The sequence below is a fragment of the Ruegeria sp. AK4 genome (assembly GCF_056541025.1).
Genome location: NZ_JBQFXS010000003.1, coordinates 221,196 through 441,305, shown reverse-complemented (window position 1 = coordinate 441,305; position 220,110 = coordinate 221,196). Strand labels below are relative to the sequence as shown.

225 protein-coding genes, 2 tRNA genes and 1 pseudogene (1 of these 228 cut by a window edge) are annotated in these 220,110 nt (G+C 61.9%); 111 read left to right on the top strand and 117 right to left on the bottom strand.

Annotated features, from left to right (window positions below; translation table 11 throughout):
- The 3 genes from ACR0EZ_RS08630 to ACR0EZ_RS08620 form a co-directional block, all read right to left on the bottom strand.
- Positions 1 to 112, bottom strand: the start of a protein-coding gene (locus tag ACR0EZ_RS08630) for a universal stress protein (protein ID WP_480612271.1). Its footprint begins 293 nt before the window's first position; only the first 112 of its 405 coding nucleotides appear in the window; the start codon lies at positions 110 to 112; its stop codon lies off the left edge, out of view.
- 144 nt (positions 113 to 256) lie between these two features.
- Complete coding sequence (locus tag ACR0EZ_RS08625; RefSeq protein ID WP_480612269.1) at positions 257 to 1,165, bottom strand: DMT family transporter; 909 nt, start codon at positions 1,163 to 1,165, stop codon at positions 257 to 259.
- Positions 1,162 to 2,040 (bottom strand): LysR family transcriptional regulator, encoded by an 879-nt coding sequence (locus tag ACR0EZ_RS08620; RefSeq protein ID WP_480612268.1) that lies wholly within the window; start codon positions 2,038 to 2,040, stop codon positions 1,162 to 1,164. The genes ACR0EZ_RS08625 and ACR0EZ_RS08620 overlap by 4 nt, the downstream gene beginning before the upstream one ends.
- Positions 2,041 to 2,161: 121 nt before the next feature.
- Between ACR0EZ_RS08620 and ACR0EZ_RS08615 the strand changes: the two genes are divergently transcribed.
- Together ACR0EZ_RS08615 and ACR0EZ_RS08610 are read left to right on the top strand one after the other, a co-directional pair.
- Positions 2,162 to 2,743 (top strand): FMN-dependent NADH-azoreductase, encoded by a 582-nt coding sequence (locus ACR0EZ_RS08615; RefSeq protein ID WP_480612266.1) that lies wholly within the window; start codon positions 2,162 to 2,164, stop codon positions 2,741 to 2,743.
- 77 nt (positions 2,744 to 2,820) lie between these two features.
- Positions 2,821 to 3,564, top strand: a complete 744-nt coding sequence (locus ACR0EZ_RS08610) for an aspartate/glutamate racemase family protein (protein ID WP_480612264.1) — start codon at positions 2,821 to 2,823, stop codon at positions 3,562 to 3,564.
- A gap of 34 nt (positions 3,565 to 3,598) precedes the next feature.
- Here ACR0EZ_RS08610 and ACR0EZ_RS08605 read toward each other — a convergent pair whose 3' ends face one another.
- Both ACR0EZ_RS08605 and ACR0EZ_RS08600 read right to left on the bottom strand, forming a co-directional pair.
- Entirely contained in the window at positions 3,599 to 4,129 is a 531-nt protein-coding gene (locus ACR0EZ_RS08605; RefSeq protein ID WP_480612262.1) for a prolyl-tRNA synthetase associated domain-containing protein, read from the bottom strand.
- 57 nt (positions 4,130 to 4,186) lie between these two features.
- Positions 4,187 to 4,576 carry a hypothetical protein gene (locus tag ACR0EZ_RS08600; RefSeq protein WP_480612261.1) on the bottom strand — a complete coding sequence of 130 codons (390 nt, stop codon included), beginning with the start codon at positions 4,574 to 4,576 and terminating at the stop codon, positions 4,187 to 4,189.
- A 370-nt stretch (positions 4,577 to 4,946) separates the two neighbouring features.
- On the opposite strand from ACR0EZ_RS08600, the gene ffh reads away from it, so the two are divergent.
- From ffh to ACR0EZ_RS08545, 11 genes are all read left to right on the top strand, one after another.
- Positions 4,947 to 6,455, top strand: a complete 1,509-nt coding sequence (ffh, locus tag ACR0EZ_RS08595; protein ID WP_480612259.1) for a signal recognition particle protein — start codon at positions 4,947 to 4,949, stop codon at positions 6,453 to 6,455.
- Entirely contained in the window at positions 6,452 to 7,006 is a 555-nt protein-coding gene (locus tag ACR0EZ_RS08590; protein WP_480612257.1) for a GNAT family N-acetyltransferase, read from the top strand. Before ffh ends, ACR0EZ_RS08590 begins: the two co-directional genes overlap by 4 nt.
- Positions 7,003 to 7,542: a GNAT family N-acetyltransferase gene (locus ACR0EZ_RS08585; RefSeq protein ID WP_480612255.1), complete on the top strand. Its 540-nt coding sequence runs from the start codon at positions 7,003 to 7,005 to the stop codon at positions 7,540 to 7,542. The genes ACR0EZ_RS08590 and ACR0EZ_RS08585 overlap by 4 nt, the downstream gene beginning before the upstream one ends.
- The gene (locus ACR0EZ_RS08580) at positions 7,539 to 7,835 is read left to right on the top strand and encodes a chorismate mutase (protein ID WP_480612253.1); all 297 of its coding nucleotides are present in this window, start codon (positions 7,539 to 7,541) and stop codon (positions 7,833 to 7,835) included. Before ACR0EZ_RS08585 ends, ACR0EZ_RS08580 begins: the two co-directional genes overlap by 4 nt.
- A 42-nt stretch (positions 7,836 to 7,877) precedes the next feature.
- Positions 7,878 to 8,267 (top strand): 30S ribosomal protein S16, encoded by a 390-nt coding sequence (gene rpsP, locus ACR0EZ_RS08575; RefSeq protein ID WP_480612251.1) that lies wholly within the window; start codon positions 7,878 to 7,880, stop codon positions 8,265 to 8,267.
- A gap of 13 nt (positions 8,268 to 8,280) precedes the next feature.
- Positions 8,281 to 8,916 carry a 5,6-dimethylbenzimidazole synthase gene (bluB, locus tag ACR0EZ_RS08570; RefSeq protein ID WP_480612250.1) on the top strand — a complete coding sequence of 212 codons (636 nt, stop codon included), beginning with the start codon at positions 8,281 to 8,283 and terminating at the stop codon, positions 8,914 to 8,916.
- Positions 8,917 to 8,920: 4 nt separating this feature from the next.
- A complete protein-coding gene (locus ACR0EZ_RS08565; RefSeq protein ID WP_480612249.1) occupies positions 8,921 to 9,067 on the top strand; it encodes a hypothetical protein in 147 nt (48 codons plus the stop codon).
- Positions 9,060 to 9,563, top strand: coding sequence for a ribosome maturation factor RimM (gene rimM / locus ACR0EZ_RS08560; protein WP_480612247.1), 504 nt, complete (start codon positions 9,060 to 9,062; stop codon positions 9,561 to 9,563). The genes ACR0EZ_RS08565 and rimM overlap by 8 nt, the downstream gene beginning before the upstream one ends.
- A complete protein-coding gene (locus ACR0EZ_RS08555; RefSeq protein WP_480612246.1) occupies positions 9,563 to 10,375 on the top strand; it encodes a hypothetical protein in 813 nt (270 codons plus the stop codon). The genes rimM and ACR0EZ_RS08555 overlap by 1 nt, the downstream gene beginning before the upstream one ends.
- Positions 10,375 to 11,184, top strand: a complete 810-nt coding sequence (gene trmD / locus ACR0EZ_RS08550; protein ID WP_480612245.1) for a tRNA (guanosine(37)-N1)-methyltransferase TrmD — start codon at positions 10,375 to 10,377, stop codon at positions 11,182 to 11,184. Before ACR0EZ_RS08555 ends, trmD begins: the two co-directional genes overlap by 1 nt.
- Before the next feature lie 138 nt (positions 11,185 to 11,322).
- Complete coding sequence (locus ACR0EZ_RS08545) at positions 11,323 to 11,745, top strand: hypothetical protein (RefSeq protein ID WP_480612244.1); 423 nt, start codon at positions 11,323 to 11,325, stop codon at positions 11,743 to 11,745.
- Here ACR0EZ_RS08545 and ACR0EZ_RS08540 read toward each other — a convergent pair.
- Positions 11,742 to 12,545: a glycoside hydrolase family 25 protein gene (locus ACR0EZ_RS08540; RefSeq protein WP_480612243.1), complete on the bottom strand. Its 804-nt coding sequence runs from the start codon at positions 12,543 to 12,545 to the stop codon at positions 11,742 to 11,744. The two genes, ACR0EZ_RS08545 and ACR0EZ_RS08540, sit on opposite strands and share 4 nt — an antisense overlap.
- 372 nt (positions 12,546 to 12,917) lie before the next feature.
- Between ACR0EZ_RS08540 and rplS the strand changes: the two genes are divergently transcribed.
- A complete protein-coding gene (rplS, locus tag ACR0EZ_RS08535) occupies positions 12,918 to 13,301 on the top strand; it encodes a 50S ribosomal protein L19 (RefSeq protein ID WP_170575547.1) in 384 nt (127 codons plus the stop codon).
- 11 nt (positions 13,302 to 13,312) lie between these two features.
- Positions 13,313 to 13,534 (top strand): 50S ribosomal protein L31, encoded by a 222-nt coding sequence (gene rpmE / locus ACR0EZ_RS08530; protein WP_480612242.1) that lies wholly within the window; start codon positions 13,313 to 13,315, stop codon positions 13,532 to 13,534.
- A gap of 119 nt (positions 13,535 to 13,653) precedes the next feature.
- On the opposite strand, the gene ACR0EZ_RS08525 is transcribed toward rpmE, so the two are convergent.
- Positions 13,654 to 14,553 carry a LysR family transcriptional regulator gene (locus tag ACR0EZ_RS08525; protein WP_480612241.1) on the bottom strand — a complete coding sequence of 300 codons (900 nt, stop codon included), beginning with the start codon at positions 14,551 to 14,553 and terminating at the stop codon, positions 13,654 to 13,656.
- Between the two features lie 79 nt (positions 14,554 to 14,632).
- On the opposite strand from ACR0EZ_RS08525, the gene ACR0EZ_RS08520 reads away from it, so the two are divergent.
- Positions 14,633 to 14,830, top strand: a complete 198-nt coding sequence (locus tag ACR0EZ_RS08520) for a hypothetical protein (protein WP_480612240.1) — start codon at positions 14,633 to 14,635, stop codon at positions 14,828 to 14,830.
- Here ACR0EZ_RS08520 and ACR0EZ_RS08515 read toward each other — a convergent pair.
- Entirely contained in the window at positions 14,827 to 16,383 is a 1,557-nt protein-coding gene (locus ACR0EZ_RS08515) for an MFS transporter (protein WP_480612238.1), read from the bottom strand. The genes ACR0EZ_RS08520 and ACR0EZ_RS08515 overlap by 4 nt on opposite strands.
- A gap of 139 nt (positions 16,384 to 16,522) precedes the next feature.
- Positions 16,523 to 17,410: an AEC family transporter gene (locus ACR0EZ_RS08510; RefSeq protein WP_480612237.1), complete on the bottom strand. Its 888-nt coding sequence runs from the start codon at positions 17,408 to 17,410 to the stop codon at positions 16,523 to 16,525.
- Between the two features lie 219 nt (positions 17,411 to 17,629).
- On the opposite strand from ACR0EZ_RS08510, the gene ACR0EZ_RS08505 reads away from it, so the two are divergent.
- Both ACR0EZ_RS08505 and ACR0EZ_RS08500 read left to right on the top strand, forming a co-directional pair.
- Positions 17,630 to 18,439 (top strand): division plane positioning ATPase MipZ, encoded by an 810-nt coding sequence (locus tag ACR0EZ_RS08505; protein ID WP_480612235.1) that lies wholly within the window; start codon positions 17,630 to 17,632, stop codon positions 18,437 to 18,439.
- A 117-nt stretch (positions 18,440 to 18,556) separates the two neighbouring features.
- A complete protein-coding gene (locus ACR0EZ_RS08500; protein WP_480612410.1) occupies positions 18,557 to 19,279 on the top strand; it encodes a DUF1868 domain-containing protein in 723 nt (240 codons plus the stop codon).
- A 67-nt stretch (positions 19,280 to 19,346) separates the two neighbouring features.
- Here the strand turns inward: ACR0EZ_RS08500 and ACR0EZ_RS08495 are convergent, their stop codons facing one another.
- The gene (locus ACR0EZ_RS08495) at positions 19,347 to 20,582 is read right to left on the bottom strand and encodes an adenylate/guanylate cyclase domain-containing protein (protein ID WP_480612233.1); all 1,236 of its coding nucleotides are present in this window, start codon (positions 20,580 to 20,582) and stop codon (positions 19,347 to 19,349) included.
- Positions 20,583 to 20,641: 59 nt separating this feature from the next.
- Entirely contained in the window at positions 20,642 to 21,094 is a 453-nt protein-coding gene (locus ACR0EZ_RS08490) for a MarR family winged helix-turn-helix transcriptional regulator (protein ID WP_480612231.1), read from the bottom strand.
- 57 nt (positions 21,095 to 21,151) lie between these two features.
- On the opposite strand from ACR0EZ_RS08490, the gene hmgA reads away from it, so the two are divergent.
- The 8 genes from hmgA to ACR0EZ_RS08450 all read left to right on the top strand — a co-directional run bounded on the left by hmgA (position 21,152) and on the right by ACR0EZ_RS08450 (position 28,471).
- The gene (hmgA, locus tag ACR0EZ_RS08485; protein WP_480612229.1) at positions 21,152 to 22,507 is read left to right on the top strand and encodes a homogentisate 1,2-dioxygenase; all 1,356 of its coding nucleotides are present in this window, start codon (positions 21,152 to 21,154) and stop codon (positions 22,505 to 22,507) included.
- Complete coding sequence (locus tag ACR0EZ_RS08480; RefSeq protein WP_480612227.1) at positions 22,504 to 23,127, top strand: LysE family translocator; 624 nt, start codon at positions 22,504 to 22,506, stop codon at positions 23,125 to 23,127. The genes hmgA and ACR0EZ_RS08480 overlap by 4 nt, the downstream gene beginning before the upstream one ends.
- Positions 23,128 to 23,163: 36 nt before the next feature.
- Positions 23,164 to 24,420, top strand: a complete 1,257-nt coding sequence (gene fahA / locus ACR0EZ_RS08475) for a fumarylacetoacetase (protein WP_480612225.1) — start codon at positions 23,164 to 23,166, stop codon at positions 24,418 to 24,420.
- Positions 24,421 to 24,504: 84 nt separating this feature from the next.
- Positions 24,505 to 25,455, top strand: a complete 951-nt coding sequence (locus tag ACR0EZ_RS08470) for an MBL fold metallo-hydrolase (protein WP_480612223.1) — start codon at positions 24,505 to 24,507, stop codon at positions 25,453 to 25,455.
- Between the two features lie 134 nt (positions 25,456 to 25,589).
- Positions 25,590 to 27,200 carry an FAD-dependent oxidoreductase gene (locus ACR0EZ_RS08465; protein WP_480612222.1) on the top strand — a complete coding sequence of 537 codons (1,611 nt, stop codon included), beginning with the start codon at positions 25,590 to 25,592 and terminating at the stop codon, positions 27,198 to 27,200.
- 5 nt (positions 27,201 to 27,205) lie between these two features.
- Positions 27,206 to 27,403: a DUF2783 domain-containing protein gene (locus ACR0EZ_RS08460; RefSeq protein WP_480612220.1), complete on the top strand. Its 198-nt coding sequence runs from the start codon at positions 27,206 to 27,208 to the stop codon at positions 27,401 to 27,403.
- A gap of 12 nt (positions 27,404 to 27,415) precedes the next feature.
- Positions 27,416 to 28,054 (top strand): maleylacetoacetate isomerase, encoded by a 639-nt coding sequence (maiA, locus tag ACR0EZ_RS08455; RefSeq protein WP_480612219.1) that lies wholly within the window; start codon positions 27,416 to 27,418, stop codon positions 28,052 to 28,054.
- Positions 28,055 to 28,141: 87 nt separating this feature from the next.
- Positions 28,142 to 28,471 (top strand): DOPA 4,5-dioxygenase family protein, encoded by a 330-nt coding sequence (locus ACR0EZ_RS08450; protein WP_480612218.1) that lies wholly within the window; start codon positions 28,142 to 28,144, stop codon positions 28,469 to 28,471.
- Here the strand turns inward: ACR0EZ_RS08450 and ACR0EZ_RS08445 are convergent.
- Positions 28,468 to 30,096, bottom strand: a complete 1,629-nt coding sequence (locus ACR0EZ_RS08445; protein WP_480612217.1) for an acyl-CoA synthetase — start codon at positions 30,094 to 30,096, stop codon at positions 28,468 to 28,470. The genes ACR0EZ_RS08450 and ACR0EZ_RS08445 overlap by 4 nt on opposite strands.
- Before the next feature lie 222 nt (positions 30,097 to 30,318).
- Between ACR0EZ_RS08445 and ACR0EZ_RS08440 the strand changes: the two genes are divergently transcribed.
- Both ACR0EZ_RS08440 and ACR0EZ_RS08435 read left to right on the top strand, forming a co-directional pair.
- Positions 30,319 to 31,710 (top strand): aminotransferase family protein, encoded by a 1,392-nt coding sequence (locus ACR0EZ_RS08440; RefSeq protein ID WP_480612215.1) that lies wholly within the window; start codon positions 30,319 to 30,321, stop codon positions 31,708 to 31,710.
- Between the two features lie 126 nt (positions 31,711 to 31,836).
- A complete protein-coding gene (locus tag ACR0EZ_RS08435; protein ID WP_480612214.1) occupies positions 31,837 to 32,298 on the top strand; it encodes a hypothetical protein in 462 nt (153 codons plus the stop codon).
- 12 nt (positions 32,299 to 32,310) lie between these two features.
- Here the strand turns inward: ACR0EZ_RS08435 and ACR0EZ_RS08430 are convergent, their stop codons facing one another.
- From ACR0EZ_RS08430 to pyk, 6 genes are all read right to left on the bottom strand, one after another.
- The gene (locus ACR0EZ_RS08430; RefSeq protein ID WP_480612212.1) at positions 32,311 to 33,021 is read right to left on the bottom strand and encodes a hypothetical protein; all 711 of its coding nucleotides are present in this window, start codon (positions 33,019 to 33,021) and stop codon (positions 32,311 to 32,313) included.
- 190 nt (positions 33,022 to 33,211) lie between these two features.
- Entirely contained in the window at positions 33,212 to 33,577 is a 366-nt protein-coding gene (rplT, locus tag ACR0EZ_RS08425; protein ID WP_170658380.1) for a 50S ribosomal protein L20, read from the bottom strand.
- Between the two features lie 14 nt (positions 33,578 to 33,591).
- Positions 33,592 to 33,792 carry a 50S ribosomal protein L35 gene (rpmI, locus tag ACR0EZ_RS08420; protein WP_010443552.1) on the bottom strand — a complete coding sequence of 67 codons (201 nt, stop codon included), beginning with the start codon at positions 33,790 to 33,792 and terminating at the stop codon, positions 33,592 to 33,594.
- A 181-nt stretch (positions 33,793 to 33,973) separates the two neighbouring features.
- The gene (locus tag ACR0EZ_RS08415; RefSeq protein ID WP_480612210.1) at positions 33,974 to 35,527 is read right to left on the bottom strand and encodes an alanine/glycine:cation symporter family protein; all 1,554 of its coding nucleotides are present in this window, start codon (positions 35,525 to 35,527) and stop codon (positions 33,974 to 33,976) included.
- A 14-nt stretch (positions 35,528 to 35,541) separates the two neighbouring features.
- Positions 35,542 to 35,979 (bottom strand): universal stress protein, encoded by a 438-nt coding sequence (locus ACR0EZ_RS08410; protein ID WP_480612208.1) that lies wholly within the window; start codon positions 35,977 to 35,979, stop codon positions 35,542 to 35,544.
- Positions 35,980 to 36,237: 258 nt separating this feature from the next.
- Positions 36,238 to 37,683: a pyruvate kinase gene (gene pyk, locus ACR0EZ_RS08405; RefSeq protein ID WP_480612206.1), complete on the bottom strand. Its 1,446-nt coding sequence runs from the start codon at positions 37,681 to 37,683 to the stop codon at positions 36,238 to 36,240.
- 116 nt (positions 37,684 to 37,799) lie between these two features.
- On the opposite strand from pyk, the gene ACR0EZ_RS08400 reads away from it, so the two are divergent.
- From ACR0EZ_RS08400 to ACR0EZ_RS08390, 3 genes are all read left to right on the top strand, one after another.
- On the top strand, positions 37,800 to 38,537 hold the full coding sequence (locus ACR0EZ_RS08400; RefSeq protein WP_480612204.1) for an N-formylglutamate amidohydrolase: 738 nt from the start codon (positions 37,800 to 37,802) through the stop codon (positions 38,535 to 38,537).
- Positions 38,538 to 38,603: 66 nt separating this feature from the next.
- Complete coding sequence (locus tag ACR0EZ_RS08395) at positions 38,604 to 38,843, top strand: DUF6868 family protein (protein WP_480612203.1); 240 nt, start codon at positions 38,604 to 38,606, stop codon at positions 38,841 to 38,843.
- Between the two features lie 86 nt (positions 38,844 to 38,929).
- Complete coding sequence (locus tag ACR0EZ_RS08390; RefSeq protein ID WP_480612201.1) at positions 38,930 to 39,244, top strand: DUF1244 domain-containing protein; 315 nt, start codon at positions 38,930 to 38,932, stop codon at positions 39,242 to 39,244.
- Positions 39,245 to 39,283: 39 nt separating this feature from the next.
- Here the strand turns inward: ACR0EZ_RS08390 and ACR0EZ_RS08385 are convergent, their stop codons facing one another.
- From ACR0EZ_RS08385 to dgcN, 3 genes are all read right to left on the bottom strand, one after another.
- Entirely contained in the window at positions 39,284 to 40,144 is an 861-nt protein-coding gene (locus tag ACR0EZ_RS08385; protein ID WP_480612199.1) for a D-amino-acid transaminase, read from the bottom strand.
- A 76-nt stretch (positions 40,145 to 40,220) separates the two neighbouring features.
- Positions 40,221 to 41,186, bottom strand: a complete 966-nt coding sequence (gene dgcA, locus ACR0EZ_RS08380) for an N-acetyl-D-Glu racemase DgcA (protein ID WP_480612197.1) — start codon at positions 41,184 to 41,186, stop codon at positions 40,221 to 40,223.
- A 66-nt stretch (positions 41,187 to 41,252) separates the two neighbouring features.
- On the bottom strand, positions 41,253 to 42,254 hold the full coding sequence (gene dgcN / locus ACR0EZ_RS08375; protein ID WP_480612195.1) for an N-acetyltransferase DgcN: 1,002 nt from the start codon (positions 42,252 to 42,254) through the stop codon (positions 41,253 to 41,255).
- 295 nt (positions 42,255 to 42,549) lie between these two features.
- On the opposite strand from dgcN, the gene ACR0EZ_RS08370 reads away from it, so the two are divergent.
- On the top strand, positions 42,550 to 43,509 hold the full coding sequence (locus ACR0EZ_RS08370; protein WP_480612193.1) for an L-malyl-CoA/beta-methylmalyl-CoA lyase: 960 nt from the start codon (positions 42,550 to 42,552) through the stop codon (positions 43,507 to 43,509).
- Between the two features lie 33 nt (positions 43,510 to 43,542).
- Here the strand turns inward: ACR0EZ_RS08370 and ACR0EZ_RS08365 are convergent, their stop codons facing one another.
- On the bottom strand, positions 43,543 to 44,121 hold the full coding sequence (locus ACR0EZ_RS08365) for a PA14 domain-containing protein (protein ID WP_480612192.1): 579 nt from the start codon (positions 44,119 to 44,121) through the stop codon (positions 43,543 to 43,545).
- Positions 44,122 to 44,237: 116 nt separating this feature from the next.
- Positions 44,238 to 44,690 (bottom strand): Lrp/AsnC family transcriptional regulator, encoded by a 453-nt coding sequence (locus ACR0EZ_RS08360; RefSeq protein WP_480612191.1) that lies wholly within the window; start codon positions 44,688 to 44,690, stop codon positions 44,238 to 44,240.
- 73 nt (positions 44,691 to 44,763) lie between these two features.
- On the opposite strand from ACR0EZ_RS08360, the gene ACR0EZ_RS08355 reads away from it, so the two are divergent.
- A complete protein-coding gene (locus ACR0EZ_RS08355; protein WP_480612190.1) occupies positions 44,764 to 45,360 on the top strand; it encodes a LysE family translocator in 597 nt (198 codons plus the stop codon).
- Between the two features lies 1 nt (position 45,361).
- Here the strand turns inward: ACR0EZ_RS08355 and ACR0EZ_RS08350 are convergent, their stop codons facing one another.
- Positions 45,362 to 46,195: an AraC family transcriptional regulator gene (locus tag ACR0EZ_RS08350; RefSeq protein WP_480612189.1), complete on the bottom strand. Its 834-nt coding sequence runs from the start codon at positions 46,193 to 46,195 to the stop codon at positions 45,362 to 45,364.
- A gap of 121 nt (positions 46,196 to 46,316) precedes the next feature.
- Here ACR0EZ_RS08350 and ACR0EZ_RS08345 point away from each other — a divergent pair, with 121 nt between their 5' ends.
- A complete protein-coding gene (locus ACR0EZ_RS08345; protein ID WP_480612188.1) occupies positions 46,317 to 47,279 on the top strand; it encodes an acetyl-CoA carboxylase carboxyltransferase subunit alpha in 963 nt (320 codons plus the stop codon).
- A 4-nt stretch (positions 47,280 to 47,283) separates the two neighbouring features.
- Here ACR0EZ_RS08345 and ACR0EZ_RS08340 read toward each other — a convergent pair whose 3' ends face one another.
- From ACR0EZ_RS08340 to ACR0EZ_RS08330, 3 genes are all read right to left on the bottom strand, one after another.
- Entirely contained in the window at positions 47,284 to 48,414 is a 1,131-nt protein-coding gene (locus ACR0EZ_RS08340; protein WP_480612187.1) for a lytic murein transglycosylase, read from the bottom strand.
- A 112-nt stretch (positions 48,415 to 48,526) separates the two neighbouring features.
- Positions 48,527 to 49,174, bottom strand: a complete 648-nt coding sequence (locus tag ACR0EZ_RS08335) for a GntR family transcriptional regulator (RefSeq protein ID WP_480612186.1) — start codon at positions 49,172 to 49,174, stop codon at positions 48,527 to 48,529.
- Positions 49,175 to 49,204: 30 nt separating this feature from the next.
- On the bottom strand, positions 49,205 to 49,900 hold the full coding sequence (locus ACR0EZ_RS08330; RefSeq protein WP_480612185.1) for a M48 family metallopeptidase: 696 nt from the start codon (positions 49,898 to 49,900) through the stop codon (positions 49,205 to 49,207).
- 100 nt (positions 49,901 to 50,000) lie between these two features.
- On the opposite strand from ACR0EZ_RS08330, the gene ACR0EZ_RS08325 reads away from it, so the two are divergent.
- Positions 50,001 to 50,327 carry a TIGR02300 family protein gene (locus ACR0EZ_RS08325; RefSeq protein ID WP_480612184.1) on the top strand — a complete coding sequence of 109 codons (327 nt, stop codon included), beginning with the start codon at positions 50,001 to 50,003 and terminating at the stop codon, positions 50,325 to 50,327.
- Positions 50,328 to 50,468: 141 nt separating this feature from the next.
- Positions 50,469 to 50,544 (top strand) — tRNA-Ala (locus tag ACR0EZ_RS08320).
- A gap of 199 nt (positions 50,545 to 50,743) precedes the next feature.
- Here ACR0EZ_RS08320 and ACR0EZ_RS08315 read toward each other — a convergent pair.
- The 3 genes from ACR0EZ_RS08315 to ACR0EZ_RS08305 form a co-directional block, all read right to left on the bottom strand.
- Positions 50,744 to 51,001 carry a hypothetical protein gene (locus ACR0EZ_RS08315; protein ID WP_480612183.1) on the bottom strand — a complete coding sequence of 86 codons (258 nt, stop codon included), beginning with the start codon at positions 50,999 to 51,001 and terminating at the stop codon, positions 50,744 to 50,746.
- 134 nt (positions 51,002 to 51,135) lie between these two features.
- A complete protein-coding gene (locus tag ACR0EZ_RS08310) occupies positions 51,136 to 51,951 on the bottom strand; it encodes a DUF2189 domain-containing protein (protein WP_480612182.1) in 816 nt (271 codons plus the stop codon).
- A 537-nt stretch (positions 51,952 to 52,488) separates the two neighbouring features.
- Positions 52,489 to 54,315, bottom strand: a complete 1,827-nt coding sequence (locus tag ACR0EZ_RS08305; protein WP_480612181.1) for a BCCT family transporter — start codon at positions 54,313 to 54,315, stop codon at positions 52,489 to 52,491.
- Positions 54,316 to 54,761: 446 nt separating this feature from the next.
- Between ACR0EZ_RS08305 and ACR0EZ_RS08300 the strand changes: the two genes are divergently transcribed.
- From ACR0EZ_RS08300 to ACR0EZ_RS08280, 5 genes are all read left to right on the top strand, one after another.
- Positions 54,762 to 55,676: a LysR substrate-binding domain-containing protein gene (locus ACR0EZ_RS08300; RefSeq protein WP_480612180.1), complete on the top strand. Its 915-nt coding sequence runs from the start codon at positions 54,762 to 54,764 to the stop codon at positions 55,674 to 55,676.
- A gap of 90 nt (positions 55,677 to 55,766) precedes the next feature.
- Entirely contained in the window at positions 55,767 to 56,927 is a 1,161-nt protein-coding gene (locus ACR0EZ_RS08295; protein WP_480612179.1) for an aromatic ring-hydroxylating oxygenase subunit alpha, read from the top strand.
- The gene (locus tag ACR0EZ_RS08290) at positions 56,905 to 57,177 is read left to right on the top strand and encodes a hypothetical protein (protein ID WP_480612178.1); all 273 of its coding nucleotides are present in this window, start codon (positions 56,905 to 56,907) and stop codon (positions 57,175 to 57,177) included. The genes ACR0EZ_RS08295 and ACR0EZ_RS08290 overlap by 23 nt, the downstream gene beginning before the upstream one ends.
- Positions 57,178 to 57,495: 318 nt before the next feature.
- Complete coding sequence (locus ACR0EZ_RS08285; protein ID WP_480612177.1) at positions 57,496 to 58,470, top strand: alpha/beta fold hydrolase; 975 nt, start codon at positions 57,496 to 57,498, stop codon at positions 58,468 to 58,470.
- Positions 58,471 to 58,554: 84 nt separating this feature from the next.
- A tRNA-Met gene (locus ACR0EZ_RS08280) sits at positions 58,555 to 58,631 on the top strand.
- Between the two features lie 550 nt (positions 58,632 to 59,181).
- Here ACR0EZ_RS08280 and ACR0EZ_RS08275 read toward each other — a convergent pair.
- The 8 genes and pseudogenes from ACR0EZ_RS08275 to ACR0EZ_RS08240 form a co-directional block, all read right to left on the bottom strand.
- Positions 59,182 to 59,259: pseudogene (locus ACR0EZ_RS08275) on the bottom strand (IS5/IS1182 family transposase); the annotation flags it as partial.
- A 54-nt stretch (positions 59,260 to 59,313) separates the two neighbouring features.
- Positions 59,314 to 61,344: an ankyrin repeat domain-containing protein gene (locus ACR0EZ_RS08270; RefSeq protein WP_480612176.1), complete on the bottom strand. Its 2,031-nt coding sequence runs from the start codon at positions 61,342 to 61,344 to the stop codon at positions 59,314 to 59,316.
- 172 nt (positions 61,345 to 61,516) lie between these two features.
- Positions 61,517 to 65,128 (bottom strand): TIR domain-containing protein, encoded by a 3,612-nt coding sequence (locus tag ACR0EZ_RS08265; RefSeq protein WP_480612175.1) that lies wholly within the window; start codon positions 65,126 to 65,128, stop codon positions 61,517 to 61,519.
- A 192-nt stretch (positions 65,129 to 65,320) separates the two neighbouring features.
- Positions 65,321 to 66,316, bottom strand: a complete 996-nt coding sequence (locus tag ACR0EZ_RS08260) for a helix-turn-helix domain-containing protein (RefSeq protein WP_480612174.1) — start codon at positions 66,314 to 66,316, stop codon at positions 65,321 to 65,323.
- A 94-nt stretch (positions 66,317 to 66,410) separates the two neighbouring features.
- Positions 66,411 to 69,266, bottom strand: coding sequence for an aminomethyl-transferring glycine dehydrogenase (gcvP, locus tag ACR0EZ_RS08255; protein WP_480612173.1), 2,856 nt, complete (start codon positions 69,264 to 69,266; stop codon positions 66,411 to 66,413).
- 113 nt (positions 69,267 to 69,379) lie between these two features.
- Positions 69,380 to 69,745 (bottom strand): glycine cleavage system protein GcvH, encoded by a 366-nt coding sequence (gene gcvH, locus ACR0EZ_RS08250; protein ID WP_480612172.1) that lies wholly within the window; start codon positions 69,743 to 69,745, stop codon positions 69,380 to 69,382.
- A gap of 18 nt (positions 69,746 to 69,763) precedes the next feature.
- A complete protein-coding gene (gene gcvT, locus ACR0EZ_RS08245) occupies positions 69,764 to 70,861 on the bottom strand; it encodes a glycine cleavage system aminomethyltransferase GcvT (protein WP_480612171.1) in 1,098 nt (365 codons plus the stop codon).
- 292 nt (positions 70,862 to 71,153) lie between these two features.
- Positions 71,154 to 72,347 carry a Zn-dependent hydrolase gene (locus ACR0EZ_RS08240; RefSeq protein ID WP_480612170.1) on the bottom strand — a complete coding sequence of 398 codons (1,194 nt, stop codon included), beginning with the start codon at positions 72,345 to 72,347 and terminating at the stop codon, positions 71,154 to 71,156.
- Positions 72,348 to 72,494: 147 nt separating this feature from the next.
- On the opposite strand from ACR0EZ_RS08240, the gene ACR0EZ_RS08235 reads away from it, so the two are divergent.
- Genes ACR0EZ_RS08235 through ACR0EZ_RS08220 form a run of 4 tightly spaced genes read left to right on the top strand, consistent with a single transcriptional unit; the run spans position 72,495 to position 75,986 of the window.
- The gene (locus tag ACR0EZ_RS08235; protein ID WP_480612169.1) at positions 72,495 to 73,145 is read left to right on the top strand and encodes a histidine phosphatase family protein; all 651 of its coding nucleotides are present in this window, start codon (positions 72,495 to 72,497) and stop codon (positions 73,143 to 73,145) included.
- A 10-nt stretch (positions 73,146 to 73,155) separates the two neighbouring features.
- Complete coding sequence (locus ACR0EZ_RS08230) at positions 73,156 to 73,770, top strand: glutathione S-transferase family protein (protein WP_480612168.1); 615 nt, start codon at positions 73,156 to 73,158, stop codon at positions 73,768 to 73,770.
- Positions 73,771 to 73,784: 14 nt separating this feature from the next.
- Positions 73,785 to 74,840, top strand: a complete 1,056-nt coding sequence (locus tag ACR0EZ_RS08225; RefSeq protein ID WP_480612167.1) for a saccharopine dehydrogenase — start codon at positions 73,785 to 73,787, stop codon at positions 74,838 to 74,840.
- Positions 74,841 to 74,843: 3 nt separating this feature from the next.
- Entirely contained in the window at positions 74,844 to 75,986 is a 1,143-nt protein-coding gene (locus ACR0EZ_RS08220; protein ID WP_480612166.1) for a saccharopine dehydrogenase family protein, read from the top strand.
- A 44-nt stretch (positions 75,987 to 76,030) separates the two neighbouring features.
- On the opposite strand, the gene ACR0EZ_RS08215 is transcribed toward ACR0EZ_RS08220, so the two are convergent.
- The 5 genes from ACR0EZ_RS08215 to ACR0EZ_RS08195 all read right to left on the bottom strand — a co-directional run bounded on the left by ACR0EZ_RS08215 (position 76,031) and on the right by ACR0EZ_RS08195 (position 79,070).
- Positions 76,031 to 77,071, bottom strand: a complete 1,041-nt coding sequence (locus ACR0EZ_RS08215; protein WP_480612165.1) for a tetratricopeptide repeat protein — start codon at positions 77,069 to 77,071, stop codon at positions 76,031 to 76,033.
- A 162-nt stretch (positions 77,072 to 77,233) separates the two neighbouring features.
- Positions 77,234 to 77,437: a hypothetical protein gene (locus ACR0EZ_RS08210; protein ID WP_480612164.1), complete on the bottom strand. Its 204-nt coding sequence runs from the start codon at positions 77,435 to 77,437 to the stop codon at positions 77,234 to 77,236.
- 50 nt (positions 77,438 to 77,487) lie between these two features.
- Positions 77,488 to 77,715 (bottom strand): DUF1127 domain-containing protein, encoded by a 228-nt coding sequence (locus ACR0EZ_RS08205; RefSeq protein WP_480612163.1) that lies wholly within the window; start codon positions 77,713 to 77,715, stop codon positions 77,488 to 77,490.
- A 179-nt stretch (positions 77,716 to 77,894) separates the two neighbouring features.
- Positions 77,895 to 78,212, bottom strand: a complete 318-nt coding sequence (locus ACR0EZ_RS08200) for a DUF3775 domain-containing protein (protein ID WP_480612162.1) — start codon at positions 78,210 to 78,212, stop codon at positions 77,895 to 77,897.
- Positions 78,213 to 78,215: 3 nt separating this feature from the next.
- Positions 78,216 to 79,070 (bottom strand): DUF1365 domain-containing protein, encoded by an 855-nt coding sequence (locus ACR0EZ_RS08195; RefSeq protein ID WP_480612161.1) that lies wholly within the window; start codon positions 79,068 to 79,070, stop codon positions 78,216 to 78,218.
- Positions 79,071 to 79,359: 289 nt separating this feature from the next.
- Here ACR0EZ_RS08195 and ACR0EZ_RS08190 point away from each other — a divergent pair, with 289 nt between their 5' ends.
- Genes ACR0EZ_RS08190 through ACR0EZ_RS08180 form a run of 3 tightly spaced genes read left to right on the top strand, consistent with a single transcriptional unit; the run spans position 79,360 to position 80,998 of the window.
- Positions 79,360 to 79,875: a sigma-70 family RNA polymerase sigma factor gene (locus ACR0EZ_RS08190; RefSeq protein ID WP_480612408.1), complete on the top strand. Its 516-nt coding sequence runs from the start codon at positions 79,360 to 79,362 to the stop codon at positions 79,873 to 79,875.
- 10 nt (positions 79,876 to 79,885) lie between these two features.
- Positions 79,886 to 80,536 carry a ChrR family anti-sigma-E factor gene (locus tag ACR0EZ_RS08185; RefSeq protein WP_480612160.1) on the top strand — a complete coding sequence of 217 codons (651 nt, stop codon included), beginning with the start codon at positions 79,886 to 79,888 and terminating at the stop codon, positions 80,534 to 80,536.
- Positions 80,537 to 80,593: 57 nt separating this feature from the next.
- Positions 80,594 to 80,998, top strand: a complete 405-nt coding sequence (locus ACR0EZ_RS08180) for a hypothetical protein (RefSeq protein WP_480612159.1) — start codon at positions 80,594 to 80,596, stop codon at positions 80,996 to 80,998.
- Positions 80,999 to 81,093: 95 nt separating this feature from the next.
- Here ACR0EZ_RS08180 and ACR0EZ_RS08175 read toward each other — a convergent pair whose 3' ends face one another.
- The 6 genes from ACR0EZ_RS08175 to ACR0EZ_RS08150 all read right to left on the bottom strand — a co-directional run bounded on the left by ACR0EZ_RS08175 (position 81,094) and on the right by ACR0EZ_RS08150 (position 88,411).
- Positions 81,094 to 82,323, bottom strand: a complete 1,230-nt coding sequence (locus ACR0EZ_RS08175; protein WP_480612158.1) for a DNA recombination protein RmuC — start codon at positions 82,321 to 82,323, stop codon at positions 81,094 to 81,096.
- Between the two features lie 58 nt (positions 82,324 to 82,381).
- On the bottom strand, positions 82,382 to 84,235 hold the full coding sequence (mutL, locus tag ACR0EZ_RS08170; RefSeq protein WP_480612157.1) for a DNA mismatch repair endonuclease MutL: 1,854 nt from the start codon (positions 84,233 to 84,235) through the stop codon (positions 82,382 to 82,384).
- A gap of 280 nt (positions 84,236 to 84,515) precedes the next feature.
- Complete coding sequence (locus ACR0EZ_RS08165) at positions 84,516 to 85,445, bottom strand: metal ABC transporter permease (RefSeq protein ID WP_480612156.1); 930 nt, start codon at positions 85,443 to 85,445, stop codon at positions 84,516 to 84,518.
- Positions 85,442 to 86,647 carry a metal ABC transporter permease gene (locus tag ACR0EZ_RS08160; protein WP_480612155.1) on the bottom strand — a complete coding sequence of 402 codons (1,206 nt, stop codon included), beginning with the start codon at positions 86,645 to 86,647 and terminating at the stop codon, positions 85,442 to 85,444. Before ACR0EZ_RS08160 ends, ACR0EZ_RS08165 begins: the two co-directional genes overlap by 4 nt.
- Positions 86,648 to 86,650: 3 nt before the next feature.
- Entirely contained in the window at positions 86,651 to 87,454 is an 804-nt protein-coding gene (locus ACR0EZ_RS08155; RefSeq protein WP_480612154.1) for a metal ABC transporter ATP-binding protein, read from the bottom strand.
- 3 nt (positions 87,455 to 87,457) lie between these two features.
- Positions 87,458 to 88,411, bottom strand: a complete 954-nt coding sequence (locus ACR0EZ_RS08150) for a metal ABC transporter solute-binding protein, Zn/Mn family (RefSeq protein WP_480612153.1) — start codon at positions 88,409 to 88,411, stop codon at positions 87,458 to 87,460.
- A gap of 319 nt (positions 88,412 to 88,730) precedes the next feature.
- Here ACR0EZ_RS08150 and ACR0EZ_RS08145 point away from each other — a divergent pair, with 319 nt between their 5' ends.
- On the top strand, positions 88,731 to 89,540 hold the full coding sequence (locus tag ACR0EZ_RS08145; protein WP_480612152.1) for an SDR family oxidoreductase: 810 nt from the start codon (positions 88,731 to 88,733) through the stop codon (positions 89,538 to 89,540).
- Between the two features lie 24 nt (positions 89,541 to 89,564).
- Here the strand turns inward: ACR0EZ_RS08145 and ACR0EZ_RS08140 are convergent, their stop codons facing one another.
- The 7 genes from ACR0EZ_RS08140 to ACR0EZ_RS08110 all read right to left on the bottom strand — a co-directional run bounded on the left by ACR0EZ_RS08140 (position 89,565) and on the right by ACR0EZ_RS08110 (position 98,030).
- Positions 89,565 to 90,875 carry a M16 family metallopeptidase gene (locus tag ACR0EZ_RS08140; RefSeq protein ID WP_480612151.1) on the bottom strand — a complete coding sequence of 437 codons (1,311 nt, stop codon included), beginning with the start codon at positions 90,873 to 90,875 and terminating at the stop codon, positions 89,565 to 89,567.
- Complete coding sequence (locus tag ACR0EZ_RS08135) at positions 90,872 to 92,212, bottom strand: M16 family metallopeptidase (protein WP_480612150.1); 1,341 nt, start codon at positions 92,210 to 92,212, stop codon at positions 90,872 to 90,874. Before ACR0EZ_RS08135 ends, ACR0EZ_RS08140 begins: the two co-directional genes overlap by 4 nt.
- 81 nt (positions 92,213 to 92,293) lie before the next feature.
- Positions 92,294 to 92,809: a DUF3035 domain-containing protein gene (locus tag ACR0EZ_RS08130; protein ID WP_480612149.1), complete on the bottom strand. Its 516-nt coding sequence runs from the start codon at positions 92,807 to 92,809 to the stop codon at positions 92,294 to 92,296.
- 50 nt (positions 92,810 to 92,859) lie between these two features.
- Positions 92,860 to 93,330: a signal peptidase II gene (gene lspA, locus ACR0EZ_RS08125; RefSeq protein ID WP_480612148.1), complete on the bottom strand. Its 471-nt coding sequence runs from the start codon at positions 93,328 to 93,330 to the stop codon at positions 92,860 to 92,862.
- The gene (gene purH, locus ACR0EZ_RS08120; protein ID WP_480612147.1) at positions 93,330 to 94,919 is read right to left on the bottom strand and encodes a bifunctional phosphoribosylaminoimidazolecarboxamide formyltransferase/IMP cyclohydrolase; all 1,590 of its coding nucleotides are present in this window, start codon (positions 94,917 to 94,919) and stop codon (positions 93,330 to 93,332) included. Before purH ends, lspA begins: the two co-directional genes overlap by 1 nt.
- A 22-nt stretch (positions 94,920 to 94,941) precedes the next feature.
- Positions 94,942 to 96,681, bottom strand: coding sequence for a heparinase II/III family protein (locus ACR0EZ_RS08115; RefSeq protein WP_480612146.1), 1,740 nt, complete (start codon positions 96,679 to 96,681; stop codon positions 94,942 to 94,944).
- A gap of 89 nt (positions 96,682 to 96,770) precedes the next feature.
- Positions 96,771 to 98,030, bottom strand: a complete 1,260-nt coding sequence (locus tag ACR0EZ_RS08110; protein WP_480612145.1) for an RsmB/NOP family class I SAM-dependent RNA methyltransferase — start codon at positions 98,028 to 98,030, stop codon at positions 96,771 to 96,773.
- Positions 98,031 to 98,121: 91 nt separating this feature from the next.
- On the opposite strand from ACR0EZ_RS08110, the gene ACR0EZ_RS08105 reads away from it, so the two are divergent.
- Positions 98,122 to 98,304 (top strand): DUF1674 domain-containing protein, encoded by a 183-nt coding sequence (locus ACR0EZ_RS08105; RefSeq protein ID WP_480612406.1) that lies wholly within the window; start codon positions 98,122 to 98,124, stop codon positions 98,302 to 98,304.
- Here ACR0EZ_RS08105 and ACR0EZ_RS08100 read toward each other — a convergent pair.
- Positions 98,301 to 99,161, bottom strand: coding sequence for a LysR family transcriptional regulator (locus tag ACR0EZ_RS08100; protein ID WP_480612144.1), 861 nt, complete (start codon positions 99,159 to 99,161; stop codon positions 98,301 to 98,303). The two genes, ACR0EZ_RS08105 and ACR0EZ_RS08100, sit on opposite strands and share 4 nt — an antisense overlap.
- 98 nt (positions 99,162 to 99,259) lie before the next feature.
- Here ACR0EZ_RS08100 and tmpA point away from each other — a divergent pair, with 98 nt between their 5' ends.
- The 5 genes from tmpA (at position 99,260) to ACR0EZ_RS08075 (ending at position 103,022) form a co-directional block, all read left to right on the top strand.
- Positions 99,260 to 100,396 (top strand): 2-trimethylaminoethylphosphonate dioxygenase, encoded by a 1,137-nt coding sequence (gene tmpA, locus ACR0EZ_RS08095; protein ID WP_480612143.1) that lies wholly within the window; start codon positions 99,260 to 99,262, stop codon positions 100,394 to 100,396.
- Positions 100,393 to 100,983 (top strand): (R)-1-hydroxy-2-trimethylaminoethylphosphonate oxygenase, encoded by a 591-nt coding sequence (tmpB, locus tag ACR0EZ_RS08090; protein WP_480612142.1) that lies wholly within the window; start codon positions 100,393 to 100,395, stop codon positions 100,981 to 100,983. The genes tmpA and tmpB overlap by 4 nt, the downstream gene beginning before the upstream one ends.
- Complete coding sequence (locus ACR0EZ_RS08085; RefSeq protein ID WP_480612141.1) at positions 100,980 to 101,648, top strand: ureidoglycolate lyase; 669 nt, start codon at positions 100,980 to 100,982, stop codon at positions 101,646 to 101,648. Before tmpB ends, ACR0EZ_RS08085 begins: the two co-directional genes overlap by 4 nt.
- Positions 101,649 to 101,741: 93 nt before the next feature.
- Complete coding sequence (locus ACR0EZ_RS08080; RefSeq protein WP_480612140.1) at positions 101,742 to 102,602, top strand: hypothetical protein; 861 nt, start codon at positions 101,742 to 101,744, stop codon at positions 102,600 to 102,602.
- Between the two features lie 81 nt (positions 102,603 to 102,683).
- Complete coding sequence (locus tag ACR0EZ_RS08075; RefSeq protein WP_480612139.1) at positions 102,684 to 103,022, top strand: hypothetical protein; 339 nt, start codon at positions 102,684 to 102,686, stop codon at positions 103,020 to 103,022.
- Positions 103,023 to 103,031: 9 nt separating this feature from the next.
- Here ACR0EZ_RS08075 and dapB read toward each other — a convergent pair whose 3' ends face one another.
- Complete coding sequence (gene dapB, locus ACR0EZ_RS08070; protein ID WP_480612138.1) at positions 103,032 to 103,841, bottom strand: 4-hydroxy-tetrahydrodipicolinate reductase; 810 nt, start codon at positions 103,839 to 103,841, stop codon at positions 103,032 to 103,034.
- A gap of 91 nt (positions 103,842 to 103,932) precedes the next feature.
- Between dapB and rbfA the strand changes: the two genes are divergently transcribed.
- The 3 genes from rbfA to truB are packed head-to-tail and all read left to right on the top strand — an operon-like array spanning position 103,933 to position 106,031.
- Positions 103,933 to 104,328, top strand: a complete 396-nt coding sequence (gene rbfA, locus ACR0EZ_RS08065; protein WP_010438628.1) for a 30S ribosome-binding factor RbfA — start codon at positions 103,933 to 103,935, stop codon at positions 104,326 to 104,328.
- On the top strand, positions 104,325 to 105,065 hold the full coding sequence (locus ACR0EZ_RS08060; protein WP_480612137.1) for a phosphodiester glycosidase family protein: 741 nt from the start codon (positions 104,325 to 104,327) through the stop codon (positions 105,063 to 105,065). The genes rbfA and ACR0EZ_RS08060 overlap by 4 nt, the downstream gene beginning before the upstream one ends.
- A gap of 54 nt (positions 105,066 to 105,119) precedes the next feature.
- Entirely contained in the window at positions 105,120 to 106,031 is a 912-nt protein-coding gene (gene truB / locus ACR0EZ_RS08055) for a tRNA pseudouridine(55) synthase TruB (RefSeq protein WP_480612136.1), read from the top strand.
- A gap of 8 nt (positions 106,032 to 106,039) precedes the next feature.
- Here the strand turns inward: truB and ACR0EZ_RS08050 are convergent, their stop codons facing one another.
- Positions 106,040 to 107,488 (bottom strand): pyridoxal phosphate-dependent decarboxylase family protein, encoded by a 1,449-nt coding sequence (locus ACR0EZ_RS08050; RefSeq protein WP_480612135.1) that lies wholly within the window; start codon positions 107,486 to 107,488, stop codon positions 106,040 to 106,042.
- A 103-nt stretch (positions 107,489 to 107,591) separates the two neighbouring features.
- Here ACR0EZ_RS08050 and ACR0EZ_RS08045 point away from each other — a divergent pair, with 103 nt between their 5' ends.
- The 4 genes from ACR0EZ_RS08045 to ACR0EZ_RS08030 all read left to right on the top strand — a co-directional run bounded on the left by ACR0EZ_RS08045 (position 107,592) and on the right by ACR0EZ_RS08030 (position 110,767).
- Positions 107,592 to 108,095, top strand: a complete 504-nt coding sequence (locus ACR0EZ_RS08045) for a DUF1643 domain-containing protein (protein WP_480612134.1) — start codon at positions 107,592 to 107,594, stop codon at positions 108,093 to 108,095.
- Positions 108,096 to 108,187: 92 nt separating this feature from the next.
- Complete coding sequence (locus ACR0EZ_RS08040; RefSeq protein WP_480612133.1) at positions 108,188 to 109,198, top strand: calcium-binding protein; 1,011 nt, start codon at positions 108,188 to 108,190, stop codon at positions 109,196 to 109,198.
- A 145-nt stretch (positions 109,199 to 109,343) separates the two neighbouring features.
- Positions 109,344 to 109,613, top strand: coding sequence for a 30S ribosomal protein S15 (gene rpsO, locus ACR0EZ_RS08035; protein WP_008757925.1), 270 nt, complete (start codon positions 109,344 to 109,346; stop codon positions 109,611 to 109,613).
- A gap of 293 nt (positions 109,614 to 109,906) precedes the next feature.
- Positions 109,907 to 110,767 (top strand): hypothetical protein, encoded by an 861-nt coding sequence (locus ACR0EZ_RS08030; RefSeq protein WP_480612132.1) that lies wholly within the window; start codon positions 109,907 to 109,909, stop codon positions 110,765 to 110,767.
- 97 nt (positions 110,768 to 110,864) lie between these two features.
- Here the strand turns inward: ACR0EZ_RS08030 and ACR0EZ_RS08025 are convergent, their stop codons facing one another.
- Complete coding sequence (locus ACR0EZ_RS08025) at positions 110,865 to 112,466, bottom strand: BCCT family transporter (RefSeq protein WP_480612131.1); 1,602 nt, start codon at positions 112,464 to 112,466, stop codon at positions 110,865 to 110,867.
- 341 nt (positions 112,467 to 112,807) lie between these two features.
- Between ACR0EZ_RS08025 and ACR0EZ_RS08020 the strand changes: the two genes are divergently transcribed.
- Positions 112,808 to 113,350: an excalibur calcium-binding domain-containing protein gene (locus ACR0EZ_RS08020; RefSeq protein WP_480612130.1), complete on the top strand. Its 543-nt coding sequence runs from the start codon at positions 112,808 to 112,810 to the stop codon at positions 113,348 to 113,350.
- Between the two features lie 187 nt (positions 113,351 to 113,537).
- A complete protein-coding gene (gene pnp / locus ACR0EZ_RS08015; RefSeq protein WP_480612129.1) occupies positions 113,538 to 115,688 on the top strand; it encodes a polyribonucleotide nucleotidyltransferase in 2,151 nt (716 codons plus the stop codon).
- 158 nt (positions 115,689 to 115,846) lie between these two features.
- On the opposite strand, the gene ACR0EZ_RS08010 is transcribed toward pnp, so the two are convergent.
- The gene (locus ACR0EZ_RS08010; RefSeq protein WP_480612128.1) at positions 115,847 to 116,707 is read right to left on the bottom strand and encodes a hypothetical protein; all 861 of its coding nucleotides are present in this window, start codon (positions 116,705 to 116,707) and stop codon (positions 115,847 to 115,849) included.
- 119 nt (positions 116,708 to 116,826) lie between these two features.
- On the opposite strand from ACR0EZ_RS08010, the gene ACR0EZ_RS08005 reads away from it, so the two are divergent.
- From ACR0EZ_RS08005 to ACR0EZ_RS07980, 6 genes are all read left to right on the top strand, one after another.
- A complete protein-coding gene (locus ACR0EZ_RS08005; RefSeq protein ID WP_480612127.1) occupies positions 116,827 to 117,105 on the top strand; it encodes a hypothetical protein in 279 nt (92 codons plus the stop codon).
- A gap of 193 nt (positions 117,106 to 117,298) precedes the next feature.
- Positions 117,299 to 118,312, top strand: a complete 1,014-nt coding sequence (locus ACR0EZ_RS08000) for a Hint domain-containing protein (protein ID WP_480612126.1) — start codon at positions 117,299 to 117,301, stop codon at positions 118,310 to 118,312.
- Between the two features lie 135 nt (positions 118,313 to 118,447).
- Positions 118,448 to 118,720 carry a PepSY domain-containing protein gene (locus ACR0EZ_RS07995; protein WP_480612125.1) on the top strand — a complete coding sequence of 91 codons (273 nt, stop codon included), beginning with the start codon at positions 118,448 to 118,450 and terminating at the stop codon, positions 118,718 to 118,720.
- Positions 118,721 to 118,743: 23 nt separating this feature from the next.
- The gene (locus ACR0EZ_RS07990) at positions 118,744 to 119,256 is read left to right on the top strand and encodes a helix-turn-helix transcriptional regulator (protein ID WP_480612124.1); all 513 of its coding nucleotides are present in this window, start codon (positions 118,744 to 118,746) and stop codon (positions 119,254 to 119,256) included.
- A gap of 138 nt (positions 119,257 to 119,394) precedes the next feature.
- On the top strand, positions 119,395 to 120,084 hold the full coding sequence (locus ACR0EZ_RS07985) for an outer membrane protein (RefSeq protein ID WP_480612123.1): 690 nt from the start codon (positions 119,395 to 119,397) through the stop codon (positions 120,082 to 120,084).
- Between the two features lie 70 nt (positions 120,085 to 120,154).
- Positions 120,155 to 120,886 (top strand): glycosyltransferase family 25 protein, encoded by a 732-nt coding sequence (locus ACR0EZ_RS07980; protein ID WP_480612122.1) that lies wholly within the window; start codon positions 120,155 to 120,157, stop codon positions 120,884 to 120,886.
- Positions 120,887 to 120,958: 72 nt separating this feature from the next.
- On the opposite strand, the gene ACR0EZ_RS07975 is transcribed toward ACR0EZ_RS07980, so the two are convergent.
- Positions 120,959 to 121,609 (bottom strand): peroxiredoxin, encoded by a 651-nt coding sequence (locus ACR0EZ_RS07975; protein WP_480612121.1) that lies wholly within the window; start codon positions 121,607 to 121,609, stop codon positions 120,959 to 120,961.
- Between the two features lie 191 nt (positions 121,610 to 121,800).
- Between ACR0EZ_RS07975 and ACR0EZ_RS07970 the strand changes: the two genes are divergently transcribed.
- Positions 121,801 to 123,240 carry an aldehyde dehydrogenase family protein gene (locus tag ACR0EZ_RS07970; RefSeq protein ID WP_480612120.1) on the top strand — a complete coding sequence of 480 codons (1,440 nt, stop codon included), beginning with the start codon at positions 121,801 to 121,803 and terminating at the stop codon, positions 123,238 to 123,240.
- A 56-nt stretch (positions 123,241 to 123,296) separates the two neighbouring features.
- Here the strand turns inward: ACR0EZ_RS07970 and ACR0EZ_RS07965 are convergent, their stop codons facing one another.
- The gene (locus tag ACR0EZ_RS07965) at positions 123,297 to 124,148 is read right to left on the bottom strand and encodes a bifunctional helix-turn-helix domain-containing protein/methylated-DNA--[protein]-cysteine S-methyltransferase (protein WP_480612119.1); all 852 of its coding nucleotides are present in this window, start codon (positions 124,146 to 124,148) and stop codon (positions 123,297 to 123,299) included.
- A 118-nt stretch (positions 124,149 to 124,266) separates the two neighbouring features.
- On the opposite strand from ACR0EZ_RS07965, the gene nth reads away from it, so the two are divergent.
- The 3 genes from nth (at position 124,267) to ACR0EZ_RS07950 (ending at position 126,697) form a co-directional block, all read left to right on the top strand.
- Positions 124,267 to 124,911: an endonuclease III gene (nth, locus tag ACR0EZ_RS07960; RefSeq protein ID WP_480612118.1), complete on the top strand. Its 645-nt coding sequence runs from the start codon at positions 124,267 to 124,269 to the stop codon at positions 124,909 to 124,911.
- Positions 124,908 to 125,897, top strand: a complete 990-nt coding sequence (locus ACR0EZ_RS07955; protein ID WP_480612117.1) for an adenosine kinase — start codon at positions 124,908 to 124,910, stop codon at positions 125,895 to 125,897. The genes nth and ACR0EZ_RS07955 overlap by 4 nt, the downstream gene beginning before the upstream one ends.
- Positions 125,898 to 126,037: 140 nt before the next feature.
- On the top strand, positions 126,038 to 126,697 hold the full coding sequence (locus ACR0EZ_RS07950) for an NYN domain-containing protein (RefSeq protein WP_480612116.1): 660 nt from the start codon (positions 126,038 to 126,040) through the stop codon (positions 126,695 to 126,697).
- Between the two features lie 5 nt (positions 126,698 to 126,702).
- Here the strand turns inward: ACR0EZ_RS07950 and ACR0EZ_RS07945 are convergent, their stop codons facing one another.
- Complete coding sequence (locus ACR0EZ_RS07945) at positions 126,703 to 127,188, bottom strand: RNA pyrophosphohydrolase (protein ID WP_480612115.1); 486 nt, start codon at positions 127,186 to 127,188, stop codon at positions 126,703 to 126,705.
- A 133-nt stretch (positions 127,189 to 127,321) separates the two neighbouring features.
- Between ACR0EZ_RS07945 and ACR0EZ_RS07940 the strand changes: the two genes are divergently transcribed.
- On the top strand, positions 127,322 to 129,349 hold the full coding sequence (locus ACR0EZ_RS07940; protein WP_480612114.1) for an FAD-dependent oxidoreductase: 2,028 nt from the start codon (positions 127,322 to 127,324) through the stop codon (positions 129,347 to 129,349).
- Positions 129,350 to 129,395: 46 nt separating this feature from the next.
- Here ACR0EZ_RS07940 and ACR0EZ_RS07935 read toward each other — a convergent pair whose 3' ends face one another.
- A complete protein-coding gene (locus ACR0EZ_RS07935) occupies positions 129,396 to 129,836 on the bottom strand; it encodes a DUF4399 domain-containing protein (RefSeq protein WP_480612113.1) in 441 nt (146 codons plus the stop codon).
- Positions 129,837 to 130,063: 227 nt separating this feature from the next.
- Between ACR0EZ_RS07935 and ACR0EZ_RS07930 the strand changes: the two genes are divergently transcribed.
- Positions 130,064 to 130,969: a LysR family transcriptional regulator gene (locus tag ACR0EZ_RS07930; protein WP_480612112.1), complete on the top strand. Its 906-nt coding sequence runs from the start codon at positions 130,064 to 130,066 to the stop codon at positions 130,967 to 130,969.
- 415 nt (positions 130,970 to 131,384) lie between these two features.
- Positions 131,385 to 132,533: a hypothetical protein gene (locus tag ACR0EZ_RS07925; RefSeq protein ID WP_480612111.1), complete on the top strand. Its 1,149-nt coding sequence runs from the start codon at positions 131,385 to 131,387 to the stop codon at positions 132,531 to 132,533.
- An 89-nt stretch (positions 132,534 to 132,622) separates the two neighbouring features.
- On the opposite strand, the gene ACR0EZ_RS07920 is transcribed toward ACR0EZ_RS07925, so the two are convergent.
- The 4 genes from ACR0EZ_RS07920 to ACR0EZ_RS07905 are packed head-to-tail and all read right to left on the bottom strand — an operon-like array spanning position 132,623 to position 135,538.
- Positions 132,623 to 133,525 carry an OmpA family protein gene (locus ACR0EZ_RS07920; protein WP_480612110.1) on the bottom strand — a complete coding sequence of 301 codons (903 nt, stop codon included), beginning with the start codon at positions 133,523 to 133,525 and terminating at the stop codon, positions 132,623 to 132,625.
- A complete protein-coding gene (locus ACR0EZ_RS07915; RefSeq protein WP_480612404.1) occupies positions 133,522 to 134,079 on the bottom strand; it encodes a peroxidase-related enzyme in 558 nt (185 codons plus the stop codon). The genes ACR0EZ_RS07920 and ACR0EZ_RS07915 overlap by 4 nt, the downstream gene beginning before the upstream one ends.
- 29 nt (positions 134,080 to 134,108) lie before the next feature.
- Positions 134,109 to 134,819 carry a GNAT family N-acetyltransferase gene (locus ACR0EZ_RS07910; RefSeq protein ID WP_480612109.1) on the bottom strand — a complete coding sequence of 237 codons (711 nt, stop codon included), beginning with the start codon at positions 134,817 to 134,819 and terminating at the stop codon, positions 134,109 to 134,111.
- On the bottom strand, positions 134,816 to 135,538 hold the full coding sequence (locus ACR0EZ_RS07905; RefSeq protein ID WP_480612108.1) for a competence/damage-inducible protein A: 723 nt from the start codon (positions 135,536 to 135,538) through the stop codon (positions 134,816 to 134,818). Before ACR0EZ_RS07905 ends, ACR0EZ_RS07910 begins: the two co-directional genes overlap by 4 nt.
- Before the next feature lie 51 nt (positions 135,539 to 135,589).
- On the opposite strand from ACR0EZ_RS07905, the gene sfsA reads away from it, so the two are divergent.
- The 3 genes from sfsA to map all read left to right on the top strand — a co-directional run bounded on the left by sfsA (position 135,590) and on the right by map (position 137,947).
- Positions 135,590 to 136,306, top strand: a complete 717-nt coding sequence (gene sfsA / locus ACR0EZ_RS07900; RefSeq protein WP_480612107.1) for a DNA/RNA nuclease SfsA — start codon at positions 135,590 to 135,592, stop codon at positions 136,304 to 136,306.
- Positions 136,303 to 137,013 carry an imm11 family protein gene (locus tag ACR0EZ_RS07895; RefSeq protein ID WP_480612106.1) on the top strand — a complete coding sequence of 237 codons (711 nt, stop codon included), beginning with the start codon at positions 136,303 to 136,305 and terminating at the stop codon, positions 137,011 to 137,013. The genes sfsA and ACR0EZ_RS07895 overlap by 4 nt, the downstream gene beginning before the upstream one ends.
- Before the next feature lie 121 nt (positions 137,014 to 137,134).
- Positions 137,135 to 137,947 carry a type I methionyl aminopeptidase gene (map, locus tag ACR0EZ_RS07890; RefSeq protein ID WP_480612105.1) on the top strand — a complete coding sequence of 271 codons (813 nt, stop codon included), beginning with the start codon at positions 137,135 to 137,137 and terminating at the stop codon, positions 137,945 to 137,947.
- Here the strand turns inward: map and ACR0EZ_RS07885 are convergent.
- From ACR0EZ_RS07885 to ACR0EZ_RS07870, 4 genes are read right to left on the bottom strand one after another with little or no spacing between them, the layout of a single operon-like run.
- On the bottom strand, positions 137,935 to 138,114 hold the full coding sequence (locus ACR0EZ_RS07885) for a hypothetical protein (protein WP_480612104.1): 180 nt from the start codon (positions 138,112 to 138,114) through the stop codon (positions 137,935 to 137,937). The two genes, map and ACR0EZ_RS07885, sit on opposite strands and share 13 nt — an antisense overlap.
- 26 nt (positions 138,115 to 138,140) lie before the next feature.
- Complete coding sequence (locus ACR0EZ_RS07880) at positions 138,141 to 138,776, bottom strand: HAD family hydrolase (protein ID WP_480612103.1); 636 nt, start codon at positions 138,774 to 138,776, stop codon at positions 138,141 to 138,143.
- A gap of 15 nt (positions 138,777 to 138,791) precedes the next feature.
- Entirely contained in the window at positions 138,792 to 139,352 is a 561-nt protein-coding gene (gene rsmD / locus ACR0EZ_RS07875; protein WP_480612102.1) for a 16S rRNA (guanine(966)-N(2))-methyltransferase RsmD, read from the bottom strand.
- On the bottom strand, positions 139,349 to 140,560 hold the full coding sequence (locus tag ACR0EZ_RS07870; RefSeq protein WP_480612101.1) for an NAD(P)/FAD-dependent oxidoreductase: 1,212 nt from the start codon (positions 140,558 to 140,560) through the stop codon (positions 139,349 to 139,351). The genes rsmD and ACR0EZ_RS07870 overlap by 4 nt, the downstream gene beginning before the upstream one ends.
- Positions 140,561 to 140,659: 99 nt before the next feature.
- On the opposite strand from ACR0EZ_RS07870, the gene ACR0EZ_RS07865 reads away from it, so the two are divergent.
- From ACR0EZ_RS07865 to ACR0EZ_RS07850, 4 genes are all read left to right on the top strand, one after another.
- Entirely contained in the window at positions 140,660 to 141,145 is a 486-nt protein-coding gene (locus ACR0EZ_RS07865) for a redoxin family protein (protein ID WP_480612100.1), read from the top strand.
- 104 nt (positions 141,146 to 141,249) lie between these two features.
- A complete protein-coding gene (locus ACR0EZ_RS07860) occupies positions 141,250 to 141,495 on the top strand; it encodes a glycine zipper 2TM domain-containing protein (RefSeq protein ID WP_480612099.1) in 246 nt (81 codons plus the stop codon).
- An 11-nt stretch (positions 141,496 to 141,506) separates the two neighbouring features.
- Positions 141,507 to 141,854, top strand: coding sequence for an EF-hand domain-containing protein (locus ACR0EZ_RS07855; RefSeq protein ID WP_480612098.1), 348 nt, complete (start codon positions 141,507 to 141,509; stop codon positions 141,852 to 141,854).
- A gap of 15 nt (positions 141,855 to 141,869) precedes the next feature.
- Complete coding sequence (locus ACR0EZ_RS07850; protein ID WP_480612097.1) at positions 141,870 to 142,181, top strand: hypothetical protein; 312 nt, start codon at positions 141,870 to 141,872, stop codon at positions 142,179 to 142,181.
- Here the strand turns inward: ACR0EZ_RS07850 and ACR0EZ_RS07845 are convergent.
- The 4 genes from ACR0EZ_RS07845 to ACR0EZ_RS07830 are packed head-to-tail and all read right to left on the bottom strand — an operon-like array spanning position 142,178 to position 144,920.
- On the bottom strand, positions 142,178 to 142,471 hold the full coding sequence (locus tag ACR0EZ_RS07845; protein WP_480612096.1) for a 4a-hydroxytetrahydrobiopterin dehydratase: 294 nt from the start codon (positions 142,469 to 142,471) through the stop codon (positions 142,178 to 142,180). The two genes, ACR0EZ_RS07850 and ACR0EZ_RS07845, sit on opposite strands and share 4 nt — an antisense overlap.
- On the bottom strand, positions 142,468 to 143,655 hold the full coding sequence (locus tag ACR0EZ_RS07840; RefSeq protein ID WP_480612095.1) for a GNAT family N-acetyltransferase: 1,188 nt from the start codon (positions 143,653 to 143,655) through the stop codon (positions 142,468 to 142,470). Before ACR0EZ_RS07840 ends, ACR0EZ_RS07845 begins: the two co-directional genes overlap by 4 nt.
- A gap of 45 nt (positions 143,656 to 143,700) precedes the next feature.
- Entirely contained in the window at positions 143,701 to 144,468 is a 768-nt protein-coding gene (locus ACR0EZ_RS07835) for a glycerophosphodiester phosphodiesterase family protein (RefSeq protein WP_480612094.1), read from the bottom strand.
- Positions 144,465 to 144,920: a RidA family protein gene (locus ACR0EZ_RS07830; RefSeq protein WP_480612093.1), complete on the bottom strand. Its 456-nt coding sequence runs from the start codon at positions 144,918 to 144,920 to the stop codon at positions 144,465 to 144,467. The genes ACR0EZ_RS07835 and ACR0EZ_RS07830 overlap by 4 nt, the downstream gene beginning before the upstream one ends.
- 338 nt (positions 144,921 to 145,258) lie before the next feature.
- On the opposite strand from ACR0EZ_RS07830, the gene ACR0EZ_RS07825 reads away from it, so the two are divergent.
- Together ACR0EZ_RS07825 and ACR0EZ_RS07820 are read left to right on the top strand one after the other, a co-directional pair.
- The gene (locus tag ACR0EZ_RS07825; RefSeq protein ID WP_480612402.1) at positions 145,259 to 146,029 is read left to right on the top strand and encodes an MlaA family lipoprotein; all 771 of its coding nucleotides are present in this window, start codon (positions 145,259 to 145,261) and stop codon (positions 146,027 to 146,029) included.
- Positions 146,019 to 146,618: an MlaC/ttg2D family ABC transporter substrate-binding protein gene (locus ACR0EZ_RS07820; protein WP_480612092.1), complete on the top strand. Its 600-nt coding sequence runs from the start codon at positions 146,019 to 146,021 to the stop codon at positions 146,616 to 146,618. Before ACR0EZ_RS07825 ends, ACR0EZ_RS07820 begins: the two co-directional genes overlap by 11 nt.
- 261 nt (positions 146,619 to 146,879) lie before the next feature.
- On the opposite strand, the gene fliP is transcribed toward ACR0EZ_RS07820, so the two are convergent.
- The 4 genes from fliP to fliF are packed head-to-tail and all read right to left on the bottom strand — an operon-like array spanning position 146,880 to position 150,064.
- Positions 146,880 to 147,611 (bottom strand): flagellar type III secretion system pore protein FliP, encoded by a 732-nt coding sequence (gene fliP, locus ACR0EZ_RS07815; RefSeq protein WP_480612091.1) that lies wholly within the window; start codon positions 147,609 to 147,611, stop codon positions 146,880 to 146,882.
- Entirely contained in the window at positions 147,611 to 147,898 is a 288-nt protein-coding gene (locus ACR0EZ_RS07810) for a FliM/FliN family flagellar motor switch protein (RefSeq protein WP_480612090.1), read from the bottom strand. Before ACR0EZ_RS07810 ends, fliP begins: the two co-directional genes overlap by 1 nt.
- Positions 147,891 to 148,487, bottom strand: a complete 597-nt coding sequence (locus tag ACR0EZ_RS07805) for a FliH/SctL family protein (RefSeq protein ID WP_480612089.1) — start codon at positions 148,485 to 148,487, stop codon at positions 147,891 to 147,893. Before ACR0EZ_RS07805 ends, ACR0EZ_RS07810 begins: the two co-directional genes overlap by 8 nt.
- Positions 148,487 to 150,064: a flagellar basal-body MS-ring/collar protein FliF gene (gene fliF / locus ACR0EZ_RS07800; protein ID WP_480612088.1), complete on the bottom strand. Its 1,578-nt coding sequence runs from the start codon at positions 150,062 to 150,064 to the stop codon at positions 148,487 to 148,489. Before fliF ends, ACR0EZ_RS07805 begins: the two co-directional genes overlap by 1 nt.
- A gap of 119 nt (positions 150,065 to 150,183) precedes the next feature.
- Between fliF and ACR0EZ_RS07795 the strand changes: the two genes are divergently transcribed.
- Genes ACR0EZ_RS07795 through ACR0EZ_RS07775 form a run of 5 tightly spaced genes read left to right on the top strand, consistent with a single transcriptional unit; the run spans position 150,184 to position 154,836 of the window.
- A complete protein-coding gene (locus ACR0EZ_RS07795; RefSeq protein WP_480612087.1) occupies positions 150,184 to 150,681 on the top strand; it encodes a flagellar basal body-associated FliL family protein in 498 nt (165 codons plus the stop codon).
- Between the two features lie 9 nt (positions 150,682 to 150,690).
- Complete coding sequence (locus ACR0EZ_RS07790) at positions 150,691 to 151,209, top strand: hypothetical protein (RefSeq protein WP_480612086.1); 519 nt, start codon at positions 150,691 to 150,693, stop codon at positions 151,207 to 151,209.
- On the top strand, positions 151,206 to 151,784 hold the full coding sequence (locus ACR0EZ_RS07785) for a MotE family protein (protein WP_480612085.1): 579 nt from the start codon (positions 151,206 to 151,208) through the stop codon (positions 151,782 to 151,784). Before ACR0EZ_RS07790 ends, ACR0EZ_RS07785 begins: the two co-directional genes overlap by 4 nt.
- 47 nt (positions 151,785 to 151,831) lie before the next feature.
- Positions 151,832 to 152,701 carry a flagellar motor stator protein MotA gene (gene motA, locus ACR0EZ_RS07780; RefSeq protein ID WP_480612084.1) on the top strand — a complete coding sequence of 290 codons (870 nt, stop codon included), beginning with the start codon at positions 151,832 to 151,834 and terminating at the stop codon, positions 152,699 to 152,701.
- Positions 152,698 to 154,836 carry a hypothetical protein gene (locus tag ACR0EZ_RS07775; RefSeq protein ID WP_480612083.1) on the top strand — a complete coding sequence of 713 codons (2,139 nt, stop codon included), beginning with the start codon at positions 152,698 to 152,700 and terminating at the stop codon, positions 154,834 to 154,836. Before motA ends, ACR0EZ_RS07775 begins: the two co-directional genes overlap by 4 nt.
- A 40-nt stretch (positions 154,837 to 154,876) precedes the next feature.
- Here ACR0EZ_RS07775 and ACR0EZ_RS07770 read toward each other — a convergent pair whose 3' ends face one another.
- Both ACR0EZ_RS07770 and ACR0EZ_RS07765 read right to left on the bottom strand, forming a co-directional pair.
- Positions 154,877 to 156,229: an MmgE/PrpD family protein gene (locus ACR0EZ_RS07770; RefSeq protein WP_480612082.1), complete on the bottom strand. Its 1,353-nt coding sequence runs from the start codon at positions 156,227 to 156,229 to the stop codon at positions 154,877 to 154,879.
- Entirely contained in the window at positions 156,226 to 158,667 is a 2,442-nt protein-coding gene (locus ACR0EZ_RS07765; RefSeq protein ID WP_480612081.1) for a GcvT family protein, read from the bottom strand. The genes ACR0EZ_RS07770 and ACR0EZ_RS07765 overlap by 4 nt, the downstream gene beginning before the upstream one ends.
- 380 nt (positions 158,668 to 159,047) lie before the next feature.
- Here ACR0EZ_RS07765 and ACR0EZ_RS07760 point away from each other — a divergent pair, with 380 nt between their 5' ends.
- A complete protein-coding gene (locus tag ACR0EZ_RS07760; RefSeq protein ID WP_480612080.1) occupies positions 159,048 to 159,377 on the top strand; it encodes a hypothetical protein in 330 nt (109 codons plus the stop codon).
- Positions 159,378 to 159,381: 4 nt separating this feature from the next.
- On the opposite strand, the gene ACR0EZ_RS07755 is transcribed toward ACR0EZ_RS07760, so the two are convergent.
- Both ACR0EZ_RS07755 and trhO read right to left on the bottom strand, forming a co-directional pair.
- Complete coding sequence (locus ACR0EZ_RS07755; protein ID WP_480612079.1) at positions 159,382 to 159,882, bottom strand: potassium channel family protein; 501 nt, start codon at positions 159,880 to 159,882, stop codon at positions 159,382 to 159,384.
- A 65-nt stretch (positions 159,883 to 159,947) separates the two neighbouring features.
- Positions 159,948 to 160,853 carry an oxygen-dependent tRNA uridine(34) hydroxylase TrhO gene (gene trhO / locus ACR0EZ_RS07750; RefSeq protein ID WP_480612078.1) on the bottom strand — a complete coding sequence of 302 codons (906 nt, stop codon included), beginning with the start codon at positions 160,851 to 160,853 and terminating at the stop codon, positions 159,948 to 159,950.
- A 96-nt stretch (positions 160,854 to 160,949) separates the two neighbouring features.
- Between trhO and pncA the strand changes: the two genes are divergently transcribed.
- A complete protein-coding gene (gene pncA, locus ACR0EZ_RS07745; protein ID WP_480612077.1) occupies positions 160,950 to 161,543 on the top strand; it encodes a bifunctional nicotinamidase/pyrazinamidase in 594 nt (197 codons plus the stop codon).
- Here pncA and ACR0EZ_RS07740 read toward each other — a convergent pair.
- Positions 161,540 to 162,067, bottom strand: coding sequence for a hypothetical protein (locus ACR0EZ_RS07740; protein ID WP_480612076.1), 528 nt, complete (start codon positions 162,065 to 162,067; stop codon positions 161,540 to 161,542). The genes pncA and ACR0EZ_RS07740 overlap by 4 nt on opposite strands.
- Before the next feature lie 163 nt (positions 162,068 to 162,230).
- Here ACR0EZ_RS07740 and pncB point away from each other — a divergent pair, with 163 nt between their 5' ends.
- Positions 162,231 to 163,523 carry a nicotinate phosphoribosyltransferase gene (gene pncB, locus ACR0EZ_RS07735; protein WP_480612075.1) on the top strand — a complete coding sequence of 431 codons (1,293 nt, stop codon included), beginning with the start codon at positions 162,231 to 162,233 and terminating at the stop codon, positions 163,521 to 163,523.
- 8 nt (positions 163,524 to 163,531) lie between these two features.
- Here pncB and ACR0EZ_RS07730 read toward each other — a convergent pair whose 3' ends face one another.
- From ACR0EZ_RS07730 to ACR0EZ_RS07705, 6 genes are read right to left on the bottom strand one after another with little or no spacing between them, the layout of a single operon-like run.
- Positions 163,532 to 164,983 carry an aldehyde dehydrogenase family protein gene (locus ACR0EZ_RS07730; protein WP_480612074.1) on the bottom strand — a complete coding sequence of 484 codons (1,452 nt, stop codon included), beginning with the start codon at positions 164,981 to 164,983 and terminating at the stop codon, positions 163,532 to 163,534.
- Between the two features lie 45 nt (positions 164,984 to 165,028).
- Positions 165,029 to 166,624 (bottom strand): ABC transporter ATP-binding protein, encoded by a 1,596-nt coding sequence (locus tag ACR0EZ_RS07725; protein WP_480612073.1) that lies wholly within the window; start codon positions 166,622 to 166,624, stop codon positions 165,029 to 165,031.
- Complete coding sequence (locus ACR0EZ_RS07720) at positions 166,621 to 167,436, bottom strand: ABC transporter permease (protein ID WP_480612072.1); 816 nt, start codon at positions 167,434 to 167,436, stop codon at positions 166,621 to 166,623. The genes ACR0EZ_RS07725 and ACR0EZ_RS07720 overlap by 4 nt, the downstream gene beginning before the upstream one ends.
- On the bottom strand, positions 167,433 to 168,380 hold the full coding sequence (locus ACR0EZ_RS07715) for an ABC transporter permease (protein ID WP_480612071.1): 948 nt from the start codon (positions 168,378 to 168,380) through the stop codon (positions 167,433 to 167,435). Before ACR0EZ_RS07715 ends, ACR0EZ_RS07720 begins: the two co-directional genes overlap by 4 nt.
- Positions 168,381 to 168,420: 40 nt before the next feature.
- Entirely contained in the window at positions 168,421 to 169,491 is a 1,071-nt protein-coding gene (locus tag ACR0EZ_RS07710) for a ligand-gated ion channel (protein WP_480612070.1), read from the bottom strand.
- Positions 169,492 to 169,549: 58 nt separating this feature from the next.
- Positions 169,550 to 171,037: an ABC transporter substrate-binding protein gene (locus ACR0EZ_RS07705; protein ID WP_480612069.1), complete on the bottom strand. Its 1,488-nt coding sequence runs from the start codon at positions 171,035 to 171,037 to the stop codon at positions 169,550 to 169,552.
- A gap of 169 nt (positions 171,038 to 171,206) precedes the next feature.
- Between ACR0EZ_RS07705 and panB the strand changes: the two genes are divergently transcribed.
- From panB to glpK, 3 genes are all read left to right on the top strand, one after another.
- Positions 171,207 to 172,046 carry a 3-methyl-2-oxobutanoate hydroxymethyltransferase gene (gene panB, locus ACR0EZ_RS07700; protein ID WP_480612068.1) on the top strand — a complete coding sequence of 280 codons (840 nt, stop codon included), beginning with the start codon at positions 171,207 to 171,209 and terminating at the stop codon, positions 172,044 to 172,046.
- Positions 172,043 to 172,894 carry a pantoate--beta-alanine ligase gene (gene panC / locus ACR0EZ_RS07695; protein WP_480612067.1) on the top strand — a complete coding sequence of 284 codons (852 nt, stop codon included), beginning with the start codon at positions 172,043 to 172,045 and terminating at the stop codon, positions 172,892 to 172,894. The genes panB and panC overlap by 4 nt, the downstream gene beginning before the upstream one ends.
- A 71-nt stretch (positions 172,895 to 172,965) precedes the next feature.
- Positions 172,966 to 174,444, top strand: coding sequence for a glycerol kinase GlpK (gene glpK, locus ACR0EZ_RS07690; RefSeq protein WP_480612066.1), 1,479 nt, complete (start codon positions 172,966 to 172,968; stop codon positions 174,442 to 174,444).
- A 268-nt stretch (positions 174,445 to 174,712) separates the two neighbouring features.
- Here glpK and ACR0EZ_RS07685 read toward each other — a convergent pair whose 3' ends face one another.
- The 11 genes from ACR0EZ_RS07685 to ACR0EZ_RS07635 all read right to left on the bottom strand — a co-directional run bounded on the left by ACR0EZ_RS07685 (position 174,713) and on the right by ACR0EZ_RS07635 (position 183,732).
- Positions 174,713 to 175,285, bottom strand: coding sequence for a hypothetical protein (locus ACR0EZ_RS07685; protein ID WP_480612065.1), 573 nt, complete (start codon positions 175,283 to 175,285; stop codon positions 174,713 to 174,715).
- A gap of 233 nt (positions 175,286 to 175,518) precedes the next feature.
- On the bottom strand, positions 175,519 to 176,001 hold the full coding sequence (smpB, locus tag ACR0EZ_RS07680; protein WP_480612064.1) for an SsrA-binding protein SmpB: 483 nt from the start codon (positions 175,999 to 176,001) through the stop codon (positions 175,519 to 175,521).
- Positions 176,002 to 176,048: 47 nt separating this feature from the next.
- Complete coding sequence (gene idi / locus ACR0EZ_RS07675; RefSeq protein WP_480612063.1) at positions 176,049 to 176,591, bottom strand: isopentenyl-diphosphate Delta-isomerase; 543 nt, start codon at positions 176,589 to 176,591, stop codon at positions 176,049 to 176,051.
- Between the two features lie 200 nt (positions 176,592 to 176,791).
- Positions 176,792 to 177,205 (bottom strand): c-type cytochrome, encoded by a 414-nt coding sequence (locus ACR0EZ_RS07670; protein ID WP_480612062.1) that lies wholly within the window; start codon positions 177,203 to 177,205, stop codon positions 176,792 to 176,794.
- Between the two features lie 114 nt (positions 177,206 to 177,319).
- Positions 177,320 to 178,336, bottom strand: coding sequence for a P1 family peptidase (locus ACR0EZ_RS07665; protein ID WP_480612061.1), 1,017 nt, complete (start codon positions 178,334 to 178,336; stop codon positions 177,320 to 177,322).
- A gap of 82 nt (positions 178,337 to 178,418) precedes the next feature.
- Positions 178,419 to 179,165 carry an SDR family oxidoreductase gene (locus ACR0EZ_RS07660; protein ID WP_480612060.1) on the bottom strand — a complete coding sequence of 249 codons (747 nt, stop codon included), beginning with the start codon at positions 179,163 to 179,165 and terminating at the stop codon, positions 178,419 to 178,421.
- Positions 179,166 to 179,225: 60 nt separating this feature from the next.
- Entirely contained in the window at positions 179,226 to 179,645 is a 420-nt protein-coding gene (gene arfB, locus ACR0EZ_RS07655; protein ID WP_480612059.1) for an alternative ribosome rescue aminoacyl-tRNA hydrolase ArfB, read from the bottom strand.
- A gap of 263 nt (positions 179,646 to 179,908) precedes the next feature.
- On the bottom strand, positions 179,909 to 180,556 hold the full coding sequence (locus ACR0EZ_RS07650; RefSeq protein WP_480612058.1) for a queuosine precursor transporter: 648 nt from the start codon (positions 180,554 to 180,556) through the stop codon (positions 179,909 to 179,911).
- 91 nt (positions 180,557 to 180,647) lie between these two features.
- Positions 180,648 to 181,532, bottom strand: coding sequence for an esterase-like activity of phytase family protein (locus tag ACR0EZ_RS07645; protein ID WP_480612057.1), 885 nt, complete (start codon positions 181,530 to 181,532; stop codon positions 180,648 to 180,650).
- Entirely contained in the window at positions 181,505 to 182,368 is an 864-nt protein-coding gene (gene mepA, locus ACR0EZ_RS07640) for a penicillin-insensitive murein endopeptidase (protein WP_480612056.1), read from the bottom strand. Before mepA ends, ACR0EZ_RS07645 begins: the two co-directional genes overlap by 28 nt.
- A complete protein-coding gene (locus ACR0EZ_RS07635) occupies positions 182,365 to 183,732 on the bottom strand; it encodes an MFS transporter (RefSeq protein ID WP_480612055.1) in 1,368 nt (455 codons plus the stop codon). The genes mepA and ACR0EZ_RS07635 overlap by 4 nt, the downstream gene beginning before the upstream one ends.
- A gap of 129 nt (positions 183,733 to 183,861) precedes the next feature.
- On the opposite strand from ACR0EZ_RS07635, the gene ACR0EZ_RS07630 reads away from it, so the two are divergent.
- The 3 genes from ACR0EZ_RS07630 (at position 183,862) to yaaA (ending at position 187,071) form a co-directional block, all read left to right on the top strand.
- Positions 183,862 to 184,149 (top strand): YggT family protein, encoded by a 288-nt coding sequence (locus ACR0EZ_RS07630; protein WP_480612054.1) that lies wholly within the window; start codon positions 183,862 to 183,864, stop codon positions 184,147 to 184,149.
- 78 nt (positions 184,150 to 184,227) lie between these two features.
- Positions 184,228 to 186,267, top strand: coding sequence for a DNA helicase RecQ (gene recQ / locus ACR0EZ_RS07625; RefSeq protein WP_480612053.1), 2,040 nt, complete (start codon positions 184,228 to 184,230; stop codon positions 186,265 to 186,267).
- Between the two features lie 33 nt (positions 186,268 to 186,300).
- Positions 186,301 to 187,071, top strand: a complete 771-nt coding sequence (yaaA, locus tag ACR0EZ_RS07620) for a peroxide stress protein YaaA (RefSeq protein ID WP_480612052.1) — start codon at positions 186,301 to 186,303, stop codon at positions 187,069 to 187,071.
- On the opposite strand, the gene ACR0EZ_RS07615 is transcribed toward yaaA, so the two are convergent.
- Positions 187,062 to 187,196: a hypothetical protein gene (locus ACR0EZ_RS07615; protein WP_480612051.1), complete on the bottom strand. Its 135-nt coding sequence runs from the start codon at positions 187,194 to 187,196 to the stop codon at positions 187,062 to 187,064. The two genes, yaaA and ACR0EZ_RS07615, sit on opposite strands and share 10 nt — an antisense overlap.
- A 428-nt stretch (positions 187,197 to 187,624) precedes the next feature.
- Positions 187,625 to 189,838, bottom strand: a complete 2,214-nt coding sequence (locus ACR0EZ_RS07610) for a response regulator (RefSeq protein WP_480612050.1) — start codon at positions 189,836 to 189,838, stop codon at positions 187,625 to 187,627.
- Between the two features lie 117 nt (positions 189,839 to 189,955).
- Between ACR0EZ_RS07610 and ACR0EZ_RS07605 the strand changes: the two genes are divergently transcribed.
- The 3 genes from ACR0EZ_RS07605 to pbpC are packed head-to-tail and all read left to right on the top strand — an operon-like array spanning position 189,956 to position 197,971.
- Positions 189,956 to 195,382: an alpha-2-macroglobulin family protein gene (locus ACR0EZ_RS07605; RefSeq protein ID WP_480612049.1), complete on the top strand. Its 5,427-nt coding sequence runs from the start codon at positions 189,956 to 189,958 to the stop codon at positions 195,380 to 195,382.
- Positions 195,379 to 195,942, top strand: a complete 564-nt coding sequence (locus tag ACR0EZ_RS07600) for a putative glycolipid-binding domain-containing protein (protein ID WP_480612048.1) — start codon at positions 195,379 to 195,381, stop codon at positions 195,940 to 195,942. The genes ACR0EZ_RS07605 and ACR0EZ_RS07600 overlap by 4 nt, the downstream gene beginning before the upstream one ends.
- Positions 195,935 to 197,971 (top strand): penicillin-binding protein 1C, encoded by a 2,037-nt coding sequence (gene pbpC / locus ACR0EZ_RS07595; RefSeq protein ID WP_480612047.1) that lies wholly within the window; start codon positions 195,935 to 195,937, stop codon positions 197,969 to 197,971. Before ACR0EZ_RS07600 ends, pbpC begins: the two co-directional genes overlap by 8 nt.
- Positions 197,972 to 198,066: 95 nt before the next feature.
- On the opposite strand, the gene ACR0EZ_RS07590 is transcribed toward pbpC, so the two are convergent.
- The 4 genes from ACR0EZ_RS07590 to ACR0EZ_RS07575 are packed head-to-tail and all read right to left on the bottom strand — an operon-like array spanning position 198,067 to position 204,744.
- Positions 198,067 to 200,109 carry a hypothetical protein gene (locus tag ACR0EZ_RS07590; RefSeq protein WP_480612046.1) on the bottom strand — a complete coding sequence of 681 codons (2,043 nt, stop codon included), beginning with the start codon at positions 200,107 to 200,109 and terminating at the stop codon, positions 198,067 to 198,069.
- Positions 200,106 to 202,868 carry a DUF4159 domain-containing protein gene (locus tag ACR0EZ_RS07585; protein ID WP_480612045.1) on the bottom strand — a complete coding sequence of 921 codons (2,763 nt, stop codon included), beginning with the start codon at positions 202,866 to 202,868 and terminating at the stop codon, positions 200,106 to 200,108. Before ACR0EZ_RS07585 ends, ACR0EZ_RS07590 begins: the two co-directional genes overlap by 4 nt.
- Positions 202,865 to 203,740, bottom strand: coding sequence for a DUF58 domain-containing protein (locus ACR0EZ_RS07580; protein ID WP_480612044.1), 876 nt, complete (start codon positions 203,738 to 203,740; stop codon positions 202,865 to 202,867). Before ACR0EZ_RS07580 ends, ACR0EZ_RS07585 begins: the two co-directional genes overlap by 4 nt.
- Complete coding sequence (locus tag ACR0EZ_RS07575; protein ID WP_480612043.1) at positions 203,737 to 204,744, bottom strand: AAA family ATPase; 1,008 nt, start codon at positions 204,742 to 204,744, stop codon at positions 203,737 to 203,739. The genes ACR0EZ_RS07580 and ACR0EZ_RS07575 overlap by 4 nt, the downstream gene beginning before the upstream one ends.
- Before the next feature lie 52 nt (positions 204,745 to 204,796).
- Between ACR0EZ_RS07575 and ACR0EZ_RS07570 the strand changes: the two genes are divergently transcribed.
- Entirely contained in the window at positions 204,797 to 205,390 is a 594-nt protein-coding gene (locus ACR0EZ_RS07570; RefSeq protein WP_480612042.1) for a DUF1285 domain-containing protein, read from the top strand.
- On the opposite strand, the gene ACR0EZ_RS07565 is transcribed toward ACR0EZ_RS07570, so the two are convergent.
- Positions 205,376 to 206,320, bottom strand: coding sequence for a DMT family transporter (locus tag ACR0EZ_RS07565; RefSeq protein ID WP_480612041.1), 945 nt, complete (start codon positions 206,318 to 206,320; stop codon positions 205,376 to 205,378). The two genes, ACR0EZ_RS07570 and ACR0EZ_RS07565, sit on opposite strands and share 15 nt — an antisense overlap.
- A 175-nt stretch (positions 206,321 to 206,495) precedes the next feature.
- Between ACR0EZ_RS07565 and ACR0EZ_RS07560 the strand changes: the two genes are divergently transcribed.
- Both ACR0EZ_RS07560 and ACR0EZ_RS07555 read left to right on the top strand, forming a co-directional pair.
- Entirely contained in the window at positions 206,496 to 207,251 is a 756-nt protein-coding gene (locus ACR0EZ_RS07560; protein WP_480612040.1) for a hydroxypyruvate isomerase family protein, read from the top strand.
- Positions 207,252 to 207,313: 62 nt separating this feature from the next.
- Positions 207,314 to 207,544 (top strand): DUF2798 domain-containing protein, encoded by a 231-nt coding sequence (locus ACR0EZ_RS07555; RefSeq protein ID WP_480612039.1) that lies wholly within the window; start codon positions 207,314 to 207,316, stop codon positions 207,542 to 207,544.
- 43 nt (positions 207,545 to 207,587) lie between these two features.
- On the opposite strand, the gene polA is transcribed toward ACR0EZ_RS07555, so the two are convergent.
- The 5 genes from polA to ACR0EZ_RS07530 form a co-directional block, all read right to left on the bottom strand.
- Positions 207,588 to 210,383, bottom strand: a complete 2,796-nt coding sequence (gene polA, locus ACR0EZ_RS07550) for a DNA polymerase I (protein WP_480612038.1) — start codon at positions 210,381 to 210,383, stop codon at positions 207,588 to 207,590.
- 102 nt (positions 210,384 to 210,485) lie between these two features.
- A complete protein-coding gene (locus ACR0EZ_RS07545) occupies positions 210,486 to 210,809 on the bottom strand; it encodes an SH3 domain-containing protein (RefSeq protein WP_480612037.1) in 324 nt (107 codons plus the stop codon).
- A gap of 112 nt (positions 210,810 to 210,921) precedes the next feature.
- Positions 210,922 to 211,392 (bottom strand): hypothetical protein, encoded by a 471-nt coding sequence (locus ACR0EZ_RS07540; RefSeq protein WP_480612036.1) that lies wholly within the window; start codon positions 211,390 to 211,392, stop codon positions 210,922 to 210,924.
- Positions 211,393 to 211,473: 81 nt separating this feature from the next.
- Positions 211,474 to 212,136, bottom strand: a complete 663-nt coding sequence (locus ACR0EZ_RS07535; RefSeq protein ID WP_480612035.1) for a YrbL family protein — start codon at positions 212,134 to 212,136, stop codon at positions 211,474 to 211,476.
- A gap of 67 nt (positions 212,137 to 212,203) precedes the next feature.
- Positions 212,204 to 212,383: a zinc-finger domain-containing protein gene (locus ACR0EZ_RS07530; RefSeq protein WP_480612400.1), complete on the bottom strand. Its 180-nt coding sequence runs from the start codon at positions 212,381 to 212,383 to the stop codon at positions 212,204 to 212,206.
- Between the two features lie 87 nt (positions 212,384 to 212,470).
- Here ACR0EZ_RS07530 and ACR0EZ_RS07525 point away from each other — a divergent pair, with 87 nt between their 5' ends.
- Positions 212,471 to 213,463, top strand: a complete 993-nt coding sequence (locus ACR0EZ_RS07525) for an ABC transporter ATP-binding protein (RefSeq protein WP_480612398.1) — start codon at positions 212,471 to 212,473, stop codon at positions 213,461 to 213,463.
- Here ACR0EZ_RS07525 and ACR0EZ_RS07520 read toward each other — a convergent pair.
- The gene (locus tag ACR0EZ_RS07520) at positions 213,460 to 213,927 is read right to left on the bottom strand and encodes a DUF1203 domain-containing protein (RefSeq protein ID WP_480612034.1); all 468 of its coding nucleotides are present in this window, start codon (positions 213,925 to 213,927) and stop codon (positions 213,460 to 213,462) included. The genes ACR0EZ_RS07525 and ACR0EZ_RS07520 overlap by 4 nt on opposite strands.
- 120 nt (positions 213,928 to 214,047) lie before the next feature.
- Here ACR0EZ_RS07520 and ACR0EZ_RS07515 point away from each other — a divergent pair, with 120 nt between their 5' ends.
- The 3 genes from ACR0EZ_RS07515 to ACR0EZ_RS07505 all read left to right on the top strand — a co-directional run bounded on the left by ACR0EZ_RS07515 (position 214,048) and on the right by ACR0EZ_RS07505 (position 218,502).
- A complete protein-coding gene (locus ACR0EZ_RS07515; RefSeq protein WP_480612033.1) occupies positions 214,048 to 216,966 on the top strand; it encodes an error-prone DNA polymerase in 2,919 nt (972 codons plus the stop codon).
- A 49-nt stretch (positions 216,967 to 217,015) separates the two neighbouring features.
- Positions 217,016 to 217,429 (top strand): group III truncated hemoglobin, encoded by a 414-nt coding sequence (locus ACR0EZ_RS07510; protein WP_480612032.1) that lies wholly within the window; start codon positions 217,016 to 217,018, stop codon positions 217,427 to 217,429.
- 137 nt (positions 217,430 to 217,566) lie between these two features.
- Complete coding sequence (locus ACR0EZ_RS07505; protein WP_480612031.1) at positions 217,567 to 218,502, top strand: DMT family transporter; 936 nt, start codon at positions 217,567 to 217,569, stop codon at positions 218,500 to 218,502.
- A 51-nt stretch (positions 218,503 to 218,553) separates the two neighbouring features.
- Here ACR0EZ_RS07505 and ACR0EZ_RS07500 read toward each other — a convergent pair whose 3' ends face one another.
- Positions 218,554 to 219,666 (bottom strand): S-(hydroxymethyl)glutathione dehydrogenase/class III alcohol dehydrogenase, encoded by a 1,113-nt coding sequence (locus ACR0EZ_RS07500; RefSeq protein ID WP_480612030.1) that lies wholly within the window; start codon positions 219,664 to 219,666, stop codon positions 218,554 to 218,556.
- A 130-nt stretch (positions 219,667 to 219,796) separates the two neighbouring features.
- On the opposite strand from ACR0EZ_RS07500, the gene ACR0EZ_RS07495 reads away from it, so the two are divergent.
- Positions 219,797 to 220,087, top strand: a complete 291-nt coding sequence (locus ACR0EZ_RS07495; RefSeq protein WP_480612029.1) for an I78 family peptidase inhibitor — start codon at positions 219,797 to 219,799, stop codon at positions 220,085 to 220,087.
- The last annotated feature ends 23 nt before the right edge of the window (positions 220,088 to 220,110 follow it).

Below are 220,110 nucleotides of genomic sequence, written 5' to 3'. Positions count from 1 at the left end.
CAACGGTGATCTTCGCGCCTTGCCAGTTGGCCATCTCGGCCGCGACGTCTGCGGCCTTGCGAACCTCGGGCGGCAGATGCAGATCAACCGGGAACATGATGTGATTGAACATGGCACATTCCTCCTGTGCCAAAAGCATAGAGAAAGCTGCATATGATCACCTTGACCTATCTCAAGGTTCCTTGTCGCGTTCAGCCTTCCTGACTGTATTCCGCACCGGTCACCACACCCGCGGCATCGGCGCGGAAAACAAGCCTCAATCAGACAAGCGCCGGATCGGGGCCGGGGTTTCATCCTTCAACAAAAGCAGCAGCGCCACGACGGTCAGGGCAACGCCGCCCAAAATCAGGCCGGTCGGCACGCCGTTGCCCAGGGCAATCTCCCACAGGATGACCCAGCTTGGCACGAGATAGGTGTAGGCCATGACCTTGGCCGACGGCAGGCGCAGCGCCGAGAACTGGACCAGAACGAAACTGGCCGCTGTTGCGATGAAGGACAAGTACAAGATGCCCAGCCAGACGATGGATGGCAGGTTCAGCCAATCGGTCGCGGCGATGTCCGACCACCCGAACACCAGCAGAACCAGAAAGCCCGCGACAAGCGTGCCGAAGGTGAACACCACCGCAGGCTCCCCCCGGTTCAGTTTGCGCACCATCGGCGTGTAGACCGCATGTGCGACGCAGCCCCAGAAATAGATGACCTCTCCGGTCCCGATCTCGAACAGGCGGAACGCCTGCCAGTCCGCCCGGAAGATCACCCAAAGCGCGCCGACAGCGCCGACGATCAGGGCCAGCGCCATGCGGGGCGTCGTGATCTGCCGCAACAGCACCCAACCTGCGAAGGCCGAAATGACCGGCGTCAGGGTGAACACCGCGGCGGCGCTGACCGGTGGCGCAGTTTTCAGGCCGTAAAACATCAGGACGAAATAGGTGGCAAACAGCCCGCCCAGGATCAGATAGCGCCACGGGGCCTGCGCCGCCGCGCGTGAAAAACCCGTGGTGGCGAGGGCTGCAACACCGATCACCACCGCGGCAATTGCAAAACGTATTGCATTGAGCGCCGTCGGGGCAATCTCGTTGGCGATGATCGAGCCCAGCGAAAAACTGCCCGCCACCAGCGCCGAAAAGGTCAGCATGGCCAGATGGCCGCGCGCCTGTGGGCTCATGGCAGCCAGCCTTTGGCCTGTTCCTTGAGATACTGTAAAAACGCCTGCACCTTGGTGGTGCGGTGCAGGTCCACATGCGTCACCAGCCACAGCTTGCCGGACCATTCGGGCAGAGGCTCCATGACCTCTTCCAGTTCCGGGTGGCGCGCAGCCTCCCACCGGGCCATGAAACCGATGCCCGCACCGGCCAGAACCGCCTCGGCCCCGGTGAAGTTTTCCGAACAGCGAAAGGTGATCGCCTCGGCCGGTGCGTTTTCGCGCAGCCAGCGCGAAAACGGCGCGCGGCTGTTTTCATCATCGGCGCCGACAAAGCCATGATCCGCGAATTCGGAAACGTCCGAGGGCTTACCCCGCCGCGCGATATAATCCTTGCTGGCAAACAGCCCGACCTCTTGCGACACGAAAGGTTGCACCACATTGTCCGGCTGATCCGGCGCGGCCCCGGCGCGGATGGCCACATGCGCCTCGCCATATTCCAGCCGGAACAGGCGGTCGCCGGTCAGATACCGCACGATCAGACCCGGATGCGCTTTCTGAAACTCGCTGAGTGTGGGCACCACCAAAGGCGCGAGCGAGGCCAGTGAGGTCACGACCAACTCGCCCGAGACATCGTCGCCGCGCCCTTTCATCCGCCCGACCAGTTGGCTGAACTGATCCTCGGTCGCCTGCGCCACACGCAACAGGTCCTCGCCGGCCTCGGTCGGGGTGTAGCCCCGCGCGTGGCGCTGGAACAGCTTGACCCCCAGCCGCGCCTCGATGGCGTCGATATGGCGGATCACCGTGGCGTGGTGCACGCCCAGAACCTCGGCCGCGCCGCTGACGGTTCCCATACGCGCCACCTGATAGGCGGTTCTCACTTCATCCCAATTGTCCATGACACGCCATCTTTTGTGCAATTTCCAACATTCACTGTTGATGTATCCGAGTTTTGTTCGCCCGTGCAACATTCATATTGAGGCAAGCAAGATTTCCCTGACCAGAAGGACACGAAAAGACATGACCAAGACCATTCTGCATATCGACGCCTCGGCCCGCCGCACCGGATCGGCCACCCGCGACCTGTCCGACCGGATCGTCCGGCATCTGGGCGCAGAGCGCATCATCCGCCGCGATCTGGCCACCCCCCTGCCCCTGCTGACCGAGGACTGGATCGCCGCCAACTTCACCCCCGCCGATCAGCGTGACGAAGTGCAGCGCGATCTGCTTGCCCTGTCGGACGAGCTGGTATCGGAACTGCAGCGCGCGGACACCATCGTCATCGGCTTGCCGATCTACAACTTCTCGGTCCCCGCAGCCTTCAAGGCCTGGATCGATCTGGTGGCCCGCGTCGGGTTGACATTTGCCTATTCGGAATCCGGCCCCAAGGGTCTGCTGGAGGGCAAGCGCGCCGTTCTCGCCATCGCATCGGGCGGCACCGCCGTGGGCTCCGAGGTTGACTTTGCGACCAACTACGCCCGCCACGTTCTGGGCTTCATCGGCGTTCAAGATGTCGACGTCATCGCAGCCGACCAGATGGCGCTGGATGCCGAGACGACCCTGAGCAACGCGCACAAAGCGGTCACCGAACTGGCGGCCTGACCGATCCCCCTCTGGTCAACGCCACGTGAAACGTCCAGTCTGCGCCGGAACGGCAACAGTCAGACTGGACGTTTCATATGAAAAAGATCGGCATTCTGGGCGGCGTCGGCTGGGCCTCGACCGTGGACTACTACCGGGCTATCGCCGAAGGCGCAGGGCGTTATTTCGCCCGGCGCGGCCACGGTTCCCCCCTTCCCATCCCGCCCATGACCATCGAGTCCGTCACCCAAGCCAAAACCCGCGCCCTGCGTGGTGTGGCGGGGGACGAGGCCAGTTGGGCCGCTTTCGACGCGGTGTTTCGCGATGCCCTGCTGACGCTGGAAGGCGCGGGTTGCGATTTCGGCATCATCGCCTCGAACACGCCGCATGCGCGTTTGCACGCTATCCGTCAGGGCGTGTCGATGCCCATCCTCAGCATCTTCGACGCCACCGCCGAGGTCACCGCCGCAAGCGGGGCCGCGAATGCGTTGGTTCTGGGCACCACAGTCACCATGCAGGCCACCAACTACGCCGACCGTCTGGCCGCAGATGGCATCCGCGCAAATGACCACCTGCCCGAAGGCGAAATCGCCGAAATGCAGGCCATGATCGACTCGGATTTTTACGGCGGCGCATCCGATACCGCCCACAGCCGCTTGCTGGCGTTCTGCAACCGCCACGCAACACCGGGAACCGCGATCCTGCTCGCCTGCACCGAGCTGCCCCTGGCCTTTCCCGATCACCTCGACGACCCGGTATTTGAGGCAGACGGCCACCTGTTCATAAACCCCTCGGCCGCCCATGTCGCAGCCGCTTTGAACACAGCCCTGGCCGAAGCCTAATGCACGAACCTTCTTGGGGCTGAAAATACTTCCGTCAGGGCAGCCAGCCCACCTCGCACCCGATCCGATCGAAAAACGCCATCAGATCAGCGCGCGGCAGCACCACGGTTCGGTCGTTGACCAGCGGATGCATGTTGACGACATCCGCCTCTTGCGCCGCTGCGTCCATGAAAAAGCGGACGTTGTTCTGCACCCCGTTGATCATCGCCAGCGGGCTGACCGCACCGGGGCGGATGCCGAGGTTCTGCATCAGCCGCTCCGCCGATCCGAAGGACAGGTTGCCCACACCCAGCTCCGCCCCCAGCGCCTTGAGGTCGATCTGGCGGCTTTGTTCCAGCGTCACCAGATAGTTGCGCTTTTTCCTGTCGCGCAAATACAGGTTCTTGAGCCGCAACGTGTTTTCGCCCGGCACCAGAAACTGATCCTCGACCGATTTCGCGTCCTCGACTGTGCGCAAAGGGACGTGGGTATGCAGGCGATAGGCAAGCCCCCACGCGTCAAGCCGCGCCAACAGCGCGTCGGAACTAATGGGCAGGCTGTCCTGAAAAGCGGATGAGGCGTCCATTCTGATCTCCTGACGCGGTGTTTGCCGCGCTGTGCCACAGAACGGACCCGCCCGCAATCAGTCGAAATGCAGTTCGAACCCCGGCAGGGTCACGAAAGGCGCGCGGAAATTGTCGCCGATGAAATAGTACAGCCCCTGCTCTGCATCCTGCGCGATGTCAAAGCAGCCGTAATCCTGTTCAGCCCACAGCCCGGTCCAGCTCGAGCAATACTGATCCCCTTCAATCTTGTACCGCGCCTCGGACGGGGCGGCATCGCCCTCCTTGATCCACAGGGTCAGGCCCGATGGGGCAAAATACTGGCGGGTTTCGACCCCGTAATGCAGCCCCTTGATCGTGGTGCCTTGCAACAGCGTTTCAATCTCGGCCGAGGACAGGGTCTTTTCGGCGGCATAGCTGGCAGAAGCAGCGCAGATCAGGGCTGCTGCGGCAAGAGTTTTGGAGAACATGGGAAACCTCTTTGGGGATTAATCACGCTTCATATCCTTGAAACCTACTGACGCCGCGTGTCAAAAAGCTCAACTCAAGCCCCCTCACGATCCCGTGAGAGCATGGCCGGCGGGATAACCGGCTTTTGGCGCGCCAGGTTGACTCTGTCCGCCAATCGGCCTAAAGCCCCACCCAGACATCCGGAAGAGCCTAACCTTCCGGTCCCTTGAGTCGTTCAGGGATCGCCCCCCACCAGCGAGTTTCGCCCGTGGGGGCAATGCCATTTGGCAGGCCCGCACGTTTATCCGTGCACTTGGGGCAATTGTGTATTCAACCGGTGTTTCCTACCTAGGAAGCGCCACATCTAAACCGGCATAGGAGGCCGAAGGCATGTTTGAAAATCTATCCGAACGCCTCTCTGGCGTCTTTGACCGGCTGACCAAACAGGGTGCACTGTCCGAAGAAGACGTCAAAACCGCCCTGCGCGAGGTCCGGGTGGCCCTGCTTGAGGCCGACGTTTCCCTGCCGGTGGCGCGTGAGTTCGTCAAGAAAGTGCAGGAACAGGCGACCGGTCAGGCCGTCACCAAGTCGATCACCCCCGGCCAGCAGGTCGTCAAGATCGTACATGACGCGCTGGTCGACACGCTGCGCGGCGAGGAAGACCCCGGCAAGCTGAAGATCGACAACCCTCCCGCGCCGATCCTGATGGTCGGCCTGCAGGGCTCGGGAAAGACGACCACCACCGGTAAGCTGGCGAAACGCCTGAAAGAGAAAGAGGGCAAGAAGGTCCTGATGGCCTCGCTCGACGTCTATCGCCCGGCGGCGATGGATCAGTTGGCGGTTCTGGGTACGCAGGTCGGTGTCGATACACTGCCGATCGTGCCCGGCCAGAAACCCGTCGACATCGCCAAACGCGCCAAGCAGCAGGCGACGCTGGGCGGCTATGACGTCTATATGCTCGATACCGCGGGCCGTCTGCATATCGACGAGGTTCTGATGGACGAGGTCGAGCAGGTCCGCAACGCGGTCGACCCGCGCGAGACCCTGCTGGTGGTCGACGGCCTGACCGGTCAGGTCGCCGTCGAAGTGGCCGAGGAATTCGACGCGAAGGTCGGCATCTCGGGCGTGGTCCTGACCCGGATGGATGGTGACGGACGCGGCGGTGCGGCGCTGTCGATGCGCGCGGTCACCGGCAAACCCATTCGCTTTGTCGGTCTGGGCGAGAAGATGGACGCGCTCGAAACCTTCGAGCCGGACCGGATCGCCGGACGTATTCTGGGCATGGGCGATATCGTGGCCCTGGTCGAAAAGGCCCAGGAAACGATGGAGATCGAACAGACCGAGCGCATGATGAAGCGCATGGTCAAGGGTCAGTTCAACATGAACGACCTGAAAATGCAGCTGGAACAGATGATCCAGATGGGCGGCATGCAGGGCATGATGGGCATGATGCCCGGCATGGGCAAAATGGCCAAGCAGATGGATCAGGCGGGTCTCGACGACAAGATCCTGCGCCAGCAGATCGCCATGATCCAATCCATGACCAAACGCGAACGCGCCAACCCGCAGCTACTGCAGGCGAGCCGCAAGAAGCGGATTGCAGCCGGTTCAGGGATGGAGGTCAGCGACCTCAACAAGCTGCTCAAGATGCACCGGCAGATGTCGGACATGATGAAAAAGATGGGCAAGATGGGCAAAGGCAAGATGCTGAAACAGGCCATGAAAGGCATGTTCGGCAAAGGCGGCCCCAGCCCTGAGGATATGGCGGCGGGCATGGACCCCAAGGCGCTGGAACAGGCGGCCAAGGCGATGGGCGGCAAGATGCCCGGCGGCCTGCCTGGTCTGGGCGGCGGCATGGGCCTGCCTCCGGGCCTCAGCGGGTTTGGGAAGAAGAAGTGAACCTGATCGCCGATCATATCCCCCGGCTTGAGACCGAGCGCCTGATTATGCGCGCCCCGTGCGAGGCTGACGTAAAAGCGATGGCAGAGTTCTTTGCCAGCGATGCCTCGAAATTTGTCGGTGGCCCCAAGCGGGAAGACGAAACGTGGCGGGCGCTCGCCATGCTTCTGGGGCATTGGGCCATTCGTGGCTACGGGTATTGGGGTGTCGAGGAAAAGGACACCGGCACCTATCTCGGACATGTCGGCCTTTGGTTCCCGCACAGTTGGCCCGAACCCGAGATTGGCTGGACCTTGATGAACACCGCCACCGGCAAGGGCTATGCGACCGAGGCCGCGCTGGCCGCGCGCGCGCATGCCTATGATGCCCTGGGTTGGGACACGGCGATTTCCCTGATCGACCCGGACAATCTGAGCAGCAGGGCGTTGGCCAAACGCCTGGGTGCCACCTTTGACTACAATTACGAACATCCGGCGTTTGGGACCATGCAGGTCTGGCGGCATCCGGCACCGGGCGATCTGGTGAATGGCGGGATAGAGGCCTACGCATGACCTCGTTCACCATCCCCACCTTCGAGACCGAACGCCTGATCCTGCGAGCGCCGCATCCGGACGATCTGCCCGCGATGACCGCATTCTACGCGACCGAGCGCAGCCATATGGCCGGCGGACCCATGGACCCGTCCAAGTGCTGGAGCGCTTTGTCAGGCCGTCTGGGACATTGGGCGCTGAAAGGGTTCGGCCTTTGGCATCTGACCGAGAAAGCCAGCAGCGCTTTCGTCGGATGGACCGGCATGATCGACGCCCCCGGCTGGGCCGAGCCCGAACTGGGCTGGGTGCTGATGGCCGAGGCCGAGGGCAAGGGGCTTGGTTTTGAAGCCGCAGCGGCGGCGCGCGACTATGCGGCGCGACATCAGGGGCTGAACGGCGTGATCTCGTACATCGCGCATCCCAATGACCGCTCGCGCGCGCTGGCCGAACGGCTTGGCGCAACGCTTGAGCTTGAGGATGGCGAGCTGTTGGGCAAACGCGCCCAGATCTGGCGTCACCCGCAGATCGACCTGACCACCGAGAGGACCGGCCAATGACCAACCCCGTGACACAGGCTGCCACGCTGCTGAAAGAGCACCGCGAAAGCATCGACCGGCTGGACGCGATCCTTGTCTATACGCTGGGCGAACGGTTCAAGCACACGCAGGCCGTCGGCAAGCTGAAAGCGACACACGACCTTCCCCCGTCCGATCCCACGCGCGAAGCGGCGCAGATCGCACGGTTAGAAGACCTGGCGAAAGAGGCCGATCTGGACCCCGACTTCGCCAAGGCTTTCCTGAATTTCATCATTCAGGAAGTCATCCGACACCACAAGAAGCATCAGAACTAAACCGGGCTTACCCCGGATACGCCATTCAAAGGAGATACCACCATGGCAATGAAAATTCGTCTCGCCCGCGGCGGCTCGAAAAAACGTCCCTTCTATCGCATCGTTGCGGCTGACAGCCGCATGCCGCGCGATGGCCGTTTCATCGAGAAACTGGGCACCTACAACCCGCTGCTGCCGAAAGACAGCGAAGAGCGCGTGAAAATGAACATGGAGCGTATCCAGTACTGGCTGGATCAGGGCGCACAGCCCACCGACCGGATCGCACGTATGCTGGAAGCCGCCGGTACCCGCGAAAAGGCCGAGCGTAACAACCCCAACAAGGGCACACCGGGCAAGAAAGCTCAGGAACGCGCGGAAGAGAAAGCGGCCAAGGCAGTTGAGGCAACCGAAGCTGAAGAAGCGCCTGCTGAAGAAGCGGCTGCAGAAGAATAAGCAGGCGGGTGCCGTGCGGGATCAGACTTTCACCGACGATTTTCGCACGCAGTTCGACCTGTTGCTGCGGCTCCGGCGCGACGTGCGCCGGTTCCGCACCGACGCGATTGATGAGGCAGTGCTGACGCGCTGCCTCGACGCGTTTCGGCTGGCCCCTTCGGTGGGGCTGAGCCAACCCTGGCGCGTAATCCGCGTCGAAAGTCAGGCCGCGTGGGATGCGGCCTTGAAGAATTTCCAGACCGCAAACGCCCAGGCGCTGGACGGCTATTCCGGTGAAAAGGCGCAGCTTTACAGCCAGTTGAAGCTTTCGGGCATGCAAGAAGCCCCGGTGCAGCTGGCCGTGTTCTGCGACGACGCCACCGACAAGGGCATGGGTCTGGGCGCGGGCACGATGCCCGAAATGCGGCGCTATTCGGTGGTTTCGGCCATCACCCTGTTCTGGCTTGCGCTGCGAGCCGAAGGGTTGGGGCTGGGCTGGGTGTCCATTCTGGACCCCGACCAGATGGCGCGTGATCTGGACGTGCCCGAGACCTGGCGCCTGATCGGCTATTTCTGCGTCGGATACCCGGAAACCCCGTCGGACACGCCGGAACTGGAACAGGTCGGCTGGGAAATCCGCGACGACGCTTTGCCCATCGAGGTGCGCTAGGGCCATGTTCGGACTATTACGCCTTCCCATCCTGCTGCTGATCGCCTTTATTGTCGGCGTGTTCTTCGAACGTTCGAACCAGCGCGAAGCATGCGAAGGCGTCGGGCAATGGCGCGACGGATTATGTGTAACGGAAGGCCAAAATGAGTGATCTGATCTGCGTCGGCAGCATTGCAGGATCATACGGCGTGCGTGGCGAAGTGCGGCTGAAAAGCTATTGCGCTGTTCCCGAAGATATCGAGGCCTATTCGCCCCTGACCGACGACTCCGGCAAGGACCGCTATCCGCTTGTCCTGACCCGGGCGATCAAGAACGGTTTCGCTGCCCGGCTGGGCGGGGTGGAGACCAAGGAACAGGCCGACGCCCTGAAAGGCCTGCGCCTGTTTGCGCGGCGGGAACAACTGCCCTCGCTGCCCGATGACGAGTTCTACCACACCGACCTGATCGGGCTGGAGGTCTATGACACCGGCGGCACCCTTCTGGGCAAGGTCAAGGCGGTGCAGAACCACGGCGCGGCGGACCTGTTGGAATTGCAGGGGCCGGGGTTGAAAACCACCGTTCTGCTGCCGTTCACCTTGGAAAACGTCCCGACCGTCGATCTGGACTCGGGCCGGATCATCGCGGACCCGCCCGAAGGCCTGTTTTGATGCGGCGCGTTCTGCTGCATCTGGGTCTGCACAAAACCGGCACAACTGCGGCACAGTCGTTCCTTTACGAAAACCGGCAACTGATCTGGCCAAATTTCTCTCTGGTGCTGCCCTACAAGACCCGCAAGAGCGGATTGGCGGATGCCGCCACGCGCCACTCGATCTATCGGCTGGACGGAACGCTGGCCGATTTCGGTGGCCAGTTGAACGAATTTCTGGCCACGCTCGATTTTGGCACCCGCCGCGGCCTGATCCTGAGCGAAGAGAATTTCGCAGGGCTGCGCCCCAGCAGAAACAGCGCCGAGGGTTATGCGGCTGCCCCCGATCTGGCGGCCACTCTGGTCAGCGCCATTCGGCGTCGCCTGATCGGAGAGGATTTGAACATAACCGTCTACCTGTCCCTGCGCGAAAAGCCCGACTGGCTGCGCAGCCTGTGGGCGCATGATCTGCAACGTACGCGCCTTGTTCAGGATTTCGACGATTTTCGCGCCGGTCTCGATCACCTGCCCGCGCTGCACGAAACAGCCGAAGCGATCCGCGACGCGCTTCCCGAGGTCACTGTGCAGACGGAATGGCTGGAAGACCTGCGGCAGCGACGGTTCGGCCCCGGCGCGCCCTTTGCCGAATTCCTGAACCTGCCGTCTGACAAAGCCGCGCGGCTTGTGCCGCCGTCGAAAGCCAATACCGGCCTGTCGGGTTCGGTCTTGTCGGAAATGCTAGCGTTGAACCGGTCGGCGCTGGACGACGGCGCGTTAATGGCGCAAAAGAAGGCGCTTATTCAAACCGCGCAAGATGAACTGACCCGCCACTGATGACCGACACGCCCTCGAAATCTCATGGACGCAAGGCGATCCGCCCGACCCTGAAACCGCGTGAGCTGCTGACGCCCACGCCGGATTTGCACGGGGTGTGGAAGGCCAGGATCATCACGCTGTTCCCTTCGGCCTTTCCCGGCGTTCTGGGGGAAAGCCTGACCGGCAAAGCGCTGCAGGACGGGCTGTGGCAGCTGGAAACGGTAGACCTGCGCCAGTTTGGTATCGGCAAGCATCGCAATGTCGATGACACGCCCGCCGGCGGCGGCGCGGGCATGGTGCTGCGCGCCGATGTGTTGGGCGAGGCGATCGAACACACGATGGCAGATGTTCGGGGGAACTGGCCGCTGATCTACCTCAGCCCGCGCGGGCGCCGGATGGACCAGCGCATGATGCAAAACCTCGCGCGTTGCGATGGCATGACCTTGCTCTGTGGCCGGTTCGAAGGCGTCGATGAGCGGGTGCTGGAGCATTACGGCGTTCAGGAGGTCAGTCTGGGCGATTTCGTCATGACCGGCGGTGAGATCGCCGCACAGGCGCTGATCGACGCCACCGTGCGCCTGATCCCCGGCGTGCTGGGCAATCAGGCCTCGACCGAGGAGGAAAGCTTTTCCTCGGGCCTGCTGGAACACCCGCAATACACCCGCCCCGCCGAGTGGAAAGACCGCCCGATCCCCGAGGTTCTGATGTCCGGCCACCACGGGCGCATCGCCGAATGGCGGCACCAGATGGCCGAAGAGATCACCCGGGAACGGCGGCCCGACATCTGGGACGCCTACGTGAATTCCAAGGGCGACGCCGCCGACTGAACGGCGCGACTGTGACTTCCGGGCCGCAGGTGCAAAACTTGCGACGACACCATTTGAAGTTGATCAAAACGCGGGATACTCATCCTGTAGATCGACGAATTTTGAGTAGCCAAACAAGAAGAAAACCCAGACCAAATCATGAAAAAGATTGTACTTTTGAGCCTTCTGCTTGCCTCGGCTTGCAGCACAAAACCTCTTGCGCCTTCGGTTCCGACAAAAGACGGCCACAACGTGTATTCCGCCAAGGTTGCCGTTGATGGCTGCGCCCAGCAGGCCGATGAAGGCGGCACCAGCGCCGTTATTGGGGCCTATGCGACAAACATCCTGCTTTGGGGCATCATTATCGGCCCTGTGGCGACCGCCCCGTTCGAGGACCAGCTGCGGGCACAGGGCGAGATTGATCAGGTAGACCGCTGCATGCGCGAGCAGGGCTTTGAGCGCCGCGAACTGACCCAGGGCGAATCTTTCTGGCTTCGCAACTCATTCGGGCAAGAGCGTGAGCGGCGGCTGAATCACCTGATTGGCGGCGGAACGATCGAAACCTACGGATCGCCCACCTAAGACCCGCCCGCCTTCCACGCGGCCCAGTGTTCAGGCGTGCCGTTGAACGTGTTGATATCGACCCGTCCCTGCACGCCCGGCACCAACCCGGTGCCCGTGTACTGCCAGAACCGCCAGATCGTCCGCGGATAAACCTGACGCGGATGGCCTGCCACGGAGCGTAGCCAAAATTCGGTTTTCGGCAGGCGCGCGATGTCGGTGTCTTCGTAGAAGTCTACGGTCGTGTAGACAATCGGCCTGCGGCCGTAGTGACGTTCGAGGATATTCAGGAACCGCTGCGCCTCGGCCCGGACGGTTTTGCCATCGGGGCGCAGGGTACAGGTCTTGGAATGCGGGGTCCATTCCATGTCCAGCACATGTGGCAGATCGGCTCCTTTGGGGACATTCCTGATGAACCAGCGGGCCTGTTCATGCGCCGGGCGGCAGAAATAGTAGTAGTGATAAGCCCCCCACGGCACCCCCGCCGCCTGCGCGCCGCGCCGGTGATCGTCGAACAGCGGATCGGCCACATCGCCGCCTTCGGTCGCCTTGAGGAACGCAAAGCTGACGCCCGAGGCTTTGGCCCTGCGCCAGTCAATCGGCCCCTGCCAGCGCGAAACGTCCAGCCCGTGAATCGGATAATGGCCGGGATGCCGCCCGTCCCAGTCATGGGGGTCGGCGTCGCCGAAATCGGGATAGATCACCGACGGGGCCGTCCGGTCCACGACCTGTGACGGCTCGATCACCTGAGGTTGCGGGCCGCTTCGCCCGCAGGACAGAAGTACGGCCCCTGCAACGGCCAACGTAAGTGCAAATCGCATCGTTTGGGTCCTGCCTGAAATTTCTGCTCTTGTAATTGCCTTCAGAATGCCCGATCCGGCGGACAAGGCAACGGCGCATTTACCAGAGTGGCGAAAACCCACCGCCAGGCAATGCGATTTGGGCTTGATCCCCGTCCGCAAATTCCTTAAACGACCGCAATCCGGTGCCGCGCCAAGCGACTCCGGTGTTTTGGTTTGTTACATGGCGTGACGTCCCGCTTTCTTCGGCAAGGACGCGCCCGGGCAGACCGGACCAAAGGAACATTCGATCTGACCTCTGGCGGGCTGTGCGCAGAACCCGGTGAAGACCAAGAGCTCTCAGGCCGTGCCCAAACTTCGTGGACCAACCACGAGCAGATAGGAGTACCTGCGATGGACCTGATCGCACAGCTTGAGGCGGAACAGATTGCCGCCCTGGGGAAAGACATCCCCGACTTCAAAGCCGGTGACACCATCCGTGTCGGCTATAAGGTGACCGAAGGGTCGCGCACCCGTGTGCAGAACTACGAAGGCGTCTGCATCGCGCGCAAGAACGGCGAAGGCATCGCCGGATCGTTCACCGTCCGCAAAATCTCGTTTGGCGAAGGCGTGGAGCGTGTGTTCCCGCTGTATTCGACCAACATCGACAGCATCACCGTTGTCCGCCGTGGCCGCGTCCGTCGCGCCAAACTGTACTATCTGCGCACCCGTCGCGGTAAATCCGCACGTATCGCAGAAGTCACCAACTACAAGCCCAAGGCTGGCGCCGAGGCGTAAGGAGCGGAAAGATGAAAAAAGACATCCATCCCGATTATCACCTCATCGACGTCAAAATGACCGATGGCACCGTGGTTCAGATGAAATCCACCTGGGGCAAAGAAGGCGACCAGCTGGCCCTGGAAATCGACCCCTCCTCGCACCCTGCGTGGACCGGTGGCACGTCGCGTCTGCTGGACGCCGGCGGCCGTGTGTCGAAGTTCAAGAAGAAATACGAAGGTCTGGGTTTCTAAGCCAGACTTGGTTGAGATGCAAAAGGCCGTCCCTCGGGGCGGCCTTTTTTGTTGGGCTTCACGGTGGTTCCGCAGGCAGGCTTCAGCTCAGACGGCGCCGCGCTGCAAATCCCGCGGGTCTAATGCCCGGCTTGCACTGCATACCGCGCGGCATAGCGCGGGGCGACGAACCGGACGAATGCCTTGACCTCGGGCCGCTGATACGCCTCGGGTCCGATCAGCATCATGAACGGGCGGGAGAGTTCGGCAATGTTGTCGAAGCAGCGCAGGAAAGCCCTGTCGGTGTCCGCCCATCTGGCATGCACAAGCCCAAGGCCGCGACCTGCCTTGATCGCCGCGTGCAGCATCTCCAGATCGCTGAATGTATCGACGATCTGGTCGGGCTGAACGTGGCGCTGAATCCAGCGGGACAGGTCGTCTGCCGCGTCCTCGCGCCTGAATGTCACAAAACGGTGGCCCCGAAAATCGTCAGGTGATTTTGGCAGGCCGAAGCTGTCGGCATACCGGTGTCCGCCATAGAGCGCAAAATGCTCGGTTCCTATTTTGCGCCCGATCAGGCTTTCATCGGGCTCAGTCATTGTAACGCGGAACGCCACATCCGCTTCGCCTTCAAGCAGGTTCAGGACGCCGACGCCCAGCAGAAATTCGAGTTCCACCCCCGGATGCGAGGCGGCAAAGGCGCTGAAGATCTCCATCGACGGGTCGGTGAAATAGCTTGGTGCCGTGATACGGATCGGTCGCGGTTTCGCAAGCTCCTGCGATTTGGCGGCAAAAGCAGCGCATGCCTGTTCCACCGCCTCGGCCAGTGGCATCAAGTCCCGCGCCTGGGCGGTTGGCTGGAACCCTCGTGTATCGCGCACGAACAAGGTCAGATCGGCCTGGTGTTCCAATTGTTCGATACGCCGCGCCACCGTTGGCTGCGCAATGCCCAGCTTGCGGGACGCCGCCAGCGTCGACCCCTCTCTGACCACTGCCAGAAAGACGCGCAGGTCCGACCAGTTCCAGTGTTCGGTCTTCATTTTTGTAGAACAGCACAATTTCTTAACCAATACCAGAAAGCCCGGTGACGGATCATCCTTTTGGAAAAGGAGCAAGATTATGATGGCACCGTTCGATACCGACCTCCTGAAGCACACAGCCCAAAGGCATCAACTGCCCGACACGGCGGAAAGGATCGCCGCGCGCGCCAGACAAGACCCGCAATACAACAGCAGGCCTATTCCGGCCAATTGGCTGGAAGTGATCAGGCAGCATGTCCGGCGGCTTCTGCCTGCCTCCGGCCATACGGGGGCTTAATCCTTGGTCAGTTCCACCGCGCTGTGCAGTGGCGGCACCGGCCCTCTTACCAGCAACAGGGCCAGCACCATGGCAATCAGCGCCGCGATGGCGGCCACAAACATCGCGCTGTCAAACGCATTGTCCTGCAGATCACGCAGCGCCTCGGCCAGAGCCGTCCCGGTGCTCGGGTCCAGCCCCGCAATCAGTTGCTGCACCTGACCGGGCGTGCCGTGGGTCAGGGCGTGGGCCAGGTCTTCGCGCTGAGTCGACCCGGCGGGCAGCGCGTTGATCACCTCGGTCAGGCCGGAGCGGGTTGTGATGGCCTCGGCCAAGCCACCGACCACCGCGCCCATCGTCGCGCCGAAGTAGAGAAACGCGTTGATCACGCCTGACCCCTGCCCCATATGCTCTTCCGGCAGCAGGCGCAGGCCAAGACGGGGCAGCAGGGAAAAACAGATGCCGATCCCGACCCCGACGATCACCAGCTTCCACCAGATCTCGGCATAGTCCGTGGTGTTCGTGGTCGTCACCAGCAGCCAGAACCCGCAGGCCATCGCCGCCATTCCCAGAATAAGCGGCCATTGGAAACTATAGGGCGCAAGAAAGCGGGGCGCCGTGACCGAGATGACGAACATGCTGATGCTGAGCGGCAGGATCGAGATGCCCGCGTTGATGGACGAATAGCCGAACGTGTCGGGCGACTGCACGAACACGTTGAAATAGACGAAGAAGCAGAACAGCGTGAAGCCCGCAAAGAACATCCCCGCCGCCGCCATGAAGTACCGCGGATGCCGGAAATAGCGCAGCTCGATCAACGGATCATCGCTGCGCCGCGAGGTGATGACCAGCGCAACAGCAGCCACCGCAGCGATGCCAAGCGGCACAAGGGTCAGGGCAGTGTCCCAGCCCCGGCTCTCGCCATTGCTGAGGGCAAAGGATAGCGGGCCCAGCAGCAGGACAATGGCAATCGCGCCCGGATAGTCGAAGGTTGCCCCCTCCAGCCGGGTGTCCGGCACGTATTTTCGTTTGCTGACGCGCAGGCCGATATAGAACGCCACTGCCAGCAGGATCAGATCGGCGGCAAAAACCGCACGCCAGCTGATGTAATGGGCAAAGCTGCCGCCCACGATCGGCCCGACCCCGACGGCCAGCCCGACAATGGCGCCCCAGGCCCCGGTAACGCCTGCCCGCTGCGCCTCGGGCGTGGCGGCGGTCAGCACCGATAGCGAGGTTCCGAACAGCGCCGCAGCGCCCGCCCCCTGCGCCCCGCGCCCGATCAGCAGCATGGTGCCGTCCTGCGCAACCAAAACGGTGGCTGACCCGCAGGCAAAGACGATCATGCCAAAGAAGAACACGCCCATCTTGCCGGTTATGTCGCCAAGCCGGCTGACGATGGTGACAAGGGTAGCGCTGGCCACTGTGTAGATCGCCATCACCCATTGCAGCCCGGATGGCGTCAGGTCGAACTCGGCCTTGAGGTTGGGCAGGATGGTCGCAACGGCGGTGGTGTTGAAGCCGACGACCATCATGCAGATCGCCGTCATGGCCAGAACCACGCGGGGCCCGGTCATGTCGGATGGTTGATTGGACTCAGTGTTCGACATCAAAACGCCCCTGAAACCTGACCGAACCTTCAGGGCTCGGAAAATCTGTTTGCGGCTAACTTACAGACACTAAAACAAATTTCGATGGCTGCGCATAGGGGCCGCGTCAAATCCAATAGGACAGCGCCACCGGCAGGACGACAATCGTTGTCAGGGTCGAGACCAGAATGAACCCCGCCACATCAGGCCCGTATTCCGGCACATGCTGGTCGATGAACAGATAGGTCGCGACCGAGGAGGGCATCAGGCAGCACAGGATCAGCGCGCCGCGTTCGGCTCCGGTGAAGCCGAACAGCCAGATCAGGGTGCCGGCGATTGCGACGGCCATTGCCAGATGCAACACCGTCAGCAGGATCGCCCGGCCCAGACTTTTGATCCTCAGCGTGGCCAGAGTATGACCCAGCGTCAGCAGCATCAACGGGATCGACAGCCCGCCCAGAATGTCGAAGGATTTGGCAATCGGTTGCGGCAGGCTGGTGCCGGTTGCCATCAGGATCAGCGACAGGGCCACCGCATAGATGATCGGAGAGCTCGCCAGTTTCTTCGGCGAAAACGCCCCGGCGGGAATCCACATGCCGACCGTGAAGATGCTGACCAGCACGACAACGACAAAGCCCATCGTATAGGCCATGCCTGCATCGCCCAGCGCCAGCAGCGTGATCGGCAGGCCGATATTGCCCACATTGCCATGCATCAGCGGCGTCAGAAACGCCCGTACCGGCAGGCGCAGCGCCTTGAGCGCCACGAACCCCAGAACGCCGAATCCCGCAATCGCCAAGGCGGTGGCGGCCATCATGTCCAGAAAGGTGCCGACCGCCAGACTGGTGGTGGACAGGTGCGAGATAATCAGCGTCGGATAGCCGACCTTCGAGACGATCCCGCCAATCACCTTATTGTCGAACGGCGCCTTGATCAGCGCCAGACAATAGCCGATTCCGGCGCAGATCAGCACGGGCAGCACCACGTTCAGAACGTTCAGAAACAGGTGCTCCAACCCGCATTCTCCTTCCCGGACCCTGGGTTGAACAGTGAATCACGGGCCGCGCTTTGGCAAGCGCCTCTCTCGTAACCTGCGCTTCGCGTTCGGTTTTCCGGATTTGAGCCTGAGAAAGCCCCAAACTGCTGCTTGAGGTTCTTTTCTTCCCCGCAAACACAACATATAGTGGCCGACAACAACGTGTGGGCAAGCACGGCGGGACATGGGAATACAGGCATGGCACATATCATCGTAGTGGGGAACGAGAAGGGCGGCGCAGGCAAATCCACCGTCTCCATGCATGTGGCGACCGCGCTGGCGCGGCTGGGCCATAAGGTCAGCACGCTGGATCTGGACCTGCGCCAACGCAGCCTTGGCCGGTATTTCGAAAACCGCGGCAACTTTCTGAACGGCTCGGAGGTTGCCCTGCCCAGCCCCCGCCATCACGACCTGCCCGAGATCGACGCCAGCAAACTTAAACCGGGCGAGAACATCTATGACCACCGCCTGTCCGCCGCCGTGTCCGAACTGGAAAGCGACAGCGATTTCATCCTGATCGACTGCCCCGGCTCGCATACCCGCCTGAGTCAGGTGGCGCATTCGCTGGCCGACACGCTGATCACCCCGCTGAATGACAGCTTCATCGATTTCGACCTGCTGGCGCGGATCGACACGAAGGGCGAAAAAATCCTCGGGCCGTCAGTCTATTCCGAGATGGTCTGGAACGCGCGGCAATTGCGGGCGCAGGCTGGGCTGAAACCCATCGACTGGGTCGTCGTGCGCAACCGGGTCGGCACCCAGCGCATGGTCAACAAGGAAAAGATGCAGCGCGCGATCGAAATGCTGTCGCAACGCATCGGCTTCCGCGTCGCCTCGGGCTTTTCCGAGCGGGTCATTTTCCGCGAACTGTTTCCGCGCGGCCTAACCCTGCTGGACCTCAAGGATATCGGGGTCAAGCAATTGAACATCTCGAACATCGCCGCGCGGCAGGAATTGCGCGACATGATGAAAGAATTGAACCTGCCGGGGGTTGAGATCGATTTTTGATCGGCAACGCATTGGAGCCAGCGGCATCGCACGTCGCGACGGGCAGGTTTTGCAGCGTTCCGTCACGACTTTGCAATAGTTTCCAACTAGCACTGGTCGAAAATCAGGAGGTTGGCGGTGTCACTACGTATCGAGTTAACGCAATTTGCTACAAGCCGGAATTCAGCGGCCCCACGGCGGTTCGGTCAGCGGTATGATGCAGATAAATTCTTACCGGAAGCCGGCAATACGGTTGTTTGCCATCTTGATTTCGACGCGCCGGCCCACAAGGCGGTTTTGGACGCGCGCGCACGGATAATGGCTCTGCCCGAGGCGAACCGCTTTCTTTTTACCCCTGCGGAAAGCCTGCACATGACGGTGTTTGAAGGGGTCATTGAAACCCGCAGGACACCGGACGCATGGCCCGGCGATCTTGACCGGACAGCCTCGGTCGACAGCGTCACCGAGGCATTGATCACACGGCTTGCCCGGTTCTCTCCACCCTCCGGATTTGCCGTGCGCGTGGCGGGGCTAAGCCCGACGGGCCTTTGGCTTGAAGGTGTCACCGAACAAGATGCGGTAGGGCTGCGCGAGTGGCGAGAGGCCCTGACGGCACCTTTCGCATATCGTCATGATAACCACGACGCCTATCAGCACCATATGACCTTCGCTTATCCAATTGGGTGGCTTCCGGATTCGGTCCTACCTGATTGGGAAGCCGAGTTGACCGCAATTCTGTCGGATCTGGTCGAGGCAGCGCCGGTCATTCCACTCAATCCGCCCGCATTTTGCAAGTTCGCGGATATGACGTATTTCGAGGAGCTCATGGTTCTTGATGCGGATCGGTTAAATCCGCGCTGAGCTTCGATTCTTGTGCGGTCGGGCCATCCTTACGGGCGGACCTGTCCGGCTTACCTCAACACGCGCTCTAATCCGCCGCGTTATAAACCGTAAACAACTCCTTCGGCTCTGCCACACCGCGCAGCATGTAGCGGCCCAACGAGATCAATTCTTGGCCGCAGGGCTGCGCCGCGCGGGCGACGTCGTCCGAGATCAGGATGCGCTGGCCCAGCGACCGGTGCATGCCCGCAATGCGGGCAGCCTGGTTGACGGCCGGACCGATCACGGTGAAATCAAGACGGCTTTCGGCCCCGATATTGCCATACAGGATCTCTCCGGCATGCAGCGCCAGCGTATAGTTGCACACCAGCTGGCCGTCCCCGGTCCGACGGGCGTTCAACTCGGCCATTTTGTCCTGCAGCATCACCACCGCCTCGAGCGCCGCGCGGGCGTCTGCGTCGATGTCGCCAATATCGAACATGGCCATCAGCCCGTCGCCCATGAATTTGAGGATACTGCCATCGCATTTGTGAACCACATCGACCGCCACGGCCAGATAGTCGTTCAGCATGTCGATGATCTCGGCACCCGGCAATTCCTCGGACAGGCTGGTGAAGCCTTCCAGATCGAAGTTCCAGATCACCGCATCGATCTGCTGAAGCGAGCCGCGCCGGATTTCGCCCGACAGCACCCGCTGCCCCGCGTCGCGCCCCAGATAAATCCGCATCAGGTCCCGCGAGATCCGCGCGCTGGAGGCTGACTTCAGCGCCAGACCAAGATGCGGCAGGGCGGTGTTGATCAGGTCCAGATCACCCTCGCCAAACCCTTCGGGCGCATTGCTGGCCCAGGACAGAAGCACGCCGCCCACGGCCTTTTTGGTGTCTGTCGGGCTGCTATGTGTCGGCGTGTCGAAAATCACGCCGGTTGCGAAATATTCGGTCGCGCCGATTTCGCGCAGATCGTTCAGCAAGGGATAACGGCTGGGCTGGTTCTGATCGACCATGCGTTCGTGCACGACATCGAGACCTTTGTGCAGGATCGCGTACAGGGGGCTCTGCTGCCACATCTCGCTGGCTTCTTCGGAATAGGCGAATGTTTCGACCTCACCGCCCTTGTCCTGATACCAGCTATACCCGGTTCCGCCATAAACCGGGTGCAAGGCCGATTGCGCGGCGTGAAACCGCATCAGCGGTACGCCGTATTCAAGCAGCTTGTTGCAATAACCGTCCAGCAATTCTTCTTTGTCCGCGCCGTCCAGTCCGCGCATTATCAGCCAGTCAATCAGATCAGTTGCATTCGCCGCGTTGGGGTCCGGGGCTGTCATATCACCTTCCTGTGTCCGCTCAGGTATCATCTGGGGGCCGGTGCATCGAATTTCCAGAGTTACGGCATTCCAGCCAGTCGCCGCAACATACGGCGCAGCAAATCAGCCTCATCCTCGCTGAACAGACCCGCAAGTTTGCCGTCATATTGCTCGGCAATCCCGCGCAGCTCGCGATACACCGTCTGGCCCGAGGGAGTCAGGGTCAACCATTCGACCCGGCGGTCCTTTTCATCGCGCGTCCGCTTAAGATACCGGCGCTGTTCCAGCTTGTGTACCGCACGGCTGACCTTGGTTTTGTGAATCCTGGCCCGTTCCCCGATATCCCTGGCGGTCAGTTCACCGAAAATACCCAGGTGAAACAGCACCCGCCATTCCGTGCGCAGCATCCCGTAGCGGCTTTTATACACGCGCTGAAATTCCAGCGAGGCCTCCTCGGCCGCCTGATTCAACAGGAACGGCAGGAAATTTTGCAGGTTAAAGTCATCTTTTTTGTCGGAATCGTCATTTGTCATCCTTGTTAGTTACAAAATCAACTATTATCCGACAAGCAGCAAACGGAGGAACACAGTATGAATCGTCCGACTGATCCGCATACTTTGACCCAGGCCGCAACGCCTGTCGGCACCCATGCCGGCTATATGCCCGGCTTTGGAAACGACTTTGAGACCGAGGCCCTGCCCGACGCGCTGCCGCAGGGCATGAACAGCCCGCAGCGCTGCAATTATGGCCTGTACGGAGAGCAGCTGAGCGGCACCGCCTTTACCGCCAACCCGCCCGAGCGCACGTGGTGCTATCGCATCCGCCCCTCGGTAAAGCATTCACATCGTTACGAAAAGATCGATCTTCCCTACTGGAAATCGGCCCCCTGCATCGATCCGGATGTGATCAGCCTTGGCCAGTACCGCTGGGATCCGGTGCCGCATTCCGACAGCGGATTGACCTGGCTGACCGGCATGCGCAGCATGACCACGGCGGGGGATGTTAACACGCAGGTCGGCATGGCCAGCCATATCTATCTGGTCACGGAATCGATGGTTGATGACTATTTCTTCTCAGCCGATTCCGAATTGCTGGTGGTCCCACAGGAAGGCCGCCTACGCTTTGCGACCGAGCTGGGGATCATCGATCTGGAGCCAAAGGAAATCGCCATCCTGCCGCGCGGGCTGCTGTACCGGGTCGAGGTTCTGGAAGGCCCCGCCCGCGGCTTTGTCTGCGAGAATTACGGGCAGAAATTCGAACTGCCGGGCCGTGGCCCGATCGGGGCCAATTGCATGGCCAATCCGCGCGATTTCAAAGCGCCGGTCGCGGCGTTCGAAGACCGCGAGGTACCCTCGACCGTGACGATCAAATGGTGCGGTCAGTTCCACACCACCAGGATCGGCCACAGCCCGCTGGACGTTGTGGCGTGGCACGGCAATTACGCGCCCTATAAATACGACCTGCGCACCTATTGCCCGGTCGGCGCGATCCTGTTCGACCACCCCGACCCGTCGATCTTTACGGTTCTGACCGCGCCTTCGGGGCAACCGGGCACCGCCAATATCGACTTTGTCCTGTTCCGCGAGCGCTGGATGGTAATGGAGGATACGTTCCGCCCACCCTGGTATCACAAGAACATCATGTCCGAGCTGATGGGCAACATTTACGGCCAGTACGACGCCAAACCGCAGGGCTTTGTCCCCGGCGGCATGAGCCTGCACAACATGATGATCCCGCATGGGCCCGACAAGGATGCGTTTGAAAAGGCGTCCTATTCCAACCTCGGCCCGGACAAGCTGGACAACACCATGTCCTTCATGTTCGAAACCCGCTTCCCGCAGCATCTGACCGCTTTCGCGGCCACCGAGGCCCCGCTGCAGGATGACTATATCGACTGCTGGACATCGCTTGAGAAGAAATTCGACGGCACACCGGGTAAGAAATGAGCGTCGAGACCTGGATCACCTATGTCGTCACGGTCCTGCTGCTGATGAGCACGCCCGGCCCCAGCCAGTTGCTGATGCTGTCGAACGCGGCAACCAATGGGCTGCGGCGCGGGCTGTTCACCGCTGCAGGCGATCTGACGGCCAACCTGCTGCAAATGCTGGCTGCCGGGCTGGGCCTTGCCGCGCTGATTGCGACATCGGCGCACGCGCTGACCGTGATCAAATGGCTGGGCGTTGCCTATCTCGTGTTCCTCGGGCTGCGACAGATAATGCGGGCCAAGAGCAACGCCGCAGGGGTTGCCCCCAAGGCCAGCCGCAAAGCACTGTGGATGCAGGGGTTTATTACCTCTGCCGCGAACCCGAAAGCCGTGGTATTCTTCGCGGCTCTGTTTCCGCTGTTCATCGACCCGGCGCTGCCGTTCTGGCCTCAGTTCGCGGTGCTTTCGGCCACCTACCTGATCCTCGACGGGCTGTTTCTGACCGCCTATGGCGGCAGCGCAAGCTGGCTGGCCGCGCGGCTCAGGGGGCCGGCAAAACTGTGGCTGGACAGAATTGGCGGCAGCTTCATGATACTCGCAGCGATCCTGCTGGGGCTGAAATCCCTTCGCACGACCTCGTAGACACATGCGCACGCGCAACTGACATAAGGACAAACCATGCCTTTGATGAAATCCTGGGTGACATCGGCCAATGACGCGGCGCATCCCTTTCCGCTGAACAACCTGCCCTATGGGGTTTTCTCGACCGCTGGCGACGACCCGCGCTGCGGTGTGGCCATCGGCGATATGATGCTGGATGTGACCACAGCCGAGGCCGAAGGGCTGATCGAACTGGGCGAAGAGCCCCTGTTCGACCTGCCCTTCTGGAACCCGCTGATGGAGGAAGGCCCGGCCGTCTGGGCCGCGCTTCGCAACCGCCTGACCGCCCTTCTGGCCGAAGGCTCAGCAGATCAGGCCCGCGTCGAACCCCTGCTGGTCGCCCAAAACGAAGCCGAGATGCACTTGCCCTTCGCCGTCAGCGAATACACCGACTTCTACGCAGGTCGCCATCACGCCCAGAATGTCGGCACCATGTTCCGTGGCCCGGAAAACGCGCTGCCGCCGAACTGGCTGCATATCCCCATCGGATATAATGGCCGCGCATCCTCGGTCGTTGTGTCGGGCACGGATATCCGCCGTCCGTGGGGGCAACTGAAATCCCCCGATAAGGACGTCCCCGCCTTTCTGCCCAGCCGCCGCTTCGACATCGAACTGGAAATGGGCGCGATCGTTGGCACGCCCTCTGACGGCCCGATCTCGGTGCAGGAAGCGGATGACAACATCTTCGGCTACGTGCTGCTGAACGACTGGTCCGCCCGCGACATCCAGGCTTGGGAGTACCAGCCGCTCGGCCCGTTTCAGGCCAAGGCCGCCGCAACTTCGATCAGCCCGTGGATCGTGACCAAAGCCGCGCTGGAGCCGTTCCGCTGCGACACCCCGGCGCGCGAGTTTGAATTGCTGGATCACCTAAAAGACTGCGGCCCGATGCTCTATGACATCGACCTGTCCGTGACGATGGCCCCGCAGGGCCAGGGCGCAACCACCATCGCGCGCACGAATTACAACCAGATGTACTATTCCGCCGCACAGCAACTGGCGCATCACTCGACTTCGGGCTGCCCAATGAACACAGGCGATCTGCTGGGCTCGGGCACAATCTCGGGACCCACCAAGCCCGAGCGCGGCTCGCTGCTGGAACTCAGCTGGGGCGGCAAGGAACCCCTGACGCTCGACACCGGCGAAACCCGCAGCTTTATCGAGGATGGCGACACCCTGACCCTGACCGGCGCGGCCAAAGGCGACGGTTACGTGATCGGGTTCGGCGACTGCGTTGGCACCGTCCTGCCCGCATTGGACAACCCCTACGAAAAATGAACCCAACACTTCATCTTTTCCAAAATACTCCCGCCGGAGGCATCCCGAACCCACCCCGGCGCAACGGTAAAGGACCAGAACCAGATGACCAAAGCATTCGCGTCCCAAGGGGACATGTCGGAAAAAAAGATCAGCTTCACCGAGGTCGGCGAAGGGCTCTATGCCTTCACCGCCGAGGGCGACCCCAACTCGGGCGTCATCATCGGCGATGACAGCGTGATGATTGTCGAGGCGCAGGCGACCCCGCGTTTGGCCAGCAAGGTGATAGAATGTGTGCGCTCGGTAACCGACAAACCGATCACCCATGTTGCGCTGACCCACTATCACGCGGTTCGCGTTCTGGGGGCCAGTGCCTTTGGCGCGCAGCAGATCCTGATGTCGGACATGGCGCGCGCCATGGTCGTGGAACGCGGGCAAGAGGACTGGGACAGCGAATTCCAGCGTTTCCCGCGCCTCTTTGAAGGGCATGAAAGCATCCCCGGACTGACCTGGCCCACCACCACCTTCAGCGACACGATGACGGTTTATCTGGGCAACCGCAGGGTCGATCTGATGCATCTGGGCCGGGCCCATACGGCGGGTGATATCGTGATCCATGTGCCCGATCAGAACGTCATGTTCACCGGTGACATCGTCGAATACCACTCGGCCTGCTATTGCGGCGACGGGCATTTCAACGACTGGGGTGATACGCTGGACGAAATCAAATGGTTCGATGTGGACGCCATCGCTCCGGGACGGGGGGACGCCCTGATCGGTAAGGACATGGTCAACGCGGCCATCGAAAATACCCGCGATTTTGTCGAAAGCACTTATCGTCCGGCAGCCAAGGTGGCCGCGCGCGGAGGCAGCCTGAAAGAAGCCTGGGACGCGGTGCGCGCCGCATGCGACCCGAAATTCGCCGATTACGCGATCTATGAGCATTGCCTGCCGTTCAACGTCGCCCGCGCCTATGACGAGGCACGTGGCATCGACACGCCCCGCATCTGGACCGCCCAGCGCGATCTGGAGATGTGGGAGGCGCTGCAGGGCTGAGAAACCGCTGCGTTTGATCCAGATCGTTTTCCCGACCGGGAATCGATGAAACCATAGATGCGAGGCCACCTGCACCTGCTGCCGGTCGGCAAACCAGCTCCGCTTCGGCGCATCAGGATTGAAGGGGGAGACCCATGAACAAGATCTTTGAAGTTCCGCTATACGCCTATGACCGCAGCCCCGATCAGGACGCCGCCGCGCCGGTTCGGCACAAGGTCATCGTGATCGGAGCAGGCCCGGTCGGACTGGCCGCCGCGATTGACCTTGCGCAGCAAGGGGTCGAGGTCGTGGTGCTGGATGAAAACGACAAGGTCAGTTTCGGCAGCCGCGCCATCTGTTTTTCCCAGCGCACGCTTGATATCGCCCATCGGCTGGGGCTGGGGCAGCCCCTTGTGGACAAGGGCGTCCAGTGGGATCGCGGCAAGGTGTTTTTCGACAATCGGCAGGTCTATGATTTCGACCTGCAGCCGGAAGAAGGCTTTGCCAACCCCGCCTTCATCAACTTGCAGCAATATTACCTGGAACAGTTCCTGGTGGACCGCGTACGCGCGTTGCAAGCCGACGGCGCACCACTCGACCTGCGTGGCTGCAACAAGGTCGAGGCCATCGGCCTGCACGACGATCACGTCCGGCTCGAGGTCGAAACGCCCGAAGGCCCCTATACGGTCGAGGCCGAGTGGCTGGTTGCCTGCGACGGGGCCAATTCTCCGACCCGGCGGATGCTGGGGATAGATTTCGACGGGCGCGTGTTCGAAGACAATTTTCTGATTGCCGACGTGATCATGGAGGCCGATTTCCCTTCGGAACGCTGGTTCTGGTTCGATCCGCCCTTCAACAAGGGGCAATCGGCGCTGTTGCACAAACAGCCGGACAATGTCTGGCGCATCGACCTGCAACTGGGATGGGACATCGACAAAGAGCGCGAGAAACAGCCCGAAAACGTGATCCCACGCCTCAAGGCGATGCTGGGTGAGGATGTTGAGTTTCAGCTTGAATGGGTTTCGATCTACACGTTCCAGTGCCGCCGGATGCAAAGCTTCCGCAAGGGCCGCGCCCTGTTTGCCGGGGACAGCGCCCATCAGGTCAGCCCGTTTGGGGCGCGCGGGGCCAATTCGGGCCTGCAGGACACCGACAACCTGTGCTGGAAACTGAAACTGGTGCTGGACGGCAACGCTCCGGAAAGCCTGCTGGACAGCTACGATACCGAACGGGTTCAGGGCGCGGACGAGAATATCCGGAAATCCAGCAGCTCGACCGATTTCATCACCCCGAAATCCGAGATGTCGCGCCTTTTGCGGGATGCGGTTCTGGATCTCAGCGAATCCTATGAATTCGCGCGCCCGCTGGTTAATTCCGGCCGGTTGAGCGTGCCGTGCACCTATGACGGATCACCGCTGAATTCTGCGGATGCGCTGGACGGGCCGACCGGAACGCGCCCGGGCTCGGCCTGCCCAGATGTACCGTTGGGGGAAGAATTCCTGCTACCCAAACTCGAAGGCCGGTTTACCCTGCTGACGATTGACGCCGACGCGCCTGATTTGCTTGAGGAAAACGGGGTTCAGATCACGCGGCTGGCGCTTTCGGTCAAGGACGACCCGACGCAGGCGTTGAAACGGCGCTATCTGGGTGACGCATCCAGCGCCGTCTACCTGATCCGCCCTGACCAGCATGTGGCGGCCCGGCGCGACACGTATGAAGAAAACGCCTTTCGGCATGCCGTCCGCCGTGCCATCGGCAAGGAGTAAGCGATATGACCGATCTGATCCTCTCCCCGAATATCGAAAACGCCGACGATTTCTATGCGGATTTGCTGGCGGCGCATGAAGGGTTGGACAAGGCCGATAGCGACGCGCTGAATGCGCGCCTTGTTCTTGTTCTGGCCAACCATATCGGCGATGCTTCGGTCCTGACGCAGGCCATTCAGGCCGCGTCGCTGCAGAAACCCTGACGGAGACGGTGGTTGAGCGAGGTTGTTCTTTTCGATTACTGGCGCTCGTCGGCCAGTTACCGGGTCCGGATTGCGCTGAATCTGGCCGGAATCGCCTATCAGGCCGTTTCGGTAGACCTGACCAGCGGCGAGCACCGGGGCGCCGCGCATCTGGCGCGCAACCCGCAGGGCCTGGTTCCGGTGCTGGAGATTGACGGGCGGCGGCTGACACAGTCGCTGGCCATTCTCGAATATCTCGATCAGACCCGGCAGATGGGGCTGCTGCCCAATGATCCCGCGGCGCGCGCCCAGGTTCAGGCGCTGGCGCATTCGATCGCGGTTGATATCCATCCAGTCTGCAACCTGTCGGTCGCACGGTACGCCACGGCGCTTAGCGCCGACGCCTCGGGCATGCCCGGCGACTGGATGCGGCACTTCATTCAACCGGGGCTGGCGGCGTTCGAGGCGTTGCTGGGCGGGTTCGGCCAAGCCCCCTATTGCGCCGGATCGCAGCCCGGTCTGGCCGATCTCTGCCTGATCCCGCAGTTATACAACGCCCGCCGGTGGCAGGTCGATCTGTCAGACATGCCGCGCCTGAGGGGCGTCGAGGCCGCCTGTGCCGAGCATCCGGCTTTTGCGGCGGCGCATCCCGACAGGCACGCGCCCGCGTAAATGCCGCACAGACCCTGTGTGCAGGTGCGGATGGGCAGAGCGGGCGGGTTCGCCTAGCTTGGACATGTAAGATAAAATGAGGTCCCGATGTCAGAAATCACCGGCTATCACGCCCATGTCTATTTCGACGCGGCAACGCAGGACACCGCACAGCAGATCTGCGAAGAGGCCGCCCGCCTTTTCCCCGTTCAGATGGGGCGCATGCATGCCCGCAATGTCGGCCCGCATCCCCGGTGGAGCTGCCAGCTGGGCTTTGCGCCCGAGGCGTTCGATCAGGTCATTCCCTGGCTGATGCTGAACCGGCAGGGGCTGACCGTGTTCACCCACGCGGAAACCGGCGATCATCTGGCCGATCACCGCGACCACGCGCTGTGGATGGGAGAGTTGCTGGAGCTTGACCTGTCGATCTTCGACTAACCCAGCGCCCGCGCCTGATCGCGCAGCACGAATTTCTGCACCTTGCCGGTCGAGGTCTTCGGCAGGGTTCCGAACACCACCGTCTTGGGGGCCTTGAAATGGGCCATGTTGTCCCGGCAGAACGCGATCAGGTCCGCCTCGGTCGCGGTTGTGTCCGGTTTCAGTTCGACAAAGGCGCAGGGGGTTTCACCCCATTTTTTGTCCGGGCGGGCCACGACTGCGGCCTCCATCACCGCCGGATGCTTGTAGAGAATCCCCTCGACCTCGACCGATGAGATGTTTTCGCCCCCGGAAATGATGATATCTTTTGAGCGGTCTTTCAGCGCGATATACCCGTCGGGATGCATCACCCCCAGATCGCCCGAGGCAAACCAGCCGCCGTTGAAGGCACTGTCGGTGGCGTCGGGGTTCTTTAGATACCCTTTCATGACCACGTTGCCCTGCATGAAAATCTCACCCATGGTCTCGCCATCTGCCGGGACCGGCTCCAGCGTTTCGGGGTCGGCAACCATCAGGCCGGACAGCGCCGAGTAGCGAACGCCTTGACGCACCTTCAGCGCCGACCGTTCCTGCGCATCTTTGGCATCCCATTCCTCTTTCCAGGCGCAGACGACCGACGGGCCGTATGTCTCGGTCAGGCCATAAACATGGGTCACTTCGACGCCCATCGCCTCCATCGCTTCGATCACGGCGGCGGGCGGCGGCGCGCCTGCGGTCATCACCTTGATCTGGTGGTCAAAATCCTTGAGGTGCCCGGGCGCGTGCGCCAGCATGTTCAGCACAATCGGCGCACCACAGAAATGCGTGACCTTTTCGTCCCGGAACGCGGTATATATCGGCTCGGCCCGCACGGCGCGCAGACAGACAGACACCCCGGCATTGGCCGCCATCGCCCACGGAAAGCACCAGCCGTTGCAATGGAACATCGGCAAGGTCCAAAGGTAGACCGAGTGCTTGGGCATGTTCCAGTCCAGCAGATCCGACTGCGCATTCAGCGCCGCGCCGCGATGGTGATAGACGACGCCTTTGGGATTCCCGGTTGTGCCCGAGGTGTAATTCAGCGTGATCGCGTCCCATTCATCCTCTGGCAGAGACCAGTCGTAATCCGGATCGCCCTTGTCCAGCAGCGCGTCATAAGTCAACGCGCCCAGCCGCTCGCCACCGTCAAAGCTGGCATCTTCGATGTCGATCACCAAAACCTCGTGATCCACCAGCGTCAGCGCCTGTTTGACCACGCCCGAGCATTCGGGATCGACCAGCAGCACCCGGGCCTCGGCGTGGTTCAGGATGAAGGCGATGATCGGCGCATCCAGACGTGTGTTGATCGCGTTCAGAACCGCGCCTGCCATGGGAACGCCGAAATGCGCCTCGTAATGCTCGGGTATGTTTGCGGCGATGATCGAGACCGTATCGCCCCGGCCAATCCCGCGGGCGGACAGCGCACTGGCCAACCGGCGGCACCGCGCATAGGTTTCGCCCCAGCTATAGCGGCGGTCGCCGTACACGACCGAAGGATAGTCCGGATAAACCTGCGCGGTCCGCTCGATAAAGCTGAGCGGAGACAGCGGCGTGTAATTCGCGCGGTTCTTGTCCAGATGACGTTCGTACATGTTGGTTGCTTGCATCCGCCAATCCTCTCAAATCGTCTTGCCTGCGACTTGATCACAAAGCCGCGCGTCTGACAAACCCGTAGAAATACGCCGATGGCGATGTCTGGCGATAAGGGATCACACGATCTGGCCCTATATATGGACGGCCTTTCGCGGTGTTCTGAGCCATCGCAATTTCATGCTATTGTGGGACATATCCCGCATCCTCTGCACTGCATCTGACTGAAAGGACATGTCATGGACGGCACGTTCAACGAAAACGATCTTTCCCGCGTGGTCGAGGCCGACCGCGCCCATATCTGGCACCATCTGATCCAGCATAAGCCCTTTGAAACCAATGATCCGCGCATCATTGTCGAAGGCAAGGGCATGCGCGTCTGGGACCAGAAAGGCAAAGAACATCTGGACGCGGTTTCCGGCGGTGTCTGGACGGTCAACGTCGGCTATGGCCGCGAATCCATCGCCAAGGCCGTGTATGACCAGTTGATGAAACTTTGCTACTTCGCCAATACCGCCGGTTCGATCCCCGGCTCGACCTTTGCCAAGATGCTGATCGACAAGATGCCGGGCATGAGCCGGGTGTACTATACAAACTCGGGGTCCGAGGCGAACGAGAAAGCGTTCAAGATTGTCCGTCAGATCGCCCATAAGCGCTATGGCGGCAAGAAGACCAAGATCCTGTATCGCGACCGCGACTATCATGGCTCGACGCTGGCAACCATGTCGGCAGGCGGCCAGGATGAACGCACCGCGCAATATGGCCCCTTCGCACCCGATTTCGTGCGCGTGCCGCATTGCATGGAATACCGCAAGCACGAACTGGCCGGTGCGCCGGTGGAAAACTTCGGCGAATGGGCTGCGGACCAGATCGAAGAAGTGATCCTGCGCGAAGGCCCCGAAACCGTCGGCGCGCTGTGCCTTGAGCCGGTGACCGCAGGCGGCGGCGTGATCGAAGCGCCCGAAGGCTATTGGCAGCGCGTTCAGGAAATCTGCAAAAAGTACGATGTGCTGCTGCATATCGACGAGGTCGTCTGCGGCGTTGGCCGGACCGGCACCTGGTTCGGGTATCAGCAATACGGCATCAAGCCGGACTTCGTGACGATGGCCAAAGGTGTGGCTTCGGGCTATGCGGCGATTGCCTGCATGGTGACCACCGAGGAAGTCTTTGACATGTTCAAGGATGATGCCTCGGACCCGATGAGCTATTTCCGCGACATCTCGACCTTTGGCGGCTGCACCGCCGGTCCGGCAGCCGCGATTGAAAACATGCGGATCATCCAGGATGAGAACCTGCTGCAGAACTGCACCGACATGGGCGACCGCATGCTGGGCAACCTGCAGGCGCTGATGGAGAAGCACAAAGTCATCGGCGATGTGCGCGGCAAAGGCCTGTTCCTTGGGGCCGAACTGGTGGCCGATCGTGGCTCCAAAGAGCCGGTGGATGAGAAGCTGGCGCAGGCGGTTGTGGCCGACTGCATGGCGCAGGGCGTGATCATCGGCGTCACCAACCGCTCGATCCCCAGCCGCAACAACACGCTGTGCTTCTCGCCCGCGCTGATCGCGACGGCAGATGACATCGACCAGATCACCGATGCGGTCGACGGCGCACTGGGCCGCGTGTTCGCCTGATCCTTTGGATCGAAACCTTTTGAAACCGGCGCTCCCGCGCCGGTTTTTTCGTTGACACACCAAAGCTTGCCAGACCGGAAGACTCGGGTAGCCTGTGATCACCCCACCCCGACACAGGAGCCCCCCATGTTACGCACCCTCGCCCACAGCCTTGCCGCAGTTCTTCTGCTGGCTCTTGCCACCCCTGTCAGCGCTAACGAGGGCAGCGGGTTCCCTCAGATCGTCGGCACCTGGCACGGCACCTATCTGGTGGCCTTCGCCAAATCCAACCCCAACCACGAAAAGGGCCTGCTGCAGGCCGAGATGGAATTGGAGATCTCCAAGCTGGACGGCAACCTGATCACCGCAACCAACCGCTGGCGACGCATCGGCGACAAAGACTGGATCGTCGAAGAGGCGATGGGCACGTTCTCGCTGGACGACCCCACCCGTTTCGTTCTGGCCGAGGCCGGGATATCGGGCGAGGATGTCTCGGTCGGGATATTCAACGGCGTTTATGTGGATGACGTGATTATGGTCACCAATGCGGGGCCGGGAACAGGCGTGGCGTTTGCGGCGCAGTTGGTGAAGAAAAGCGGTGACAACTAAGTCACCGCAAAGTCAATTCGGCCTGGAAATCTCGACCTCTTCGAAATGGAACGCACCGGTACCAAACGCGGCAAGGCCGATCCCTGCCCCGCCATTCTGATTGCGGGAATTGGTTCCGCGTTTCGAGAAGGGAACCTGAATGACTTTCGTTCCGTTGGCGTAGAACAGGATATGAGCGCCGCGCACCCTGAAGCTCAGCTTGTTTGATCCATCCACCAAAACCGCGTCATGTCTGGCGCTGTGCACGGACCGAAGCTGACGCCCGTCTTTCTGCAGAACATGAAAGCGGCCCTGCCCGTCCACCGCGAAGGCCAGGTATTTGCCGGACTTGCCGCTGCCAACAAGAATGCCCGCGCCGCCGCGCCCATCGTTCCGGCTGTCGACCACCGTGGAAATCATCAACTCTTCCGAGGATTCCACGGACTCTGCATCCGGAAACTTGACCCAGGCAATGTCGTTGTAGTGCAGGCTTTGCGGGTTTTCGAGGTTTTCCATCACACGATCTCCGTCCGCGATGTAAACCACCCAATGCGATTTCGTCTGGTTGAAAGATATCTGCCCGCCCAGCATCAGCGATTTGTCGTCGCCGTCAAAAGACTCGGTGATGATCTCCGGCGCGTCCGGCTCTGGCTCCTGTTCCTGGGAAAGTGCCGCCGATGACAGGCCGAAGGACAAAGCCGAGGCGATCAAAGCCGCATGGGTAAATTCTTTGATAAAAGACATTTTCAAATATTCCTGCGTTCAACCAAATGGTGTTATCTCCGCAGACTTACATCAAAAAAGTGTTCTGAACAGACGGGTTTCCCTTACCCGAGGTTTCCGCACAGAGCGCCGTCAACTGTTTCCAAATAAAGAACAAAAAAGGCCGCCCCCAACGGGACGGCCCTTCATTCACTGTCTCTGTATCAGAGGATCAGGCAGTCAGAGCAGCCTGAGCTTTGGCGACGATCGCGCCGAACGCTTCCGGTTCGTGCACGGCCAGGTCGGCCAGAACTTTGCGGTCCACTTCGATACCGGCCAGGTTCAGGCCGTTGATGAAGCGGGAATAGGTCAGAGCCTCGTCATGGCTGCGCACAGCCGCGTTGATGCGCTGGATCCACAGCGCGCGGAAGTTGCGCTTGCGGTTCTTGCGGTCGCGGGTTGCGTACTGGTTGGCCTTGTCGACGGCCTGGGTGGCAACTTTGAAGTTGCTCTTGCGACGACCATAATAGCCTTTTGCGGCCTTGATGATCTTCTTGTGACGGGCGTGAGTTACGGTTCCACCTTTAACGCGGGACATATCGGTATCTCCTCTTAGCGGTCGTAGGGCATGTAGCCCTTGACGATCTTGGCGTCGGGGGCGGACAGGGTGGTGTTGCCACGGGCGTCGCGGATGAACTTCTTGGTCCGCTTGATCATGCCGTGCCGTTTGCCGGCCTGGCCAGCAAGGACCTTACCGGTCGCAGTCACCTTGAAGCGCTTCTTGGCGCTCGACTTGGTCTTCATCTTAGGCATTTCCGTCTCCTTTCAGGGTTCGGTACAAAACGCGACTCGGCATGCCATCTCGGCCGGTCACGCGACAGATGCGCCGTTTACGCAAGTTTGGTCATACTGGCAAGGGGGTTTGGCCCAGATTCTGCGCAATTCGTGATCCGGTCAGGGACCGGGGCGAACCAAGCCGCCCCGGTCTGGTGATTCAGTGCTCGAATTTGCGGATTTCGCCGCTCTTGAGCCGTTCAGCGTAGGAGGCCAGTTCTTGCCGCACCACTTTCATCAGGAAGTAGAGCGCAAAGACGTTCACAACCGCCATCGCAAAGATCGCCGCATCCGAGAAGTCGATGACCGGGCCAAGGTTGGCCGCCGCCCCGATGACAACGAAGATGCAGAAGATGACCTTGAACACCAGTTCCTTGGTGTGGCCCTCGCCGAACAAGTAGGTCCAGGCCTTGAGGCCGTAATAGGACCAGCTGATCATGGTCGAGAAGGCGAACAGAACCACCGCAATGGCCAGAACGTATGGGAACCAGCCAAAGGCGCTTGCAAAGGCCGCCGAAGTCAGGCTGACGCCCGAGTTGCCATCGACGGTTGCGATCGCGTCACCCGCTTCGTTCAGCATGTATTTGCCGGTTTCCGGATCGATGATCAGTTGCTGGGTGATGATGATCACCAGCGCAGTCATGGTACAGATTACGACCGTATCGATGAACGGTTCAAGCAGAGACACGAAGCCCTCGGTGATCGGTTCCTTGGTCCGCACCGCCGAGTGTGCAATCGCCGCAGAACCAACGCCCGCTTCGTTCGAAAACGCCGCACGGCGGAAGCCTTGGATCAGCGCGCCGACCATGCCGCCCGCAACGCCAAGCCCGGTAAAGGCACCGGCGAAGATCTGGCCAAAGGCCCAACCGATCTGGTCTGCGTGCATGATGATGATAACCAACGCCGCAGCCACATACATGACACCCATGAACGGCACGACTTTCTCGGTCACACGCGCGATGGATTTCAGGCCGCCGACGATGACCGCAAAGACGATACCGGCAAAGACAAGGCCGGTTATCCAGCCCGGATAGTCCCCGGTAATGCCTGCGATCTGCTGGTGCGCCTGGTTGGCCTGGAACATGTTGCCCCCGCCCAGCGCACCAAGGATACAGAAGACCGAGAACAGGACAGCCAGAATCTTACCGCCCGGCAGGCCCAATTCGTTGAACCCTTTGGACATGTAATACATCGGGCCACCGGAAACGGTGCCGTCTTCGTATTCATTGCGGTATTTCACGCCCAGCGTACATTCGGTGAATTTCGAAGCCATGCCCAGCAGGCCCGCGACGATCATCCAGAAGGTCGCGCCCGGCCCGCCAATGCCAACGGCCACCGCCACACCTGCGATGTTACCAAGGCCCACGGTGCCCGAAAGCGCCGTTGCCAGAGCCTGAAAGTGGCTGACCTCACCCGCGTCATTCGGATCGGAGTAGTCGCCTTTCACAAGGCTGATCGAATGCCCGAAGAAACGGAACTGCACAAAGGCGAAATACAGCGAAAACACCGTCGCCGCGATCACCAGCCAGCCCACAATCCACGGGAAACCGGTTCCCGGGAACGGCGCGAAGATGAAGCTGACGAAAGGCCCGGTGAAATCGGCAAAGGCCTGATTGATCTTTTCGTCCAGGCCCGGAGCCTCCTGCGCCGAGGCGGCGCTGGCCATCATCGCCGCCATGACGGCGGGAAGGCCCAGTTGTTTAAACCTATTCATATCTATGCCTCCCCTCAATTTACGACCGTGACCGGAACGTCGGCGTGCATCACCAGATTCTGCGTCGAACTGCCAAACAGGCGTTTCTTGAACCCGTCTGCCGAGGCACGGCCGACAACGATCTGCGACCCGCCATGTTCAACGGTGATGGCGTTCAGCGTTTCGGCAACGTCACCGTGCTGCACGATGCCGTGCGCCTCGAACCCGGCTGCTTTCAGCGCTTCAACCGCGGGTGTGATGACCCGAGTTGTCGCCAGTTCGATCTCTTCCTCGCGCCGTTTGTGGCGCAGGGCGTTTTCTTCCGGTGTCTGGAAAGTGAAAGGGGACCATTCGATAACGTACACAACCAAAAGCTCGCAGGTGCCGATGCGCTCTGCCATGTCTTTGGCAAATGCAATCGCGCGCTCTCCGGTTTCTGTTCCGTCCAGTCCTATGACAATCTTTGTTGTCATCTCGTTCCTCCGTTATTGTTGATTTATCCGGGGCCCGTGCCCCCGGCAGAGCAGCCGGAACTTGGAACATATGTAGTGTGACTGCCCTTAGGTCATTTATTAGGCATTTCCACCTAGAAATGAAACTTATTCTGGCAAATTCGTGCGTTGCGGTCAAATTTCTCTGAAAATTAAGGGGTTATCGGGCCGGGAAAACAAAATCCAGCACCCTTATCGGGAAGGGTGCTGGCAGTTTCTTCACCTGTTGAGCCGCGAGGGTTACTCGGGGTCGGTGCTGTAGATCAGGCGTTCGTCACAAGGCGCGACGCGCAGAATGTTGGTCGTGCCCGGCACGTTAAACGGCACACCCGCAGTGACGACGATCTGATCGGTCTCGGATGCAAACCCACCAGCGCGGGCCGCGCGGGCGGCGCTGACCACGGCACCTTTGAAGCGCTCCAACTCGGGCGTCAGGACGCAATGGCAGCCCCAGCTCAGGCACAGGCGGCGCGCGGTGCCCGTGGCCGGTGTCATGGCGATAATCGGCACGCCGGGGCGTTCGCGGGCGGTCAGCAGGGCGGTGGTGCCGCTTTGGGTAAAGCAGCAGATGGCCTTGATATCCGTCTTCTCGGCGATCTCACGCGCGGCGGCAACGATGCCGTCGGCAACCGAGGTGCCCTTGGCGGTGCGCGAGGCGGTGATGATCTGGGTATAGGTCGGGTCGGCCTCGACCTCGATGGCGACCTTGTTCATGGTCTGAACCGCCTCAATCGGGTAGGACCCGGCGGCGGATTCCGCGCTCAGCATGATCGCATCGGTGCCTTCGTAAATCGCTGTTGCCACGTCTGACACTTCGGCCCGCGTGGGCATCGGGCTTTCGATCATGCTTTCCAGCATCTGGGTCGCCACGATCACCGGCTTCGCCGCGCCACGGCATTTGCGCACCAGACGTTTCTGGATCGGCGGCACGGCGGAAACCGGCAATTCAACGCCCAGATCCCCTCGCGCGACCATGATTCCGTCCGAGGCATCAAGGATGTCGTCAAACGCCTCAACCGCCGCGGGTTTTTCGATCTTCGACAGGATCGAGGCGCGGCCATCGGCCAGCGCGCGCGCCTCAAACACATCCTTGGCGCGCTGAACGAAGCTGAGCGCCAGCCAGTCCACGCCCAACTGGCAGACAAATTCCAGATCGTCGCGATCCTTGGCCGACAGCGCCGCGAGCGGCAGCACCACATCGGGCACATTCACCCCCTTGCGGTTCGAGATCGTACCGCCGATTTCAACCGTGCAATTGGCGTAATCCTGACCGCACTCCTTGACGATCAGGCGGATCTTTCCGTCGTTGACAAGCAACCGGGCACCGGGTTCGAGCGCTGCAAAAATTTCGGGATGCGGCAGACAGACCCGCGTCAGATCGCCGGGTTCCGGGTCCAGATCCAGACGGAACGCCGCGCCTTCTTCCAGTTCCTCGGCGTCGTTGGTGAACACGCCCACGCGCAGCTTGGGGCCTTGCAGGTCCGCCAGAATGGCAATCGGGCTGTCCAGGTCTTTCTCGACCTGACGGATAATACGGTGACGTTCGCGAATCTCGTCGTGGCTGCCGTGGCTCATGTTCAGGCGAAAAACGTCTGCCCCGGCCTCGTGCAGCGCACGAATGGTGTCATAGTCATTGGACGCCGGTCCCAGCGTCGCCACGATTTTCACATTTCTCAGGCGTCGCATTGGTCTTGCTCTCCTCAATGGCTCGATGTTACCGCAAACAGTGCTTGGGTGCTTATTGCGCAATTCCCTTTCCGAAGCAACTGTCCTACACCTGCGGCAAACTTGATGACAGGCTTATGACGTACACCCCGTTTTTTGTTCACGGCGAGGATCGCCCGTCCCGCTGGCTGATTACATGCGACCACGCAACCAACACGGTCCCGCCTCAGGTCAATGGCGGCGACCTTGGCTTGCCGCGCGAGGATATGGAGCGGCACATCGCCTATGATGTCGGTGCCTATGAAGTGTCCAAGCATCTGGGCGAGATTCTGAACGTGCCGGTGATCGCCGCCAATTTCTCGCGCCTCGTGATCGATCCCAACCGGGGTGAGGACGATCCGACCCTGCTGATGAAGCTTTATGACGGCTCGATCATTCCCGGCAACCGGCATGCGGACGCGGCCGAGCGGGAACGGCGGCTGAACATGTGCTACCGCCCCTATCACGACGCATTGGGACGTTTGGCCGCCCTGCCCCATGCAGTGATCGTCTCGATGCACTCTTTTACCCGCCAATTGCGGGGCCGCGCCCCGCGCCCCTGGCATATCGGGGTGTTGCACACGCCGGACGAACGGTTTTCGCGCCCGCTGATCGACCGGCTGAACGCCGAAGGGGACCTGTGTGTCGGCGTCAACGAACCCTATACCGGCGTGCTGCCCGGCGATGCAATCGACAAACACTGCACCACCCACGGACGCCCGAACGCGCTGATCGAGGTGCGCAACGACCTGATTGCCGATCACACCGGTCAGCGTAAATGGGCGGAAAGGTTGGCCGTAATCCTTGAAGATGCTCTGGGCCAGAGCGGTCTGTGATCGCAACCGCGATCCTCTTGTGAGCGGCCCCGCCAGACCCCATGTTACAAGGGAAAGGATGTGCTTATGTCACAGGAAACACTGACAACTTTCTTTGGCTGGATGTCCGTCATCAATATCGGGCTGTTGCTGTTTTCAACGGTGATGATCGTTACCCTGCAGGACCGGATCGCGGATTTTCACAGCAGGCTGTTTCACATGGGCCGCCCGAACCTGAAACAGGCCTATTTCCGGTATCTGGCCAAGTACAAGCTGTTGACGATCGTGTTTTGCGTGGTGCCCTGGCTGGCGCTGAAACTGACCTGACCCTGCGCAGCTGCCCCCACATTGCAACGCGGCGGCAAGAGGCTTAACTCTGTCGCGTAACATCGCCTTTCAGCCGGAGCCCACCCATGGACAAGCAAACCGAAATCGAACTTCAGGCCGCCGCGTTTCGCCGGTTGCAAAAGCACCTGATGCAGGACCGGACCGACGTTCAGAACATCGACATGATGAATCTGGCCGGGTTCTGCCGCAACTGCCTGTCCCGCTGGTATCAGGAAGCGGCCAATGAAAAGGGCATCGAAATGGGCAAGGACGAAGCCCGTCAGATTTTCTACGGCATGACCATGGATGAGTGGAAAGCCAACTACCAGACCGAAGCCAGCCCCGAAAAACAAGCCGCCTTCGAAGTCGCATTCGAACAGAATGTGGGCAAGAAAGACTGACCCCGAGGAAAAAGCCCGCCAATGCGGCGGGCTTTGTCCTTAGATCGCGGCCTTGCGGCTTTCTTCCAGATAAATCTCGCGCAGGCGTTTGGCGATACGACCGGGCGTGCCATCGCCCAGTTGCACACCGTCAATCTCGACAACCGGCATCACGAATGCGCTGGCCGAGGTGGTGAACGCTTCGTCGGCGTCTTTCGCCTCGTCGATGGTGAACAGGCGTTCCTCGACCTCCATCTGCGCCTCGGCGGCCATGCGCAGAACCGCCTTGCGGGTGATCCCGTGAAGGATGTCGGTCGACAGCGGACGGGTGACGATCTTGCCGTCCTTGACGAAATAGGCGTTGTTGGACGTGCCTTCGGTCACATAGCCATCCTCGATCATCCAGGCGTCATCACAGCCTGCGGCCTTGGCCATCATCTTGCCGAGCGAGGGGTACAGCAGTTGCGTTGTCTTGATGTCGCGGCGACCCCAGCGGATGTCGTCGATCGAAATGACCTTTGCGCCCTTCTTCGACGCCGGGCTGTCTGCAAGGCCGGGCTTGTTCTGGGTAAACAGCACGAGGGTGGGCCGGGTATCCGCTGCCGGGAATACGAAATCCCGATCCCCGTCGCTGCCCCGGGTGACCTGAAGATAGACCAGCCCTTCGTCGATACCATTCAGTTCGACCAGCTTGCGGTGAATCTCCAGCAGTTCGTCCTTGCTGCAGGGCTCGGCCATCTGCAACTCGTCCAGCGACCGTTTAAGACGCACGGCGTGGCCTTCGAAATCGATCAGCTTGCCACCCAGAACGCTGGTCACCTCGTAAACGGCATCCGCCATCAGGAAGCCGCGGTCGAAGATCGAAACCTTGGCTTCGGTTTCGGGCAGGTATTCGCCGTTCACATACACGGTGCGGGTCATGTCATGTCCTTTTTGTCTCCGGGCTTCGCCCGTTCCTCACGGAATACGACCCAACCGATCGTTTTCCGGGCGTTCGTCACCCCCAGAGTGCCGCACTGGGCGGATGCACTCCGGCGTCATCAAATATCAGCGGGTTGTCCCGGTCTTCAGCCAAGAGAAGCGGGCCGTCAAGGTCCGTCACCATCGCGCCCTGCGCCAGTATGGTCGCAGGCGCCATCGCAAGGGAACTACCGACCATGCAGCCGACCATGACTTTGTAGCCTTCGGCCAGCGCCGCCTTGCGCAGCTCCAGCGCCTCGGTCAAACCACCGGTTTTGTCCAGCTTGATGTTGACCACGTCGTACTTGCCCTTCAGCGCAGGCAGGCTGGCGCGATCATGGCAGGATTCGTCGGCGCAGACGGGAACCGGGCGGTCCATGCCGATCAGGGCGTCGTCCTCACCGGCGGGCAAGGGCTGCTCAACCAAAGCAACGCCCAGCCGCACAAGATGCGGCGCGAGGTCGGCATAAACCTCGGCCGACCAGCCTTCGTTCGCGTCCACGATGATTCGGGAATTCGGCGCACCGGCGCGTACGGCTTCCAGACGGGGCATATCGTCCGGCGTGCCCAGCTTGATTTTCAGCAGCGGGCGATGCGCGTTCTGCGCGGCCTGCGCCTGCATCGCCTCGGGCGTATCCAGCGACAGGGTATAGGCTGTGATCTCGGGCCCCGGCTTGGGCAACCCGGCCAGGTCCCACGCGCGCTTACCTGCGCGTTTCGCCTCAAGATCCCACAGCGCACAATCCACGGCATTGCGCGCCGCCCCGGCGGGCAGCAGGTCCAGCAGCCGGTCGCGTGTGACATCACCGGGAAGACCGGCAATTTCCGCCTCGACCGACTCCAGCGTCTCGTTGTAACGGGCGTAAGGAACACATTCGCCCCAGCCCTGATGCGCGCCATCGGACAGGCGCACGGTCAGCACCTTGGCCTCGGTCCGCGACCCGCGCGAGATCGTAAAGACCTGAGCCAGCCGGAATACATCCCGGGAAACATCAATCTGCACGCGCCTGATCCTTCATCTTTTCAAAAATACTCCCGCCGGAGGCGACCCTCCGGCGGGTTTCTTTGATCACAGAGCGGCCAGCGCGTCCACCAGTTTGCCCGTACCAAAGCGGTAGGGATCGGTGGCAGGCAGGCCCATCTCGACCTCGACCTTGGCGATGTAGGCGCGCGCCTCGTCTTCGCTCAGATGCTGCGTATTGATCGATACACCGGCCACCTGGCAATCGGGGTTTGCCACCCGTGCCAGCGGCAGTGCCGTATCACGCAGCTGTTCCAGCGTCGGCAGCGAAAACTCCGGCAGGCCGCGCATATGGGTGCGGGTCGGCTCGTGGCACAGGATCAGCGCGTCCGGCTGGCCGCCATGGATCAATGCCATGGTCACCCCGGAAAACGAGACATGGAACAGCGAGCCCTGACCTTCGATGTGATCCCAGTGATCGTCGTCATTTTCGGGCGTCAGATACTCGACCGCACCTGCCATGAAATCCGCAATGACCGCATCCAGCGGCACGCCTTGTCCGGTGATCAGAATACCCGTCTGGCCGGTGGCGCGGAAGGTCGAGTTCATACCGCGCTTGCGCATTTCGGCGTCCATCGCCATTGCGGTATACATCTTGCCGGCCGAGCAATCGGTTCCGATCGCCAGGCAGCGTTTGCCGCTGCGCTTGCGGCCATTGGCGATGGGATAGCCCACCGTCGGGACGCGAACGTCGTGCAGCGTACAGCCGTGGGTTTGCGCTGCGGCCACCAAATCGCCTTCGTCCCGCAGCAGATTGTGCAGGCCGGACGCCAGATCATAGCCCATTTCCAAAGCGGCAATCAGAATCTCTTTCCAGGCTTGGCTGATGACGCCGCCCCGGTTTGCCACCCCGATGACCAGAGTTTTGGCCCCGGCTTCCTTCGCCTCGGCCAGTGTCATGTCCGTCAGGCCCAAATCGGCCTTGCACCCGTCCATCCGCAACTGGCCGACAGCATTTTCAGGACGCCAGTCCCGGATTCCAATTGCCACCTTGGCCGCCAAATGGTCGGGCGCATCGCCCAAAAACAACAGATACGGTGTTTCGATCATCGCGCTACACTCCTTTGATTCTGGCGCAGGCTAAGGAACAAGCCCGACGAGTGTTTCGCTTTTTCACCCGGCGAACCTTATTGCTGCGGGAAAATTTTGCGTCCGTGACGACTTGGACGCAACTTTCGTGCAAGTTTTCAAAGCGATTAATCTTTAATCACCGGAATTACACCCCCAAACGGCAATTGCTGCGAATGCATTGCTGCGCCTGCACAAAGGCGCTTGCGCAGGCGTACGCAATTTAATACCCCATAAGGCAAGAAAATCGCAATTTCCTTTCTTGCACGAGGTCCAAATGAGCTTTCGCATCCAACCCGCCGCCCCCGCGCGCCCCAATCGCTGTCAGTTGTTTGGCCCCGGCTCTAATACCAAACTGTTCCCGAAAATGGCCGCGTCCGCTGCGGATGTGATCAACCTTGACCTCGAAGACTCGGTGGCGCCGTCCGACAAGGACATCGCCCGCGCCAATGTGATCGAGGCGCTGAACACCGTCGACTGGGGCAGCAAATACATGTCGGTGCGGATCAACGGGCTGGACACGCCCTATTGGTATCGCGACGTGGTTGACCTGCTGGAACAGGCCGGCGACCGGCTGGATCAGATCATGATCCCCAAGGTAGGCTGCGCAGCGGATGTTTATGCGGTGGACGCGCTGGTCACCGCGATCGAGCGTGCCAAGGGCCGCACCAAATCCATCAGCTTTGAGGTCATCATCGAATCCGCCGCCGGCATCGCCCATGTCGAGGAAATCGCCGCCGCGTCGCCCCGCATGCAGGCGATGAGCCTGGGGGCCGCCGATTTCGCCGCCTCGATGGGCATGCAGACGACCGGCATCGGTGGCACGCAGGAAAACTATTACATGCTGCGCGAGGGCGAGAAACACTGGTCCGACCCGTGGCACTGGGCGCAGGCCGCCATTGTTGCCGCCTGCCGCACCCATGGCGTGCTGCCGGTGGACGGCCCGTTCGGCGATTTCTCGGACGATGAAGGCTATATCGCGCAAGCCAAGCGTTCTGCCACTTTGGGCATGGTCGGCAAATGGGCCATCCACCCCAAGCAGATCGCGCTGGCCAATCAAGTGTTCACCCCTTCGGACGAAGCGGTTGGGGAAGCGCGCGAGATTCTGGCGGCGATGGAGCAGGCCAAGGCCAACGGCGAAGGCGCGACCGTTTACAAGGGACGTCTGGTCGATATCGCCTCGATCAAACAGGCTGAGGTCATCGTGGCGCAGGCCGAACTGATTGCAAACGGCTAGACCGGGAAAGGCGCCCCTTGGGGCGCCTTTTTGTTACCGACCGAAGACGTTGTTGGGCGTCCAGGTAAAGCGCTCGCCCTGCTTGCCCCATTTCATCATCAGGCAGGACGTTCCGTATTTCTGGAAATAGCTGATCTTCAGCGGATACCATCCGGCGCTGGGCACTTCGACCTCGGTCCGTTGATTGGCCTCACAGACCTGACGGCCATTGAAATAGCCAATCTGCTGCCCGCCAACCCAGGCATCTATGCCGTCATTGGACCATGTTTCAAGCTCATAGATGCCGGGTGAGTCAAAGCGGATATAGCCGGTGATCTCGGCCGCGACGTTGAACGCCTTGTTGAAGGTCAGAACCGGATCACCCTCGTTCGTGTCCCGATAATCCAGGCCACGCAGCGGCTGTCCGGGCTTCATCTTCTTGCCCATCTGCTTGACCTTGGTTAGGTTCTGGATTTTGCGCGGCGGATTACCCTCCCACGCGTATTTCACATTCAACCCGGCCTGCGGGCTGGGCTGCGGGTTCGCCGGTTGCAGTTTCAGCGGTGCCGACATGGCAGCCCCGGCGATCAACGCCATGGCGGCGGCAAAGGCTCCGGTCCGAAAGAATGTCATGGTCTTCTCCCTGAGTTTGGCCCTTTTGGGACTTTCCCCTTATGAGCAGGCCGTCGGAATGACACTAAGACGTGGAAAATTACCCTGCAAGACGGTTAAACATCACTTTTCCATGGTCACGCCCGCATATCCTTGGGCGAATCCATCACCACATAGGTCGTGATCGAGATCACGTGCGGCAAGGTTCCCAGCACCTCGGTGTGAAAGGTCTTGTAGCTGGGCAGATCGGCGCATTCGACACGCAGCAGGTATTCGATGGTGCCGGTGATGTTGTGGCATTCGACAACTTCCGGCGCGCGGTGCACGGCGCGCTCGAACCCTTCCTGGGCGGCTTTCGTGTGCTCGCCCAGCCCGACACCGATATAGGCAATGAACCCGATCCCCAGCGCCGCCGGGTTCAGCACCGCGCGATAGCCCGCGATCACGCCTGCGCGCTCCAGCTCCTGCACCCGGCGCAGACAGGCCGAGGGCGACAGGCCCACCCGCTCGGCCAGGTCCAGATTGCTGATGCGGCCATCCGAGGAAATCTCGCGCAATATATGTTGGTTTATCCGATCAATTTTCGCCATTTGTTGTGAGCCTAGCGTCAGAACACACCAAAACGCAATTTCATTTCCCGTCTTTTCGGCAATTATGCGCGCCATGACCTACGACATCCTGCTGGCCCTGATTGCTTTTGCCTTCGTATCCTCGATCACGCCGGGGCCGAACAACCTGATGCTCATGGCATCGGGCGCGAATTTCGGGTTCCGCCGTACAATTCCGCATATGCTGGGGATCGGTCTGGGATTTACCTTTATGGTCCTGCTCGTGGGCGCGGGGCTGGTGCAGGTATTCGACCGGTATCCGGTCAGCTACACGGCGCTCAAGATCGCGTCCGTCCTCTACCTGCTCTATCTCGCGTGGAAAATCGCCCATGCCGCGCCCGCCAAGGGGCAGGCCGCGACCGGAGTGCCGATGACCTTCCTGCAGGCTGCGGCTTTCCAGTGGGTCAATCCAAAGGCCTGGGCCATGGCACTGACGGCCACCACCGCCTACGCCCCTGGCCAGACGCTGAACGCGATCGTGATCGTCGCGCTGGTCTTTGGCGCGATAAACCTGCCCTCGGTCAGCACCTGGACGGTTCTGGGCCAGCAGATGGCGCGCGTCCTGACGAACCCGCGCCGGTTGCTGGTGTTCAACTGGACCATGGCGGTGCTGCTGGTCGCCTCGCTCTACCCGGTCCTCTGGCCGAACTGAGTTACTTCAAAGGCAGGCAGATTTCCGTCAGCAACTCTTCGGGCGCGGTCTTGCGCGGGTCGTTCAGGTAGATTTCGTAACAGGGCTGATCGGCGGGCTCCTCACCGGACCCTGGCAACCAGTTGCCGAACAGGCTGTGATAGGCCGCTGCAAGACCTGAATATGGCCCCTTGTAGGTCAGGACAGCGGTTCTGCCGCCGGGGATCTGCATCTGCTCCATACCCTCTGGCACGGTATCGCCGTTGAATTCAGCACCCGCAAAGCTGCGAAGCTGATCCTCGGGCACGTCATCGGGACTGTCGAGGTAGAGGCCGATCATCGGGCCGACCTGCGGCCAAAGCTGGCGGGATTCACAAAGGGCGCTGAAGGCCTCAAAGCTTTTGCCGATCTCGGCATAGGGGCCTTTGTGGGGCAAGGCGATGACGCGGCGGGCGGGTTCTGTTCGGGTCGTGACGGGATGCATCGGGTATTCTCCGGTTTTGAAATTGGGTTGGGCCGGCAGAAATTGCCCCGCCTTGCGAAAGGCGGCGGGGCTGCTGCCATAGGCCTCGGTAAAGGCCCGCGCAAAAGAGTTCAGGTTCGGATAGCCCACCAGGGTCGCAACCTCGGCAACAGGTTTTTTGGTGCGCAACAGCCATGTGGCCGCCCGGTGCAACCTGACCCGGCGCACGGCCTGCGCGCAGGTCTCGCCGGTCAGCGCCCGGAACACGCGATGCCAGTGAAACCGCGACATGGCGGCGACATCGGCCAGCGCGTCCAGCGACAGATCCCCGGCGGGGTGGTCGTGGATATACTCCAGAACGCGCAGAATACGATCTTCATAGCTGGCTGCCATCGGCATCCTTCCTTTCCCTTGCCCAACCGGGATCGCATATTCCGTCTCCGCAAATCTTGCTGAGTTGCATTCCGGTGGCGTCAAGTTCATATAGCGGGGAACTTCCGCGTTGAGAGGCGTCATGACCCAGTATTTGGATTTCGAAAAACCACTGGCCGAGATCGAAGGCAAGGCCGAGGAACTGCGCGCCCTTGCCCGCGCCAACGAAGAGATGGACGTGGCCGAAGAAGCCGCCGCACTGGACACCAAGGCGGCCAAATTGCTGGAAGAACTCTATGCCGATCTGACGCCGTGGCGGAAATGTCAGGTGGCACGGCACCCCGAACGGCCCCATTGCAACGACTATGTCGAGGCGCTGTTCACCGAGTTCACGCCTCTGGCGGGCGACCGGAACTTTGCCGACGATCTGGCCGTGATCGGCGGGCTTGCGCGGTTCAACGATCAGCCGGTGATGGTGATCGGCCACGAAAAGGGCAGCGACACCAAATCGCGGATCGAGCGCAACTTTGGCATGGCCCGGCCCGAAGGCTATCGCAAAGCCGTCCGCCTGATGGAAATGGCGGGGCGCTTTGGTCTGCCGGTGGTCACCCTGATCGACACCGCAGGGGCTTATCCCGGCAAAGGGGCCGAGGAACGCGGCCAGTCCGAGGCCATCGCGCGCTCGACCGAGATGTGTCTGAAGATCGGCGTACCGCTGGTGTCTGTCATCATCGGCGAGGGCGGCTCGGGCGGGGCTGTGGCCTTTGCCACCGCGAACCGCGTGGCGATGCTGGAACATTCGGTCTATTCCGTGATCTCGCCCGAAGGCTGCGCCTCGATCCTGTGGAAGGATGCCGAGAAGATGCGCGAAGCGGCCGAGGCGCTGCGCCTGACCGCGCAGGACCTTTATAAGCTGGGTGTGTGCGACCGGATCATCACCGAACCCAAGGGCGGGGCCCATCGGGATCGTCCGGGCACGATCGAATCCGTGCGCGCCGCCATTGCCGCCATGCTGAAAGAGCTGGACGGCAAAGATGCGGCGGCCCTGATCAAGGACCGCCGGCAGAAATTCCTGGATATCGGCTCGAAAGGGCTGGCAGCGTAACCCGTCAACCGCCCAGACGCCGCAGCAACGCCACCGATGGCGCGCCAGTGACGGCCAGCCCGTTGGCCTGCTGATAGGCACTGATGGCCGACTTGGTGTTGTTGCCGATCACCCCGTCCGCACCTTGCGTGTCATAACCCGCCGAAGTCAGGCGGCGCTGTAGCTCTTTGCGATCCTCCAGCGTGAGGCCGGTCGCATCCGGCCCGAACGAGGCCTGAAATGGCGCGCCCCCGGCGATCCGGTCCGACAGATGCCCCACGCCAATCGCGTAGCTGTCCGAGTTGTTGTACCGCTTGATCACCTGAAAATTGCGAAACACGGCGATGCGCGGCCCCGGCGTTTGCCGCTGCAATACTGCAACCGGGGTGCCGGAAACCGTACCGACCTCGCCACCCCAGCGCTGCCCGCGCACCCAGCCCGCGCGGGCCAGATAGGCGGCGGTCGAGGCCAGCGAATCCGCCGGATCCTCGGACCAGATATCGCGCCGCCCGTCGCCGGTGAAATCCACCGCATAGGCCAGATACGAGGTCGGGATGAACTGCGTGTGCCCCATCGCGCCCGCCCAGCTTCCGGTCATGTTGGCGGGGGATGTGTCGCCCTCCTGAATGATCTTCAGAGCCGCCACCAGTTGCTTTTCAAAGAACGCCCCGCGCCGCCCGTCGTAAGCGAGCGTTGACGTGGCCGAGATCACCGGCACATCGCCGCGCCGCGCGCCATATCGGCTTTCCAGCCCCCAGACGGCGACAACAACTTCTTTGTCGACCCCATATTTCGCTTCGATCTGCGACAGGGTCCCCGCATGGCGCACCATCATCTGCTGGCCTGTGCTGATCCGCTCGTCCGAGGCGGCAATGGCCAGATAATCCTCGAGCGAGCGTTTGAATTCGACCTGATTGCGGTCGCGCTCGATCACGCCGGGCAAATAGCCCGCCCCCTGAAACGCCCGGTCCAGCGTCGCCTGCGAAATCCCCTGAGACGCAGCGCGGCCCTTGAAGCTGGCAACCCAGGCGTCCCAGCCTGCGTTTGGAACCGGCCGCATCCGCGACGCAGGCGCGCGCGAGGCGGTGCCGGCGTCAGAACAGGCGGCCAGCAAGGCCGACCCAAGCCCGATAGAAAAGGTCCGTCGATTGATCATGACTGAAATCTGCTCTTGTTTGTGATTTGCCTCAGCGTATCGCAGTCCGGGCTGGCAGGCCAGAAATTCACCCGCCCACAGGCGCTCAATCAACCGGTCGGCGATATGCCGCTTAGCTGACCAGCATCCGCAGCCCCTGCGTCACGTCCGAGCGCACCGCAAGCCGCAATCCGGGCTCATCCCCGGCCTTCAGCGCGGCGATGATCAGCTTGTGATAATGCGGCGGTTCGGTCCGGCGCAGGCGGCCATAAAGCGCCCGCATCGTGGGACCAAGCTGCAGCCAGACGGTTTCGGCCATGGCCAGCATCGCCGGGGCCTGCGCGCGCAGATAGAGCGTGCGGTGGAATTCGAGATTGGTGCGGATATAGCCGACCGCATCCCGTTTCGTCACCATCTCGGCCACGTTCATATTGATGCTCTGCAACCGGTCGATCAGCGCGATATGCGCACGCGGCAAGGCGCGGCTGGCCAGTTCGACCTCGAGCAACGCGCGCAAGGCCGCCAGTTCCTCGATCCGGTCATTGGTCAGTTCGGGGGTCGAGACCCGCCCCGATGTAGACAGGGACAACGCGCCTTCGGCGGCCAGGCGGCGGACGGTTTCGCGCGCAGGAGTCATCGACACGCCAAATTCCTTGCCGATCCCGCGCAGGGTCAGCGCCTGTCCCGGCGCGATTTCTCCGTGCATGATCCGGGATCGCAGGGCGCGGTATACCCGGTCATGGGTGGCGGTATGAGAATCTGAGGGGCGCGTGGTCAACATCCCCCCATGTGATCACAAAAATCCGCAGGGTCAACTTTTAGACGGTTCAAACCGGTAGCGATGCAGCGCCGCACCATTGTCGCGCAACCAGCGGCGCGGGTCTTTGTACGGGCCATACAGCCGCTCGACCTGCGCCCAGAACGCCGGAGAGTGGTTCATCTCGGCCAGATGCGCCACCTCATGCGCGGCCACGTAGTGCAGCACGTCAGACGGCGCCAGGATCAGCCGCCATGAAAACATCAGCCCGCCATGGGACCCGCACGAGCCCCACCGGGATCGCGTATCGCGCAGTGTCAGGCTGGTATAGGGACGGCCAAGCATCGCCGCATAATCGTCGCAGGCTTCGGTCAGCCGGTCCCGGGCAAGCTCTTTCAGGAACCGCGCCAGACGGCGCGCCTCGGCCCCGGCAGGAACCGCTACCGCGTCTGGCTGCAACAGCACCCTGCGCCCGTCCGCCGGAACGATTCGCCGTTCGATCCCTTCGATTGGGATGACCTGCCCGAACTGAACCACGGCCGGATCGGGCCGGTCCAGCAGGTGCTGGCGAATCCACCCCTCTTTGGTCTGCGCAAAGCTCAGCGCCTCGGCCTCGGGAACGCCTTGCGGATAGGTCAGCGTAACCCGCCCGTCCAACTGGGAAATCCGCAGGCTGATGCGCCGCGCCCGCGCCGATTTGCGCAGCGTCAGCGGCACCGGCGGCGTCCCCGGCAAGGCGTGCTTTCCCATATCCCGTCCTTCCCTGCGCAAAGGCTTTGACAGTCCCCGCCGCTTGTGGCACGTGAACTGAATCTTTTAGACGACTCACCTGATATCAAGGGGATTTGACATGCCCAAGGAAGAATGGGGCGTAAAGCGTGTTTGCCCGACCACTGGTAAGCGGTTTTACGACCTGAACAAGGACCCGATCGTCAGCCCCTATACGGGCGAGATCGTGGAGCTTGAGACCGGCAAAAGCCGGATGATCGCCGCCGACGCCGAAGATGCGGCAACCGCCAAGGCGCGCGAAAAAGCATCGGAAGAGGATCTGGTCCTGGATGACGACGACAATGTCGATGTCGAACTGGACGATGATCTGCTGGACGATGACGACGACAGCAACGATGATGTGTCGCTGGACGACATCACCGACATGTCGTCGGAAGACGAAAACTGATCCGGGTCCGAGGCGGCCTGACCCGCCTCACCACCCCTCCCGACGCGCGGTGCGGATTCTTTTCCTCAAAGCTATTTTTGGACTTGCACTCGCCCCCGCTGTCTCATAAACGTCCGTCCACCGCAGCAGCGGTACCTTAGTGGGGCCTTAGCTCAGTTGGGAGAGCGCTTGCATGGCATGCAAGAGGTCAGGGGTTCGACTCCCCTAGGCTCCACCAAATCCCAGCAACTCAAAAAGTTAGTGCGCATCAGAACGTCGGCACGGCGAGAGAAGCTGCAGACCTGTCTCTCACCGTCCAGACACGGCATACTAATTCCGTTGGCCAGCTAATCGCGCTTGCGGCAACGCTTTAAACTGAAACGCACGTTTGGGCGGAAATCCTTGGAAAACTCATTCCCCTCAAAAGACGCTGGTCATCAGGCGGTTTTATAGAGCTTTTTTGCGTGCCTACTCGCGGCATATTGAGTATTTATAGGAGCCATTTTTTGGGCGTCAAAGTTATTACCAATAAGTGGCCTTGGCACCTTTAAATCCGACATTCCATTTTGCTCAAAGAAAAAAGTGACCGCTTTTGCATCGACAAATCGTACCCAAGCACCCTTCTTTGCGGTTAAGCGATTGAGTTTATTTGTGGGGGTAGATTTGACCAGAAACTTCATTCCTACCTTAAACATGTCTGCCTCCCTTGATCGACCGACACTCCAGATGTTGTCTGTCGGTTCTAGTCAGGCTTGCCTGAACGCCCCGATTTATCAAGGTTTTATTGCTTCGAACAAACCGCCGCTGCCCAAGGTGATGGCCGATTAGGTCACGCCTCTGCCCGAGGCACGGCCCTCTGATACAGGTGCCAAGTGGTGTGGCCGAGGATTGGCAGGGTGAAGATCAGACCCAGGAACGCCGGAACCAGTGACAGCAGCATGGTGACCGAAATGATTGCTGCCCAGCCAAGCATGACCACAGGGCTTTCCGCGACAACGCGAAGCGACGTCAGCATGGCGGAGACGAAATTGGTTTCCCGGTCCAGCAGCATGGGCATGGCGATGACGGTGACTGCAAACAGGACAGCCGACAGGAATGCTCCGACGCAGGTGCCGATGGCAAGGAAGGTCCATCCCTGCGGCGTGAAGAATACGGTGTGCAGGAACCCGTCAAAATCCGAGAAGGAGGCATTCTGCAGGATGATCGCCAGCCAAAGACGGACCTGGTAGATCCACACCCAGAAAATGAACAGGGTGACAAAGGCCATCCAGCCCATTTCGCGTTTGCGCTGATTGGCCATGACGGTGAGGATTTCTGACCAGCCGAAACGCTCGCCCTTCTGCAATCGGCGGGACATTTCGTAAAGCCCGGCGGCGGCAAAAGGGGCGACCAGCGGAAAGCCTACAATGGCGGGGATGATCATCCAGATCTTGCCGAGCCAGACGAGGCTCCAAACCAGCAGGATGCCGAAAACCGCGTAGAACAGGCCGAAGAAGCCGCTCATGGCGGGGCGTGCCAGAAAGTCGGAAAACCCGGCTTTCAGCGACGCGGTGATATCATCCGCCGTCACTTTGTTGACCTGCGGTACAGTCGGCTGCGGTTTCAGATTGTCCGGCGGTGTGGACCCTGCGGTTTCGGATGTCATGGCACACTCCTCCCAAAGCATGGCACCGCGCTGGTCCGTTGGCCAACAGACCGGCGGCGAAACAGGCGCGCCTCCTTTGCAAAAACTGTGCAACAGGCGGGGCTTTAGGACAAGGGGCGGGATGGCTCAAAACCGCGGTCGCGTCCCGTTACCCGGACATCGCCGCCGCTTGAATCTTTAATCATTGTGGCGGAACAAATCCTACAACCGACACGTTGTCGCAATAGTTATGCCCTGATCTGTTTCTATCAGCAATTAGTCCTGCCGATATGTTTATTAGTCCGTTTTTAACGAGGGGGTTTTCGGCGGGATAGGGGGCGAGCGTTTGGTTGCCCTTAAAGTGGCCCAACCGCTCCCCCCGCCCTTGATAACCCGGAATGCAATATCGCGCTTGGATGGCTAGCTGCCCTGCCAACTACGGCGTCGCAAAGCGCGGCGGGAGTCGGGCGCCTCACTCGGACACCGTCTTTCAACCAGTCAAAAAAATCGCCGCCCCGGATTGGGGCGGCGTCTGTTGTTGTGGTTATCCGGTCTGGCCTATTCAGCGGCCTGTGCGGCGGGGTCATCGTGTTTGTCGCGCAAACCGTCCCGGAAAAGGGCCTTGGCCAGCGAGATACACATCAGCCCCATCACCATGGTGAACGGCAGCGCGCCGATAATCATGGCATTGCGCAGCGCATCCAGCGGGTTGTTCTCACCCGCCGCCAGGATCAGCGCGCCGATCACAGCTGTCAGGATCAGGCCCCAGATGATGCGGTGCTTGATACCCGTCTCCTGGCTGCCGCCCGACATGATGGTGTTCATCACCAGAATGCCCGAATCCGCCGAGGTGACCAGGAAGGTCATGATCAGGATCACGCACATCACGTTCAGCATCGACAGCAGGCCACCGTCCAGCATGTAGGACAGCGTGACGAACAGCTTGTTGGTGTTCGATGCGCCGATGATCGCGCCTTCGGCTGTGCCTGCCAGTTCAAGGTCGATCGCGGTGCCGCCCAGAACGGTCATCCAGGCAAAGCACACCAGCGCCGGTGCGAAGACACAGCCCAGGATGAACTCGCGTACCGAGCGACCCTTGGAGATGCGCGCCAGGAACAGGCCCACAAAGGGCGAGAACGCGATCCACCAGGCCCAGTAGAAGGTGGTCCAGCCGGCCTGCCAGCCGAACTGACGCCCCTGCTCACCGGCGGCATAGGCTGCGGCCAGCGTGGCTTCGTCCAGCTCGGCCACTGCGCCTTCCAGACCGTCCTTGAAGCCGTCGAAGCTGCCCCAGGCGTTGGTTGCACCGCCCATCAGCGCCTCGGCATGGGCCTGCGCTTCGGCGGGCAGGGCCGCTGCAAAGGCTTCGGCCGAGAGCGGGCCGTAGGACACGAAGCTCAGCGAAATGTAGTGCAGGATGTAATCCACCATCGCCGAGCCATAAGTGGTCATGGCAAAGACGAACGATCCGAACACAACGAACGTGCCCAGCAGGATGATCGACAGGACCAGGTTCAGGTTCGACAGGTACTTCACGCCCCGGCCAACACCCGACACCGCCGAGATGATCGACAGGCCCATGATCACCACCAGACCGGCAATCAGGCCGACCTTGGAAGGCGCAGGCACATCGCCGCCCAGATCCATGATCCATTCGACCCCGGTGATCGCATAGACACCGTCGATGAACTGGCTGATGCCGTAGCCGATGGTCACCGAGACGCCCAGGATGGTCGCAACCACGCCCAGAACGTCAACCACATGGCCTAGAAACCCGTTCATCAGCTTGCCGAACAGCGGCGTCAGCGCCGAGCGGATGGTCAGCGGCATGCCCCGCGTATAGGCGTAATAGGCCAGCGACAGACCGGTCACCACATAGATCGCCCAGGCGTGGAAGCCGTAATGCAGATAGGTGTAGCGATAGGCCGACTGCACCGCCTCGGGTTCGTTGGCTGCAACGTCACCGGCAACCACCACGGGGTTCGACCCCCACAGGCCCAGCGGCTCGGCGGTGGCAAAAACCATCAGGCCCACGCCCAGACCGGCACCGAACATCATCGAGAACCACGAGAAATTCGAAAACTCGGGCTTTTCCCCCGGCGTTCCCATAATCCGCTTGCCCGTGCCCGGGATCAGCGCGACCGCCGCCAGAAAGAAGAAAAACAGCCCGACAATCACGATGTAGAAGCTGTTGAACACTTCGAGAAGCTGGAAGTTCCAGCTGCCAAGGGTGCTGTTGGCATTGGCCGGAAACACCAAGGCCCAAAGCACCAGCGCAACCATGATGCCTTTGCTGATCAGCGCAATCGGCACGCTGTTATTCTCATAAAAACCGCTATCCGCGGTCTTTATCTCCAAATCCGTAAACGGTTCCTTTATCGACATCAGCTTCCTCCCGTGTCGTCGATCCGCGCGTGTTGAACTGCTGCCATGCAGCGGTGACACCCGCTATTCAGCTATTATCTTTTCTTTGTATTTCAGTGTTTTATCTGGATCAGAACGGCAATCCAGGTGTTTGCTTCGTCTGTTCATCGTCAATCCTTTGTCAGTTCCTGACCGCCAAACCCCAAGGGGTTCAGGCAGAAGCTATTGACGGTTCCCGAGGCACTGTTTCGGGCCGGGTGTCGAATAAGGCGTGTCTTGGTTCGTCTGCCTACAGGCTCATCCCCCGTGCCATGTGAATAGAACCGACACTTTTTGCCGGTTTGGCGACCCATAACGCAAACCTGACGCTCAAATGCACCTTCAACCAATCATTTGCTGGCCTTCAACAGCAAAAATTTTGATAGTCAGACGAGGCCACCTCACCCGAAGCCAACAGCCAGGTCAAAATGTCCAGACGCCACTACAATCTTCCGCCGCTCACGACCCTGTCGGCTTTCGAGGCCGCGGCACGGCATATGAGCTTTAAGAACGCCGCCGAAGAACTGTCGGTCACGCCGGGCGCGGTCAGCCACCAGATCAAGGCGCTGGAAGGCGATCTGGAAACGGCGCTGTTTCAGCGCAAGCATCGGGGGGTCGATCTGACAGAAGACGGCAAGGCGCTTTACGAGGCGATGTCTTCGTCTTTCAGCCGCATCTCCAAAGTGTTGGCAACCATTCGCGACAGAACCTCGGGCGACAAGGTGACTGTGGGCGCGACCACAGCGGTGGCCGCCCTGTGGCTGTCCCACGCGATCATCCGGTTCTGGCGCGAGAACCCGGATGTCAGTGTCGATCAGATTTCACAGGATCGCCCTTTTCGGGACCGGCCGGACATCGATTTCTTTATCCGCTATGGCCGTGACAGTGACCCGACCCTGTCGCACACCCCGTTATACCGCGATCATCTGACCCCGGTCGCCAGCCCGGACCTGGCCGAACGACTGTCCGGGTCCAGCCTGACGGAACTGGCGACCCAACGCCTGATTCACCTGCATTCGGAAGATCGCAACTGGACCACATGGCCCGAGTGGTTCCGGCAATTGGGATATACCGGCACCATACCCGTTGAATCGCGGGTCAACAGCTACGCGGTCGCGCTGCAACTGGCACGCAAGGGTGCCGGGCTGGCGTTGGGATGGCAGCGTCTGATCCATCCGATGTTACGATCGGGAAAACTGGTGGCCATCGGGCCGCATCACCTGACCGCGCCCAATCAGTTCTACCTTGTCGGTCGCCCCGAAGACGAGCTCTCGGACAACGCCCGCGCTCTGAAAAACTGGATCATTGACGAGGTTCGCAGCGGCTCGGGTGAAATCAGTTAAACTGTTGATGAGCATTTCTGATATTGCGCCGCGCCCGCCGACCCGGCCAATAGGGTATAGTCAGGGTGATCCCAGCCTCAGGAGAGTTCGATGAACAAGCTTAGCGCGCTTTCGTCCGTTCTGGCCGATGTCAACACCGCCAACGGTCTGCCCAACGAACATTACGTCGATCCCACGGTCTTTGCCGAGGAGCGGCAATCCGTCCTCTATTCCAACTGGTCCGGGATTGGGTTCGGCAAGGACGTGCCCGAGGCAGGCGACGCCAAGCCGGTTGATTTTCTGGGCATGCCCCTGCTGATCGTGCGGGACCGCGACGGCGAGATCGGCGTGTTCCAAAACACCTGCCGTCATCGCGGCATGATCCTTGTGGATGCGCCGAAAAAGATCGGCGGGGCCATCCGCTGCCCCTATCACAGCTGGTGCTACAGTCTGAAGGGCGAGCTGCGCGCTACCCCTCATGTCGGCGGTCCGGGGCAGAACAAGCACGAAGACGTCGACAACAAGGACCTGGGGCTGATCCGCATCCGATCCCATGTCTGGCGCGATGTGATCTTCGTGAATGTCGACGGCACCGCGCCTGCGTTCGAAGACGCCCATGGCGCGCTGCTGGACCGCTGGGCCGAATTCGAACAGCCCCTGTTCCACGGCGGCGACGTGTCGTCCTTCAAGCTTGAGGTCAAAACCAACTGGAAACTGGCGGTCGAAAATTTCTGCGAAAGCTACCACCTGCCCTGGGTGCATCCCGGCCTGAACAGCTATTCCCGGCTGGAAGATCACTACAACATCGAAGCGCGCGGGCACTATTCAGGACAGGGCACGCTCGTTTATCGGCAGCTGACGGGCGAAGACGGTGCGACGCTGCCCGATTTCGCAGGCCTGAGCGATCAGTGGGACGAAGGCGCGGAATACATCGCGGTCTATCCAAACGTGCTGCTGGGCGTGCAACGCGACCACAGTTTCGCGATCATTCTGGAACCGGTAGATCACGAAAACACCGTCGAACATATCGAGCTTTACTATTCCGTAAGCGAGACCGAGACCCCGGAACTGGACGATTTGCGCACCGCAAACGCGCAGCAATGGAAGGCTGTCTTTGAAGAGGATGTCTTCGTCGTCGAAGGCATGCAAGAGGGCCGTCATGGCATGCTGTTCGACGGCGGGCGTTTCTCGCCCGCCATGGATGGGCCGACGCACAACTTCCACCACTGGGTTGCCACGCAGGTTGAAAATGGCCGAACCGCAGCCGAGTGACGGCCGCATCGACGGGACAGCCGACCTTGACCGCCTGCTGCTGGACGCGCATGCCAGAAACGACGTTTGTGATCTTGTAAGGCTGTACACATTGGCGGCGGATCACCGGGAACAGGCCGGAGACATCGACGCCGCCTGTTTCTTCCTGACCCACGCCTTTGTCTTTGCGCTTGAGGCTGGCGCCCCGCAAGCCGACGCGTTGAATGCCCGTCTGGTCGGCCATGGCAGGGCAGACAGGCTAACGTTCTGACCGATGCCGCCCGTGCGGTTGACCTGACTTGGCGCTGTTCAGGTCAAGTCTGACGCAGATATTCCTTTTCAACCACGTTTTGGTCAGTGCGGACGCGCGCTTGGACCACGGCACGGATCGCCTCAATCGACAACGACCGGATTTCATCCGGAAGCGCAAAATAGCCCAACATTCCGATCGGGCACACAGGTTTCCGCGTGGCCGACGAGGTCGAAGGGCGGGACATCACCGGAACGGTTGGCGAATTCGAAAAGCGCGTGGCACAATCCGGGCACGAGCATTACCATTCAGCCTTACCCCCAAATCGGGACCCGCAATATGACCACATTTCTGACTATCGTCCTTGTGATCGCTGCATTCTTTCTGGGCATGCACCTCTGGACCCGGAAACTGACCCGCGCGGGCAGCATCCGCGTGCCCCAGCCGGGTCAGATTATCCCCGTGCGCGGCGGCAGTATTCACTATGTGGAACAGGGCGATCCCTCGAAACAAACCCTTGTGATGATCCACGGGCTGACCGGCCAGTTGCAGCATTTCACCTATGCGCTGGTGGATTTGCTCGCCGATGACTACCATGTCATTGCCCTCGACCGCCCCGGCTGCGGATATTCGACCCGCGACACAGCCGATCTGGGCCGCCTGCCCGAACAAGCCCGCATGATCCAGGAGTTTCTGGACACCAAAGGCGTCACCGACGCGGTTCTGGTCGGCCATTCGCTGGGCGGAGCCGTTTCGCTGGCCATGGCGCTGGACTACCCGCACAAGGTCAAGGCGCTGGCACTGCTGGCTCCGCTGACGCAGACACTGACTGTCACACATCCGGTGTTCAAACCGCTCGAGATTCGTACCCAATGGCTACGCAGCTTCATCGCCAACACAATCGCCGTGCCCATAGCAGCTAAAACCGCGCCCCATACGCTTGACACCGTCTTTGCCCCCGAACCGGCCCCGGCCGATTTCCTGGACCGCGCCGGCGGCGCGCTGGGGCTGCGCCCGTCGGCCTATGTGACCGGATCGCAGGATGTCGTGGGCATTCACGAAAGCCTTCCCCCGCAAGTGGCCCGCTATCCAGACCTGGCCGTGCCCGGAGGCATCCTGTTCGGCGCGCAGGACATCCTGCTGTCGCCTGCGGACCACGGCGCACCGATGACCCGGTTCGGCCTGTTCAACCAAGAGATCGAGGGGCTGGGACACATGATCCTGATCACCGCACCCGCCCCCTGCGCCGCTTTCATCCGCCGCGTCGCCGAGGGCCCGGCAGACAAGGCCGAAGCCGCTGGCACATCGGGATAGCCCCGCACCCAAAAGAATCCGGTTTGCAGGGTCATTTCCCTCTTGACCCTCTCCTGCCCCTCGCTTACATCGCCTCTCACTCGTGGCGGAGTAGCTCAGTTGGTTAGAGCAGCGGAATCATAATCCGCGTGTCGGGGGTTCAAGTCCCTCCTCCGCTACCATTAAATCCCTAGAACATATCATATTCTTGCGACGACACCTCGGAGTGCAGGCTTTGACACGCGCCTGATTTTTGTGCGTTTTTTGTACGTTGTTCTGAAAAACTGTGTGAATCGAGCCGAAACGCATGGACTGCGCGTCGGATTCCTGGCTCTGCTCAGCTCCAAACCGTAGCGCGTTTTAGCTCGAACAGAGGGGCATCCTTGGGTGCCCCTTCGTTCAACAACAACTCATAGGTCAGCTTTGAAGTGACCGGAGGCTTTAGCCCAGCCGCAGCGCATGGTCGCTTCCCGCCCTACTTACACAATCCCTTTGATTTCTCCCAATTCAAGCGCCTGAAAAGGAATCTAAATTTTCCAACAACGACAAAGCCATGCCTACGTCATCGATTAGACCACGCATCATCGGAAAAGGTTGGGAGGGCAATCTTTGCGCCACTGGGCTTGCTGGATGTCGGCCCTCGCGCAAGCGTGGATCAGGCGTTGTCTCGATTGGCGACCAAGGGGTGATACCCATATCGCTCAACCGCTTCCAACGAGCGTGCAAGGTCTAGTGCGGACCGTGTTCTTTGGGCGCATCCTGCCAGCGTAAACCGTTGTGGTTGATGGAGATAATACCGCTGTAGGCGCGCCATTTGAGCATCCCTGAATCATGACACAACACGGAAATCAACAGGCCCTGACCCTAATCGCCACCTCCGCCGCCATCGAAACCGCCATCAAAGCCGCCGCCTTCACTGCCATCCGGACCTTCTGAACCACCGGACTCCGCATCAAACTCGGCGTCCGTCATCACTGCTGCCACGTCCATTGCGGTTGCGGCTTCGGCATAAACGGCAACGCCAACTGCAGCGGCAGCGACGGCCGCAGATCCTGCTGCTGTCCCTGCAGTCCCGCCTGCCGATGGCCCCGACGGCGCAGGACCGCCCGCATCGCCGCTGTCGGGGCTTTGACCGTCAGCTTCGTTCGCCGGTTCAGGGCTGTCATCTTCCCCGCCAGAGTTCGGCTGCTGGCTCTGCTCGAAGGCCAAAAGCGGCATTGCGTTTATATCGATACCCAGCGGCCCGTATTCCCGCAATTGCCCTTCGGGGCTGAGACGGAACAGAAAACCAGCACCGCAATAGGGTGGTAGTTCCAGACCCCGCAGGTCTTGGCACAGACGCATCCTCTCCCAGTCTGCGGCTGTGTCGCGCGATTGCGATGGCGGTGGGGCGATAAACAGGGTTTTTGCAAACCAGCCGCCTGTCTCCAGCATGTCGATTTCGTCCAGCACACCTTGGCTGTCGGCAGGGATGATGATGACCTGACCGGCGTGGGCAATCATGTTCTTGGCAAGCTTTTTCCAATCCTCATCGGTGGTTTTGAGGTTGACCGTTCCCTGCGAGCTTTCCTCTGCATTCAGCGCGTAAACGTTGGCTTGGCTGTGGAACAAGTTCAGCATGATCAATTCGAAATCCATTCCCCCGACAACAAAGCTGCCATCAAAGTCGAACGACCGCAGATACACGATGCCGCCTTCGGCAAACTGCCCACCCCGCCGCAAATCGGTCGATTCGTTGATATGCTGGGATAGCGCAGACTGCCTTGCAAGGATACGCTGGCGGAGTAAGCGCCGCGCGCCCCATGCATAGGTCTCGATTGGTGCCAAAACCAGGCCCATTACGATGTAGAAGCCAGGTACGACGCCTAGCACGAGCGCGGCAATTGTTCCCAACGTCTCGGGCAGAAAGCCGTACAATACGTACACAAGCCACGCCCAAACGGCACCTCCGATCGCGACCGCTATAGCTGCAAGCGGCGCTACCAGGGCCAATCCCAGAAGCAGTCGCGTGTTGCGCTTCGCATCCTCTGGATTCTCGAGCTCGGCATCCAATCTGGCCAGCTGCGCTTGCGATGTTGCCCGAACGATCCCTTGCACGACGCGCAAGGGTGACCCGGCTGACGCCAAAGCACCGGCTTCGGGTAATGCTTCCTGATCCTGCGCCGAGCGGGATGACAGAACCTTAAAATGACGTATCAAGAGAAAGGTGAGGATGAGATAAAATGCCAGACCACCCCAAAGCGGTGATCCGCCGACGACCACAGTCACCACAGCAATTCCGAGGATCGCGACAACGCCCAGAACGCCGATGACGTTTGGTTCATCCTTTGAAACCAAGTTCAGGCGTTGAAAGTCGGGATCAGCATGCAGTCCGGGGTCCGGCAAATCGGACCTGTCCAGCTGCGCCAGTTCTTCCGCTCTGGTGGACAACTCGCGGGCTGCGGCGGCATCCTTGTCGTCGTGACGAGCACGGGCGAAATCAACGACGCTGCGCCCGTCAACGTCGATTGCATCGAATTTGGCACCTGCGTCTTCAAGGGATTTTATCAACTCGTCCCGGCCGCGATAGAAGGCATAGTGCGCGGCCACGCGGCCATTGGGATCGGCCAGGTCTGGGTCGGCATCGTAATTCAGCAGTTGTTCTACGATCTCCTGCCGCGCGTTTGCTGCGGCGTAGACAATCGGAGGTACGCCACGAAGATCACGGGCGTTTCCGTCAGCACCTCGCGCCAACAATGCTGCTGTCCGCTGCACATCACCGACGCACACCGCTTGTGTCAGCGGGGTGTGGCCATCTGCAAAAGGCAAATCCAGAATGCCTTCGGGCAATTCGTCCGGCAGCGGTGTCCAATCAGCAAGTGCCCGGGCTGCGGGGCTCAGAAATCGGTTTTCCATAATATGGGCAAGTTTAGCAGTCCAATTCAAAACAGGATATTCGAAACTGTATCACCAGCGTCCGACAATACTGGTTATCCGCTGTTTCTTGCTGCCTTTCATCTGTGGTGATGGATCAACGAACCGTCCTGACACGGTCAATTCTCAGCGTGCCAACGAAAGCAGGAAGGGGTCAGACCTTGGTTCCGTGTATCCGCAACATTTGAACACGCCCCACATCGTCGCCAGCCACAATGCAATCGCCGTCAGGGGTAAAGGCAAGCGCCGTGACTATGCTGTCTGTGCCAAACTCAGCCAGAAGTGAGCCCTGTTTCAGGTTCCAAATGCGCACAATCGCATCGGCAGAACCGGTGGCCAGAAGCTTGTCCGACGGTCCGACGGCCATCGCCGAGGTCGCACCCGTTTTGAAGGACCGCACTGTCTGACAACTCGGGATGGCGACAAGCTCGCACCTGTCGCCGCCTGCGGAGGCGACAAGATGTTTGCCGTCAGACAAGATCGCAAGGTGACCGAAGCTTTGATCGGTTCGACCGGATACCGCGCCGCCCCGCTTGTGCAAATCCCAGACCAGAAGGCCCTTCGCGTCGGCAGCCGCAAAAGCAAACCTGCCATCAACCGAAAGCGCCACGGCGGCTATTGTCCGAAGGTTCGGCTTCATGGGCGAGGATCCCCTGAGCAGCGTACGAACTCGTTTGTTTTGGTCGAGGTCCCACAGCGTCAAAACCCTGGGCCAGCTTCCGCAAATCGCCAGCCGATTGTCGCCGCTGAGTGCAATAGAATCTGCGAACTCGATATGGCCCATGTCCTCAGGTTCGGCAGTATTGAGAGGCCAGGATTTCAGGTCCTGATCACATCCCAGGATAAGCCGCGACCCGTCGGGGAACACTGCGGAAGACCGAATTTGCAGGCCGTCATCATACGCGTCCGACCATTGCCGAACCAGCCGACCAGACGAGGCTTCGCGGACATGAACCTGCGCATTCCAGGACGTTGAGACCACTGTCTGCCCATCCGACGATACTGCCAGTCCGGTAATCTCTGCGCCGTGTGCGGCTGGTGCCCGGCTGGACCCGATCTGGCCCGCGTCCCAAACACGGGCCGAGCAGTCGTCGGCAGCCGATGCGATCCGTCTGCCATCGTGCGAGATATCGAGCCCACGAATATAGCCGTTGTGGGCTTGGACGGTGACCGGGCGCGTTTTTCCCTCAAGCGTCCAGCGCCTAAGTGATCCATCGCCCGATCCCGACCAGAGGTGATGTCCTGACGGATCGAAGGCAAGAGAACGTACGATGGAAGTGTGCCCCTCAATCCAATCAGGGTCTTGCCCGGTTTCCATGTTCCAAACGGCAATAAGACCATCATCGAACCCCGCGGCCACAAATCGCCCATCCGGGCTTGCCGCAACCGACCAGGCAGCCGCGTTGGGATGCAAGCCCAACTTCCGCAGCTTGCGGCGTTTTTCGATGTCCCAGAGCGTGACTTCACCGGCGTCATCTCCTGTAACAGCGCGGGATTTGCCCAGAAAGGAGATCACATTGATCGTGGCTTTGTTCCGAAGCTTTGCAAGGCGATGACCTGTGGATACGTCCCAGAGGGCAACACCGCCATCACACGCGGTCAATGCCAACTTACCGTCCTCGGAAATAGCCACGGCCCAACCTGCGTAGCCGTTGCCTTTCAACGTCCGGACCTTCGACCAGGTTGGAATATCCCAAAGCACCGGATCGCCGCGGGATACCCCAAGCACTGCAAGACCGCACGCGTCACAGACGGCGATGCCATCGGCACCTTCGGACCCGAAAGACGAGGCACGGATCGGCTCACCGGTATTGGCATCCCATTCCTGCAGAATGCCTTGGTGCCCTACGGTGAGAAGGAACCGAGCATCGCCATGAAACGCACAATCTGTCACGGTCGGTCGGTCGTGTACCAGGTTCAGCATAGGGCTAACGCCTGTTTTCCAGACTTGACTGAGGTAAGGCTGCGCCAAGGTTTCAACCAGCACCTGCGCCCGCTCTGCCAATCCGGACTGACCCAGTTCCTGGGCGCGTTTCGCAATCTGCTGCGGCAGAAACGAAGCTTGTGTCCCGGATTGCCGGTCGCGCAGAACATGCTGCTCCTGCTGCAGTATGGTAAGCACGGTTTGCGTGCGCGCCGCATTTCGTGAGTTTGAGCTCGCCTCACCGAGGGTAAGCGCGTTGCTCAGATCGCCTATGACCTCGTCAATTCCCCTGAGTCTGTAATTCGCGTCAAGCTCCGAGGGATCTTCGTATGACCGCGTTAACTGATCTCTTGCCGCAGCGCCGACCTTTTGCCAGTTTCGTTTCCGCCGATGGCGGACAAAATCGCGCACCACGGGATGGAGACGCACGGAAGCGCCACCCAAACCCTCCAGCAGGTTTGCGTCGATCGCCTCTTGCAACGCGTCCCGGATTGGCGTGTCAATTCCGTCGGCTGCATCGCGAAGGCCGCTCATCAAACCAATACGCGCGATTGGCACATGCGCGTTTTCCGGGTGGGCGGCCACAACGTCGAGCAGATCGCTCGTGTGATCCAACTCCAGCAATTTCCACTGGGCACGAAGGGCGGGGCCAACGCTGAGATTTGCGTAGGCAGGAAGCGCAACTTTCCTGAGATGCGCTTTGGCATGAGTAGCGTCCAGACCGTAGCGCCTGAGGTGTTTCAAATAAGCCGCAGGTGTCGCGGCGGGCTTTCGCTTGAGAAAAGCAGCAGCGAGCGAAAGCGCCAGAGGCAATCGACCCAGAGCCTCACAAACCTGCGCCACCGCCGCATCCTCCGGGTCAATGTCCGGCCGTTTCGATGTAAGCAACTTCCGCGCATCTTCGACAGGCAACATGTCGATATTCAGAGCATTGAACTCATCGATACCAACACGTTGCCGTGTCGTGAACAGCACGCGGCATGCAAGGTTGCCCGCAACAGCCCCACGCCCAATCGGTCTGCGGTTGAAATCGATGACATCGCCGACATTGTCGAGTATGACGAGCGCCTCCCGGTTGTCCGTGATATGGCGCACGAACTCATCTGCCGCATCCAGAAGACTGTCGTGCGAGCGTTTGCTGGTGCCCATACGATGGGCTAAGGCGGCAAACTCAGCAGTCCAATTTGTCGCCGCGGCATTCAGCATGAACACCCCATCCGGGTAGTGGTACCGATACCTATGGGCATACTCGACGGCAAACTGGGTCTTGCCGATGCCACCCATCCCGCTGATGCCGGTTGGTGGCGTTCCTGTCTCCCCGGCCGTCATGAGCGTTTCGTGCAAATTCAGAAATTCGGTGTCGCGTCCCAGAAAACCTCGAAGACGGGGATGGTCGACGAGGAATGGAATACGTCCGCCTGAGCCAGAGCCTGGACCAACATCTTTGAGAAGGCGCGCAATTCCGGCATCGCAATCAGGATAGAGGCGGATTGACTGGATATCCCGCAGACCAAATACATCGGATTTCTTTTCGGTCGCATCCAAGGCGACGGGAAGGATCGGTTTGTGGGCCTTGGCCGCCATCAAAACCTCACGCTTCACCCATTCCGAGCTCAAGGAGTCTTTGGATAGGAACAGCAGGAACATGTCGCAATCGGCAATCCCGCGCCCGATTGCCCGCTGCCAGCCGTCCCCGACACGAATACTGTGATTGTCGAACCAGGTAGAATGCCCTGCGCCATGAAGACGGTCGATCACAATGCCGACCGTTTCCGCGTTGGCGCGAGAGTAGCTGACAAACAGATGCGCGATATCCAACCTCAACCGTTCGAGCCGTATCACATAGTAACGCGATGTTACTGCAGCGGCCAGATACGACCGATGCCCCCACGTCTTTCTATCCGCAATCGCTCTCGCGGTACTGGTGATCTGTTGACTATGAGTGCTGACGCTAGAGGTTGCGCAAACACGCTGCCCCGCTCAAATAAAGTTAATCTGACAAGATCATTGCGATTAACAGACCGCTATTCGGTTTTACTGAATCCGAGCGACCCCACTATACCTCCAATCCCTGCGCTCTTCCGGTCTCGATCCATACTGTTTGAAAAAGGCGCGGGACATGGCTGAACGAGAAGAAAATCCTGTTGCAGTGGCGATTTCCATCAGCGGCATGTCGGTGTGCTGCAATAAGCTGCTTGCTCTCTCCAACCTTAACTCTTTGTAGGTATCCAGAAGCTTTGCACCGGTCTTGCACAGATATCTTCTTTGCAGTTGCCGTGTGGACGTACCCACCCGTTCCGAAAGCCCGGAAATGCTCAGGGGTTCTTCGATATTCTCCAACATGGTCGTCAAGGTGAGAATGACCAATTCGTCGCCCTTGGCTTTGCGAACCAGTCGATTGGCGAACCGGCTCTCGATGGATTGCCTCGGTTCGGTGAGCCCGATATGCCTGCGCAGCGCATCGGCAAGATATTCACCATGATCCATGGCAACAAAATCGGCCAGCAATCGAAGAGCGCTGATATGTGCGTTTGCGCTGTGCAATCGCCCGGTGGCGGAAAAGTAAGTTGCAGCCCCGCAATCCCTTACGCCCGCTTCTGATGCCGCGACTTCAAAACTTGAATGAACCGCAGCTATCTTTCGGTCCGAATTGTCCGTATTGGCCAACAGCATGACGGCACCTCCGACGAGGAGTGTCCGGGGCGACAGGCTCAACACCCGGGCAACCCATGATTTTTGATCACCTGCCGGGTACCATGCGCATTCGGCATTACCCCAAAGAATTGCCGTCCGCCGGGCCCAGAAGAGAGGTCCGCCAGCCTTTTCTTCGGCAACGACACGCAGGGTCACAAAATAGGTTTGTTGGCCAATCAAGCTGTTCAAAGCGCGGTAGAATTCCACGATCGCTTCTGCCGATGCTCTGTCCTCATGGCAACGCAGAATGACATCGATGTGCCGAGCGCACCCGGTCGCTGTATCATCTGTTTCGCTTGTCGTTACTTGATCGGTTTGAACGGCGTAGTGTTTCATCTGAATTGCCAAGCTTGTTTTGATCTGCTCCGACAACAGAGCTGTGCGCTGCCTTCAATGTGCCCCGCCCGATGTCGGGCGGGGTTTTTGTGATTTACTCTGCGGCGTCTTCGTATTCTGACATCGGGGGGCATGTGCAGACGAGGTTTCGGTCGCCGTATGCGTTGTCGACGCGGTTGACGGGGGACCAGTATTTGTCGACGCCCATGGAGCCCGGGGGGAAGCAGGCCTGTTCGCGGGTGTAGGGGCGGTCCCAGTCGCCGACCAGATCGCGCACCGTGTGGGGGGCGTTTTTCAGCGGGTTGTTTTCCGCGTCGATACGCCCGTCGATGATATCCTGCGCCTCGGCCCGGATGGACAGCATCGCGTCGCAGAAACGGTCGAGCTCGGCCATGGGTTCGGATTCCGTGGGTTCCACCATCAGGGTGCCGGCCACCGGCCAGGACATCGTCGGCGCGTGGAAGCCTGAATCGACCAGCCGTTTGGCGATGTCATCGACGCTGACATGGGCGGCCTCGTCCAGCGGGCGGGTGTCGAGGATGCATTCATGCGCCACCCGGCCCGTTTCCGAGGTGTAGAGGATCGGGTAGGCCTCGCTCAGCCGCGCGGCGATGTAATTGGCGTTCAGGATCGCCACTTTGGTCGCCTGCGTCAGACCCGCGCCGCCCATCAGCAGCACATAGGCCCAGCTGACCGGCAGGATCGAGGGCGAGCCGAAGGGCGCCGCCGAGACCGGGCCGACAGCGGTGCCGTATTCCGGGTGGCCGGGCAGATGCTCTTCCAGATGCGCCTTGACTCCGATCGGGCCCATGCCGGGGCCGCCGCCGCCATGCGGGATGCAGAAGGTCTTGTGCAGGTTCAGGTGGCTGACATCGCCGCCAATGTCCCCCGGACGCGACAGGCCGACCATGGCGTTCATGTTGGCCCCGTCGATATAGACCTGACCGCCATGGTCATGGGTGATCTGGCAGACCTCCTGCACGGTGGTCTCGAACACGCCATGGGTGGACGGATAGGTGATCATGCAGCCGGCCAGATGATCCGAGTGCTTCTCGGCCTTGGCGCGGAAGTCATTCAGGTCGATATTGCCGTTCTCATCCGATTGCACCGGCACCACCTGCCAGCCCACCATCTGCGCCGAGGCCGGGTTGGTGCCATGGGCCGAGGTCGGGATCAGGCAGACATTGCGGTGCCCCTCACCGCGGGCGAAGTGATAGTTGCGGATGGTCAGGAGCCCCGCATATTCCCCCTGCGCGCCCGAGTTGGGCTGCTGGCTGATCGCGTCATAGCCGGTGATCTGGCACAGCTTGTCGTTCAGATCGGCGATCATCTCGTGATAGCCCTGCGCCTGATCTTCCGGCACGAAGGGGTGCAGGTTGCCGAACTCGGGCCAGGTGACCGGGATCATCTCGATCGTGGCGTTCAGCTTCATGGTGCAGGAGCCCAGCGGGATCATCGCCCGGTCCAGCGCCAGATCGCGGTCGGCCAGACGGCGCATATAGCGGGTGATCTCGGCCTCGGCCCGGTTCTTGTGGAAGATCTCGTGGGTCAGATAGGCGCTTTCGCGCAGCGCGTAATCCGGCAGGCGATAGACCTTGTTCGAACTGTCATCGGTGCGGTCGATGCCGAAGGCGCCCCAGACCGCCTCGATGGTCTCGGGCCGGGTCTGTTCGTCCAGGCTGATGCCCACGCGTGTCTCGCCCACCTTGCGCAGGTTCACACCGCGCGCCACGGCGGCCTCCATCACCGTGGTCTGCAGATGGCCGACCTCGACCGTGATGGTGTCGAAGAACACCTCCGGCTCAACCGAGAAGCCCGCCTCTTCCAGACCGGCGGCCATGCGCGAGGTCTTGCGGTGCACCGATTGCGCGATGGCCTTGATGCCATCGGGGCCGTGATACACCGCATACATCGAGGCAATGACCGCCAGCAGCGCCTGCGCGGTGCAGACATTCGAGTTCGCCTTCTCGCGGCGGATATGCTGCTCGCGGGTTTGCAGCGCCAGGCGATAGGCCTTGTTGCCGCGGCTGTCGATGGACACACCGATGATCCGGCCCGGCATTGCGCGCTTCAGCTTGTCGGTGGTCGCCATATAGGCGGCATGAGGCCCGCCATAGCCCATCGGCACGCCAAAACGCTGGGTCGAGCCGATGGCAATGTCCGCGCCCATCTCACCCGGCGACTTCAGCAGCGCCAGCGACAGGATGTCGGCAGCGACAATGGCGATGGCTTTATGTTCGTGCAGGGCGGCGATTTCAGCGGTGAAGTCGCGCACATGGCCATGGGTGCCCGGATACTGGAAGATCGCGCCAAAGACCGCGCCGGCGTCGAGGCTGTCGGGATCGCCCACCTGCACGTCGATGCCCAGAGGTTCGGCGCGGGTTTTGATCACCGCGATGGTCTGCGGGTGGCAGTTGCGGTCGACAAAGAAGGCTGCGTTGTTGGCCTTGGACCGGCCACCGCGTTTCGCCATCGCCATCGCCTCGGCAGCAGCGGTGGCTTCGTCCAGCAGCGAGGCGTTGGCCACATCCAGCCCGGTCAGATCGCTCACCATGGTCTGGAAGTTCAGGAGAGCCTCGAGCCGGCCCTGGCTGATCTCGGGTTGGTACGGCGTATAGGCGGTGTACCAGGCCGGGTTTTCCAGGATATTGCGCAGGATCGGCGCCGGCGTGGTGGTGCCATAGTACCCCTGCCCGATCAGCGAGGTCAGGACCTTGTTCTTGCCCGCCACCTCTTTCATGTGAAAGAGCGCATCGCGTTCGGTCATCGCCGGACCCCAGTCCAGCGGGTCCTTCTGCCGGATCGCGGGCGGAACCGTGGCGTCGATCAGCTGGTCCAGCGTCTTGAAGCCGATCACCTTGAGCATGTCGCGCATCTCGGTCGGGCTGGGCCCGATATGGCGGCGGTTGGCGAAGTCATAGGCTTCGTAATCGGTCAGTTTGAAGGCCATCGTTGCGCTCCTGTGGAAAGGTCAGGTCCGGCGGAGACTGCGGGAGCCTCCGGCGGGAGTATTTGGAAAAAGATGAAGCGGGGGAGCCCCGATACCGGGGCTTTGCTGTGGCGTCAGCCGATGAAGGCTTTGTAGCCGGCCTCGTCCATCAGGTCTTCGAGCTGCGACGCGTCCGCGATCCTGATCTTGTAGATCCAGGCCTCGCCCTCGGGGTCTTCGTTCAGCGCGCCGGGATTGTCGGCCAGCGTCTCGTTCACTTCGGTGATCTCGCCATCGACCGGGGCATAGAGTTCCGACGCCGCCTTGACGGATTCGATCACGCCGATCTCGCCGTCTTTTTCAAACTCGTCGCCTGCTTCCTGCTGCTCGACGAAGACCACATCGCCCAGTTGCTCGGCGGCGTGGGCGGTGATGCCCAGCGTGGCGGTGTCGCCCTCAACGGTCAGCCATTCATGCTCTTCGGAATAATAGGTTGCCATTGTGTCTCTCTCCTGACTTCAACGCTTGTAATTCTGGGTGACGAAGGGCAGCGCCACGATCTCAGCCGGTTGCGGCTTGCCCCGGATGATCAGGTTCACCGCCTCGCCCGGTGTGCTGTGCGCGGTGGCGACATAGCCCATCGCCACAGGGCCGCCGACCGTGGGACCAAACCCGCCCGAGGTGATCTGGCCGATTGTCGCGCCATCTGCCGATTGGATTTCCACGCCCTGACGCGCCGGGGCGCGCCCTTCGGGTTTGATGCCCACCAGCTTGCGCGCCGGCCCCTCGGCCAGTTCCTTTTGCACGCGGTCCGCGCCGGGAAAGCCGCCCTCTTCCTTGCGGCGCTTCTGGATCGCCCAGCCCAAGCTGGCTTCGATCGGCGAGGTGCTCTGGTCGATGTCATTGCCATAAAGGCACAGTCCCGCCTCCAGCCGCAGGCTGTCGCGCGCGCCCAGACCGGCCGGTTCGCAATCCTCATGCGCGAGGAAGGCGCGGGTAATTTCAATGGCCTTGTGCTGCGGGATGGAAATCTCGTACCCGTCCTCGCCGGTATAGCCCAGCCGCGAGATGCGGCAGTCGACGCCCATGATCGGCGCCATGGTGGTTTCCATGAACTTGAGATCCCGCGCTGCGGGGCAAAGATCGCCCACAACGGTTTCCGCCGCAGGGCCTTGGACAGCGACCAAAGCGCGGTCGAAAATCTCGGTCACTTCGACACCGTCCAGATTGGCCTGCATATGCGGAATATCCTGATGCCGCAGCGCCGCGTTCACCACCACAAAGAAATGATCGCCCGCGTTCGACACGATCAGGTCATCCATGATCCCGCCTTGCGGATTGGTGAAGAACCCATACCGCGCCTTTCCTTCCTTCAGCGTCGCATAGGCCTGCGGGCACAACGCTTCCAGCTTCTCGCCCACATCCTCGCCCCGCAGGAGCACCTGACCCATATGGCTCACATCAAACACCGCCGCCTTCTCACGGCACTGCTTATGCTCCCCCATAATCCCCAAAGGATACTGAACAGGCATCTCCCAACCCGCAAAATCAACCAGCTTGCCACCCAACTCAACATGCAAAGCGTAGAGAGGCGTGCGTTTCGGTGCGTCTGTCATGTCGGATACCTTCTTTTTCGTATCTAATGGTCGGAACGCGTACCCGTCAGTCTGCCCCAAGCCGCATAGAATGCAACGATTCAGCCCTGAATTTCGGCAATTCGCATCCGCCACAGCAGGTTTGCATACGGGTGTATGCACCTGAAATGTTCCTATAGGAAACTTTTTTCCGTTAGGCAACAAACTTCGTTTCAAAGCTGATTGATCGCGCCGAACCCCGCGAGACCCACCGTACGGGCTTCGCTTATGCCAAGGCAACCTGTTGGAAAATCTGTATTTTCGACCTGCCTTATCACACGGGGTTGCCCAGCGACGAAACGGCATGTTCCAGCGCATGGAGACCGGTGATCAGGTCCTCCTCGGCCGTATCCTCGGCGAAATCGTGGCTGATTCCGTTGATCGAGGGCACGAATAGCATCGCCACCGGCATCAGGCGCGATACATTGGTGGCATCATGCAGCGCGCCCGAGGGCATCATGCGCCACCGGTCCGGCGCTACGGCCTGCGCGCCCGCTTCCAGCGCGCCGCGCAGGGTCGGGTCCGTGCGGACAGGCTCCAGCCCCAGCATCTGGCCAAAGCTCAGCGTCATGCCCATGCGGTCCGCGACCTCTTGCGCCGTGTCGCGGATGATCTGTTCCATCCGCAGCAGACGGTCGGCCTCAGCATCCCGCCACTGCATCGAGAACCGGGCGCGGCCCGGCACGATGGACGAGGCGTTGGGATGCAACTCCACATGCCCGACGGTCCAGACGGTTTGCGGGGTAACGACGTTCCGGAACCGCGTATTGATCTGAGCGTTGAACAGGGAAAGCGCCTGAAACGCATCGCGGCGCAAATGCATCGGTGTGGTTCCGGCGTGGTTCTGTTGCCCTTCGAAACAGATCACCATATCGCGGATGCCGACGATATCGGTCACAACGCCGATTACATCGCCTTCGGCATCCAGTGCCGGGCCCTGTTCGATATGCATCTCGATAAAACCGGTGAACTGAGCGGGATCGACGAAATCCTGCGTCAGGCCCTGCATCGAGGCGCGGGCCGCCGCCAGCGTTATGCCCGAATGATCGGTCAGCGCATCGGCTTTGGACAGGGGCAACCCGCCCGACCAGATCGCCGAGCCCGTGGTGACCCCGAACCGGCCTTCTTCGTCCTGAAAGCTGACAACCGATATGGGCCGGCCGCTGGCGCGCGCGACCTCGAGCGCTGCGATCACGCCCAACGCGCCATCCAGCCAGCCGCCCTCGGGCTGGCTGTCGGAATGCGAGCCCATCAGCAGGGATGGCCCTTGTGCCAGACCGAACAGGTTGCCGACCGGGTCGAAACGGGGCCGCAAACCGGCCTCCTCCATCCGTCCGGCCAGCCAGCGGCGGGCGGCGATATCGGCTTCGGAATAGGCCGGGCGCACCACGCCCTTGCCCACGCCCGATGCCCCGAAGGTGCGCAGCTTGTGCAGATCGGCCAGAAACCGTTTCTCATCAACCGCCATCGCGCCCCCGCTCGTTCCCCGATACGGGAACAATACGCCCGGCGCGCGGCCGCGCAAGCGCCCTGCGGTGAATATTGACGCGACCGGACAAACCCCTCTGGCCCCGGCCCGCAACCTGCCCTAAGACTTCGCCCCAAGAGGAACGCCATGTCATACATCACACTGGTCCGTCACGGACAGGCCAACACCGCCGCGCGGGACGAAAAGAATTACGACAAGCTCAGCGCGCTGGGGCATCAGCAGGCGCGCTGGCTGGGTGCGCATCTGCGCGATACCCGCACGCATCATCCCCGTGTATACTGCGGCACCCTGCAACGGCATATCGAGACCGCCGCCAGCATGGGCCTGCCCGAGCCGATACAGGACGCAAGGCTGAACGAAATCGAGTATTTCAACATCGCCAAACTGTTCGAGGACCAGCATGGCGAGGTTGTGCCCACCGACCGCGAGGGCTTTGTGGAACATCTGCCCAAGACCTTTGCCGCCTGGTCGCGGGGCGAGATCGAAAACACACCCGAAACCTTCGCCGAATTCGAAACCCGCGTGTCCGACGCCCTGCGCGACATCGGCACCGAGGGTGGGCCTGCAATCATCGTCACCTCCGGTGGCCTGATCTCGATGGTGGTGCGGCAGGCGATGGGGCTGGATATCCCGTCGATGGCGCGGGTGGCGCTTGCCATCATGAACACGTCGATGCATCGTCTGCACCCGATTGGCCCGCAGCTGAGCCCGGTTCTGTTCAACGCGGTGCCCCATCTGGAAGCACCCGACCGGCAATACGCGCAGACCCACCTGTAAGGAGGCCCCGATGCAGCTTTATTACGCCCCCCGCACGATCTCGGTTGCCGTTGCGATTGCGCTGGAAGAGGCCGGGCTGGACTATGAAGCGATCAAGCTGGATTTCGCCGGGGGTGAGCAGACCAAGCCCGCCTATAAGCAGATCAACCCAAAGGGCCGGGTTCCGGCGCTGGCCGTGGACGGCGGCATCCTGACCGAAACCGGCGCGCTGCTGGATTACATCGCAGCGATTGCGCCGCAGGCCGGGCTGGTGCCCGACGACCCGGTGATGGCGGCGCGGATGCGTGAGGTGATGTATTACCTCGCCTCGACCATGCATGTGAACCACGCCCACGGGTTGCGCGGGTACCGCTGGGCCAACAATGAAGCCAGCTGGCAGGACATGGCCGGAAAGGTTGCCGAGACGATGACCGCCTCCTGCGCCTATATCTGCTCGAACGGGCTGCGCGGGCCGTTTGTTCTGGGTGAGGCATTCTCGCTGGCCGACGCTTACCTGTATGTTGTCTGCAGTTGGCTGGAAGGCGATGGCGTCGATGTCTCGGCCTTTCCCAAGATCGTAACCTTCCGCGACGCGATGGAGGCGCGGGTTTCGGTTCAGGCGGTGCACACCGCCGGGATGCTCTGACAAAAGGATCACGCATGACACATCTCTGGGTCCGGGCCGAACAGCGCCCGAACGAGGAACGGGTCGGGCTGACCCCCGAAGGGGCTGCGGCCCTGATCGCCGCAGGCCTCCGCGTGACGGTCGAGGAAAGCTCGGTCCGCGCCATTCCGATGGACGGCTACCGGGACGCGGGCTGCGAGATCGCGCCTGAAAACACCTGGCCCGAGGCCCCGCTGGACGCGATCATCTTCGGCCTCAAGGAACTGCCCGAGGATGGCACGCCCCTGCCCCATCGCCACATCATGTTCGGCCATGCCTATAAAGGCCAGCATTCCGGCCGTGCTTTGTTGCAGCGGTTCAAGACCGGGGGCGGTACGCTCTATGATCTGGAATATCTGGTGGACGAAAATGACCGCCGGGTCGCCGCCTTTGGCTATTGGGCCGGATATGCGGGGGCTGCGGTCACTCTGAAAACATGGGCCGCGCAGCAACGCGGACAGGAATGCCCGCCGGTTGGGGTCTATTCCAGCAAAGACGCTCTGAACACCGAACTGGTTGCCGAACTGGACGCCACCGGTGCGGCGCGCGCCAACGCCATCGTCATCGGCGCCCTGGGCCGCGTGGGCACAGGGGCCGCAGACCTGTGCGAGGCGATGGGCGTCACCGTCACCAAATGGGACATGGCCGAGACCGCCAGCGGCGGCCCGTTCCCGGAAATCCTGACCCACGACCTGTTCCTGAACTGCATCTTTGCACGCCCCGGCACCCCGGTCTTTGTTCCACGCGAAGCCCTGACCGCCCCGCGCAAGCTGACCGCCATCGGCGATGTGGCCTGCGACCCGGACAGCGATTACAACCCGGTGCCGGTCTATGACCGCGCCACCACATGGGACGCCCCCGCCCTGCGTGTGGCCACCGACCCGGTGATGGACGTGATGGCCATCGACAACCTGCCCTCGATGCTGCCGGTCGAAAGCTCGCAGGATTACGCAGCGCAACTTCTGCCCTCGCTGCTGACCCTGACCGATCTGGACAGCGGCGTCTGGGGTCGGGCAGAAGCAATCTACAGAACACATATCGAAGGGATCTGAGCGATGACGATTCACTGGTGTGGCACCGGCCTGTCGGCCATTCCCGGCCTGCGCCGCCTGATCGAAAGCGGCCATAGCGTCACCGTCTGGAACCGGACCGTCGAAAAAGCCAAAGCCGAGGTCGGCGACCTGACCGATGATATCCGCGCCTTTGACATCGACGCCTTGGGCGCGGTGCTGGAAAAGGGCGACGTGATCGTGTCCATGCTGCCGGGCGACTGGCACGTGCCGCTGGCGGAACTGGCGATCTCGAAACAGGCCAATTTCGTCTCATCCTCGTACATCGCGCCCGAGATGCGCGCGCTGAACGAGGCCGCGCGCGAGGCCGGTGTGGCGCTGGTCAACGAGGTCGGGCTGGACCCCGGCATCGACCACCTGATGGCGCATGCGCTGGTCGCGGATTACCGCGCCTCGGGCGCGTTCGATCCGCAAAACCATCTGAGCTTCATCTCGTATTGCGGTGGCATCCCGAAAATCCCGAACCCGTTCCGCTACAAGTTCAGCTGGTCACCACTGGGCGTCTTGAAGGCGTTGCGCTCTCCGTCCCGGTCGATCCGCGACTATGCCCCGCTGGACGTTGCCCGCCCGTGGGGCGCGATCAGCAGCTATATCGCCCCGCTGCCCGCACCAGAAAGCTTTGAGGTCTATCCCAACCGCGACTCGCTGCCCTTTATGGCCGAGTACCAGTTCGAGGATCACTGGACCGTCAAAGAGTTCGTCCGCGGCACCCTGCGCCTGAACGGCTGGGCGGATGCATGGTCGGACGTGTTCACCGCGATCGAAACCCTCTCGGGCGCGCAAGGCGACGCCCGCCTGAAAGAGATGTCGGATCAGTTCTGGGCCGAGAACGCCTATGACGAAGGCGAGCCCGACCGCGTGGTTCTGTGCGTGGGCCTGAACGCCGAGAAAGAAGGCGTCGAAGTCTGGCACAAAACCTATGTAATGGACGCCTGGGGCGACGAACGCGGCACGGCGATGGCGCGGCTGGTGTCGGTGCCGGTGTCACTGGCCGTCGAGGCCGTCCTGAACCGCGCCATCCCGGCAGGCGTCCACGCAGCCCCCAGCGATCCGAAACTGGTGCGGGAGTGGATGGGCGAGATCAACAAACTGGCGCAGCATTTGCAGGTGGTGGATCATCAGATTTGAAGCTTCATTAGCCCTTTTTTCAACAATCTAGCCAATAAAGAGGGCTAATCCTGAACCGCTTCAATCCCCCACCGGGTTGCGTTGTCGCGAATATAGATCGGATAAGCACGATCCAGATTCTCCAGGAGGATTTTGTCAAACCAGTTTGTACCACTCTCGGAAGAATCCTGCAGCATACAGGCGACCAAACGATCAAATTCTAAGAATTTCTCAATCTCACGGACAAGTTTACCTTCTTCAAGAATTCTCAGCCCAGCCGCATAGCCCTGCAAGACACCATTTGAAACGGAGACAAGATTGACTTCCCCGTCCAGTTTCTCGGAGAGAGCCGTCGAAAACTTATTGATCACCTGATCACAGGTTTCTTTGGACAAATCATGGGAATGCTCAGGAAATAGTTCCGGGCAGTCTGCACCGGCTGCGCGACAGGCCTCGAAAAACTTGCGCCGACTGTATGTATCATCAGGTCTCAACCGCAGCGCCGTTGCAAAGGCGGCAGCCGCATCCCTGTAGCTCTGGTTTCTTAGCTTTAGATAGCCCGAATAGCTCCAGGCCCAGGCACCAACGTCATGGTCATCGATCGCGTCAGCCACCAAATTTTCAAGGTCTTCCCACCGCCTCATGCGCTGAAACAGCTTGGCCTTGGTTTCAAGCGAGAAATCATAACCCGGCTGCAACTCCAACGCGGTGTCAATCGCTTCCAGAGCCGCCGGATACTTTTCGGCCCGAGCCAGAATTGTGGCTTTCCATTGCCACGGGACAGAACTCTCCGGGTCGGCGTTTATGGCCAGATCGACCTGATGCAATGCTTCATCGGTCTGATCCAGCGTCATATAGACACGCATTTTGTGCCGGTAGATTAAGGACCGGGTTGATGGCTTGTGCGCTGTCCATTTCAGCAAAGTATCGCAGGCCGCAAGCTTGTCCTGCGGGTCGGCTGCGCGGAAGTTGCAGGTTTCGATCAGCTTTCGATGTTCATGGCCGACAAAAACCACGCCACAGACTATCAAAAGGATGAGTGCGGTTAGAATGCGGGCAAGTTTTGATCGGCGCTTCGGCGGGTTTGGCGGGGTATCGGAATTCATTAAATCAACCAAAAGTATAGTCGACCTAACCCTAGGGTGATTTATCAAAGGTTGTCCATGTCAACCACGTCATCCACCATTCCAAAGTACCGGTGATGCCAAAAGGCCACCCCAATTTATTGGAATGGCCTTTTTGGTAAGGGACAGATCTGAAACTTCCATTCAGGAATATCGCTGGATCGTATCCTCGATATCGTTGCGGTTGATGCCCAGTTCGGCCAGTTGGTTGTCGCTCAGGCCGTTGAGATACTGCGCGGCGCGGACGATGTCCGAGCTGATGGCGCGGATGCGCATGGCGCGGTCGAACAGCAGCAGGGCGCTGGCGGTCGGGGCGGGCGCGTTGGCGGGTGGGATCACGTCAAACATGTCAGGAACCTCACGTTGGGTGTTGGGGTCAGGGCGCACCGGGCGTCCGATCACTGCTGATACGGCTTGTTGTGATAGACGCTGTCATAGGCGCGCTGTTTGATCTCGTCCCGCGCCACACCGATATCCACCAGTTGCTGGTCGCTGAGCTGTTCCAGATCCCGCACGGTTTTGGCATAAATCCGACGGCGAAAATGTTCGACCCTGGTGTCGGCGTATCTGGCGAACAGACCGTCAAACAGGCCGGTCCGGGCTTCTGCTGTGTGTGTATAGGCCATGTCTTTCTCCTCCGAAACTTGGTTGCGCTGTCGTTCTGACATTCAATTAAGGAACCCCGCCTTAACGACACCAAAGCGGTTCATTAAGGTTTGTTCAGGTTCCAAATCCGGAGAGAGCGGGCCGATCCTGCAGCCCGGGCAGGGTCAGGGCGCTGCACAGGCCCTGCAGGCTTAGGCCGTTACATCAGATCGTTTTCGACATCCTCTGCCGAAATTCCCAGCGCATCCAGACCGTTTTCCAGATGGTCCGACAGATGCGGCGTACCGATCAGGTAATCGGCGCAGGGGGTCGAAGCCTCGGACCTGGCGGTGGCGATGGCCTCGGCCAGGTCTTCCGCGAAGAAGCTCTCGCGCCCGATCCACATGATGGCGACCAGCTCGGCCTGCTCATCCTCGCCCATACGGTCGATGAAGGCCCGCAGCTCGCCCTCGGCGCGGTTCAGTTCGCGGCCCATCATGGCGACCTGGGCGACTTTTCTTGCCGAGATTTCCAACATGTTTCAGCTCCTCGTGTTCGCGGTTCTGAGGGTATCACAACCATCCTCGGAGGGCGGAGTCTTTGATCTTACGCAAACCGGCGCAGGCGATGTGCGCACCCGTGACATCGGGCGGTCCGGCACCGGCGCCTTGCGGAACGGGCGGAAGGTGGCCTTTTTGGCCCAGAGTTTCAGCGCCTGCCAGACGATCAGGGCAAAGGTCCGGCGAGCGCCAAAAGGACGGCGCAACAGCGACCACAGGATCACGCGGTTGGTCAGGGGCCGGCGCGGCCCGGTCAGGGTGGCGATCAGGCCGCCCTTGTCGCGGCCATAATCGATCCAGACACCAACCCGGTCGGGGCGGAAATCGAAGCGGAAAGTATAGTCCCCTTCGATCTTCTGAAACGGCGACACATGCATCAGCTTGTCGGCCACCACCCGGTCCGACGGCCCGATGGCCGCAAAGCCGGGGTTGTGGCACAGATAGCTGTGGCGCGTGCCATAGGTGTTGGTGACCTCGGCTACCACGGTGTAAAGCTGATTGTTTCCGTCGAAACAGAACCAGAAACTGACCGGGTTGAACACATATCCCAGCACGCGCGGCTGGGTCAGCAGCAGGATCCGGGCGGGCTGGGCGACCCCCATTTCGTCAAACCGCGCGCGCAGCCATGCAGCGCCGTGGCCCTGACCCGGCGCGCCGCCATGATCGCGGGTGCGCCAGTTGGTGACATTCGCCCGGTCGAGGGAAAACAGCGCAGGCGTTGCCGGATCGGACTCGGGGTCAAACAGGATGTAGTCGACGGAATAGCGAAACGCATTCTCGATCGCGCCCTTGCGCCCGTGATAGGTGTGACCCGCAACATGGTCGATATGCTTCATTCCGCCGAACTTCCCGCTGCGCCGTAAACTGTTCAAACGGCGCTCTTTTCCGCAAACCACTCTATACACCGATACGAAAAATAGCCCGGATTGGATTTATTTGTCCCGACAAAGTGATCCGGCTTGGGTCGGCCCGCGTAAAGTGGTTATGTTTACCGAGATCGACTCCGTGACCTTGGACGAACCTGCGGCTGAAGCGGCCGCCCCTCAGCCTTGGCGCGCAAAGAAACGCATCAAGGGAAAGCCGGTGAACGGAACGAAGCAAAGTTGCGGCACCAGAACCGAGTGGGTGGACCATGTCAGGCGCATCCGGGACGCGCAGGATCAGGCGGCCTTTGCCGAGCTGTTCCAGCACTTCGCGCCGCGTATCAAGGCGTTTCTGATCAAATCGGGATCAGACGCCACGATGGCCGAGGAATGCGCGCAAGAGGTGATGGCGACCTTATGGCACAAGGCCCATCTGTTCGATCCAGCACGGGCAACGGTGGCCACCTGGGTGTTTACTATCGCTCGGAACAAGCGCATCGACGTTCTGCGCAAGCAACGCCGCCCCGAACCCGAAGAACTGGGCTGGGGACCCGAGGCGGAGCCCGACCAGGACGACGTGATCGCGCTGCAACAGGAAACCGCGCAGTTGCGCAGCGCCATTCTGGCCCTGCCCGAAGCGCAGAGAGAACTGATCGAGAAGGCGTATTTCGGGGATCTGAGTCACCGGGAAATTGCGTCTCAGACCGGGTTGCCGCTGGGAACGATCAAATCACGAATACGGCTGGCGCTGGACCGCTTGCGCCATGCGATGAACTGAGATGATGGAAATGAGCGAGACGATCAAACATCACCTGACGGACGACCTGCTGATGGCCTATGCCGCGGGCAATCTGCCCGAAGCGTTTGACCTGATGGTCGCCACGCATCTGTCCCTGTGCGACCATTGCCGCGCGCGGGCGGAAAGCTTTGACGCCGTGGGCGGCCATGTTCTGGAGGAACAGGCCGATACCGTCGATATGAGTGACGCGTCGCTGGCCGCCACGATGGCCTTGATCGCCCAGGGCGCACCGACCCCCAGGCCCGCACGTCCGGGCTGCGCCGTCTTGCCGGTCCCGCTGCAGGATTACGTAGGCGGAACGGTCGACGATATCCGCTGGAAACCCATCGGCATGGGCGTGAAACAGGCGATCCTGCCGACCTCGAAAGAGGCAACGGCTCGCCTGCTGCTCATCCCCGCCGGTGTCGCCGTGCCCGATCACAGCCATAACGGCACGGAACTGACGATGGTGCTGCAGGGCGCGTTCTCGGATGAGGTCGATCACTTCGCCCGCGGCGATGTCGAGATTGCTGATGAAGATCTGCATCACACGCCCACGGCAGATATGTCCGGGGATTGCATCTGTCTGGCCGTTACCGACGCGCCGCTGAAATTCAGTAAGCTGATGCCGCGCCTGTTCCAGCCGTTCCTGCGAATCTGACGGCGCGGGACGTTCCGTGATATGCTGATGCGCAGTTTGGAACGGCAAGGCGTTGCGATGATCAGAGCATTGGCATTTTCAGTGGCACTGTCCGGATTTGCGCCCGTCGCGTCGGCACAGATGGTCGCGGAGGTGACGTTCGAGCCCGGCAATTTCGGGACGATGGTCAGCGGGACAATCACCGGAAACGAATATTTCGACTACAGGCTCGGGGCCAGTGCCGGGCAGGAGATGTTCGCCGAGCTTCAGGTCAGCGACACCAACGGCAACGGGGTAATCTACTTCAACATCCTGCCACCCGGCAGCGATGGCGAGGCGATCTATATCGGCTCGATCAACGGCAACACCGCCCGCATCGATCTGCCCGAGGACGGAGAGTATACAATCCGCGTCTACCTGATGGGCAATGACCGCGACACCGGCAAGACGGTCGGCTACACTCTGGACCTGTCGATCCAGTAGCCCTAAAGCGTTTTACCTGAGGTGGTTCTATCGAAATGCGCGTCCAACCAAACGAAGAGGCAGCATTTTTCGAGTCAAATCAAACGCAAAGCGCCCTACCCCTCGGATTTGCCCAGCGGCACCACGTTGTCGTGGTCGTCGGGGGCCAGTTCCTCGAAATCGAAATTGTCCAGCCGCTGCGCCCGGCGTCCCGCCTTATCGGCGCTGATCTTGATCTCGGAAATATCCTTGGCCGCCTGCCCGAAATGCCGGTCCAGATTTGCCACCCGGTCGCCCAGACGTTCCACATCCTTGTGCAGCATGCCCAGTTCCTTGCGGATCGCGCCCGCCTGTTCGCGCATCCGCGCATCTTTCAGGATAGCCCGCATCGTGTTCAGCGTTGCCATGCAGGTGGTCGGCGACACGATCCAGACCCGCGCCGCGAATCCGTCGCGCACCACATCCGGCAAACGCGCGTGCAGTTCTGCATAGATCGCTTCGGAGGGGACAAACATCAGCGCGCCATCGGCGGTTTCGCCGTCAAGGATGTATTTCTCGGAAATGGCCTTGATATGCACCTTCACCGCAGCCCCAAAGGCGCGCAGGCATCTTTCAACCTCTTCACGGGTCTGCGCCGCCGCCAGCGCTTCAAAATCCTCCAGCGGGAATTTGGCGTCGATCACGATGGGCCCCGGCGGATTCGGCAGGTGGATCAGGCAATCGGCCCGCTTGCCGTTCGACAGGGTCGCCTGCAGCGAATAGCTGTCGGCGGGCAGCGCCTTTGAGACGATGTCGTTCAGCTGAATCTCCCCAAACATGCCCCGCCGCTGCTTGTTCGACAGAATATCCTGCAAACTCAGCACATCCCCCGACAGTTTGGTGATATTGTCCTGCGCCTTGTCGATCGCCGCCAGACGTTCCTGCAACTGCGTCAGCGAGGTCGCGGTCTGTTTCGATGACCCGTGCAGGGTTTCCTTCATCCGCTCCTGCATTTCGGCCAGCGCCCGCGCCGATTTCATCGCGTTGTCCGCCAGCCGGTCATTCATCTGCTGCTGCACCGAAGACAGGCGCGATTCCACGGTCTGGATCACCTGCACCTGCGCATTGGCCTGCGTGTCCGAGACATGCTGCAACCCGCCGCGCAACTGCTCCTGCCCCTGCCCCAACTGCTGCACATGCTGGCCCAGATGCGCCATCTGCCGCGCCAGCGGTTCCGCCATCCGGGCCGAGCGCTGCGCGGCGCGCAGCGACAGGAACAACAGCAGCAGAATCAGGGCGACCACCCCGCCCGCGACAAGAATCACGGGGTCGTTCAATGCGTAAGGGGTGCCTGCTATCTCAATCATCACGACTCAGTTTGTTCTCGTTTTGTTTCAGCCTTCTTAACCCGCGCGCAGTATCAAATCAACTGCGCCCGAACAGCCGCTCGATATCGCTGAGCTTCAGTTCCACGTAAGTCGGCCGCCCGTGGTTGCACTGGCCGGAATGGAGCGTCGCCTCCATCTCGCGCAGTAGGGCGTTCATTTCCTCGGCCCGCATCCGGCGGCCCGACCGGACCGAACCGTGGCAGGCGACGCGGGACAAAATCGCTTCGATCCGCGCCTGCACGGTCTGGCTTTCGCCCTGATCGGCCAGTTCGTCGAGGATATCGAGGATCATCGCGCGGGCATCGACCTCACCCAGAATGGCGGGTGTTTCGCGCACGGCGATGGCGCCACCGCCGAACGGCTCCAGCGTCAGCCCAAGGCGCGACAGGTCGTCGGCCACCGCCATCAGGCGGGCGCAATCGCCCTCGGACAGTTCCACAATCTCGGGGATCAGCAACGCCTGCGCCGCGACACCGTTCTCGGCCATCTGGCGTTTCAGCTTCTCGTAGACCAACCGCTCATGCGCGGCGTGCTGATCGACGATCACCATGCCATCGGCGGTCTGGGCGATGATGTAATTCTCATGCACCTGTCCGCGCGCGGCGCCCAGAGGCACGTCCTGCGCTTCGGGGACCTCCACCGGCGCGACCGGTGCCGGTTCGACGACGCTGCCGCTGTAATCCTGAGCCAGTTCCGCAAACCCCGGGGCCTGCGCGCGAAAAGCCGCCTGACGCGCCGCAGGGGACGGGCGGTCCATCTGATACACCCGCGCCGGGGCCGGCCGCGCGGGCTCGGGCCGCATCGCCCCCAGGGTCGCATTAGAAACGGTCGAGGACGCCCGATGCCCCGCCTCGGCCAGCGCATGCCGCAGGGCCGAGACGATCAGCCCGCGCGCCACGCCGGGATCGCGGAACCGGACCTCGGATTTCGCAGGATGCACGTTCACATCCACCAGCGTCGGATCGCAATCGATGAACAGCGCCGCCGCCGGATGGCGGTCGCGGCTGAGGAAATCGAAATAGGCCGCCCGCAGCGCCCCGGTCAGCATCTTGTCGCGCACCGGACGGCCATTGACGAACAGGTACTGCGCCACCGCCGCACCGCGCGAATAGGTCGGCAGCGCGGCGTAACCATAAAGCCGTATCCCCTCGCGCGTGGCGTCGATCTGCAGGGCGTTTTCCGCAAATTCGCGCCCGATCACGCGGGCCAGACGGGCGTGCAGCGCGTCGAACAGATCGCCATTCTCGCGGTCGGCGCGGAAGGTCACGCGGCCTTCGCCCCCGCCGGACACGTCGCGCAGGGTGAAGGTGATCGCCGGTTCCGCCATCGCCAGACGTTTCACGGTGTCGGTGATTGCCTGCGCCTCGGCCCGGTCGGTGCGCATGAATTTCAGCCGCGCGGGCGTGGCGTAGAACAGATCGCGCAGTTCAACCACCGTACCGGCGCGCAAGGCGGCCGGTTTCACCGCCTCCATCTGCCCGCCTGCCACGCGGACCTGCGCCGCCTCACCCTCGGGCTCCCGGCTGGTGATGGTCAGCCGCCCCACCGCACCCAGCGAGGGCAGCGCCTCGCCCCGGAAACCGAAGGTGTGGATGTTCAGCAGATCAGAGCCGTCGATCTTGGACGTGGCATGGCGCGACAGGGCCAGCGGCAGATCCTCGGCGGCAATGCCGCAGCCATCATCGGTCACGCGAATAAGGGTCTTGCCGCCATCAGCGATATCGATGGCAATACGCGTGGCCCCCGCGTCTATCGCATTCTCCACCAGTTCCTTGACCGCCGAGGCCGGACGCTCGACCACCTCACCAGCGGCGATGCGGTTGATCGCGGCATCGTCGAGTTGCCGAATGACCGGGCGATTTTCGTGGATATAGGGGTTCGTCTGCGCCATACCGCTAGACCTAGCACATGCGCGCACGATTCTGCCACAGGTTTGAGCGGTGAGATTTCAGGCTGAGGGGGCGTCCGAACAGTCGCGGCGGGTCGCTTCTATCAGTTCCCGCATGATCACGACTGTCCGGACAAGCCGAAGTGAGTGGTGGTATTTCAGCTGTTAACGACTGTCTGTTTAACACGGGATTTAGCTTAAATCTTGTTAAGAAATCCGGCTGTGCAATCTGGGCAGAGTTTGGCCGATGGCCTGCGAAACCGGTTGGCAGGAAAACGCCGCTTCACGCAGACGTGCGCGCGCCCACCCGTGCCCTGCAAGGGCCAAACATCGCCGCCAGCGCAAGGATCAGGCCGGACATCGTGGCGATCATCCCGGCCGCGCTGACCGCATCCGCCCCGCCCAGCCATAACGGGCCATAGCCGGCCAGCACATAGCCCGACACGGCTGAGACGATGGCAAAGACGACACTCCATGCAATCTGGGCCTCCAGCCGGTTGGTCATCATCCGCGCCGCGGCGGGCGGGCAGATGAACATGGCGATCACGATGATCGACCCCACCGCATCGAACGCGGCCACGGCGGCGATGGCCGCCGTGATCACCAGCGCCAGACCCAGCGCGCCGGTGCGGATGCCGATGGTTTGGGCGAAACCCTCGTCAAAGGTCGAGATTTTCAGCGGCCGCCAGAACAGCCAGATGAACAGGATCACCCCAGCCAGTGTCAGCGCGATACGCGGCAGTTCCGGCGGCAGCCCCGCCAGCGCCTGCAGGTCCAGCAGCGAGGGCCAGCCGGTCGCATCCAGCCAGATCAGGCTTTCCAGATTGCCGTAAAGCGCGTGTTCGACGTCCAGATGCACGGCCGAGGTATCGGTCTGCTCCAACAGCAGCACGCCCGCCGCAAACATGGTGGTAAACACGACGCCCATCGCCGCACCGGGTTCGATCTGTCCCAGTCGCCGGATCGCCTCGATCAGCACCACGGCGACCACCGCCGCGCCTGCTGCGCCCAACATCATCGGCCAGGTCGAGATGGCTCCGGTCAGCAGAAAGGCCACCACGATTCCCGGCAGCACCACATGGCTGATCGCATCGCCGATCAGGGCCTGTTTGCGCAGCACCAGAAAATTGCCCGGCAGGGCGCAGGCGATGGCCGCGAATGTGCCGATCAGCAGGGGCGTCAGGGACAGGGGGACGAATTCCTCACCGCTCATGTCGGCACTCCCTGCGGGCCGCCGATCTGGCGGTCGATCTCGGCGATCTGGTCGCGCGTCAGCACGGTTTCGATATCGCGCAACCCGTCATAAAGTGCCGCCGTCGCCTCATGCGCCTGATCGGCGCGGATGATTTCCCAGCGTTTCTCGTCGCGCAGGGCCTTGGCGGCACGGGCCTTGCCGACCTCGGTCGCCACCCCATCGGCGCGCACCAGATCGGCGCGGCGCAGCAGGCGCAGGGTGAGCGGTTCGTAGATCTTCTGCCCCTGCGCCAGCGCCAGCAGGCCCTGCCGGATATGCACCCGGCGCTGGAACCGCAGGTGGCGCAGCACGGCGGCAAGCACGCCGCGCACCGGCGCAAACAGCAGCGACAGGACAAAGAAGCCAAAGCTGACCAGAACGATGATCGGCCCGGTCGGCAGGTTCGGGGCCGAGGCTGAAATCGCCGCGCCGATATAGCCAGCCAGCCCGCCTGCGAGGCCGGACAGCAGAACCACCCGCTCGGATCGTTCAGACCAGAACCGGGCGGTGACCGGAGGGATGATCAGCAAGGCAACGATCAGGATCAGGCCGACGATTTTCAGCCCCACCACCGTCACCGCCATCACCAGCCCCATCATCGCCAGATCGATCCGATGCACCGGCAACCCGCGCGCCGCCGCGTATTCGGGATCAAAAGCCACCATGGTCATCGGACGGCGGATCAGCAGCACCAGAAGCAAAGTTGCCGCGCCGCCAATGGCGATGATCAGCGCATCGGCAAACAGCATTCCGGCGGTCGAGCCCAGCAGGAACCCCTCGAGCCCGGCCTGACGGCCCACGCCCATGGTCTGGATCACGGTCAGCAACACGACGCCGAAGCCGAAAAAGACCGACAGGATCGCCCCGATCGCCGCATCCTCGGCCAGACGGGTGCGCCGGGTCAGCCAGTTCATGCACAGCAGCCCGACCCAGGCCGAGACCGCAGACCCCGCAAGCAGGCCCAGCAGGTTGCGCCCGTCGCCGCCCAGCGCCACTAGCAGCATGAAGGCCAGACAGACACCCGGCAGGGTCGCGTGGCTGATCGCATCGCTGACCAGCGCGCGTTTGCGCAGAAACAGGAAGGTGCCGGTCACCCCGGCAGAGACGCCCAGCAGGGTCGCACCAATGGCGACCAGCGTGGCGTTATAGCCAAGCTGCAGGCTCAGCGCGTCCCAAAGCATGATTTAGCCCAAGGCCTGCGAAATCTGGTCGATCTGTGCGGTGGCCAGCCGACCGCCATAGGCCGCCTGCAGGGTTTCGGCGGTGAAGGCCTGCGCCACGGGTCCTTCGGCCACTTTGCGGGTGTTGATCAGGAACACATGATCGAAATAGTCGGTGACGGTGGCCAGATCGTGATGCACCACAATAACGGTCTTGCCCGCCTGCTTCAGCGATTTCAGCACCGCGATGATGGCTTTTTCGGTGGCCGCATCGACGCCAGCAAAGGGTTCGTCCAGCAGATACAGGTCAGCGTCCTGCGCCAGCGCGCGGGCCAGAAACACCCGTTGCTGCTGACCACCGGACAACTGCCCGATCTGGCGATCCGCGAAATCGCGCATGCCGACGCGGTTCAGGCAATCCATCGCGCGGGCCATGTGCCGTGCGCGAATGCGCCCCAGCAGGCCCAGCTGACGGGACAGGCCCATCAGGACCACATCGATCACGCGGGTCGGAAAATCCCAATCCACGCTGGCGCGTTGCGGCACATAGGCGATGCGCGCGCGCTGCGCTTCAAGCGGTTTGCCATAGACCGTCACCTGACCGGACAGCGGCGACACGATCCCCAATGCGGCCTTGAGCAGGGTCGATTTCCCCGCCCCGTTCGGCCCGATGATCGCGGTCATCGCACCGGGCTGCACGGTCATATCCACCGAGAACACCGCTGGTTTCTGCCCGTACGACACGGTCAGACCGCGCACGCATAGCGGGCTGGTGTCCAGCCCTTGATCCTGCACCGAAACGCCCTTGTCCGAGACCAGATTCAGCATCGCTCAGAACCCCGCCGACAGTTTGCCGTCCATGCCGCGACCGGGCACATCCCCGTCCAGCGCACCGGCAATGACGGTGATGTTGTGATCCAGCATACCGATATAGGTGCCCTCGTACGTGCCCGGCTCGCCCATGGCGTCCGAGAACAGCTCACCGCCGACCTTGACCTCGTGCCCTTTGGCCGCCGCGCCTTCGATCAGCGCCCGGATCGACCGGTCCGAGACCGAGCTTTCCCCGAAGACAGCGGTGATCTGGCGATCAACCAGCAGGTCGACCAGTTCTCCGATCCGGTTCAGACCGGCCTCGGACTGGGTCGAGATGCCCTGAATGCCCAGAACCTCAAACCCGAAACTGTCGCCGAAATAGCCGAACGCGTCATGCGCCGTGACCAGCACCTTGTTGTTGTCGGGGACCGAGGCCAGAACCTTATCCGCATAGCCCGTCAGCCGGTCGATATCGGCCAGATGCGCCTGTGCGTTGGCGGCAAAGGTCGCGGCTGCTCCGGGGCGGGTTTCTGTCAGCGCCGCCTGTACTTCCAGCACCACCTCGCGCCAAAGCTCCGGCGTCATCCACACATGCGGGTCGTATTTGTCTGCGTAATCGTCATGGGCGCGCAGCTTGGTGGTGTCGATGCCTTCGGCCACCGCAACAACCGTCCGTTTGCGGTCCAGATCATGGAAGAAACCTTCCATCTGCGCCTCAAGGTACAGGCCATGCCACAGGATCAGGTCCGCCCGGGTCATCGCCACGATATCGCTGCGGGTCTGACGATAGGCATGCGGGTCGACGCCGGGGCCCATCAGGCCCTTTACCTCAACCTGATCACCGCCCACCTGCCGCGCCGCATCCGCGATCATGCCGGTGGTTGCGACCACTTTCAGCGGTGCCTCGGCCCATGCGGCAACAGGCAAAGCTGCGGCAAATGCCAGCGCTGCAAGAAAACTGCGACGAATCATGGACAGCCCCATTTTGCTTTCCGTTTCCAGTTGAATATGAGAACCATTCGCAATTAAGTCAACGCTAATGCGAATTATTCGCAAGAAAGCGCTTGTTTTGCCCATTTGGGCAAAAAGCCTCTCACCCAGAGCACACACGCGGTCCCTGCTGCCGATCTCAGTGCCCGTCCGGCGACCGGAGAACGACCGGGACGCTGAAGCGAAAATCGGTCACTTTGGACTGAATCATAGACCATCCGTGCCGCTTGCTGCAGGCTGAGACCGAAGCAATTACATACCGGGGCCTAGCGAATAGGGTTCCCAGCCAACGGAGGCCCAAATGGATTTTTCAGGACAAACCGTCATCGTCATCGGCGGCACCAGCGGTATCAACCGGGGCATTGCCGAGGCGTTTGCGGCCTCGGGCGCGAAGCTGGCCGTTGCCAGCCGGTCGCAGGACAAGGTGGATGACACCGTCGCGGCGCTGAAAGCCGCCGGCGCGGCCGAGGCCATGGGGGCGGCTTTCGACGTACGCGATCCGGACGCGGTGGCCGCTGGCCTCGAACAATTCCACGACGCTTTCGGCGATTTCGACGTGCTTGTGTCCGGCGCGGCGGGCAACTTTCCGGCGCTGACATCCGAGATGTCGGTCAACGCGTTCAAGACCGTGGTGGATATCGATCTGATGGGCACGGTGCATGTGCTGAAAGGGGCCTATCCCTTTCTGAATCGGCCCGGTGCCAGCATCATCAACATCTCGGCCCCGCAGGCGTTTTTGCCCTACGAAGGGCAGGCCCATGTTTGCGCCGCCAAGGCGGGCGTGGATCAGATCACCCGGACGCTGTCGATGGAATGGGGGGTCGAGGGGATCCGCATGAACTCGGTCGTGCCCGGGTTCATCGAAGGGACCGAGGGCGCGCGGCGGCTGGCCCCGACCGAAAACGCCCATGAGGAATTGCGCCGCGATGTGCCCCTGGGGCGCTGGGGCACGCCACAGGATGTAGCCAATGCCTGCCTGTTCCTTTGCTCAGATCTGGCGAGCTATATCAGCGGCACGGTGCTGTCGGTGGACGGCGCGCTGTATCAGCGCGGGTCGGGCAAGTTCGGGCAGATGATGGGCCAGATGCTGCGTGGCATGAAAAAGGGCTGAGCAACGCGCTCAGCCCCTGATCGTTCAGTTGGTGGCTTCCAGCCCGACCGGCTTGCCGACAACGGTGAAATGCAACCCGTCCGGGTCCAGCAATTCGCTGGCGACGCGGTTGACCTCGTCCAGCGTCACGGCGTTGACCTGATCGTTGCGGGTGGCGATGTAGTCGATGGGCAGGTTCTCCATCTGCATTCCGACCATGATCCCGGCGATCTGGCCGTTGCCGTCGAACCGAAGCGGGTAGGCCCCCGTCAGATAGGTCTTGGCATCGTCCAGTTCCTTCTGCGTCACGCCCTCGGATGCGGCACGGGCCCATTCATCGCGGATCACCGCAACCGTATCGGCGATGCGATCATTGGCCGAGGAGACTGAGCCCAGATAGACCGAGGCCAGATCCTTGGGCACAAGGTAGGTCCCGATCCCGTAGGTCAGGCCGCGTTTTTCCCGCACCTCCTGCATCAGGCGGCTTTCGAAGCCACCACCGCCAAGGATGTGGTTCAGGACGAAGGCGGCAAAGAAATCCGGATCGTGGCGGTCGATCCCGGCCTGCCCGAACAGCGCCACGGATTGCGGCGTGTCGAATTCGACAATGCTGACACCGCCGGGGATGGTCACATCGGCTCGGTCCGGGATCGGCTTACCCACCTCGGGCAGATCGGCCAGCAGCGTGTCCAGCAAAGCACCCAGTTCTTCCGGCGTGATGTCGCCAACGGCCCCGACATAGAGACGGTCGCGGGCAAACACGCTGTCATAGGCTTCGACCACATCGTCACGTGTCAGGGCCGAGACGCTCTCGATCGTGCCCTTGCCTTCGGACCCATAGGGGTGATCGCCATAGGCCATCGCCGCGAAACTTTGCCCGGCAATGTCGTTGGGATCGGTCTGATCGGAGCGCAGGCCGGACAGAACCTGTGCCCTGACCCGGTCGACCGCATCCTGATCAAAGCGTGGTTCGTGGATCGTGGTGCGCAGCAGATCGATCACCTCATCGCGGTTTTCGGTCAAAAAACGGGCCGAGATCGACACGGTATCGTCCGTCGCGCGATAGCTGAACGAGGCCGCCAGCGACTCAAGCTCGCGCGCATAGGTGCGGGCATCCATGTCGCCCGCGCCTTCTTCGATCAGGCCGCTCATCAGGTTGACCGCGCCGCGCTTGTCCGGATCGTCCAGCGAGGTGCCGCCGCGAAAGCGCAGTTCCAGCGCAGTGAAGGGGATCGAGTGATCCTCGACCAGCCAGGCGGTGATGCCGCCGGGCGAGGTGACCGGCTGAATCTCGATCTCGGCCCATGCGGGGATGGCGACGACGAAAGCAATAATAGTTGCGAAAATCCGGGTCATTGCGTCACCTCATCGTCGCGCATCAGCCAGCCGGTCACGGATGCTTCGGGTTGCAGCACCTCGCGGGCGGCGGCGATGATCTCATCCCCGGTCACGGCCTGCAGGATGTCGGGCCAGGCCTGCACATCCTCGACCGTCAGCCCGCTGGTCAGGGCGCGGCCATAGCGGTTGCCGATCCCGTCCACATTGTCGCGGGCATAGGTCTGAGACGCGCGCAACTGCATCTTGATCCGGTCGAGGTCTTCTTCGTTCACCCCGTCCACGATGAAATCGGCCACGGCCTTGTCCATCGCATCCTCCGCCTCTTGCAGGGAAACGCCTTCGGCGGGCACCACGATCAGGTCAAAGGTGGTGTCGTCCAGCGAAACACCCCGGTAGAACGCGCCGGCATAGACGGCTGTCTGCGCCTCGAACTGCAGCTTTTCGTTCAGATACGAGGTCGTGCCCCCGCCCAGAAGCTCGGCCAGCAGGAACAGCGCGGCGGCCTTTTCCTGCGCGCCTGCATCGCGTTCCGGGGCCAGATAGCTGCGTTGCACATAGGGCTGCGCCACGCGCGGGTCCTTGTAGGTCAGGCGGCGCTCGGCGGTCTGCGGCGGCTCTTGCGAACGGACGCGTTCGGGCAGGTCGGGATTGGCCGGGATCACGCCGTAATACTGATCGGCCAGCGTGCGGACCGCATCCGGGTCGACATCGCCGGTCACCACCAGAATGGCGTTGTTGGGGGAATAGTGGATTTCGTAGAAGGACAGCGCGTCCTCCATGTCCAGCGTCTCCATCTCGTGCTTCCAGCCGATGATCGGCACGCCGTAACGATGGTTCAGATACTGCGCCGCGTTCATCTGCTCGCCGAACAGGGCGCGGGGGCTGTTTTCGGTGCGCTGGTTGCGTTCTTCGAGGATCACGTCGCGTTCGGTGGCAATATCGTCCTCGGTCAGGCGCAGGTTGCGCATCCGGTCCGCTTCCATCTGCATCATCAGTTCCAGCCGGTCGGCGGCAACGCGCTGGAAATAGGCGGTGTAGTCATACGAGGTAAAGGCGTTGTCATTGCCGCCATTGGCCGCGACCGTTGCCGAGAACTCGCCCGGGGCCAGCGTGTCGGTGCCCTTGAACAGCAGATGCTCGAGAAAATGCGCCACGCCGGATGATCCGACGGGTTCGTCCGCCGATCCGGCGCGATACCAGACCATGTGCTGCACGACGGGGGCGCGGTGATCCTCGATCACCACGACATCCATGCCGTTATCCAGCGTAAAGGTTGTGACCGCTTCCTTGCCATCCTCGGCCAATACCGGGGTGGCGGCGATCAGGGCGGCAGACAATGCCAGAGCCCGAACCATGGGGCATCCTCCGTTTCGTTTCAGACCTTCAAACTACGGTGGTGCCAGCCGGGATCAAGAGAGATGACGGAAAGTTAAGAATTATTCATCCGGCGGCGAGGACGGTGTTTCCACACCGGCACGGCGGGCAGTCTCGGTTTCTGCGTAGGGGTCGATGGACTGACGTTCATAGACCTGTTCGTACCGGTCGACCGGGAACAGGCGCAGGCCGGTCCAGCGGCCACGGCGCTTGCGGAAGGCATCGTCATCGGCCTGCACCACCTCGCGCGTGTTTGCGGGCACGCCATAACGGCTTGAGGCGGTGACCAGCGCCGCGTCAGACGATGGAATCGCGGTATTGGGGTTCAGCGCCGCCTCGCTCCCGCCCAGTGCGACCACGGCATCGGCGTTGGGATTCGGGTCGGTCAGATTGCTGCCGCCCGGCGTCGGGGCGGGCAGGAACGCGTAATCCTGCGGCTGCGTCAACGGTTTGACCGGCAGCACCGCGAACTCATCCGGTCCGGCACCCGGAGGGTCGAAATCGCGCAGGCCGGGGTTGCTGCATCCCGTAACGGCGGCAGCAACTGTCAGAACAAATATGGCACGCGGCATCCGCATCGTCGTCTCCAGCCAGTTTGAAGCGCTTTTATCGCATATCATCCGGCGCGTCACGAGGGCTTTTTCGCATCGAACAGCACCAGCCCCACCGCACCGGCAAAGATGAACACATCCGCCAGGTTGAACACAAACGGGTTGTGGATGCCGCAACAGGACATGTTGAGGAAATCCAGCACAAACCCGTACAGCACACGGTCCACCACATTGCCCAGCGCCCCGCCGATCAGCAGCCCGCCGCAGATCAGCATGAGTTTCGTGGGGGCCGCGCGCAGCAGCCAGATCAGTACGCCCACCGAAATGACCAATGAAATCCCGATCAGCACCCAGCGCGCCGAGTCGCTGTCGCCCTGGAACAGGCCGAAATTGATGCCGCGATTCTCGCCGTATTTGAACACCAGCAGCGGCGGCAGCACGTCAATCTCGCCTTCGGCCACGCGCATGACGTGCACGACCAGATATTTGCTGATCTGGTCGATCGCAAACGCGGCCAGCGCCGCCCAAAGCAGAAGGCGCGTGCGCATCAGTGGCGGAAATGACGCATGCCGGTGAAGACCATCGCCAGTCCGGCCTCGTCGGCTGCGGCAATCACTTCGTCGTCACGCATTGAGCCGCCGGGCTGAATCACACAGGTCGCACCGGCCTGCGCCGCCTCCATCAGACCGTCGGGGAAGGGGAAGAACGCGTCCGAGGCCACGGCCGAGCCAATGGTCAGCGGTTCGGCCAAGCCCAGCACATCGGCCATGCGTTCGGCTTTCTTCGCCGCGATCAGGGCCGAGTCCACGCGGCTCATCTGCCCCGCACCGACGCCCACGGTCGCGCCGTCCTTGACATAGACGATGGCGTTCGACTTGACGTGTTTCGCCACTTTCCACGCAAACAGCAGGTCGCGCATCTGCTCGTCAGACGGGGCCTTCTTGGTGACGACCTTCAGGTCATCCATGCCGACAAAACCGTTATCCTTGTCCTGCACCAGCAGGCCGCCGGCCACCTGACGCACGGTCTTGCCACCGGCGGTCACGTCCGGCAGGCCCTCGGTGGTCAGCAGGCGCAGGTTCTTTTTGGCGGCAAAGATCGCCTTGGCCTCATCCGACGCGCCCGGAGCGATCACGACCTCGGTGAAAATCCCGGTGATCTCCTGCGCGGTTTCCGCATCCAGCGGCTGGTTCAGCGCCACGATGCCGCCGAAGGCCGAAGTGCGGTCGCAGTCGAACGCGGCCTTGTAAGCCTCCAGCAGCGTCGCGCCTGTGGCGACGCCGCAGGGGTTGGCGTGTTTGATGATGGCACAGGCCGCACCTTGCGCCGGATCGAATTCAGCCACCAGTTCGAACGCAGCATCGGTGTCGTTGATGTTGTTGTAGCTCAGTTCCTTGCCCTGATGCTGCACAGCGGTCGCCACGCCGGGGCGGTTCGTGCCGTCGGTATAGAACGCCGCCTGCTGATGGCTGTTCTCACCATAGCGCAGGGTCTGTTTCAGCTCACCGGCAAAGGCGCGGCGTTTGGGGGCCTCAAGCGCCAGCGCACCGGCCAGCCAGTTGGAGACGGCGGTGTCATAAGCGGCAGTGCGGGCATAGGCCTTTTGCGCCAGCTTGCGGCGGAATTTCGGGCAGGTCGCGCCGTTGTGCTGATCCATATCGCCCAGCAGTTTGTCGTAATCTTCGACGTCCACAACCACGTTGACAAAGGCATGGTTCTTGGCCGCCGCGCGGATCATTGCCGGGCCGCCGATGTCGATATTCTCGACACATTCATCGTAATCCGCACCCTTGGCCACGGTCGCCTCGAACGGGTAGAGGTTCACCACCAGCAGGTCGATCGCGCCGATGCCGTGTTCGGTCATCGCGGCGACATGGGTGTCATTGTCGCGCAGGGCCAGCAACCCGCCATGCACCATCGGGTGCAGGGTTTTGACCCGGCCATCCATCATCTCGGGGAAGCCGGTGACCTCGCTCACATCCTTCACCTCAAGCCCCGCCTCGCGCAGCGCCTTCGCCGTGCCGCCGGTCGACAGCAGTTCGACCCCGCGTTCGGCCAGCGCCTTGCCCAGCTCGGTCAGCCCGGTCTTGTCGGAAACGGAAAGCAACGCGCGGCGCACGGGGTGAAAGTCGGTCATGGGTCCAAAGGTCCTTTTGGCGTCAGTCGAATTCGGGCTCGTCCCGGTGCAGATCGCGCACGGCGTAGGCTGTATCCTGTGCCTTGCTCAGCGTCCACCCGATGCGCGTCGCATACTCCATTGCGCGGCCGGATAGAACGATCTGTTTTGTCGCGCGTGGCTTCAGACGCCCTTTTTCAAGGTAAACGCTTGGAGTGACCGACAATTTTCCCACGCCATCATGGCGGAAAACCCAGATCTCACCGCTTTTCAGCGCCATCGACACCGCCGCCCCGCCCAGATCAAGCGCCGCATCCACGTCGGGATGCAGGTGAAACCGGATATCGAACCCGATCCCGGACAGGCCAGAGGCATCCAACGCCCGGTCAAACTGCCGCTTCGCCTTGTCGGTTGCGGTCAGCAGAATATCCTCACCCGTCAGTTCCCGCCCGTCAAAGCGCAGTTCCAGCGTGCGGGCATGGGTCAGGCCAAAGACCCTTGCATAGCCGTCATGACCGGCCATCAGCCGCACACCCTCGAACGCATCCTCGAACTGAACCGGCACGTCCTGCGGCGCATCGACCAGTGCCTGCGTTTCCCGGCCCGGAATCGCACGCGCCAGCCGGGCGCTGGAATAGCCGTCCAGACACAGGGTCGAATGCGACGGCGTCGCCCGGCCCGCGCGCCGCCATTCCAGCCCGAAACTCCCCCCGGACCCGCAATTGACGATCAGAGGCCGCCGTCCCGAGGTCAGCTCGAACGCCAGGGTCGAGGCATGGGCGTTGTACGAGGCCGCGCCGGTCGGCGGCGCGCTGGCGTCCAGCACCACCGTGGTCCGGGCGGCGGACAGACGGGCATAGCCCATCGGCAACTCGGTCGCCGCCTTGTGTTTCACCCCGCTTTGGGCCAGCGCCTGTTCCAGCCGGCCTTCGATGCCGCGCCCGCCGCCGTGAAACCGCGCCAGCGCGCCATCGGCGTGGCGCAGGCTGCGCAGGGTCGGCGCGATGCGCTTGATGGCATTGGCCTGCGCCGCCGGGGTGCCGCGCCCCAGATCATGCAGCGCCGCCGAAGTCCAGCTGAGCAGGGTAAACACCTCAAGCAACTCTTCGGGGTTGCGGGTCGGAATGCCGCCCTGCGCATCCACCTGCCGGTCACATTCCCCGGCCAAGGCGCGCAGGGCGGGATCGGCCATATGTTCCAGCCCCTCCAGCGCCAGCCCGGATTGCACCAGACCTGTCAGAGCCTCGAATCGCGGCAGGCCCGGTGTCGCTGCCTGCCAGCGTTTCGACAGAAACCATGTCTGCTGCGCCAGCGAGCGGAAGAACAGCCGGCTTTGCGCCTCATCCGCCCCGCGCAGCAGGAACAGCGCGTGGTTGATCCAGCGCATCACCCGCCGTCCGGTCAGGTCGGGCACCCAGCCGGGGCCCTGGCCGCGGCCATGCGCCTCGATCCAGCCCCAGACCCAGCGCTGCGCCTTTTCCCGCGCGCGCATGTCGCCCACGGCGGCCAGATCGTCGAGCCAGGCAAAGCCGTGGCGGTCGTCGTCAAATCCGGCCGAGGGGGCCGTGACCTCCCACAATCCGGTGTCCTGCGCCTCGACCAGATAGCCGGCAAACAGCAGGTTCCCGGCGACCAGCTGGCGACCGCGCGCAAAAGACCCTACGGTGCGGGGTTCAGGCTGGGATACAAAGCCGCTGACCGCCTTCTGCCTCTGGCTCAGGCGCGCGTGGAACCGGTTCTGGAACCGCATCCACCGACTGGTCATGGTGTCCGACTGTGACATGACGCCCGTTACTCTGCCCCTTGCGCTCTGCTGGCGCCTGAGACCCAACGATAGACCGCCCCGATCGTCAAGTCATGGAAAAGCTTCGCTTAGGTGGATTTGCTCAGGCAGGCGATATAGAACCCGTCCATGCCGCCCGTGTCGGGCCAGTAATCGGGGCGCAGGCGCAAGCCGCCCTCTTCGGTGATCCAGCCGCTTTCGATCCCCGGCAGGTCCAGTGCCGAGCGGTCAATGCGCATGTCGGGATGCAGGCCCAAAGCCTCTTCGATCTGCACCTCGCCTTCGTCGGGCAGCAGCGAGCAGGTGCAATAAACCAGCCGCCCGCCGGGTTTCAGCAGGGTCCAGGCGTGGGCCAGCATCCGCGCCTGCAATTCGATCAGCCCGCCGAATTCCGAACCGTCCTTGGCAAAGGGCAGATCGGGGTGACGGCGGATGGTTCCGGTCGCCGAACAGGGGGCGTCCAGCAGGATGGCGTCATACTGGCCCTGATGGTCCAGCGCATCCGCAGCGATCACTTTGGCCTCAAGACCCGTGCGTTTCAGGTTCTCATGCACCCGCGCCAGTCGTGCTTCTGAAACATCCAGCGCTGTGACCTCAGCCCCGGCGGCGGCCAGTTGCAGCGTCTTGCCCCCCGGCGCAGCACAGAGGTCCAGTACCTTTTCCCCCGGTTTCGGATCCAGAACCCGCACCGGCAAGGCCGCCGCCGCGTCCTGCACCCACCAGTCCCCGGCCTTGTAGCCCGGCAGGGCCGAGACCTGCCCCGCGTCCTGCAGCCGGACCGAGCCCGTGGGCAAACTGTCTCCGCCCGGGGCCTTGCCCCCCGGCTTCACCGTCACGTCCAGCGGCGCTCCGGCAAAATGGGCCTGTTCCATGCCCTTCACCGCGTCCTCGCCCCAGGCCATGATCAGCGGATCGCGCAACCATTCCGGCAGGCGCGGCACCCGCATTTTGGGCCAGGCCTCGGGCCCATCGGCAGCAATCTTGCGCAGAACCGCGTTCACCAACCCCTTGAGCCGCCCGTGCTTGCGCGACCGCCCGACGATCTCGACCATCGAATTGACGACCCCATGCGCCGCCTCGCCCTGACACAGCTCAACCGTGCCCAGCCGCAGGGCGTTGTGCACCGTCAGCGCGGGCGTCTGCCGCAGGTGATCGGCCAGCAGCCGGTCGGCGCGTTCCAGCCCGCGCAGGGTTTCGACCGTCAGCCGTTGCGCCCGCGCGCGGTCTTCGGGAGCCAGACGATCCAACGCGCCCGCCGCCAGACATTCGGGCAGCAACCGCCCCTCGCCCAATATCTGATCCAGCAGATAGATTGCGCTGCGCCGCGCGGCTGTTGCGGAATTTGACATGATGCTGAGTGCCCCTGATGACCTTTGCCCGCATTGCCTTGGGCGGACGAGGGCGTATATCAAGGCGCTGAACGGAAAGGAACCCGATGTCATGAGTGACGAGCGCAAAGACCTGCCCCCTGCCGCCCAGCGCGCCCTGGCCGAGGCGGAAGAGCGTCGCAAGAAGGCCGAGGCGGAAGCCGGGGAACGGCCCAAGGAACTGGGCGGGCGCGACGGTCCCGATCCGGCCCGTTATGGCGATTGGGAGAAAAAGGGCATTGCCATCGACTTCTAGGCCTCGCCCCGCAGCGCCTGCAGAAAATCGTCAATCAACGCCCGCTGCCGTTTTGACCGCACCCGATCCTCGGGCCATGTCAGCCAATAGCCATCTTTCGTCTGCAGCTCGGGCAGGTCCAGCCTGCACAGCCGCCCCGTCTGCAGATTGCCCGCCGCCAAGGGCACCGAGCCCAGAGCGATCCCCATCCCCTGCCGCGCTGCCGTGATTGCGTGGCCAACGGAATCGAAGCTCAGCCGACCAGTCGGCAAATCCTCGACACCCGCAACCCGCGCCCAGTCCTGCCAGCCGGGGCGTTCGCCGCGCAGGTCAATCAGCGGCGCGCCCCACGCCACACCGGGCGCGGCCATCGGGGCCAGCACCTCGGGCGCGATCAGTTTCGCCTTGCGTCCGGGCCACGCGCCGCGGCCGTAGCGGAGTTGCAGCCATGTCCGCTCTTCCTCCAGTGACGAGCGGCGGGCCATCGAATCGGTCATCACCCGCACTTTGGGCCGCATCTCAAGGAACGCGGGCAAGGCAGGCAGAACCAGCGCATGAATTTGCGAGGACAGGCCCGCCACCCGCAATTCGCGAGGGGACTTTCCAAACAGGTCCTCGGTATTGCGTTCCAGCGCCTGCAGGCTGTCCTGCACCAGCGGCAGATAGCTCTCGCCCTCGATGGTCAGGGACACGCCGCGCGCCTCGCGCACGAACAGCGACCGTCCCAGCCATGCCTCGAGGTTGCCGATCCGCTGGCTGACCGCCGCCTGCGTCAGACCAAACTCGCGCGCGGCGGCGGAAAAGCCGCCCAGACGCCCCGCAGCCTCGAACACGCGCAGCCAGTCCAGTGGCGGCAATCCGATCTTTTTCTTAGCCATAAGATTTTCCAAGCCTCAGTCGCAATAAGGTTTAATTGTCGTAATGTCAGAAAGCACGTATCTCCTCAAGCAAAGTCCGCGCCAGACAGGAGACCCCGATGCTGCGCACCGTTCGTTTTGAACCTTCAATCATCACCGTGGAATTTGCCGGCGGCGCCCGGTCCCGCTTTCATGCGATCTGGCTGCGCGACAATGCGCTGGACCCGGAAACCCGCGCGCCCGGCAATGGCCAGCGCCTGATCACCATCGGCGATATCCCCGCCGATGTTTCGGTCAGCGCGGCGGATGTTGTGAATGGCGATTTGCAGGTCACGTTCCAGCCGGAAGACAAGACCGTCACCTTCCCCGCCCAATGGCTGGCCACGCATAGCTACGACCGAGTGCAAAGCGCCGCGTTCGGGCGCATCGCCCCCGGCATCACCACATGGGCGCAAGGTATCGACGCGCCCAGCGGGGATTGGGCACAGGTTCACGCGGACCCCGCCGCCAAGCGCAACTGGCTGGCTGCCGTCGCGGAATACGGTTTTGCCAGGTTGACCGGCGGCCCGACCGAGCCGGAATCGTTGCTGCAGGTGGCCGATCTGTTCGGCTATGTGCGCGAGACCAATTATGGCCCCTATTTCGAGGTGCGGACCGAGGTGAACCCCAACAACCTCGCCTTTACCGGGATGGGCTTGCAGGCCCATACCGACAACCCCTATCGCGATCCGGTGCCAACGCTGCAGATCCTCTATTGCCTTGAAAACAGCGCTGAGGGCGGGGAGTCCATTGTGGTCGACGGTTTCCGCGCCGCCGAGCGCCTGCGCGACCGGAACCCCGAAGGTTTCGCCCTGCTGGCGGGCTATCCGGCCCGGTTCGAATACATGGGCTCGGACGGGGTCTGCCTGCGCGCGCGCCGCCCGATGATCGAACTGTCACCCGATGGGGAACTGATCGGCATCCGCTTCAACAACCGCTCCTCGGCCCCGTTCATCGACGTGCCGTTCGACAAGATGGAGGCTTACTACGCCGCCTATCGCCAGTTGGGCGAGATCATCGACAACCCGGCCATGGGCGTGTCGTTCAAGCTGGAACCGGGCGAAAGCTTCATCGTCGACAACACCCGCGTCCTGCACGCCCGTCTGGGCTATTCCGGTTCCGGGTCCCGCTGGCTGCAGGGCTGCTACGCTGACAAGGACGGGCTGCTCTCCACACTGGCCGCGATGGAGATGGCGCAGCCGGAGGCGGCGGAATGAAACCGGACTTCTCAAGCCTCAACCGCGACAATATCGTGGCCTTCATCGGCGATATCTTCGACCGCCGCGGCGGCGAGGAATATCTGGGCGAACCCGTCACCATGGCCGAACACATGCTGCAAGGGGCCACCATCGCCGAACAGAACGGCATGCCCGAGGAAATCATCGTCGGCGCTCTGTTGCACGATATCGGCCATTTCACCTCGGAATTCGGCACCTACCATCCCGACGACACCGAGGATCGTCATCACGAGGATGCGGGGGCCGAAGTGCTGGAGCAGTTCTTCCCCTCGGTCATCACCGATTGCTGCCGCTATCACGTGGCGGCAAAACGGTATCTCTGCGCCACAAAGCCCGAGTATTTCAACCGCTTGTCCGCCGCATCGGTCCATACGCTGGAACTGCAGGGCGGGCCCATGAATGCCGAAGAGGTCGCCGCGTTCGAGGCCAACCCGAACCTGCAACAGATCATTCAGGTGCGCTATCTGGACGAGGCAGGCAAGCGCGCCGACATGGAAACCCCCGGCTTTGCCCATTTCGCCCCGATGGTGCAGCGCATGGTCGACAAACATATGGAGGTCGCATGAACGCCCCCGAATATATCTTTGAAGCCAGCACCAAGCCCTCGCTGCCCTGGCACGAGGTGCCGCTGATCCGCGCCACCGACGCCTCCGTCAAAGGCTATGGCTGTCTGGTCGATGACCCCGAGGGGTTCGAGATCGAGATCACCCGCTGGCCGCAACAGGGCTGGCGGCCCATCGACGAGGGCACCGGGGACGAAGGCGGCTGGGTCGAGGGCACTTTTCGCGGCAAATGGAAGGGCGATGTGCTGTATGGCGAGAACGAGGCGGTGGGTGGCCACTATGTTCTGGGCTGGTCCACCGACCCGCAGCAGGCGCAAACCGCCCGCCAAACCGCGCCCCGCGATCAGGTCCTGCTGTGGCACATGAACTATCACCCGGACGGAGGTCAGATGTTCTGGCCGCTGGACAACAAGCCCTTCATCATCCCCGCCGCCCTGCCCGGCGACAACCTGACGCCCGAGAAAGTAGTGGCCTTCTGGTGCGACGGCGCGCGCGGGCTCTATATTCATCCCGGCATCTGGCACGAGGGGATTTTCCCGGTCGAAGACACCCAGCGGTTCCTTGACCGTCAGGGCGCAGTTCATGCCCGCGTCAGTGCCGATATCGGCAAGGAATTCGGCGTCTACCTCGCCTGTCCCCTGCGCGCGGACAAGATCAGAGATCTGTGACGACACGCCCTGTGGGGCGTGTTTTCAGAAAGCCTTAACCTTTGCCGCAAACTTCTGCGATACTCTCCTTGCGCGTGTGCAAAGGAGGCGAAGATGGCATTGAACAGACGGAACGTTGTGCAGCTTGGAACGGCAGCCACCGCAAGTGCGCTGCTGCCCCGGATCGGCCTGAGCGCGACCAGCCAGAACGACGCGTTCGAGGCGCAGTTTGCCGTCACGCTCGATCGCCTGCGCACGGGTTTTGCCGTGCTTGGGTTCACCGAGGCCCCGCCCCTGCCGATCACCACCGGCGACGCGGGCTACAATGGCGGGCTGCGGCATGATTTCGATCAGGATGTTCTGGCCGAAAAGGCGTTCGTCATCCAGCCTCTGGCCCGCGTCGGCGATGTCGACGAGAAAACCCGCCCCGATGTCCTGCCCCTGTTTCACGAGGTCGGCTGCCATCCCGGCGGGGCGATCTCGGGCCGCGACACGACGCAGCTTATGGTGCGCCTTCTGACCGAGGATTTCGGCCTCGACCCGGCGCGCCTGGCCTTTGTCAGCGTGCCACAATCCGACGACATGCGTCCGGTTCTGGATGGTCTGGACCTGCCCTTTGCCGAAAAGGTCCTGCTGCGCGATGAAGCCGAGGCTCTGGCCGCCCGCGATGCCTCGGGCTTTTTCTTTCCCGACCCGTTTGGCGAGGATTACCTGATCACTATGGGCGTCTATTACCGCATCGGCGATCAGGCCGAGCCCGCGCCCACCGCCTATCCGCCCTCGGCCAACTGGACCGAGATCGGAGAGATCATCATCGGCGGCGAGGCCGCGCCCTTGGGCATCTCAATCGGAGCCGAACGGCTGACCTATGCGCTGACAAGGCAGTTTCCCACATGGGATCAGAGGCTGGGGGCGCTGTTTGCGCAGGTCGAACAGGACGGCGCGGAACCGCCGGGGATGGCGGCGTTTCGCTAATGCGAATTGTATGTTTGCGAGGGGTACAAGGAAAAAGAATTGCTGACTCTATTATTATTAATGTTTGGATTTGTGGTTATCATGCCCCTGACATCATGGGCCGCGATGATTTTTCTGTCTTCGGTTTTTTCAGTCTTCAACTTCAAGGATGAGTTCATTGAGTTCTGGATCAGAACGCGCGGCACTCCGCCGTCACGCAGACGGCTGGTTCTGAGCGCCTATGGGGCGGCCAACCAATTTTTCATACATGAATTTTGCCACGATCTAAACGTGCCTAATGGGATACGGATCATCCCCAATGCCAACTATTTTCTTTTTTTCGCGCTAGGTTTCGCATCCATAATAGTAGCGTTGCTCTTTTGGGTCGCCGTGTTCTTTGCCTATGTTTTTGCCTACGTTCTTGTGCGCACTTACTTCTAACCGCCGCACCTACAACCCCAGCACATCCACCATATCATACTGACCCGGAGCCTTGCCCTGCCCCCACAGCGCCGCCTTCAGCGCGCCGCGGGCAAAGATGGCGCGGTCGGTGGCCAGATGGCGCAGGACGATGCGTTCTCCTGGGGCGGCAAACAGGACGTCATGTTCGCCGACAATGTCTCCGCCGCGAATGGCGTGAAAGCCGATATGGCCCCGCTGGCGCGCGCCGGTGATGCCGTCGCGGCCCCGGTCGGACACATCGGACAGATTGACGCCGCGCCCTTCGGCTGCGGCCTCGCCCAGCATCAGCGCGGTGCCCGAGGGGGCATCGACCTTGTGGTGGTGGTGCCCTTCGATCACTTCGATGTCGAAATCCTCATCCAGCGCGGCGGCAACCTTTTTGGTCAGTTGCACCAGTAGGTTGACGCCAAGGCTCATGTTTCCCGCCCGCACGATCACCGCATGGCGCGCGGCCGGTTCCAGCGCCGCGATCTGTTCGTCGCTCATGCCGGTGGTGCCGATCACGTGTACACAGCGCGCCTGTGCGGCCAAGGCGGCGAACTCCAGCGTCGCCTCGGGCGCGGTGAAGTCAATCACTGCCTGCGCCTGCGCGAAGGCCGCGAGCGGATCGTCGGTGACGGTGACACCCAGCGCGGGGCCGCCCATCGCCGTGCCCACATCCTGCCCGATCCAGTCATGGCCCGCGCGCTCGACCACACCGACCAGACGCGCCTGATCGCTGTCAGTCACGGTCTTGATCAGCATCTGCCCCATGCGGCCCGAAGCCCCTGTGATGACGATCCCCGGAATATGGGTCATGGCGGTGTTCCCTTGCTGCAAACTGCTCAAAGCCTCCTACCCGGTTCGCGCCCGCTTGGCAAAGCCCGCCTTTGGGCTTAGATCGGGGTTTATGGCAAAGAACAAATTCCACGATGGCCCCGGCCCGTCCCAACGGCAACTGCGTGTCGGCGAACTGATCCGCCGCACCCTGTCCGAGGTTCTGGCGCGCGGAGATGTCCACGACCCCGACCTGAACCGCATGTCGATCACCGTGGGTGAGGTGCGCACCTCGCCCGATCTGAAGATCGCCACCGCCTATGTGCTGCCGCTGGGCGGCAAAGGGCAGGAGGATGTGATCGAGCTGCTCGCCCGCAACAAGGGTGAGCTGCGGCGCATGGTCGGCAAGAAGGTCGGCCTGAAATTCTCGCCCGATCTGCGGTTTCGTCTGGATGACACGTTCGACCGTCTGGACGACACCCGCCGCATGTTCGAACAGGACGCGGTGCGCCGCGATCTGGACGAGTGATCCGAGCGTTTCTTGCCTGCGGCCTCGCCCTGTGGGCGGTGCAGGCTGGCGCGGTGACCTGCGAAAAGCTGACCCATCAGAACAAGCGCTATACCATCTGCGAAGTCGACGCCGCCGAGGATTTGCGCCTGTTCCTGAACGGCGACGATGGCGAGGTGCTGGGCCATTTCTCCTCGGTGAACGAGGCGCTCGAGCCCGAGGGCAAGCGCCTGGCCTTTGCGATGAACGCGGGCATGTATCACGACGACCGCTCGCCCGTGGGACATTATGTCGAGAACGGGCAAGAGCAGATGCGTGTCATTTCCAATCCCGGCCCCGGCAATTTCGGCCTGCTGCCCAACGGGGTGTTCTGCATCCGCGACGGTCGCGCCGATGTGTTCGAAACGCTGGATTTCGTCGATCAGGCCCCCGAGTGCCGGTTCGCCACCCAATCCGGCCCAATGCTGGTTATCGACGGGGAATTGCACCCGCGCTTCCTGCCCGACTCGACCTCGCTTTATGTGCGCAACGGTGTGGGCACCAGTGCCGATGGTACGCGCGCGGTGTTTGCGATTTCCGAGGATTACGTGACCTTCCACGAATTCGGCAGCCTGTTTCGCGATGTGCTGGACACCCCGAACGCGCTGTTCTTCGACGGTAACATCTCGCGCATGTATGACCGTGCCGGCAACCGGTCGGATCTGGGGTTTTCGCTGGGGCCGATTGTGGGTGTGGTCGAAGATACGCCAGCAAATTGACAGTGCTCGGGTGATCCGTTAACCCGCGCGCCTTGGCAAGATTCTGGGTGACACATGGGACGCAAACGCAAAGGTCGCGACATTTCCGGCTGGCTGGTGGTGGACAAGCCTGCGGGCATGACCTCTACGTCGGTGGTCAACAAGGTACGCTGGGCGATGGACGCCAAGAAAGCCGGCCATGCGGGCACACTGGACCCCGAGGCAACCGGCGTTCTGGCCGTGGCTTTGGGTGAGGCGACCAAGACCGTTCCCTACATCACCGACGCGTTGAAAGCCTACACCTTCACCGTGCGTCTGGGTCAGGCCACCAATACCGACGATGCCGAGGGCGAAGTGATTGCGCAAAGCGATGCGCGCCCCTCGGATGACGATATCAAAGCCGCCTTGTCCCCGTTTCTGGGTGAGATCATGCAGGTGCCGCCCAAGTTTTCCGCCGCAAAGATCGACGGCCAACGCGCCTATAAGCTGGCCCGCGATGGTGAGGATGTGGAACTTTCCGCCCGCCCCCTGTGGGTCGAGGAACTGGTGCTGGTCGACCGCCCCGACGACGACCATATCGTGCTGGAAATGACCTGTGGCAAGGGCGGCTACGTCCGCTCGATTGCCCGCGATCTGGGGGCGGCGCTGGGATGCCACGGGCATGTGAAAGAACTGCGCCGCATCTGGTCCGGCCCGTTCGAGGCCGAGGACGGGCTGTCCATCGAACAGATCGATGAAATGGCCAAGACCACCGCGCTGGACGACTATCTGCACCCGCTTGAAACCGGCCTGTCGGACCTGCCCGAGCTGAAATGCACCCCCGAAGGCGCCACCCGCCTGCGCAATGGCAATCCGGGCATGGTGCTGGCCTCGGACGTGGACTATGGCGATGAGGCCTGGGCCTCGCTGGACGGCAAGGCCATCGCAGTCGGCATCTACAAATCCGGCGAATTGCATCCCAGCCGGGTCTTTGTGGACCCCACCTGACCCGGGCGTCAGGCGGCTGGCCGCAATGCCTGCCCCAGCCTGAGCACTTCGGATACCAACAGGTCCAGATCCTCGGTCCGGGTGCGGTGGTTGTTGACCGCAACCCGCAGGCAGTGAGAGCCACGCACGGTTGTATCGGACACAACGGCAGTCCCTTCCTCCTGCAGGTGCAGCATGATTTCGGTGTTGATCTGGCGCAGGGCGTCATCGCTCAGACCACCGGGATCGTAGCGGAAACAGACGATGTTGATCGAGGTCGGAAACATCAGCTTCAACGCATCCTGCGCCTCGATCAAACCCGTCAGATACTGCGCTTTTTCGATGTCCTGATCGATGAGCCTGCCGAATTTCTGGACCCCATGCTCGCGCAGCGACATCCAGACCTTCAGCGCCCGGAACCCGCGCGTGGTCTGGATGCCGTAGTCGTGCAGAAACGCGGCCCCGGCAACGCCCCGCGACTGTGGTTCCAGATATTCCGGCTTCAGCGTAAATGTCCCGTGATGCGCATCATGATCGCGGACAAGGGCACAGCCGACCTCGAACGGGGCATGCAGCCATTTATGCGGGTCAAGCGCCACGGAATCCGCCCTTTCGATTCCGGCGACGCGCCAGCGGTTATCGGGCGCAATCGCGATCAACGCGCCAATGCAGCCATCGACATGGAACCAGAGCCCCTCGTTCCGGCAGAACGCACTGATTGCGTTCAGGTCATCAACCGCCCCGGTATTGACGGTTCCGGCGGTGGCGATGACGCAGGCGGGGTTCAGGCCGTCTTCGCGGTCCTGCGCGACCATCCGGGCCAGGGCATCCAGATCCATCGTCAGGTCGTCCCGCGTGGGCACCCGGCGCAGGGCGGTATTGCCAAGGCCAATCGTCTCAAGCGATTTCTGGTGGCAGCTGTGCATCTGCTCCGACCCGTAATAGCGCATCGGCCGCTCCATCGCGGCCACACCGTCCTGCCGCATGTCGATGCCGGACTGCACATTGCGCGCCACCGTCAGGCCAATCATGTTGGCAACGCTGCCGCCGCTGGTCAGCGTGCCGCTGGACCCTGCGGGCAGCCCGATCATTTCCCGCAGCCAGTCGACCACCTGCCGGTCGATCAGGGCCGCCGCGTGGTTGCCGCCACCCAGGTTCGAGCCCTGCACGGCGGCCAGAAAATCCGCCATTGCGCCGGTGAAATTGCCCGCGCCCATGTACCACGCCCAGAACCGGGGATGGATATTCCCCATCGGATAGGCCATCACGCGGGCATTGACGTCGTCCAGAACATCGCCCAGCGGCAAGCCCTGCTGCGGCGCGGGGGTTTCAAAGCCTGCGCGCACGTCCTGCGGCATGTCCTGCCAGATGGGCCGGTCGCGCACATCCCGCGTGTGGTCCAGCGCCATGTCCAGCATTTCATGCGCCAGTTTGCGCGTCTGCTCCCAATCGGCAGGGTCAAGTGTTTCGAAAGTCATTAAAAGCCCCCCAATGCACGTTCAAATGCCGGCAACCTAGCACATTTCGCCCGTCCGGACATCGGCCCTTGTCAACGGGTCCGAAACCGGACAAACCCGGATCATGATCACCCGTTCCCACACCAAGGGCGACGCGCCCTCGACCGCCGTGTATTCCGATTGCGAGCACTACCGCTACAGCCTGACCCGCATCTGGGACGCGGCCGAGCGCAAGGCGTTGTTTGTGATGCTGAACCCCTCGACCGCAACCGAGGTGCAGAATGACCCGACCGTCGAACGCTGCGAACGCCGCGCGCGGGCGCTGGGGTTCGGGGCGTTTCAGGTGACGAACATCTTTGCCTGGCGCGACACCGACCCGCGCAAGATGCGCGCCGCCGCCGATCCGGTGGGGCCTGCGAATGACGCGGCCATTCTGGACGGTGTCGCATGGGCCGATCAGGTCATCGCTGCATGGGGCACCCATGGCGCCCATCTCGACCGGGGCCCGGCGGTGGAATCCTTGCTGCGCGGCACTGGTCAGCCACTGTTCCATCTGGGTCTGACCAAGGACGGGCACCCAAAGCACCCGCTCTATATCGCCTATACCCAGCAGCCCGAGCGATGGTGACAAAAGGTTAACCACAGACTCAACCTGGCTTTGACCAGGGGCTTGATCACATGGGATATTTCCCCGGGGCAGTACGCTTTCGGAGGGTTCCCATGTTTCTGGCCGGATTGCTTGGACTGGCCGCCATCGGCGGCGCGGCATATGCGATGAGCGATGTGTTCGTCTCAGACGAAGACGCCGATGACAATATGCCAGAGGATGATACCGAGGCCCCGATGACCGAGGGCGAATATCTGGATATCGGCGAAAATGTCGACGAACCGGCGGACGCGGATGCGGCTGATGTCTCGACCGGAACGATCCTGTCGGAGTTCAACGGCGATTTGGTCATTGCCGGCAGCGACGGGACGGATGTGCTGACCGGGCAGGACGGTGTCGATCAGATCAACGGCTACGGGGGCGACGACTTTATCACCGGCGGCGGCGGCGACGATGTGTTGCACGGGGGCGGCGGGGAGGACACGATCTCTGGCGGACAGGGGGACGACGTTCTGCATGGCGACGCGGGTGATGACGCTCTGACAGGGGATGAGGGCGAGGATACCCTCTACGGCCATTTCGGCGAGGATCACCTGAACGGCGGTGCCGGCGACGATGCGCTCTATGGCGGCGCGGATGATGACACTCTGACCGGATGCAAGGGCGACGATGCGCTGCAGGGCGGCTTTGGCGATGACACCCTGTCCGGTGGCGAAGGCGAGGATGTTCTGTTTGGCGGCGACGGTGACGACTTGCTGCTTGCCAACGATAGCGACGGCGCGACCGATTTCCTGAACGGCGGCGCGGGTGACGACACCATTCTGGCTGGCGGCGGCGATGTTGTGGATGGCGGGCAAGGCGCGGATGAGATCGTGCTGGGCGCACAGCAGGAAGAAGTCACGGTCATGGGGTTTCAGCCCGGGCAGGACAAGCTGCTGGTGACATGGGAAGCCGAGGAGGACCCCGAGATTCAGATCAAAACCGACGCAGAAAACCCCAACCTGACCCATGTTCTGATCGACGGTCAAAGGGTGGCCAACCTGTTCGGGGCCGAAGGGATTGCAGCTGACGACATCCAACTGATAACCGAGGCGCAGCTGACGCAATACGGACAGGTGGGCTGAGCCCACAGAATCCCTTTGCCATTCACGCCAAAAGCGCCTATACGCGCCCATCCGCATCGGAATCGGTGCGGTTTTCTCCATGGGCCTGTGCTGGACGACATCCCGGCCTGCGCCATCAACCTCAACCTTTTCAAAGGAGACCCCGATGTCGATCACTGCCGCTGAAAAAGCACGCGTCATGAAAGAATTCGCAACCAAGGACGGCGACACCGGTTCGCCTGAAGTCCAGGTTGCCATCCTGACCTCGCGCATCACCACCCTGACCGAGCACTTCAAGACCCACAAGAAAGACAACCACGGTCGTCGCGGTCTGCTGAAAATGGTCGCCCAGCGCCGTAAACTGCTGGACTACCTGAAAGGCAAGGAAGAAGCGCGCTATCAGGACCTGATCAAAAAGCTGGGCATCCGCCGGTAAGAGCTTTTTCGTTCGTTTCAGACGCCCGCCAAACCGGCGGGCGTTTTTCGTTTTCGGAACCCGTTTCCCGCGCGTGGTTTGAATGCAAGCCTTCAAGTCCGTTCCACATCGCACCGCACCGGCAACCTGCTCTGCGCCATCCGGCGGCAACCTAAACAACGGTGTTCCGAACCAAAGACCAACCGATAAGACTGCCCCGTCACCCCGGCGGGAGAATCCTTGACTCGCATGGGGCAAATTGCGCCTCATGAACCATCCGATTTCTTGAAAGTGATTGATGAGGACATAAAAACGTGCTCGGCCACGAAATTCTGGAACTTCTGGGTGCCTCGTCACTGATCGTGATTATCCTGTCAGTGTTCTGGAAAGGCGACGATGCGGTCTCGCCCGAGTTCAGGGCCGACATTTCCGAATGGCTGCTGCGCCTGAAGGCCCCAAAGGCAAACAGCCCGGTCGGCACGGCGGTCATGGGGCTGTTTGTCCGGGTGTTCGGCCCCAGGCACTGGACCCTGCGATGTTTCCTCGCGTCTTGTCTGGTGTCCTGGCTGACCTTTGCCCTTTGCTATCTCTACTTCTTTGTCACGGAAGAGCGTTACTTTGCCTCGGACTTCGGGCTGAATGTCATCGGTACCGGTGGAGTTTTGACGTTTTTCCTGATCATCAACCCGGTCATCGACTACCTTTCCCTGTTTTGCACCCGGTTCATTATTCAGAAAATGGCCAGTGGGAAATTACCGGTTCTGGTCGCAATCATCGTCGATTTTTTGGCCTCATATTTTTCCTACCTGATCATATTCGGACTGACCGCTTTTGCGGTGCTGTCCTTCGATCCGGTTTACATGCGCAGTATCCTTGACGCCCTGAGCCAACACAATTTCGTCGAAGTACCGTCGCTTCTTCAAAATCAGGTTGGCGTTTTCATCGCCATCATCCTTGTCTCATCGTATGTTTCCAGCATGTGGCTTTGGGCTGCAGCGCTCGGGACTTTAGCGATACGCGTCTTGTCCCGAAGCACAAAACTGATTTCCACGCTTCAATATGTGCTGCCGGTCAATGAAAAACCCGTCAGAGCAATGGGCATTGTGGCGTTTATGCTCTGTCTGGTCACGATGATCGGTGTGTCGGTGGCGTCCTGGGTATCGCGATTTGTCTGACGCGTTCCTCTGACAGGAGCGAACTGTCCCTGTAGAGCCGTCAAAGAAAAAACGCCCACCGCGGGGGTGGGCGTTTTCTGTTCATCAGGGTTGTTGGCTACATCTTAGCCTTCTCTGATTTCAGCGCCAGCCACAGGCAGTAGCACATGATCAGAACAACCAGCGTGAACGGGATGCCGGTGGATACCGCCGCGCCTTGCAGGGCGCTCAGCCCGCCGCCCAGCAGCAGCGCAATCGCCACGAGGCCTTCCAGCGTACACCAGAACACGCGCTGCACCACCGGCGCATCCATCTTGCCGCCTGCGGTGATCGTGTCGATCACCAGCGAGCCCGAATCCGACGAGGTGACGAAAAACACCACAATCAGGACCAGTGCGATCGGGGCCACGATGCTGTAAAGCGGCAGTTCTTTCAGGAAGCCGAACAACGCGCCTTCGGGGGCGTAGCTGTCGATCACCGTGGCACGTACACCTTCGGCTCCGCCTGCGTTCAGCATGTCGATGGCGGCACCACCAAAGGTCGACATCCACAGCGCGCAGACTGCGGTGGGGGCCAGCAGCGCACAGAGGACAAACTCACGCACCGTGCGGCCCTTGGAGATGCGGGCAATGAACATGCCGACAAAGGGCGACCACGCGATCCACCAGGCCCAGTAGAAGGTCGTCCAGCCATGGAAGTAACTGGTATCCTCGCGCCCGAACGGGTTGGACAGGGCTGGAAGATGCGTCACGTAATCCACCATGACGTTGAAGTACCGTGCGATGGCCGTGCCGACACCGGTGACGACGATCACGAAGATGAACAGGCCCACGGCCATGATCATGTTGATCTCGCTCAGCCGTTTGACGCCTGCATCCATGCCCATCAGGACCGAGCCCAACGCGATCAGCGTGATGCCGATGATCAGCAGGACAACCACGGTCGGGCTGGGTTCGATCCCGAACACTTCGTTCAGGCCAGCCGCAACCTGCTGCGCGCCCAGACCCAGCGATGTTGTCAGACCGAACAAGGTGGCAAATACCGCCAGCGTGTCGATGATATGACCCCACCAGCCCCAGACCCGTTCGCCCAGGATCGGGTAGAAGGCCGACCGCAGGGTCAGTGGAAGGTCAAGATTATAGGCAAAGATCGCAAGGCTCAGGCCGACAGCGGCGTAAACCGCCCAACCTTCAAGGCCCCAATGGTGGATCGTACCGACGACGCCTGCGTATTCATTTCCCGGCACTGCGATGTCGATGCCCAGCGGCACGGCGTTGCCGTCTTCGGCAAAGTTGTAATAGACTGGCTCCATCACGCCGAAGAACAACAGCCCGATGCCGATACCGGCGGCAAACATCATCGCGATCCATCCGGCATAGGAATAGTCCGGCTTGGCATCCTTGCCGCCAATCCTCACCTTGCCGACAGGCAGAACGATGAGCACCAGACAGAACAGGGTGATGGCATCGACCGAAAGCACGAGGAACCAGTCAAAGGTGCTGGTCAGCCAGGGTCTGAGCCACCCGAAGAATGTCGCCGCAGCCTCCTGATTGGCCAATGCGATCAGAACGAACGCAAAGATCAGGATACTGGAAATCAGAAAAACCGGGTTGTGAATATCAAGACCGAACGGCCTGACATTGTCCTGCCCCAACTCGTACTCGGTTTCAAAGTCATAGACGCGTGGATCGGGATCCAGCATTTTCTTGGTCTGAGCCATTCGAATGCCCCTCTGTTCGCCAGGTGCAAACGCCAAGGTATTCGGTCAACCGACGGACAGTGAGTGTTCTACCCCCTTGGCGTGTTTCCGTCTTTTCGACCGCGGGTTCAGTGGTAACAGCCTACACGGACATCAAAATTTCACAAAACGCATTCAATTTTGATAATGTTAGCGCACGAGATCAATACCGCAACCTGCAATACATTCCACGCCGGGTCCGCTCACCTCTTTCAAAAGGTCTGTCAAGTCGCTAAGCCTTCAATTCTGAATTCGAATTAAACCACTTCAGCAATTTTACCCCGCCCAACGTCACCGTATTCTTAGCCGAGTTGAGGATTTCAATGCGTTTTTTACTGTCTCTAGCGATGATGCTTTTAACGGCCTGCTCTGCGGACCTTCTATCACCCGAAGCACTGTCGTCCAAAGTCGCTCAAGCTTCGACCTCAGAATTGTGCGCTGCCTATTTTCAGACGCAGACCACGTCTCGCGGCAAACTAATGATCGAGGCGGAACTGGCCGAACGAGGAGTAAACCAGTGCATTTTGGGTAACTACGGTCAACTCAGCCTGTCGACTGCTGGAAAGACGGTTTACGCAAGGCCCACCGCAACCGGCTTGGACCGGTACGATTGCGGCGATTTTCCAAACGGTGCAGTGGCCCAGAAGTTCTTTTTGGCTTCCGGAGGCCCGCTCTCGGATCCACATAATCTTGATGGGGATGGCGACGGACTGGCCTGTGAGTGGCGCGCGCAAATCAGCAGGATTTCGACATATCGCCGACCCAAGCCCACCGTCAGGCGGACCTACTCCAAATGCTATACAGGTCCGCGCGGTGGAACCTACACGATAACGGCAAGCGGCAATAAGAACTACAACGGCTGTTAGACCGAACGCCTTCTACTGCCTTATCCCTTCCCTTCCCGCGCAATCTCATGTATGCGCGCGTTATCTTGAGACGTTGTGCCCTGACCCCGGCACTCGAATGGAAGATAAACTGGGGTCGGCGGCAATGGGGCCGCCATGCAAACCGGAGACCCGCAGGGGCGGGAGTGCTCCGTTCTAGGATACGCATATGTTTGATGTAACGAAGAAATCAATGCAGTGGGGCGAGGAAACGCTGACACTGGAAACCGGCAAGGTTGCCCGTCAGGCTGACGGCAGCGTGATTGCCACGCTGGGCGAAACCAGCGTCATGGCAAACGTGACCTTTGCGCGGGCGCAGAAACCCGGTCAGGACTTTTTTCCGCTGACCGTCCACTATCAGGAAAAATACTATGCCGCCGGTAAGGTTCCGGGCGGCTTTTTCAAGCGCGAGGCGCGCCCGACCGAGAAAGAGACGCTGACCGCGCGTCTGATCGACCGTCCGATCCGCCCGCTGTTCGTTGACGGTTTCAAGAACGAAGTTCTGGTGATGTGCACCGTGCTGTCCCACGATCTGGTCAACGATCCCGACATCGTTGCGATGATCGCGGCCTCGGCGGCCCTGACCATTTCCGGCGCGCCGTTCATGGGCCCGATTGCCGGTGCCCGCGTTGGTTTCGAGGATGGCGAATACGTCCTGAACCCGACCGTAGACGACATGCAGGACCTGCGCCTGAACCCCGAACAGCGTCTGGACCTGGTCGTGGCCGGCACCAAAGACGCCGTGATGATGGTGGAATCGGAAGCGTACGAACTGTCCGAGGCCGAAATGCTGGGCGCCGTGACCTTCGCGCATGAGCAGATTCAGCCGGTGATCGACCTGATCATCTCGCTGGCCGAAGAAGCCGCGAAAGAGCCGTTTGAATTCGAAGCGCCCGATTACTCGGAGCTTTCCGCTGCTGTTGCCGCTGCCGGTGAAGAGCAGATGCGCGCCGCCTTCGCGATCACCGACAAGCAAGAGCGCACCGCCGCTGTTGCCGCTGCCCGTGAAGCGATCAAGGAAGCGCTGACCGAAGAGCAGCTGGAAGACGGCAACCTCGGCTCGGCCATGAAAAAGCTGGAAGCCGGCATTCTGCGCGGCGACGTCGTCAAGGGTGGCAAGCGGATCGACGGTCGCTCGACCACCGATATCCGTTCGATCGTTGCCGAAACCTCGATGCTGCCGCGGACCCACGGGTCGGCCCTGTTCACCCGTGGTGAAACCCAGGCGCTGGCCGTGACCACGCTGGGCACCGGTGACGATGAACAGTTCATCGACGCGCTGCACGGTAACTTTAAATCGAACTTCCTGCTGCATTACAACTTCCCTCCGTATTCGGTTGGTGAAGTTGGCCGCGTTGGTGGCCCGGGCCGTCGTGAGATCGGCCACGGCAAGCTGGCATGGCGCGCCCTGCAGGCGGTTCTGCCTGCGGCAACCGACTTCCCCTACACGATCCGCATCGTGTCCGAGATCACGGAATCCAACGGATCAAGCTCGATGGCGTCGGTCTGCGGCGGTTCGCTGTCGATGATGGATGCCGGTGTTCCGCTGAAAGCACCAGTTGCCGGTGTGGCCATGGGTCTGATCCTGGAAGATGACGGCAACTATGCCATCCTGTCGGACATTCTGGGTGACGAAGACCACCTGGGCGACATGGACTTCAAGGTCGCGGGTACCGAAAACGGAATCACCTCGCTGCAGATGGACATCAAGGTTGCGGGCATCACGCCCGAGATCATGGAGAAAGCCCTGGCGCAAGCCAAGGACGGCCGGATGCACATTCTGGGCGAGATGGGCAAGGCGCTCTCCGAGACCAACGAATTCTCGGTCCACGCCCCGCGCATCGAGACCATGAACATCCCCACCGACAAGATCCGCGAAGTGATCGGCTCGGGCGGTAAGGTCATCCGCGAAATCGTCGAAGTGTCGGGTGCCAAGGTCGATATCAACGACGACGGCGTGATCAAGATCGCCTCGCCCGATGGTGAATCGATCAAGAAGGCCTACGAGATGATCCACTCGATCGTCGCCGAGCCGGAAGAGGGCCAGATCTACACCGGTAAAGTGGTCAAGATCGTCGACTTCGGTGCCTTCGTGAACTTCTTTGGCAAGCGCGACGGTCTGGTCCACGTGTCCCAGATCGAAAACCGCCGCCTGAACCATCCCTCGGACGTTCTGAAGGAAGGTCAGGAAGTGAAGGTCAAGCTGCTGGGCTTTGACGATCGTGGCAAGGTGCGCCTGTCGATGAAAGTCGTCGATCAGGAAACCGGCGAAGAGATCGTGCCCGAGAAGAAAGAAAAGAAAGAGGAAAGCGCAGAGTAATCTGTTCTTCTTTCGACTAACGAAAGCCCCCGTGGAAACGCCGGGGCTTTTTTGGTTTTCCACTTCTGGATCGATTGACCGCGCGGGTTACGAACAAACCAACGATGATAAGCCAGCAAAAATTATGGGCTAAAGCGGACGCCACTATCCGAACAGTTTCAACTTCTGGTAGCGATGTTCTTTCTTATCACCAATCCGGCTAATCCTAATGCAAGGAACCATGCGGACCCAGGTAAAGGCACCGGAGCTATGTCAGTTGTTACGTTGGCGGTCGCCATGAAGCGAAAAGCCTCATTCGTGCTATCACGCAAACCCGGATTCGGATGCCTAGCACTTGGATCCCATTCAATTAGTTCGATGAAAGCAAACTGATACGCTCCGGAAAAACTGAAAGTCGTGTCGTTTCCTCCAAATGTATCTGGAGTCATATATATCTGCAGAACGGTTTCGACACCGTCAGTGGGAAATGTTCTTCCTGTTACTGGATCTGAACCGGAAGCATTAACAACTCCGAAGAAAATTTCAAATACGTCGAAATAGATTTGGTCATTGGATCCCATAAGATCGAAAATGCCAAACGAATTTCCAATCGAGGTCAGAAGTGGAGAGCTGGTCAGGTCAGTTCTGGAAATTCGAAAATCGTTCAGCATCGAAACCGCAAGAGGACCCGCAACGAAGTCCCCAACAAAGTTTCCACTACTGTCATAACCTTGCAAAAGGCCAGTCGTTCCCGGGTATTCATAGCGGGCGCTGTAAAAACTGGCTCCGTTTCGAATATCTGTCCCAACGGAAATGTCCGAAGGGATCGTAGCTTGAAACTGAAATTCAGAAGGGGAAACCACGTTGACTAGATCGTTACTGGACGCTGTATCTACAACCACCGGCCCGTTGGCAAAATAAGTGACAGTTCCAGCCACGGCAGTATTCGACAATGCCAGAACAGCACCCGCGACACTCAGAATAGAAATAACCGTTTTGCTCGCAACGACTAAACTCCCGACATGAAAACTTGCTAACAATTTAAGAATACTAGGTGGGATCCGTCAAATCTGTCAAATCAAGTGGCCTACGTTGACCAAAAATTAACAAGCAGTTGGCGCAATTTATCCGACAGAACGCTTCTTGCGCTCTAAGAGAGATGACCTGCAAAAAAGATTCTGTCGGTGCCTTTCGAACCTTTTTGACTGCCGGTCAATGCGCCACCCCGGACGGCTCATATTTCCATCCCCGCCTGACGCGAGGTGGCAGTTTCACTGTCGGTGCCAAGGGTGAGGAGCGTCAGATCGAAAACTTCGACGACGCCCTCTTTGCGCTTCAGAAAATGGCTACGCCGCGCTGGCGTCGCCCCAATGACGCGGGAAACTGGGGGATCGTGTCGGGTCGGGAATGGCGGCGCATGGAGCGCAAAGACTTGTAGCGGAAACCGCCACACGCCATGCGGGAGGGTGGGAACCGGCTGGTTCTCACCTGTCCCACCGACCCCGGTTTCAACCGGGTTTTTTTATGTGCCCTGACTTCGCCACGCCCAAGTAAACCAATTCTTAACACTTATAGGTTGAGTTGACTCAAAATTTATTAAATCGTCTCATTTACCGGGATGCTGTTCGACCGTGGCCTCGATAACCGCCTTTGAAATCAGCGCTGACCCCTATTCCAACCGCTCCGTTGATGTTCAGAATGGCTATAACGTCGAGATCACCGACAATGACGCGCTTCTGCAAAAATCCGACAGCGACGGGAGCCAGCAAATTGATCTGAGCGGGCTGCCCAATGGGCTGGGCTCGACCCAGTCTTTCAGCACCTTCGAAAGCTACAGTGGCGAGGTCAACGGCACGCCGGTCACGTTCATCCTGATCCAGTTCTCGAACCCGCGCTATATCATCGTCACCTCGGGCGATGTTGCGCTGGGCGACACGATCTCCGACACCAGCTTTGAGGCCCCCAACGCCCCGACCACCGGGTACAATACGCTGCCCTCTTTCGTCTGCTTCACCTCGGCGTCGCTGATCCTGACGCCATCTGGGGACCGCCTGATCGAGACGCTGCGCCCCGGCGATCTTGCCGTCACCGCGGACGGCACTGCCCGTCCCGTACGCTGGATCGGCCGCAGTCACCTCTCGGTGCAGGAATTGCGGCACCAACCGCATCTGCGTCCCGTCCAGATCCAAGCAGGCAGCCTGAGCGCAAACAGTCCCAGCCGCGATCTTCTGATCTCACCCCAGCATCGGATCGCCGTCTCCTGCTCCCGGATGGAGTTGATGTATTCCGAACCGGTGATGCTGGCCCCGGCCAAAGGGCTGATCGACGGGCATTCGGTTGTGCAACTGACGCCCGATCAGGGGGTCGACTACATCCACATCCTGTTTGACCGGCACGAGTTGGTGAATGTGAACGGGGCCTGGTCTGAATCCTTCTACCCCGGCGCATGCACCCTCAACGCCATGGCCCCGGACACTCAACGCGAACTGTTCACGCTGTTTCCCGAGTTGATAGACGGCCCAAGAGCATACGGTCCGACGGCCCTGCCTGTCCTGAAAACATTTGAAGCCCGCATGCTGCGACCGGATTTGATTGCCCGGCCGGACCAAACCTGCCCGCACAAGGAAAGCGCCCGCGCCGCGTGACGGTTTGCACCTAAAAGCGCCGGTCCGGCATAAACCTTGGTCCAATTCCCCCGTTTTCAACCGAAATCCAATCGCACCGGCGCGGCGCCCCCACCACCTGGATCACATCGAACCGCACAAAACAGGAGATGTGACATGGAAAACCTCAAACTGCTGACACTCGCCGGTCTGATCGCAACCGCACCGGTTATCGCTTTGGCCAATGTCGGGATCGGCGAGACGCTGGGCACCACCGAGGCTGAAATCCGATCCGTGCTGGAAACGCAGGGATACACCGTCGAAGAGATCGAGTTCGAAGATGGCGAGATCGAGGTTGAATTCACCAAGGATGGCGTGGAAACTGAACTGGTTCTGAACGATGAAAGCGGCGTGGTGACGGCCATCGAAATCGAGCAGGACGACGACTGACCGCGCGACCCTGAAGGAGCCTCATGAAGATATCTCAGACGTCTTTACTGTGGCTCCTGCTGGTGGTGCAGGCCCTCTGCGCCGCCTTTTTTCTGACCGACGCGCTGATGGACTGGACCGGAGGCGACAGCGGCGGGTTCCGGCATCTGCATCAGTTTGAACTGCTCCTCGCGCTGGCCTTGATAGCGGGGCTGGGAACAACGATTGCGCTGATCAGGGCGCAGACCCGGCGGGTGAGCGACCTGCAGCGCCAGCTTGGTGTGGCCTGCGGTGCACTGGCGCAGATCATCGAGCATCAGTTTGACGAATGGCGGCTGAGCGCCGCCGAACGCAATGTCGCCCTGCTGACCATAAAGGGCCTGTCCATCGCCGAAATCGCCCGGCTGCGGCAGACTAAAGACGGCACGATCAAAGCCCAAAGCGCCGCTGTCTACCGCAAGGCAGGGGTAACGGGCCGCCTGCAGCTTCTGAGCTTTTTCGTGGAAGAATTGTTGTCCGACCCCCTGCTGGACGCGGTAGCCCCACCCGAACGCTGACCGGCATTTTCAATCGCGAAACCATGCCCTCACACCGATCCAAAAACCTGTGACCTGAAGTGATGGCCGCACCCCTTTCCTTTGTCCCGGACGCCCCCAAGTCTCAATCAGGAACCCCACGGATCGAAGGACAAAAGCATGGTTAACCGTCTCACTCTGGCCGCCGCATCCCTGACCCTCGCGGCCTCTGCCGCCACAGCCCAAAGCCTGACCGACGGGGCCTATGTTCAGGGATTTATCGGTTACAGCCAGCTTCAGGACAGCGACTTTTCCGGATCGATCGGCGGTGCGAACCAGACCGTCGATACGGATTTCGATTCAGGCTTTGGCCTCGGCGTGGCAATCGGCCGGGAAATCCCGCAATGGTCGACCGAAAACATCGGCACACGGATCGAGCTGGAGCTATCCTACCGCGACAATGATGTGGATGGCGTCAGCTTTTCCGGCAATGGCCCGACCCCCGAAAACAATATCTCGGGTGACGTCACGCAAACCTCCTTGTTTGCCAATATTCTGTTTGATTTCAAACGCGACGGCCCGCTGACCCCTTATGCCGGGTTTGGTCTGGGGGTGACCTATTCGGATTTCGATATTTCCTACGGGCCCGGCGTGCTGCTGAATGACAACGACACCAATTTCGCCGCTCAGGCCATCGCCGGTGTCGCCTATGACATAAGCGCGAACACCGCGTTCACCATCGACGCCCGCTATGCCCGCGCCTTTGACGTCTCAACCGACCGGCTGGCCCCGAACGGCGCATCAACCGGGTCCGTCGAGGATGATCTGGATACGTTCAGCCTGAATTTCGGACTGCGCTACGACTTCTGATGCCACAGGGCGAAGTGTTTCTCTCCGGTTTCGCTTCCCCCGCCTGCCCCCGTGTTCTATGCACGGGGGCATGCGATCTTTCATCATCCATATGTCCTCCAGCACGGCCCGGCGTCCCAATGCCGAGCAACTGTGCAAAGACCTGCCAAATGCCGAACTGTTCGAGGCTGTGAACGGGCGTGACCCGGACCAGATCGCCGATACCCGCGTGCATCTTGGAACATTGCACCGCCCGCAATATCCGTTCGCGCTGCGGCCCGCCGAAATCGGCGTGTTCGAAAGCCACCGCCGCATCTGGCGCAAAATGGTGGACGAAAAGATCGACCTGGCGATCATTACCGAAGATGACCTGCGCATAGATCCCGCCCGCATGAATCGGGTTCTGACCATGCTGCAGCCCATCGCCACACCGGATCACTATATCCGGATTCCGGTCAAACAGCGGGAAATCGCCTCCAAAACCATTGCCGAACAGAACGGGCTGCGCCTGATCCTGCCGATGGTCATCGGCCTGCAATGCGTCTGCCAGATGGTCGGACGCCGCGCCGCCGAACGCCTGCTGAAAGCCACGGACGAGATCGACCGCCCGGTGGACACATTCCTGCAAATGCACTGGCTGACCGGTCAGCCGATCCACACCCTGCTGGGCAGCGGCAACCGGGAAGTGGCCGGGGAAATCGGCGGCTCGACCATTCAGACGCGCCCGCCGCTCAGCGACAAGCTCACGCGCGAATTCAAACGCGCCGCATATCGGAGCAAACTGTACCTCTACCCCCAGCGCCCGCCTGCTTCATCTGGCTGAAAATATCCTCGGGGGGAATCGCGCCCCTGGGGCGCGATGGGGGGGCAGACAGCCCCCCTGACCCGGCCCGCCTTATGACGGGGCCTTGGTCTTGCGCAGATAGGGAAAGATCGTCTCGAACTCGCCGAATTTCTCTTTCGCCTCGTCATTCGACACCGCAGGCGGGATGATCACATCCTCGCCCGGCACCCAGTTCGCCGGGGTCGCGACGCCCTTGGCCGACATTTGCAGCCCGTCCAGCGCGCGCAGAATCTCAGCAAAGTTGCGGCCCACGGTCATCGGATAGGTCATCGACAGTTTCAACTGCTTGTCCGGCCCGATGATGAACACCGACCGCACGGTGGCGCTGTCCGCCGGCGTGCGGCCATCGGGCAGATAGGCCTCGGCGGGCAGCATGTCAAAAGCCTTGGACACCGCCAGACCGTCATCGGCAATGATCGGGAAACCGGGATTAGCGTTGCCATAGGCCTCGATATCCTTCTTCCATTTCTTGTGGTCCTCGACCCCGTCGACGGATACACCCATCACCTTGGTGCCCCGCGCCGCCCATTCGTCGTTCAACTGCGCGACGGCGGAAAACTCGGTGGTGCAGACCGGGGTGAAATCCTTGGGATGCGAGAACAGGATGGCCCAGCTGTCCCCGATCCAGTCGTGGAACTGAATGGTGCCCTGATCCGTTTCTGCGGTGAAATTCGGGACCGTGTCATTGATGCGCAAACCCATGGTGCATCTCCTCTGCTGATTTTAACCTGAGTCGGTTGCCGACAAGGTAAACACTTTGGGCCATTGTTAAAGCACCCCGGCGCGAAAGCCATCATCACTATTCCGCCGCTTCCCCCTCTTGCCCGCACGAAGGCCCGGTGACACATTGGCCGCAAAACCCGGAAGGAACACAGTAGGCGGGAGGAAACGCCGTGATCGACAAGCGCAATTTCTACATCAACGGCCAGTGGGTCGCCCCGGCATCGGCCCATGATTTCGAGGTCATCAACCCCTCGACCGAGGAGCCCTGCGCGGTCATCTCGCTCGGGACCGGGGCAGACACCAACGCCGCCGTCGCCGCCGCCAAGGCCGCCCTGCCCGGCTGGATGGCCACCCCGGTCGCGGACCGCATCGCAAGGGTCGAAAAGCTGGTCGGGATCTACCAGACCCGGTCCGAGGATCTGGCGCAGGCCATGTCGCTTGAGATGGGCGCGCCCATCGACATGGCGCGCAGCCAGCAATCCGGCGCAGGCGTCTATCACCTGAAAAACTTCATCCGCGCCGCCAAGGCGTTCCAGTTCGAGCGCCCTCTGGGCGATCACGCCCCCAATGACCGGATCATTTACGAGGCCGTGGGCGTGGCCGCGCTGATCACACCTTGGAACTGGCCGATGAACCAGATCACGCTCAAGGTCGGGGCGGCGGCGATAGCAGGCTGTACGATGGTTCTGAAACCCTCGGAACAAAGCCCGCTGAACGCGATGATCTTTGCCGAGATGATGGATGAGGCCGGATTCCCCGCCGGTGTGTTCAATCTGGTCAATGGCGATGGTGCGGGCGTCGGTTCGCAACTCTCGGGCCATCCGGATGTGGATATGGTCAGCTTCACCGGCTCGACCCGCGCAGGCACAGCGATTTCCAAGAATGCGGCGGATACGCTGAAGAAAGTGCATCTGGAGCTGGGCGGCAAGGGCGCAAATGTGGTCTTTGCGGATGCCGATGAAAAGGCCGTCAAACGCGGTGTGCTGCACATGATGAACAACACCGGCCAAAGCTGCAATGCCCCCAGCCGCATGCTGGTGCAGCGCCCGGTCTATGATCAGGCGGTGGAAACGGCGGCTGATGTTGCGAACAAGGTCGCGGTCGGGCCCGCCATGGACGAAGGCCGCCATATCGGCCCCGTGGTGAACGAGGTGCAATGGACCAAGATTCAGGACCTGATCCAGAAGGGCATCGACGAAGGCGCCCGTCTGGTTGCAGGCGGCACCGGGCGGCCCGAGGGGCTGAACAAGGGTTACTATGTGCGCCCCACCGTCTTTGCCGATGCCAACAACCAGATGACCATCGCACGCGAGGAGATCTTTGGCCCGGTCCTGACCATGATCCCCTTCGACACCGAGGAAGAGGCCATCGAGATCGCCAATGACACGCCTTACGGGCTGACCAACTATGTTCAGACGCAAGACGGCGACCGCGCCAACCGCATGGCGCGGGCCTTGCGGTCGGGCATGGTCGAGATGAACGGCCAGTCGCGCAGCGCGGGCTCGCCCTTTGGCGGGATGAAACACTCGGGCAATGGGCGCGAGGGCGGTGTCTGGGGGCTGGAAGATTTCCTTGAGGTCAAGGCTGTCGGCGGCTGGGCCGCGGAGTAGCTCAAGTCCGAAGTGATCCGGTTGTGAGGCACCCAAGGGTGCCTCGCTCATTTTCCTCAGGCATCCGCCTGAGCGGCCTCATAGGCCAGCATGGCACGTTTGACCGGCAGGCCCCAGTGATAGCCGCCCAGCCCCCCGGATTTGCGCAGCGCCCGGTGACACGGGATCAGCCAGCTGACCGGGTTGCGCCCAACCGCCGTCCCAACCGCGCGCACCGCTTGCGGCGACCCGACCCGCTGCGCGATCTCGGAATAGGTGGTGACCTGACCCGAAGGGATATGCATCAGCGCCTCCCAAACCTTGATCTGCAGGGGAGAGCCGATCAGGTACAGCGGTGTCGGCTCCAGCCGGTCACTGGCCGCACCGAAAGCGCTGAGAACCCAGGGACGCAGGCGCATCGGGTCCTCGACAAAATCCGCCTGCGGCCAGCGCGAGATCATATCCCCCATCGCCGCCTCTTCGCCGGTTTCGGCCCCGAAGGCGATGCCGCAGATGCCTTTGTCGGTACCCATGACCAGCGCCGGGCCAAAGGGACATTCGAACCAGCCCCAATAGATCACCAGCCCCGCCCCCTTGCGGGCATATTCGCCGGGGCTCATGGATTCCCATTTCAGGAACAGATCGTGCAGGCGGCCACTGCCCGAAAGACCCACGTTATGTGCGGTCTCGAGCGTGGTGAACCGCTCGCGCAGCAGCGCCTTGGCATGGCCCAGCGTCAGATATTGCTGGTACCGTTTCGGCGACACCCCGGTCCAGCGCGAGAACAGGCGCTGGAAATGCGCCGGGCTCATGTCCATCTGCCGGGCCAGCTCGTCGAGGCTGAGGCTCTCGCCACCCTGATCGATCAGGTCTATGGCCCGGCGCATGACGTTGTAATGGTATCCGCTTTCGGGGGTCTGGACATTCATCGGTCTCACCTCATGTCGTTTCCAAAACCATAGCGCGCGCGCCACGCCCCCGCGACCCGGAACTTGCGCATTGGCTTTGGGCTTGTGTCGCGGCCTAACGGTCGGCATTAAGGCGCGGATGGCAAAGCAACGCGATTACCACACGATCCGCGAGATCTTTACTCGTTTTCAGGCCGCCGACCCCGAACCCAAGGGCGAGCTGGAGCATGTGAACGTCTATACGCTGGTTGTCGCCGTGGCGCTGTCGGCGCAGGCGACCGATGCGGGCGTCAACAAGGCCACGCGCGAGTTGTTCAAGATCGCCGACACGCCGCAGAAGATGCTGGATCTGGGCGAAGAGGGGCTGACCCAGCATATCAAGACCATCGGCCTGTTCCGCCAGAAGGCGAAGAACGTGATCAAGCTCAGCCGCATTCTGGTCGACGACTATGGCGGCGAGGTGCCCAATTCCCGCGCCGCGCTGCAATCGCTGCCGGGGGTGGGGCGCAAGACGGCCAATGTGGTGCTGAACATGTGGTGGCGGCAACCGGCGCAGGCGGTCGACACCCATATCTTCCGCGTCGGCAACCGCACCGGCATCTGCCCCGGCAAGGACGTGGACGCCGTCGAACGCGCCATCGAAGACAATATCCCTGCCGATTTCCAACTGCACGCGCATCACTGGCTGATCCTGCATGGCCGCTATCACTGCAAGGCGCGTAAACCGCTCTGCGGCACCTGTATCATCCGTGATCTCTGTCAATTCGAGGACAAGAACCTATGAAAACCTACCAGCTTGTCGGCATCGGGAATGCCGTCGTGGACGTGATTTCCCAGGCCGATGACAGTTTCCTGGAACTGATGGGCATCGAGAAGGGCATCATGCAACTGATCGAGCAGGAGCGCGGCGAAGTGCTTTATGCCTCGATGGAGGGCCGGGTGCAGACGCCCGGGGGCTCGGTCGCCAATACAATAGCCGGGGCTGGGGCGCTGGGGCTTGAGGCGGCGTTTATCGGACGGGTGCATGATGATGCTCTGGGCCGGTTCTACGCCGATGCGATGAACGAAGACGGCGTCGATTTCGTGAACCCGCCGGTGCCCGGGGGCGAGTTGCCGACGTCGCGTTCGATGATCTTTGTCTCGCCCGATGGCGAGCGGTCGATGAACACCTATCTGGGGATTTCCTCGGAACTGTCTTCGGCCGATGTATCGTCGGATGTGGCGGGCAGCAGCCGGATCATGTTCCTTGAGGGCTATCTGTTCGACAAGGAAAAGGGCAAGGCGGCGTTTCTGGAAGCGGCGCGGACCTGCCATGCGGGCGGCGGCAAAGCCGGTATTGCAATCTCCGATCCGTTCTGCGTGGAACGCCACCGGGTCGATTTCCTGCTGCTGATCGAGAACGAACTGGATTTCGTGATCGGCAACGAGGCCGAGATCAAATCGCTGTTCGAGACCGACGATCTGGAAGAGGCGCTGGCCAATACCGCCGCGATCTGCCCGCTGGTCGTCTGTACGCGGTCAGGCGACGGCGTGACCGTGCTGTCCGAGGGGCAGCGCATCGACGTGCCCGTCGAAAAGGTGGTGCCGGTGGATGCGACCGGCGCGGGCGATCAGTTCGCCGCCGGGTTCCTGTTCGGCATGGCGACAGGGCGGGATTACGAGACCTGCGCCAGAATCGGCAATGTCTGCGCCCGTGAGGTGATCAGCCATATCGGGCCAAGACCGGAAGCGAACATGCAGGAATTGCTGCGCGCTGAAGGGTTGTTGTAAGACTCTGAGCCACGCAAAAAGCCCTGTGCCACGCCCCCTCACAGCGATTTGTCGCAGACTTATCTACGGAGCGGCAGGTCAAATTTCCGCCTCAAAATCAGCCTATGGAAAGCGGACCGATGCAAGGGAATGAAACGGGCATGACAAAGCGGGTCGTCGTATTGGTCGACGGGGACAATATCGGTGCCGGCTACGGCGATGAGATTCTGCAGATCGCGCGGGCAGAGGGACGGGTCGACGTTGCGAGGGTCTACATGAACGCCCGAACCAACGCGCTCTGGCACAATGCGGACAGCTTTCATCTGATCCACAGCGGCACCGGGAAGAATGCCACCGACCTCATGCTGGCCATTGATGCGGTGGACATGGCCCTGCGGATGCACATTGACGCCATCGTTGTCGCAAGTTCGGACGGGGATTTCGTACATCTGCATCGGCGGCTGAGAGAGTGCGGTGTCAAATCAATCGCGATCGGCGAGGCCAAGGCCCCGCCCCTTATTCGCAGTTCATGCGCGCAGTTCCACGAATTGTCGCCCCCACGGGTTGAAGCGCCGTCAAATCCTGGCAGCTGGGAAATGGATCACCGGATCCGCGAATTGATAGTGGCGAACGGCAAGAACGGGGCGGGAATGCGGATGACCATTCTGGGGGCCAAGATGCATCGCCTTTACGGGATCAAGATCAGCGAACGGCCCGAACGCACCTGGCGGCGATACCTTCAGTCCAAACCTGATCTATACGATCTGGACAGCGCCGGGCAGAATGCGCATGTCCGGCTGAAAGCCCAACAGAATGCATAAAGCCGTCAGTCAAGGTGTCCCGCAAACGCCGCCACGACCTGTTCATACACCTCCCGCTTGAACGGCACGATTTCTTCGACCAGTTGCGAGGGGTCCTGCCATTTCCAGCGGGTAAATTCGGGGTGATCGGTTTCGATATTGATCTGATCGTCGCGGCCCTTGAAGCGCAGCAGGAACCATTTCTGTTCCTGACCCCGATACCGGCCTTTCCAGATTTTCGGAACGACGTCATGAGGCAGGTCATAAGGCAGCCAGCCGTCGGTCTCGGCGATGATCTCGACCAGATCAGCGGTGACGCCGGTTTCTTCCCACAGCTCGCGCAGGGCAGCGTCGCGCGGGTCCTCGCCCTTGTCCACGCCACCCTGGGGCATCTGCCAGGCGTCGGCGTGGCGATCATTGCGCTGACCCACGAAAATCTTGCCTTGCGGATTCATCAGCATCAGCCCGACGCAGGGGCGATAGGGCAGTTTGGCGATCTGGTCGGGGGTCATGCGCGGCCTCATCAGCAGGGTCTGACGCGTCTGTAGCAAGCACCGCGGCAAAGGCAAAGGGCATGACGTTAGGTTTCGCGTGACAAAGCTGACGCGCGCGTCAATCTTGGCCGAAATTGAGGGAGAGTTCGTCATGACCGCGTACCCAAACATGCTGGCCCCGCTGGATCTGGGCTTTACCACATTGAAAAACCGCGTGCTGATGGGCTCGATGCATACCGGGCTCGAGGAAACCGGCGACTGGAACCGGGTGGCCGAGTTTTATGCCGACCGGGCGCGCGGCGGCGTGGCGCTAATGGTGACGGGCGGAATCGGTCCGAACCTTGAAGGTTCGGTGCTGCCGGGGGCGGCGATGATGACCTCGGACAAGGATGTGGCGAACCACTCGGTCGTGACGGAGCGCGTGCATCAGGCGGGCGGCAAGATCGCGATGCAGATCCTGCACGCAGGCCGCTATGCTTATGGGCCGAAATGCGTTGCCCCCAGCCCGGTGAAATCCCCGATCTCGCCCTTCCCGCCACATGAACTGGACGAGGACGGGATCGAGAAGCAGATCGCCGACATCGTCAATGCGGCCCGATTGGCGCAAAAGGCAGGCTATGACGGCGTCGAGATCATGGGGTCCGAAGGGTATTTCCTGAACCAGTTCCTGGTGACCCACACCAACAAGCGCGAGGACCGCTGGGGCGGGTCTTATGAGAACCGGATGCGCCTGCCTATCGAAGTTGTACGCCGCACACGCGCGGCGGTGGGGACAGATTTCATCATCATCTACCGGCTGTCGATGATCGATCTGGTGCCCAATGGCTCGACCCATGACGAGGTGGTGCAACTGGCGCAAGAAATCGAAAAAGCCGGGGCCACGATCATCAATACCGGGATCGGCTGGCACGAGGCGCGGATTCCCACCATTGCCACCAGCGTCCCGCGCGCGGCCTTTGCGTGGGTGACGAAGAAACTGATGGGCAAGGTCGGCATCCCGGTGATCACCTCGAACCGGATCAACACGCCCGAGGTCGCCGAAGAGGTTTTGTCGACCGGCTGCGCCGACATGGTGTCTCTGGCCCGCCCGATGCTGGCGGATGCGGATTTCGTGAACAAGGCCATTGCTGGCCAATCGGCGCAGATCGCACCATGCATCGCCTGCAATCAGGCCTGTCTGGATCATACTTTCAATGGCAAACTGACCTCGTGCCTGGTCAATCCACGCGCCTGCCATGAGACCGAGCTGGTGATCACCAAGGCCGCGGCCGCAAAAAAGCTCGCTATTGTCGGCGCAGGTCCAGCGGGGCTGTCCACCGCGATGACCGCCGCCCAACGCGGCCATGACGTCACCCTGTTCGACCGCGCCGGTGAGATTGGCGGTCAGCTGAACATGGCCAAGCAAGTGCCGGGCAAGGAAGAGTTCTGGGGCCTTGTCGACTGGTACCGCACCATGATGGCCGATCTGGGCGTGACGGTGGAACTGAACCGCGAGGTCAGCGCCGACGATCTGACCGGTTTCGACGAGGTGGTGATCGCCACCGGTGTCACCCCGCGTGACCCCGAGATTCCGGGTCAGGCGCGTGACAATGTCCTCAGCTATGTGGACGTGCTGCGCGGCAAGGCCGAGGTCGGCACCTCGGTCGCCGTCATCGGGGCCGGAGGGATCGGGTTCGACGTGTCCGAGTTCCTGCTGGAAGAAGGGCACAGCGCAACCACCGACCTGCCGCTGTGGATGAAGGAATGGGGCGTGACGGACCCGGAACAGCATCGCTCGGGGCTGGCACCGGAAGGGCCGCAGCCGCAGGCCCCCAACCGTCAGGTCACGCTGCTGCAGCGCAAGGCGCAACGGCATGGCAAGGGGCTGGGCAAGACGACGGGATGGATTCACCGCGCGACGCTGAAGATGAAGGGTGTCAATTTCGTGGGCGGCGTGAATTATGAACGCATCGACGACGCGGGCCTGCATATCAGTTTCGGCGAAGACCGCGCCGACCCCACCGTTATCGCGGCGGATACCATTGTGCTGTGCTCCGGTCAGGTCTCCGAGCGCAGCCTTGCCGATACGCTGACCGAACGCGGCATCCCCTGCCACGTGATCGGCGGTGCCAATGTGGCCGCCGAACTGGACGCCAAACGCGCCATCAATCAGGGGACGCGGCTGGCGGCGGAATTGTAAGGAAACCGGCCCTGGTTACACAGGGCCGGTCACAAACCCCTGTTGGTTATTCGACCGTGATCGTAATCACATCCGATACAATCGGCGTCGCATGCGGCACGTGCCCTGCATCGCCCAGCACCAGTTGCAGCGTGTGTTCGCCGGGTGCCAGGTCCAGAGTCACCTCGGTCTGGCCGCCGCCGAAATGCATGTGGTTGTCGTCTGCGGGCAAACCATAAGCCAGCTCATCCGCGCCGTCTTCGCCCTCACCCAATGGTGGGCGGTCGATCAGCAGGTGATGATGGCCGGTGTTCTCTGCCTCGGTCCCGGCGGGCGCGACGCCCATGCCGCTTAGGCCAAAGACAATCGTCACCGGTGATTGCACCGTGTCGCCATCCGCCAGATTCACGAAATAGACTTTGGCGTCGGGGTTGGATGGTGTTTCTCCTCCGGCCAGCGCAAACGTGGCGGACAGGCACAGCGCGGCAACGGCTAAAATGGATTTCATGATTTCCTCCCACGTCACAAAAATGCCATTCTCATCATAGCACGTCAGAAAAAAAGTCCAGAAAACCTGTTGTGACAGGGCGGGCTGGCCGATCACGCGCAACTGTTTCCGCGTTTCCCATCTGCAAACGATCCACTTTAAATCCCTGATATTATCCCATGTCTGCCCCGTTTCCGCCCAGATTGGGGGCCAAAGTCGGGACAATAACCAATGCCTGGGGTACTAGAATGGATCGACTGACGGAAATGGAAGCCTTTGCCAATGTGGTGGACCAGGGTGGCTTCACCGATGCGGCAAAAAAGATGGGCATCTCCAAATCAGCCGTGTCCAAGCACGTATCGAGCCTTGAGGCGCGGCTTGGCGCAAGGCTTCTGAACCGCACCACGCGCCGTGTTTCGCCGACCGAGATCGGGTTGGCCTATTATGACCGCGCCCGCCGTGTACTGAATGACGCGGGCGAGGCGGATTCGCTGGTGACATCGATGCAATCGGCCCCGTCGGGCCTGCTGCGGATCAGTGTCGCGACCGATTTCGGCGTCAATCACCTGTCGCCGGTGCTGTCGGATTTCCTGTCGGCCTATCCCGAAATCACCGTCAACATGGTGCTGAACAACCGCTACGTGGAACTGATTTCCGAAGGGTTCGACGTGGCCGTGCGTATTGGCGAGCTGGAAGACAGCACCCTGCGCGCCCGCAAGCTGACCGAAACCGTCAAACGGATGGTCGTGGCCCCCAGCTATGTCGAAAAATTCGGACGCCCGCAAAAAATCGACGATCTGAACGAACACAAGCTGCTGCATTATTCCAGCCAGTCTTCCGGCAATGTCTGGAAACTGACCGCGCCGTCGGGTGAAAAGCGGCAGGTCCGTACCGCCGGCTGGCTGAGCGTCAATGACGGCCAGTCGCTGCTGAACGCGGCGATCTCGGGTCTGGGGATCGCGTATCTGCCCAGCTATCTTTACGCCTCGGCGATCAAGTCCGGCGAGGTGGTGGACGCGATGCCCTCGCTGCCAGACGAGGTACAGGGCGTCTACGCGGTCTACCCGCCAGGCCGTTTCACACAGCCCAAGGTACGCGCTTTCATAGATTTCCTGGCCGAGGCCTTCCACGACCGAGGCCCGATGGATTGGTAATTTCTCCCGGTGAACTCAGACGGCCCGCACTTTCGTGCGGGTCTTTTTTTTGGGGGCGGGGGAAGCCGTCGCGCGTGAAGGCTTTGAGCCGTTTTGTTGCGGATGCCACGGGGCATACAGATAACCGGCTCATAATTCAGGAAAAACTGCGCAAACTCTCATCAAATTCTGCCATCTAGTCGTGGCAAAAGAGTTTCATAAGAGTTCACAGACGTTTCTGTGACCAGATTTGAGAACTTTGGGTCCGGACATGATTCACGATATAGCTGTTTTCTGCTACTCAGCCTTCCTTATCTTAGCTTTAATCAGCCCATTTCTGCCCGCATTTCTTATGTGGAGACTGGCGGGCCTTTCCGCCACTGCCTACATAGCGGGAAAGCTCTTGGAAGGACCTGTTCATTGGTCCGATCAAAACTTGGGCTACGTTATCGGCACAGCGATAATTATTCTCTTTGTCTCAATTATCGCCCTCGCGATATTCATAAGGCTGACGGTTTCTGCGATACGAAACACCCTGAACGCCAACACCATGATCGGCCCCAAAAACCGCTTCATGTATTGCTTCGATGTTATCGCTTTAGCAACCGTGGGTTGCTGCGTTGGTTCGGCTCTGGCGATATCGCTTGCATATATGCTCTCGGGTGTGTCCGCGGGGGTGAACCTCGATATTGGCACAGCCATTCTGGCTTCCGCCGCCGCTGTTGTTGTTCTTGCAATTTCAAGTCGAAAGCTCGCGATCATGCTGGCCGTCAACTTTGTCACTTTGGCGGTCGCCGCAACCATGGGTGCACAGCAACCCAACCGAATACTCACCGCCGCCGAAGCGCTTGCGGAGGGTCAGGCTTGGTGCCTGGCAACCTCAAATGGGGCAGGGCCTGTTTCTGAAATTCAACAGCTTGGTTTTTTTGCTCTGCCAAAGGGCCATGCATACCCACATCTCGGGCTTTTGAAACGCGTTGATAACCAGACCTCGTTGGTCGCGCACTGGTCGATACGGCGGCAAGAGTTCGTTAAAAACGTCAAAGCAACCTGGGGCGTTCCAACCTGCTACCCTATCGAGAATTTCGCCGAAGCAATCAAAAACGGGGAGGTTGAGAACACCATCTACGGCGTGGGTTCTGATGTATATTCCATCGGGCCAGAGCTTCATCCACACGCCTACAGGGATCGGCTTTCCATCCGCAGCAATCAACTGATCGGGTCGGACGGCACCTATTCTTCGATCACAGAAACACTGGAACTGATCTACAACCCACGTGAACCAAATGTGTTTGAAAACGCTATATCGCCGGCGATGATGCCCGACCCCAACAAGTTGGACCCTGATGACCTGATGGGGACAGATAGGCTGATAGTCGATGGGTTTGACGAGAATACAGAACGACGCATAATCCTGTATTGCCTAAGTGGGCGATACGCTGATGAGGTTTGTCACGCTCAGGTCTTTGAAGGATCACTGGGCTACAGTTTCAACCTTCCATTGCTTAAAATAGGCCAATGGCCTGAGGCAGCGGATCGTGTGAAGGCTTTGTTTGCATCGCTGCGCATAAATTCGCGTCAGTAGTTTACCCCCAGCGTAGGCTACAGTCGTTTCCGCACGTGAGAATCCCTTCCAATTACAACGCAAGCGCCATACCACCCGCACCCACCCCCCTAATTCACCAGCAACACCGCCTCGACCCGGCGGTTCAGGTCGCGGCCTTCGGCGGTCTCGTTCGAGGTGAGCGGGGACAGATAGCCGACGCCATCCGCCTCGATCCGATCCGCAGCGACGCCGTGCGCCTCGATCAGGCGGGCGCGGACGGATTGGGCGCGTTTGGTGCTGACATCGGTGTTGGCCTGCAGGGTGCCGGTGTCATCCGTGTGCCCCACCAGCGCCAGCCGCAGATCGGGGTTGTCGGACAGGAACCCCGCCAGCAGCGACAGCGAGGCAAACGGCCCTTCGCCCAGCGTCACTTCTCCGGTGCGGAAATGCAGGTCGTCGAGAATGACGTGGCCGTTCTGTTGCAGATCCTCCAGCAAGCCGCCTGCGCCGTCGACCGTTTCCTCGATCACCACGGGGGCGGGATCGGGCGCGTCCACCGGCGTGACGCGGATCAGCTGGACGTAGCCGTCGGGCGGGTTGCGGCTGACCAGCAGGCTCAGCACCTCGGGGCCTTTGGTGGCCGACAGGAACCGGTAATCCTGAATGGCCACGTACATGTCGGGGGTCGGAACGACCTCGGTGCCGAAGCGGAAATCGAAACCGCCGCAGGCGCGCGCCTCGCATTCGAAGAGGATGTCAAAGCCCTGCGCCTCGATCTGGTCGCGCAGCGGGGCCAGCAATTGCAGCGTGGTGCTGGACCCGGCCTGCAGCCGCCAGGTATAGCGCTCGACCCGGCCTTCGACGTTGCGGGCGGGCACCGCGCCACCGGCAAAGGGGCCGGTGGGCAGGTCATAGCTGTCCAGCGGCGAGGTCCGGTCGCTGATCTGCCGGGCGCTGGATGGCAGGGTCAGGTCCTGCGCGGCGGCGGGACCGGCAAGCAGCAGGGTACAAAGGGCAAGACGCCGGATCATCGAAACTGCGCGTGGTAATCGGGGTTTGGAACCATGCCCGTGGCGCCGGCCACCCGGTTCGACATGTTGAAAAACCCGGTCACGTTGGCGATGTCCCAGATATCGCGGTTGCTGAACCCGGCATCGCGCAGACGCTGGCGATCGGGCTCTTCGATCTCGGCGCTGGCGGTTGTCATCTTGGCAGCGAAATCCAGCATCGCGCGCTGTCGCGTGTCCAGGGGTGCAACGCGGTAATTCATCACCAGCATCTCTCCCAACTGCGGGTCGCCGGAAAGCTGCCGCACCGCCGCACCATGCGCCACTAGGCAATAGAAACACTTGTTGATCGCTGACACGACGACCGCAATCATCTCGCGGTCCAGTTTCGACAGATCGCTGTCGGCCAGCATCAGGTCGTTATACATGGTGGTGAAGGCGTTCAGCTTGTCGATATCGAACGCATAAGCTTTCAGAACATTCGGAACCATGCCCAGCTTTTCGACGCAGATATCGAAATATTTTTGCGTCTCGGGCGGCAGCGGATCGACCATCGGCAGGTCAAGCGCGGTTGGCATGTCTTTTTTGGTCACGTTGGTCCCTCTTGTCAGGCACGCTGACGGTAGTGATATTCGCCCGCGATCTCCATTCCGAGGGCACGATACAGGCCGTTGGCCCCGGCATTGGCCTTGGTGCAGATCACGCTAAGGGTCTGCGCGCCATTGTCCAGAGCCCAGAAGGCCGCAGCGCGCATGCCCCATTGGCCAACCCCCTGACGGCGATGCGCGGGCAGGATTTCCAGCGCATGCACCATGGCGATGTCGCCGTGCAGCGCCACAAATGCCGTCCCGACGGGGCGGTTGTCATGGCGCAAGAGCAGGCCGGTTTTGGGGCCGGGCGCGCGTTCCATCACCGCGACCCGCTCGGGCCCGATACCGCCCTGCGCCCAAATTTCACGCATGATCGCAAGTGGTTCCCAGACGTCGAACGCCACCAGCGGGGGCAGAGGCGGATCGGTCAGCTGGCCGACAGGGCAACGATAGATATTGACCGGATCGAGGATATCATAGCCGCGCGCGGCAAGCCGGGCGTCCAGCGCCTCATCCCCCGGGCGCAGGCAAAAGATGCGGTTCTGGCCCATCGCCAGCATCGCGGCCTCGGCGGCGTCGATATCGCTGTCGGTCGCCGGTCCCAGCCCATTGGCGGCAGATACGCGCGACCCGCCGCCCTGCCCTTCGCGCAGTTGGAAAGGTCCGCAGGTGTCATACCGGGCCGCAGGCCAGGTGCCATCGACGACGTCTGCCCAGTTGATGGTCAAAGATCAAGCTCCTTCGCCAACCGAGTCATGGCGGCATCGATCTGCGCCCCGTCCGTGCCCCGCACCACCACATTGGCCCCGAAAACGCCGTTGATCTGGAATGGGTAGCAGCCGATCGAAAGCTGCTCGAACGCATCCGCCAGCGCTGCCAGAGTGGCCGCGATATCGCCCTCGCCCCGGTTCACGCGCAGGGTCTGGGACAAAAGCGGGCTGCCGCCGGTAAGCGTCGACAGAACGCTGGCCACCATCGCCTGAAACACCAAAGGCACCCCGGCCATCACATGCACATTGCCAAGGGTAAACCCCGGCGCGGTCGAGACCGGGTTGTCGATCAGGGCCGCGCCCTCGGGGATGCGCGCCATGCGCAGGCGGGCGGCATTCAGCTCCAGCCCGGATTTGTCATAATGGGCCTGCAGCAAGGCGCGGGCATCGGCGCGGATATCGATGGGCGTATCAAAGGCACGGGCGATGCAGTCGGCGGTGATGTCGTCATGGGTCGGACCGATGCCGCCGCTGGTGAACACGTTGTCATGCGCCTTCGACAAGTCCCTGACCGCCGCTTCTATGGCCGGGGCGTCGTCGCTGACGATGCGCACCTCTTTCAGGTCGATGCCATGCTTGGTCAGTTCCTGCGCCAGGTAATGCATATTGGCGTCGCGGGTGCGGCCCGACAGGATCTCATCCCCGATCACAAGCATTGCTGCGGTTGGATTGGCCATGGCGCGCCCTCCCTCTTGATCGGCCCACAGGGCAGGTATAGGCCCTTGGCCATGCGATTTGAAACCCCCCTTGTCCCCGCCCGCCTGATCCGCCGCTACAAGCGCTTTCTGGCCGATTGCACATTGGAAGACGGGCGCGAGGTGGTGGCCCATTGCGCCAATCCCGGATCGATGATGGGTCTCGCCGAGCCGGGCGAGAAAATCTGGCTGGAGCCCAATGACGACCCCAAGAAGAAATTGAAATACGGCTGGCGGCTGGTCGATCATGAGAACGGGCATTTTACCGGTGTCGATACCTCGGTCCCGAACAAGGCGCTGCGGGCAGCGCTGGAGGCGCGCGAAGTGCCCGAACTGGCCGCATACGAAACCGTGAAACCGGAAGTCAAATACGGCGAAAACAGCCGTATAGATTTCCTGCTGACCCAGCCCGGCCTGCCGGATGCCTATGTCGAGGTCAAAAGCGTCACCCTCTCGCGCCAGCCCGGTCTGGCCGAGTTTCCCGACAGCGTCACCACGCGCGGCACCAAACATCTGGGCGAACTGGCGGCAATGGCGGCGCAGGGGCACCGGGCGGTGATGCTGTATCTGGTGCAGCGCACCGATTGCGACCGCTTTGCGCTGGCCGCCGATATCGACCCGGCCTATGCGGCGGCGTTTGAAGGGGCGCAGACGCAGGATGTGGAGCGGCTGATCTGTGGCACGTGTATTTCCACGGAAGGAGTTTGGGTTAGCAACGGTCTAGTTTGGAACCGCGATTTCCAGACTTGAAAACAGGTTCTGACGGTGATTCTGTTCAACCGATTGAAACAAACGTTATTGAGAGCGCAGTGACACATAAGAAAGTTTGGGAATCCCTTCTTCTCCACAGTACCCGAAACATTCAGCCCATCAGCGTTCATTTGGATGCTCCGAGGCCGAAGGGGTACGTGGCGTTTCAGGACAGATATGAGGATGCTCAGGACATCCCGGTATCGGAGTATCCCGAGTACATCTATTTCACGTACTACGACCTTCAAAAGAAGAAGAAAGAGAACTTGCCAGACATATTCACGGGCGCGATGGCTTTGATTTATGCCTCCGAAGAAATGCGTAACGTGCTCACGCAGTTTGAACTGGGCCGCACCCGTTTTCACGAGGTACCATTGCTGGAATACGACCAGAAAACACCGTATCCGGGGCGACGCTGGTTTTTGATGCATATTCTGGAGAACCGGAAGACCTTTCTGCCTGATCTTTCTACGGGTCTACGTGCGGTCGGAACGAGTGGCGAAGTCTGGCAAGCAATTCCCGAAGGTAAGAACCAACTTGCCGTGGACCCTACTGCGGCCAGCGATTTGGACCTTTGGCTGGATCGTACTGTTCGGCGCCGAGTGTTTTTTTCGGATCGCCTTAAATCAGCGATCAAAGATTCGCGACTAAGTGCGCGCTGGATCGGCTTCCGTCCGTGCAAGGTCGTGGCAGTTGCGTCCCCTTGAAGTCGGCACCCGCGGCACCATCTGAACGACCGAACAGAGCCCACAACCTCACACCCTCTGGTACTTTCTGCACAAGCAGCGTAAAAGGAATGCTGCGCGAAACATTTGGAGCCTAGCGTCGATGAAAGAACATCGTGGCCGTCTGACCAAAGACGGTATCCGCATCTACGAACAGGGTGACTTTGCCGGCATGCACGCGGCAGGGGCCTTGGCGGCGCGGATATTGGATGACATCGCCGAGCATGTTTTCCCCGGTCAAAGCACCGGTGCCATCGACGGGCTGATCACCCGGATGGTCGAGGATGCGGGCGCGACCTCGGCCACCATTGGCTACAAGGGCTATCAGCACGCAAGCTGTATCAGCGTCAACCATGTGGTCTGCCACGGCATTCCCGGCGACAAAAAGCTGAAGGATGGCGACATCCTGAATATCGACGTGACCGTCATCGTCGATGGCTGGTTCGGCGACACCTCGCGCATGTATGTGGCGGGCAAACTGCCGCGCAAGGCCGAGCGGCTGATCCAGGTGACGCACGATGCCCTGTTCAAGGGCATCGAGATGGTCAAGCCGGGCAACACCTTCGGCGATATCGGCCACGCGATTCAGGCCTATGTCGAAGCACACCGGATGTCGGTCGTGCGCGATTTCTGTGGTCACGGGCTGGGCCGGGTGTTCCACGCACCGCCGAATGTGCTGCATTACGGGCGTCCGGCAACGGGTTCGGTGCTGGAAGAGGGTATGTTCTTCACCATCGAGCCGATGGTCAATCTGGGCCGCCCCGAAACCAAAACGCTGGCCGATGACTGGACCGCCGTGACCCGCGACAAGTCGCTGTCGGCGCAGTTTGAACATTCGGTGGGTGTAACGGCGGACGGGGTCGAGATTTTCACCCTGTCACCCGGCGACAAGTTTCATCCGACCTATTCGTCCTGATCCTGCGCCTGATCGCGCAGCAGCTTCAGCAGCATCGTCTCGGACCCCCATGGCGTCACTGCGTCATGGATGAACACGGGCGCGCGCCTTGGTTTCGGCGGAGGGCCGGTTGCGGTGTCGGTATCCGGTTCGAAAGCCCAGAGCGGCGGAGTTAAGGCGCGGTCCATGGCTCGGACCATAGCATGTTTTCGGGTCAGAGTCCCAAAAGCCGGGGAACATCCGCCATGTCGGAAAACACTTCTGCGCCAATTTCCGCCAGTTTCGCGCCGTCGTCATGGGCCGCATAACCCAGACAGCGCATCTCGGCGCGGATCGCAGCGGTCACACCATTGTGGCTGTCTTCAATGACGACCGGCGCGGATGCGCCAAACTGCTGAGCGGCAAGCCGGAACATCTTAGGGTCCGGTTTCGCCGTCCCCAACTGGTGCGCCGAGAACATGGCCCCGTCAAAACGATCCCACAGACCGTTCTGCCCCAGCGTGATCGCCATCTTGTCCGGGCTGCCGTTCGAGGCGACACAGAACGGGATACCGTGGTGATCCAGCGTATCGAGCAACTCGCGAACGCCAGGTATCAGCGCCACGCCCTGCCGCAGGCGCGCATAGGTTTCCGCATAGACCTGATCGACCCAATCCTCGGGCAGATCCGCCCCCAAATCGCGCGCCTTGTCACGCACGCCGGTCATTGTACCGCCCAGAAAGAAACCGACGCTGTCCTCCAGCGTCAGGTCCAGACCATAGCGGCCCAGATTGTCGACAAGCACCTGATTGGACAGCGGCTCGCTGTCGACCAGAACGCCGTCGCAATCGAAAATCACCAGATCGTGCATGGGCCCTCGCCTGTTTCAGTCTGAAATATCGCGCCACATCAATGAGATATGGGTGTCGCCATATTTTCGCGTATCGTGTTGGGCAAACCCGTTCGGCGCGACCATCGGGGTGCTTTCTTCCCAGACCAGCAGCGCGTCATCGGCGATCCATCCGCCCGCAAGAGCGGCCTCAACGGCCTTCTGGCCCAGCGCCTTGCCATACGGTGGGTCGAGGAAGATCAGGTCACAGGCCGGACCGGGATTTTCGCCCAGCTTTGTGGCATCCCGGCGGATCAGGCTCGTCCGGTCGGCGCTGCGGGTCAGGTCTATGTTCGTGCGAATGAGGCGCTGCGCCACCCGACCGTCATCCACAAATGTTGCGTGCTCGGCACCGCGCGACAGCGCCTCGAGCCCCAGCGCGCCGGTGCCTGCGAACAGGTCCAGAACCCGCAGACCTTCGAAATCGATCAGATGGGTCAGCACGTTGAACAGGCTTTCCCGCGCCCGGTCGGTGGTGGGGCGCAGATGCGCGCCTGCGTCCCCCTTGCCGACCGAGGCCAAGGCGCGGCCCCGGAAGTCTCCGGCGATGATCCTCACGCTTTGAGCAGCGGTTTCAGATCCGCCTGCGCGTCGGCCACAACCGCCGGATCAGCGGTCTTGCCTGCGTCGATAAGGCGTTTTCCGACCATATAGGCGCGCGGGTCGTTCATCGCATCAACCGCAATCAACTGGTCGCCCTTGTAATACCAGAAGGACACGGTCGCGCCCTCGCCCTTGCGGGTCACGACGCGGTCATAGCCGGTGTTCAGGCCCGCGATCTGCAGCTTGACGTCATACTGATCCGACCAGAACCACGGCGTCGCGGTATAGCCCTTGGCTGCGCCCAGCATGTTCTGGGCCACGATCTCGGCCTGATCGATGGCATTGGGCACGCTTTCCAGCCGGATACGCCCCTCGCCATGGGGGAAGGACGCACAATCACCCGCCGCCCAGATCGACGGGTCCGAGGTGCGGCCATGGGCGTCGGTCTTGATTCCGTTGTCCAGCTCCAGCCCCGCCATCTCGGCCAGTTGGGTCGAGGGCGCGATGCCCACGCCGACCACGACGAAATCGACCTCAAGCTCGGTGCCATCACTTAGCGCGGCACCCGTGACCTTGCCGTTTTCACCGATCAGACGGTCCAGCCCGACGCCTTCGCGAATATCGGCCCCGTAGCCGCTGTGCAGCGCACGGAAGTAGTCGCTGGTCTCGGGCGCGGCGACCCGTTGCAGGATGCGATCCGCCATCTCGACCAGAGTGACCTTTACGCCGCGCTTGGCACAAACCGCCGCAGCCTCGAGCCCGATATAGCCGCCCCCCACGATCAGCGCGCGCGCGCCGTCGGTGACGCGGGGCTCCATCTCGTCGATATGGGCCAGATCGCGCACCACATGCACGCCGTTCAGATCACCGCCAATCGCGGCCGGAAGGCGGCGCGGGTCGGACCCGGTGGTGAGCGCCAGCTCGTCATAGGCGATGACCTCATCCCCGACCATCACGGTCTTGGCCTGCGGGTCGATGCCGGTCACGCGCTGGCCCAGACGCAGGGTGATGTTGTTATCGGCATAAAAGCTTTCGGGGCGCAGAAACAGGCGCTCCAGCTCCATCTCGCCCAGCAGATAGGCCTTGGACAAAGGCGGGCGCTGGTAGGGCAGATGCGGCTCGGCCCCGATCAGGGTGATGTCCCCTTCAAACCCGTCTTTGCGCAGCCTGGCGACAAGCGAAGACCCCGCCTGCCCCGCACCGATCACGACAATATGGCTCATGCTCCTCCCACCCTGTCGAATTCCCGTGGTTAACTTGCTTCGCTCACCTATATTGCGGCTGAGCCCGACTCTGCAAATCCAAACGACAGGAGCTTAAAAATGATTTCAACAGGTGACACTCTGCCCGACGCAACGCTGACCCGGATCGGGGCCGAGGGGCCGGAAGAGGTTCGGCTGTCCGACAAGGTCAAAGGGCGCAAGGTGGTGATTTTTGCAGTGCCGGGCGCGTATACGCCAACCTGCAGTTCCGCCCATGTTCCCAGCTTCATGCGCACCAAGGATCAGTTCGACGCCAAAGGCGTGGACGAGGTCATCTGCATCTCGGTCAACGATCCCTTCGTGATGAAAGCCTGGGGCGAGGCGACCGGCGCGACCGGGGCAGGCCTGACCATGCTGGCAGACGCCGCATCCGAGTTCACCAAGGCCATCGGCATGGAATTCGACGCCCCGCCTGCGGGCCTGATCGCGCGCTCCAAACGATATGCGATGCTGGTCGAGGACGGCAAGGTCACGGCGCTGAACCTGGAAGAAAGCCCCGGCACCTGCGAAGTGTCCGCCGGCGAGACGTTGCTTGCGGCCATGTAACCCTGCGCGGCCCCGGCAGCGTCGGGGCCATCCACGCCGTATTTCACTTGATAGAACGCCCCGATGCGCGAATACTCGGCGCATATGAACCGGGGAGTTAATTCATGAAACTCAAGGCTTTTTCACTTATCCTGACCGGCGCGGGGCTGTTGGCCGCCTGCGGACCGGCCCCAACCCCGCAGCAACAGGCCGCCCGCCAGCACGAGATTGCCTGCCTCGGCGGCACGCTGGGTGGCGCGTTGATCGGCGGGGCCATCGGCAACCAGTTCGGCGGCGGGTCGGGCAAAACCATCCTGACCGCAGCAGGGGCCGCCGCGGGCGGCTTTGAAGGTCAGAGATTCGCATGCTGAGGAGCGCCGCCATGAAACGTCAGATTATCGTCATCACAGCGGCTCTTCTGGCCGGAGCAGCCAGTGCCGAAACCGTGGGCGAGCTGCATGAAAACGAGCTGAAAGCCATCGACGCCAACAATGACGGCTTTCTGTCCAAGGACGAGTTTAACGCTTTTTCCGACTACGCCTTTCAGGAAATGGATGACGACAAGAACGGCACGCTGGGTCTGGACGAGGCCAAGCCGTTTCTGGACATCAAACAATTCCAAAATGTTGACCGCAACAATGACAGCCTTATCTCCAGAGCAGAATATGACGCGCAGATGGACAGCGACTTCAACGCTGCGGATTTGGACGGCAACGGTCAGCTGGATTAGGGTCAGGAGCGGGCGATGAACAAATGGATCGGTCTGGGGGCTTTGGCTCTGGTGGCGGCCTGCGACGTACCGCAGGCCCCTGTTGTCACCGGGCCGGACGGGCAGGCGCGCATCCAGATCAATACCAGCGGGCTGACCTGCTATGAAACGCGCTGTCTGGACATCAACCCGGCGGCGCGCAGCGTCCGGTCAATCGGCAACCGGACCACGGGCATCCCCCGCAATATCGACGTCAGCGATGGCACCGTGACACCGGATGAATTCCGGCAGCTGGGCATCACGGCGGCGCTTGCCGGTGGTCAGGGCTCGCAAAGCGACCGGGGTTAGACCAGACCGTCCATCTTGCGCGCCAGCTTGGCATCCAGCGCCGACAGGCCGCCGACATCATGGGTGGACAGCACCACCTCGACCGTGCGGTAGACATTCGACCATTCGGGATGGTGGTTCCACTTTTCAGCCCAGATCGCCACCTGCGTCATCCAGCCGAAGGCAGCGACAAAATTGTCGAAAATGAAGGTCTTGGTAATCGCGTCCCGGCCTTCAACCATGGTCCAGCCGTTTTTGAACAGCGGGTCCAGCAGCGGTCCGCGCGTCTCGGTCGACAAAAGTTCGGTCATTGGTGTTCCTCCGGGTTCGATTTTCTGAACGGTCCGTATTCGGTCAGAATCTCGATCTCTTCTCCCACCGCCCGGCCCTCGGCGTCCAGAAATTTCTTGACCGCGTCGGCAAATCCGGGATCGGCGACCCAGTGCAGGCTATGCGTGCGGGTCGGCAGGTAGCCGCGCGCCAGCTTGTGCTCGCCCTGCGCACCGGCCTCGACCCGCTTCAGGCCATGGGCGATGGCAAAATCGATCGCCCTATAATAGCACAGTTCGAAATGCAGGCAGGCATGGTGTTCGACGCAGCCCCAATAGCGACCAAACAGCGTCTCGCGCCCGATAAAGTTCAAGGCCCCCGCGATGGGATAGCCGTTGCGTTCGGCCAGCACCAGAGCGATGTCATTCGTCATGGTTTCCTGAGCGATATCAAAGAATTGCCGCGTCAGATAGGGTGAGCCCCACTTGCGCGCGCCGGTGTCCTGATAGAACCGCCAGAACGCGTCCCAGTGCTCGGGGCGCAGCTCGTCACCGGTTAGGGTGCGGATATCGCCGCCAAAGCCGCAGGCCTGCGCCCGTTCCTTTCGGATATTCTTGCGCTTGCGCGACGACAGGGCCGCCAGAAACGCGTCGAAATCCGGGTAGGTTTCGTTCAGCCAATGGAATTGCTGCGTATACCGCACCATCAGGCCCATTTGCGCGCCGGCCAGCGCCTCATCCTCGGTACAGAACGTGGCATGGAGCGAGGAGACCTGATTGTCAGCGGCCAGTTGCACCGCCCCCTGCGCCAGCGCCGACATGCCAATCGCCTCGTACCCCGGGCGCACCAGAAAACGGCGACCGGTGGCGGGGGTGAACGGCACGGCGATCTGCAGCTTGGGATAATACCGCCCGCCCGCGCTTTCATAGGCATGGGCCCAGCTATGGTCGAAGATATATTCGCCCTGAGAATGCGATTTGGCATACATCGGGGCCGCTGCGATCAGCATCCCGTCCAGATAGGCCGTCAGATATTGCGGCTGCCAGCCCGTGCCGCGCCCGACGGAACCGCTTTCCTCGAGCGCCAGCAGAAACCTATGCGTGGTGAAGGGATCGAGCGGGCGTCCGCCACCTGCCGCTTCGGGGCAGGCGCAGGCGTCCCACTCTGCCGCAGATATCTGCGACAGGGATGCCAGTACCTGAACCTCGATCTGTGCCTGATCCATATGCCCTCCGCGCCCCGTCTTTATCTGTGACTCCGGCGGGTGGGATCAAGCCGGATGGGCCGCCGGATAGCCCTCGAAGGTCACATTATCGGCAACCTTGCGGGCCTCTGCCTCTTGTTCGGGCGACCGGACGGTCCAGCACAGGACCGGCACGCCGCGCGCTTTCAGTTCTGCCACGCGGGGGCGGTTCAGATCGTGCACCTCGTGACTGATGAAACTGGCCCCGACCCGGTCGAAATCAGGGATGTCGCGCAGATGGTCGCAGACGCTTTGCGGCAACAGCTCGACCTTGGGCTTGTAGGAACAGGTCACCAGACCCCGCGGCAGGTGCGGGGCCAGACGGGCCAGTTCGGCCACGCTGTGCGGATTGAACGACATCAGCGCGACGGGGCCGTCATAGCCCTGCAACGCCCGGACGGCATCCGCCTCTAACGGGCCGATATCGGGACCCATCGCACCATCCTGATCCTTGAACTCGATCAACAGCGGCACCTTGCCCGCCACCATCCCAAGCACCTCGTCCAGTGTCGGGATGCCATCATCGGCCTGCAACAACGCGGTTGCCTGCGCCTGTGCCGCTGAAACCTGCCGGATCGGGCCGGGCTGCCCGGTCAGACGCGCCATGTCATAATCGTGAAAGACCATCGCCCGGCCATCCGAGGTCAGCTGCAGATCGACCTCGATCCCGTAGCCTGCATCAATAGCCGCGCGAATGGCCGCCCGGCTGTTTTCCGGGCGGTTGTCCGAGATATCGTGCAGGGCCCGATGTGAGATCGGAGCCCGCAGGAATTCAGAAGGCAGGGGCGGTGTCATTGGACCTCGAATATGCCTTCGATTTCGACCGCCACGCCCAGCGGCAGTGACGCGGCACTGACAGCCGAGCGGGAATGACGGCCCGCATCGCCCAGCGCCTCGACCAGAAAATCCGACGCGCCGTTGATCACCTGCGGCTGGGCGGTGAAATCGGCGGTCGAGTTCACGAAACCGGTCAGCTTGATCACCCGCACCAGCTTGTCGATATCGCCGCCGCACGCGGCCTTGACCTGCGCCAGCAGGTTGATGGCGCAGACCTTTGCCGCAGCCGCGCCTGCGTCAACATCCATGTCATCGCCCAGCTTGCCGGTGATCAGCTCATCCGCCTTCGAGATCTGGCCCGAGACGTAGACGATATTGCCCACGCGCACGAAGGGCACATAATTGGCCGCAGGCGCAGGCGCGTCCGGCAACGTGACGCCCAGGCTTTCCAGTTTTGCTGCGATGGTCATGTGATGCTCCTCACCCTGTGTTCGACTCGGGCGGACGCTAACCGGGAAGTGGCGCTGGGAAAAGCAGGAAACCGCCATTTTGCCGATCACCCGCGATCTGGGCATAACTTCTCTTATTGCGAACTGTTGAAGCTGTGTCACTTTACGGCGCGCCGGCAGACAGGTTAAACGCTAGGTGTTTCATTCGAGGCGTGAACCATCTATGACTCAAAAACTTGTGTTGAACCGGCACAGGCGTATTGATTGAAAGCCCTGTATCCAAATCAAAGGGCAACTTTGGAGTAACGAGACCCGTGTCGAGCAGATTTGGCCTGAAGCACATTATTGTCCTGTCCCTGATGACCGTTTTGTCGGCCTGCGCGACCCGACCCCCTGAAAACGCCCCCCCGGGCGAGGTTTTTGACCCGTATGAGGGGAACAACCGCGCGGTCCACAAATTCAACCTTGGGGTTGACCGGTTTCTTTTCCGCCCGGCCTCGAAAGGTTATGTGAAGATCGTTCCCGACCCGATGGTGACAAGCTTCAGCACATTTGCCGAAAACATTTCTCTTCCCGGTCAGGCGCTTGACTATCTGCTGCAGGGCAATCCGAAACAGACCGGCAACGCCTTGTTGCGATTTGTCATCAACATGACCGTGGGCGGTTTCGGCCTGTCTGCGCCCGCCGATGAGCTGAACCTGCCGCCGGTGGACACCGATTTTGGCGAAACCCTGCATGTCTGGGGCGTTGGCGAAGGGGCCTATGTCGAACTGCCCTTCTACGGTCCCTCGACCCAGCGGGATGCGATCGGCGTTGTGGTCAACCTGTTCTCGAACCCGATCAATTTCAGCCCGACCCGCCCGGTGGACAATATCGGCGTTTACGCCGAGGTTGTGCGGCGCATGGGCGACCGGGGCCGGTTCTCGGACACGGTCGACTCGATTCTGTATGACAGCGCAGACAGTTACGCGCAGGCCCGGCTGATCTATCTGCAAAATCGCCGCTTTGAACTGGCAAGAGATGATGAGGACGCCTATCTGGGGCTATACAGCGATCCCTATGCAGAAATCGGGACCGACCCAGTCAGAGACCCCTATCTTGACCCCTACGAGGACCCATATGCCGAATAACGCATTGAACCGACGTGGATTTATAGCCGCAGGCCTGGCACTGGCCGTCCTGCCCCTGCCCGCCTTCGCCCAGACCGAAGCCAGCGCCAAGGCGCTGGTCGACAGTGTGGTTACCGAAATCAACCGGGTGATCGACTCCGGCAAATCCGAAAACGCCATGCTGCGCGATTTCGAGAAGATTTTCGTGCAATATGCCGATGTGCCGATCATGGCCCGCTATGCATTGGGCGCGGATGCCCGCACCGCAAGCCCGGCGCAGCTGCGGCGATTCACCAAGGCGTTTCAGGGCTATATCTCGCGCAAATATGGCCGCCGGTTCCGCGAGTTTATCGGTGGTGAGGTGAATGTCCGCAACGCCCGCAAGATCAAGGCGGGGTACGAGGTCAGAACCTCGGTCAAGCTGCGCGGGTCTTCTCCGTTCGATGTGACCTTTCTGGTCTCGGACAAATCCGGGCGCGACAAGTTCTACAACATGTTCATCGAGGGCGTGAACCTGCTGCTGACCGAGCGCACCGAGATCGGCGCGATGCTGGATGCCCGCAAAGGCAACCTGAACCAGTTGATCAAGGATCTGGACCGGACCAGCTGATCTGTTTGCTCCGCCCGGTCAGAGGCCGGATTGATGTCCTGTGAACGGTGCTGCGGTTCTCGCAGCCAATTGCCGGGCCGATGACATTCCCGATGCGCCGCTCTGGTTTTCGGACCGGTGCATCACGCAGTCATTCTTGCCCATTAGGTTGCCAAATCTGAAGGTCCTTCAGACGGTTACCCGGCTCAAGAACCGACAACCCGCAGCCGTCAGACCCTGTCCAACTCTGACCTCCCCCAATCCACCGCCGTTCAGCGCGAGCTAGGGCATGTAGCTGCGCACCAATGCGCTGGCGATCAAGGCCCACCCATCCGCAATCACGAAAAACGCCAGCTTGAATGGCAGGGAGACGATGGCCGGGGGCACCATCATCATGCCCATCGACATCAGGACGGCAGCAACCACCAGATCGATGATCAGGAACGGCAGGAAGATCAGAAACCCGATCTGAAAGGCGCGGGCGATCTCGGACAGCATGAAGGATGGCATCAGAACCGACAGAGGGGCCTGCGGCGACAGGGCCAGCGCGTCCCCTTCGGGGCGCAGGGCGGCCATCGCGTAGAATGTGTCCGCATCCAGCCTGGCCGCCATAAACTCCCGGAACGGGATCAGGGCGCGTTCCAAGGCCGGTTCAACCTCCATCCGTTCTTCCAGCATCGGGCGGATGCCGGTGGTCCAGGCCTCGGTGAAAACGGGGTCCATGATGAAATAGGTCAGAAACAGCGCCAGGCTGACGATCAGCATGTTGGGCGGCGATTGCTGCAGCCCGATCCCCTGCCGCAGGATGGCCAGAACGGTGATCAGAAACGGAAAGCAGGTGATCATGATGGCCAGCCCCGGCGCGAGGCTGAGCACGGTGATCAGCAGGATCAACTGGACCGTCCGGGCCGAGATCGACCCGCCTTCGCCCAGCGACAGCGTCACCTCCTGCGCCATGGCCAGTGACGGCGTCAGCACGAGGACCGCGCAGGCCAGCCAGATCAGGGGGCGCATCACCCGATCCCGTTTTGCAGATCGGCTATTTCCGTCAGGCGCACAGCAAGCTGACCGGCCTGTTCGCCCTCCATCTCCTCCAGCAGGCCGCGGGCGACCAGCTGGTCTCCGACATATAGATCGACCGGATCCTCGATCCGTTTGTCGAGCGTCAGCACCGCGTTCTCGCCCATGTTCAGCAGGTCGCGGATCAGCGGGCGGGCGCGGCCGACCGAGACTGTCACTTCGATGGGCACCGAGTCGAACGGGTTGGGTTTCTGCTGTGTCGGGGTCTGGGGGTCACTCATTTGCCAATGCCTCGTTTGCTTCAAATGCGTACGCTTCAAATGCCCCGGCGATCGACGCCAGTAGGGCGCTGCAATCAACCTCGCGCCGGGACATGCCAACCTGCAATCTCGCCTGACCGGCCTCCAGCGAGGGGTCCTCGATCACGCTGGGCGGCGGAGAGATTTCGCTGGGGATCAGGGATTGCACTGCCTCGCCCTGCCCCTCGGGCACCAGGATTTGTATAGGCTGCCCGATCTGCTCGCGGGCCATGCTGCACAGATGTTCGACCACCCGTGTGCCAAGGCCCTTGTCGAGACTCTCGGGCAGAACAGCGCGGACCAGGCTTTGGAACATGGGTTCCAGAGACAGCGTCATGCGCGACAGCGCCTCGTGATGGGTGAAGGACATGTCCTGCAGCGCCTGCCCCAGTTCGGCGGACAGGCGGGTCCGGCTTTGTTCCTGCGCCTGAACCGCATCTTCCCATCCCGCGCCATAGCCCTGTTCGAAGGCCGCCAGCCGGTGTTCTTCGAGCGTATCGTCGTTCAGAACGTGAACCCTGCCATCCGCCGATGCGGTTGCGAAATCCTCTAGAAGATGAGCGATGGTCATCACACGTGCTCCTCACCCTCTTCCAGCCAGCTGCGCAGAATCTCGACCGTCTCTTCCTGCTTGTCGCCGATCATCGCCCGCAGCCGCTCCACCGGGTCTTCTGCAACTGCGCCTAAGGTCGGAACATCGGCCTGAGCCGGCAATTGCGCAAAGCCGGACCCGTCGTCCGTCGCAATCTCTCCGGTCAGAACATTGGTGTCCTCAGTGCCCGATGCTGCGGGCAGCAATGCCGGGGCCTCAGCGGGTTTCATCAGGATCGGGCGGATCACGAACAGGGCCAGAACCAGCGAGACAAGCGCCAGAACCACCATCTGGATCAGCGACATCGCATCCAGATGGATGTTCTGCCACACAGATGCCGAGACCAGCGTCCCCTGCGGCTCAACCGCTGGCAGGTCCAGGGATTTCAGTGTGATCACATCCCCCCGCGCCGCGTCGAACCCGACGGCAGAGGCGACCAGTTCTTCCAGCGCCTCAAGTTCTGCCTGCGGCAATGGGGCGAAACTTTCCGCGCCCGCCGTATCCACCACACGGGTTCCGTTAACCAGCACCGCAACCGTCAGCCGCTTGATGGCACCGGGGGCAGTGTGAACCTCAAGCTCGGTTTCCGAGACCTCGTAATTCACCCGCTCTCGGGTCTGCGTGGCGGTCGAATTGGATTCGTCCCCGCCCGCACCGTCCCCATCCGGCAAGTTCGAGGCCACCGTGACGTCGGAGGACTGGTTTCGGGCGCTGTCAGAGCGTTCTTCAACGTCGGTGCTGATCGCCACCCGGCCTTTCGGGTCAAACCGCCGCTCACGGATCGATTCCGTCTTTGTCACCGTATCGACACTGACCTCGACAACCGCATTGCCCGCACCCACACGCGCCTCGACCAGCCGCAGGACCCGTTCGCGCAACTTGCGCGACTTGTCGTCAGCGGTGTCGGCTGCCACAGCAGTTTCCTGCCCCCCGATAACGGACCCGTTCGAATCGATCACCGTGACGTTTTCCGGGGCCAGACCACTGACGGCAGAGGCCACCAGAAACCGAATGGCCTTGGCCTGATCACCGGTGATCTGCCCGCCCGAGGGCACCAGATAGACCGAGGCCGTCGGGGCCACGCTGCGCTGAAACGGGTTGGCCGATCCGTTGGCGATGTGAACGCGCGCCTGGCTGACATGGGGGCTGCCGACGATGGTGCGCGCCAATTCCCCTTCTTTCGCGCGCCAATAGGCGGCATCGAACATCTGAGACGTGGTGCCAAAGCCGCTGAGGGAATCCAGCAGCTCGTACCCCCGATTGCCATTCGCAGGCAGCCCCTCGCTGGCGAGGGTCATGCGCAGCTCATCCCGCTGCCCGCCCGGAACATAGATCGACCCGCCGCGAATCTCATACGGAACACCGCGCTGATCCAGCGATCGGACGATATCGCCCGCAGCACCGCTTTCGAGCTCCGCATATAACAGGGTCATAGACGGAGCGCTCACCACGCGCGACAGCCCGAGAACCCCCAGAAACACCAGCACCGCCGCACCGGCAACGATGATTTGTTTTCGCCTGTCCAACCCGGCCCAGACAGTTCCGATCTGCTGCACGCTCACCTCCGACTCACCGGCGTTCTGCCCGGTGCACCTCTTGTTTGGACGATTGCCCTTAACAATCGGTTAGTCCCTGCGGGGTTATGACGGATGCACCAGAAACGGATGAGGACGTCATGACAGACGCAACTGCCGAACAGGCTGAGGCCCCTGAAAAGAAGGGCAAGAAGGGATTGGTCACCGGGGTGATTCTCGCCGTGATCGGGGCTGCGGGCGGGTATGGCCTGACGTCTTTCGGGCTGATTCCCTTTGCGGGAAAGGGCAATGAAACAGGCGCCTTTGCAAGCGATGCGAAGACGCCGCCGGATGCCCTTGCCGATGTTGGTTTCGTCAACCTGCCGCCGGTGGTCGTATCGGTGAATGCGGGCGGTTCGCGCCATCTGAAATTTCACGCGCAGCTGGAAGTCAACGCCCCGTACATCGCTGATGTGGAAAAAATGCTGCCGCGAATCATGGACGTTCTGAACGGCTATCTGCGGGCAATCGAAGCCGCGGATATCGAGGAACCTCTGGCGCTGATTCGCATCCGCGGGCACCTGCTGCGGCGCATTGCGATTGTTGTGGGCGAGGGCCGCGTGCGCGACGTGCTGGTCATGGAATTTGTACTGAATTAGGAGGCGGAATTGGAGCTGATTGCGGATATTTTGCTGGTCGCAGGCGCGCTGGGGGCGGGGCTTTACTGTTTTGTCCTGTCACGGCGGCTCAGACGGTTCACCGATCTTGAACAAGGCGTCGGCGGGGCGGTTGCGGTTCTGTCTGCGCAGGCGGACGCGTTGAAGAAATCTCTGGACGGGGCGCGGTCTGCATCGGACCGGTCTGGGGACGCGCTGAAAGGTCTGACCGAACGGGCCGAGTCGGTGGCTCAGCGGTTGGAGCTGATGATGGCCTCGATGCATGACGTCATCCCGGAGGAGGAACCGGAGGCGGAGCAGCCTGAAACAGCGGACCAGCCCAAGGATCAGTCCGAAAGCCAGGACGAACAGGCGGACGGCCCGCAGGAAACCGGGCCGAACACTAATGAGCCAACGGAAGACACCAAGGCGAAGCCCGCCGAACCGGTTGCGCCGGATCCGCCAACGAAGGCCCCCGAAGGGCTGATGTTCTTCCGTCATGACCGAAAACGGCAAGAGGCTGCGGAATGACGGGTCGCCGGACCGCCAACAGACGTCCGCGCAGCGGCGTCCTGACGTTGATCTCATTCCTGATGATCGGCTCTGCCGCGATTCGGGTGGGGCTTGAAGCGGGGCCGGCTTTGGCAAAAACGGCCGAGCCGCCAAAGGTCGAAGGCCCCCCAGCGACGACTGACAACCGGGATCTTCAGGTGGTTCTGACCGAACTCCTGCGCCGTGAAGCGCAGGTGAAGGAACGCGAGGATGCGTTGCGTGACAAGGAAAGGGCGCTGGAGATTGCGGATCAGGCCATCGAAACCCGCCTGACCGCTTTGATTGAGGCCGAAGAAGCCCTGCGCTCAACGCTGGCCGTTGCGGACAAAGCCGCCGAAACCGATCTGACGCGGCTGACCGAAGTTTACCAGAGCATGAAGCCAAAAGACGCCGCTGACCTATTCGAAAACATGGACCCGACATTCGCGGCGGGCTTCCTGGCGCGGATGCCTGCGGATGCGGCGGCTGGCGTGATGGCAGGCCTCAGCCCCGAAGCCGCCTATACTATCAGTGTCGTCATGGCCGGGCGCAATGCCCGTGCCCCGCAGGAGTAGACGCCCGTGCCCCTCAAACCTGAACAGGACCTTGCCGGAGATCACACATGATTGGAATCGTTGGGATTGTCGTCATTTTCGTCATGGTGTTCGGCGGCTATCTGGCCGCTGGCGGCAAGATGACTATTATTCTGAAATCCCTGCCCTTCGAGATGATGATGATCGGCGGCGCGGCGGTCGGCGCGTTTCTGATCAGCAACGACATCGGCGGCATCAAGCATACGATCAAGGATATGGGCAAAGTCTTCAAAGGCCCGAAATGGAAGCCCGAGGATTACCGCGACTTGCTGTGCTTGCTGTTTTCGCTGATCCGCATTGCCCGTGCCAACCCTGTCGATGTCGAGCAGCATATCGAAGACCCGGAAAACTCGACCCTGTTTTCCGCCTATCCCAGGATTCAGGCCGATAAAGAGGCGGTGGATCTGATCTGCGACACGATGCGGTCCGCCGCGATGAATTACGACGATCCGCATCAGGTCGAGGAAGTTCTGGAAAAGCGGATGGAAGCGAATTTCCATCACGCCATGCATTCCAGCCACGCGCTGCAGACGGTGGCGGATGGCCTGCCGGCCTTGGGTATCGTCGCGGCGGTTCTGGGTGTGATCAAGACCATGGGCTCGATCGATCAACTGCCGGAAGTGCTGGGAAAACTGATCGGCGGCGCTCTGGTTGGCACGTTTCTGGGCGTGTTTCTGGCCTACGGGCTGGTCGGACCCTTTGCCGGAAAACTGAAAAACGTGGTCGAGGAAGACAACCATTTCTACCAGCTGATCAAAGAGGTTCTGGTTGCAAACCTGCACAACCACAACGCCGCCATGTGCATCGAGGTGGGTCGCCAGAACACGCCAACCCATAACCGACCGGGCTTTACCGAGCTGGAAGATGCGTTGAAAGAGCTCAAGCAGGCGGCAGCATGACGCGGTTGGGCACATTGGCCGCGGTTCTGATCGCGGCTGCGACAGGCGCGCTATCTAAGGAAGTGACGGTCCGCTCTGGTGAGCATGATGGCTTTACGCGATTGGTGGTGAACGTGCCTCCGGATACGGGCTGGACGCTGGCGCAACGTAAAAACGGCGCGCGGCTGACCCTCGCGCTGGACGAGGTCACGTTTCACACCGACTCGGTTTTCAGCCGGTTGACGACTGAACGGCTGGATTCGGTATCGCAGGTCCGGCCCGGATCACCCCTCGAGCTGGAGTTCGGGTGCGATTGCGTGGCCTCGGCGTTTCTGTTCCAGAACAAAATGATCGTATTGGATATCGCGCCGGGGAAATTCCTGCCACCCGTGATCGCAGGCCTCCCACCGCCCGTTTTTGGGCAGGGCGCGCCGCAGCAGGCGTTGCGGAAAACACCTGATCCGATATCGCAACTTGATCTGCCCCTTCTGAACCTGAACCGGCAGGGTTTTGTGGATCAACTCTCTGCCCGGCTGTTGCAGGGGGCTGACCGGGATATTCTGGATTTGAACCTGGCCACCATGGGGCCCCGGACCTCATTCGCGCGCGAAAGCGTTGCGGTGCCATACGAACCGGGTGCAAACGTCAACCTGTCTTCAATCCTTGATGAGCTTCCCGGCCTGCTTGGCGCAAGTTTACTGCAGATCGACACCGAACCCGCCTGTATCCCGGACGCGGATCTGGGATTGGCAAACTGGTCCGATGGGCGCCCTTTCCCGGTCCAGGCCTCGGCATTACGGGCCGGGCTGTTTCAGGAGTTTGACCGCGTCGACGAAGCGCGGGCGCTAAAGCTTGCCAAACTCTACGCGTTTCACGGTTTCGGTGCCGAGGCAATCCGGGTTCTGGACCTGTTGCAGGATCCTGCGCAGGAAACGCAGTGGATTTCCACAATCGCCAGGATTGTCGACGAGCAAACAGTGACCGGGCAGTTCCCATTCAGCGGATTGCAGAAATGCGAAGGCGACGTGGCGCTTTGGGCCGCTCTGGCGGAACAGGCCTTGGCCCCGGACGCCCGCGTCGAAGCCATCGAACAGTCCTTTGCGCGCTTGCCGGACCATCTACGCCGCAACCTTGGGGCAAGACTGGCCACGATCCTTGTCGATGGGCAGCAGACCGAGGCCGCGCGGCGGATTCTGCGTTCGGTCGACCGTCTGGGCGGCGAACCCCGGCCAACCGTCCAACAGGTCAAGGCGCAGGTCGCAGAGGCGGAAGGGCAGGATGGGCGGGCTGAGTCCCTGTTGACGGAAGTTGTCACATCGCCGGATGCAGCCCTCGATGCGCCTTTGGCACTGGCCCGGCTGGTCGAGAAACGTTGGGTTGATCGCGGTTCGGTCTCGGCGCAAGAGCTTGGTCTGGCCGCCGCCTACGCGACCGAGTATCGCCGATCAGAGCTTGCCGCGATGACCGCCAGAACGCATGCGATTGCGCTTGGTCTGGGTCAGGAGTTTGATCAGGCATTTGATCTGATCAACGCCCTGCCCAAGGATGCAGATTTTCCGGGAACTTTGAACAGACACCTGCAGGTGCTGGCTGAACGGTCGGATGACATCACCTTCTTAAGGCAGGCATTTGCGGTGCTCGCCGATTTCCCGGACGAACTGTCCACGGACGCTGCGGTTGCCCTGTCCGACCGCCTTGCTGCGCTTGGGTTTCCGGCGCAGGCTTTTGATCTTGCCAACAGGCAGCAGGACCGGGTCAGGCGATTTGAACGGGCGCGCTTGCGGGCACGGGCTGCCATTTCGAACAACCGTCCGCATCAGGCGATGCTGGAGCTTGCGGATGATCCGTCCGAGCACGCGGCGCGGCTAAGGGTTCAGGCCATGGCCGCTGCCGGAGACTACGCCGGGGCTGGTGATTTGCTGTTGGGTCTGGGCGATACCCAAGCCGCCGACCGTTACTTTTGGTTGACCGATTTGCCAGAACGGGTGGGCGCGGAGGGAAAATACGCAGTGCTGACCGAAACGACACAGGCATTATCTGAACCGCCGATCCGTCTGCCGGACACGCCGCTGGCGGATGCGGCGGGCCTGCTAGAAGACAGCCGGAAGACACGGCAAAGGATTTCAGGCCTGTTCGCAGATATCCAACAGCAATAGGGCCGAGACACAGGCCCGTTTCGCTTATCCCTCTACGAGGTCAAGATGCAGGTGGGGCAAATAAAAGCTCTGCGAGCTCCGCATAGCGAGACCCGGTTCTGGTCCAGCCAAGGATTGCAGCGCAGATGGCGTCGGCGCGCTCGGTGCCGATAACGGGGGATGCGAATTGCATGTATTTTGCGATGATCTCGTCTTTGGTCAGCGGATCTTCTGCCCCTCCGCGGGCGGGAATGTCACCTGATTTCAGGACGCGGCCATCGGTTGTGGTGACCTCGACATCCGCCCATCGGCCCTGCGGGAACCGTGCGTTGTGACCTTCGCTTTCGGCGACACTGATCTTTGGTATCAAATCCGCAACGGCGGGGTCCGACAGGCCCTTGCCCGAGATGTGTTCGACCCCGATCCGCCCATGCACAGCCTGAACGGCGACCGCGAAGGGCAGCGAATACTGCGCCTGGGACGTGGTTTCCGGCAGGCCCGCAAACAGACAGGCGGCTTGCCGGAAGCTGTTGATATGGATCGCACCGATCTGCGCTGCGGTCAGACCATGTTCCAGCATCACGGCGCGGACGGCGTCGATTGCGGCATGAGCCCAGCGGCAGATCGGATAGGGTTTGATGTATTGATGCTCGACCTGCCAGACGTCACCCAGATCGGCCCAGTGGGGCGCGGCCTCTTCGGCCTCGATGGTGATGGCGGGCGCGCCGGTAAAGCCCTGCTCGGCCAGAACGGCGGCCGAGATTCCGACCAGCGCACCCCATCCGGACCCGTCATGCAGCATGGTGGGGTTGGCAATCTCGCGCATCATCTGGCTGCGGGGGCCGTGATATTCGGCGATGCCCATCGCCTGCCGCATCTGATCCGGCGTCTGCCTGCGCAGCCGCGCGGCCATGGCCACCACGCCCAGCGCATTCCACGCACCGGATGTGTGGTAGTCGCTGACGCTGGCATGCAGTGACAGCCCGGCGCGCCCGGCAATTTCATAGCCGGTGATCACGGCCGCCAAGGCCTCGGGGCCGGTCAGATCCGGGCGATGTTCGGCAAGGGCGGCAAGGGCGGGCAGGACCACGACGCCGATATGGCCTTTGACCGGATTGTACCCGTCATGACCGTCCAGATTGTCGGTCTGGGTGGCGGCAGCATAGGCCGCACCCGCCATGCTGACCGCGCGCCCGTCAAACAGCATGCGCACAGAGAACGCCGGATCGGTGCTGCCATAAAGCAGCGCCGCCGTGTCGCGTGCGATCACCCCGGCCTGCATCGGGCCCGAGGCGATCAGGATGCCCATCGTATCCAGCATCAACAGCGCGGCGGCCTGGCGCGCGCTTTCGGGCATATCCTCTACCGACCGGTTGAGCGCAAAGTCAGCGACGCGGGCGAAGGTATCGGTCACTTGGCCCCCTCCATCACCGGCTGAACGTCACGCAAGCGCAGGCCCTTTGGATCGAACGGCGGCTCGGACAGCACCCTGGCCGTGTGCGGCTTGCCGAGGATGAATATCTCGACCGTGTCACCGGGACCGGCCACTTGCGGATCGGCGTATCCAATCGCCAGCGACTTTCCGACCGAATATCCAAACGCGCCCGAGGTCACGCGCCCGACAGGTTTGCCACCCGGTGTGAAGATCGGCTCGCCCCCGGCGGCGTCGGCATCCACGGCGTCAACCTCAAAGATCGACAGAACCTCGCGCGCGGGGTTGTCTTTGACGGACAGATAGGCGTCTTTGTGCAGGAAATCCTTGTCCAGCTTGATCAGGCCGGACAGGCCGACTTCTTGCGGCCAGTATTCCTGAGAATACTCCCGGCCCCAGGACCCATAGCCCTTTTCGATGCGCAAGGATCCCAGTGCACGACCGCCGACAGGGCCGCCGCCCAGCGTCTTTGCAGCGTCCAGAAGCGCGGAATAGAGCCTGATCTGGTCAGCTTCGGCGCAATGCAGCTCCCACCCCAGATCGCCGGTGAAACTGACGCGGATGGCCAGACACGTCACCCCGGCGACGTCGATGGTCTGCGAGCGCATGAAGCGGAACGCCTGGTTCGACAGGTCCGCATTGGTCAGTCTTTGCAGCAAATCGCGGGATTTTGGCCCGGCCACGTTGAAACCCGCGATGCGGTCGGTTGCGACCTCGAACGAAGTGCCTTCGGGCAGGTCGACCATGTTGAAGAAGCGCTGATGATAGCGCTCGGCCATGCCTGAGCCGATCATCATATACGCGTCCTCAGCGGTCTTGGTGATGGTGAAATCGCCCGCGACACCGCCCCGGACCGAGATCATCGGGGTGAGGCAGGACCGCCCCACCTCGGTCGGGACATGGTTGGCGACAAGGCGGTCCAGCCAGTCCCGCGCGCCGGGGCCCTTGATCACGTAATTGGTGAAATTCGAGATATCGATGACGCCGACTGTGTCGCGCAGCATCCGGACCTCTTGCCCCGCAGGCTCCCACCAGTTCTGGCGGGTAAAGCCGTTGGTTTCCTGCGCACCCGGCTGATCGGCGAACCACAGCGGATGTTCCCAGCCGCAGTTCAGGCCAAAGACGCAGCCCATCTGCTTCTGCATCTCATAGGCCGGGCGCACACGGGCGGGACGACCGGCGCTGCGTTCTTCGTTCGGGAAATGGATGGCGAAACGGTGGGTGTACTGATCTTCGACCCGCGCCTTGGTAAAGGCCTTGTCGGCCCAGTCGCCAAACCGGGCCAGATCCCAGGCGAACATGTCATATTGCGGCTCGCCCTCGATCATCCATTGCGCCGCCAGCAGGCCGAGGCCACCGGATTGCGAAAAGCCCGGGATGATCCCGGTGCAGCAGAAATAGTTCTGCAATTCCGGTACCGGACCCCACAGCGCGTTGGCGTCCGGCGACCAGATCATCGGGCCGTTGATCACCCGCTTCACCCCGGCGGTGGCCGCCACCGGCACGCGCTCGGTGGCGCGGATAACGTTTTCCATGATCCGGTCCAGATCGTCGGGGAACAGATCATGGGCGAAATCCAGCGGCGTGCCGTTTTCGGCCCAGAACCGCATGTCTTTCTCATAAGCGCCGATCAGCAGGCCGTTGCCTTCCTGCCGGAAGTAATACTCGCCATCCCGGTCGGCGATAGAGGGCAGGCGGCGGCCGATCGCGGCGACCTCATCAATTGCATCCGTGACGAAATACTGGTGTTCGGTCGGCTGCAGGGGCAGCTCAAGCCCCGCCAGTGCCGCAACTTCGCGCCCCCACAGACCCCCTGCGTTAACAACCCATTGCGTGTGGATGTCGCCCTTTTCCGTGCGCACGATCCACGAGCCGTCGGGCTGCGGATCAGTGCCTGTTACGGGGCAAAACCGCTCAATCGTGGCCCCCATCGCCCGCGCCCCGGCGGCATAGGCATGGGTCACGCCCGAAGGGTCCACATTGCCGCCATCGGGTTCGAACATGATGCAGCGGATGTCATCGAACTGCGCCAGCGGGTGCAGTTCCCTGGCCTGCTCGCGGCTGATTTCATGAAAGTTCAGCCCGTAAAACCGCGCCTTGGCTTCCTGCAGGCGCAATTGCTGTTCCCGTTCCTCGGTCTGCGCCAGATACAGCGAGCCGGGCTGGAACACGCCACAGCCCTGCCCGGTTTCCTGCTCAAGCTCTTTATACAGGTTCATCGTATAGTGCTGGATGCGGGTGACGTTGTTGTTGTCGTGCAGCCCGTGGATACCGGCGGCGGCGTGCCAGGTCGAGCCGCTGGTCAGTTCGTCCCGTTCCAGCAGGACCACATCGGTCCAGCCAAGCTTGGCCAGATGGTACAGGATCGAGCAGCCAACCAGCCCCCCTCCGATCACAACGGCCTGAGCGTGGGTTTTCATGGGTTTGCTCTCCTCATGCGCAACATTGCCCTGCGGCAAAGTCAGCCACAGGCCTGCGGCAGCTTATGCTCTGTTCCCGACGCAAAATGTCGGTAAAGGCGTGTCCAACAGCGGAAACAAGCGCAGCGTAGGCGGATCGCCGCCTTTCGCCGTGCCGCGCACGACGCGGTGAGCAGTTGTGAGTTGAAATGACCTGCGCTGATTCTTTCATTGACCTCAAGGCACGGAAAACCGTGCGGAACAGGTCGGAACGCGACGGGACAGGCTGGGTCAGAAAGCGGTGAAAACCGCCGGGATCAGCGGAATTCTTGAAAAAGTTCCTAAAATGTTCTATATTTGTTCTGCAAGGATGTCCAAGGCGGAACGGAGGTATCTGAGCCATGACCAACGCTGCCCGTCAAAGCTGGTACGACGCACCCAGCAACGATTATCACATGCTGCCTGTCACCGATCGGCAGATGCGCTATGCCCGCGCCATCGCGCAGCAATCGGCGCTGGAAATCCCGGTCGAGGCGCAGCGCGACCGCCGGTCTCTGTCGAACTGGATTTCGGCGCACAAGCCCAGCGCCACCTCGCAATTCGACAATTATCCGACGGGCAAACAGGTGGCCTTTGCCGAGCGTATCTCGCGCAGCAAGCGCCGCCCGATCCCGTCCGAATGTTTTCGCGACAAGCAGATGATGTCGCGCTGGATCGATCAGAACAAATAGGGCGCTACTTGCCGTGGTTGCGCGCATAAAGCGCGACGGCGGCGGCCACGAACATCCCCAGCAGGATATAGCCCGTCACCGCCTCGGACACCGCAAGCGCCCGGCACAGCCCGGTCGGGGCCATGTCGCCATAGCCGACCGTGGTGAAGGTAACGTACGAAAAATACAGGATATCCGCCGGACCGCGCGCGCCGACCACGCAATTGTCGTGGTACCCGAACGCGCCGTAGGCGGCGGCAAACAGGAAGGGCACGACCTGAATAAAGGACACGCCCATCAGAAACAGCAGCCTGCGCGGGGATTTTACCTGGGTCATGTAGAACCAGGATTGCGACACGACCCACACCACCAGCCCTATCGAAGCGATGGTTCCGATCGTATCGCCCGCGGCTGCCTCGCTCAGGCGCGACAGGCCGAACCACGCGAGAAAACTGGCCAGGATCATCCCGGCCGCCGCCATAAGCGTCGATTTCCATTCGTCGAAAGTTGCGGGGTCGCGGGACATTTCTGCTCCATCTTGCTGGCCTGCCCCGGATATTCCGGTTTCCGGCGCAGGCCCGCAAGTTGAATTCAGTCTGATCCCAGATGTTCATCCCCGCGTGCCCGCGCCAGCAGAATCTGCTTTTGCCGCTCGCGGAAGCGCATCTTGTCCGCCTCGGAGGTCTCGTTGATGCATCGGTGGCAGGACACGCCGTGCTCGTATTCGGGCCGCTTTACATCTTCGGGCAGGATCGGGCGGCGGCAGCCATGGCACAGCTTATGCGGCCCCTCGACCAACCCGTGCCCGACCGAAACGCGGTTGTCGAACACGAAACACTCGCCCTGCCAGGTGCTGTCTGCGGCGGGCATTTCCTCGAGATAGCGCAGGATGCCGCCTTTGAGGTGATAGACATCCTCGACCCCCTGCCCCAGCAGGAAGTTGGTGGATTTCTCGCAGCGGATACCGCCGGTGCAGAACATCGCGACGCGCTTGTTGTGGAAGCGGTCCTTGTTGTCCTCCCACCAGGCCGGGAAATCGCGGAAACTGGCTGTTTCAGGGTCTATTGCGCCCTCAAACGTACCAATCGCCACCTCGTAATCGTTGCGGGTATCGATCACCACCACATCGTCCTGACGGATCAGATCGTTCCAGTCCTGCGGTTCGACATAGTTGCCGACACGGGCGCGCGGGTCGATATCCGGCTGACCCATGGTCACGATCTCTTTCTTCAGCCGGACCTTCATCTTGCCAAAGGGCGGGTGATCGGCGGTGGCCTCTTTCCACTCCAGCCCGGCACATCCCGGCAAGGCGCGGATATGGGCCAGCACCGCATCGATCCCGGCACGCGGGCCGGCGATGGTGCCGTTGATCCCCTCCTGCGCCAGCAACAGGGTGCCTTTTACCGAAGCAGTGCGGCACAGGTCCAACAGCGGGTCGCGCAGCGCGGCGTGATCCGGAAAGCGGGTAAAGTGATACAGGGCAGCGATTGTGTACATGCGCGCGGTCTAAACCCGCCGCGCCAGAGTCGCAAGGGACCGCATTGACGCCCGGCCCGCAGCCCCCTACCGATACGGTTGTGCAAGGAGACCGCCATGACCCACGCCCTGATCGTAATCGACGTCCAGAACGATTTCTGCCCCGGCGGCGCGCTGGCGGTGGCCGGAGGGGACGAGGTTGTCGCCCCGATCAACGCCATGATGGACCAGTTCGATGCGGTGATCCTGACGCAGGACTGGCACCCGGCAACCCATTCGTCCTTCGCCAGTTCACATGACGGCAAAGACCCGTTCGACATGACCGAGATGCATTACGGCCCGCAGGTGCTGTGGCCCGATCACTGCGTCCAGGGCACCGAGGGGGCCGATTTTCACCCCGATCTGCACACCCATGCCGATCTGGTCATACGCAAGGGCTTCCGCCCGGGCATCGACAGCTATTCGGCGTTTTTTGAGAACGACCAGAAAACGCCCACCGGGCTCAAGGGCTATCTGGAATCGCGCGGGATCACCCACCTTACGATGGTCGGGCTCGCCACGGATTTCTGCGTGCATTTTTCAGCGGTTGACGCGGCAAGGCTCGGCTTTGAGGTCACCGTCAGGATGGATGCCTGCCGGGCCATCGACATGGACGGCTCGCTGGAAGCCGCCAAACAGGCCATGCGCGCGGCCGGGGTCAAACTGGCCTAAGGGGACGCACCCGCTGCTGCCAGATATTTCAGCAGCGCAAACAGCATGACGGCAATCCCAAGGGCGAACCCGATGCGCCCCGACAGGGGGCGGCGTTTCGGCTTTTCCTCGGCTTGGTTTGGTGAAACCCGGCGTGGTGCCGGGCGGATTACCCCGGCAGCGGGCCGCGCGCGCCTGACATGGTTCAGAAACTGCCACAGATCGAAATCGCCGCAATATTCGCCCTGCAGGCCCCGGCGTCGCATGTTGTCGAACAGATCGCGAAGAATCTGCAGCCGGTCGGCCAGATCCTCGGCCGGGAAAATGTCTGCCGCAATGCCGCTGCGCCGCGATTCCAGGCTGAACCCGGCATCCAGAAACATCGCACGGATTTTCGGCGACGTTCCCCGCAACGCATCCGCCGTCCGGATGTCGCGAAACACCGCGCGCACCGGGCGATCCGTGCCCGGCTGATCTCCTGCCTCGGCAGGATCGGTCTGGTCCTGTGCAACCTTTACAATGTCAAAATCGTACTCGAGACCCATTCACAAACTCAGTTCCGTCTTTCCATCCCCCACCTCACTAACCTGTGAAAACAACGCACAATATGCCCGCATTGTGACTGGACATTGGCATTGTCACCAAATCAGCGACTCTTGCCATTCACCGTGCCGATTGATCTAACAACGGAAATCGCAGGAGTTCCCCATGGTCGATATCGCGACCCGTGTCTACAATCACAAATGGAAGATCGACCCGATTGTCCGGTCTTTGATCGACACGGACTTCTACAAACTGCTGATGTGCCAGTCAGTGTTTCGAAACAAGCCTCAAACCGATGTGGTGTTTTCCCTGATCAACCGGTCGAATCACGTGCCATTGGCCCGTTTGATCGACGAAGGCGAGCTGCGCGAACAGCTGGATCACATCCGCTCGCTCAGTCTCAGCCGGGGGGAAAGCACATGGCTGCGCGGCAACATGTTCTACGGCAAACGGCAGATGTTCCGCTCGGATTTCATGGAGTGGTTCGAGGACCTGCGCCTGCCCCCCTATCATCTGGAACGCAAGGGCGATCAGTACGAACTGACCTTCGAGGGCAAATGGCACGAGGTCATGCTGTGGGAAATCCCGGCGCTGGCGGTGCTGATGGAGCTGCGCTCGCGCGCGGTTCTGAACGGCATGCGCCGGTTCGAGCTGCAGGTGCTTTACGCCCGCGCGATGACGCGGGTTTGGGAAAAGATCGAGAAACTGGGCCGGATTGACGGGCTTGGGATCGCCGATTTCGGCACCCGGCGGCGGCATTCCTTCCTGTGGCAGGACTGGTGCGTGCAGGCGATGATCGAGGGGCTGGGATCCTCGTTCACCGGCACGTCCAACTGCCTGATCGCCATGCGGCGCGAGGTCGAGGCCATCGGCACCAATGCCCATGAGCTTCCGATGGTCTATTCCGCGCTGGCCGAGACAGACGAGGATCTGGCCCGGGCACCCTATGACGTGCTCAGCGACTGGCATGACGAACATGACGGCAATCTGCGCATCATTCTGCCCGACACGTACGGCACCAAGGGGTTTCTGGATCACGCGCCGGACTGGCTGGCGGGCTGGACCGGTATCCGCGTCGACAGCGGCGACCCGGCGGCTGCGGCTGAAATCGCAATCGATTGGTGGACCGCGCGCGGCGAGGACCCGGCAAACAAACGGATCATCTTTTCGGACGGGCTGGATGTCGAGAAAATTCAGGAACTGCACGCCCGGTTCGCGGGCCGCGCCAGTATCTCGTTTGGCTGGGGCACCTTGCTGACCAACGATTTCCGCGGGCTTGTTCCCGAGGATGGGCTGGCCCCCTTCTCGCTGGTCTGCAAGGCGGTTTCGGCAAACGGGCGACCAACGGTGAAACTGTCCGACAACCCGGAAAAGGCGATGGGTCCGGCGGACCAGATCGAGCGGTACAAACGGGTGTTCGGCGTGGGCGCACAGGAACCTATCGAAGTGATCGTCTGAGCGCATGCTCAGCCGTGATAGGCGGCCACCGTTTTCAGCTGGGAAAAGCCATAAAGCGCCTCGAACCCTTTTTCGCGGCCATGACCGGATTTTCCGACACCGCCAAAGGGCAGTTCAACGCCGCCTCCGGCCCCATAATTGTTGATGAACACCTGCCCTGATCGCAACCGTCTCGCCAGCCGCATCTGCCGCGCGCCGTCGCAGGTCCAGACGCTGGCGACAAGGCCGTACTCGGTGCTGTTGGCTATGGTCAGAGCCTGTTCTTCGGTTTCAAACGGGATCAGGACCTGCACCGGGCCAAAAATTTCCTCTTGCGCCAGAACGTGATCCGGCGGCACATCCGCGAACAATGTCGGCAGGACATAAGCGCCTGTCTCGGGCGTGTCCTCCACGATCTGCCCCTGCGCCGCGAGGGTCAGATCGGCCCCTTGCGCCAGATAACCAGTGACGATCTCTTTCTGCCGGTTCGAGATCAGCGGCCCGAAGCTCAGATCGGCTGTGGCGGGGCCCACTGTCAGCTGCGTATAGGCATCGGCCATGCGCGATTTGACCAGATCGTAGATACCGCGCTGCACCAGAATCCGGGACGAGGCGGAACAGGTCTGGCCCGCATTCTGAATGCCCGCATTCACCAGAAACGGCAGCGCCGCGTTCAGATCGGCGTCGTCGAAAACCAACTGAGGCGACTTGCCGCCCAGTTCCAGCGTCACCGGCACCACATTGCGCCCCGCCGCCTGTTGCACCAGCGCCCCGGTCGCGACCGACCCGGTGAACGAGATATGGTCGATACCCGGATGGCCCGACAGCGCCGCACCAGCCTCGGCCCCCAGACCGGGCACGACGTTCAGCGCACCCGCGGGCAGCCCGGCCTCGGTCGCCAGATGGGCGAAGGCGAGCGCGGTCAAACAGGCCTCTTCTGCCGGTTTCAGGACGCAGGCATTGCCCATCGCCAGCGCCGCACCGACCGAGCGGCCGATGATCTGCATCGGATAGTTCCACGGCACGATATGGCCCGTCACCCCATGCGGCTCGCGCAGGGTGTAGACGGTGTAGCCGTCCAGATAGGGGATGGTTTCGCCCATCACCTTGTCCGCCGCGCCGCCGTAGAACTCGCAATACCGCGCCAAAGCCACCGCATCCGCTCGCGCCTGCGTCAGCGGCTTGCCCACATCAAGCGCCTCGAGCAAGGCCAGATCGTCGAGCCGGTCCAGCACAAGCTGCCCGAGCCGGGCAAGGATGCGGCCCCGTTCCAGTGCGGTCATATGGCCCCATTCCCCGTCCCGCGCCGACTGCGCTGCCGCAACCGCCGCGTCCACATCTGGCGCACCGCCTCGTGCGATCCGGCACAGTTCGGCCCCGTCGGACGGGTTGACCAGCGGCAGGGTTTCACCGGGCACTGGCGGCACCCATGCGCCGCCGATCAGGCAGAGGCCGGGGTCGAACCAAAGCGGGTCAGTCATGTGGTTCTCCTTCTCATACAGGCTCTAAACAGGGGTTTCCATCAATCAAGCCGCCCCAAGAGTTTCCGGCAAGACAGGCGCGGCGTCGATCAGGGATCGGGTATAGGGGTGCTGCGGGTTTGCGAAGACCTGCGTAGTCTCCCCCTGTTCGACGATCTGCCCGGCCTGCATCACCAGAACGCGGTCGGTGATCGTGCGGACAACGCTCAGGTCATGGCTGATGAACAGATAGGTCAGATCATAAGCCGCGCAGAGCTCGGCCAGCAAATCCAGAACCTGCGCCCGGACCGAGACATCGAGGGCCGAGACCGCCTCGTCAAACAGGATCAGTTCAGGTCTGATGATCAGCGCCCGGGCGATAGCAATCCGCTGCCGCTGACCGCCTGAGAACTCGTGGATGTACTTGCCCGCATCATCGGGGCTGAGGCCCACGGCACTCAGCATCTCGGCCACGCGGTCCGTTTTCTCGGACCCGGTCGGCGGGTCGTCCAGCAGGTGAAACGGCTCGGTGATTAGGCGCGAGACCCTGTGGCGCGGGTTGAAGCTGCCGAACGGGTCCTGAAAAACGACTTGCATCTTGCGGCGCACTTCAAGGTTGGGCGTATGACCCGTAAAGACGGGCTGTCCGTTCAGCAAAATCTCGCCCCGCTGCACCTCTTCAAGGCCCAGAATGGCCCGTGTCAGGGTCGATTTCCCGCATCCTGATTCACCGACAAGCCCCAGACGCTCACCTTTGTTGAGGGTGAAGCTGACCTGATCGACGGCGCGATGATGGCCATGCGGGCCGAACAGGCCCTGACGCGGCAGGCGGTAGTCGCGCACGACATCTGTCACTTCAAGCAGGGGCACCGGCGGTGGTGCGGTGGGCAACGCGACCTGATGGCCCGAAGCCTCGAACAGCATGCGGGTGTAGGGGTGCTGCATATGGCGCAGCAGGTGATCCGTTGCCCCAGTTTCCACCACCTCGCCCCGGCGCATCACCACGATCCGGTCCGCCATATCGGCCACCACCGCCAGATCATGGGTGATCATCAGCAGACCCATCCCGTATTCCGACACCAGCCCTTTGAGCAGGTCCAGAATCCGCGCCTGCGTGGTGACGTCCAGCGCCGTTGTCGGCTCATCCGCGATCAGCAGGCGGGGGCGCAGGGCGATGGCCATGGCGATGACCACGCGCTGGCGCTGACCGCCGGACAGCTCATGCGGATAGCGCGACAGCGGGAACCGGTCGGGCGGCAGGCCTACACGGGTCAGCACCTCAGCCGCGCGGGCGCGGGCCTGCGCGGGCGGCATGGCTTTGTGGATCAGGATCGTCTCGGTCACCTGATCGCCGATGGTCTTGACCGGGTTCAGCGCCGTCATCGGTTCCTGAAACACCATGCCGATGGACGCGCCGCGCAGGTCGCACATGGCGGCCTCGGGCGTGGTCAGCACATCCTGCCCGTCCAGCCGGATCGCACCCGTTGCCTGTGCGCCGGTCGGCAGCAATTGCATCACGGCCAAGGCGGTCATGGATTTGCCCGATCCGCTTTCGCCCGTCACGGCCACGATCTGGCCCGGCGCGATGGACAGGCTGACCTGTTTCAGGATCGGCGCGCCGTGGATCGACACAGACAGGTTTTCGACCTCAAGCAAACTCATGCGCGCGCCACCCTGATCCTTGGGTCCAGCCAGTCTCGCAGCCCGTCGCCCAGCAGGTTCAGCCCCAGCACCGTGACGATGATCGCCAGCCCCGGAATCAGAGCCAAATGCGGGGCGAAACTGACCATTGTTTGCGCGTCCGCCAGCATCCGGCCCCAGCTTGGCGTCGGCGGCTGTGCGCCCAGACCGACATAGGACAGCCCGGCTTCGGCCAATATTCCCAGTGAAAACTGGATGGTCCCCTGCACGATCAGCAGGTTCGCGACATTGGGCAGGATGTGCTCCACCGATATTCGCGCCGCCCCTTTGCCCGCGACACGGGCGGCAAGGATGAACTCGCGCTCCCACAGCGACAGCGCAGCACCACGGGTGATGCGGGCGAAGACGGGGATGTTGAAGATGCCGATGGCGATGATGGCGTTGATCGCCCCGGCCCCGAACACCGCCGTGATCAGGATCGCGATGACCAGCGAGGGGAAGGCAAAGACCAGATCGTTGCCACGCATGATGACCTCATCCAGCCATGAGCCCTTGCGCGCCGCCGCCGTCAGGCCCAGCGGCACGCCTAAGCCGATGCCGATGACCACCGCCACCAGCGCCACGGCAATCGAGGTGCGCGCTCCCACCATGATCATCGAGAACATGTCGCGCCCGAAGTGATCCGTCCCGAACCAGTTCTGCGCGTTCGGGGTTTGCAGCTTGGACGCGATATTCAGCGCGGCGTGATCGGCCGGGGTCCAGACAAAGGACACAAGGGCGGCCAGCAGCACCAGCGAGGACAGGAAACCGCCGAGGATCAGGTTGCGGCTCATGTGCGGCTCCTGAGGCGGGGATCGACGGCGGCATAGGCCAGATCGACAAGGAAATTCACCGTGATGACGGCAAAGACCAGCAGCATCACCACCGATTCCACCACGATCAGGTCGCGGGCGGAAATGGCCTGAAACACCAGCCGGCCCAAACCGGGCAGATAAAACACCTGCTCGATGATGATCGACCCGGCCAGAAGGAAGGAAAATTGCAACCCGATGATGGTCAGCACCGGGATCAGCGCGTTGCGCACCCCGTGCCGCCACAGCGCCTGACGGCGCGAAAGACCCTTGGCGCGGGCGGTGCGCATGAAATCCTCGCCCAGAATATCCAGCAGGGACGATCGCATGACCCGCGCCAGAATCGCCGCCTGCGGCAGCGCCAGCGCAACGGCTGGCAGGGTCAGCGAACGCAGCCCGATCCAGAGCCCCTTGTCCCAGCCCGCGAACCCTCCGGCGTTGAACCAGCGCAGGTTGATGGCGAAGATCAGCACCAGCATCATGGCAAACCAGAAATTGGGCACCGCGATACCCAATTGCGTCGCCCCCATCACCGCCTGATCCCCCGCCTTGCCCCGGCGCGCGGCGGCGTAGATACCGGCGGGAAAGGCGATAAGCGTGGACAGGGTCAGCGCATACAGCGCCAGCGGCAGCGACACCCACAGCCGGTCCGCGATCATCTGCGACACCGGCGTGCGATAGGTGTAGGAGGTGCCGAAATCCCCCACCAGCATGCCGCCGGCCCAGTCGAAATACCGCTGCAGCTTGGGCACATCCAAACCCAACTCGGCCCGCAGCGCGGCCAGCGTGTCGGGCTGCGCGTTCACACCCAGCATGAAGGATGCCGGATCGCCCGGCGCGACCTCGATCACCGCAAAGATCACCACCGAGGCGACCGCCAGGCTGAGGATCAATGAGAGCAGGCGTTTGAGGGCATAGCGTAGCATCCCCGCCACGTTAGGGTCGCAGGCGACACGGGTCCAGCACCTAAGGCACCAGAAGATAGACGAAAACCGCGTAGCCGACGATGGCGGCATAGCCCAGCGGGTAAATCCACTTGATCGCGTAATTGTCCAGCGTGCGGGCCAGCCCCTCGCGCCCCGAGACCTTGAGCTTGCGCAGCGCCACGTTGAACACGATCAGCGCCCCGGTCATCAGGAACATCCATTGCAGGATGAAATCCAGAAAGGTCAGATAGCCCAGTTTTGGCAAATCCTCGGAAATCGCCCAGTTGAACGCCACGAAAACCAGCAGGTTGGCCCCGGCAATCTCGATCCGTTTGCGGTATTCATCCAGAAAGAACAGCGCCCAGCCGACGGTGATCAGGACCAGCATCGGCAGAAACACCCGGATGACATAATAGGTCTGGTGCCGGCTGCCCTGAAACGCCAGCGCCACCTGATCGCTGTCCCGCCCCGACAGGCCTTTGACCGTCGATGCCTCAAGCTGCGCGTTGCCGAGGATCCATTCCTCTTCGCCCAGCAGATCGCCAAGGCCCGAATGATCTTCGAGCGGGTAGTAGCTCACGTAATCCGACGGGAAAATCGAGACGACCTCGAAATAGAAATCCTGGGTATCGAACGGGTATTTGCGAAAATCAAAATGCGGCGCCTGCAGGGTGAGCGAGGATTTTTCCAGATAGACAACGCGCCCGTCAGATCGCAGCGAGGCCGCGGATTGGTGAATCCATTTGTTGGACTGCTGATTTTGAATGACAAACGCAGGCAGGACCGAACCGATCCGCGCCGCATGATCGGCAAGGTCTTTTGGGTTGAAGACCCGGATGTCGCGGCCCAGTTCTTCAGCATCGAAGGCCAAGGCGGGATCGGTCCATTCGACCCGCAGCACAACCACCGCCCCGTAGTTTTCGGCCTTTTGATCGACGCTGGTGATCTGGTCGATGCGGATACCGATCCCGACCTCAAGCGGGTTCTCGGGCGTCCCCGTCAGAGCGTCCAGCCGGCCCCCCAGCGCGCTCTGTGCGTCAGTCGGACCGACCGAAACAATTGTCAGGCAGGCCGCAAAGACAATCAGACAAAAGGCACGCAAAAAACACATTGGACAATCCGGGCTGGGCCAGCTTGGCGCCGGGGCCGCGCAAACGGCCCCGCCATAGTTATTCTGACCAGCTGATGGCGGTCAGATCAATTGCCGCCGTCGGCGCGTTTTCCCAAAGCCCCTGCACACCCGCCTTGGCGACGCCCAGCTTGGCCCACTGGAACAGGTAGCCGTTCACATAGTCGCTGGCGATCAGGCGCTGGGCCTCGCCCAGTATCCTGGCGCGCTCGTCCGGGTCGGTGGTGATGTTCAGCGTGTCCATCAGGGCCTGAAAATCGGTGCTGTCATACTGGAAATAATAGTCCGGGCGCGCATAGATGCCGATATCCATCGGCTCGGTATGGCTGACGATGGTCAGGCCGAAATCCTTGCCCTTGAACACCGATTCAAGCCATTGCGCCCATTCCACATTGATGATCTCGGCGGTGATCCCGACCTCGGCCAGTTGCGCCGCGACGATCTCTCCGCCGCGCCGGGCGTAAGATGGGGGCGGCAGGTGCAGCGTGGTCTCGAACCCGTTTTCAAACCCTGCCTCGGCCAGCAGGGCCCTGGCTTTTTCCGGGTCATAGGCCGATTCACCGGTCAGATCGACATAGGCCGGATGATGCGGCGCGAAATGGGTTCCGATCGGCGTGCCATAGCCGAACATCGCCCCGTCGATGATATCCTGACGGTTGATGGCATGGGCCAGCGCCTGACGGACGCGGATATCGTCAAAAGGGGCCCGCTTGTTGTTGGTGGACAGGATCGTCTCACCCTCGTTCGAGCCGACCAGAACCTGAAACCGCGGATCAGCCTCGAACTGAGGCAGATTTTCCGGTGCCGGGAAATTGTCGAAATAGTCCACATCTTCGGCCATCATGGCGGCAAAGGCCGCCGTGGGATCCGAGATGAACTTGAACGTCGCGGTCTCTAACGCGGGCTGTTCACCCCAATAATCGGGATTGCGGTTCAGCGTGATGCTGTCGCCCTGCACCCAGTTGCCAAAGGTAAAGGCCCCGGTGCCGACCGGGTTGGTCTTGATGTCGTCGATGCTTTCCGGGGCCACGATCACCGCGTCCCCCCAGGCCATGTTGAACAGGAAATTGCCATTGGGCTCGGACAGGGTGACCTTGACGGTCAGCGGATCGATGACCTCGACATTTTCGATCCCGGCAAACAGGGCTTTCTGCGCGTTGACGCTGTCTTCGGCGCGGGCTCGGTCAAGGCTGAATTTGACGTCCTCGGCATCCATCGTGGTGCCGTCATGAAAGGTCACGCCGTCGTGCAGCTTGAAGGTGAAGACCTTACCGTCATCCGATATTTCCCAGCTTTCCGCCAGCGCCGGTGCGATCGAGCCATCAGCCATGAACCGGGTCAGACCTTCGAAAATATTGGTGTAAACCACCGAATCGATGACCTGCGCCGCCGCGCTGGTCGGGTCCAGGTGCGGCGGTTCAAGCTGCACCGCGATGGTGATGTCGGATTTGGCCAGCGCCTGCGTGGCCATCACGCTGGCACCCAGCGCCAGGACCGAGGCAAATGACCGAAACATCTGCTTTGTCATGAAAATCTCTCCCCACTGAAAATGGATACCTGCTGTTTTGCAGGTTTTTCTGCCCTCAATGTCCCCGTAAACCCAAGGTCAATCAAGGAAATGTTCGCGCAACCGGGGTTTCTATCCCCTTGCCTGATCTGCTATGCCGCGCTGCAACATAAATGTCGCAGGAGCGAGCATGAGCGCCACCGCCCGCAAAAAAGCCCCGAATGCCGAGGATATCCGCGCCCGCAAAGGCAGCGATCCGCTGGTCAGTCTGACCGCCTACACAACCCCGATGGCAAGGCTGATGGATGCCCATTGCGACTTTGTTCTGGTCGGCGACAGCGTGGGCATGGTGCTGCACGGGCTGGAATCAACCCTTGGCGTGACGATGGAGATGATGATCCTGCACGGGCAGGCCGTCGCGCGTGGGTTGGAAAGCGCCATGATGGTCATCGACATGCCCTTTGCCAGCTACGAGCACGACCCGGCGCAGGCCTTCCGCAACGCCGCGCGGCTGATGTCGGAAACCGGCGCGGGCGCGGTCAAGCTGGAAGGCGGCGTGGAAATGGCCGACACCATCCGCTTTCTGGTCAAGCGCGGCATTCCGGTGATGGCGCATATCGGTCTGACCCCGCAATCGATCAACACCTTGGGTGGCTACAAGGTGCAGGGCCGCGACGAACAGGCCGAAGCAGTGCTGGCCGATGCCCGCGCCGTGGCCGAGGCAGGCGCGTTTTCGGTCGTGTTAGAGAAGGTTCCGCAGGGTCTGGCCAACCGGATCACGGCCGAGGTTGCGATCCCCACCATCGGCATCGGGGCCTCGGCCGGGTGTGACGGGCAGATTCTGGTGGTGGATGACATGCTGGGCTTTTTCACCGCGTTCAAACCGAAATTCGTCAAGCGCTATGCCGACCTCGGGCCGCTGGCCGAAGCCGCGATTGCCGAATACGCCGCCGAGGTGCGGGCGCGCAGTTTCCCGGCAGATGAACATGTGTTTGCCGATCAGGCCCCGGCCAGAGGCCGCAGCACATGACCGTTCAGATCCTGCGCCGCCTGACAGACCTGCGCGCGCTGACCACCGCATGGCACCGCGATGGCGAGGTGATCGGCGTCGTTCCCACAATGGGCGCGCTGCATCAGGGGCATCTGTCGCTGGTCGAGGCGGCCCGGGATGACTGCGACCGCGTGATCGTCACGATCTTTGTGAACCCCAAACAGTTCAACAACCCCGAAGACCTTGCCAATTATCCGCGCACCGAAACCGAGGATGCCCGAAAACTGGCCCCTTTCGGCGTGGACGCGATCTATGTGCCGGAACCGGAAGAGATTTACCCCGAGGGTTTTTCGACCACCGTCACGGTCTCGGGCCTAACCGATGTGATGGAGGGCCCCTTCCGTCCCGGACATTTCGACGGCGTGGCCACCGTGGTCGCCAAACTGTTCCTGCAGACGCAGGCAGACAGGGCCTATTTCGGGGAAAAGGACTATCAGCAACTGATGATCGTCCGCCGGATGGCCCGTGATCTGGACATTCCCATCGAGGTGATCGGCTGCCCCACGGTGCGGGAACCTTCGGGGCTGGCGATGTCGTCACGCAATCAACTGCTGTCTGCCGAGGGGTTGAAAATCGCCGCCAAGAAAAGCGAAATCATGCGCGAAATGGCCACCCGTCTGGCAGCGGGCGATGCCTTTGCGCCGCTGGCGCAGCAGGCCAAGGCGGACCTGATCGCTGCCGGGTTTACTGAGGTCGAATATATCGACCTGCGCTGTGCCGAGACCTTGCAGACGCTGGCCCATGCCTCGCGCCCGGCCCGCCTGTTCGTCACCGCCTGGGCCGATGGCGTTCGGCTGATCGACAACATCTCTGTTTCGCAGGCCTGATTTCCGCTCTGGCACCGGCGTGGCTGTTTGCGCTAAAGTCCCGCAAAACGACAAAGGGGAGGAGCGCAGGCATGACCTGTATTCTGGCAATCGATCAGGGCACAACGTCCTCGCGCGCGATATTGTTCGACGCGCAGATGCAGCGCATCGCCACCGCACAGCGCGAGTTTCCACAGCATTTCCCGCAGGAAGGTTGGGTCGAACATGACCCCGAGGATATCTGGGACAGCGTTCTGACCGTCTGCCGCGAGGTTATGGCGACGGCAAGTGTCTCTGCCGATCAGATCGCCGGGATCGGCATCACCAACCAGCGCGAAACCACCGTCATCTGGGACAAAGCGACCGGCAAACCGATCCACAACGCCATCGTCTGGCAGGACCGCCGCACCGCCGAGATTTGCGCCCATCTGCGACAGGCCGGGCACGAGGAGGATGTGACCGCCCGGACCGGGCTGCTGCTGGACCCCTATTTCTCGGGCACCAAGGTCAAATGGCTGCTCGACACGGTTCCGGGCGCCCGCGACCGCGCCGCGGCCGGAGAGCTTTTGTTCGGCACCATCGACAGCTTCCTGATCTGGCGGCTGACCGAAGGCCGCAGCCATGTAACGGATGCCACCAACGCCGCCCGTACCCTGCTGTTCGACATCCATCAGGGAGAGTGGAGCGCCGGGATTTGCGATCTGTTGGACGTGCCCTTGAAGATGCTGCCAGAAGTGAAGGATTGCGCCGCTGATTTCGGGAATACGACTCTATTTGGGGGAAACATCCCCATACTCGGCGTCGCGGGCGACCAGCAGGCGGCGACCATCGGGCAGGCCTGTTTCCAGCCCGGCATGATGAAATCCACTTATGGGACGGGCTGTTTTGCGCTGCTGAACACCGGGGCGCAGCCGGTCATGTCGAAAAACCGTCTGCTGACCACAATCGGTTACCAGTTGGACGGCCAACGGACCTATGCGCTGGAAGGGTCGATCTTCATCGCGGGCGCGGCGGTGCAATGGCTGCGGGATGCGCTGCAGATCATCGACGCGGCCCCGCAAAGCGGAGAATTGGCGGCGCAGGCCGACCCGAACCAGCATGTGGTGTTGGTTCCCGCCTTCACCGGCCTCGGCGCACCCTACTGGAAGCCGGACTGCCGGGGGGCGATGTTCGGGCTGACTCGCAACTCGGGCCGGGCCGAGATTGCCCGCGCCACGCTGGAAAGCATCGCTTTCCAGACCCGCGACCTGTGGCACGCGATGCAGGGCGACTGGGGATCGGACGCGGATGTCATCCTGCGCGTCGATGGCGGCATGAGCGCATCCGACTGGGCGATGCAGGGCCTGTCGAACTGTCTGGGCGCTCCGGTGGATCGCCCGGTGATGCAGGAAACCACCGCCTTGGGCGCGGCTTGGCTGGCCGGGATGAAAGCGGGGGTCTACCCGGATCAGGAGGGGTTTGCCGCAACATGGCAACTGGACCAGCGTTTTGAGCCCACGCAGCAACCAGACCAGCGCGACGCGGCTTACGCGCGCTGGCAGCGCGCGGTTCAGGCCACGATGGCGTTTTGATTGGGTAAGATTGGGTAGTGGGTGGTGTCTTTGGCACATTGAACATCCGCATTGAGCGACCCCGCGCGATGTCGGTTATGCGGACCGGAGCAGACGTAAGGCGTTTTCGGTTGACCAGTGGCTGAACCAGAGTGGGACCTCTCGCCGTCGTTTGCTGGTTGCGTCCTCCATCCGATTCATCTCCGCTGGTCCGAACATCAATCGATTAGCTTGCCGCACAGTGTTCTTAAAGTTGTCGGAAACGCGCTCTTGGCACCAATTCACAAAACTATTTTGCAACTCGAATCTTCAGCAGAGTCTTGCTAAGGCGTTTTTGTACAGTGCTAACTGAACTTTGGGCCCCGCGCAGCGCGTTTTCATGTGCCGTTTGTCCCGTTTCGTGATAGAGAGCCGCAGCCGCATCAAGCTCGCCCTCTGCAACCATGTCCGCAATCCGCGGTGCCAGCGAGACAAGAACATCCAAGTTCGCCATCGTGACCTCGGCACTCTTTAATTCGTCCTCGGTCGCGACTTTGCTTTTCATGATACTGCTATTCGCCCATGCGATCTCTAACTGTACATCCTCAGACGTACTGCGGATCATATAGGCGTTTGAGCTGCTGCCATCAGGGGCATTGTTAAATTCTACTACGTCCCAACCACCACGCTCTGCTTCGACGGCATAGACAAGGAAGTAGTTCATCTGGCTTGTCATCCGTTCCAGCGTCTGGAAGTTAGTCAGCAATCGCAATTCTGCGGAAGCTTTTGCGGCCAGTTCCTTGACGGACTCCTGAGCGTTAGATGGAAGGACCGAAGCACTGAAAAAAAAGCCTATTGCTGTGGCCACGACAAGAAAACGCATGATCAATCCTCTTGAAGTTTAAAGCGTAACAATGGCGATGTTTCGACCACTTGGCAAATGCGCAGGCCGATGGGGCACGACCAACCGATTGACCGCTTTAGACTCAAAGCCGACACTCCTGACAAGCGTATCGATGCAAAAGGCTCACTTCCGGACGTTTGGCTCAAAGCCTTCGGACGTTCTGCAATCGAACATCATACGCCTCACCGCAAAAGTGAACGATGTATTCAGCCCTAGCTGTGATCCTTCATCAGCCGCTGCTTCTGGCGTGACCAGTCGCGTTTGGCCTGCGTTTCGCGCTTGTCGTGCAGTTTTTTGCCCTTGGCGATGCCAATCTTCAGCTTCGCCCTGCCCTTGTGGTTGAAATACAGCACCAGCGGCACCAGCGTCATGCCCTTGCGCTGGGTCGCGTTCCACAGGTTCGACAGTTCCTTGCGTGACACCAGCAGCTTGCGGCGGCGGCGTTCCTCGTGCTTGAAGACCTTGGCCTGTTCATAGGGCGCGATGTAGCTGTTGATCAGCCACAGCTCTCCGTCATCGACCGAAGCGTAGCTTTCGGCGATGTTCGAGCCGCCCGCCCGCAGGGATTTGACCTCGGACCCTTCCAGCACGATGCCGCATTCGAGATCGTCCTCGATCGCGTAATCGAAGCGCGCCCGCCGGTTTTCGGCGATCACTTTGTAATTCGGGTCTGTTTTCTGCTTTTGCTTGGCCATGACGCGTTGATCTATGCCGCTTCAGCCGCCCTTGCAAGCGCTTGCGCTCAGGTCTTGGCCGAGATGATCAGATCGGGGCCGAAAATCGTATCGGCGTGATTGTGCAGATAGATCTTGAGCCAGGGCGTGAACCGGTCGGGATGGCGCGCCACCTCGGCCAGCAGATCGTGGTAATCGATCCAGCGGATATCCATCACTTCGCTTGGATTAGGCTCGATTTTCAGCGGGCCGCGCACATGGGCCAGAAACACGTCGACCACTTCGTTTTCGACCATGCTGTTGCCCACATCCGCGTGGTATTCCAGCCGATGCCGGTATTCGGGGTATAGGCCGGTGATCCCCAACTCCTCGCGCAGGCGGCGCACCGCGCAGGCGGACGAGCTTTCGTTCCAGTCGGGATGGGTGCAGCAGGTATTCGCCCAAAGGCCGGGGGTGTGGTATTTGCCCAGCGCCCGGCGCTGCAGCAGAATTTCGGTGCCCCGCACGACAAAGACCGACACCGCCTTGTGCTTGAGGCCCCTCTCATGCGCCTCGAGCTTGTCTACGGGGGCCAGTACTCCGTCCACCCAGGCCGGGATCATGATTCCCATCTTTCGTCTCCTGCTGCCGATCCGCCTGCCCGGCGGGAATGTAGGATTGTGCTGCGGCCGGATCGGCTTGGCGTTGCGGTGCATGATCTGTTGCGCCGCCGACCCCAAAGTGGCCGCGATGCTGCATCAGATCAACCGCACGAAAGGCCGCAGGGGCTGCGGCCTTTCGTCCTTGATGGTCATGTCCTTGGGGTCAGGCGTTATTCGCCGGATACGCTGAGGATATAGGCGTACACGTCCTCGCCGCCTTTTTTCAGCTTGAACGTCATTTTCGACTTGGCCGATGTTTCGCCCAGATAGTCTTTCAGAAACGCTTTGGGGTCCTGCGAATAGGCGACAAAGGTTTCTTCATCCCAGACCAGCCCGTTTTCACCCGCCGCAACGATGCTGTCCCCGTATTTGAACCCTTCAAACGTACCAGCCGTGCGGCCTTCGATCCCATACAGGTTCGGGCCGGTTTTGCCGCCTTTGACAATCACTTCACCCGCGGGGTCCGCGATCATGTGGCAGGATTTGCACTTGTTGAAGGTCTTCTTGCCAGCTTCTGCGTCACCTTCGGCATAAGCGGGTACGGCCAGCAGGCCGACAATTGCAGTAGCGAGGATGCGATTCATAGTCATAGCTCCAATACAGTTTGGCTGCCAAGACAGGACCGCCGAGACAGCAGAGAGTCAACGCGCGGATTGCCGCGTGGTGGCTCTTGGTAGCGGCAGCAATTTCGCCGCGCCTTAACTTATGTCATGTAATTCGGACCAGCAGGGCAAAAGGTCACCCGGGGCAGGCGACGCCATGTAAACCGCCCGCGCAATCGCCCGCGCCAGACACAGCGAAGCCGCATGCCCGATCAGGCCTAGCTGCGCATCTGTGTCGGGTACACGCTGTCCGGCACTGACCCCGAACACCAGATCGCCGTCGCCGGGCGTGTGCGATGGGACAACCGAACGGGCGATGCCGTCATGGGCGGCGACGGCCATGCGGTGGCACTGCGCTTTGGTCAGACGCGCATCGGTGGCGACGATGGCGATTGTCGTGTTGCCACGCTCGGCATTGGCCGGTCCGACAAGCTGCGCCTTGCGGCTGACAGGGGCGCGGCCAAGGCCCGATGCAGGGTCTGGTCCCAGCCCGCCGAATTCATCGCCGACCTCGAAAGGTGCGGCCCAGAAATGCCGGTCGCCGGGCGTCGTGACACTGCCCAGCGGATTGGCGGCCACCAGCGCGCCGACCGTGATGCCGCCATCCAGCACCAATGAGGCCGAACCGAGCCCGCCCTTATGCATCGCCGCAAGCGCCCCGGTTCCTGCGCCAACCGATCCCAAAGCGAAATCCCGGGCTGCGTTTTCAAAACCGGTCCGGCCCAGGGCACGATAGGGGTTTTCAGACCAGTTCTTGTCGCCGCCGTTCAGCAGGTCGAACAGGATCGCGCCAGGAACAATCGGCACTCTGACTTCGCCAACCGGATAGCCCCGGCCCTGCGCCCTGAGCGCGTCCGACACCCCGGAACAGGCGTCCAGCCCGAAAGCCGAGCCCCCGGAGAGCGTGATCGCATCCACGTGTGAGACGGATTTGTCCGGGGCCAGCAAATCGGTTTCCCGTGTTCCGGGCGCGCCGCCCATCACGTGAACCGAAGCGGTGAAGGGCTGATCCGCTGTCAGGACAGTTGTGCCCGATTTCAGCGCGGCGTCCTGCGCGTTGCCGACCTTCAGGCCGGGGATATCGGTGATCAGGTTGCGGGGTCCAGGGGTCATTTTGATCTTTACTGTGGGCGGGGAAGCGCGCGGGCGCGCGCTGCCTTCGGCGAGAGTATTTGTGAAAAGATGAAGGGACGGGTCAGATGCATCGGCCTCCGTCCACTTCAAGCGCCGCGCCGGTGATCATGCTGGCCTCGTCCGAGCACAGGAACAGGGCGGCGTTGGCCATGTCTTCGGGGGTCGAGAAGCGGCCCAGCGGGATGGTCGACAGGAATTTGGCGCGAATCTCGGGCGTGTCTTCGCCCATGAAGGATTTGAGCAGGGGCGTTTCGCCCGCCACCGGGCAGATCGCGTTGACGCGGACGCCCGAGGGGGCGAGTTCCACCGCCATCGTTTTCGTCGCGGTAATCATCCAGCCTTTGGAGGCATTGTACCAGTTCAGGTTCGGGCGCGGCGACAGGCCAGCGGTTGAGGCCACGTTCAGGATTGCTCCGGCACCGCGCTGTTTCATCGCAGGCACGAAGGCGCGTGCCGTCAGATAGACCGATTTCATGTTCACGCCGAACACGCGGTCGAAGTCGTCTTCGCTGACCTCTTCCAGCGGGGTCGGCAGGTGGGTGATGCCTGCGTTGTTGACCAGAATATCAAGCGCGCCGAACCGGTCGCGGGCGGCATCGGCCAGGGTCTGCACGGATGCGCTATCGGACACATCGACCTGCTGCGGGCTGGCCTGCGCGCCCAAAGCGGCGGCCATGTCCTGCGCCGCGGTGCCGTTGATATCGGCGATGATCACCTGCGCGCCCTCGGCCACGAATCGCTGCGCGATGCCTGCGCCAAACCCCGACGCGCCGCCTGTCACGATTGCGGTTTTTCCCTCAAGCCGCATGGCTTAACCTCCCCGTCGCCTGTACGCGGCAGAGTAGCGATGCCCCGGCGAGATACCAGTTCAATCTTCCGACACCTTGCCGCGCAGTGCTTTGACGTCGGAACGCGCTTTCTTTGCCGCCAGCCGCCGTTTCACCGAGCCATAGGTGGGCTTGGTGGCGATCCGGCGTTTCGGTTTGACCAGCGCGCGGGTGATCAGGTCGGCCAGACGGGTGCGGGCAATCTCGCGATTGCGGGCCTGGCTGCGGGTTTCCTCGCACTGGATGATGATCGCGCCATCCTTGGTCCAGCGGCGACCGGCCAGCCGTTTCAGCCGCGATTTGACCGGATCGGGCAAAGAGGGCGAGCGCGCAGCCTCGAACCGCAGTTCCACAGCGGTCGAAACCTTGTTCACGTTCTGCCCGCCGGGACCGGAGGAGCGTACAAAGCTCTCGGTCACTTCCCAGTCCTGCAGGATGATATCGTCGGTGATGCGCAACATGAGGCGGACCTTACCTGCCACGCGCGGAAACAGAAAGGGCCGCCCCGGCGGGACGGCCCTTCGAAAGTTCAGGAGGTCGGGTCGGTTAGATCAATCGACCAGCCGGAGCGAACGCTCCGCCAAGGGCTGCCCTAGCAGGCGATCCCCCCGGTTGTTCCGACACCTCTCTCCAATCTCTTTCTCGACACTGGATCACCTCCTTTTCTAGCTGTTGCGGTTACCTTTGAGAGTGACACAAGTTGTGCCAATCTCAAAGCGTTTTCTTACGCGGGCTGTGCGGCGGTCAGGCGGGCGACAATCACCTTGAACGGGATCAGGGCGATCAGCGCCAGCGACAGTTTCACCAGCCAGTCGGCAAAGGCCAGCGTCACCCACAGCGGGGCCATCGGGCCGGACAGCATGAAGGGCACCGGTTCCCACGCCCAGTTGATCGCGGCGTCGGCATTGGCCCCAAAGAATGTGACCGAGGCGGAAAAGGCGATGGTGAAGAACAGCGCGGTGTCCAGCGCCGAGCCCACAAGGGTCGACACCAGCGGCGCGCGCCACCAGCGGCCGCCGCGCAGCGAATTGAACACGGTCACGTCGGTCAGTTGCGCGATCAGGAAGGCGGTACCCGAAGCCACGGCAATCCGCAGCGGCACGGCGGCATAGGTGAAGCCATCGCCCTGCAGCATGATCTGGCTGCCGATCAACGAGCAGATGATGCCGGTGATGAAGCCTGCGAAAACGACCTTGCGGGCAGTGGCCACGCCGTAGACGCGGTTCATGATGTCGGTGACCAGAAAGGCCAGCGGATAGGTGAAGGCACCCCAGGTCAACAGCCCGTCAAAGATCAGGAACTGGACCAGAATGTTCGAGGCCACGACGATGGCGGCCATGGCAAGGATGCCGGGAATGTAAGCGCGTTGCATGTTTTGATGCCCGTTTTGACAAGGTAGCGGCGACTTGGCCAAGGGCTCATCCCAAGGCAGGCCGTGCGTTTAGACCTTTGCAGGGGCCCTGTCAATCGGGCAGCAGATATTCGACCAGTTCGGTGCGCTGCAGGGACAGAAAGTTATCGTCCGAGATCATCGTGGCGCGCAGCCGGCCCTGATCGTCGCGCCAGACCGACAGCCCTTCGAGGTTGTCATGGGTGCCGGTGGCGGTTTCAAACAGAACCTCCTCGGCACTGGGTTGGTCGTCGGTGAGGGTCCAGCGCCGCAGGCGCGACCGGAAGCCGGGCACGGACACCGCGCGTTCCAACACATAAAACCGCCCGTCCGGGCCGAAATCGGCGGATACGGGCAGGAACTTGCCCCGCTGCGGCAGAACAAAAGGCGTGGTCCACACCCGCCCGTCCCAGCGGTACACCGGGATGTCGCCCTGTTCGGTGCGGCTTTTTTCGGTCAGGGTGTAAAGACGGGCCTGGTCGTCGATGGCCAGCCCCTCGAACGAACCATTGCCATCCAGCCGGTCAAACGCCGCAGGGCGTGGCAGAACGCGGGCCGTGCTGCCCGGTGCCGCGTAATAGGCCACGCGGTGGACCCCTTCGAACGAGATGTAGAAGCCGCCATCCGGCGCAATCGCGATCCCCTCGGAATCGCCGACATAGCCCGGCAGTCTGCGCCCGGTGCTGGACAGAACCGGCCAATGTTCTGAAATCCGAAGGCCCGTGATCCGGTCCCCGTCCCGTTCGATCTGCGCCGAGGCCAACAGGGCGCGGTCGCTCAGCACCATCGCGTCGCGCCCGTCCGCTGAGAGATGCAGCGCCGAGAACCCTCCGAACCAATCGGCGCTGTGGTGCCACGTAAAACTGTCCAGCAGGGTTGCGGTTTTGACCTCAACCGCCTGCACAGGCAGGGCCAGCAGCAAAGCCGCAATCAGTTGGACTGCAAAACAGCGGCGCATTGCTGGGGCAGATCGGCCAGCCGGTATTCCCGGCGTTTCTTGGGCGGCGGGGCGTTCGGGTCGGGGGGCGGCGGGTTCAGGATATTCTGCACCCATTGCTGCGCCTCGGCGCAGCCATCGCCCTTGGGCGGCGGGTCCTGATTGACGCAGCCGCGCGAGCCGCGCGGGCATTTCAGGCGCACGTGGAAATGATAGTGATGCCCCCACCACGGCCTGATTTTGCGCAGATAGGCCTTGTTGCCCTTTTCATCGTTGCACATCTGAACTTTGGCGCCGGGAAAGACAAAGATCCGCGCCACGCGCTTGTCCTTTGCGGCCTCGCGCAGCACCGCATGATGCTGTTTGGTCCAGTTGCCGTTCACATAAGCCCCGCCCGCGCGGCGCAGGGAGATGGACGAGATATTCTCGCGCGCCTTGCGGCTCAGCCGCATGTTGTCGCCGGGCAGCATCCAGATATCGATATCCAGACCCAGCTGATGCGAGCGATGGCCCGAGGTCATCGGCCCGCCCCGCGGCTGGCTGATATCCCCGACATAAAGCCCGTTCCACCCCGGCTGTTTCGCCGCAAACTTACTCAGGTCCTGTACATAGTCGATCGCCTGCGGATGCCCCCAGTTGCGGTTGCGTGACAGGCGCATGGCCTGCCATGTCGGCCCCGTTTCCGGCAACTGCACCGACCCGGCGGCGCAACCGCGCGAATAACTGCCGAAAGCGGCCGGTTTTTGCTGCGAGTTGACCTTTTGCGCCCCGAACAATTGCTTGGCCAAGGGTTGCGCACCCGCCGCCCCGGCCAGTGTCATTGCGGCCAGAACGGCCAGAAAACGTAATAAAATCATCTGCTCTGATCCCCTTCCGGCCTCACCCAGCGCATCAGGATTAGGCCCAGAATAAACAACCCGATGATCGGTGACACCCCCAGACGCGCGTCTCCGGTCACGGTTGTGGCAATCCCGATCAGCAGCGGCGCGGCAAAGGCGGTGGCGCGGCCCGACAGGCCATAAAGGCCAAAGCTTTCCACCGGCGCGTCGGGATCGGTATGGCGCACCATCAGCGACCGGCTGGCCGATTGCAGGATGCCACCCATGCCCCCGATCAGGATGCCGCAGCCAAAGAACACGATGTCCGGCAGGCCCGATCCTGCGGGCAGCGAGATGCCGAAAATCTGCGTCCGGTCCATCGACACAACGGTCAGGCAGACAAAGATCAGCACCCAGATCGCCACCAGAATCACCGGTTTAGGGCCGTATTTCTTGTCCGCCTTGCCTCCGATCCAGGCAAAGAGGGCCGAGGCCAGAACGCTGACAATGCCAAAGACGCCGATCTTGATCAGCCCCCATTCCAGCACCAGCCGCGCATAGATGCCACCGAAGCTGTAAAGCCCGTTCAGCGCATCGCGGTAGAACATGGACGAGCCCAGATAGGTCGCCAGACTGACCCGGTGGCGCAGGTCGGAGATGGATTTGCCCAACAGCCGCAGCGCCTGACCCAGCGATCCCTGCTTGCCGCTGTCCGGATCATCCCGCACCCACAGGAAGTACGGCACCATGAACAGGATGAACCAAATGGCGGTAAACGGCCCGACGAACCGCGTGCCCTGCTGCTGCGCCGCGTCCAGCCCAAAGGCCGGATCAATCCCGATCAGGGTCTTGCCGTTGGGCTGTTCGACAAACAGCGTCAACATGATCGCCAATGAGATCAGCCCGCCGAAATAGCCAAAGGCAAAGCCCGAACCCGAAATCTCACCCACCTCATCGTCATCGCCCAGTTCGGGCAGTTGCGAGTTGATGAAGATCAGCGCGTATTCGGCCCCCACAAAGCCCAAACCAAAGGCCGACAGCATCAGCCACATATTCGACCCGTCCGGCATCGTGTACCACAGCGCGGCCGAGCCCACCGCGTACATCACCGAAAACGCGAAAATCCACGGGATACGCCGCCCCGAGACATCCGCCATCGCGCCCAGAAAGGGGGCCCCGAACGCGATGATCAATCCGGTTATGGTCAGGCAGTTGGCCCAGACCGTCTGCGCCCGCGCTGCCGCCGCCTGCGCATCCAGACCGGTGCCTGCGAAATACCCCGCCGCAACCCCGGCAAAGTAGGGCCCGAACACAAATGTCACCAGCAATGAGTGATAGGGCTGCGATGCCCAGTCAAAAAACCACCAGCCCCAAATGCGCCTGCGCCTGGAAATCTCAGCCATGACTGCCCCTGTTATCGTTGATTTCATAAGACGGGGCTTTGGGGCAATTCGCAAGCGTTCTGTTGGCGCGCACTTGCTCTTTGACGCGGGGGCGCTTAGGTCTCAGGGCAATTGAAGACCGGAGGGCCCATGCTGTCGCTGATCCAAATCCTGCTGCTGATCCTGGACATTGTCTGGTTCATCATCCTTGCCCATGTGATCATGAGCTGGCTGATCAACTTTCAGGTGCTGAACCTGCATCAGCAACTGGTGGCGCAAATCTGGTACGGGCTGAACCGCTTGTTAGAGCCTATCTATGGCCCGATCCGCCGTATCCTGCCGAATATGGGCGGGCTGGATCTGACGCCTCTGGTCGTTCTGATTGCGGTTTACGCGCTGCGGATCATCCTGATCAACAATGCGGTCTATTTCGTCTGACCTCTTGTTCACCGAATCTTAGTATGTGATTGTCCTGTCTTAAGAGCAGATAAACCTTAATACAGGGCCTCCCGACGCATGTTCGACTCCGCACCCTTGTTGCGAGACGTCTTTGGATTCGACGCCTTCCGCCCCGGGCAGGAAGAGATTGTCGATGCCGTGACCTCGGGCGAAAACGTGCTGGCGATCATGCCCACCGGGGGCGGAAAATCCTTGTGTTTCCAGCTGCCTGCCCTTTTACGCGACGGGGTGACGGTGGTAATCTCGCCGCTGATTGCCCTTATGCGCGATCAGGTGCGCGGATTGCAGGAAGCGGGCGTTGAAGCCGGGGCGTTGACCTCGGGCAACACGCCCGAGGAAACCGACGCTGTGTGGGAGGCGCTGGAGGCCGGACGCCTGAAGCTGCTCTACATGGCCCCCGAACGTCTGGCCGCGGGGTCGGCCTTGGGTATGCTGCGCCGGATCAATGTCAGCCTAATTGCAGTCGATGAGGCCCATTGCGTCAGCCAATGGGGTCACGATTTCCGCCCCGACTACCTGCGGATCGGAGAGCTGCGCCGCGCCTTGGGCGTGCCGCTGGCTGCCTTCACCGCCACGGCGGATGCAGAAACGCAAGACGAGATTGTCGAGAAACTGTTCGACGGCACCGCGCCGCGCAAATTCCTGCGCGGGTTCGACCGGCCCAATATCCATCTGGCCTTTGGTGCCAAGGACGGACCGCGCAAGCAGATCCTCGACTTCGCCTCTGCCCGAAAAGGGCAATCCGGCATCGTCTATTGCGGCACCCGCAACAAGACCGAGGTGCTGGCGCAAGCCCTGCGCGCCGAAGGGCACTCGGCCTGCCACTATCACGGCGGCATGGACCCCGAAGACCGCCGCATCGTCGAGACCCGCTTCGCCCGCGAGGACGGGTTGATCGTCGTCGCCACCGTGGCCTTCGGCATGGGTATCGACAAGCCCGACATCCGCTGGGTCGCCCATGCGGACCTGCCCAAATCCATCGAAGGGTACTATCAGGAAATCGGCCGCGCCGGGCGCGATGGCGGCCCTGCGGAAACACTGACCCTGTTCGGCCCCGACGATATCCGCCTGCGGCGGTCCCAGATCGACGAAGGGCTCGCCCCGCCGGAACGCCGCATGGCCGATCACGCGCGGCTGAACGCACTGCTGGGTCTGGCCGAGGCGTTGGTCTGCCGCCGCCAGACCTTGTTGGGCTATTTCGGTGAACAGGCCGCGCCCTGCGGCAAATGCGATCTGTGCGACACGCCTCCGGAAGTGTTCGACGGCACCACCCCGGTCCGCATGGCCCTGTCCGCCATCCTGCGCACCGAGGAATGGTTCGGCGCGGGCCATCTGATCGACATCCTGCTGGGCAATGAGACCGACAAAATCCGCGCCCGCCGCCATGACAACCTGCCGACCTACGGCATCGGCAAAGACTGGTCGCGCCCGCAATGGCAGGCGATTTTCCGGCAGATGATGGGCCACGATCTGGTCCGCCCCGACCCCGACCGCCACGGCGCGCTGCGCATGACCGAGGCGGCCAAGCCGATCCTGAAAGGCGCGGCGCAGATCGACCTGCGCAAGGATACCATCCGCAAAGCCACCCGCCGCCCCGCCGTCAAGGCCATGGTATCCGAGGAAGACGCGCCGCTGCTGTCGGCGCTCAAGGCCAAGCGCCGCGCGCTGGCGGAATCCCAGCGGGTTCCGGCCTATGTCATCTTCCCCGACCGCACCCTGATCGAAATGGCCGAGACCCGCCCGATGACCCTGGACGACATGGCCCGGATCGGCGGCGTGGGCGCGAAAAAGCTGGAACGCTATGGCGACACCTTCTTGGAAGTGATCGCCGGAGAGGCCGAAGCGGTCCACCCCGCTCGCCGCAAGCTGGCGGGCCGGGAACAGGGCGAGATCTATGACCAGTTGCTGGCCGTTCAGAACGATCTGGCGCGCGGGCCCGACGGCATCGACAAACCGCTGACCTGCACCGCCTCGCAACTGGCGAAGGTGGCGCAGCTGCGCAGCGATGATCCGCGCGGGATGGAGCAGGTGCTGGGCGACCGCCGCCACGAAAGGTTCGGGGCCGCCTTTCTGGACGTGCTGCGGCAGGCGGGCTAGGTAGCAGCCAACAGGCAAGGAACGAGGGCGGATATGCTGACAGTGATTTCCCCGGCCAAACGGCTGGACTGGGCCGAACGCGACGTTGCGATCACGCAACCCGATTTTCAGAACGACGCGATCCGGCTGTCGAAAACCGCCCGCAACCTGACACTGGGCGATCTGAAAAAGCTGATGGACCTGAGCGATGATCTGGCCCGCCTGAACCGCGACCGCTATCGCGCGTTTTCCGATGCGCCGGGCACGGACGTCACCCGCCCCGCCGCGCTGGCCTTTGCAGGCGACACGTATCAGGGTCTGGAAGCGGCCTCGCTGGATGCCGAGGAGCTGGCCTGGGCGCAGGACCACCTGCGCATCCTGTCCGGCCTTTACGGGGTGCTGCGCCCGCTGGACGCGATTCAGCCCTACCGGCTTGAGATGGGCAGCAGGCTGAAAACCCGGCGCGGCAAGAACCTGTACGAATATTGGCGCGATCAGCTGAGCAAAGCCCTGAACGCGCAGGCCGGCGAGATTGGCAGCGATGTGCTGATCAACTGCGCCAGTCAGGAATATTTCGGCGCGGTCGATCTGAAAGCGCTGAACCTGCGGGTGATCACGCCGGTGTTTATGGAGGACAAGGCGGGCACGCCCAAAATCGTCAGCTTCTTCGCCAAAAAGGCACGGGGCGCGATGGCGCGGTATATCATCCAGCATCGCCTGAGCGACCCGAAAGGCCTGCTGGATTTCGACACCGGCGGGTACGCATACCGCCCCGACCTGTCGGATGAGGACAAACCGGTTTTCGTGCGCCCCTATCAGGCCTGATCCGACAGCGACGGGTCGCAGGGGGCCTGCGTGGCCGTTTTGCCTTTTTGGTCCGAGGTTAGTATCCGGCGCTGGCCAATCCCGCCACCGGGTCTTAACCCTGTAGGGTTGTCCGATGCCGTCATACCAGCGCGCCACTTTCCCCTGTTCCGCAACTGGCAGGGCGGGGCGTTTTAAGGCTGATACGACCCTTACCGGTCACAGGCTGCGTTTCGCTGGTCGGATGCAGACCGGGGCACGGCCTTGCGCTGGGATGGAACAAGGCCAGACCCTGCATGTACACGCCAAACCCTTCGGCAATGTGGCATTGCCACGTCGTGATCCCGGTGCAGACGCTCAAGTCCGGTGACGCGTTCGTGGAACGCACCCATCACCCGCATATCAGCACAGCGGATGGCACTCTCGCCCAAGGCGCGCGAGGGCGGAATTCGCGGATGTTTGACCTCCGCTCAACCCAAAACGCTTTGGGCTTGATCTGAGTCGAAATACGACGTCTCTCCCATTGGCCGACCGTGCATTTCGATAGAACTGCCTCAGACAAACGCAATACGCCTCAATCCGCCTGTTCAGGCTCTGCAGTCAACGGGCTGGCCTCCTTGGGCATATGCTGCCGGATCATCTGATGGATCAGGTTCTTGTGCAGCGGCTTCGTCATATAGTGATCCAGCCCGGCGGCCAACACGCCCTGATCGTCACCGGCCTGCGCATGGGCGGTCAGCGCCACAATCGGCACGTGCCGCCCGGTCTCGACCTCTTGCCGCCGGATTTCGGCGGTGGCCTGTTTGCCGTCCATGCCGGGCATCGAGATATCCATGAAGATCAGATCCGGGTCGAAGTCCCGATAAGCCTCGACCGCTTCGATCCCGTTATCGGCAAAGCGCAACTCGATGGACAGGTCCTTGACCATCTTCTTCAGGATCAACTGATTGGTCCGGTTGTCCTCGGCGGCCAGCACCCGCGTCAGGCGTTGGCCTGTGGGGGGTGCGCCCGGCGGTTCAGAGGGCGTGCCGGGATCGTCCTGCCCCCCCGGCTGCCTTGCAGGGCTCTTGAACGTTTTCAGTTTTGCATAAAGCTCGGCCCGTGGGATCGGCTTTTGCAGCACGCCTTCGATCAACTGGCGGGCCGGGTTTGCATGGATCAGAGCCGGATTGGCCGACATCACCACCACCGGCAGGTCCGCCCACCCCCGATCCCTGAGAAGGGTTGCCAGTTCCAGCGCATCCATGTCCGGCAGATCGTGATCGCAGAGCAGCAGATCGACAGAGGCGCTCATCTGCGACAGCGCGTCCCGGCCCGATGTGCAGACCGTGACCCGGACGCCAAGGCGGCCCAGTTGCTTGGTCAGGATGGCGCGGTTCACCACCATATCCTCGACAATCATGACATGGCTCAGATGCCCGGCCAGATCCGGCGGTGCGGGCTGGGCCCCTTCGGCAATCGGCAGCGACACCCGGAACCCGAAACACGAGCCCTGACGCGGTTCGCTTTCGACCCAGACCGTGCCGCCCATCAGGGTGATGAGGCGTTTGGTGATGGCCAGACCCAGCCCGGTGCCCTCAAAGCGGCGGTTCCGCTCATCCTCGACCTGATTGAACTCGCCAAAAATATCCGCGACCTTGTCGGCCTCGATCCCGATGCCGGTGTCTTCGATCGCCACATGAATGTCACAGCTTTGCCGGTCGGCATGCGGCACGCCCGTGACCCGCACCAGAACGTGGCCCCTGGCGGTGAACTTGACCGCATTGCCCATGAGATTGGTCAGAATCTGCCGGATGCGCCCGGGGTCGCCCATGAACAGCGTCGGCATGAACAGGTCGTAATCCACCAGCAGGTTCAGCCCCTTTTCGCGCACGCTGGGCTGCATCAGCATCGCGACCTCAAGGATACAGCGTTCAAGATCGAACTGTTCGGGGTGCAGGATCAGCTTGTCCGCCTCGATCTTGGAGTAATCCAGAACGTCGTTGATGATGACCAGCAGCGCCTCGCCCGAGTTGCGGATCGTGTTCACGTAAAGCCGCTGATCTTCGTCCATGGGCGTCTCAGACAGCAGTTCGGTCATCCCGACAATGCCATTCATTGGGGTCCGTATCTCGTGGCTCATATTGGCCAGAAAGGCCGATTTCGCCCGGTTTGCGGCCTCGGCCCGTTCGCGGGCGGCTTTCAGCTCGGCCTCATGCCGGACCGAGGCGGTGATGTTGAGCGCAAGGCTGACCACATCGCCGCTGTTGCCGCGCTGGTCGATCAGCCGGATATAGTGACCGTTCCACAATTGGATCACCACCGGCGGTGGGTTCGGGCGCGCCCAGCGGTCGAGCATTCTGGCCCGCCAGTCCGCCGCCGGTTCCGGGCCGATATCGACGATCCCCTCGGTCGTCAGCAGGTCCAGAATGCGGGGGTAGGAAATCCCCGACGCGACCTCATCCAGTCCTTCGAACACGCTCAGATAGGCCGCGTTGGCGCTGATAAGCTGGCTGCTGCCATCAAAGAATGCGAACCCGTCCTGAATGGTCTGGATCGAGTGCCACAGCCGCCGCTCGGCCAGTTCGATCTTGGCATTGGCTTCGGTCAGATCGGATTTGACCTTTTCGTTCTCATCCCGGACGGTTTCAACCTCGGCCTGGGTTTCACCGATGCGTTTGGTCAGAGCGATGGCGTGGCGGCCCAGCTTGCGGTTGGCGGCGGACAGTTCCGCCTGTTTCAGATGCCGCAACCGCTCAGCCGCCAGCCGCGCGCGTCGTTCCTGTGCCAATTTGTTTGCAAGACTCATTTTTTCGCGATTCCGGATCAGCCTGCGGCCACCATCGCGGCAGAGCGTGAAAAAGTGTTTAAGCCGTTGCGCAACCGGCGCGCGCCATGCAAGGCTGAGTGCAAAGAGGAGGCCGCAATGCACCGCTTTGCCCTGATTTCAATTACTTACGTTTTTCTGCATCTTATTCTTCCCGCAGTCGTCTGGGCGCAAAACGCAGTGCCCGAGTTTCGCTATATCGCCACGCGGGATGCGGATTTTTACGGCTCGGATCTGGATGCGCTGTTCGATACGGACCTGAAATCCTGCATTCAGGCCTGCTCGGCCAATGACCTTTGCACCGCCTTCACCTACAATTCCCGGTCCAATGCGTGTTTTCCCAAAAGCGGGGTGAACCGTCAGGAGGCATATGAGGGCGCGCTGTCTGCCCGCAAAGCCTTGACGCCTGAATCGACCCTAACATTGGGAAAAACGCAGGCAGATGCGCTGGATATCCTGCGGGCCGCCGACCTGAGTCAGGCCGAAAAACAAGCGCGTGACCTTGGCTTTTTCCATCCTGCAGGCGGGTATGATCTGGAAACCGTTCTGGATGCAGCCCGTAGTGCAGGCAACGTGACGCAGGCGATGCAGTGGACAGGCGTTGCCGTGTCGCTCAGCGATGCGCCGGATTTGTGGGTCGAATATGCACGGCTGCTGCTGGCGATGAATCCGTCGGATTGGAACGAAAAACGCGCCCTGCGCGGCCGCGCGCTGAATGCGGCGATCAACGGGTATCTGCGGTCCGACACGCAAGGCGCGCAGGTCGCGGCGCTGATGACCCTTGCAGAAGCGCTGGAACAGGTTGAGCGTGGCCGGGATATGATCCCGGTTCTGCGGCTGGCCGAACAGTTGCAACCGCGCGAGGATGTGCTGGCCGCGCTGAACGATGCCATCGGGAAATACGGTTTTCGGGTGCTGGACAGCACGGTGGAAAGCAATGCCGAGGCCCCGCGCATCTGCGTCACCTTCTCGGAACCTCTGGTCAAGGCCGGGGTCGATTACGACCCCTTCGTGCAGCGCAGTGCTGAGGGGCTGATCGTGCAGGTCGACGGCTCGGGCCTGTGCGTCGATGGTGTGGCGCATGGCGAGCGGTACCGGCTGACCCTGCGCGCGGGCCTGCCTGCGGCCTCGGGCGAGGTGCTGAACCGCAATGTGGACCTAACCCATTACGTGCGCGACCGCGCGCCCTCAGTCCGGTTTCCGGGGCGCAGCTATGTGCTGCCCAAATCCGCCGACGCTGCCCTGCCGGTCGAGACCGTGAACCTGTCGGAACTGGACCTGACCCTGCGGCGCGTCAGTGACCGCAACCTGCTGCGCGCGGTGCAACAGGATTTCTTTGGCCGCCCGCTCAGCCAGTGGCAAGAGCGGGAGTTTTCGGACGAGATTGCCGAGGATATCTGGACCGGCACCGCCGAGGTTCCAACCCGGCTGAACCAGACCATGACCGCCCGCCTGCCGATGGCCGAGGCGATCACGGACCAGCCCGCCGGTATCTATGCGCTGACCGCGCGGGTTCCGGGGGCCGATCCCTATGACGATCCCGGCGCGACCCAATGGTTCGTGCTGACCGATCTGGGCGTCAGCACGGCGCTTGGAACCGACGGCCTGCATGTGACGGTGCGCGGGTTGCACGACGCCCTGCCGCGCGCGGGGATCGAGGTTTCTCTGGTGTCCAAGGCCAACGCGGTGATCGCCACATCACTGACCGATGCCACCGGCTATGCAAGGTTCGAAACCGGCCTGACCCGCGGCACCGGGGCCAGTGCGCCGGCGCTGGTGATGGCCGCCGACGGCGATCGGGACTTCAGCTTCCTGTCCCTGACCGACCCGGCCTTTGACCTGTCCGATCGCGGGGTCGAGGGGCGCGCGCCTGCGGGCCCCGTCGATGTGTTCCTGACCACAGACCGGGGCGCTTATCGCGCCGGTGAGGTGATCCACCTGACCGCCCTGTCCCGCGATGCCGAGGCGCAGGCCATCGACGGCCTGCCGCTGACCGCGATTCTGTATCGCCCCGATGGGGTGGAATACCGCCGCTTCGTCTCGGATGGCGGCGTTGCCGGGGGGCATGTATTTGCCCTGCCTGTCGCAGCCGACGTGCCGCGCGGGGCCTGGAAGATAGAGGTCAAATCCGATCCCAAGGGCGATGCTCTGGCCCGGCAAACGGTGCTGGTCGAAGACTTCCTGCCGGAACGCATTGATTTCACCCTGTCCCTGCCCGACGCGCCCCTTCGCCCCGGCGACAGCCCGCCCCTGCGGATCGACGCGCGGTATCTGTTTGGCGCGCCGGGCGCGGACCTGAGCATCGACGGGCAGATGATCGCCCGTGCATCCGACAGCGTTCCGGGATTCGAGGGCTACCATTTCGGTCGTTATGACGCGGATATTCAGACCAAGAGCACCTATTTCGGCGATGCCCGCACGGATGCCGCCGGTCAGGCCACGGTTGCGGTAAAAATTCCTTTGTTAGAGACCGAAGGCAGACCCGTTGAGGCCACCGTGATCGCCCGTCTGGCCGACGGATCGGGCCGCCCGGTGGAGCGCAGGTTGGTCGCCCCTGTCCAGCCCTCGCAACCGGTGATCGGCGTCAAACGCCTGTTCGACGATGTGATCCCCGAAGGCACCGAGGCCGCGTTCCAGATCGTCGGCCTGTCGCCTGATCTGACCCCCAGCCCGATGCGCCTGCGCTGGACCCTGAACCGGGTCGAGACGCGCTATCAGTGGTATCAGCTGTACGGCAACTGGAACTGGGAACCCACCACGCGCCGCACGCGCATCGCCACGGGTGAGGTCGATTTCACCGCCGACCCGCTGACACTGACCCAACCGGTCGATTGGGGCCGGTATGAGCTGGTGGTGCAAAGCGTGGGTGGCGCCTATGCCGAAACGGCGGTGGATTTCTACGCGGGCTGGTATCAGGGCGGTGATACTTCGACCACGCCGGACCGGTTGGAGCTGTCGCTGGACCGCGACAGCTACCGTGCAGGCGACACGGCGCAGTTGCGCATCGTCCCGCGTATGGCGGGGGTGGCGCAGATCGAGGTTCTGTCGAACCGCCTGATCCAGCGCCAGATGATCGAGGTGCCCGAAGGCGAAACCGTGATCCCCATCGAGGTCACACAGGATTGGGGCACCGGGGCCTATGTCACTGCGACGGTGATCCGGCCCATGGATGTGTCTGCCGGGCAGAACCCCGCGCGGGCCCTGGGCGTGGCCCATGCCGCGGTTGATCCGGTGGGGCGCAAGCTGGATGTGACGATTGACGTCCCAGCCGTCACATCCCCGCGCCAGACGCAAAAAGCCCGTATCAGGGTCGAAAACGCAGGTGAAGGCGACCCGGTCTGGTTGACACTGGCCGCCGTGGACGTGGGTATCCTGAACCTGACCGGATTTGAAAGCCCTGATCCGCAGACGCATTACTTCGGCCAGCGACGGCTGGGCGTCGACCTGCGCGATGTCTATGGCCGCCTGATCGACGGCATGAATGGCGCGATGGGCACGGTCCGCTCCGGCGGCGACGCCGATAACGGGCTGCGGCGGCAATCTCCGCCGCCGACACAGGACCTGATGGCCGTGTTCAGCGGCCCCGTGCAGGTTGACGCAAACGGAGAGGCCGAGGTCGATATCCCCCTGCCCGCCTTCAACGGCACCGTGCGCCTGATGGCGGTGGCGTGGTCACGGGCGGCGGTGGGGCAGGCCGAGGCCGAGATGATCGTCCGCGATCCGGTGGTCGTCACCGCCAGCCTGCCGCGCTTTCTGGCCCCGGGCGATCAAAGCCGCATGCTGCTGGAAATTGTCCATGCCGATGGCGCCGCCGGAGAGATGGCGCTAGGGCTGGTCTCGTCACGCGGGCTGGAGTTGGGGGAGGTCCCCAACAGCTTTGCCCTGGAAGAAGGCGGTAAGGCCGTGTTCGACATCCCGATCCGCGCCATTGCGGTCGGCGATCCCGAAATCGGCGTCTCCATCACCACGCCGGACGGGCGCGACCTGACACAAACCCTGCGGATGCCGGTGCGCGAGAATGACCCGGTTGTGGCCCTAACCCGGCGGTTTTCGCTGGGTTCCGGCGACAGTTTCCTGTTCTCGCAGGATGTCTTTGACGGGTTCCGCCCCGGCTCGGCCAAAGCAATCCTGTCTGCCGGACCGCTGGCAAAGTTTGACACGCCCGGCCTGCTGGACCGGCTGGATCGCTACCCCTATGGCTGCACCGAGCAGATCACCAGCCAGGCGCTGCCACTTTTATACCTGTCTTCGGTGGCTCAGGCCACGGGGCTGGGCGACGGACCGGAGATGGATCAGCGCATCGGCACCTCGATCCGCAGCATCCTGTCGCGGCAAGCCTCGAACGGAGCATTCGGCCTGTGGCGCGCGGGCAGCGGTGATTTCTGGCTGGACGCCTATGTGACCGACTTCCTGTCACGCGCACGGGCGCAGGGGCATGCCGTCCCGGATCGCGCTTTTGCGCAGGCGATGGACAACCTGCGCAACCGCATCAACTATGCGCCCGATTTCGACAAGGGCGGGCAGGACATCGCCTATGCGCTGATGGTTTTGGCGCGCGAGGGGGCAGCCGCCATGGGCGATCTGCGCTATTATGCGGATGTGAAGGGCGACGCCTTCGACACGCCCCTCGCCGCCGCCCAACTCGGTGCGGCGCTGGCATCTTATGGCGATCAGAGGCGCGCCGATGGCATGTTCGCCCGCGCCGCTCAAATGCTGGCCCGGCAGCCCGATCAGGCCCAGACCTATTGGCGCGCCGATTACGGTACAAACCTTCGCGATGCCGCCGGGCTGCTGACCCTAGCCGTGGATGCCGGAAGCGAGGCGGTGGATCGCGACGCTCTGGTCCAGCGCGTTGCCGCAAACGGCGCGCATCTGTCCACGCAGGAGGCCGCGTGGTCCCTGCTGGCAGCGCATGCGCTGGTCTCGGACCCCGCAGGGTCGGGCCTGATGGTCAATGGCGCGCCGGTAAATGGCCCCTTTGTGCAGGTTCTGGACGGCGCAGATGCGGAGGAACTGAACATCACCGCCGCAAGTGGAAGCCCCACGGACATCACCCTGACTGTCACCGGCATCCCACAAACCGCGCCGCCGGCGGGTGGCACCGGATACGCGATCCAGCGCGCCTATTACTCGATGGAAGGCGAACCGCTTGACCCGTCCGCTTTCACCGTCGGCGACCGGTTCGTGACGGTTCTGACGGTCACGCCGTTCGAGACTGGCGGCGCGCGGCTGATGGTGGACGACCCGCTGGCGGCGGGGATCGAGATCGACAACCCCAGCCTGCTGCGCTCGGGCGATGTGCGGTCGCTCGACTGGCTCGACCTGTCGGAGGCCACACATACCGAGTTCCGCTCGGACCGGTTTCTGGCCGCAATCGACCTGACCGACCGCCGCACCGTGACGCTGGCCTATGTGGCCCGCGCAGTCACGCCCGGAGAGTTCCACCACCCGGCCGCATCGGTCGAGGACATGTACCGCCCGCAGAACCGCGCCCGCACCGACACAGGCCGCGTTGTGGTCAGATGACTGGCAGAACCGCCATAGCCACCGCCCATTGGCGGCGTCTGGACCGGGAAGGCACCGACCGCTGCACCCTGTCGCGGCTGGATCACGGCTGGATGCTGGTCGGACAGGCGATCTGGCATGACGCAGGCGTCGATAGCGTCCTGACCTATGACGTGCGCTGTGCCCCGGACTGGCAGAGCCTGTCGGCCGATATCGGCGGAGAGGTGGACGGGCGCGAGGTCGCTCTGCGGCTGCTGCGCAGCGATGACGGCTGGGTTCTGAACGACGCGCCACAGGCCTGCGGTCCCGAATGCACCGACCTTGACCTCAGCTTTACCCCCGCGACCAATCTGCTGCCGCTGCGACGGCTTGCCCTTACAGAAGGGGGGGCCGCTCCGGTCAAGGCGGCCTGGCTGAAGCCGGATCTCGGGTCGGTGGCACAGCTTGATCAGGTCTACACGCGGCTGAGCGACGAAACAGTTCTGTATGCATCGGCAAACCACAAGACCGAACTGACCGTTCACCCCTCGGGCTTTGTCACCCACTACCCGGATCTGTGGGAGGGATGGGTCGATGCCTAGACCCGCACGCTGGCTGCTGACCCTTGCGGGGCTGCTCTACCTGACCGGATTTGCGCGGGACCGGGCCGAGGAGTGGGTGGATGCGACCGTCCTGCCCCCGGTTCTGGCCGAGACATCGGTCGAAATGCGCGACCGCAACGGAAGCCTGCTGAGCGTTTTCCCGGTTGCGGACGGGATCTGGCGGATGCGATCCGGCGCGGTCGATCCGACCTTCACCGATATGCTGATCCGGTATGAGGATAAGAGATTCCTGACCCATGCGGGCGTCGATCCGGTTGCGATGCTGCGCGCCGCCGGGCAATCGCTTTGGAACGGGCGTGTTGTCTCTGGCGGATCGACCCTGACCATGCAGGTCGCGCGGCTGATCGAGGACGGGTCAACCGGGCGGTGGAGTGGCAAAATCCGCCAGATCCGGGTCGCATTGGCCTTGGAGCAGCGGCTGACCAAGCAGCAGATTCTGAACCTCTATCTGACCCATGCGCCCTATGGCGGCAATCTCGAAGGCATCCGCGCCGGAACCCGCGCGTGGTTCGGCAAGGACCCCGCGCGTCTGACCCCGGCGCAGGCTGCGCTGCTGATTGCCTTGCCGCAATCGCCCGAGGCGCGGCGGCCCGACCGCAACCCTGACACTGCGCGCAAGGCGCGGGATCGCGTACTGGGCCGGATGCAGCGCTACGGGGTTCTGTCGGCGTCCGAAACGCGCAGCGCACTGACCGAAGCGATGCCCGCGCAGATGAACCCCTTTCCCCGCCTTGCCCCGCATCTGACCGAGCGCGCGCGACGCCAACACCCCGAGGCCAGCACACACGATCTGACCCTGAACGCAGACCTGCAGGCCCGGCTTGAACCGTTGGTTTCCCAAGCGGCATCGCGCGCTGGCCCCCATGTCTCGGGCGCGCTGTTGGTGGCGGATCACCAAAGCGGAGAGATTCTGGCCTCGGTCGGGTCGGCAGGCTATCAGGACGCACGGCTGGGGTTCGTCGATATGACCCGGGCGCTGCGCTCGCCGGGATCGACGTTGAAGCCGTTGGTTTACGGGCTGGCCTTCGATCAGGGGCTGGCCCATCCCGAGACGCTGATCAGCGACAGCCCGATGATGTTTGGCCGCTACGCGCCGCGCAACTTCGATGGCGTTTTCCGAGGTGATGTACGGGTGCGCGAGGCGCTGCAGATGTCGCTGAACATCCCCGTCGTGCGGCTGACTCATGAGTTGGGCCCAGCGCGGGTGATGGCAGCGCTGCGGGATGCCGGGACCGACCCGCGCCTGAGCGGCGGCGCGCCGGGGCTGGCTGTATCGCTGGGCGGTGTGGGCCTGAGCCTGCACGATCTGGTCCAGCTTTACGCGGCTCTGGCGGCAGGTGGGCAAAGCCCGACGCTGCACTCTGACATGCTGGCGGACGCCGTGACAACCAAGCGCATCCTGTCCGAGACCTCTGCCTGGCAGGTCGGGGATATCCTTGCCGGCCTGTCGCCGCCGCCCGGCGCGCCGACCAGCGGCTTGGCCTATAAGACCGGCACCTCTTACGGGCACCGGGATGCCTGGGCCATTGGCTTTGACGGGCGGCACGTGATCGGTGTCTGGCTGGGCCGCGCCGATGGGACCCCGGTTCCGGGCGCGTTTGGAGGCGATCTTGCCGCGCCCTTGCTGTTTGAGGCCTTCGGACATCTGAAACCCCCGCTGGACCCGCTGCCGCCCCCGCCGCCCGCGACCCTGATCGTGGGCGCGGCGCAATTGCCGCAGCCATTGCAACGCTTCCGCCCGCGTGATGCCGCGTTTGAGGCCGACCCGGCGGCCCCTGACCTGCTGTTTCCCCCGGATCGCGCTGTGTTAGAGACAAATGGCGCGCCCCTGACCGTCAAACTGCGCGGTGGTGTCGGGCCGTTTTCGGTTCTGGCCGACGGGGTTCCGGTTCTGACCGGCCAGCGCCGGCGCGAGTTCGAAATTCCCAATCCCGGCTCCGGATTTGCCGCGCTGGTGGTGGTCGATGCGCAGGGCCGGTCGGATCGCGTCTCGGTGCGGATCGACTAGGGCGTTTTGCGTTTTATCTGAGCCATTCTATCGAAATGCGCGGTCGACCGAAGAGAGAGGCAGCGCATTTCGATTCAAATCAAACGCAAAGCGCCCTAGCGACGCCCCTCACGCAGCCAGCCGCCCAGCAGGAAGCCCCCCGCCAGCAGCAGGACCAGCCAGGGCGGCAACAGCCCGGCCTGCGTGACATCGCGCGTCTCGTATGCGTTGCGCGGCGTCAGCCCGATCCAGCCGCGCCCCGCAGCGGGACGCCCGGCGCGGACGTTGCGGATGGAGGGCAACCCGTCCTCCAGCCGAATGACACCACCCCGCATCGAAGCCAGAAACGGTTCCAGAACATCCCCGGTCGCAATGGTGCGCTCGAATTCCTTTGGTGCGGCCGGACCAAGGCCGATCACCGCCATATGGTCGCCCTCCTGCAGGCGGTAGAGACCGATCTCGGGGCCGAAATACTGCGCCTCGAACCGGCCCGGCGATACCTCATCCAGCGTCACCTCAAGCGTTTCGCCGTTCGGGCGGGTGACGGTGACAGGCCCGACCTCATCCTCGAGCGTCTGGCGGATGATGCGCATGGACTGGCCGTTGGCTTCGGCCCACAGCGCCTCTTCCTCCAGCTCGGGCTCTTTCATCATCCAGTGGGCCAGACGGCGCAGCAGTTCCAGCTGCGGACCGCCGCCTTCGAAGCCCCTGCTCCATAGCCAGGCATGGTCCGAGGCCAGCATGGCAACGCGCCCCTCGCCCACACGGTCCAGAACCAGCAGCGGGCGTTCATCCACACCCGTCATCAGCACCTCGCCCGAGCGGTGCTTTACGTCGACCTGCCGCAGCCACGCGCCCCAATCCTCGGAATCGCCCAGATTGGTCGTCACCGGGTGGCGATGGCCCAGATCGCTGACCATCGGCACATAGCGTTCCTCGATCACCCGGGCCGAGGGTTGGGCCGGCAGGATCGGGGCCAGCGGCGACCGGAAGATACTGTCGGCGGTGGCGAAATCGGGACCGGCGGCGATCAGCACGGCCCCGCCGTCGTTGATGTAATTGGTGACGTTGTCCAGATAGATCGCGGGCAGAATGCCGCGCCGTTTGTAGCGGTCAAAGATGATCAGGTCGAAATCATTGATCTTTTCCAGAAACAACTCGCGCGTCGGGAATGCGATCAGCGACAGTTCATCCACCGGCACCCCGTCCTGCTTTTCCGGCGGGCGCAGGATGGTGAAATGCACCAGATCAACCGAGCTGTCGGATTTCAGCAGGTTGCGCCATGTCCGTCCGCCCGGATGCGGCTCGCCCGAGACCAGCAGCACCCGCAGCCGGTCACGCACGCCGTTCATCTGGATCAGGGCGGTGTTGTTGCGGTCGGTCAACTCGCCCTCGGCCTGCGGCACCGAGAATTGAATGACGTTGCGCCCGCCATGGGGCAGCGTGATCGGCAATTCGACATCCAGCCCGATGGGGATGTTGAACTGGTCCGGTTCACCCCCATCGACCGAGATTTCCAGCGGCGCGGTTGTGGCCCCCGCAGGGGCGGCCCCGCTGTCTTCGACGCGCAGGGTCAGGGTCACCGGTTCGCCGATAATGGCAAAGGCCGGGGCGTTGCGCACGATCAGGCGGCGATCCCAGTCGCTGTCGCGCCCGGTTTGCAAAAGGTGCATCGGCGCGGGCAGGTCGGGGGCCTGTTCAACGTCATGCACGATGCCGTCCGACACCACGAGGATACCGGCGATGCGGGCGCGGGGTTCCTCGGCCAGCGCGGCGTTCAGCGCGGCCATGACCTGCGTGCCCTCATCCCCGTCGCTGTCGCCGATGCTTATGCGGCGCAGTTCGGTGTTGTCGCGGGATTCGATCTCGGCGGCCAAGGCCTCGGCGGCCTCAGCCGTCTGATCAGCGCGGTCGGCCAGGGTCTGGCTGGCGCTTTCATCCTCGATCATCAGGACGATATCGGTCAGCGGCGCGCGGTCTTCGACCTGATAGACCGGGCCAGTGAGGGCCGCGATCACGACCAGAGCCGCCAGCCCCCGCAAAGCCCAGCCAGACAAGCCGCGCCACAGGGCCAGAAGGATGCCCGCAACCGCAATGGCCGCCACGATGGCCAGCACGGGCCACGGGATCAGCGGGTCAAAGATGACGGTTCCTGTCATTGTCCCAACCTGTCCAGAAGGGCGGGCACGTGCACCTGATCGGATTTGTAATTCCCGGTCAGCACATGCATCACCAGATTGACCCCAAACCGATTGGCCAGCTCGCGCTGGCGTTCACCCGCATAGCCGCGCCCGACCGGCAGCAGCGCCTGCCCGTTGCGGTCCACGGCCCAGGCCCCTGCCCAGTCATTGCCGCCGATCACCACCGGCGTCACATTGTCGTTGAGGTTGCGGAACGGCATGCCTTCGATCTGTTCCGCATCCATCGGTGCAGCCTCGACCCAGACCTCGGTGCCTGCGTAACGGCCCGGGAAATCCTGCAGCAGGTAGAAGGTACGGGTCAGCACGTGATCGCGTGGAATCGGCTCTAATGCAGGGATATTCAGCGGGCCTGCCAATTGCTGCAGCTTGCGGCCATTGGGGCTTGATGTGCCGAACCCGGCGATATCCGCATCCCGCGTGTCGAATAGGATCATCCCGCCCGAGCGCAGATAGGCGTTCAGCTTGGCATAAGCCTCGGTCGAGGGTTGCGGCTGATCCGGGGTAATCGGCCAGTAGAGCAGCGGGAAAAACGCCAGCTCGTCGCGCTCCAGATCGACGCCGATGGGCTCGGCCGGTTCGACCGAGGTGCGATAGAACAGCGTCTGCGCCAGCCCGCGCAGCCCGGCCTGCGCGATATCGTCCACCTGCGCATCGCCGGTCAGCACATGGGCCAGAACCAGCTCATGCGTTGCCGCCAGTGCAAAATCGGTCTCATCCGGGGTTTGCGCCTGCGCCTCGGGCACCAGCATCATTGCGCCCATCGCAACCGCCGCTGCGCGCGCCAGACCCAGCCGCCCGGACAGGGCCAGCGAGGCAATCACATCCACCGTCAGCAGGATCAGCGCAAGGCTCAGCAGGATGCCACCCAAAGGCGTTTCGGTTGTAACCTCCTGCCCCTTGATCGGCACGTCCGAGGGCCAGACCGCCGGTTGCAGCACCGCATCCTCGGCCAAAACATTCAGCGCCAGTTTCTGCTTGCCGCTTTCATAAAGACCCGGACGCAGATCGGGACCAAGCTGGCCGGACAGAAGCTGCACACCATCCACCCCTGCCAGATTACCCGCATCGGACAATGTGCCGAACCCGTCCATGATCTGAACCGGCTCCCACGTGGTGCCCTGCAACTGCGCCACCTGACGGGATTTCGCAGCCGAGGCCACCGCCAACCGGTCCAGCATTTCGACAAACAGCCCGGACAGCGGCAGGCTGGACCATTCCGCATCCGCCGTGACGTGGAACAACACCACCTGCCCCAGCCCCAGCGCCTTGCGCGTGACCAGAGGGGTGCCATCGGACAGCGACGCGATCACCCGATCCGCCAGATTAGGGTCTGGTTGCGCCATGACCTGCGTCGAGACCACTACATCATCCGGGATCTGCAACCCATAGAACGGAGAGGTCTCGGGGAAGGGCGCAAGGGTCTTGGCCTCCCCCCAGCTCATCGCGCCGCCCACCGTCCGGCCTCCGGTGCGCAGACGGGCGGGCAGCAAAGTGTCTTCTTCGTCGCGGCCCAGATCGCTGGCGGCCATGCGCGGACCGGCAAAGCGCAGCAGCAGACCGCCCTGTTCGACCCATTCGATCAGCCCGGCCTCTTCGGTGTCGGACATCTGCGCCACATCGGACAGGACGATCACGTCGGGGTTCGCGGGCAGCACGTCCAGCAAGCCGCCCTCGACAAAATCGGCTGTGGGGATCAACACCTGCGTCAGGTAGTGCAGCGGCGACAGCAGCTCCAGCCCTTCGCGGTTCAGGGTGCCAGCGATCAGCGCAACTTCGCGCCGGCGCAAGCTGTCATCGGTCAGCGTTACCGCCCCGGCAGAGCGCTGGCCGCTGATCTCGAACCGGGTGATCCGGGCGCGCAGTTCCGAGGGCAGGGCAAGGTCGATCTGCGCCTCGGTCGCGCCGGCTTCGAAACTCACCTCGGCCGATTGCAGCACGCGGGCTGTCCCTGCCGGGTCGCGGCCCTGCGCCAAGATAGTAACGGTATCCATCGGCCCCGGTTCGGCGCGCAGAACGGTCAACCGGATGACCCCGTCCTGATAGACAGCGGGCAACACCGCCAGCGCGGATGAGGGCGCGCGGTACACTGTCACGTCCCCGCGCGATTGCAGGGCACGGACCAGCCGGTCATGCCCGTCGAAACCCAGCCGGTCGCTGAACCAATGGGTGTCGAACCCGCCCTCAACCGCGTCCAATACGGTCAGGACTTGCGAGGCCTGCGCCTCGGTCGGTTGCCACGGGTTCGGGGTCAGGCCCGGCAGGCGGCTGCGCCATGCCTCAGCCGACTGAAACACCGGCGGTTCCGGCTCGGTCAGGCGCAGGATCGAGACCGGGCGACCAGCACGGCCAGCCTCGGTCAGTTGCGCGTCGATCTGATCCAGCGTCGCCGACCAGCGCGTGGCCCCGGCCCAGCTGGCATCCAGCACCAGCAAGAGCGGCCCCGATCCGGTCCGATCGCGCGAAGGGTTCAGGACCGGCCCGGCCAGCCCGATGATGATCGCCGCCGCCGCCAGCATGCGCAGCAGCAACAGCCACCACGGGGTGCGGTCGGAAACACTTTCGTCGTCTTTCAGCCCCAGTAGCAGCGTCACCGCCGGGAACAGCCTGCGGATCGGTGCCGGCGGCACCGCGCGCAGGATCAGCCACAGGATCGGCAGGGTCAGCAGACCCAGCAGCACCCACGGTGCGGTAAAGCCGATGCCCGCCAGAACCGTCATCGCGTTCCCCCGTCCAGCGCATGGTAGAGCCACAACAGGGCCGCCTGCGCACTGTCGCCGGTGTGGTGCAGCCCCAACCGCCAGCCCGTGGCGCGGCAGAGTTGGGTCAGCGCGTCTTTGCGTTGGGCGAGGCGATCCAGATACCGCTCGCGCAATTCCCCCGCCTTGAGGGTTTCGTGCCGCAGCGTGCCACCGACGCTTTCGAAAATGGTGCGCCCACGATAGGGGAAGTCTTCTTCTCTGGGGTCCAGCACCTGCAAGATCACGCCGCGCACGCCGCGGTCGGCAGCCTTGGTCAGCGCCAGTTCGACCTCATCCATCGGGCCGAGGAAATCCGAGATGAACACCGCCCGTGCATGTGGGATCATCGCGCGATGCTCGGGCGGGGAATAGTCCGCCTGCTCATCTTCGGACCAGGCCTGCGCCAGCCGGATGATCTGCGCGTTGCCGCGCCGGGGCGGCAGGGTCGTGCCGGTCAGACCGACGCGTTCACCGCCGCGCACCAGCAGGATGGCGGTGGCCAGCCCCAGCAACCGGGCGCGATCGGCCTTGGTCGGCAGGGATTTGTCGGACGCAAAGCGCATCGACGCGCCCTGATCGACCCAAAGCATGATGGATTGGGCAATCTGCCATTCGCGTTCGCGTACAAACTGCTGATCCCCGCGCGCCGAGCGGCGGTGGTCGATCATCCGGCGGCTGTCGCCGATCTGGGCCGGGCGGTATTGCCAGAAATCGTCACCCATCCCCGATCGCCGCCGCCCGTGATCGCCCAGCAGCACCGTGCCCGCCAGATGTTCGGCGCGCGCCAGCAGGGGCGGCAGCCGTGACGCCTCGGCCTCGGATCTTTCGCGAAGGGTCAGCGCCGCATTCACGCCGCAGCCTCAGTGCGGATCAGACCGGCAGCGGTGGATTCGATCAGGTCAGCCAGACTGTCGCCCCGCGCCCGCGCGGCAAAGTTCAGCGCCATCCGGTGGCTGAGCACCGGGCGTGCCATGTCCAGCACATCCTCGGCGTTAGGGGCCAGCCGCCCCTGCAGCATCGCGCGGGCCCGCACTGTCATCATCAGCGCCTGCGCCGCGCGGGGGCCGGGGCCCCAGGCCACGGTTTCGGCGACACGTTCGGACACACCCGCCTCTTCCGGGCGGAACGCGCGGACCAGATCGAGGATCAGTTCGACCACGGATTCACCCACCGGCATGCGCCGCAGCAGCACCTGCGCGGCCAGCAATTCCTCTTTGGTGAAAATCTGGTGGGCCTCTTCTTCCTCGACGCCAGTCGTGGCCAGCAGAATGTCCCGCTCGGTCTGGCGGTCGGGGTATTCCACATCGACCTGCACCAGGAAGCGGTCCAACTGCGCCTCGGGCAGCGGATAGGTGCCTTCCTGTTCAATCGGGTTCTGCGTCGCCAGCACGTGAAACGGCACACCCAGCGAGCGATCCTCGCCCGCCACGGTCACAGTGCGTTCCTGCATCGCCTGCAGCAGTGCCGATTGCGTCCGGGGGCTGGCACGGTTGATTTCATCCGCCATCAGCAGCTGGCAGAAGATCGGGCCGGAAATGAAGCGGAAATGGCGGCTGCCATCGTCAGCCGTATCCAGAACCTCGGACCCCAGAATATCGGCGGGCATCAGGTCAGGCGTGAACTGGATGCGGTTGCCATGCAGCCCCATCACCGTCGACAGTGTCTCGACCAGCCGCGTCTTGCCCAGACCGGGCAGACCGATCAGCAGGGCATGCCCGCCGCACAACAGCGCGGTCAGGGTCAGATCGACAACCCGTTCCTGCCCGATAAAGCGGCGGGTGATCGAGGACTTGGCCTCTTGCAGCTTGTTTTCCAGCGCTTCGATCTCGGACACGAGGTCGGCGGGTTCGGTCATGACTTTCCCTTCCGTGGACTATTATGTTTGAAGTGTATCGCGCTGAGAGGAAATGGCAAAAGCAATGAGCGGACAAAAACCTGTGAAACCTTCGCCAGATGGTCTGGCTGCATCAGTCAAAGCTGCCAAAACGCGGGGTTTGCCCCCTGTTCACCTGTGGAATCCTCCGTTTTGCGGCGATCTGGACATCCGGATCGCAAAAGATGGCACCTGGAGTTATTTAGGCTCGCCCATCAACCGGTTCGAGTTGGTGAAGCTTTTTTCCTCAATTCTTAAGAAAGAAGACGGCAAGTATTTTCTGGTCACGCCGGTGGAAAAGGTGGGAATCACCGTCGAAGACGCGCCTTTTGTGGCGGTCGATTTCGATTGCAGCGGGGACGGTGAGGGTCAGACGCTGACGTTTACGACGCATGTGGGCGATACCGCCGATGCCGGGCCCGATCACCCGATCCGCGTTGTAACCCATCCCGAAACAGACGAGCCCGCGCCCTATATATTGATACGCGCAAACCTCGAGGCCCGCATCGACCGCAAAAGCTTTTACCGCCTTGTCGATATCGGAACCGAACATGATGGCTGGTTCGGTGTCTGGTCGGGCGGACAGTTCTTTCCGCTGATTGCCGCCGAGGCGCTAAACGGGCTGTGACGATTTCCGGTCCTGCGCCAGTACCACGGCCAGCGCCACAATCGCCGCGCCCAGCGCTCGGGTCCAGTTCCACTCATCCCCCAGCATCACCATGATCACCATCACATAGAACGGCGCCACGTTGATGTGGAACGAGGCCAGCGCCACCCCCAGCTTGCCGACGGAGGCGATGAACAGAACCTGGCTCAGCGACATGGCGATCAGCGCATAGATCACCAGCATGCCCATCTGCTGGGCATCGACCGGCGCCGAGGGCATGACGTCCATACCCAACTGATTTGCCGCCAGGATCAGAAGGCCTGCCATGGCCAAGCCGCCGATGAAGGTAATGGTTGCGCGCCCAACCTGGCTGAGTTCCGGAAAATCGCGGGCGGTGGCCATGCTGGCCCAGCAGAACAACACTGTCGAGGCAATCGCGCAGGCCGCCCCCAGGCCAAGCTGCGCAGGTGCGACGGCACTGGTGGCAATAAGACCTCCGACGATGGAAACCACAACGCCCAGCGCAAAATTCCACCGCAACCGGCGGGTGCGGGTCATCAGTTCCATCAGCGTCGCCACCAGCGGCGCGCAGGATGCGATGATGGCAACCGTGACAGGATCGGTCAGCTTTTGCGCCAGAACCAGCAGGAACATTCCGTTTCCAAAGCCGATACCCCCGACGAACAGCGCATGGCCCCAGCGCGCGCGCAGAACCCGGGTCGGACCGTCGATCAGCAGCCAAAGCGGCACCAAAATCACAACCGCTAAGGCAAGACGCGCCGCCAGCAGCGCGACCGGGGGCCAGGTTTGCAGCAAGACCTCGGCCGCCGGAAACCCGGCCGCCCATGCCAGCATGGACGCCACCGCCAGACCGTTGCCGGTCAGGGCGGGGCTGCGTCCATAGGGCACAGCAACAGGGCTGCCGCGCACGGGATCAGGGCTCAGGGCCATTCTGTTCAAACCTTTTGTTGGCACGGCGTCGCTAAAATGATTCGCCGCATTGCCCCGATCCTGTCCGATCCGCAAAAGGCGATCTGGCCGATTTTCGACAATCTGTCGTTTTCAGTCCCTTTCCTGAATCCGGCCTGCCCGCTAAGCTTCGGCCACCAGACGACCGGGACCGCTCATGCCCAGATTTGCCGCCAATCTTTCGCTGCTCTTTACCGAGCTGCCCTATCTCGACCGCTTTGCCGCCGCTGCCGAGGCCGGATTTGAAGCGGTCGAGATTCTGTTCCCCTACGATCTGGCCGCCAAGGAAACGCGCCGCGCGCTGCTGGCCAACGGGCTCGAACTGGTTCTGATCAACGCCCCGCCGCCGAATTACACCGGCGGTCAGCCGGGTTACGCCGCAGTTCCGGGCGGAGAGGATCGGTTTCGGTCCGACATCCGCCGGGTTCTGCGCTATGCCGGGGTGCTGCGCCCAAAGCTGATCCACATCATGTCCGGCTATGCCTCGGGGCCGCAGGCCATGGCCTGTTTCATCGAGAACCTGCAATGGGCCGCTGATTTTGCACCGCAGCAGCGGTTCACCATCGAACCGCTCAACCCGGTTTCGCAGCCCGATTACTTTCTGAACGATTATGATCTGGCGGTTCAGGTTCTGGACCGCGTCGACCGCCCCAATGTCGGCCTGCAATATGACAGCTTCCACGCCCATATGATCCACGGCGACGCGCTGGATATCTGGCACCGCTTCCACCCAAGGGTCGTCCACGCCCAGATCGGAGCCGCCCCGGACCGATCCGAACCCGGTCGTGGGCCAACGGATTTTGCCTCGCTGTTCTCTGCGTTCGAAAATGCGGGCTATTCCGGCTGGGTCAGCGCCGAATACACGCCGTCAACGGCCCGAACCCCGGACAGTTTCGGCTGGATGCGCGCCTGAACTATGGCCTTTTGGACAAAAATCCCGCAGATGAAGACGTCCCTGTCTGAAGGATGCGCTTTATGATCCCAGCCCGTTACGCCCGCGCCGTGTTCAGCCTGATCATGTCTGGTATGATGTCCTGTATCGTGACCGGCATCGCAACGGTGAAAGCCATCGGCTTTGGCCCCACCACCCTGGCGGACTGGATGGCGTCCTGGGCGTTCTGCTGGCCCATCGCGTTCATCGTGATCCTTCTGTTCGGGCCCACGGTGCAACGGCTGGTCAACCGCATGGTCAGACCGCAGGACTGACCCGCTGTGAAGAGGGCCCGCCGGGCCTGATGAGCAGCGCCGCCTAGTGCGCCTCGGCCCAGTTTGCGCCCTGGCCGGCATCGACGCTCAGCTTCACATCCAGCTTCACCGCCGGATCGGATGCGCCCTCCATCACGTCGCGCGCCACACCGATCACCTGATCCACCGCATCCTCGGCCACTTCGAACAGCAATTCGTCATGCACCTGCAGCAGCATCTTCGCAGGCAGCCCGTTGATCGCCTCTGGCATCCGAACCATCGCCCGCCGGATCACATCCGCCGCCGTGCCCTGAATCGGAGCATTGATCGCCGCCCGGCGCGAGAACCCGGCATGGGGCCCTTTGGCATTGATCTCGGGCGTGTGGATTTTGCGCCCGAACAGGGTTTGGACATAACCATGCTCTTTGGCGAAGGCGACCGTGTCGTCCATGTACCGCCGAATGCCCGGGAACCGTTCGAAATAGCGGTCGATGAAGCCCTGCGCCTCGGCCCGCGGAATGCGCAGGTTGCGGGCCAGACCAAAGCCTGAAATGCCGTAGATCACCCCGAAGTTTATCGCCTTGGCTTGACGGCGGATATCCGGCGTCATTTCGTCAAGCGGTACGTCGAACATCTCGGACGCGGTCATGGCGTGAATGTCCAACCCATCGGAAAACGCCTGTTTCAGAGCCGAAATATCCGCGATATGGGCCAGAATCCGCAGTTCGATCTGGCTGTAGTCGAGGCTGACCAGCACGTTCCCCGGCTCGGCAATGAACGCCTCGCGAATACGGCGTCCTTCCTCGGTGCGCACCGGGATGTTCTGCAGGTTCGGATCGGTCGAGGCCAGACGGCCCGTGTTGGCCCCGGTGATCGAATAAGACGTATGCACCCGCCCCGTATCGGGGTTGATATGGGTCTGCAGCGCGTCGGTGTAGGTCGATTTCAGCTTGGATAGCTGCCGCCAGTCCAGCACCCGGCGGGGCAATTCATGCTCGGTCGCCAGATCCTCAAGGATATCCGCCCCGGTGGAATATTTCCCGGTCTTGCCCTTCTTGCCGCCTTCCAGACCCATCTTGTCGAACAGGATCTCTCCCAGCTGCGCGGGCGAGCCGACATTGAAGTTCTCACCGGCCAGTTCGTGGATTTCAGCCTCTAAGCCTGCCATTTTCTGGGCAAAGGCGTTGGACATGCGGCTGAGAACGTCGCGGTCGACCTTGATGCCGTGCATTTCCATCTCGGCCAGAACCGGCACCAGCGGGCGTTCGAGTGTCTCATACACCGTCGTCACCTGCACCTGATGCAATTGCGGCTTGAACAGTTTCCACAGCCGCAGCGTGATATCCGCATCCTCGGCGGCATAGGCGGTGGCCTCATCAATCGGCACCTTGTCGAAGGTGATCGCCGACTTGCCCGAACCCAGCAGCGGTTTGATCGGGATCGGTGAGTGGTTCAGATAGCGTTCCGACAGCGTATCCATCCCATGCCCATGCTCTCCCCCATGCATCGCGTAGGACATCAGCATCGTGTCGTCGATGGGGGTCACGTCGATGCCATAGCGCGCGAAAATCTTTGCGTCATATTTCATGTTCTGCCCGATCTTCAGGATCGACGGGTCCTGAAACATCGGCTTGAGCAGGGTCAGAGCCTCATCCATCGGCATCTGCCCCTCGGCCAGCGCATCCGAGCCGAACAGATCATCCGTCGCGCTTTCGCGGTGGGTCAGCGGGATATAGCAGGCCTCCCCCGCCTCGACACAAAGCGAGATGCCCACCAGATCGGCAATCATTTCGTTCAGACCAGTGGTTTCGGTATCCACCGCGATCCAGCCGCGTTCATAGGCCTGATCGATCCATTTCTGCAGCGCAGCCGCATCCCGCACGCAGTCGTGTTTCCCCGCGTCAAACAGAATATCCTCGGCCTGCGGCTCATCCACCGGCGCGGGCGCATCGGCAATTACCGGAGCCTCGGCCCCCAGCTTGTCGGCAATCCGCTTGGTCAGGGTGCGGAACTCCATCTCGGCGAGGAACCCCAGCAGGGTTTCGGGCTCGGGGTCGCGCACCTCAAGATCGTCCAGCGTGAAATCCAGCGGCGTCTGCTCGTCCAGTTGCACCAGCTTCTTCGACAATTCGATCTGGTCGCGCTTTTCGATCAGGGTCTGGCGGCGCTTGGGCTGCTTGATCTCTTCGGCGCGGTCCAGCAGGGTTTCCAGATCGCCATATTCATTGATCAGCAAGGCGGCGGTCTTGATCCCGATCCCCGGCGCGCCCGGGACGTTGTCTACCGAATCCCCGGCCAGCGCCTGCACATCGACCACCCGTTCCGGCCCAACGCCAAATTTCTCGACCACCCCATCGCGGTCGATGCGCTTGTTCTTCATCGCGTCCAGCATCTCGACACCGTCGCCGACCAGTTGCATCAGGTCCTTGTCGGAACTCACGATGGTCACGCGGCCCCCGGCATCGCGCGCCTGAACCGCCAGCGTAGCGATGATGTCGTCAGCCTCGTACCCCTCAAGCTCTTTGCAGGCGATGTTGAAGGCCTTGGTCGCCTCGCGGGTCAGGGGCATCTGCGGGCGCAGGTCCTCGGGCATCGCCTCGCGGTTGGCCTTGTACAGATCGTACAGATCGTTGCGGAACGTGTGCGAGCCCTTGTCGAAGATCACCGCCACATGGGTCGGCGCATCCGGCCCGGCGTTTCCTTCGACATATTTCTGCAGCATGTTGCAGAACCCCGACACCGCCCCGATCGGCAGTCCATCGGATTTCCGCGTCAGGGGGGGCAGGGCGTGATAGGCCCTGAAGATAAAGGCCGATCCGTCGATCAGATGCAGGTGACAGCCTTTTCCGAATTCGCTCATGCGCGCGCTCCCCTGTGTTTGCCCATCCGTCCTGCCATGGAACGCAGATGGATACCAGTAGGAGAACGCGCCGATCAGGTCATGCCGCGCGTTCCGGCGGCCTTAAGGATAGAACTCGCACCAGCCGGTGTGAATCCAGCCCCGGAACACCGATTCAACATTGTTGATTGCGCCGTTTTCCACGTAGCACCATTTGCCATTGCAGGCCCGGATATAGGCCGCGTCGCCGTTGCGGAGGCTGCCGATCTGCTGGTAGCTCGACCCTGGCCCGGTTCTGAGCGCCAAAAACCCGTCGCCATTGGGGTTCAGCCCCGTGACCAGACAGCCGGTATCGGTGATGACCGGGCCGGTGGGCGGAACGATCTGCTGAGAGTAAGCTGCTGTTGCCAGAAAAACGCCAAAGGCCGCGCTAAGAAATCGCTTCATTACACTTGTCTCCAAAATCACCGTTTAAAATCGCGTAGCAGGACCCTAACCGATGACCCGCCCCCGGGTCTACAGGATGAAAGATCGGGCCGGTGCGCCCAAAGCACGGGCGCTAGCCGCCGAACAGGCCCGAGAAAAAATCGGAAAAACTGTGCAGCAGAGCCATGATCACCAACACACCCAAAAGCGCGAAAAAGGCCATTGCGAAGAACTGGAACAGGATCGCGCCCAAACCGATCACGATGCCCGCAATCGCCGGGCGCATCTGTTCGTGGCGCAGCAGACCGATCACGGACAGGACAATGGCCGCGCCCCCCAGCATGGCGACCCCAATCTGCAGGAAGTCGTCCAGATCCCGCGTGGGCGCAACCGGCGCGGGCTGTTCCAGACCCGCCGCTGCGCGCAGGGTGGATTTCCCGATCTCGGCGGCAAGCTCGCCCAACGACACGCCGGTGGATTGCTGCGGCGCAAAAGGTCCGGCCCAGAACACAAACAGCGCGGCCAACAGCGCCGCGACCCCGGCACAAAACCCGATCCACCCGAATACCGGGCTGTTGATATGTGTTGCTGTTGCGTCCGTCATCTCAGCCTCTCGTTCCGCCGCCCGGATATCATCGAAACGGGGCGAGACTGAGGCAACGCGAGGCGGCCTTTCCCAAGGCGCTCAGGCGGTGCTGAACATCCGATGCGTGTTGTCCCAAAGCAGCCCCGTCTTTTCGGCAATACGCTGCATCTGTTTGTTCAGAGACCGGTCATTCAGCCTGCGGCTGAGCGTGCGCAGGGGCACCAGATTGCGTTCGCCGTACCCGTCGATCAGAAAAAACATCCGGGTCTGGCCGCGACGCCCGTAGACGATATTGGTCTCGTGTATATCGCGCCCGACGATCTGCAGCTGAAACAGTTTTTCTACAAAGCCGTTGAGGTCTGCCAGAACGTCATCGCCCAGCCCACCCTGCTCGCACAACGCCGCAAGATGGTCAGCAAGCTGCCCGTCATCGGATTGTATCCGCTCCACTACCAAACCCGGCCCGACATCGGTCTGCACCACGCCAAAAGACCGCGCCAAGGGCAATTGCGCGATGTCAGCGCCGATTTTCAGCGCCGATTTCAACTCGCATTCGATCTCTTTCAGGGCATTGCGGAACATCGAATCCGGAAGAAGCCGCCGGATCAGCCGCTTGGTGAGGGATCGGTTCGGCCGCGTACGAGGCCGCGTGACCTTGATCAAAAGCTCTGGCTGACCCGGACAGGCATAGACGTTTCTATGGCCACCTGTTGCAAGCAGGTCCTGATCCGAAAGCTGCAGAAGCTCTGTTGCAAATGGCATCCTGCCTCCGTCCTGTTTCAAATAGAAGCGCCTATTCGGGTCCGGACAGGCCCGATAATCTCTGCGGTCAACTTTGCGCCTCGGTGCCCTTCAGAACGTATTTGCAGTCGCAATAGGGGCATTCGACCCAGCCGGTATCCTCGGGGATCTGCAGCCACACGCGCGGATGGCCCAGCGCACCTTCGCCACCGTCACAGGCGACACGGGTGGTTTCGACGATCCTGGTTTCCGGCGTTTCGATGGTCACGGCTGGCAGTCCTTCTTCGGTTGTCGGCCTCGGGGGCATGTAATAGGTGCGTTTATGAGCGATGAGCAAACCGGGGGCAAGAGCCACATGAGCGATGCGGCAATCAGGATCGAGGGGCTGCGCAAGACCTATCGCGGCAGCAGGAGCCAGCCCGAGAAACAGGCGCTGAAGGGCATCGATCTGACCGTACCGCGCGGATCGGTCTTTGGGCTGCTGGGGCCGAACGGGGCCGGGAAATCGACCCTGATCAACATTCTGGCCGGTCTGGTGGTGAAGTCATCGGGTTCCGTGTCGATCTGGGGCTTCGATCAGGACCAGCACCCGCGTCAGTCGCGTGCCGCCATCGGCGTGATGCCGCAGGAACTGAACCTAGACCCGTTTTTCACCCCGCGCGGCGCGCTCGAAGTTCAGGCCGGGCTTTACGGCGTGCCCAAATCGCAGCGCCGCAGCGATGAGATTCTGGAACTGGTGGGCCTGAGCGACAAGGCCGAGGCCTATGCCCGCACCCTGTCCGGCGGGATGCGGCGGCGTCTGCTGCTGGCCAAGGCGCTGGTGCATCATCCCAAGGTGCTGGTGCTGGACGAACCGACAGCGGGCGTGGATATCGAGTTGCGGCAGATGCTCTGGGCCAATGTGCGAAAGCTGAATGAACAGGGCATGACCATCATCCTGACCACCCATTATCTGGAAGAAGCGCAGGAGATGTGTGACCAGATCGCCATCATCAACCACGGCGAAAAGATCGCGCAGGACAGCACCGCCAACCTGCTGGGCCGCATGGACAGCCGCACCATGGTGATTGTCCCCGACGCGCCCGTGACCGATCTGCCCGTGACGCCGGATGTCGAGGCCAGCCTGCGCGACGATGGCAGCCTTGTGCTGCACTATCGCAGCACCCAGACCAGTGCCGAACAGGTTCTGGAATCCGTCCGCGCCGTGGGCATCCGCATCCGCGATGTGCGCACCGAAGAGGCCGACCTCGAGGATGTGTTCCTCGCGCTGACCTCCTCGCGCCAGGACGCTCCGCCGGCGGATGATCAGGATCAGCCGCGCCGGGGGATGCATCGGGTCAGGCTCTAACCCCTATCGATCCGGGCGTGATAGCAGTTGTTGAGCGCCGAGCGGATGTGGATATAGGCCACGTCAGCGCGGGCAAAGATATCTTCGGCCGCCTCGTGCAGTTGCGCCTGCGGCGTGATGATCCCGGTGCCGTATACGATCCGGTCATCCGGCCCGTATCCCTTGATCAGGTAGTTCGGTGAATCGGTCAGCGCCTCGGGCAGGTCCGCAGGGTCCTCGTATCGCTGACAAGGCTCTGCACACAGGTAAATCGGCCCTGTTTCGGCAAATGGCTGCGTTTCCGGAAACGGCCGATGGGCCAGCACCAGCATCTCCTGTCCTTCCGGAATATAGGTCAGGCAATGGCGGCAGGGGTTGCCTTGCCCGTTCGATATGGCCCGCTCGGGCGGATTGCCATAGCCATCCGGCGCACCGTCGCGATACGCCTGAACCTGATCGGTGGGCAGGGCGGAAATTCTGTGCATGTTGTGCCTCCTTCTCTGCCCTGACCATGCCCGTCGCCCTGCGCCCCGGCGACCCGTTTCCTGCGCAATGGCGCAAAGGACTCGAAAAAGAACAAAACGTGAATATAATGGGGAATCGTCATGTATGCCGAACTGTCGATCACGTCGAACTTCACCTTTCTCACCGGGGCCTCGCACCCCGAGGAATATATGGAGCGCGCCGTCACCCTGGGCCTGCCCGCCATCGCGATTGCCGATGACAACTCGGTCGCGGGCATCGTGCGCGCCCACACCCAAGCGCGCGAGATCGCCCGCAAGGTGCGCGAACGGCTGGAGTGGGAGGCGCAGCATATCCCCATCGGCCCGCCCTGCCCCGATCACATCGCCAAGCCGCCCTCGTATCCAATCCACGCGGTGCCCCGCCTGATCCCGGCGGCGCGGCTGATCTTTACCGATGCACCCACCGTCACCGCCCTGCCCCTGAACCGGCGGGGCTGGGGCAACCTGTGCCGCATTCTGTCCAAGGGCCGCCTGCGCGCCGAGAAAGGCGACTGCATCCTGCACCTGTCCGACCTGATGGAGTTTTCCGACGGTCTCCACCTGCTGCTCTGGCCACAGACGGATCGATCCAAAGACGGGCGGAGCCCTTGGCGGACACAGGCGCAACAGCTGACGCGCCGCTTTGGTGGGCGGATGCATCTGGTGATGCACCCCCGGTATGACGGCGCCGACAGCGCGTATTTTCACGAATTAGAGACTGAATCACAGCATCTCGGCATCCCCACACTCGCCAGCGCCACGCCAAGGATGCATCACGGCACCCGCCGCAAGCTGGCCGACGTGCTGACCGCCATCCGCCTGCGCCGCAAGGTTGATGAGCTGGGCCGCGACGCGCTGGCCAATGGCGAACAGCGGCTGCGGTCCGAGGGTGAGATGCTGCGCATCTTCAAGGGTCATGAGGGCGCTGTTGCCCGCGCCCACGCGCTCAGCAAAAACCTCAGCTTCTCGCTGGACGAACTGCGTTACGAATACCCCAACGAGGGCAGCGAAGATGAAACCCCGACCGAACGCCTGCACCGTCTGGCGTATGAAGGGTTGAACTGGCGTTACCCGGCGGGGGCGTCGGAAAAGGCCAGGAAGATGCTGGCGCATGAGTTGGCGCTGATCGGCAAACTGAAATACGAACCCTATTTCCTGACCGTCCGCGATATCGTCAAATTTGCCCGCTCGCGCGATATCCTGTGTCAGGGGCGCGGCTCGGCGGCCAATTCGGTGGTCTGCTTCTGCCTCGGCATTACCGAGGTCAGCCCCGAACTGGGCACCATGGTGTTCGAACGCTTCGTCTCGGAAGCCCGCGACGAGCCCCCCGATATCGACGTCGACTTCGAACATGAACGGCGCGAAGAAGTGATCCAGCACATCTATGACCGCTATGGCCGTGAACGCGCCGGCCTCTGCGCCACGGTCGTCCACTACCGCGGCAAGCGTGCCATCCGCGAAGTGGGCCGCGCCATGGGCCTGACCGAGGACACCATTGCGGGCCTCAGTTCCCAGCTTTGGGGCTTCTTCTCAGCCGATGGGCTCGAGGCGCACCGAATGCGCGAGATCGGCCTCGACCCAGAGGATCGCCGCCTGAAACAGACTCTATCATTGGTCTATGAGATCGACGGCTTCCCCCGTCATCTGTCTCAGCACGTGGGCGGTTTCATCATCACCGAGGGTCGTCTGGACGAACTCGTCCCCATCGAAAACGCCACGATGGAAGGCCGCACGGTCATCTGCTGGGACAAGGACGACATCGACAGCCTGAGCATTCTCAAGGTCGATGTGCTCAGCCTGGGGATGCTGACCTGCATCCGCAAGGCCTTCGACCTGATCCAGCAGCACCACCGTACCGGCTATACGCTGGCGACCCTGCCGCCCGAGGACCCGGTGGTCTATGACATGCTGTGCAAGGCAGACTCTATCGGTGTGTTTCAGGTGGAATCACGTGCACAGATGAACTTTCTGCCCCGGATGAAGCCGCGCACCTTCTATGATCTGGTGATCGAGGTCGCCATCATCCGCCCCGGCCCGATTCAGGGCGACATGGTGCATCCTTACATCCGCCGCCGGAACGGAGAGGAGGAGGTCAGCTTCCCCTCGGACGCGCTGGGTGAGGTGCTGGGCAAGACGCTGGGCGTGCCGCTGTTTCAGGAACAGGCGATGCAGATCGCCATCGTGGGCGCAGATTTCACCCCGGAACAGGCCGACCGGCTGCGGCGATCCTTGGCGACCTTCAAGAAGCATGGCAATGTCAGCGAATTCCGCGCGCTCTTTTTGCGCGGCATGAAGCGTAACGGCTATAAGGATGACTTTGCCGAGCGCTGTTTCTCGCAGATCGAAGGCTTCGGCTCTTACGGTTTTCCCGAAAGCCACGCGGCCAGCTTTGCGCTGCTGGTCTATGCCTCGGCCTGGATCAAATGCCACCATCCGGGGATTTTTGCCTGCGCGCTGCTGAACTCACAGCCGATGGGGTTTTATGCGCCTGCCCAGATCGTGCGGGATGCACGCGAACACGGGGTGCAGGTGCGCCCGGTCTGCATCAATGCCAGCTTCTGGGACAATGTGATGGAGCCCGACGGGCGGGGCGGGCTGGCCCTGCGGCTGGGCTTCCGCCAGATCAAGGGGCTGAGCGAGGAAGACGCCAGTTGGTTAACGGCGGCGCGCGGCAACGGTTACCATCAGGTCGATGACGTTTGGCGCCGCGCAGGGCTGGGGCCTGCAGTGATCGAACGGCTGGCCGAAGCCGATGCCTTTGCCGCCTGCGATCTGACCCGGCGCGAGGCACTGTGGCAGGCCAAGGCGATTGCCACCGCCAAACCTCTGCCGCTGTTCTCGCAGGATCTTGAGGGTGAGGCGCTGGACGAGCCCGAAGCCCATCTGCCGCAGATGACGCTGGGCGAACAGGTGGTCGAGGATTACGTCGCCACCCGCCTCAGCCTGCGGGCGCATCCGGTGGCTTTGCTGCGGCATATCCTGACACCCGAGCCGCGCGACAAAACCACGCCTGTTGCCTGACGGCTGAACCGGATATTGGCCCTGAACAGAGCCTGAATCCGAGACAGACATGACCCGCCCCACCCTGCCACCGCGCTTCCCGGCCACGCCCGAGCAAATCAACGCGCAGGTCCGCGCCTTTTACGCCCGCGTTCGGGACGACAAGGTACTGGGACCGGTCTTCAGCAAACACGTCCACGACTGGCCCGCGCATGAGGACAAGATCGCCGCCTTCTGGCGCAACGCCATCCTGTATGAACGCAGCTATGACGGCAATCCGCAGCGGGTCCATATCGAACGGCCCGACGTGAAGCCGGAATTCTTCGCCCATTGGCTGGACCTGTTCGAAGATGTCGCGACCCGGACCCTGCCCCCGGAAACCGCAACCCCCTGGGTCGCTCTGGCCCGGCGCATCGGGGTGGGAATGAAGGCGGGCGTGCAGTCGGCCCGCCAGCCCAAGGATGCGCCGCCAATCCTGCGTTGACCGCGCGGCATAGCAGCTTTGCGATGTTAGCGGTAAAATAGGGGCTATGCGGCCTGTCAAAATGGGGTTACTCAGGGGCAAGCCAGCCGCTGCGTCGGCCCATACCCACCACACCGACATCGCCCGAGGCCATATCGATGAGCACTCAAAACACCACCCTCCGGGGACTTGGTTTCGCGTTTCTGGGATTCGCGGTCTTTGCCAGCCATGACGCGCTGATCAAGGTACTGGGCGGGACCTATTCGGTGATGCAGATCATCTTTTTCGCGACACTGTTTTCCTTTGTGCCGATGACGGTGACAATCCTGACCGACCGGACCACCGGGAATTTCCTGCCGCGTCACCCGTGGCTGGTGCTGCTGCGCTCGGCCCTGCTGGTGACGTCGATGGTCTGCGTGTTCTACGCCTTCTCGGTGCTGCCTCTGGCCGAGGTCTATTCGCTGCTGTTCTCGTTCCCCCTGATCGTCACCGTCCTGTCGATCCCGATTCTGGGTGAGGTCGTGCGCGTCCAACGCTGGGCCGCCGTGGGTGTTGGGCTGATCGGCGTTCTGATCGTCCTGCGCCCCGGCACGACGGACATCACCCTCGGCCACCTCGCGGCGCTCACAGCCGCTTTCTGCAGTGCCTTCGGGTCCGTTCTGGTGCGCAAGATCGGGAATGAGGAACGTTCCGCCGTGCTGATCCTTTACCCGATGCTGCTGGCCATCGCGACCATGAGTGTGGCGCAACCGGCGGTCTATTTGCCGCCATCCCTGCCGCATCTGGCGATGATGGCGCTGGTGGGCGTGTTCTCGGTCATCGCGCAGCACCTGATCATCCTGGCCTACCGCGCCGCGCCCGCCGGAGTCGTGGCCCCCAGCCAATACAGCCAGATCATCTGGGCCACCCTGTTCGGGATGATCTTTTTCGGCGAAAAACCCGACGGCTGGGTCGCCGTCGGAGCCAGCATCATCATCGCCTCGGGTGTGTTCGTGGTCTGGCGCGAAAGCCGGGCAAACGCCTCGGCCAACACGCCGGTACTGCGGGTGCGCTCCCCCCGTTCGGATACGGGGGCGACGCGACCGGGAAAATAAATACGGCGCGCCAATCAGCGCGCCGTCCTCTAAAATTCAGGGTTCAGAGCCTTAGTAAACGACCACAGACCGGATGCTCTCGCCCCGATGCATCAGGTCGAACCCGTGGTTGATGTCGTCCAGACCCATCGTGTGGGTGATCATCGGGTCGATCTCGATCTTGCCTTCCATGTACCAGTCGACGATCTTGGGCACATCGGTCCGGCCCCGTGCGCCGCCAAAGGCGGTGCCGCGCCATGACCTGCCGGTGACCAGCTGGAACGGACGGGTCGAGATTTCGGCCCCCGCGGGTGCCACGCCGATGATGATCGATTCGCCCCAGCCCTTGTGGGCCGATTCCAGCGCATCGCGCATCACGCCCACGTTGCCGGTGGCGTCGAATGTATAATCCGCGCCGCCCTTGGTCAGGTCGACCAGATAGGGCACCAGATCGCCCTCGACCTCTTTGGGATTGACGAAATCGGTCATGCCGAAGGCGGTGGCCATATTGACCTTCGAGGGGTTCAGATCGACGCCGACGATCTGATCGGCCCCGGCCAGACGCAGACCCTGAATCACGTTCAGGCCGATACCGCCCAGACCGAACACGATGGCACGGCTGCCGATCTCGACCTTGGCGGTGTTGATCACTGCGCCGATGCCGGTGGTGACGCCGCAACCGATGTAGCAGATCTTGTCGAACGGCGCGTCCTCGCGCACCTTGGCCAGCGCAATCTCGGGCAGGACCGTGTGGTTCGAAAAGGTCGAGCAGCCCATGTAATGCAGGATCGGATCGCCATCCAAAGTCGAAAACCGCGAGGTGCCGTCGGGCATCAGCCCCTGACCTTGTGTCGAACGGATCGCCTGGCACAGGTTGGTCTTGGGATGCAGACAGTATTCACACTCGCGGCATTCCGGCGTGTAAAGCGGGATCACGTGATCGCCGGGTTTCAGGCTGGTGACACCCGGCCCGACCTCAAGCACCACGCCTGCGCCTTCATGGCCCAGAATCGAGGGAAACAGGCCCTCGGGGTCGGCGCCCGACAGGGTGAATTCATCGGTGTGGCAGATGCCGGTGGCCTTGATCTCCACCAGAACCTCACCCGCCTTGGGGCCTTCGAGGTTTACATCCATCACTTCCAGAGGTTTGCCCGCCTGAACGGCGACGGCGGCACGGGTACGCATGTTCACTGTCTCCCTGTCTTGCTTTGCACGACCCTGCGTCAATTGCCGGGCGTTTTCAACTGCGCTTTGGTGACAGATTGGCTAAACATCTGATATTGCAGAAACGACATTGCCCGAAAGAGGAACGCCAATGCACCGTTTTATTCCCGCGCTGGCCCTGCTGGCCGCCTGCTCCGAGGCACCGCCGCCGCCCGAAGACGCCCGCCTTGCGCCCGAAGCGGCCCCGGTGGATCTGGCTTTTTGCGAAGGCGAGGCCTTTGCCAATTCCATCGGTCAACCGGTTTCGACCATTCAAGCAGCGCTCCCCGAGCGGTCGCGTGTTCTGGGGCCGGATGACCTTGCCACGCAGGATTACCGGATCGACCGGCTGAATGTGTTCGTGGATGGCAGCGGCATCATTGAGCGGCTGACCTGCGGCTAGGCGTGGACTCGGGGGCTGATTCT

Bases quoted from the DNA above. Each gene is read 5' to 3' on its own strand.
- ACR0EZ_RS08365 (WP_480612192.1), bottom strand. From the start codon at position 44,121: ATGACATTCTTTCGGACCGGAGCCTTTGCCGCCGCCATGGCGTTGATC.
- ACR0EZ_RS08430 (WP_480612212.1), bottom strand. From the start codon at position 33,021: ATGTCTTTTATCAAAGAATTTACCCATGCGGCTTTGATCGCCTCGGCT.
- ACR0EZ_RS07820 (WP_480612092.1), top strand. From the start codon at position 146,019: ATGCCGAATAACGCATTGAACCGACGTGGATTTATAGCCGCAGGCCTG.
- rpmE (WP_480612242.1), top strand. From the start codon at position 13,313: ATGAAAAAAGACATCCATCCCGATTATCACCTCATCGACGTCAAAATG.
- ACR0EZ_RS08020 (WP_480612130.1), top strand. From the start codon at position 112,808: ATGCGTTTTTTACTGTCTCTAGCGATGATGCTTTTAACGGCCTGCTCT.
- ACR0EZ_RS07545 (WP_480612037.1), bottom strand. From the start codon at position 210,809: ATGAAGCGATTTCTTAGCGCGGCCTTTGGCGTTTTTCTGGCAACAGCA.
- ACR0EZ_RS08450 (WP_480612218.1), top strand. From the start codon at position 28,142: ATGTCAGAAATCACCGGCTATCACGCCCATGTCTATTTCGACGCGGCA.
- ACR0EZ_RS07955 (WP_480612117.1), top strand. From the start codon at position 124,908: ATGAAAACCTACCAGCTTGTCGGCATCGGGAATGCCGTCGTGGACGTG.
- ACR0EZ_RS08215 (WP_480612165.1), bottom strand. From the start codon at position 77,071: ATGAATTCCGATACCCCGCCAAACCCGCCGAAGCGCCGATCAAAACTT.
- nth (WP_480612118.1), top strand. From the start codon at position 124,267: ATGGCAAAGCAACGCGATTACCACACGATCCGCGAGATCTTTACTCGT.
- mepA (WP_480612056.1), bottom strand. From the start codon at position 182,368: ATGATTTTATTACGTTTTCTGGCCGTTCTGGCCGCAATGACACTGGCC.
- ACR0EZ_RS08285 (WP_480612177.1), top strand. From the start codon at position 57,496: ATGACCACATTTCTGACTATCGTCCTTGTGATCGCTGCATTCTTTCTG.
- smpB (WP_480612064.1), bottom strand. From the start codon at position 176,001: ATGGCCAAGCAAAAGCAGAAAACAGACCCGAATTACAAAGTGATCGCC.
- purH (WP_480612147.1), bottom strand. From the start codon at position 94,919: ATGACCGACTTTCACCCCGTGCGCCGCGCGTTGCTTTCCGTTTCCGAC.
- ffh (WP_480612259.1), top strand. From the start codon at position 4,947: ATGTTTGAAAATCTATCCGAACGCCTCTCTGGCGTCTTTGACCGGCTG.
- ACR0EZ_RS08480 (WP_480612227.1), top strand. From the start codon at position 22,504: ATGAGCGTCGAGACCTGGATCACCTATGTCGTCACGGTCCTGCTGCTG.
- ACR0EZ_RS07605 (WP_480612049.1), top strand. From the start codon at position 189,956: ATGCACCGCTTTGCCCTGATTTCAATTACTTACGTTTTTCTGCATCTT.
- ACR0EZ_RS07660 (WP_480612060.1), bottom strand. From the start codon at position 179,165: ATGCGGCTTGAGGGAAAAACCGCAATCGTGACAGGCGGCGCGTCGGGG.
- ACR0EZ_RS08115 (WP_480612146.1), bottom strand. From the start codon at position 96,681: ATGTCACAGTCGGACACCATGACCAGTCGGTGGATGCGGTTCCAGAAC.
- ACR0EZ_RS07825 (WP_480612402.1), top strand. From the start codon at position 145,259: ATGACCGTTTTGTCGGCCTGCGCGACCCGACCCCCTGAAAACGCCCCC.
- ACR0EZ_RS07560 (WP_480612040.1), top strand. From the start codon at position 206,496: ATGCCCAGATTTGCCGCCAATCTTTCGCTGCTCTTTACCGAGCTGCCC.
- ACR0EZ_RS07995 (WP_480612125.1), top strand. From the start codon at position 118,448: ATGGAAAACCTCAAACTGCTGACACTCGCCGGTCTGATCGCAACCGCA.
- ACR0EZ_RS07575 (WP_480612043.1), bottom strand. From the start codon at position 204,744: ATGACCGAACCCGCCGACCTCGTGTCCGAGATCGAAGCGCTGGAAAAC.
- ACR0EZ_RS07685 (WP_480612065.1), bottom strand. From the start codon at position 175,285: ATGCGTTTTCTTGTCGTGGCCACAGCAATAGGCTTTTTTTTCAGTGCT.
- ACR0EZ_RS08270 (WP_480612176.1), bottom strand. From the start codon at position 61,344: ATGGAAAACCGATTTCTGAGCCCCGCAGCCCGGGCACTTGCTGATTGG.
- ACR0EZ_RS07940 (WP_480612114.1), top strand. From the start codon at position 127,322: ATGACCGCGTACCCAAACATGCTGGCCCCGCTGGATCTGGGCTTTACC.
- ACR0EZ_RS08080 (WP_480612140.1), top strand. From the start codon at position 101,742: ATGGCATTGAACAGACGGAACGTTGTGCAGCTTGGAACGGCAGCCACC.
- rpsO (WP_008757925.1), top strand. From the start codon at position 109,344: ATGTCGATCACTGCCGCTGAAAAAGCACGCGTCATGAAAGAATTCGCA.
- ACR0EZ_RS07590 (WP_480612046.1), bottom strand. From the start codon at position 200,109: ATGACAGGAACCGTCATCTTTGACCCGCTGATCCCGTGGCCCGTGCTG.
- ACR0EZ_RS08040 (WP_480612133.1), top strand. From the start codon at position 108,188: ATGTTTCTGGCCGGATTGCTTGGACTGGCCGCCATCGGCGGCGCGGCA.
- ACR0EZ_RS08545 (WP_480612244.1), top strand. From the start codon at position 11,323: ATGAAAAAGATTGTACTTTTGAGCCTTCTGCTTGCCTCGGCTTGCAGC.
- ACR0EZ_RS08525 (WP_480612241.1), bottom strand. From the start codon at position 14,553: ATGAAGACCGAACACTGGAACTGGTCGGACCTGCGCGTCTTTCTGGCA.
- ACR0EZ_RS08240 (WP_480612170.1), bottom strand. From the start codon at position 72,347: ATGGCGGTTGATGAGAAACGGTTTCTGGCCGATCTGCACAAGCTGCGC.
- ACR0EZ_RS07905 (WP_480612108.1), bottom strand. From the start codon at position 135,538: ATGGCCAATCCAACCGCAGCAATGCTTGTGATCGGGGATGAGATCCTG.
- ACR0EZ_RS07885 (WP_480612104.1), bottom strand. From the start codon at position 138,114: ATGGACCGCGCCTTAACTCCGCCGCTCTGGGCTTTCGAACCGGATACC.
- ACR0EZ_RS08155 (WP_480612154.1), bottom strand. From the start codon at position 87,454: ATGCTGAATCTGGTCTCGGACAAGGGCGTTTCGGTGCAGGATCAAGGG.
- ACR0EZ_RS08370 (WP_480612193.1), top strand. From the start codon at position 42,550: ATGAGCTTTCGCATCCAACCCGCCGCCCCCGCGCGCCCCAATCGCTGT.
- ACR0EZ_RS07975 (WP_480612121.1), bottom strand. From the start codon at position 121,609: ATGGGTTTGCGCATCAATGACACGGTCCCGAATTTCACCGCAGAAACG.
- ACR0EZ_RS07985 (WP_480612123.1), top strand. From the start codon at position 119,395: ATGGTTAACCGTCTCACTCTGGCCGCCGCATCCCTGACCCTCGCGGCC.
- ACR0EZ_RS07855 (WP_480612098.1), top strand. From the start codon at position 141,507: ATGAAACGTCAGATTATCGTCATCACAGCGGCTCTTCTGGCCGGAGCA.
- trhO (WP_480612078.1), bottom strand. From the start codon at position 160,853: ATGTACACAATCGCTGCCCTGTATCACTTTACCCGCTTTCCGGATCAC.
- ACR0EZ_RS08205 (WP_480612163.1), bottom strand. From the start codon at position 77,715: ATGGCCTATACACACACAGCAGAAGCCCGGACCGGCCTGTTTGACGGT.
- pncB (WP_480612075.1), top strand. From the start codon at position 162,231: ATGGTCGATATCGCGACCCGTGTCTACAATCACAAATGGAAGATCGAC.
- pncA (WP_480612077.1), top strand. From the start codon at position 160,950: ATGACCCACGCCCTGATCGTAATCGACGTCCAGAACGATTTCTGCCCC.
- ACR0EZ_RS07850 (WP_480612097.1), top strand. From the start codon at position 141,870: ATGAACAAATGGATCGGTCTGGGGGCTTTGGCTCTGGTGGCGGCCTGC.
- ACR0EZ_RS08195 (WP_480612161.1), bottom strand. From the start codon at position 79,070: ATGAAGCATATCGACCATGTTGCGGGTCACACCTATCACGGGCGCAAG.
- ACR0EZ_RS07795 (WP_480612087.1), top strand. From the start codon at position 150,184: ATGACAGACGCAACTGCCGAACAGGCTGAGGCCCCTGAAAAGAAGGGC.
- ACR0EZ_RS08410 (WP_480612208.1), bottom strand. From the start codon at position 35,979: ATGACAACAAAGATTGTCATAGGACTGGACGGAACAGAAACCGGAGAG.
- ACR0EZ_RS08355 (WP_480612190.1), top strand. From the start codon at position 44,764: ATGACCTACGACATCCTGCTGGCCCTGATTGCTTTTGCCTTCGTATCC.
- ACR0EZ_RS07965 (WP_480612119.1), bottom strand. From the start codon at position 124,148: ATGAATGTCCAGACCCCCGAAAGCGGATACCATTACAACGTCATGCGC.
- ACR0EZ_RS08110 (WP_480612145.1), bottom strand. From the start codon at position 98,030: ATGTCAAATTCCGCAACAGCCGCGCGGCGCAGCGCAATCTATCTGCTG.
- ACR0EZ_RS07555 (WP_480612039.1), top strand. From the start codon at position 207,314: ATGATCCCAGCCCGTTACGCCCGCGCCGTGTTCAGCCTGATCATGTCT.
- ACR0EZ_RS08315 (WP_480612183.1), bottom strand. From the start codon at position 51,001: ATGTTTAAGGTAGGAATGAAGTTTCTGGTCAAATCTACCCCCACAAAT.
- ACR0EZ_RS08415 (WP_480612210.1), bottom strand. From the start codon at position 35,527: ATGAATAGGTTTAAACAACTGGGCCTTCCCGCCGTCATGGCGGCGATG.
- tmpB (WP_480612142.1), top strand. From the start codon at position 100,393: ATGAAACCGGACTTCTCAAGCCTCAACCGCGACAATATCGTGGCCTTC.
- ACR0EZ_RS08335 (WP_480612186.1), bottom strand. From the start codon at position 49,174: ATGTTGACCACGCGCCCCTCAGATTCTCATACCGCCACCCATGACCGG.
- ACR0EZ_RS07565 (WP_480612041.1), bottom strand. From the start codon at position 206,320: ATGGCCCTGAGCCCTGATCCCGTGCGCGGCAGCCCTGTTGCTGTGCCC.
- ACR0EZ_RS07930 (WP_480612112.1), top strand. From the start codon at position 130,064: ATGGATCGACTGACGGAAATGGAAGCCTTTGCCAATGTGGTGGACCAG.
- ACR0EZ_RS08585 (WP_480612255.1), top strand. From the start codon at position 7,003: ATGACCTCGTTCACCATCCCCACCTTCGAGACCGAACGCCTGATCCTG.
- ACR0EZ_RS07720 (WP_480612072.1), bottom strand. From the start codon at position 167,436: ATGAGCCGCAACCTGATCCTCGGCGGTTTCCTGTCCTCGCTGGTGCTG.
- pnp (WP_480612129.1), top strand. From the start codon at position 113,538: ATGTTTGATGTAACGAAGAAATCAATGCAGTGGGGCGAGGAAACGCTG.
- rpmI (WP_010443552.1), bottom strand. From the start codon at position 33,792: ATGCCTAAGATGAAGACCAAGTCGAGCGCCAAGAAGCGCTTCAAGGTG.
- ACR0EZ_RS08305 (WP_480612181.1), bottom strand. From the start codon at position 54,315: ATGTCGATAAAGGAACCGTTTACGGATTTGGAGATAAAGACCGCGGAT.
- yaaA (WP_480612052.1), top strand. From the start codon at position 186,301: ATGCTGACAGTGATTTCCCCGGCCAAACGGCTGGACTGGGCCGAACGC.
- ACR0EZ_RS07830 (WP_480612093.1), bottom strand. From the start codon at position 144,920: ATGACCATCGCAGCAAAACTGGAAAGCCTGGGCGTCACGTTGCCGGAC.
- ACR0EZ_RS08470 (WP_480612223.1), top strand. From the start codon at position 24,505: ATGACCAAAGCATTCGCGTCCCAAGGGGACATGTCGGAAAAAAAGATC.
- ACR0EZ_RS08140 (WP_480612151.1), bottom strand. From the start codon at position 90,875: ATGACCCGGATTTTCGCAACTATTATTGCTTTCGTCGTCGCCATCCCC.
- ACR0EZ_RS07725 (WP_480612073.1), bottom strand. From the start codon at position 166,624: ATGAGTTTGCTTGAGGTCGAAAACCTGTCTGTGTCGATCCACGGCGCG.
- idi (WP_480612063.1), bottom strand. From the start codon at position 176,591: ATGGGAATCATGATCCCGGCCTGGGTGGACGGAGTACTGGCCCCCGTA.
- ACR0EZ_RS08025 (WP_480612131.1), bottom strand. From the start codon at position 112,466: ATGGCTCAGACCAAGAAAATGCTGGATCCCGATCCACGCGTCTATGAC.
- ACR0EZ_RS08075 (WP_480612139.1), top strand. From the start codon at position 102,684: ATGCCCCTGACATCATGGGCCGCGATGATTTTTCTGTCTTCGGTTTTT.
- ACR0EZ_RS07915 (WP_480612404.1), bottom strand. From the start codon at position 134,079: ATGCCAACCGCGCTTGACCTGCCGATGGTCGATCCGCTGCCGCCCGAG.
- ACR0EZ_RS08565 (WP_480612249.1), top strand. From the start codon at position 8,921: ATGTTCGGACTATTACGCCTTCCCATCCTGCTGCTGATCGCCTTTATT.
- ACR0EZ_RS08100 (WP_480612144.1), bottom strand. From the start codon at position 99,161: ATGGCTAAGAAAAAGATCGGATTGCCGCCACTGGACTGGCTGCGCGTG.
- ACR0EZ_RS07945 (WP_480612115.1), bottom strand. From the start codon at position 127,188: ATGACCCCCGACCAGATCGCCAAACTGCCCTATCGCCCCTGCGTCGGG.
- ACR0EZ_RS07840 (WP_480612095.1), bottom strand. From the start codon at position 143,655: ATGGATCAGGCACAGATCGAGGTTCAGGTACTGGCATCCCTGTCGCAG.
- ACR0EZ_RS08625 (WP_480612269.1), bottom strand. From the start codon at position 1,165: ATGAGCCCACAGGCGCGCGGCCATCTGGCCATGCTGACCTTTTCGGCG.
- rplT (WP_170658380.1), bottom strand. From the start codon at position 33,577: ATGTCCCGCGTTAAAGGTGGAACCGTAACTCACGCCCGTCACAAGAAG.
- fliP (WP_480612091.1), bottom strand. From the start codon at position 147,611: ATGCGCCCCCTGATCTGGCTGGCCTGCGCGGTCCTCGTGCTGACGCCG.
- recQ (WP_480612053.1), top strand. From the start codon at position 184,228: ATGTTCGACTCCGCACCCTTGTTGCGAGACGTCTTTGGATTCGACGCC.
- trmD (WP_480612245.1), top strand. From the start codon at position 10,375: ATGACCGACACGCCCTCGAAATCTCATGGACGCAAGGCGATCCGCCCG.
- ACR0EZ_RS07920 (WP_480612110.1), bottom strand. From the start codon at position 133,525: ATGATCCGGCGTCTTGCCCTTTGTACCCTGCTGCTTGCCGGTCCCGCC.
- ACR0EZ_RS07785 (WP_480612085.1), top strand. From the start codon at position 151,206: ATGACGGGTCGCCGGACCGCCAACAGACGTCCGCGCAGCGGCGTCCTG.
- motA (WP_480612084.1), top strand. From the start codon at position 151,832: ATGATTGGAATCGTTGGGATTGTCGTCATTTTCGTCATGGTGTTCGGC.
- ACR0EZ_RS07730 (WP_480612074.1), bottom strand. From the start codon at position 164,983: ATGACTGACCCGCTTTGGTTCGACCCCGGCCTCTGCCTGATCGGCGGC.
- rimM (WP_480612247.1), top strand. From the start codon at position 9,060: ATGAGTGATCTGATCTGCGTCGGCAGCATTGCAGGATCATACGGCGTG.
- ACR0EZ_RS07760 (WP_480612080.1), top strand. From the start codon at position 159,048: ATGACCAACGCTGCCCGTCAAAGCTGGTACGACGCACCCAGCAACGAT.
- ACR0EZ_RS07495 (WP_480612029.1), top strand. From the start codon at position 219,797: ATGCACCGTTTTATTCCCGCGCTGGCCCTGCTGGCCGCCTGCTCCGAG.
- ACR0EZ_RS07870 (WP_480612101.1), bottom strand. From the start codon at position 140,560: ATGAGCCATATTGTCGTGATCGGTGCGGGGCAGGCGGGGTCTTCGCTT.
- ACR0EZ_RS08085 (WP_480612141.1), top strand. From the start codon at position 100,980: ATGAACGCCCCCGAATATATCTTTGAAGCCAGCACCAAGCCCTCGCTG.
- ACR0EZ_RS08490 (WP_480612231.1), bottom strand. From the start codon at position 21,094: ATGACAAATGACGATTCCGACAAAAAAGATGACTTTAACCTGCAAAAT.
- hmgA (WP_480612229.1), top strand. From the start codon at position 21,152: ATGAATCGTCCGACTGATCCGCATACTTTGACCCAGGCCGCAACGCCT.
- ACR0EZ_RS07630 (WP_480612054.1), top strand. From the start codon at position 183,862: ATGCTGTCGCTGATCCAAATCCTGCTGCTGATCCTGGACATTGTCTGG.
- ACR0EZ_RS07645 (WP_480612057.1), bottom strand. From the start codon at position 181,532: ATGCGCCGCTGTTTTGCAGTCCAACTGATTGCGGCTTTGCTGCTGGCC.
- rbfA (WP_010438628.1), top strand. From the start codon at position 103,933: ATGGCAAAGAACAAATTCCACGATGGCCCCGGCCCGTCCCAACGGCAA.
- ACR0EZ_RS07990 (WP_480612124.1), top strand. From the start codon at position 118,744: ATGAAGATATCTCAGACGTCTTTACTGTGGCTCCTGCTGGTGGTGCAG.
- ACR0EZ_RS07505 (WP_480612031.1), top strand. From the start codon at position 217,567: ATGAGCACTCAAAACACCACCCTCCGGGGACTTGGTTTCGCGTTTCTG.
- polA (WP_480612038.1), bottom strand. From the start codon at position 210,383: ATGAGCGAATTCGGAAAAGGCTGTCACCTGCATCTGATCGACGGATCG.
- ACR0EZ_RS07670 (WP_480612062.1), bottom strand. From the start codon at position 177,205: ATGAATCGCATCCTCGCTACTGCAATTGTCGGCCTGCTGGCCGTACCC.
- ACR0EZ_RS08290 (WP_480612178.1), top strand. From the start codon at position 56,905: ATGGCCGAACCGCAGCCGAGTGACGGCCGCATCGACGGGACAGCCGAC.
- ACR0EZ_RS08400 (WP_480612204.1), top strand. From the start codon at position 37,800: ATGACGTACACCCCGTTTTTTGTTCACGGCGAGGATCGCCCGTCCCGC.
- ACR0EZ_RS08555 (WP_480612246.1), top strand. From the start codon at position 9,563: ATGCGGCGCGTTCTGCTGCATCTGGGTCTGCACAAAACCGGCACAACT.
- ACR0EZ_RS08200 (WP_480612162.1), bottom strand. From the start codon at position 78,212: ATGTTGGAAATCTCGGCAAGAAAAGTCGCCCAGGTCGCCATGATGGGC.
- ACR0EZ_RS08605 (WP_480612262.1), bottom strand. From the start codon at position 4,129: ATGGACGCCTCATCCGCTTTTCAGGACAGCCTGCCCATTAGTTCCGAC.
- fahA (WP_480612225.1), top strand. From the start codon at position 23,164: ATGCCTTTGATGAAATCCTGGGTGACATCGGCCAATGACGCGGCGCAT.
- ACR0EZ_RS07520 (WP_480612034.1), bottom strand. From the start codon at position 213,927: ATGCACAGAATTTCCGCCCTGCCCACCGATCAGGTTCAGGCGTATCGC.
- ACR0EZ_RS08435 (WP_480612214.1), top strand. From the start codon at position 31,837: ATGTTACGCACCCTCGCCCACAGCCTTGCCGCAGTTCTTCTGCTGGCT.
- panC (WP_480612067.1), top strand. From the start codon at position 172,043: ATGACCGTTCAGATCCTGCGCCGCCTGACAGACCTGCGCGCGCTGACC.
- arfB (WP_480612059.1), bottom strand. From the start codon at position 179,645: ATGTTGCGCATCACCGACGATATCATCCTGCAGGACTGGGAAGTGACC.
- ACR0EZ_RS08210 (WP_480612164.1), bottom strand. From the start codon at position 77,437: ATGTTTGACGTGATCCCACCCGCCAACGCGCCCGCCCCGACCGCCAGC.
- ACR0EZ_RS08300 (WP_480612180.1), top strand. From the start codon at position 54,762: ATGTCCAGACGCCACTACAATCTTCCGCCGCTCACGACCCTGTCGGCT.
- ACR0EZ_RS08610 (WP_480612264.1), top strand. From the start codon at position 2,821: ATGAAAAAGATCGGCATTCTGGGCGGCGTCGGCTGGGCCTCGACCGTG.
- ACR0EZ_RS08340 (WP_480612187.1), bottom strand. From the start codon at position 48,414: ATGATCAATCGACGGACCTTTTCTATCGGGCTTGGGTCGGCCTTGCTG.
- ACR0EZ_RS07535 (WP_480612035.1), bottom strand. From the start codon at position 212,136: ATGCCATTTGCAACAGAGCTTCTGCAGCTTTCGGATCAGGACCTGCTT.
- ACR0EZ_RS07615 (WP_480612051.1), bottom strand. From the start codon at position 187,196: ATGACGGCATCGGACAACCCTACAGGGTTAAGACCCGGTGGCGGGATT.
- ACR0EZ_RS08050 (WP_480612135.1), bottom strand. From the start codon at position 107,488: ATGACTTTCGAAACACTTGACCCTGCCGATTGGGAGCAGACGCGCAAA.
- ACR0EZ_RS08310 (WP_480612182.1), bottom strand. From the start codon at position 51,951: ATGACATCCGAAACCGCAGGGTCCACACCGCCGGACAATCTGAAACCG.
- ACR0EZ_RS07755 (WP_480612079.1), bottom strand. From the start codon at position 159,882: ATGTCCCGCGACCCCGCAACTTTCGACGAATGGAAATCGACGCTTATG.
- ACR0EZ_RS08460 (WP_480612220.1), top strand. From the start codon at position 27,206: ATGACCGATCTGATCCTCTCCCCGAATATCGAAAACGCCGACGATTTC.
- ACR0EZ_RS08440 (WP_480612215.1), top strand. From the start codon at position 30,319: ATGGACGGCACGTTCAACGAAAACGATCTTTCCCGCGTGGTCGAGGCC.
- ACR0EZ_RS08540 (WP_480612243.1), bottom strand. From the start codon at position 12,545: ATGCGATTTGCACTTACGTTGGCCGTTGCAGGGGCCGTACTTCTGTCC.
- panB (WP_480612068.1), top strand. From the start codon at position 171,207: ATGAGCGCCACCGCCCGCAAAAAAGCCCCGAATGCCGAGGATATCCGC.
- ACR0EZ_RS08385 (WP_480612199.1), bottom strand. From the start codon at position 40,144: ATGACCCGCACCGTGTATGTGAACGGCGAATACCTGCCCGAAACCGAA.
- ACR0EZ_RS08295 (WP_480612179.1), top strand. From the start codon at position 55,767: ATGAACAAGCTTAGCGCGCTTTCGTCCGTTCTGGCCGATGTCAACACC.
- ACR0EZ_RS08005 (WP_480612127.1), top strand. From the start codon at position 116,827: ATGACCTGCAAAAAAGATTCTGTCGGTGCCTTTCGAACCTTTTTGACT.
- ACR0EZ_RS07765 (WP_480612081.1), bottom strand. From the start codon at position 158,667: ATGAAAACCCACGCTCAGGCCGTTGTGATCGGAGGGGGGCTGGTTGGC.
- ACR0EZ_RS08395 (WP_480612203.1), top strand. From the start codon at position 38,604: ATGTCACAGGAAACACTGACAACTTTCTTTGGCTGGATGTCCGTCATC.
- ACR0EZ_RS08580 (WP_480612253.1), top strand. From the start codon at position 7,539: ATGACCAACCCCGTGACACAGGCTGCCACGCTGCTGAAAGAGCACCGC.
- dgcN (WP_480612195.1), bottom strand. From the start codon at position 42,254: ATGATCGAAACACCGTATCTGTTGTTTTTGGGCGATGCGCCCGACCAT.
- ACR0EZ_RS08220 (WP_480612166.1), top strand. From the start codon at position 74,844: ATGACGATTCACTGGTGTGGCACCGGCCTGTCGGCCATTCCCGGCCTG.
- ACR0EZ_RS08045 (WP_480612134.1), top strand. From the start codon at position 107,592: ATGATCACCCGTTCCCACACCAAGGGCGACGCGCCCTCGACCGCCGTG.
- ACR0EZ_RS07540 (WP_480612036.1), bottom strand. From the start codon at position 211,392: ATGACGGACGCAACAGCAACACATATCAACAGCCCGGTATTCGGGTGG.
- ACR0EZ_RS07650 (WP_480612058.1), bottom strand. From the start codon at position 180,556: ATGCAACGCGCTTACATTCCCGGCATCCTTGCCATGGCCGCCATCGTC.
- ACR0EZ_RS08600 (WP_480612261.1), bottom strand. From the start codon at position 4,576: ATGTTCTCCAAAACTCTTGCCGCAGCAGCCCTGATCTGCGCTGCTTCT.
- ACR0EZ_RS08185 (WP_480612160.1), top strand. From the start codon at position 79,886: ATGAGCGAGACGATCAAACATCACCTGACGGACGACCTGCTGATGGCC.
- ACR0EZ_RS07935 (WP_480612113.1), bottom strand. From the start codon at position 129,836: ATGAAATCCATTTTAGCCGTTGCCGCGCTGTGCCTGTCCGCCACGTTT.
- ACR0EZ_RS08505 (WP_480612235.1), top strand. From the start codon at position 17,630: ATGGCACATATCATCGTAGTGGGGAACGAGAAGGGCGGCGCAGGCAAA.
- ACR0EZ_RS07710 (WP_480612070.1), bottom strand. From the start codon at position 169,491: ATGTGTTTTTTGCGTGCCTTTTGTCTGATTGTCTTTGCGGCCTGCCTG.
- ACR0EZ_RS08390 (WP_480612201.1), top strand. From the start codon at position 38,930: ATGGACAAGCAAACCGAAATCGAACTTCAGGCCGCCGCGTTTCGCCGG.
- ACR0EZ_RS07570 (WP_480612042.1), top strand. From the start codon at position 204,797: ATGGCAAAAGCAATGAGCGGACAAAAACCTGTGAAACCTTCGCCAGAT.
- rpsP (WP_480612251.1), top strand. From the start codon at position 7,878: ATGGCAATGAAAATTCGTCTCGCCCGCGGCGGCTCGAAAAAACGTCCC.
- ACR0EZ_RS08345 (WP_480612188.1), top strand. From the start codon at position 46,317: ATGACCCAGTATTTGGATTTCGAAAAACCACTGGCCGAGATCGAAGGC.
- ACR0EZ_RS07980 (WP_480612122.1), top strand. From the start codon at position 120,155: ATGCGATCTTTCATCATCCATATGTCCTCCAGCACGGCCCGGCGTCCC.
- ACR0EZ_RS08105 (WP_480612406.1), top strand. From the start codon at position 98,122: ATGAGTGACGAGCGCAAAGACCTGCCCCCTGCCGCCCAGCGCGCCCTG.
- lspA (WP_480612148.1), bottom strand. From the start codon at position 93,330: ATGCGCACGCGCCTTCTGCTTTGGGCGGCGCTGGCCGCGTTTGCGATC.
- truB (WP_480612136.1), top strand. From the start codon at position 105,120: ATGGGACGCAAACGCAAAGGTCGCGACATTTCCGGCTGGCTGGTGGTG.
- ACR0EZ_RS07805 (WP_480612089.1), bottom strand. From the start codon at position 148,487: ATGACCATCGCTCATCTTCTAGAGGATTTCGCAACCGCATCGGCGGAT.
- ACR0EZ_RS07775 (WP_480612083.1), top strand. From the start codon at position 152,698: ATGACGCGGTTGGGCACATTGGCCGCGGTTCTGATCGCGGCTGCGACA.
- ACR0EZ_RS07865 (WP_480612100.1), top strand. From the start codon at position 140,660: ATGATTTCAACAGGTGACACTCTGCCCGACGCAACGCTGACCCGGATC.
- ACR0EZ_RS08175 (WP_480612158.1), bottom strand. From the start codon at position 82,323: ATGATTGAGATAGCAGGCACCCCTTACGCATTGAACGACCCCGTGATT.
- dapB (WP_480612138.1), bottom strand. From the start codon at position 103,841: ATGACCCATATTCCGGGGATCGTCATCACAGGGGCTTCGGGCCGCATG.
- mutL (WP_480612157.1), bottom strand. From the start codon at position 84,235: ATGGCGCAGACGAACCCCTATATCCACGAAAATCGCCCGGTCATTCGG.
- ACR0EZ_RS08615 (WP_480612266.1), top strand. From the start codon at position 2,162: ATGACCAAGACCATTCTGCATATCGACGCCTCGGCCCGCCGCACCGGA.
- gcvH (WP_480612172.1), bottom strand. From the start codon at position 69,745: ATGGCAACCTATTATTCCGAAGAGCATGAATGGCTGACCGTTGAGGGC.
- gcvT (WP_480612171.1), bottom strand. From the start codon at position 70,861: ATGACAGACGCACCGAAACGCACGCCTCTCTACGCTTTGCATGTTGAG.
- ACR0EZ_RS08445 (WP_480612217.1), bottom strand. From the start codon at position 30,096: ATGCAAGCAACCAACATGTACGAACGTCATCTGGACAAGAACCGCGCG.
- rplS (WP_170575547.1), top strand. From the start codon at position 12,918: ATGGACCTGATCGCACAGCTTGAGGCGGAACAGATTGCCGCCCTGGGG.
- ACR0EZ_RS08180 (WP_480612159.1), top strand. From the start codon at position 80,594: ATGATCAGAGCATTGGCATTTTCAGTGGCACTGTCCGGATTTGCGCCC.
- ACR0EZ_RS08465 (WP_480612222.1), top strand. From the start codon at position 25,590: ATGAACAAGATCTTTGAAGTTCCGCTATACGCCTATGACCGCAGCCCC.
- tmpA (WP_480612143.1), top strand. From the start codon at position 99,260: ATGCTGCGCACCGTTCGTTTTGAACCTTCAATCATCACCGTGGAATTT.
- ACR0EZ_RS08130 (WP_480612149.1), bottom strand. From the start codon at position 92,809: ATGCGGATGCCGCGTGCCATATTTGTTCTGACAGTTGCTGCCGCCGTT.
- ACR0EZ_RS07740 (WP_480612076.1), bottom strand. From the start codon at position 162,067: ATGGGTCTCGAGTACGATTTTGACATTGTAAAGGTTGCACAGGACCAG.
- ACR0EZ_RS07845 (WP_480612096.1), bottom strand. From the start codon at position 142,471: ATGACCGAACTTTTGTCGACCGAGACGCGCGGACCGCTGCTGGACCCG.
- ACR0EZ_RS07610 (WP_480612050.1), bottom strand. From the start codon at position 189,838: ATGAGTCTTGCAAACAAATTGGCACAGGAACGACGCGCGCGGCTGGCG.
- ACR0EZ_RS07950 (WP_480612116.1), top strand. From the start codon at position 126,038: ATGACAAAGCGGGTCGTCGTATTGGTCGACGGGGACAATATCGGTGCC.
- gcvP (WP_480612173.1), bottom strand. From the start codon at position 69,266: ATGGCCTTCAAACTGACCGATTACGAAGCCTATGACTTCGCCAACCGC.
- glpK (WP_480612066.1), top strand. From the start codon at position 172,966: ATGACCTGTATTCTGGCAATCGATCAGGGCACAACGTCCTCGCGCGCG.
- ACR0EZ_RS08260 (WP_480612174.1), bottom strand. From the start codon at position 66,316: ATGAAACACTACGCCGTTCAAACCGATCAAGTAACGACAAGCGAAACA.
- map (WP_480612105.1), top strand. From the start codon at position 137,135: ATGAAAGAACATCGTGGCCGTCTGACCAAAGACGGTATCCGCATCTAC.
- ACR0EZ_RS07515 (WP_480612033.1), top strand. From the start codon at position 214,048: ATGTATGCCGAACTGTCGATCACGTCGAACTTCACCTTTCTCACCGGG.
- ACR0EZ_RS08495 (WP_480612233.1), bottom strand. From the start codon at position 20,582: ATGACAGCCCCGGACCCCAACGCGGCGAATGCAACTGATCTGATTGAC.
- ACR0EZ_RS07600 (WP_480612048.1), top strand. From the start codon at position 195,379: ATGACTGGCAGAACCGCCATAGCCACCGCCCATTGGCGGCGTCTGGAC.
- pbpC (WP_480612047.1), top strand. From the start codon at position 195,935: ATGCCTAGACCCGCACGCTGGCTGCTGACCCTTGCGGGGCTGCTCTAC.
- ACR0EZ_RS08620 (WP_480612268.1), bottom strand. From the start codon at position 2,040: ATGGACAATTGGGATGAAGTGAGAACCGCCTATCAGGTGGCGCGTATG.
- ACR0EZ_RS07500 (WP_480612030.1), bottom strand. From the start codon at position 219,666: ATGCGTACCCGTGCCGCCGTCGCCGTTCAGGCGGGCAAACCTCTGGAA.
- ACR0EZ_RS07510 (WP_480612032.1), top strand. From the start codon at position 217,016: ATGACCCGCCCCACCCTGCCACCGCGCTTCCCGGCCACGCCCGAGCAA.
- pyk (WP_480612206.1), bottom strand. From the start codon at position 37,683: ATGCGACGCCTGAGAAATGTGAAAATCGTGGCGACGCTGGGACCGGCG.
- ACR0EZ_RS08225 (WP_480612167.1), top strand. From the start codon at position 73,785: ATGACACATCTCTGGGTCCGGGCCGAACAGCGCCCGAACGAGGAACGG.
- ACR0EZ_RS08135 (WP_480612150.1), bottom strand. From the start codon at position 92,212: ATGGTTCGGGCTCTGGCATTGTCTGCCGCCCTGATCGCCGCCACCCCG.
- ACR0EZ_RS08160 (WP_480612155.1), bottom strand. From the start codon at position 86,647: ATGCTTTGGGACGCGCTGAGCCTGCAGCTTGGCTATAACGCCACGCTG.
- ACR0EZ_RS07525 (WP_480612398.1), top strand. From the start codon at position 212,471: ATGAGCGATGCGGCAATCAGGATCGAGGGGCTGCGCAAGACCTATCGC.
- ACR0EZ_RS08515 (WP_480612238.1), bottom strand. From the start codon at position 16,383: ATGACCGGGCCCCGCGTGGTTCTGGCCATGACGGCGATCTGCATGATG.
- ACR0EZ_RS08150 (WP_480612153.1), bottom strand. From the start codon at position 88,411: ATGATTCGTCGCAGTTTTCTTGCAGCGCTGGCATTTGCCGCAGCTTTG.
- ACR0EZ_RS07835 (WP_480612094.1), bottom strand. From the start codon at position 144,468: ATGACACCGCCCCTGCCTTCTGAATTCCTGCGGGCTCCGATCTCACAT.
- ACR0EZ_RS07585 (WP_480612045.1), bottom strand. From the start codon at position 202,868: ATGACGGTTCTGGCGGGCATCGGCTTTACCGCACCGTGGGTGCTGCTG.
- ACR0EZ_RS08165 (WP_480612156.1), bottom strand. From the start codon at position 85,445: ATGAGCGGTGAGGAATTCGTCCCCCTGTCCCTGACGCCCCTGCTGATC.
- ACR0EZ_RS07880 (WP_480612103.1), bottom strand. From the start codon at position 138,776: ATGCACGATCTGGTGATTTTCGATTGCGACGGCGTTCTGGTCGACAGC.
- ACR0EZ_RS07715 (WP_480612071.1), bottom strand. From the start codon at position 168,380: ATGCTACGCTATGCCCTCAAACGCCTGCTCTCATTGATCCTCAGCCTG.
- sfsA (WP_480612107.1), top strand. From the start codon at position 135,590: ATGCGATTTGAAACCCCCCTTGTCCCCGCCCGCCTGATCCGCCGCTAC.
- ACR0EZ_RS07635 (WP_480612055.1), bottom strand. From the start codon at position 183,732: ATGGCTGAGATTTCCAGGCGCAGGCGCATTTGGGGCTGGTGGTTTTTT.
- ACR0EZ_RS08330 (WP_480612185.1), bottom strand. From the start codon at position 49,900: ATGGGAAAGCACGCCTTGCCGGGGACGCCGCCGGTGCCGCTGACGCTG.
- ACR0EZ_RS08235 (WP_480612169.1), top strand. From the start codon at position 72,495: ATGTCATACATCACACTGGTCCGTCACGGACAGGCCAACACCGCCGCG.
- ACR0EZ_RS07810 (WP_480612090.1), bottom strand. From the start codon at position 147,898: ATGAGTGACCCCCAGACCCCGACACAGCAGAAACCCAACCCGTTCGAC.
- ACR0EZ_RS08145 (WP_480612152.1), top strand. From the start codon at position 88,731: ATGGATTTTTCAGGACAAACCGTCATCGTCATCGGCGGCACCAGCGGT.
- ACR0EZ_RS08360 (WP_480612191.1), bottom strand. From the start codon at position 44,690: ATGGCGAAAATTGATCGGATAAACCAACATATATTGCGCGAGATTTCC.
- ACR0EZ_RS08520 (WP_480612240.1), top strand. From the start codon at position 14,633: ATGATGGCACCGTTCGATACCGACCTCCTGAAGCACACAGCCCAAAGG.
- ACR0EZ_RS07705 (WP_480612069.1), bottom strand. From the start codon at position 171,037: ATGACAAAGCAGATGTTTCGGTCATTTGCCTCGGTCCTGGCGCTGGGT.
- ACR0EZ_RS07860 (WP_480612099.1), top strand. From the start codon at position 141,250: ATGAAACTCAAGGCTTTTTCACTTATCCTGACCGGCGCGGGGCTGTTG.
- ACR0EZ_RS08230 (WP_480612168.1), top strand. From the start codon at position 73,156: ATGCAGCTTTATTACGCCCCCCGCACGATCTCGGTTGCCGTTGCGATT.
- ACR0EZ_RS07665 (WP_480612061.1), bottom strand. From the start codon at position 178,336: ATGACCCCTGGACCCCGCAACCTGATCACCGATATCCCCGGCCTGAAG.
- ACR0EZ_RS08325 (WP_480612184.1), top strand. From the start codon at position 50,001: ATGCCCAAGGAAGAATGGGGCGTAAAGCGTGTTTGCCCGACCACTGGT.
- ACR0EZ_RS08350 (WP_480612189.1), bottom strand. From the start codon at position 46,195: ATGGCAGCCAGCTATGAAGATCGTATTCTGCGCGTTCTGGAGTATATC.